Source organism: Vibrio ulleungensis, from assembly GCF_016900875.1.
GTDB classification, from domain to species: domain Bacteria; phylum Pseudomonadota; class Gammaproteobacteria; order Enterobacterales; family Vibrionaceae; genus Vibrio; species Vibrio ulleungensis.
On the sequence record NZ_JAFEUM010000002.1, the window covers coordinates 519,043 to 729,827 of the forward strand.

General features: G+C 46.1%; 191 protein-coding genes, 7 tRNA genes and 1 pseudogene (1 of these 199 running past the window's edge). 63 read left to right on the top strand and 136 right to left on the bottom strand.

Annotation, left to right across the window (positions count from 1 at the left end; all coding sequences use genetic code 11):
* On the top strand, positions 1 to 588 hold the 3' portion of the coding sequence (locus JQC93_RS07235; RefSeq protein ID WP_205157790.1) for an ABC transporter permease. 414 nt of this gene lie to the left of the window's left edge; 588 of the gene's 1,002 nt are visible here — the last part of the coding sequence; its start codon lies beyond the left edge, outside the window; its stop codon occupies positions 586 to 588.
* An 89-nt stretch (positions 589 to 677) separates the two neighbouring features.
* On the opposite strand, the gene serS is transcribed toward JQC93_RS07235, so the two are convergent.
* From serS to lrp, 5 genes are all read right to left on the bottom strand, one after another.
* Positions 678 to 1,985, bottom strand: a complete 1,308-nt coding sequence (gene serS, locus JQC93_RS07240) for a serine--tRNA ligase (RefSeq protein ID WP_205157791.1) — start codon at positions 1,983 to 1,985, stop codon at positions 678 to 680.
* A gap of 106 nt (positions 1,986 to 2,091) precedes the next feature.
* Positions 2,092 to 3,438, bottom strand: coding sequence for a replication-associated recombination protein A (locus JQC93_RS07245; RefSeq protein ID WP_205157792.1), 1,347 nt, complete (start codon positions 3,436 to 3,438; stop codon positions 2,092 to 2,094).
* 5 nt (positions 3,439 to 3,443) lie between these two features.
* The gene (gene lolA / locus JQC93_RS07250) at positions 3,444 to 4,049 is read right to left on the bottom strand and encodes an outer membrane lipoprotein chaperone LolA (protein ID WP_205157793.1); all 606 of its coding nucleotides are present in this window, start codon (positions 4,047 to 4,049) and stop codon (positions 3,444 to 3,446) included.
* Positions 4,050 to 4,057: 8 nt separating this feature from the next.
* Positions 4,058 to 6,937 (bottom strand): DNA translocase FtsK 4TM domain-containing protein, encoded by a 2,880-nt coding sequence (locus JQC93_RS07255; protein ID WP_205157794.1) that lies wholly within the window; start codon positions 6,935 to 6,937, stop codon positions 4,058 to 4,060.
* A gap of 156 nt (positions 6,938 to 7,093) precedes the next feature.
* Positions 7,094 to 7,588 (bottom strand): leucine-responsive transcriptional regulator Lrp, encoded by a 495-nt coding sequence (lrp, locus tag JQC93_RS07260; protein WP_084887341.1) that lies wholly within the window; start codon positions 7,586 to 7,588, stop codon positions 7,094 to 7,096.
* A gap of 157 nt (positions 7,589 to 7,745) precedes the next feature.
* Here lrp and ald point away from each other — a divergent pair, with 157 nt between their 5' ends.
* The gene (gene ald, locus JQC93_RS07265) at positions 7,746 to 8,870 is read left to right on the top strand and encodes an alanine dehydrogenase (RefSeq protein WP_205157795.1); all 1,125 of its coding nucleotides are present in this window, start codon (positions 7,746 to 7,748) and stop codon (positions 8,868 to 8,870) included.
* A gap of 72 nt (positions 8,871 to 8,942) precedes the next feature.
* Here the strand turns inward: ald and JQC93_RS07270 are convergent, their stop codons facing one another.
* Together JQC93_RS07270 and cysB are read right to left on the bottom strand one after the other, a co-directional pair.
* Positions 8,943 to 10,145, bottom strand: a complete 1,203-nt coding sequence (locus JQC93_RS07270; protein ID WP_205157796.1) for a methyltransferase — start codon at positions 10,143 to 10,145, stop codon at positions 8,943 to 8,945.
* An 88-nt stretch (positions 10,146 to 10,233) separates the two neighbouring features.
* Positions 10,234 to 11,208 carry an HTH-type transcriptional regulator CysB gene (gene cysB / locus JQC93_RS07275; protein ID WP_205157797.1) on the bottom strand — a complete coding sequence of 325 codons (975 nt, stop codon included), beginning with the start codon at positions 11,206 to 11,208 and terminating at the stop codon, positions 10,234 to 10,236.
* Positions 11,209 to 11,469: 261 nt separating this feature from the next.
* Between cysB and JQC93_RS07280 the strand changes: the two genes are divergently transcribed.
* Both JQC93_RS07280 and miaE read left to right on the top strand, forming a co-directional pair.
* The gene (locus JQC93_RS07280; RefSeq protein ID WP_205157798.1) at positions 11,470 to 12,234 is read left to right on the top strand and encodes a DNA repair protein; all 765 of its coding nucleotides are present in this window, start codon (positions 11,470 to 11,472) and stop codon (positions 12,232 to 12,234) included.
* 105 nt (positions 12,235 to 12,339) lie between these two features.
* Positions 12,340 to 13,107: a tRNA isopentenyl-2-thiomethyl-A-37 hydroxylase MiaE gene (miaE, locus tag JQC93_RS07285; RefSeq protein ID WP_205157799.1), complete on the top strand. Its 768-nt coding sequence runs from the start codon at positions 12,340 to 12,342 to the stop codon at positions 13,105 to 13,107.
* Positions 13,108 to 13,155: 48 nt separating this feature from the next.
* Here miaE and pyrF read toward each other — a convergent pair whose 3' ends face one another.
* From pyrF to cmk, 6 genes are all read right to left on the bottom strand, one after another.
* On the bottom strand, positions 13,156 to 13,857 hold the full coding sequence (gene pyrF / locus JQC93_RS07290; RefSeq protein WP_205157800.1) for an orotidine-5'-phosphate decarboxylase: 702 nt from the start codon (positions 13,855 to 13,857) through the stop codon (positions 13,156 to 13,158).
* 32 nt (positions 13,858 to 13,889) lie between these two features.
* Positions 13,890 to 15,071 (bottom strand): lipopolysaccharide assembly protein LapB, encoded by a 1,182-nt coding sequence (gene lapB / locus JQC93_RS07295; protein ID WP_205157801.1) that lies wholly within the window; start codon positions 15,069 to 15,071, stop codon positions 13,890 to 13,892.
* A 14-nt stretch (positions 15,072 to 15,085) separates the two neighbouring features.
* Entirely contained in the window at positions 15,086 to 15,364 is a 279-nt protein-coding gene (locus tag JQC93_RS07300) for a LapA family protein (RefSeq protein WP_205157802.1), read from the bottom strand.
* 250 nt (positions 15,365 to 15,614) lie between these two features.
* Positions 15,615 to 15,917, bottom strand: a complete 303-nt coding sequence (gene ihfB / locus JQC93_RS07305) for an integration host factor subunit beta (RefSeq protein ID WP_328833539.1) — start codon at positions 15,915 to 15,917, stop codon at positions 15,615 to 15,617.
* Between the two features lie 235 nt (positions 15,918 to 16,152).
* Positions 16,153 to 17,823: a 30S ribosomal protein S1 gene (rpsA, locus tag JQC93_RS07310; protein ID WP_205157804.1), complete on the bottom strand. Its 1,671-nt coding sequence runs from the start codon at positions 17,821 to 17,823 to the stop codon at positions 16,153 to 16,155.
* Positions 17,824 to 17,946: 123 nt separating this feature from the next.
* Positions 17,947 to 18,624, bottom strand: coding sequence for a (d)CMP kinase (cmk, locus tag JQC93_RS07315; RefSeq protein ID WP_205157805.1), 678 nt, complete (start codon positions 18,622 to 18,624; stop codon positions 17,947 to 17,949).
* A gap of 178 nt (positions 18,625 to 18,802) precedes the next feature.
* On the opposite strand from cmk, the gene JQC93_RS07320 reads away from it, so the two are divergent.
* From JQC93_RS07320 to JQC93_RS07330, 3 genes are all read left to right on the top strand, one after another.
* Complete coding sequence (locus tag JQC93_RS07320) at positions 18,803 to 19,834, top strand: polysaccharide lyase family 7 protein (RefSeq protein ID WP_205157806.1); 1,032 nt, start codon at positions 18,803 to 18,805, stop codon at positions 19,832 to 19,834.
* Between the two features lie 337 nt (positions 19,835 to 20,171).
* Positions 20,172 to 20,459 carry a hypothetical protein gene (locus JQC93_RS07325; RefSeq protein ID WP_205157807.1) on the top strand — a complete coding sequence of 96 codons (288 nt, stop codon included), beginning with the start codon at positions 20,172 to 20,174 and terminating at the stop codon, positions 20,457 to 20,459.
* 15 nt (positions 20,460 to 20,474) lie between these two features.
* A complete protein-coding gene (locus tag JQC93_RS07330) occupies positions 20,475 to 21,338 on the top strand; it encodes a hypothetical protein (RefSeq protein WP_205157808.1) in 864 nt (287 codons plus the stop codon).
* Positions 21,339 to 21,444: 106 nt separating this feature from the next.
* On the opposite strand, the gene sohB is transcribed toward JQC93_RS07330, so the two are convergent.
* A complete protein-coding gene (gene sohB / locus JQC93_RS07335) occupies positions 21,445 to 22,503 on the bottom strand; it encodes a protease SohB (protein WP_205157809.1) in 1,059 nt (352 codons plus the stop codon).
* A 76-nt stretch (positions 22,504 to 22,579) separates the two neighbouring features.
* On the opposite strand from sohB, the gene JQC93_RS07340 reads away from it, so the two are divergent.
* Complete coding sequence (locus JQC93_RS07340) at positions 22,580 to 23,323, top strand: YciK family oxidoreductase (protein WP_205157810.1); 744 nt, start codon at positions 22,580 to 22,582, stop codon at positions 23,321 to 23,323.
* A gap of 67 nt (positions 23,324 to 23,390) precedes the next feature.
* Positions 23,391 to 24,074, top strand: a complete 684-nt coding sequence (locus JQC93_RS07345) for an SDR family oxidoreductase (protein WP_205157811.1) — start codon at positions 23,391 to 23,393, stop codon at positions 24,072 to 24,074.
* A gap of 19 nt (positions 24,075 to 24,093) precedes the next feature.
* On the opposite strand, the gene JQC93_RS07350 is transcribed toward JQC93_RS07345, so the two are convergent.
* From JQC93_RS07350 to JQC93_RS07360, 3 genes are all read right to left on the bottom strand, one after another.
* Positions 24,094 to 26,034 (bottom strand): DNA topoisomerase III, encoded by a 1,941-nt coding sequence (locus tag JQC93_RS07350; protein ID WP_205157812.1) that lies wholly within the window; start codon positions 26,032 to 26,034, stop codon positions 24,094 to 24,096.
* Positions 26,035 to 26,092: 58 nt separating this feature from the next.
* Complete coding sequence (locus JQC93_RS07355) at positions 26,093 to 26,641, bottom strand: NAD(P)H nitroreductase (RefSeq protein WP_205157813.1); 549 nt, start codon at positions 26,639 to 26,641, stop codon at positions 26,093 to 26,095.
* A 76-nt stretch (positions 26,642 to 26,717) separates the two neighbouring features.
* Positions 26,718 to 28,733, bottom strand: a complete 2,016-nt coding sequence (locus tag JQC93_RS07360; protein ID WP_205157814.1) for an NADPH-dependent 2,4-dienoyl-CoA reductase — start codon at positions 28,731 to 28,733, stop codon at positions 26,718 to 26,720.
* A 258-nt stretch (positions 28,734 to 28,991) separates the two neighbouring features.
* On the opposite strand from JQC93_RS07360, the gene sppA reads away from it, so the two are divergent.
* Positions 28,992 to 30,854 carry a signal peptide peptidase SppA gene (sppA, locus tag JQC93_RS07365; protein ID WP_205157815.1) on the top strand — a complete coding sequence of 621 codons (1,863 nt, stop codon included), beginning with the start codon at positions 28,992 to 28,994 and terminating at the stop codon, positions 30,852 to 30,854.
* Between the two features lie 116 nt (positions 30,855 to 30,970).
* On the opposite strand, the gene JQC93_RS07370 is transcribed toward sppA, so the two are convergent.
* Both JQC93_RS07370 and JQC93_RS07375 read right to left on the bottom strand, forming a co-directional pair.
* The gene (locus tag JQC93_RS07370) at positions 30,971 to 34,072 is read right to left on the bottom strand and encodes an efflux RND transporter permease subunit (protein ID WP_205157816.1); all 3,102 of its coding nucleotides are present in this window, start codon (positions 34,070 to 34,072) and stop codon (positions 30,971 to 30,973) included.
* Complete coding sequence (locus JQC93_RS07375; protein ID WP_205157817.1) at positions 34,059 to 35,165, bottom strand: efflux RND transporter periplasmic adaptor subunit; 1,107 nt, start codon at positions 35,163 to 35,165, stop codon at positions 34,059 to 34,061. Before JQC93_RS07375 ends, JQC93_RS07370 begins: the two co-directional genes overlap by 14 nt.
* 106 nt (positions 35,166 to 35,271) lie before the next feature.
* Between JQC93_RS07375 and JQC93_RS07380 the strand changes: the two genes are divergently transcribed.
* Both JQC93_RS07380 and ansA read left to right on the top strand, forming a co-directional pair.
* Positions 35,272 to 35,871, top strand: coding sequence for a TetR/AcrR family transcriptional regulator (locus JQC93_RS07380; RefSeq protein WP_205157818.1), 600 nt, complete (start codon positions 35,272 to 35,274; stop codon positions 35,869 to 35,871).
* A gap of 152 nt (positions 35,872 to 36,023) precedes the next feature.
* A complete protein-coding gene (gene ansA / locus JQC93_RS07385) occupies positions 36,024 to 37,037 on the top strand; it encodes an asparaginase (protein ID WP_205157819.1) in 1,014 nt (337 codons plus the stop codon).
* Between the two features lie 126 nt (positions 37,038 to 37,163).
* Here the strand turns inward: ansA and JQC93_RS07390 are convergent, their stop codons facing one another.
* Positions 37,164 to 37,439 carry a YeaC family protein gene (locus JQC93_RS07390; RefSeq protein ID WP_205157820.1) on the bottom strand — a complete coding sequence of 92 codons (276 nt, stop codon included), beginning with the start codon at positions 37,437 to 37,439 and terminating at the stop codon, positions 37,164 to 37,166.
* Positions 37,440 to 37,545: 106 nt separating this feature from the next.
* On the opposite strand from JQC93_RS07390, the gene JQC93_RS07395 reads away from it, so the two are divergent.
* Positions 37,546 to 38,388, top strand: a complete 843-nt coding sequence (locus JQC93_RS07395) for a DUF2989 domain-containing protein (protein ID WP_236009389.1) — start codon at positions 37,546 to 37,548, stop codon at positions 38,386 to 38,388.
* Between the two features lie 59 nt (positions 38,389 to 38,447).
* Here the strand turns inward: JQC93_RS07395 and msrB are convergent, their stop codons facing one another.
* Positions 38,448 to 38,840: a peptide-methionine (R)-S-oxide reductase MsrB gene (msrB, locus tag JQC93_RS07400; protein ID WP_205157821.1), complete on the bottom strand. Its 393-nt coding sequence runs from the start codon at positions 38,838 to 38,840 to the stop codon at positions 38,448 to 38,450.
* Between the two features lie 456 nt (positions 38,841 to 39,296).
* Between msrB and gap the strand changes: the two genes are divergently transcribed.
* The 4 genes from gap to JQC93_RS07420 all read left to right on the top strand — a co-directional run bounded on the left by gap (position 39,297) and on the right by JQC93_RS07420 (position 42,647).
* The gene (gene gap / locus JQC93_RS07405; protein ID WP_084887288.1) at positions 39,297 to 40,292 is read left to right on the top strand and encodes a type I glyceraldehyde-3-phosphate dehydrogenase; all 996 of its coding nucleotides are present in this window, start codon (positions 39,297 to 39,299) and stop codon (positions 40,290 to 40,292) included.
* Between the two features lie 172 nt (positions 40,293 to 40,464).
* Positions 40,465 to 41,349, top strand: a complete 885-nt coding sequence (locus tag JQC93_RS07410) for a D-hexose-6-phosphate mutarotase (protein ID WP_205157822.1) — start codon at positions 40,465 to 40,467, stop codon at positions 41,347 to 41,349.
* Between the two features lie 21 nt (positions 41,350 to 41,370).
* A complete protein-coding gene (rlmA, locus tag JQC93_RS07415) occupies positions 41,371 to 42,177 on the top strand; it encodes a 23S rRNA (guanine(745)-N(1))-methyltransferase (RefSeq protein ID WP_205157823.1) in 807 nt (268 codons plus the stop codon).
* Between the two features lie 128 nt (positions 42,178 to 42,305).
* Positions 42,306 to 42,647, top strand: a complete 342-nt coding sequence (locus tag JQC93_RS07420) for a hypothetical protein (RefSeq protein ID WP_205157824.1) — start codon at positions 42,306 to 42,308, stop codon at positions 42,645 to 42,647.
* 30 nt (positions 42,648 to 42,677) lie between these two features.
* Here the strand turns inward: JQC93_RS07420 and JQC93_RS07425 are convergent, their stop codons facing one another.
* On the bottom strand, positions 42,678 to 43,121 hold the full coding sequence (locus JQC93_RS07425; RefSeq protein WP_205157825.1) for a YcgN family cysteine cluster protein: 444 nt from the start codon (positions 43,119 to 43,121) through the stop codon (positions 42,678 to 42,680).
* 140 nt (positions 43,122 to 43,261) lie between these two features.
* On the opposite strand from JQC93_RS07425, the gene JQC93_RS07430 reads away from it, so the two are divergent.
* The 3 genes from JQC93_RS07430 (at position 43,262) to aqpZ (ending at position 44,498) form a co-directional block, all read left to right on the top strand.
* The gene (locus tag JQC93_RS07430; protein WP_205157826.1) at positions 43,262 to 43,459 is read left to right on the top strand and encodes a DUF2986 domain-containing protein; all 198 of its coding nucleotides are present in this window, start codon (positions 43,262 to 43,264) and stop codon (positions 43,457 to 43,459) included.
* On the top strand, positions 43,460 to 43,708 hold the full coding sequence (locus tag JQC93_RS07435) for a YkgJ family cysteine cluster protein (RefSeq protein WP_205157827.1): 249 nt from the start codon (positions 43,460 to 43,462) through the stop codon (positions 43,706 to 43,708).
* Positions 43,709 to 43,802: 94 nt separating this feature from the next.
* On the top strand, positions 43,803 to 44,498 hold the full coding sequence (aqpZ, locus tag JQC93_RS07440) for an aquaporin Z (protein ID WP_205157828.1): 696 nt from the start codon (positions 43,803 to 43,805) through the stop codon (positions 44,496 to 44,498).
* Between the two features lie 116 nt (positions 44,499 to 44,614).
* Here the strand turns inward: aqpZ and recR are convergent, their stop codons facing one another.
* The 17 genes from recR to fabB all read right to left on the bottom strand — a co-directional run bounded on the left by recR (position 44,615) and on the right by fabB (position 63,861).
* A complete protein-coding gene (recR, locus tag JQC93_RS07445; protein WP_205157829.1) occupies positions 44,615 to 45,214 on the bottom strand; it encodes a recombination mediator RecR in 600 nt (199 codons plus the stop codon).
* 14 nt (positions 45,215 to 45,228) lie between these two features.
* Positions 45,229 to 45,558 (bottom strand): YbaB/EbfC family nucleoid-associated protein, encoded by a 330-nt coding sequence (locus JQC93_RS07450; protein WP_084887270.1) that lies wholly within the window; start codon positions 45,556 to 45,558, stop codon positions 45,229 to 45,231.
* Positions 45,559 to 45,704: 146 nt separating this feature from the next.
* Complete coding sequence (gene dnaX, locus JQC93_RS07455; protein WP_205157830.1) at positions 45,705 to 48,035, bottom strand: DNA polymerase III subunit gamma/tau; 2,331 nt, start codon at positions 48,033 to 48,035, stop codon at positions 45,705 to 45,707.
* Positions 48,036 to 48,079: 44 nt separating this feature from the next.
* The gene (gene apt, locus JQC93_RS07460) at positions 48,080 to 48,625 is read right to left on the bottom strand and encodes an adenine phosphoribosyltransferase (protein ID WP_084887266.1); all 546 of its coding nucleotides are present in this window, start codon (positions 48,623 to 48,625) and stop codon (positions 48,080 to 48,082) included.
* A 75-nt stretch (positions 48,626 to 48,700) separates the two neighbouring features.
* On the bottom strand, positions 48,701 to 49,099 hold the full coding sequence (locus tag JQC93_RS07465; protein WP_205157831.1) for a YbaN family protein: 399 nt from the start codon (positions 49,097 to 49,099) through the stop codon (positions 48,701 to 48,703).
* 28 nt (positions 49,100 to 49,127) lie between these two features.
* Positions 49,128 to 49,322 (bottom strand): hypothetical protein, encoded by a 195-nt coding sequence (locus tag JQC93_RS07470; RefSeq protein WP_205158047.1) that lies wholly within the window; start codon positions 49,320 to 49,322, stop codon positions 49,128 to 49,130.
* 144 nt (positions 49,323 to 49,466) lie between these two features.
* A complete protein-coding gene (locus JQC93_RS07475) occupies positions 49,467 to 50,540 on the bottom strand; it encodes a response regulator (RefSeq protein WP_205157832.1) in 1,074 nt (357 codons plus the stop codon).
* A 285-nt stretch (positions 50,541 to 50,825) separates the two neighbouring features.
* Positions 50,826 to 52,343 (bottom strand): amidophosphoribosyltransferase, encoded by a 1,518-nt coding sequence (gene purF, locus JQC93_RS07480; RefSeq protein ID WP_205157833.1) that lies wholly within the window; start codon positions 52,341 to 52,343, stop codon positions 50,826 to 50,828.
* 33 nt (positions 52,344 to 52,376) lie between these two features.
* On the bottom strand, positions 52,377 to 52,868 hold the full coding sequence (locus JQC93_RS07485; RefSeq protein ID WP_205157834.1) for a CvpA family protein: 492 nt from the start codon (positions 52,866 to 52,868) through the stop codon (positions 52,377 to 52,379).
* 62 nt (positions 52,869 to 52,930) lie between these two features.
* Positions 52,931 to 53,500: an SPOR domain-containing protein gene (locus JQC93_RS07490; RefSeq protein WP_205157835.1), complete on the bottom strand. Its 570-nt coding sequence runs from the start codon at positions 53,498 to 53,500 to the stop codon at positions 52,931 to 52,933.
* Complete coding sequence (gene folC, locus JQC93_RS07495; protein ID WP_205157836.1) at positions 53,490 to 54,770, bottom strand: bifunctional tetrahydrofolate synthase/dihydrofolate synthase; 1,281 nt, start codon at positions 54,768 to 54,770, stop codon at positions 53,490 to 53,492. Before folC ends, JQC93_RS07490 begins: the two co-directional genes overlap by 11 nt.
* Positions 54,771 to 54,816: 46 nt before the next feature.
* Entirely contained in the window at positions 54,817 to 55,746 is a 930-nt protein-coding gene (gene accD / locus JQC93_RS07500; protein ID WP_205157837.1) for an acetyl-CoA carboxylase, carboxyltransferase subunit beta, read from the bottom strand.
* Positions 55,747 to 55,915: 169 nt separating this feature from the next.
* Positions 55,916 to 56,704 (bottom strand): tRNA pseudouridine(38-40) synthase TruA, encoded by a 789-nt coding sequence (gene truA, locus JQC93_RS07505; RefSeq protein WP_205157838.1) that lies wholly within the window; start codon positions 56,702 to 56,704, stop codon positions 55,916 to 55,918.
* Between the two features lie 113 nt (positions 56,705 to 56,817).
* Positions 56,818 to 60,120 carry a FimV/HubP family polar landmark protein gene (locus JQC93_RS07510; RefSeq protein ID WP_205157839.1) on the bottom strand — a complete coding sequence of 1,101 codons (3,303 nt, stop codon included), beginning with the start codon at positions 60,118 to 60,120 and terminating at the stop codon, positions 56,818 to 56,820.
* A gap of 178 nt (positions 60,121 to 60,298) precedes the next feature.
* Positions 60,299 to 61,312, bottom strand: coding sequence for an aspartate-semialdehyde dehydrogenase (locus JQC93_RS07515; RefSeq protein WP_205157840.1), 1,014 nt, complete (start codon positions 61,310 to 61,312; stop codon positions 60,299 to 60,301).
* Positions 61,309 to 62,457 (bottom strand): 4-phosphoerythronate dehydrogenase, encoded by a 1,149-nt coding sequence (locus JQC93_RS07520; RefSeq protein WP_205157841.1) that lies wholly within the window; start codon positions 62,455 to 62,457, stop codon positions 61,309 to 61,311. Before JQC93_RS07520 ends, JQC93_RS07515 begins: the two co-directional genes overlap by 4 nt.
* Positions 62,458 to 62,649: 192 nt before the next feature.
* Complete coding sequence (gene fabB / locus JQC93_RS07525) at positions 62,650 to 63,861, bottom strand: beta-ketoacyl-ACP synthase I (RefSeq protein WP_205157842.1); 1,212 nt, start codon at positions 63,859 to 63,861, stop codon at positions 62,650 to 62,652.
* A 138-nt stretch (positions 63,862 to 63,999) separates the two neighbouring features.
* On the opposite strand from fabB, the gene mnmC reads away from it, so the two are divergent.
* Positions 64,000 to 65,994: a bifunctional tRNA (5-methylaminomethyl-2-thiouridine)(34)-methyltransferase MnmD/FAD-dependent 5-carboxymethylaminomethyl-2-thiouridine(34) oxidoreductase MnmC gene (gene mnmC, locus JQC93_RS07530; RefSeq protein ID WP_205157843.1), complete on the top strand. Its 1,995-nt coding sequence runs from the start codon at positions 64,000 to 64,002 to the stop codon at positions 65,992 to 65,994.
* A gap of 76 nt (positions 65,995 to 66,070) precedes the next feature.
* On the opposite strand, the gene JQC93_RS07535 is transcribed toward mnmC, so the two are convergent.
* The 3 genes from JQC93_RS07535 to JQC93_RS07545 all read right to left on the bottom strand — a co-directional run bounded on the left by JQC93_RS07535 (position 66,071) and on the right by JQC93_RS07545 (position 67,548).
* Positions 66,071 to 66,598, bottom strand: coding sequence for an NADPH-dependent FMN reductase (locus tag JQC93_RS07535; RefSeq protein WP_205157844.1), 528 nt, complete (start codon positions 66,596 to 66,598; stop codon positions 66,071 to 66,073).
* Positions 66,599 to 66,732: 134 nt separating this feature from the next.
* Positions 66,733 to 66,996 carry a YfcL family protein gene (locus JQC93_RS07540; protein ID WP_205157845.1) on the bottom strand — a complete coding sequence of 88 codons (264 nt, stop codon included), beginning with the start codon at positions 66,994 to 66,996 and terminating at the stop codon, positions 66,733 to 66,735.
* 21 nt (positions 66,997 to 67,017) lie between these two features.
* Positions 67,018 to 67,548: an elongation factor P hydroxylase gene (locus JQC93_RS07545; RefSeq protein ID WP_408068593.1), complete on the bottom strand. Its 531-nt coding sequence runs from the start codon at positions 67,546 to 67,548 to the stop codon at positions 67,018 to 67,020.
* 155 nt (positions 67,549 to 67,703) lie between these two features.
* On the opposite strand from JQC93_RS07545, the gene traF reads away from it, so the two are divergent.
* Positions 67,704 to 68,870 carry a conjugal transfer protein TraF gene (traF, locus tag JQC93_RS07550; protein WP_205157847.1) on the top strand — a complete coding sequence of 389 codons (1,167 nt, stop codon included), beginning with the start codon at positions 67,704 to 67,706 and terminating at the stop codon, positions 68,868 to 68,870.
* A gap of 5 nt (positions 68,871 to 68,875) precedes the next feature.
* Here the strand turns inward: traF and aroC are convergent, their stop codons facing one another.
* Together aroC and prmB are read right to left on the bottom strand one after the other, a co-directional pair.
* The gene (gene aroC, locus JQC93_RS07555) at positions 68,876 to 69,961 is read right to left on the bottom strand and encodes a chorismate synthase (RefSeq protein ID WP_205157848.1); all 1,086 of its coding nucleotides are present in this window, start codon (positions 69,959 to 69,961) and stop codon (positions 68,876 to 68,878) included.
* A gap of 149 nt (positions 69,962 to 70,110) precedes the next feature.
* Complete coding sequence (gene prmB, locus JQC93_RS07560) at positions 70,111 to 71,043, bottom strand: 50S ribosomal protein L3 N(5)-glutamine methyltransferase (RefSeq protein ID WP_205157849.1); 933 nt, start codon at positions 71,041 to 71,043, stop codon at positions 70,111 to 70,113.
* Between the two features lie 57 nt (positions 71,044 to 71,100).
* Here prmB and smrB point away from each other — a divergent pair, with 57 nt between their 5' ends.
* On the top strand, positions 71,101 to 71,625 hold the full coding sequence (smrB, locus tag JQC93_RS07565) for an endonuclease SmrB (protein ID WP_205157850.1): 525 nt from the start codon (positions 71,101 to 71,103) through the stop codon (positions 71,623 to 71,625).
* A 77-nt stretch (positions 71,626 to 71,702) separates the two neighbouring features.
* On the opposite strand, the gene sixA is transcribed toward smrB, so the two are convergent.
* On the bottom strand, positions 71,703 to 72,167 hold the full coding sequence (sixA, locus tag JQC93_RS07570; RefSeq protein WP_205157851.1) for a phosphohistidine phosphatase SixA: 465 nt from the start codon (positions 72,165 to 72,167) through the stop codon (positions 71,703 to 71,705).
* A 263-nt stretch (positions 72,168 to 72,430) separates the two neighbouring features.
* Here sixA and JQC93_RS07575 point away from each other — a divergent pair, with 263 nt between their 5' ends.
* The gene (locus tag JQC93_RS07575; RefSeq protein ID WP_205158038.1) at positions 72,431 to 75,208 is read left to right on the top strand and encodes an insulinase family protein; all 2,778 of its coding nucleotides are present in this window, start codon (positions 72,431 to 72,433) and stop codon (positions 75,206 to 75,208) included.
* Positions 75,209 to 75,338: 130 nt separating this feature from the next.
* Here JQC93_RS07575 and fadJ read toward each other — a convergent pair whose 3' ends face one another.
* Positions 75,339 to 77,447, bottom strand: coding sequence for a fatty acid oxidation complex subunit alpha FadJ (fadJ, locus tag JQC93_RS07580; protein WP_205157852.1), 2,109 nt, complete (start codon positions 77,445 to 77,447; stop codon positions 75,339 to 75,341).
* The gene (fadI, locus tag JQC93_RS07585) at positions 77,447 to 78,754 is read right to left on the bottom strand and encodes an acetyl-CoA C-acyltransferase FadI (RefSeq protein ID WP_205157853.1); all 1,308 of its coding nucleotides are present in this window, start codon (positions 78,752 to 78,754) and stop codon (positions 77,447 to 77,449) included. Before fadI ends, fadJ begins: the two co-directional genes overlap by 1 nt.
* Positions 78,755 to 79,307: 553 nt before the next feature.
* Here fadI and JQC93_RS07590 point away from each other — a divergent pair.
* The 3 genes from JQC93_RS07590 to JQC93_RS07600 all read left to right on the top strand — a co-directional run bounded on the left by JQC93_RS07590 (position 79,308) and on the right by JQC93_RS07600 (position 82,261).
* On the top strand, positions 79,308 to 79,871 hold the full coding sequence (locus tag JQC93_RS07590) for a sigma-70 family RNA polymerase sigma factor (RefSeq protein ID WP_205157854.1): 564 nt from the start codon (positions 79,308 to 79,310) through the stop codon (positions 79,869 to 79,871).
* Positions 79,864 to 80,580 (top strand): DUF3379 family protein, encoded by a 717-nt coding sequence (locus tag JQC93_RS07595; protein WP_205157855.1) that lies wholly within the window; start codon positions 79,864 to 79,866, stop codon positions 80,578 to 80,580. The genes JQC93_RS07590 and JQC93_RS07595 overlap by 8 nt, the downstream gene beginning before the upstream one ends.
* Positions 80,581 to 80,947: 367 nt before the next feature.
* Positions 80,948 to 82,261, top strand: a complete 1,314-nt coding sequence (locus JQC93_RS07600; protein ID WP_205157856.1) for an outer membrane protein transport protein — start codon at positions 80,948 to 80,950, stop codon at positions 82,259 to 82,261.
* A 100-nt stretch (positions 82,262 to 82,361) separates the two neighbouring features.
* Here the strand turns inward: JQC93_RS07600 and JQC93_RS07605 are convergent, their stop codons facing one another.
* The gene (locus JQC93_RS07605) at positions 82,362 to 83,474 is read right to left on the bottom strand and encodes a glycosyltransferase family 4 protein (RefSeq protein WP_205157857.1); all 1,113 of its coding nucleotides are present in this window, start codon (positions 83,472 to 83,474) and stop codon (positions 82,362 to 82,364) included.
* A 535-nt stretch (positions 83,475 to 84,009) separates the two neighbouring features.
* Between JQC93_RS07605 and JQC93_RS07610 the strand changes: the two genes are divergently transcribed.
* From JQC93_RS07610 to JQC93_RS07690, 17 genes are all read left to right on the top strand, one after another.
* The gene (locus JQC93_RS07610; RefSeq protein WP_205157858.1) at positions 84,010 to 85,413 is read left to right on the top strand and encodes an undecaprenyl-phosphate glucose phosphotransferase; all 1,404 of its coding nucleotides are present in this window, start codon (positions 84,010 to 84,012) and stop codon (positions 85,411 to 85,413) included.
* A 22-nt stretch (positions 85,414 to 85,435) separates the two neighbouring features.
* Entirely contained in the window at positions 85,436 to 86,638 is a 1,203-nt protein-coding gene (locus JQC93_RS07615; protein WP_205157859.1) for an outer membrane beta-barrel protein, read from the top strand.
* A gap of 10 nt (positions 86,639 to 86,648) precedes the next feature.
* Positions 86,649 to 87,188 carry a polysaccharide biosynthesis/export family protein gene (locus tag JQC93_RS07620; protein ID WP_205157860.1) on the top strand — a complete coding sequence of 180 codons (540 nt, stop codon included), beginning with the start codon at positions 86,649 to 86,651 and terminating at the stop codon, positions 87,186 to 87,188.
* 29 nt (positions 87,189 to 87,217) lie between these two features.
* The gene (locus JQC93_RS07625) at positions 87,218 to 89,407 is read left to right on the top strand and encodes a GumC family protein (protein WP_205157861.1); all 2,190 of its coding nucleotides are present in this window, start codon (positions 87,218 to 87,220) and stop codon (positions 89,405 to 89,407) included.
* 136 nt (positions 89,408 to 89,543) lie between these two features.
* Complete coding sequence (locus JQC93_RS07630; RefSeq protein WP_205157862.1) at positions 89,544 to 90,638, top strand: GumK N-terminal domain-containing glycosyltransferase; 1,095 nt, start codon at positions 89,544 to 89,546, stop codon at positions 90,636 to 90,638.
* 22 nt (positions 90,639 to 90,660) lie between these two features.
* A complete protein-coding gene (locus tag JQC93_RS07635; protein ID WP_205157863.1) occupies positions 90,661 to 91,764 on the top strand; it encodes a glycosyltransferase family 4 protein in 1,104 nt (367 codons plus the stop codon).
* 100 nt (positions 91,765 to 91,864) lie between these two features.
* On the top strand, positions 91,865 to 92,998 hold the full coding sequence (locus JQC93_RS07640) for a hypothetical protein (RefSeq protein ID WP_205157864.1): 1,134 nt from the start codon (positions 91,865 to 91,867) through the stop codon (positions 92,996 to 92,998).
* Positions 92,973 to 93,968: an acyltransferase family protein gene (locus JQC93_RS07645; RefSeq protein ID WP_205157865.1), complete on the top strand. Its 996-nt coding sequence runs from the start codon at positions 92,973 to 92,975 to the stop codon at positions 93,966 to 93,968. Before JQC93_RS07640 ends, JQC93_RS07645 begins: the two co-directional genes overlap by 26 nt.
* Position 93,969: 1 nt before the next feature.
* A complete protein-coding gene (locus tag JQC93_RS07650; protein ID WP_205157866.1) occupies positions 93,970 to 94,710 on the top strand; it encodes a WecB/TagA/CpsF family glycosyltransferase in 741 nt (246 codons plus the stop codon).
* A 12-nt stretch (positions 94,711 to 94,722) separates the two neighbouring features.
* A complete protein-coding gene (locus JQC93_RS07655; RefSeq protein ID WP_205157867.1) occupies positions 94,723 to 95,730 on the top strand; it encodes a glycosyltransferase family protein in 1,008 nt (335 codons plus the stop codon).
* 115 nt (positions 95,731 to 95,845) lie between these two features.
* A complete protein-coding gene (locus tag JQC93_RS07660; RefSeq protein ID WP_205157868.1) occupies positions 95,846 to 97,141 on the top strand; it encodes an oligosaccharide flippase family protein in 1,296 nt (431 codons plus the stop codon).
* Positions 97,128 to 97,931 (top strand): polysaccharide pyruvyl transferase family protein, encoded by an 804-nt coding sequence (locus JQC93_RS07665; protein ID WP_205157869.1) that lies wholly within the window; start codon positions 97,128 to 97,130, stop codon positions 97,929 to 97,931. Before JQC93_RS07660 ends, JQC93_RS07665 begins: the two co-directional genes overlap by 14 nt.
* A 136-nt stretch (positions 97,932 to 98,067) precedes the next feature.
* Positions 98,068 to 99,477 (top strand): mannose-1-phosphate guanylyltransferase/mannose-6-phosphate isomerase, encoded by a 1,410-nt coding sequence (locus JQC93_RS07670; protein ID WP_084887191.1) that lies wholly within the window; start codon positions 98,068 to 98,070, stop codon positions 99,475 to 99,477.
* A gap of 1 nt (position 99,478) precedes the next feature.
* Positions 99,479 to 100,915 (top strand): phosphomannomutase, encoded by a 1,437-nt coding sequence (locus tag JQC93_RS07675; RefSeq protein WP_205157870.1) that lies wholly within the window; start codon positions 99,479 to 99,481, stop codon positions 100,913 to 100,915.
* A 105-nt stretch (positions 100,916 to 101,020) separates the two neighbouring features.
* On the top strand, positions 101,021 to 101,395 hold the full coding sequence (locus JQC93_RS07680; protein ID WP_205157871.1) for a VanZ family protein: 375 nt from the start codon (positions 101,021 to 101,023) through the stop codon (positions 101,393 to 101,395).
* A 190-nt stretch (positions 101,396 to 101,585) separates the two neighbouring features.
* Positions 101,586 to 102,035, top strand: a complete 450-nt coding sequence (locus tag JQC93_RS07685) for an arsenate reductase/protein-tyrosine-phosphatase family protein (protein WP_205157872.1) — start codon at positions 101,586 to 101,588, stop codon at positions 102,033 to 102,035.
* Positions 102,036 to 102,092: 57 nt separating this feature from the next.
* Entirely contained in the window at positions 102,093 to 103,154 is a 1,062-nt protein-coding gene (locus tag JQC93_RS07690; RefSeq protein ID WP_205157873.1) for a glycoside hydrolase family 5 protein, read from the top strand.
* 163 nt (positions 103,155 to 103,317) lie between these two features.
* On the opposite strand, the gene JQC93_RS07695 is transcribed toward JQC93_RS07690, so the two are convergent.
* From JQC93_RS07695 to tig, 66 genes are all read right to left on the bottom strand, one after another.
* Positions 103,318 to 104,709: an undecaprenyl-phosphate glucose phosphotransferase gene (locus JQC93_RS07695; RefSeq protein WP_205157874.1), complete on the bottom strand. Its 1,392-nt coding sequence runs from the start codon at positions 104,707 to 104,709 to the stop codon at positions 103,318 to 103,320.
* Positions 104,710 to 105,059: 350 nt separating this feature from the next.
* On the bottom strand, positions 105,060 to 105,836 hold the full coding sequence (locus JQC93_RS07700; protein WP_205157875.1) for an MlaA family lipoprotein: 777 nt from the start codon (positions 105,834 to 105,836) through the stop codon (positions 105,060 to 105,062).
* A gap of 259 nt (positions 105,837 to 106,095) precedes the next feature.
* Entirely contained in the window at positions 106,096 to 107,304 is a 1,209-nt protein-coding gene (gene ccmI, locus JQC93_RS07705; RefSeq protein ID WP_205157876.1) for a c-type cytochrome biogenesis protein CcmI, read from the bottom strand.
* Positions 107,305 to 107,306: 2 nt separating this feature from the next.
* Positions 107,307 to 107,786, bottom strand: coding sequence for a cytochrome c-type biogenesis protein (locus JQC93_RS07710; RefSeq protein ID WP_205158039.1), 480 nt, complete (start codon positions 107,784 to 107,786; stop codon positions 107,307 to 107,309).
* 39 nt (positions 107,787 to 107,825) lie between these two features.
* A complete protein-coding gene (locus tag JQC93_RS07715; protein ID WP_205157877.1) occupies positions 107,826 to 108,380 on the bottom strand; it encodes a DsbE family thiol:disulfide interchange protein in 555 nt (184 codons plus the stop codon).
* Positions 108,381 to 110,369 carry a heme lyase CcmF/NrfE family subunit gene (locus JQC93_RS07720; RefSeq protein ID WP_205157878.1) on the bottom strand — a complete coding sequence of 663 codons (1,989 nt, stop codon included), beginning with the start codon at positions 110,367 to 110,369 and terminating at the stop codon, positions 108,381 to 108,383.
* Positions 110,369 to 110,848 (bottom strand): cytochrome c maturation protein CcmE, encoded by a 480-nt coding sequence (gene ccmE, locus JQC93_RS07725; protein WP_205157879.1) that lies wholly within the window; start codon positions 110,846 to 110,848, stop codon positions 110,369 to 110,371. The genes JQC93_RS07720 and ccmE overlap by 1 nt, the downstream gene beginning before the upstream one ends.
* Complete coding sequence (gene ccmD, locus JQC93_RS07730; RefSeq protein ID WP_205157880.1) at positions 110,845 to 111,051, bottom strand: heme exporter protein CcmD; 207 nt, start codon at positions 111,049 to 111,051, stop codon at positions 110,845 to 110,847. The genes ccmE and ccmD overlap by 4 nt, the downstream gene beginning before the upstream one ends.
* A gap of 2 nt (positions 111,052 to 111,053) precedes the next feature.
* On the bottom strand, positions 111,054 to 111,815 hold the full coding sequence (locus tag JQC93_RS07735; RefSeq protein ID WP_084887166.1) for a heme ABC transporter permease: 762 nt from the start codon (positions 111,813 to 111,815) through the stop codon (positions 111,054 to 111,056).
* Between the two features lie 21 nt (positions 111,816 to 111,836).
* Positions 111,837 to 112,505, bottom strand: a complete 669-nt coding sequence (gene ccmB / locus JQC93_RS07740; protein WP_205157881.1) for a heme exporter protein CcmB — start codon at positions 112,503 to 112,505, stop codon at positions 111,837 to 111,839.
* A 7-nt stretch (positions 112,506 to 112,512) separates the two neighbouring features.
* The gene (ccmA, locus tag JQC93_RS07745; protein WP_205157882.1) at positions 112,513 to 113,127 is read right to left on the bottom strand and encodes a cytochrome c biogenesis heme-transporting ATPase CcmA; all 615 of its coding nucleotides are present in this window, start codon (positions 113,125 to 113,127) and stop codon (positions 112,513 to 112,515) included.
* Between the two features lie 157 nt (positions 113,128 to 113,284).
* Positions 113,285 to 113,812: a DUF2802 domain-containing protein gene (locus tag JQC93_RS07750; RefSeq protein ID WP_328833517.1), complete on the bottom strand. Its 528-nt coding sequence runs from the start codon at positions 113,810 to 113,812 to the stop codon at positions 113,285 to 113,287.
* On the bottom strand, positions 113,812 to 114,306 hold the full coding sequence (locus JQC93_RS07755; protein ID WP_205157884.1) for a chemotaxis protein CheW: 495 nt from the start codon (positions 114,304 to 114,306) through the stop codon (positions 113,812 to 113,814). Before JQC93_RS07755 ends, JQC93_RS07750 begins: the two co-directional genes overlap by 1 nt.
* 10 nt (positions 114,307 to 114,316) lie before the next feature.
* Positions 114,317 to 115,399 (bottom strand): chemotaxis protein CheW, encoded by a 1,083-nt coding sequence (locus JQC93_RS07760; protein WP_205157885.1) that lies wholly within the window; start codon positions 115,397 to 115,399, stop codon positions 114,317 to 114,319.
* A complete protein-coding gene (locus JQC93_RS07765; protein ID WP_205157886.1) occupies positions 115,386 to 116,168 on the bottom strand; it encodes a ParA family protein in 783 nt (260 codons plus the stop codon). Before JQC93_RS07765 ends, JQC93_RS07760 begins: the two co-directional genes overlap by 14 nt.
* A 3-nt stretch (positions 116,169 to 116,171) precedes the next feature.
* Positions 116,172 to 117,266 carry a protein-glutamate methylesterase/protein-glutamine glutaminase gene (locus JQC93_RS07770; RefSeq protein WP_205157887.1) on the bottom strand — a complete coding sequence of 365 codons (1,095 nt, stop codon included), beginning with the start codon at positions 117,264 to 117,266 and terminating at the stop codon, positions 116,172 to 116,174.
* Between the two features lie 28 nt (positions 117,267 to 117,294).
* Entirely contained in the window at positions 117,295 to 119,460 is a 2,166-nt protein-coding gene (locus JQC93_RS07775; RefSeq protein ID WP_205157888.1) for a chemotaxis protein CheA, read from the bottom strand.
* Between the two features lie 9 nt (positions 119,461 to 119,469).
* Positions 119,470 to 120,189: a protein phosphatase CheZ gene (locus JQC93_RS07780; RefSeq protein ID WP_205157889.1), complete on the bottom strand. Its 720-nt coding sequence runs from the start codon at positions 120,187 to 120,189 to the stop codon at positions 119,470 to 119,472.
* A 40-nt stretch (positions 120,190 to 120,229) separates the two neighbouring features.
* Positions 120,230 to 120,598 carry a chemotaxis response regulator CheY gene (gene cheY, locus JQC93_RS07785; protein WP_236009391.1) on the bottom strand — a complete coding sequence of 123 codons (369 nt, stop codon included), beginning with the start codon at positions 120,596 to 120,598 and terminating at the stop codon, positions 120,230 to 120,232.
* A 40-nt stretch (positions 120,599 to 120,638) separates the two neighbouring features.
* Positions 120,639 to 121,373: an RNA polymerase sigma factor FliA gene (locus tag JQC93_RS07790; RefSeq protein ID WP_205158040.1), complete on the bottom strand. Its 735-nt coding sequence runs from the start codon at positions 121,371 to 121,373 to the stop codon at positions 120,639 to 120,641.
* The gene (locus JQC93_RS07795; protein WP_205157891.1) at positions 121,366 to 122,253 is read right to left on the bottom strand and encodes a MinD/ParA family protein; all 888 of its coding nucleotides are present in this window, start codon (positions 122,251 to 122,253) and stop codon (positions 121,366 to 121,368) included. The genes JQC93_RS07790 and JQC93_RS07795 overlap by 8 nt, the downstream gene beginning before the upstream one ends.
* 12 nt (positions 122,254 to 122,265) lie before the next feature.
* The gene (flhF, locus tag JQC93_RS07800; protein ID WP_205157892.1) at positions 122,266 to 123,795 is read right to left on the bottom strand and encodes a flagellar biosynthesis protein FlhF; all 1,530 of its coding nucleotides are present in this window, start codon (positions 123,793 to 123,795) and stop codon (positions 122,266 to 122,268) included.
* A gap of 51 nt (positions 123,796 to 123,846) precedes the next feature.
* Positions 123,847 to 125,940 (bottom strand): flagellar biosynthesis protein FlhA, encoded by a 2,094-nt coding sequence (flhA, locus tag JQC93_RS07805; RefSeq protein ID WP_205157893.1) that lies wholly within the window; start codon positions 125,938 to 125,940, stop codon positions 123,847 to 123,849.
* A 110-nt stretch (positions 125,941 to 126,050) separates the two neighbouring features.
* Positions 126,051 to 127,181, bottom strand: a complete 1,131-nt coding sequence (flhB, locus tag JQC93_RS07810) for a flagellar biosynthesis protein FlhB (protein WP_205157894.1) — start codon at positions 127,179 to 127,181, stop codon at positions 126,051 to 126,053.
* A 12-nt stretch (positions 127,182 to 127,193) separates the two neighbouring features.
* A complete protein-coding gene (gene fliR / locus JQC93_RS07815) occupies positions 127,194 to 127,976 on the bottom strand; it encodes a flagellar biosynthetic protein FliR (RefSeq protein WP_205157895.1) in 783 nt (260 codons plus the stop codon).
* An 8-nt stretch (positions 127,977 to 127,984) separates the two neighbouring features.
* Entirely contained in the window at positions 127,985 to 128,254 is a 270-nt protein-coding gene (fliQ, locus tag JQC93_RS07820; RefSeq protein ID WP_084887137.1) for a flagellar biosynthesis protein FliQ, read from the bottom strand.
* A gap of 12 nt (positions 128,255 to 128,266) precedes the next feature.
* A complete protein-coding gene (gene fliP / locus JQC93_RS07825) occupies positions 128,267 to 129,142 on the bottom strand; it encodes a flagellar type III secretion system pore protein FliP (protein ID WP_408068590.1) in 876 nt (291 codons plus the stop codon).
* Positions 129,132 to 129,533, bottom strand: a complete 402-nt coding sequence (fliO, locus tag JQC93_RS07830) for a flagellar biosynthetic protein FliO (protein ID WP_205157896.1) — start codon at positions 129,531 to 129,533, stop codon at positions 129,132 to 129,134. Before fliO ends, fliP begins: the two co-directional genes overlap by 11 nt.
* Position 129,534: 1 nt before the next feature.
* Complete coding sequence (gene fliN, locus JQC93_RS07835) at positions 129,535 to 129,990, bottom strand: flagellar motor switch protein FliN (RefSeq protein WP_084887131.1); 456 nt, start codon at positions 129,988 to 129,990, stop codon at positions 129,535 to 129,537.
* Positions 129,991 to 130,029: 39 nt separating this feature from the next.
* Complete coding sequence (fliM, locus tag JQC93_RS07840) at positions 130,030 to 131,088, bottom strand: flagellar motor switch protein FliM (protein ID WP_205157897.1); 1,059 nt, start codon at positions 131,086 to 131,088, stop codon at positions 130,030 to 130,032.
* A 7-nt stretch (positions 131,089 to 131,095) separates the two neighbouring features.
* The gene (gene fliL, locus JQC93_RS07845; RefSeq protein ID WP_205157898.1) at positions 131,096 to 131,602 is read right to left on the bottom strand and encodes a flagellar basal body-associated protein FliL; all 507 of its coding nucleotides are present in this window, start codon (positions 131,600 to 131,602) and stop codon (positions 131,096 to 131,098) included.
* A gap of 23 nt (positions 131,603 to 131,625) precedes the next feature.
* Entirely contained in the window at positions 131,626 to 133,581 is a 1,956-nt protein-coding gene (locus JQC93_RS07850) for a flagellar hook-length control protein FliK (protein ID WP_205157899.1), read from the bottom strand.
* 118 nt (positions 133,582 to 133,699) lie between these two features.
* Complete coding sequence (fliJ, locus tag JQC93_RS07855; protein WP_205157900.1) at positions 133,700 to 134,140, bottom strand: flagellar export protein FliJ; 441 nt, start codon at positions 134,138 to 134,140, stop codon at positions 133,700 to 133,702.
* Entirely contained in the window at positions 134,137 to 135,501 is a 1,365-nt protein-coding gene (gene fliI / locus JQC93_RS07860; protein WP_205157901.1) for a flagellar protein export ATPase FliI, read from the bottom strand. Before fliI ends, fliJ begins: the two co-directional genes overlap by 4 nt.
* Positions 135,501 to 136,298, bottom strand: a complete 798-nt coding sequence (fliH, locus tag JQC93_RS07865) for a flagellar assembly protein FliH (RefSeq protein ID WP_205157902.1) — start codon at positions 136,296 to 136,298, stop codon at positions 135,501 to 135,503. Before fliH ends, fliI begins: the two co-directional genes overlap by 1 nt.
* 13 nt (positions 136,299 to 136,311) lie before the next feature.
* Positions 136,312 to 137,361 carry a flagellar motor switch protein FliG gene (gene fliG / locus JQC93_RS07870; RefSeq protein WP_205157903.1) on the bottom strand — a complete coding sequence of 350 codons (1,050 nt, stop codon included), beginning with the start codon at positions 137,359 to 137,361 and terminating at the stop codon, positions 136,312 to 136,314.
* A complete protein-coding gene (fliF, locus tag JQC93_RS07875; protein ID WP_205157904.1) occupies positions 137,354 to 139,096 on the bottom strand; it encodes a flagellar basal-body MS-ring/collar protein FliF in 1,743 nt (580 codons plus the stop codon). The genes fliG and fliF overlap by 8 nt, the downstream gene beginning before the upstream one ends.
* A gap of 45 nt (positions 139,097 to 139,141) precedes the next feature.
* Complete coding sequence (gene fliE / locus JQC93_RS07880) at positions 139,142 to 139,453, bottom strand: flagellar hook-basal body complex protein FliE (protein ID WP_205157905.1); 312 nt, start codon at positions 139,451 to 139,453, stop codon at positions 139,142 to 139,144.
* A 182-nt stretch (positions 139,454 to 139,635) separates the two neighbouring features.
* Entirely contained in the window at positions 139,636 to 141,069 is a 1,434-nt protein-coding gene (locus JQC93_RS07885; protein WP_205157906.1) for a sigma-54-dependent transcriptional regulator, read from the bottom strand.
* A gap of 1 nt (position 141,070) precedes the next feature.
* Entirely contained in the window at positions 141,071 to 142,150 is a 1,080-nt protein-coding gene (locus JQC93_RS07890; RefSeq protein WP_205157907.1) for a sensor histidine kinase, read from the bottom strand.
* A 146-nt stretch (positions 142,151 to 142,296) separates the two neighbouring features.
* Positions 142,297 to 143,769: a sigma-54 dependent transcriptional regulator gene (locus JQC93_RS07895; protein ID WP_205157908.1), complete on the bottom strand. Its 1,473-nt coding sequence runs from the start codon at positions 143,767 to 143,769 to the stop codon at positions 142,297 to 142,299.
* Between the two features lie 150 nt (positions 143,770 to 143,919).
* Positions 143,920 to 144,330 (bottom strand): flagellar export chaperone FliS, encoded by a 411-nt coding sequence (gene fliS / locus JQC93_RS07900; protein ID WP_205157909.1) that lies wholly within the window; start codon positions 144,328 to 144,330, stop codon positions 143,920 to 143,922.
* A gap of 11 nt (positions 144,331 to 144,341) precedes the next feature.
* Entirely contained in the window at positions 144,342 to 144,683 is a 342-nt protein-coding gene (locus tag JQC93_RS07905) for a flagellar protein FliT (protein WP_205157910.1), read from the bottom strand.
* A gap of 243 nt (positions 144,684 to 144,926) precedes the next feature.
* Positions 144,927 to 147,041 carry a flagellar filament capping protein FliD gene (fliD, locus tag JQC93_RS07910; RefSeq protein ID WP_205157911.1) on the bottom strand — a complete coding sequence of 705 codons (2,115 nt, stop codon included), beginning with the start codon at positions 147,039 to 147,041 and terminating at the stop codon, positions 144,927 to 144,929.
* Positions 147,042 to 147,059: 18 nt separating this feature from the next.
* Positions 147,060 to 147,458, bottom strand: a complete 399-nt coding sequence (locus tag JQC93_RS07915) for a flagellar protein FlaG (RefSeq protein WP_205157912.1) — start codon at positions 147,456 to 147,458, stop codon at positions 147,060 to 147,062.
* Between the two features lie 59 nt (positions 147,459 to 147,517).
* A complete protein-coding gene (locus tag JQC93_RS07920; protein ID WP_084887098.1) occupies positions 147,518 to 148,648 on the bottom strand; it encodes a flagellin in 1,131 nt (376 codons plus the stop codon).
* A 378-nt stretch (positions 148,649 to 149,026) separates the two neighbouring features.
* Positions 149,027 to 150,163, bottom strand: coding sequence for a flagellin (locus tag JQC93_RS07925; protein WP_205157913.1), 1,137 nt, complete (start codon positions 150,161 to 150,163; stop codon positions 149,027 to 149,029).
* Between the two features lie 514 nt (positions 150,164 to 150,677).
* On the bottom strand, positions 150,678 to 151,817 hold the full coding sequence (locus JQC93_RS07930) for a flagellin (RefSeq protein WP_205157914.1): 1,140 nt from the start codon (positions 151,815 to 151,817) through the stop codon (positions 150,678 to 150,680).
* A gap of 400 nt (positions 151,818 to 152,217) precedes the next feature.
* Complete coding sequence (gene flgL, locus JQC93_RS07935) at positions 152,218 to 153,411, bottom strand: flagellar hook-associated protein FlgL (protein WP_205157915.1); 1,194 nt, start codon at positions 153,409 to 153,411, stop codon at positions 152,218 to 152,220.
* An 11-nt stretch (positions 153,412 to 153,422) separates the two neighbouring features.
* Positions 153,423 to 155,300 (bottom strand): flagellar hook-associated protein FlgK, encoded by a 1,878-nt coding sequence (gene flgK / locus JQC93_RS07940; RefSeq protein ID WP_205157916.1) that lies wholly within the window; start codon positions 155,298 to 155,300, stop codon positions 153,423 to 153,425.
* A 189-nt stretch (positions 155,301 to 155,489) separates the two neighbouring features.
* Positions 155,490 to 156,509: a flagellar assembly peptidoglycan hydrolase FlgJ gene (gene flgJ / locus JQC93_RS07945; protein WP_205157917.1), complete on the bottom strand. Its 1,020-nt coding sequence runs from the start codon at positions 156,507 to 156,509 to the stop codon at positions 155,490 to 155,492.
* Positions 156,510 to 156,521: 12 nt separating this feature from the next.
* Positions 156,522 to 157,616, bottom strand: a complete 1,095-nt coding sequence (locus JQC93_RS07950; RefSeq protein ID WP_205157918.1) for a flagellar basal body P-ring protein FlgI — start codon at positions 157,614 to 157,616, stop codon at positions 156,522 to 156,524.
* Positions 157,617 to 157,646: 30 nt separating this feature from the next.
* Positions 157,647 to 158,438 carry a flagellar basal body L-ring protein FlgH gene (gene flgH, locus JQC93_RS07955; RefSeq protein WP_205157919.1) on the bottom strand — a complete coding sequence of 264 codons (792 nt, stop codon included), beginning with the start codon at positions 158,436 to 158,438 and terminating at the stop codon, positions 157,647 to 157,649.
* A gap of 13 nt (positions 158,439 to 158,451) precedes the next feature.
* Positions 158,452 to 159,240, bottom strand: coding sequence for a flagellar basal-body rod protein FlgG (gene flgG, locus JQC93_RS07960; RefSeq protein ID WP_084887082.1), 789 nt, complete (start codon positions 159,238 to 159,240; stop codon positions 158,452 to 158,454).
* Between the two features lie 28 nt (positions 159,241 to 159,268).
* On the bottom strand, positions 159,269 to 160,018 hold the full coding sequence (locus JQC93_RS07965) for a flagellar basal body rod protein FlgF (RefSeq protein ID WP_205157920.1): 750 nt from the start codon (positions 160,016 to 160,018) through the stop codon (positions 159,269 to 159,271).
* 178 nt (positions 160,019 to 160,196) lie between these two features.
* A complete protein-coding gene (flgE, locus tag JQC93_RS07970) occupies positions 160,197 to 161,501 on the bottom strand; it encodes a flagellar hook protein FlgE (RefSeq protein WP_205157921.1) in 1,305 nt (434 codons plus the stop codon).
* Positions 161,502 to 161,519: 18 nt separating this feature from the next.
* Positions 161,520 to 162,227 (bottom strand): flagellar hook assembly protein FlgD, encoded by a 708-nt coding sequence (gene flgD / locus JQC93_RS07975; RefSeq protein WP_205158042.1) that lies wholly within the window; start codon positions 162,225 to 162,227, stop codon positions 161,520 to 161,522.
* A 14-nt stretch (positions 162,228 to 162,241) separates the two neighbouring features.
* Positions 162,242 to 162,658, bottom strand: a complete 417-nt coding sequence (gene flgC / locus JQC93_RS07980) for a flagellar basal body rod protein FlgC (RefSeq protein WP_205157922.1) — start codon at positions 162,656 to 162,658, stop codon at positions 162,242 to 162,244.
* Between the two features lie 3 nt (positions 162,659 to 162,661).
* Positions 162,662 to 163,057 (bottom strand): flagellar basal body rod protein FlgB, encoded by a 396-nt coding sequence (gene flgB, locus JQC93_RS07985; protein WP_205157923.1) that lies wholly within the window; start codon positions 163,055 to 163,057, stop codon positions 162,662 to 162,664.
* A 316-nt stretch (positions 163,058 to 163,373) separates the two neighbouring features.
* Positions 163,374 to 163,670, bottom strand: a complete 297-nt coding sequence (locus JQC93_RS07990) for a ComEA family DNA-binding protein (protein WP_205157924.1) — start codon at positions 163,668 to 163,670, stop codon at positions 163,374 to 163,376.
* Between the two features lie 131 nt (positions 163,671 to 163,801).
* Positions 163,802 to 165,655: a peptidylprolyl isomerase gene (ppiD, locus tag JQC93_RS07995; RefSeq protein ID WP_205157925.1), complete on the bottom strand. Its 1,854-nt coding sequence runs from the start codon at positions 165,653 to 165,655 to the stop codon at positions 163,802 to 163,804.
* Positions 165,656 to 165,850: 195 nt separating this feature from the next.
* Positions 165,851 to 166,123: an HU family DNA-binding protein gene (locus JQC93_RS08000; protein ID WP_084887066.1), complete on the bottom strand. Its 273-nt coding sequence runs from the start codon at positions 166,121 to 166,123 to the stop codon at positions 165,851 to 165,853.
* Positions 166,124 to 166,313: 190 nt separating this feature from the next.
* A complete protein-coding gene (gene lon / locus JQC93_RS08005; RefSeq protein WP_205157926.1) occupies positions 166,314 to 168,659 on the bottom strand; it encodes an endopeptidase La in 2,346 nt (781 codons plus the stop codon).
* A gap of 217 nt (positions 168,660 to 168,876) precedes the next feature.
* On the bottom strand, positions 168,877 to 170,145 hold the full coding sequence (gene clpX / locus JQC93_RS08010) for an ATP-dependent protease ATP-binding subunit ClpX (RefSeq protein WP_205157927.1): 1,269 nt from the start codon (positions 170,143 to 170,145) through the stop codon (positions 168,877 to 168,879).
* 84 nt (positions 170,146 to 170,229) lie between these two features.
* A complete protein-coding gene (clpP, locus tag JQC93_RS08015; RefSeq protein WP_084887061.1) occupies positions 170,230 to 170,850 on the bottom strand; it encodes an ATP-dependent Clp endopeptidase proteolytic subunit ClpP in 621 nt (206 codons plus the stop codon).
* 100 nt (positions 170,851 to 170,950) lie between these two features.
* Positions 170,951 to 172,252: a trigger factor gene (tig, locus tag JQC93_RS08020; protein WP_084888125.1), complete on the bottom strand. Its 1,302-nt coding sequence runs from the start codon at positions 172,250 to 172,252 to the stop codon at positions 170,951 to 170,953.
* Positions 172,253 to 172,782: 530 nt separating this feature from the next.
* On the opposite strand from tig, the gene JQC93_RS08025 reads away from it, so the two are divergent.
* The 3 genes from JQC93_RS08025 (at position 172,783) to JQC93_RS08035 (ending at position 176,188) form a co-directional block, all read left to right on the top strand.
* Complete coding sequence (locus JQC93_RS08025; protein WP_205157928.1) at positions 172,783 to 174,567, top strand: sensor histidine kinase; 1,785 nt, start codon at positions 172,783 to 172,785, stop codon at positions 174,565 to 174,567.
* Complete coding sequence (locus JQC93_RS08030) at positions 174,564 to 175,907, top strand: sigma-54-dependent transcriptional regulator (RefSeq protein WP_205157929.1); 1,344 nt, start codon at positions 174,564 to 174,566, stop codon at positions 175,905 to 175,907. The genes JQC93_RS08025 and JQC93_RS08030 overlap by 4 nt, the downstream gene beginning before the upstream one ends.
* 92 nt (positions 175,908 to 175,999) lie before the next feature.
* Complete coding sequence (locus JQC93_RS08035; RefSeq protein WP_205157930.1) at positions 176,000 to 176,188, top strand: hypothetical protein; 189 nt, start codon at positions 176,000 to 176,002, stop codon at positions 176,186 to 176,188.
* A 70-nt stretch (positions 176,189 to 176,258) separates the two neighbouring features.
* Here JQC93_RS08035 and JQC93_RS08040 read toward each other — a convergent pair whose 3' ends face one another.
* From JQC93_RS08040 to JQC93_RS08085, 10 genes are all read right to left on the bottom strand, one after another.
* Positions 176,259 to 177,620, bottom strand: a complete 1,362-nt coding sequence (locus JQC93_RS08040) for a TRAP transporter large permease (RefSeq protein ID WP_205157931.1) — start codon at positions 177,618 to 177,620, stop codon at positions 176,259 to 176,261.
* Entirely contained in the window at positions 177,620 to 178,255 is a 636-nt protein-coding gene (locus tag JQC93_RS08045; RefSeq protein WP_205157932.1) for a TRAP transporter small permease, read from the bottom strand. Before JQC93_RS08045 ends, JQC93_RS08040 begins: the two co-directional genes overlap by 1 nt.
* 71 nt (positions 178,256 to 178,326) lie before the next feature.
* Entirely contained in the window at positions 178,327 to 179,322 is a 996-nt protein-coding gene (locus JQC93_RS08050; protein ID WP_205157933.1) for a TRAP transporter substrate-binding protein, read from the bottom strand.
* A 347-nt stretch (positions 179,323 to 179,669) separates the two neighbouring features.
* Positions 179,670 to 180,320 (bottom strand): murein L,D-transpeptidase catalytic domain family protein, encoded by a 651-nt coding sequence (locus tag JQC93_RS08055; RefSeq protein ID WP_205157934.1) that lies wholly within the window; start codon positions 180,318 to 180,320, stop codon positions 179,670 to 179,672.
* A gap of 392 nt (positions 180,321 to 180,712) precedes the next feature.
* A complete protein-coding gene (locus JQC93_RS08060) occupies positions 180,713 to 181,828 on the bottom strand; it encodes an ABC transporter ATP-binding protein (RefSeq protein WP_205157935.1) in 1,116 nt (371 codons plus the stop codon).
* Between the two features lie 4 nt (positions 181,829 to 181,832).
* Complete coding sequence (locus JQC93_RS08065) at positions 181,833 to 182,690, bottom strand: carbohydrate ABC transporter permease (protein WP_205157936.1); 858 nt, start codon at positions 182,688 to 182,690, stop codon at positions 181,833 to 181,835.
* The gene (locus tag JQC93_RS08070; RefSeq protein ID WP_205157937.1) at positions 182,690 to 183,604 is read right to left on the bottom strand and encodes a carbohydrate ABC transporter permease; all 915 of its coding nucleotides are present in this window, start codon (positions 183,602 to 183,604) and stop codon (positions 182,690 to 182,692) included. Before JQC93_RS08070 ends, JQC93_RS08065 begins: the two co-directional genes overlap by 1 nt.
* Positions 183,605 to 183,717: 113 nt before the next feature.
* Positions 183,718 to 184,968, bottom strand: a complete 1,251-nt coding sequence (locus tag JQC93_RS08075; protein ID WP_205157938.1) for an ABC transporter substrate-binding protein — start codon at positions 184,966 to 184,968, stop codon at positions 183,718 to 183,720.
* A 106-nt stretch (positions 184,969 to 185,074) separates the two neighbouring features.
* Positions 185,075 to 186,502, bottom strand: a complete 1,428-nt coding sequence (locus JQC93_RS08080; RefSeq protein WP_205157939.1) for an ATP-binding protein — start codon at positions 186,500 to 186,502, stop codon at positions 185,075 to 185,077.
* Between the two features lie 8 nt (positions 186,503 to 186,510).
* Entirely contained in the window at positions 186,511 to 187,236 is a 726-nt protein-coding gene (locus JQC93_RS08085) for a response regulator (RefSeq protein ID WP_205157940.1), read from the bottom strand.
* Positions 187,237 to 187,445: 209 nt separating this feature from the next.
* Between JQC93_RS08085 and JQC93_RS08090 the strand changes: the two genes are divergently transcribed.
* Complete coding sequence (locus JQC93_RS08090; RefSeq protein WP_205157941.1) at positions 187,446 to 188,813, top strand: sensor domain-containing diguanylate cyclase; 1,368 nt, start codon at positions 187,446 to 187,448, stop codon at positions 188,811 to 188,813.
* 15 nt (positions 188,814 to 188,828) lie between these two features.
* Here JQC93_RS08090 and JQC93_RS08095 read toward each other — a convergent pair whose 3' ends face one another.
* The 3 genes from JQC93_RS08095 to JQC93_RS08105 form a co-directional block, all read right to left on the bottom strand.
* Positions 188,829 to 190,841, bottom strand: coding sequence for a transporter substrate-binding domain-containing diguanylate cyclase (locus JQC93_RS08095; protein ID WP_205157942.1), 2,013 nt, complete (start codon positions 190,839 to 190,841; stop codon positions 188,829 to 188,831).
* 161 nt (positions 190,842 to 191,002) lie between these two features.
* On the bottom strand, positions 191,003 to 192,430 hold the full coding sequence (gene gltX / locus JQC93_RS08100; protein WP_205157943.1) for a glutamate--tRNA ligase: 1,428 nt from the start codon (positions 192,428 to 192,430) through the stop codon (positions 191,003 to 191,005).
* A gap of 523 nt (positions 192,431 to 192,953) precedes the next feature.
* Positions 192,954 to 193,030: transfer RNA gene (locus JQC93_RS08105), tRNA-Pro, on the bottom strand.
* Positions 193,031 to 193,386: 356 nt separating this feature from the next.
* On the opposite strand from JQC93_RS08105, the gene JQC93_RS08110 reads away from it, so the two are divergent.
* The 3 genes and pseudogenes from JQC93_RS08110 to rluF all read left to right on the top strand — a co-directional run.
* Positions 193,387 to 193,527, top strand: a complete 141-nt coding sequence (locus JQC93_RS08110; protein ID WP_205157944.1) for a DUF3149 domain-containing protein — start codon at positions 193,387 to 193,389, stop codon at positions 193,525 to 193,527.
* Between the two features lie 119 nt (positions 193,528 to 193,646).
* On the top strand, positions 193,647 to 194,234 hold the full coding sequence (gene smrA, locus JQC93_RS08115) for a DNA endonuclease SmrA (protein ID WP_205157945.1): 588 nt from the start codon (positions 193,647 to 193,649) through the stop codon (positions 194,232 to 194,234).
* 31 nt (positions 194,235 to 194,265) lie between these two features.
* Positions 194,266 to 195,148: pseudogene (gene rluF / locus JQC93_RS08120) on the top strand (23S rRNA pseudouridine(2604) synthase RluF); the annotation flags it as partial.
* Positions 195,149 to 195,245: 97 nt separating this feature from the next.
* On the opposite strand, the gene ybaK reads toward rluF, so the two are convergent.
* Together ybaK and ushA are read right to left on the bottom strand one after the other, a co-directional pair.
* Positions 195,246 to 195,725, bottom strand: a complete 480-nt coding sequence (gene ybaK / locus JQC93_RS08125; protein ID WP_205157946.1) for a Cys-tRNA(Pro) deacylase — start codon at positions 195,723 to 195,725, stop codon at positions 195,246 to 195,248.
* 92 nt (positions 195,726 to 195,817) lie between these two features.
* Entirely contained in the window at positions 195,818 to 197,473 is a 1,656-nt protein-coding gene (gene ushA / locus JQC93_RS08130; protein ID WP_205157947.1) for a bifunctional UDP-sugar hydrolase/5'-nucleotidase UshA, read from the bottom strand.
* 280 nt (positions 197,474 to 197,753) lie between these two features.
* Between ushA and JQC93_RS08135 the strand changes: the two genes are divergently transcribed.
* Positions 197,754 to 198,842 (top strand): GGDEF domain-containing protein, encoded by a 1,089-nt coding sequence (locus tag JQC93_RS08135; protein WP_205157948.1) that lies wholly within the window; start codon positions 197,754 to 197,756, stop codon positions 198,840 to 198,842.
* A gap of 97 nt (positions 198,843 to 198,939) precedes the next feature.
* Here JQC93_RS08135 and kdsA read toward each other — a convergent pair whose 3' ends face one another.
* The 6 genes from kdsA to hemA all read right to left on the bottom strand — a co-directional run bounded on the left by kdsA (position 198,940) and on the right by hemA (position 204,420).
* Positions 198,940 to 199,791, bottom strand: coding sequence for a 3-deoxy-8-phosphooctulonate synthase (gene kdsA / locus JQC93_RS08140; protein WP_084887016.1), 852 nt, complete (start codon positions 199,789 to 199,791; stop codon positions 198,940 to 198,942).
* Between the two features lie 76 nt (positions 199,792 to 199,867).
* A complete protein-coding gene (locus tag JQC93_RS08145; RefSeq protein ID WP_205157949.1) occupies positions 199,868 to 200,677 on the bottom strand; it encodes a SirB1 family protein in 810 nt (269 codons plus the stop codon).
* Positions 200,678 to 200,720: 43 nt separating this feature from the next.
* Positions 200,721 to 201,101, bottom strand: coding sequence for a SirB2 family protein (locus JQC93_RS08150; RefSeq protein WP_205157950.1), 381 nt, complete (start codon positions 201,099 to 201,101; stop codon positions 200,721 to 200,723).
* Positions 201,102 to 201,124: 23 nt separating this feature from the next.
* Positions 201,125 to 202,003: a peptide chain release factor N(5)-glutamine methyltransferase gene (gene prmC / locus JQC93_RS08155; protein WP_205157951.1), complete on the bottom strand. Its 879-nt coding sequence runs from the start codon at positions 202,001 to 202,003 to the stop codon at positions 201,125 to 201,127.
* Positions 202,004 to 202,012: 9 nt separating this feature from the next.
* Positions 202,013 to 203,101 (bottom strand): peptide chain release factor 1, encoded by a 1,089-nt coding sequence (prfA, locus tag JQC93_RS08160; protein WP_205157952.1) that lies wholly within the window; start codon positions 203,099 to 203,101, stop codon positions 202,013 to 202,015.
* Between the two features lie 62 nt (positions 203,102 to 203,163).
* Positions 203,164 to 204,420, bottom strand: a complete 1,257-nt coding sequence (gene hemA / locus JQC93_RS08165) for a glutamyl-tRNA reductase (RefSeq protein WP_205157953.1) — start codon at positions 204,418 to 204,420, stop codon at positions 203,164 to 203,166.
* Between the two features lie 156 nt (positions 204,421 to 204,576).
* On the opposite strand from hemA, the gene lolB reads away from it, so the two are divergent.
* From lolB to ychF, 5 genes are all read left to right on the top strand, one after another.
* On the top strand, positions 204,577 to 205,194 hold the full coding sequence (gene lolB, locus JQC93_RS08170; protein WP_205157954.1) for a lipoprotein insertase outer membrane protein LolB: 618 nt from the start codon (positions 204,577 to 204,579) through the stop codon (positions 205,192 to 205,194).
* Positions 205,195 to 205,199: 5 nt separating this feature from the next.
* Positions 205,200 to 206,069 (top strand): 4-(cytidine 5'-diphospho)-2-C-methyl-D-erythritol kinase, encoded by an 870-nt coding sequence (ispE, locus tag JQC93_RS08175; RefSeq protein ID WP_408068591.1) that lies wholly within the window; start codon positions 205,200 to 205,202, stop codon positions 206,067 to 206,069.
* Between the two features lie 37 nt (positions 206,070 to 206,106).
* Positions 206,107 to 207,051, top strand: coding sequence for a ribose-phosphate pyrophosphokinase (locus tag JQC93_RS08180; RefSeq protein ID WP_205157956.1), 945 nt, complete (start codon positions 206,107 to 206,109; stop codon positions 207,049 to 207,051).
* Between the two features lie 104 nt (positions 207,052 to 207,155).
* Positions 207,156 to 207,746 (top strand): aminoacyl-tRNA hydrolase, encoded by a 591-nt coding sequence (gene pth, locus JQC93_RS08185; protein ID WP_205157957.1) that lies wholly within the window; start codon positions 207,156 to 207,158, stop codon positions 207,744 to 207,746.
* A gap of 26 nt (positions 207,747 to 207,772) precedes the next feature.
* Entirely contained in the window at positions 207,773 to 208,864 is a 1,092-nt protein-coding gene (ychF, locus tag JQC93_RS08190) for a redox-regulated ATPase YchF (protein ID WP_205157958.1), read from the top strand.
* 51 nt (positions 208,865 to 208,915) lie between these two features.
* Here ychF and JQC93_RS08195 read toward each other — a convergent pair whose 3' ends face one another.
* On the bottom strand, positions 208,916 to 209,611 hold the full coding sequence (locus JQC93_RS08195) for a DNA-3-methyladenine glycosylase I (protein ID WP_084886995.1): 696 nt from the start codon (positions 209,609 to 209,611) through the stop codon (positions 208,916 to 208,918).
* 292 nt (positions 209,612 to 209,903) lie between these two features.
* Between JQC93_RS08195 and JQC93_RS08200 the strand changes: the two genes are divergently transcribed.
* The 6 genes from JQC93_RS08200 (at position 209,904) to JQC93_RS08225 (ending at position 210,735) form a co-directional block, all read left to right on the top strand.
* Positions 209,904 to 209,980, top strand: a tRNA-Met gene (locus tag JQC93_RS08200).
* Positions 209,981 to 210,022: 42 nt separating this feature from the next.
* Positions 210,023 to 210,107, top strand: a tRNA-Leu gene (locus tag JQC93_RS08205).
* A 26-nt stretch (positions 210,108 to 210,133) separates the two neighbouring features.
* Positions 210,134 to 210,208 (top strand) — tRNA-Gln (locus tag JQC93_RS08210).
* Between the two features lie 186 nt (positions 210,209 to 210,394).
* Positions 210,395 to 210,471, top strand: a tRNA-Met gene (locus JQC93_RS08215).
* Positions 210,472 to 210,549: 78 nt separating this feature from the next.
* A tRNA-Leu gene (locus JQC93_RS08220) sits at positions 210,550 to 210,634 on the top strand.
* Positions 210,635 to 210,660: 26 nt separating this feature from the next.
* Positions 210,661 to 210,735, top strand: a tRNA-Gln gene (locus JQC93_RS08225).
* Positions 210,736 to 210,785 lie beyond the last annotated feature (50 nt).

Here is a 210,785-nt window from a genome sequence, read left to right on the forward strand (position 1 = left end):
GTCCCTGGAATACTAGCCATGAACATGATGTTTTCATGCCTATTTGGTGTGGGGTATGTGATCGTTCGTTATCGTAAAAACTCTGTGCTAAAGCGACTCAACGCAACGCCGCTTAAAGCGTTTGAGTTTTTGTCCGCCCAAGTTATATCTCGCCTATTGATCGTGACGGCAATCACCAGCGGTATTTTTATCGCCTGTAACTTCATGTTTGGTTTCTATATGTTAGGCAGCTATTTGGATTTACTGCTGATAGCCATATTGGGCACCGCTTCCATTATTTCACTATCACTGCTCATCGCATGCCGCTCTGAGTCAGAAGAATTTATAGGTGGAATGCTTAATTTAGTGTCTTGGCCAATGATGATGTTATCGGGTGTGTGGTTTTCGTTGGAAGGCAGTCCAGATTTTATTCAAACCCTCACTAAGGTATTCCCGCTCACTCATCTGCTGGAAGGGGCAAGAGCCATAATGTTGGATGGTGCTAGCTTGATGGACGTTTGGCCTAATGTAGCGGTGTTGTGCGCTATGACCATAGGGTTCTTAGCACTTGGATCTTATCTGTTTAAGTGGCAAGGCCACGCGCGTTAGTTACCCCATAAAATTACGGGACATCTTCCTAACTGGAAAATGTCCCGTACTAAACTTTGCAAAATGCTTTAACGCCTTACAGGCCTACATTAACCGATGTGCGTCAATCCGCCCATGTATGGCTGAAGCACTGCAGGGATCGCTACACGACCATCCGCTTGTTGGAAGTTTTCCAAAATCGCGACCATAGTACGTCCAACAGCCAATCCAGAGCCGTTTAGCGTGTGCACTAGCTCAGGTTTCTTTTCGCCCTTACGACGGAAACGAGCTTGCATACGGCGCGCTTGGAAATCACCACAGTTTGAACATGAAGAGATCTCACGGTACGTTTTCTGTGCTGGAACCCAGACTTCCAAATCGTAAGTCTTACGAGCGCCAAAGCCCATATCACCAGTACACAGGACCACCTTACGATAAGGCAGCTCTAACAGTTGCAGCACTTTCTCAGCGTGGCCTGTTAACTCTTCCAGTGCGTTCATCGACTCTTCTGGCTTAGTGATTTGCACCAGTTCAACTTTGTCGAATTGGTGCATACGAATCAAACCGCGTGTATCACGGCCGTACGAGCCTGCTTCTGAACGGAAACACGGCGTATGAGCTGTCATTTTAATCGGTAGATCCGCTTCATCAGTAATGGTGTCACGTACCATATTGGTCACGGGCACTTCAGCCGTTGGGATCAAAGAGAGTTTACGAGGCTCTTCATCGTTCACTTTTTCTGTTAGTGGCTCTGTGTGGAACAGATCTTCACCAAATTTTGGCAGTTGACCTGTGCCGTATAGGCTATCTGCATTCACCAGGTATGGCACGTACATTTCGCTGTAACCGTGCTCATCGGTATGCAGGTTTAGCATGAACTGTGCAATTGCACGGTGAAGACGAGCAAACTGCCCTTTCATCACGATAAAGCGCGCACCGGTGATTTTAGTGGCGCTGGCAAAATCCAAACCACCCGCGAGTTCACCCAGGTCAACGTGGTCTTTAACGTCAAAGTCGTACTCTTTTGGGGTTCCCCAGCGAGCGACTTCAACATTGTCGTCTTCGTTACGGCCGTCTGGCACTTCGTCTGCTGGAAGATTTGGTAGGCTCAATGCAATTGCTTCAAGCTCAGACTGAACGTCAGCAAGCTCGACTTTCTTCGCATCAAGGTCTGCTCCTAGCGTACCAATTTGCTGCTTAATCTCCTCTGCACCTTCTTTATCACCCGCCGCCATTTTTTGGCCAATCTGCTTGGAGATGGAATTACGCGTGGACTGCAGGTTTTCTACATCAACTTGTATGGATTTACGTTTTTCTTCCAGTTGACGGAGGGTATCGACGTCTAAGGCAAAGCCTCGACGCGCCAATTTAGCTGCTGTTTCGTCCAGTTCGGTACGAAGTAATTTTGAATCTAGCATTACTGTTCCTGTGCGTAATGTAACGGAGAAAATTGGGCGTCAGACGAGTCGCAAGACGACCAAATTTGAATCTTAAAATATAGCGGTTAACAATAGCCAAAAAAAGCTATTTTTTATAGCGCTTTTGCGGGCTATTTTGGTTTAAAGAGTGCAAATAGTCGAGCTTTTCGCTGATTTTAGTCTCAAGCCCTCGATTTTGAGGGAAATAGTAGCGAGTGGTATCCATTTCAGGTGGAAAATAGCTCTCGCCAGCTGCGTAAGCGCCTGGCTCATCATGAGCATAACGATAGCCTTCACCATAACCTAGCTCTTGCATCAATTTAGTCGGTGCATTTCTGAGGTGAGGTGGCACTTCAAACTCTGGCAGATTTCGTGCATCCGATAACGCTTGCTTCCATGCCGTGTACACCGCATTACTCTTTGGCGCGCACGCCAAGTATACAACCGCTTGTGCAAGCGCTCTCTCGCCTTCTGCGGGGCCTATTCGAGTAAAGCAGTCCCATGCACTCACCGCGACCTGCATCGCTCTAGGATCGGCGTTACCGATGTCCTCAGAAGCAATGGCCAGTAATCGCCGTGCAATATATAACGGATCGCAGCCTGCACTGATCATGCGCGCCGACCAATAGAGTGCAGCATCGGGATCCGATCCTCGAATCGATTTGTGCACCGCTGAAATTAAGTCGTACCAAATATCGCCTTTGTTATCAAAACGAGAGACTTTTTCGCCAGCCACTTGGGCAAGCAGCGGCAGTGTGATCTGTTTGACACCATCGGTCTCTTGCGCCATGTCATACAGCAGCTCTAAATAGTTGAGCGACATGCGGCCATCGCCGTTTACCCATTCTGCTAAACGCGCAACGACGCCATCGTCAAAATGCGCCTCATGCTCACCTAAGCCGCGTTCTTTGTCCTCAACCGCTTGTTTGATCAGGTGCTCAATATCTTGATTACTCAGTGAGGTTAGCTTGTAGACGCGGGCCCTAGACAGCAATGCGTTATTGAGCTCAAACGAGGGGTTTTCGGTGGTAGCACCGATGAAGGTAACAGTGCCATCTTCAATATGCGGTAAAAATGCGTCTTGCTGGCTTTTGTTAAAGCGATGCACCTCGTCCACAAACAAGATGGTCTTTCTTCCAGCGAGTTTGTTTTCTCGCGCTCGCTCAATAGCTGCACGAATATCTTTTACCCCAGACGTCACTGCAGAGACCCGTTCAACGTCGGCGTTGACGTAATTTGCAGCGACTTCGGCAAGCGTTGTTTTACCCGTGCCGGGAGGACCCCAAAGTATCATTGAATGAATCTGGCCCGCCTGCAATGCACGGTGCAATGGCTTTCCTTCACCCACCACGTGAGCTTGGCCAACATATTGCTCAAGAGTTTGCGGACGCATTCTTGCCGCTAGGGGGCGAAAATCTTCATCGCCAGAAAAGTCCAAACTGAGGTTACTCATTGCCGCTACTCTACGTTAGAGCGTTGATCGTCCACTTCAACGCCGTCTGGTGTTGTAAACACAAAACGATCTTTGTTAGGAACCGCGCTGGCAAATTGACTGAATTCGAAGTGGCTGCGCTGACCGTCTTGCTCGACAACACTAAAACCTTCAACCACGCCATTTGACGTAATGTCGATATAAAACTGGCCTTGGTTGCTGTCAATTGCGGTCGGTGTTAATACAAAACGGTTATCTTGCTGAGTTATAGAATACTTATCCCAGTCACTGTTTTTGTTGCGAGTAAGCAGCACAAAGGGGGTCTGCTCAATGGCCGTTTGAGCATCATAAATAGATACTTGCTCAATAAACGGGCTGTAGTACCACAGTGCTTTACCATCCGAGACCATCACTTCTTCATCAGGGGCCATCAGCGTCCAGCGAAATAAGCTTGGTTTAGAGATCTCAACTTTACCTTCGCCTTCCATAAGCACTTCATTATCGGGGCTAAGTACTTGTTGTGAAAAATTAGCACTAAAACCCTCGGTTTTGTTTATTCTTTCTACCAACTCTTGCTGAGGGTTAGCCAGAACACCAAAGCTCACCAGTAACAGGGCGCAGAATTTTAACATCGGGACTCCTAAATATCTTTAATCGGTGGTGGGGCCAAAACTTCACGATTTCCGTTGTGGCCAGGGGCACTCACAATCCCTTGTGCTTCTAATTGCTCAACAATGCGCGCTGCGCGGTTGTAGCCAATCTTAAATTTACGTTGTACGCCAGAAACTGAACCTCTGCGTGTTTCGGTCACATGAACCACGACTTGGTCAAATAGCACGTCCAGCTCTTCTTCCCCTTCTGGGCTTTCTCCAGGCAATAGTGACTCTGGAGACTGATCGCCGTGGGTTATTTCTGATATGTAATTCGGTTTTCCACGCGCTTTCCAATCGTTTACGACTGCATGCACGTCGTCATCGGAGGCAAATGCACCATGTACGCGAATGGTGTGGCTTGAGCCTGGCGGTAAGTAGAGCATATCACCCATACCCAATAGCGACTCAGCACCACCTTGATCAAGTATGGTTCTTGAATCGGTTTTCGTCGAAACAGTAAACGCGACACGGGTTGGGATATTCGCTTTGATAAGTCCAGTAATCACATCGACCGAAGGACGTTGAGTTGCTAAAATAAGATGTATACCCGCTGCACGCGCCTTTTGCGCAATTCGTGCAATGAGCTCTTCCACTTTTTTACCGACAACCATGATCAGGTCAGCAAATTCATCCACCACTACCACTATGTAAGGCAATTTCTCCAATAGTGGCGGCTCTGCGTCCATACTGTCACCGTCTTGCCACAAGGGATCGTGGATTGGATGGCCCGCTTCTGCGGCCATTTTGAGTTTGTCATTAAAGCCTTTAACGTTACGAACCCCTAATGCGGACATCAGTTTGTAGCGGCGTTCCATCTCACCAACACACCATCGCAGCGCATTGGCAGCGTCTTTCATGTCGGTGACCACTTCAGAAAGCAGGTGCGGAATGCCTTCATAAATTGAAAGCTCGAGCATTTTCGGGTCGATCATAATAAAGCGAAGATCTTCGGGCTTCGCTTTGTAAAGCATACTAAGGATCATTACGTTGACCCCAACCGATTTACCCGAGCCTGTCGTACCTGCGACGAGCACGTGTGGCATTTTGGCGATATCGGCAATAACCGCTTCACCCGCAATATCTTGCCCCATCACCACCGTGGTTGGGGATTTGGCATTGACAAATTGTTCGCTGCCCACAACGTCAGAGAAAAAGACGGTTTGGCGCTTCACATTAGGAAGCTCTAAGCCAACGTAAGGCTTACCGGGGATTACTTCTACCACGCGCACAGCCAAAGCAGACAATGAGCGCGCCAAGTCCATAGAAAGACTCGATATACGAGATACCTTAACCCCTGGAGCGAGATCGAGTTCGAAACGAGTGATAACGGGCCCAGGGAAGATGTCGACGACCTTAGCGGTGATCTTGTAATCAGCTAGCTTAGATTCAACCAATCGAGCAATGTTTTCGAGCCCTTCTCTATCAATGAAAGTATCTCGTGTCTCTGGGTGATATAAAAGTTCAAGAGTAGGCATTGGCGTCGTTGGCTTAGGTAAATCTTGTTCTCTCTTCATTAAGAACGGATTTTGCTGACCGGCCATATTCTTCTGCGCTTCATTGACTAATGCCCCTAAAGCGTCTGCATTTTGCTGTTGCTCTGTCTTAATTTCAGGCTCTGGTTGCGCTGTATTCAACGCATTGGAAGCGATGTCGTTATCCGCCTCCTCATCCATCGTATCGAGCTGTTCTAAATCGATTGTCGGTGGAATATGGCCCGCATGATCACGCTCGGGCTCTTTGTCTGCAATAGAAAATGGTGAATCCTCAACATCGATATCATCAATCGCGCCAAGTGAGATTTCATTGTCGCTTACAGCATCATCAACCCATGGCGGTGTTTGATCCGCCGCTGCCACTGAAGCCGTAGCGGCAGGCGCCAACTCTTGGGTTGCCGGCTCTATATCATGGTGCGCCACAGCATCATTTTCTAATTGATCGATGGTTGCATGCAAATTTGCAGTGCGGTCAAATTCGGGCTCATCGTCAACCTCCAGTGCCTGATAGGGTGTGGCGGCCGAAGGTATGTGAATATTGTATTCTTGAGGCTCTGCTTTGGTGGCAAACGACGTGTCTTCTTCAAATTTAGCCGCTGAGCTTGGTTTGATTGGTGGAGAATCAATAATTAGGGTGTCATCAGCAGTATCATCGCTGCTTGCCGAGCTCGATATATCTGTGAATGATGGCTCTTCGGTTTCTAGAGAGGCTTCATACTGCTGTGTACTCTTACCGCGAACGAGGTTTAGCGATCCAATTGTGGCAACTATGACGCCCTTGCCAATCCCTTCGACCACAGATATCCATGAGATTCCCGTAAACAAAGTCATTCCAGCAGCCCAAACAAACAACATAGCAATGGTGGTACCAAGACTGTTTAGCATTGGCATCATCAGGCCTGTGATCACATCACCAATCACGCCACCAGATGAAAAGTACCAAATATCGTCAAAATTGATGTCTGCCATCGCGCAACTTGTTAGAAGTACTAAGGTAAACCCAAGTGCTCTTGTACCCCAAATCATCAAATCGATTGGTTCGTTAGAGTGACGACGGCGGAAAAAAACCCAAACCAACAACAACAGTAACGCGGGTATGGTGTAGGCGAGTACGCCAAATAGGAAGAAAAAGGTATCTGCGAGCCAGGCGCCAATTTGACCTCCGGCATTATTGATCGTGCCTTGCCACGCTGTTTGAGACCATGATGGATCGGCTGGGTCAAAAGAAAACAGAGCTACAGATAATAGAATACTGGCAAGTATTCCGAGAATAAAAGCCCCTTCCATTAAACGCTGGCCTCCAGAGAGACGAGATTTAACCGATGTAACACCACTGTGTTCGATGATTGTGATTTTATCGCGCTTTGTAAACATAAAGACCGTTGTTGGTGTCGCTAGACCACCGCAGGGACAGCGACTCTACTTCCTAATGACCAAAAAAAGCGGCAAGCGCCGCTCATATTTGTTTAGTGTAACCTTGTTGAAAGTAAAACCCAATCCTGATGAGAGTTGAGTTTTCTTTCTCGTGAATCAGCGCGTTTTTATCACTAAGTGATTGCTCTGTTTCACTTCTTCCATCACAACGTATGTACGAGTATCGTTCACACCAGGCAAACGCAATAGAGTATCCCCTAGAAGTTTACGATAGGCGCTCATATCTGACACACGTGTTTTAAGTAGGTAATCGAAATCTCCTGACACAAGGTGGCATTCTTGAATATCGTCCAACTTTTGAACCGCACTATTAAACTGTTCAAATACATCAGGTGCACCTCGGTTGAGAGTGATCTCAACAAATACTAATAATGATGCATCCAAATATTGAGGATTGAGCTGAGCGGTATACCCTAAAATATAGCCTTGGCGCTCTAAACGACGTACACGCTCCAAACAAGGTGTAGGTGATAAACCTACGCGCTTCGACAACTCAACATTCGAGATTCGACCGTCTTTTTGCAATTCGTTAAGGATATTGCGATCAATTCGGTCCAGCTCCTTGGACGGCTTATTATTGTTATCTACCATTTTTTTATTCCACCTTTTTACTTCCTTGCAAACATTTATACTACAACTTTATAATCTTTAGCATCTAATTTTATGTTGTGGCCATTATACTAGCGTTAAATCTGCCATTATCAACCACAAGGCAGTTACAACAACTAGTTTTTTAGGAGGAGTCAGGATGATCATTGGTATCCCAAAGGAAATAAAGAACCATGAGTACCGTGTCGGTATGGTGCCATCTAGCGTACGTGAGGTGATTACTCACGGGCATGAAGTCTATGTCGAAACTAACGCAGGTGTTGGCATTGGTTTTAGTGACGAAGACTACATTGCTGTTGGCGCATCCATTCTTCCAACTGCTGCAGACGTATTCGCTAAAGCTGAGATGATCGTTAAAGTCAAAGAACCTCAAGCTGTTGAGCGAGCTATGCTGCGTGAAGGGCAAATACTATTCACTTATTTGCACCTTGCACCAGATTTTCCACAAACTGAGGAACTAATCAATAGCAAAGCCGTCTGCATAGCCTATGAGACTGTAACAGATAATATGGGTCGCTTACCACTATTAGCACCAATGTCTGAGGTTGCAGGTCGAATGTCTATTCAAGCTGGTGCTCAATGTTTAGAAAAATCTCAAGCTGGTCAAGGACTTCTATTAGGTGGTGTACCTGGTGTAGAACCTGCTAAAGTTGTAGTTATTGGTGGCGGTGTCGTGGGTGCTAACGCTGCTCGTATGGCTGTGGGCATGCGTGCCGACGTCACTATCCTCGATCGCAGCCTAGACACACTTCGTCGCTTAGATGAAGAGTTCCAAGGACGAGCTAAAGTGGTTTACTCGACCACAGACGCGATAGAAAAGCACGTAACCTCAGCTGACCTTGTTATTGGTGCGGTGCTTATTCCTGGCGCAGCGGCTCCGAAACTTGTTACAAAAGATCACATTGCGAAGATGAAGCCTGGCGCAGCGGTGGTTGATGTTGCGATAGACCAAGGTGGTTGTTTTGCTACATCACACGCCACAACACACGCAGATCCAACTTACATCGTAGACGACGTTGTGCACTATTGTGTGGCTAACATGCCAGGCGCCGTCGCTCGCACCTCGACGTTCGCACTAAACAACGCAACTTTGCCATACATCATAAAACTGGCAAACCTTGGCTACAAAGAAGCGCTATTGCAAGACAAAGGCTTCCTGCTGGGTCTAAACGTTATCCATGGACAAGTCACCTGTAAAGAAGTGGCTGAAGGGTTTAACTTAGAATACCTAGCGCCGGAAGAAGCAATCGCTAAATTCAGTTAATCTATATTTCGTCACAGTGCTGAACGCTTCAAAGCCCGCTAAACATTTAGCGGGCTTTTTGCTAAGCGGTGTTTATTGTGGATACTCCGCTTGAATAAGCAGGTTTCTAGGCGTCACTTCACGGGAGCAAAACTCCGTTAATTTCACCTCGTACCCTATTTCTTCTAAATACAAACACTTGTCTAATGCTAACCACATTTCTAACGGTCTTTGAAATAGTTGTTGTGCAAGCGACAGCCTTTCCATATGCCAAAATCGCAGTGTTCCTTTCTCGAGGTAGTGTTCAAAATCGACATCACGAGGTAATTCGACGCTTTTTTTATCCGCCGCCCATTTACAAAAATATTGAAATCCTTCATCCAGCAAAGATTTCTTGATGCTTGGCACGGTAGTTTGCTCGTTAAACGAAAGCTCTGCCCTTAGTAGCTCATCAAAGCCTAATCTAAATGACATTTCCTGCTGCCTGTGTCGGCTCACCCTTGCACCGCCGGTTACCGTTTGTTGCAATGGCACACGTAGGGCCGACTTATCCAGCGTTAAGTCCAAATCTTTACCTACACTGGACATAGGCACGTAATGATCACCCCGAATTAAGTGATAGCAGCATGGTGCGATGGACACACTTTTGGGCAATCGTTGACTGGCCAAGCGAATGAGCTCTACGTGTAAATCCCCACAAGCGTGAAGGGCCACACAGTGATTATGGCCGTGAACATGTAATGCGGTGGAATCGCTGTCAAAGACGTCTTGCTGATAAAACTGCATATCCAAACTATGGCTATCAGAATACGATTGCCCAGCCTTAACCAGGCTAGGCTGCCACTCTAAGCTAGTCACGCGTTGACCGGTTAGCGACGCGATCCCTCGTCCAAGATACCCTTTACCCGCGCACCACTCCACCCACGACTCTTGCTGGCGTGCCGGGGGGAGCTGAGCGATTAACCGCTCAATTTGGATGCGCTTATTCCCTGGCATACCCACACAGACTGTCTCGTCGATAGGCCGAACTCTGTCGGTATCTAACAACTGAACATCTACCCACTGGTGGTAGTTTTCTAGTGATGGGTCAATTGAGCCAAGGTAATCGAGCAGCGCCTCATCGTTACGTTTAAATTCACTGATCTGGAGAGTGTCTAACTTCTGTAATTCGGCCCACAACGCACTGAATTGAGTCGCCCAACCAGGCAAAGAATGCGCGGATTCAACAAACGGCGAGGTACGCCATAACAGCTGATAGTGTTGTAACCAAAGAGAGAGGGGTGCAAATCGTTTCAAAAAAAAGCGCCACTGTGTATTGAGTGGCGCCTATTGTAATCGCTATACGTGTTCGCGCAAACCTAAGGTGTAGGAGAAGATGCGCCGATTAACGAACGGGTAGGTCTATTCCCTCAAACATCGCTTCTATTTCAGCATTATTTTTTAACGAAATAGCTTGTTCAACCACAGGACGAGTCAAATGAGGAGCAAACCTCTCGACGAAATCGAACATATAAGAGCGTAAGAAGGTGCCTCTACGAAAGCCAATGCTCGTCGTACTGGCTTCAAAGATATGGCTTGCATCGATAGCCACGAGATCGTGATCTAGGTTCTCATCAATCGCCATACTGGCAATCACACCTACACCAATTCCCATCCTAACGTAGGTTTTAATGACGTCGGCATCGGTTGCCGTAAAGACGATTTTAGGTGTTAAGTTGGCTTTGTTAAATGCAGCATCCAATTCAGAGCGCCCGGTGAATCCAAAGACGTAGGTGACCAGTTGATACTGTGCGAGATCTTCAATAGAAACTGAGCCCAGTTGTGCTAGTGGGTGATCTTTTGGCACAACGATCGAACGATTCCAATGGTAACACGGTAACATGATTGCATCTTGGTACAGGTGTAACGCCTCAGTCGCAATGGCAAAATTGGCGGTGCCCTTCGCAATTGCTTGGGACATTTGACTAGGCGTACCCTGATGCATATTGAGGCCTACATTAGGGTAACGTTTGGTAAATCCTTTAATAACGTCAGGCAAAGCGTAGCGCGCTTGAGTATGGGTAGTGGTGATATTGAGCGTACCCATGTCTGGGTTAGTATGCTCCCCCGCAACCGATTTTATGCTTTCTACGCGAGCCAAAATCTCTCGTGAAATACGAATGATTTCGTCACCTGCATCGGTTACGTGCGTTAAATGTTTGCCGCTACGTTCAAAGATTTGTATCCCTAGCTCATCCTCTAACAATCTAACTTGTTTGCTGATGCCGGGTTGCGATGTGTATAGGCTTTCTGCCGTGGCTGAGACGTTTAAATTGTGGTTGACGACTTCAACAATATACTTCAGTTGCTGTAACTTCATCCCTGTCCCTTATTTCTAAATGAGTCCCTATTAATGAATTTAGTTATAAACTGATCCGCAAAGAATTGACAGTCAATTTACTCAAAAGGTTTGCAACGGAGGAATAAAGCTACTCACAATTAGAATAGGGTCACATCGTCAGAAAATCCTGTTCCATTTCAAACAAAATCAACGCGTTTTGAGGCAATTATACTGTTACCTTAACCTAACATCAGTTATTCTACCCTATTAGCACATTGTACGGATAAACGGCGCTTTGTTATGAATATGGGATTGATCATCGCTCTGGTTGCGGTGCTACTGGTACTGGTGATTGCATACAACATTATGCTCCAATACCGCGTTAAAGCAGAAAACTTGAAAAAGCAGGAGTTTGCTAAACAAAACGCCGTCATTGAAGCGACCGAAGAGTTAATCGGTAATGCACACCACCTGCCGTACAGCAAGGAGCTGCTAAGCGTTTTAAACAATCGCATACTCTACGCACTTAAGGCGATGTCGGAAGTCGACAATAGCCCTGCATTAAAGCAACGTATTGCTAATACTCAACAGCAAATAGAAAAGCTCAATAAGCTAACTGGAAATGAAGAGTCCACCACCTTTAAATCTCCAAGTAACGATAAACAAGCCTTATCTATGCTTAAGCTGGTGAAGCGTTTACGCGATATTGTGAAAAGCGAACACAATAAAGGCCGAATGGACACGCAAACTTTCGTAAACGAGAACGCTCGACTCGAGTCGATGCAAATGCGAATCCACATAGAAAACTTAACCAAGCGTGCTAAAGAATCTTTAATGCGCGGGCAAGCCGGTACTGCGCGGCAATTACTACAAAAAGGTATCGATGCGCTCGCGTCTAAAAATGACGCATACTCAAATGGCGCTTCCCAAAAATTGCAGGCGCTACTGGCCGAGCTTGATAAGCGACAGCAAGATAAACAAGCTGAACAAATGCAGGCAATTGAAGACCGTGAAAAAGAGAGCGACATTGACGCACTTTTTGGCGGCGAAAAGAAGAAGTGGTAAACTGCTTATCCCAAAAACTGGCCGCAATCGCGGCTTTTTTTATATAGACCTATTTTTATGTATACCTTTTTAATGTAGACCTTTTTAATGTAGACACTGTGCACTATGAACTCATATCAATCACTCCTCGATCCCATTCATGACTTTCTGCATTGCGAAACACCACTCGCATGGATTGATAAAGCCAAACAACCTGAGAATCTACCGATAATTCTCAATGACCATCTACTGTGTGAGCTTAAAGCAGGGCAGTCTGCCATGTACCTGCTGAGAAAATACGCTGTAGATAAGAGCAGTTGCAACGACTTACTGTCTTGGTTTACACCCTACGAAGACTTTGCCTATCGGTACATTGGGGACTTAACTACGTTAAAAGGCAAAAATGCACTAAGTAAAAATATAGTGGCGAAAAACAACTCACCCTATAGCCAAGACCTTATCGATAAGATGGTATTGTTGATTAAGGAAGAACTTCATCACTTCTACCAAGTGCTCGAGATCCTAGAGCAGAGAAATATTCCATACAGCAATGTCCCAGCGAGTCGCTACGCTAAAGGGATGCTTTCCCATGTGCGTACTTACGAACCACAAACATTAGTCGACAAGTTGATTATTGGAGCTTACATCGAAGCACGTTCTTGCGAGCGTTTTGCCGCTCTAGCACCACATATGGATGAAGATATTAAGCAGTTTTATGTATCACTACTTCGTTCAGAAGCGCGGCACTATCAGGACTATTTGAGCTTAGCTCAACAGATATCGCCAGAGGATATTACGGAGCGTGTGGTATTTTTTGGAAAGGTCGAAGCTGAGCTTATTTCGACAAAGGATACCGATTTTAAGTTTCACAGCGGTTCGCCAGTAAGCGAATAATGTTCATGTAAATTGGCCACATCGAAAAGAGATGTGGCCAATTGATTGTTAACCGTTAGCTAAGCTGCTATTGATATCCGCTAGCACTTGCGCAGGCGACGCTGCCTGGGTAATTGGACGACCAATCACTAGGTAATCAGAGCCTGCCTTAATCGCTTCTACCGGCGTCATAATGCGCTTTTGGTCACCTGCTGCCGAGCCTGCTGGTCGAATGCCTGGAGTAACCAGTGCAAAGTCTTGACCGAGTTCAGCTTTAAGCAGTGACGACTCCTGAGCTGAGCACACCACCCCGTCCAGCCCTGAATGTTGTGTCAATTTTGCTAAACGCATCACTTGCTCTTGAGGGCTCGCTGAAATGCCTGTGCCGGCTAGATCTGATTGCTCCATACTGGTCAGCACGGTTACACCGATTAGTAGTGGTCGATCTTTACCATATGGCTCGATAATTTCACGAGCAGCGGTCATCATTTTTTCACCGCCAACAGCATGAACGTTGACCATCCATACGCCCAACTCAGCGGCTGCTCGCACCGCTTTTGAGCAAGTATTAGGGATATCGTGGAACTTTAAATCTAGAAAAACACTGAACCCTCGAGCGTGCAACTGCTTTACAAACTCTGGACCAAATAACGTAAACATCTCTTTACCGACTTTCAATCGGCAACAACTTGGATCGATCTTATCCACAAACGCCAATGCATCTGCCTGGTTCTCATAATCTAATGCCACAATTACTTTTTGATCGATCATCGTTTCTCCTGGTTAAATCTTCTTGGTTTGAGTTACTCGCCGTCTAACCCGCGAATCGGTTTAATGGTGCCCCAGTTCTTACACGAAGGGCAATGCCAATGAGAGGCATGCGTCGAAAAGCCGCAATGACGACAGCGAAAGTGTGGTTTCACTTTAAGCTGCTCGCCTACCAACTTTTGGATGGTTTGCAAGCTTGCTTTTGCTCTGCCCTCTTCGGCCTCTTGAATATGGTAATCGATAAGCCTATAAAAGCCTTTCATGGTCGGATTCTTAATTAGCCGCCCCGTTAATAAATACTGCGCTTCTGCCGCACCTTCATGTTGCGCTACGATTTGCGCCAACATCAGCTCTACCGATGCCCCGCCACCTTGTTCTGTACAGCGCTTAAGGAATCGAACCAATCCCGCTTCATTATCTGTATGGTAGTAACAATCTGCGAGATTAGGTAAGACCTCAGAAACAAAGTCTGGGTCTTGGTCTAAGACATTTTCAAAGTGCGTTATTGCTTGTTTGTAATTTTCGTCACTGAGGAAAATTTTGCCCAATTCTATATTTGCGCGGGTACATCTAGCATCAGCCGAAATGGCCTTTTTATAGAATTGAATGGCTTTTGGTGTATTGGTTGCCGACTGTTCAATCACAGCCAGCTCACACCAATAGTGAGAAATTGAGCGAGATGTGGAACGTTTGGTACTGCGCTTACCGTATTTTTGCAGTTGCTGCGCGTAATCAATGGCTTTTGACCATTCACGGGTTTGCTGATAAATCGCCACCAATTGTGTGAGTGCTGGCTCTCGGTGTGCCGGCTCTTCAACCAGCTGTTCAAAAATTCTTTCTGCGCGGTCTAGAAAGCCAGACGCCATGTAGTCTTTCGCCAACTGTTGCAAAGCGATATTTTTTTGCTCTAACGTTAACCCAGAACGAGAAATCAGGTTTTGGTGTATTCGTATTGCTCGGTCTACTTCACCGCGAGAGCGAAACAAGTTACCGAGTGCCAAGTGGGTGTCGATGGTTTCTTTATCGACTTGCAACAGTTCGATAAAGTGATCAACCGCCTGGTCGGACTGCTCAGACAACAGTAAGTTAAGCCCGCGGACATATTGCTGCGAAATTTGGTTGGAATGCTCCTGCCTTTTTTGACTGGCACTACGATAGCCCATATACCACCCGTAGGCAGCAGCTATCGGCAGTAGCAGAAACAGAAGCTCTAACATGAAGGAGTTCTTACCTAACCTTTGGCCTTAGTTAACTCGGTACCATCACCCTGAAGCTTTTTCAGTTGACGCGATAGCTTGCGGTTGGCCAGTTTTTGCGTAAATAACATCGAGCCAAAAATCGCCCATGCAAATAAAAAGGCAACTAAAAAAACTAGACCTAATAGAGTCGATAGATGAAACTCGCCTTGAGCAAGCAAATAGTTGAAGTTTACGATCTCTTGGTTTTGGGCACCCAATGCCAAGGCGATGACAAACAATATCAATACTAAAACTATTTTGAGTATTTTCACGCTGTTATTCCTTTACTAGGCTATTTTGAACATTATGCAATAGTTTACCACTGCACACCAAATCTATTGCTACCTTTCGCGTCAGATGGCTGTAAATTAGTGTATTTACGCCGTTTATTCGCATAGTACGACATCATTTATCAACACATTGAACGAACGAATACGTGGTGAACAATTAAAAAGGCCAACATAATGTTGGCCTTTGTTAACGTCCTAAATGACGATTTGACGTCTATGTATGCTTTGGTAGTTACAGAGTTTCGTTAACTCGCTCACGCAACTCTTTGCCTGGTTTAAAGTGAGGTACGTATTTCCCTTCTAGAGTGACTTTCTCACCTGTTTTCGGGTTACGCCCAACACGGGGTTCGCGGAAATGCAGAGAGAAACTGCCAAAGCCGCGAACTTCGATACGGTCACCCTCTTCCAGAGTAGTCGCCATATGCTCTAAAATTTCTTTGACCGCGTCCTCGATCTCTTTTGCTGAAAGATGCGTTTGTTTTGCGCATAGTCTTTCTATTAGCTCAGATTTTGTCATTGTTTCCTCGTACACTATTCTTTTATATAGAGTTATTTAATTAATACGCCAAGATCGCCAATTAGTCAAAGAGTAGTTACTAGCTTTTAGTCTAATAAGAAATCAAATTGTCATATTGAGGGGAATTTTAGGAAAGTGTAGCAGCCACAGCGAGTTAGGTGCAAATTTCTAGTCAATTTAACGATATTGAGTTCATTAAATACAAAAAAGGAGCCTTTCGGCTCCTTTTTACTAATAGACAGTTAAGTCAATCTTAGCTTTTGTTCGCAGCTTTGAAAGCGTCAGCCATTGCGTTACCGAACGAAGCTTCATCTTGCTTGTTCAGTGAAGCCATTGCTTCTTGCTCTTCAGCTTCGTCTTTCGCTTTGATAGACAGGTTGATTACGCGGTTCTTACGGTCAACACCGGTGAACTTCGCTTCAACTTTGTCGCCAGCGCTTAGGATTAGAGAAGCGTCTTCTACACGGTCACGAGCGATTTCAGATACACGGATGTAACCTTCAACGCCTTCAGCGATCTCTACAGTTGCGCCTTTAGCGTCAACAGCAGTGATAGTACCGTTTACTAGAGTACCTTTCTTAGTATCAGCTACGAAGCTGTTGAACGGGTCGTTTTCCATTTGCTTAACGCCAAGAGAAATACGCTCACGCTCTGCATCTACTGCAAGTACAACTGCAGAGATTTCATCGCCTTTCTTGAAGTCACGTACGGCTTCTTCGCCTGCAACGTTCCAAGAGATGTCAGATAGGTGTACTAGACCGTCGATGCCACCTTCAAGACCGATGAAGATACCGAAGTCAGTGATTGACTTGATCTTACCAGTAACTTGATCGCCTTTAGCTTGCGCTTCAGCGAATGATTGCCATGGGTTAGCTTTACATTGCTTAAGACCTAGAGAAATACGACGACGTTCTTCGTCAATCTCAAGAACCATAACTTCAACTTCGTCGCCAACATTCACAACTTTAGAAGGGTGGATGTTCTTGTTAGTCCAATCCATTTCAGAAACGTGTACTAGACCTTCAACGCCTTCTTCGATTTCAACGAAGCAACCGTAGTCAGTTAGGTTAGTAACACGGCCAGAAAGCTTGTGACCTTCTGGGTAACGCTTAGCGATTGCTACCCATGGATCTTCGCCAAGTTGCTTAAGACCTAGTGAAACGCGAGTACGCTCACGGTCAAACTTAAGAACTTTAACTTGGATCTCATCACCAACGTTTACGATCTCAGATGGGTGCTTAACACGCTTCCAAGCCATATCAGTGATGTGAAGTAGGCCGTCTACACCGCCAAGGTCAACGAACGCACCGTAGTCAGTAAGGTTCTTAACGATACCTTTAACTTCGCTGCCTTCTTGTAGAGTTTCAAGAAGCTCATCACGCTCAACACTGTTTTCAGATTCGATAACAGCACGACGAGAAACAACAACGTTGTTGCGCTTCTGGTCTAGCTTGATAACTTTGAACTCTAGCTCTTTGTTTTCTAGGTGAGCAGTGTCACGGATAGGGCGAACGTCAACAAGAGAACCAGGTAGGAATGCACGGATACCGTTAAGTTCTACAGTGAAACCACCTTTAACTTTACCGTTGATGATACCAACAACAGTTTCAGCTTCTTCGTATGCTTTTTCAAGTACGATCCAAGCTTCGTGACGCTTCGCTTTCTCACGAGAAAGTTGAGTCTCACCGAAACCATCTTCAACAGCGTCAAGAGCAACATCTACTTCTGAACCAACTTCAACTTCAAGTTCGCCTGCAGCGTTCTTGAATTGTTCAGCAGGAATAGCAGATTCTGACTTAAGACCAGCGTCTACAAGTACAAAGCCGTTTTCGATAGCAACAACAGTACCTTTAACGATAGTACCTTGTTGGAATTCAGTTTCAGATAGAAACTCTTCAAAGAGTTGAGCAAAAGATTCAGTCATTATTTGATCTTCATAGTTTAAGTCTCCACGGCCATCCTAGCTCGTGGGGGTTGATAAAATCGCCGGTCATCATCCTTGGGACCTGCGGCCTATATGCCTTAACCCCTTTCTTCAAGGTAATAGCTAAGACAACTTAGATTCGATAAATTTGTAGGCTTTTCCTACCACTTCCTCAATAGAAAGCTCTGTAGAATCAAGCACTAAAGCGTCATCCGCAGGACGTAATGGCGCCACCGCTCGGTTGCGGTCGCGGTAGTCACGTTCTGTGATCTCGCTCAAAAGGTGGTCAATATTAACCTCTAACCCCTTAGCATGCAACTGATTATAGCGTCGCTGAGCGCGCTCTTCAGCGCTAGCATCCAAAAAGATTTTTGCTTCAGCATTAGGGAACACTATTGTGCCCATATCACGGCCGTCGGCAACAAGGCCCGGCTCAGCGCTAAAGGCGCGTTGACGGCGTAATAAGGCTTCGCGAACTCGAGGCAAAGCAGCCACTTTTGACGCTGCCATACCCGTCTCTTCTTTACGTAATTCGTCCGAGACATTTTCGCCTTCAAGGATCACTCTAACTAAGTCTCCTTCAGCGATAAATTGAACATCTAAGTGAGTCGCAATTGGTACAAGAGCGTCTTCGGATTCTAAATCCACACCATGATGTAATGCTGCCAAAGCCAAAACGCGATAAATCGCGCCAGAGTCTAGCAGATGATAACCTAGTTTATTAGCCAACAGCATGCACAGAGTGCCTTTGCCTGCACCACTTGGGCCGTCAACAGTGACGACAGGGTACGGTTGAGTCATGTATCACTCCAGATAGTTATTATGCTTAGAGGAAATCCTCTAAATTTTGGCGCGGATTATACAGGAAGCTGCATAGATACAAAAGCCATTAAACCTTACTCAAAATTTGCAAACCGCTAACCTTGCCAATTTGTAATACAATATTATCAAGGATCATTCACTACTGAAGAATCACAACATGAACACTTATCCACTCTTTGCGGTTACTCTTCTCACCTCTAGCCTCGCCTATGCCAATTCTGACTCAATTTCTCATTTACAATTAGACGCCACTGTTTCTCCAGCACACAATTTCGATCTGTCAAAATGGAAAATTAACTTACCAGAGCTCGAAACTGAAGGTTCTAGAAAAGGCAAAACTGTAGAGATAAATAAGCACCAACTCTCTAGTACTAACGAATCTTACTCTCACCCAAAGTGGTTCTATACCGATCCGCAAACAGGGGCCATGACGTTTGTCGCACCTAATGATGCACCGACCACGCCCAATAGTAGTAATACGCGCAGTGAATTGCGCGCTATGTTGGGCGACAAAGCGCACTCACCAAGCAACAACTTTGCTATCGCAACCCATAACAATGCGGACGAGTTTGCGGCTATTGGGGGTCAAATGAGCGCAACTCTCTCGGTGGATAATGTTAGTACCAGTGGCAAGCATTCACACAACGGTGCTTTTAGTGTAGTGATCGGCCAAATCCATGGTTCGCATAACGAACCACTAAAAATCTCTTATCGTAAGTTGCCAGAGCACGAATTTGGTTCGTTAGTATGGGCCTATGAGCTAAACCCAAGCCCAGAGCAACAAGATGCGGTTGATGACAAAGGCAAAAAGCTTCGTCAGGACATTCGTCACAATGTGTTTGGGCAATTCGACCTGCGCCGAGGTGATGAGGACCCTATTGATGGTATTAAACTTGGTGAAGTATTCAGCTATGACGTCAATGTTGAAGGCACAATCATGACACTCACATTCGTCAAGCACCCTAATACGCCCAAAGCAGAAACTAAAACTTACCAAGTTGATTTAGCCGAGGGCAACTATCAGGATCACGAAGTCGATCTTGGGTATGGTCAAGATTGGATGTATTACAAAGCGGGTGCTTACAACCAATGCAACACCAAAGCATCGAGCACAGCCTGTGAGTGGCGTGGCATGGATGCGGGTGATTTTGTAAAGGTAAGGTTTTACGAGTTGGAACTAAACCAATAACTGCAAGTTACCTCATTGTTCAATCCAATTACGCTCACACAGCAAGTCTACTGCGCAGCAGTTACGTTTTTAGGTAACTACTGCCAGTGTAACCCTCACACACAATTAGTAACAATTCTCATTCCCCTCACTCGTCTCTAGCTGAATCGGCTTAAACGCTAAGCTCCACACTACATTTACAACAATAAATGCATTAGAAACAAATACTTACAACTTTTCTTGGTAAGTGTTTGTTTTGTGAGTAAAAACTCAACTCTAAAACCCAATAATTGATTTTACAGTCTTGTATACCCTTAAATGCATATGGTGCATTACGCACTACAAAAAAGGGATAGAAATGAAAAGGATCAGTTTAGGCATATTCATTGTGTTGTTAACTGGTTGTGGTGGCTCGGACAGTGGAAAAGAGCAAGACGAGAGTCAGGCTTCTTTTACTCAGGGGGATTTAAAAAAGAACCCTGAAATCATTGTCGATCAAGAGACAGGAATGACGCTTGAACAGATAACTGTTTCAAGCGACGAGACGACAACCGTAACACTCAAAAATAATGAAGTATTTTCTTTAACCAGTAGCGAATCAAAAGCCGAAGCTCTGGTTATTAAGGGATCATTAACAATTAAATAAATGGAATTATTGACTATGAATAAAAAATTAACTTTGGTTGCGCTAGCGTCACTATTCAGCATGCCCGTAATGGCTAACAATGCGGTGCTCAACGTTGAGGGGCAGATTCAAATAAATGGTACGACTGTTATCGGTGCTGATGGAAAAGTTGCTTCAAGTGCGCTGCCTAGCACTACCGGTGGTAACACCATTGAGTTGGATAAGTATTCAAAAAACTTAGGCCTATACACATACGTATCTACACAAACTCGTCATATGAGTGATATGGATGGCAATTATTGGACAGTTGAGCATGTTTGTACTGAAGTAGAAACCCTCTCAAGCTTTACACAAGGTAGCTATGAAGAAATTTGTACTGAAGACGGTGTAGAAGTCGCGAGATACACTGGTTCATGGATAGACAACCTAGATGGTACTGAGACTTACAGTTGGACGTACTTCAACGGCCAAAATAATGTTACGGAAACTCGAACTGTAAGAATAGACGAGCTAACCAACTACCCAAGTTTCGTTAATGCCGGTGCAAAATACCTTGAAGCTAGTACGGAAACTATCATTGAAACTGATTCATCTTGGGACGACGTTGGAGAGACCTACAAAAACTTAAATTCAATTGTAATTTTCACGACGCTTCCTTCACACAATGACTTTGCCGATTGCGTAGTGTATGAACGAGGGAACTACTATGACTATGTAATTGAGGGGGCGGTTAATGTTAGATGCCAAGGTGTTGGAGATGTCGAAAACTTAACCTATAACGGCGGTTACAAACTTGTGGATTACACCCCACACGCTGCCGCTAGATCTAGTAATAACGTTCAAAAAGCCTATTCGGCGAAAGATTTGATCAAATCTAAGATTCGACAAGCTACTAAGTAGTTTAGTGCCATTTATGGGTTAATCACCCCATAGTGTTATGTCAGTAAGTTTCTTGGGTCGCGCTTTGTTGCAAGACCCAAGATATTAAACCAAGGCTGTAAATATCTTAAACGATCGGCTTTTGCCCACGTTCAATCAACTTAAGCAGCGAGCGATCAACTAATTGAGCGCCGCCACCGGCCACTTTATCGGCCAGCTTTTTCTTCTCGACATAGTGAACCGCTAATACTGTCTTATCTTTACAGGCTTCTATCACCACATCGTCAGAGGTTGTGATGTCGTCCACCAGCCCTAGATCTTTTGCTTGTGTACCAAACCAATGCTCACCTGTTGCGACTTTATCTAATTCAAGATCAGGTCGGCGCTGCGCGATAAAGTCTTTAAACAAGCCGTGAGTCTCTTCAAGCTCTTGCTTGAATTTATCTCTGGCTTTATCGGTGTTTTCACCAAACATAGTCAGTGTTCGCTTATATTCACCTGCCGTCAGCTGCTCAAATTCAATGTCGTGTTTTTTGAGTAACTTATTGAAGTTTGGAAGCTGGGCAATAACACCAATGGAGCCCACAATGGCAAATGGGGCTGCGACAATTTTGTCTGCAACACAGGCCATCATGTATCCACCACTTGCCGCAACCTTATCGACAGAGATTGTTAACGGCAATTTTGCTGCCTTTATGCGATCGAGCTGAGACGAAGCCAATCCATACCCATGGACCATACCACCACCGGATTCCAATCGAACAAGGACTTCATCGCCCTCTCGTGCAACCGCTAAGATTGCGGTAATTTCTTCACGAAGGGGGGCCACCTCTTTAGCATCGATACTGCCTTTAAAGTCCAGCACAAAAAGGTGCGGTTTGCGTTTTTCGTCTAGTCCGCCGTCTTTGACCGCTTGCTTGATCTCTTTATCACGCGATTTTTGCTTCTCTTTTTCCGCTTTTTTATGAGCCTTGTCGCGCGCTTTAATAAACGATGCATCGTGCAGATGATGCTCCATCAGTTCGATGTTGGTCTTATACTGCTCCGATAAATTAGTGATTTTCAGGCTGCCCTTTTGACCGCCCTTTGAATTGACCGATTTAGCGATGACCATAATCACAATAATAGCGATGACAAAGGTCGCGATTTTGGCCAAAAATAGTCCATAGTCGAGCAAAAATTCCAATGTAGTATCCTCAGTAACTCAATTTGGTGTAAGGTATTGCACCGTCATAATACCGAAATAAACAAGGAAAAGTAGAGTGGATTATCAAGTTGAGCCCCAAGCCTTAAAAGACCACGTTATTTTAGTGACCGGAGCCGGTGCTGGAATTGGCAAACAAGCAGCTATGTCTTATGCAGAACATGGCGCAACAGTCATTTTACTTGGCAAGACGGTTAATAAGCTCGAGGCCACATTTGATGAGATCGTTGCTGCTGGCTTTCCTGAACCCGCGATCGTGCCTCTTGATCTAAAAGGTGCGTCTAAGCAGAATTATCTCGATATGGTCGACACCATAGAGCAAGAATACGGTCGTCTAGATGGGATTCTTCATAACGCAAGTTTGCTTGGCATGATCGGCCCATTTGAACATATTGAAGAAGACAGCTTTGATGACCTCATGCAGGTAAATGTAAAAGCCGAACTTCTTATGACCCAAGCTGCGCTGCCACTGCTGCGCAAAGCGCCTCAAGGACGTGTTGTGTTTACATCCTCCACTGTAGGCCATTCTGGACGTGCCTTATGGGGTGCTTACGCAATCTCAAAATTTGCCACCGAAGGAATGATGCAAGTGCTGGCCGATGAAATGTCCATTACTAACGTACGCATTAACGCGATCAATCCAGGAGCAACTCGCACTAACATGCGGGCTCAAGCCTACCCTGCGGAAGATGCAAATATGCTTAAAACCCCTTTAGAGCTTATGCCGTTATATCTATATTTAATGTCGGCAGAAAGCCAAGACATTAATGGGCAATGTATTGATGCTCAACCAAAACGCTAATTAAAAAGTGCCTGCAAAGGCGCTTTTTTACTCATTAGCGACCACTTTCTCATCACAAGGAGTTTCTATGCCAAAAGTACTTATTACAGGAGCAAACCGCGGGATTGGATTAGGGTTAGTTCAACAATACTTAAAAGATGGGTGGCGCGTTCATGCAACGGCGCGAGATTTTGAACAAGCAGGTGAACTCACCACGTTGTCAGCCAACCCGCAATTGTCACTGCATCAACTGGATGTCACCGACTATGCCGCCGTGGAGCGATTGGCAGAGGAGCTCAATGACATCGATCTGTTAATCAACAACGCAGGCTACTACGGCCCCAAAAATTATGGGCTAGGTCAAACGGACCAAAAAGAGTGGCGACATGTCTTTGAGGTCAATACGATTGCACCACTAAAGCTGGTTGAAGCGTTATTGCCAAACCTTTCAAGAGGCGAGCACAAAAAGATCGTCTGTATCAGTTCCAAAGTTGGCTCTATGCAAGAAAACACTTCCGGAGGCGGGTATATTTACCGGTCCTCGAAAGCAGCACTCAATTCGGTGGTTAAAAGTCTGTCGAATGATTTGTCTAAGGATGGGTTCACTGTGTTAGCGTTACACCCAGGTTGGGTTCGAACGAATATGGGCGGACCTAATGCACTGATTGACGTTGCACAATCCACCGTTGGTCTTTTTAATGTTATTGCGAATGCTGGCAGGAAGGACTCTGGACGCTTCTTAAACTATGACGGTACAGAGCTTCCTTGGTAAACAAACGAAGACAATGACGTCATGATCGTTTTCTATAGGTCGATCGCTTCTTTCTAAACGTGGCATTAGCCGGAGGTAAATTCCTGAGTGATTCAGGAATTGTGCCATTGCTGCTCTGATCAATAAGAGCCTGTAACGATTGGGTCAGCGGCAACATAAAGTGGCTATAAGATTCTTTCTTTTCCACAATATTTTGCAACTGATGCTCCCAATGTGCGGTCATGTCTGGAAAGGTTGACTGCTCTGGTAACGCACCAATTAATCCACGTCCGGCAGGTGTCGACAGCATCGATTTACCCTTGCGATTGATTAACCCTCGCTTTACCAGTAAATCGAGTATCCCTGCGCGGGTCGCTTCAGTGCCTAGCCCGTCTGTCTCGCGCAGAATCTTTTTCAGTTGAGTATCCTGCACAAATCGTGAAATGCCCGTCATTGCTTGCAGTAACGTCGCTTCGGTAAAATGCTTTGGCGGCTCTGTGAGTTTTTCTTTCAATTCACTACCAACACATAGATGAGCGCTACCCACGGATAATTTAGGAATAAACGCGCTCTCTGGCTCGTTAGATGCAGAGCTATTTTGGGGTTTTGATGCGCGCTCAAGTAGAGACCGCCATCCCGGGGACAACAGGGTTTTCCCTTTTGCAGTAAACTCGCCTCCTTCGATTTCAAACCCCAGTCGAGCTTCGGCGTACTCAGCGGCCGGATAAAACTGCATCAAGTACTGTCTCGCGATAAGCTGATACACATTAGCCTCATCTTTACCTAAAGTCGCACTTCTTAAAGACTTACTGGTTGGAATAATCGCGTGGTGCGCCTCGACCTTAGCGTCATTCCACGCTTTTGAACGCAGCGCGGTATTCGCACCTTGTACGGCGCTTTGAAGCGGCTGGCTATTATTGCTGATTGCGGAAAGTACGCTACTTGCTTCGCTAAAATGCCCTTTCGGTAAATAACGACAATCGGAACGAGGATAAGTGATTAACTTGTGTTTCTCATACAACCCCTGACAGGTATCGAGAACTTGCTGAGCACTCATGCCAAAGCGCTTGGACGCGTCAATTTGCAATGCTGATAACGAGTAAGGCAACGGTGCATTTTGCTTGCTGGTTTTGTGTTCAGTGAGTGTCACCGTCGCTGGCTGGTTGGCGATTTTTTTTGCCACATGCTCAACCAATTGACGGTTCAACACCCGCCCTTCTTCGTCTTGCCACGCTTCACAGGCTTTACTGGGCTTCCACTTAGCGATCACCGTACCACTTGGATTATCTACGGCAACATGCGCCTCAAGGGTGTAATAGGTTTTTGCCACAAAATTTTCTATTTCTTGGTCTCTTCGTACCACCAAACCCAAGACCGGAGTTTGCACACGGCCCACTGACAGCACACCTTGATAACCCGCTTTTTGACCAAGCAACGTATACGCACGTGTCATGTTCATCCCATAAAGCCAATCTGCGCGTGAGCGCGCTAAAGCCGACACCGATAGTGGTACAAACTCTTGATTGCTTTTAAGTTGCGATAGGGCTTTTTTGACTGCGCTTAAGTTTAAGTCACTGATGAGTAAACGAGAGATAGTCTGCTTTTTTGCTTTAGGCACTTTGCAATAATCGATCACTTCATCGACTAACAGCTGCCCTTCTCTGTCAGGGTCGCCTGCGTGAATGATTTCATTGCTGGATTTAATCAGCTTTTTCACGACCGTCAGTTGCTTTGAGGAGGTTTTTCGAGGCTTTAATATCCATTGGTCTGGAACAATGGGTAAGTCAGCACTGTTCCATTTTTTGTAGCGACTGTCATATTCATCTGGATCGGCCTGCTCTAATAAGTGTCCGATGCACCAAGTGACCACAGAACCATCTGCGCACTGGATATACCCATTTTGTTTTGAGTGCGGTTTTGGTAGCGCATCAGCAATCGCGCGACCAAGACTGGGTTTTTCTGCAATATAGAGTCGTGTCATAAAAAAGGCCTTCCATGTGGAAGGCCTATTATAATCAAATAACTGTGAATATATACAGCTACAAATAATCAACGAACTGACTGAGGTCACGCTCCGGCACTTTTAACGGCGTGCAACCCGCTGTTCCTAGATACAAAAAACCAACGATTTGATCGGTAGCGGCCAATTGTAATCCATCGTGCACGTGGCGACTGAACATCCACGGACCAGAGCGCCAAAACGCCTGAAAGCCTTGAGCAACGGCTGCCATTTGCATCGCATGGGCCGCGCAACCCGCCGACAAATGTTGCTCTAACGCAGGAACCTTAGGGTGCTCGGTGACTTTGGCAACCACAGTGATAACCATAGGTGCTCTAAATGGCGCTTTCGCAAGCTTTTCAATCACCTCTGGTTCGCTATTTTCAGCTTCAGCGGCGTCCACCAACACATTGGCCAATCTTTTAAGACCATCACCTTTAGCAATAATGAATTGCCAAGGGGTAAGGTTGCCATGATCGGGTGCGCGTAAGCCCGCACGCAATATGTTTTCTAGCGCCTCACCGTCGGGCGCGGGCTCGCTCAGTTTAGCAATTGAGCGACGATTAAGCAGTAAATCCAATCCTTCCATACAACGTCCATATTGGTGTGCCAACATGGTCAGCACAAACTAAGAATGATTTTCATTAACGTTATCACAGTTACGATTATATTTTAACTGCGATTTCCATCCCTTGACGAATTGCGCGTACTGCATCCAATTCACCAGCTTCTTTTGCGCCACCAATCACATGCAGTTTATCACCAAGCTCTGCCCATTGTGACTCAAACGGTCTCACCGACGTTTGACCCGCGCAGACAATCACAGAATCAGCGTCCAGTAGTCTATCTCCGGTTCCGTTCACAATATGCAAGCCTTGATCATCGACCTTCTTGTATTGCACGCCACCAATTAGGTTCACGCCGCGCTTTTCTAAGGTGCGCTTATGGATCCAGCCTGTGGTTTTACCTGGCCCTTTACCGACACGCCCTTTACGACGCTGCATGACCCAAACCGTAAGGTCTGTCTCTTCGTCAGGGAATGGGAACAAACCACCAGGATGTTCAATTTGCTTGTCGATGCCCCACTCGTGTAGCCAGTCATCTAGGTCATGGCCTTTAGGTTCAGTGAGCATGGTGGCAACATCTATGCCGATGCCGCCTGCACCCATAATGGCGACTTTATTACCTGTTGGTGTCTTTTCTCGGATCAACGTTTGATAGTCAATCACCTTATCACTGCCTTCAAGACCCTCTAAATTGACTTTACGAGGCTCAACGCCCGACGCCATGATCACTTCGTCATACTCTTTGAGCGTATCAAGAGTCGCCTCCGTATCGAGTTTAAGGTTCACCCCAGTCTCATCGAGCATGTTGGCAAAATAACGAATCGTTTCGCGGAACTCTTCTTTGCCTGGAATCTGCATCGCCAAGCGGAACTGGCCACCAATGCGATCGCTTTTTTCAAACAAGTCCACTTCATGGCCGCGCTCGGCAGCAGTGGTTGCCGCAGAGAGTCCAGCAGGACCTGCACCGATGACGGCGACTCGCTTCTTTTGAGTAACTTGGGTAATAGGGATTTCGGTTTCATAACAAGCGCGCGGGTTGACTAAACAGCTTGCGCGCTTTCCTTTAAACACATTGTCTAAGCACGCTTGGTTACACCCAATGCAGGTATTGATGAGATGCGACTGTTGGTTGGCCGCTTTATTCACAAAATCAGGATCAGCTAAAAATGGCCTTGCCATTGAAATCATATCGGACTTCCCGCTTGCCAATATCTCTTCCGCAACTTCAGGGGTATTAATACGGTTTGTTGCAATAACTGGTACATTGACATGGGGCTTTATTTTTTCGGTAACCCAAGAGAACGCGCCTCTTGGAACTTGCGTAGCGATGGTTGGGATTTTGGCTTCGTGCCAACCTATACCCGTATTGATAATGGTCGCGCCCGCATCTTCTAGCGCTTTAGCAAGGTAAATCACTTCGTCTAATGTGCTGCCTTCTTCTACAAGGTCCAACATCGATAAACGGAAAATAATAATAAACTCTTTTCCAGCCGCTTTACGCACAGATTTAACCACTTCTAGTGCCAAGCGGATGCGCTTTTTATAGGTACCGCCCCACTCGTCGTAACGCTTGTTGGTGCGTTGACAGATGAACTGGTTAATCAAATAGCCTTCTGAGCCCATAATCTCAACACCATCGTAACCCGCTAATTGCGCCAGTTGCGCACTATTTGCAAAAGCGTCGATGGTTTTTTTAATTTGTTTATCGCTCATTTCGCTAGGTGCAAAACGAGAAATGGGCGCTTTCATGCTAGACGCGCTTTGCGCAAATGGATGCATCGCATAACGACCTGCATGCAATAACTGTAAACAGATCTTCCCACCATTTTCATGCACCATCTCTGTGACCACTTGGTGCGCTTTAGCGTGTTTGGGCTTACTAAACTCGGCGCTTAGCGGGTGCAAGCGGCCACGTAAATTAGGGGAAAAACCTCCGGTAACAATCAGGCCGACACCGCCTCTTGCACGCTCAGCATAAAAGGCCGCCAGCTTTCCAAGCCCTTCTTTATGTTCTTCAAGTCCAGTATGCATTGACCCCATTAATACGCGGTTACGCAGTTGGGTAAATCCTAAATCCAGTGGCTCAAGTAGGTGTGGGTACATCGTTGTTTCCATCCATTTTTGGTATCAATTACTGTAATCCACTACTCACAACCACTGGCTAGAATTGGCTCAAGGGAATGCGGTTTGGAGTAGTCCATTACGCGTATTGTCATTATTATTCTGGTCTGACCACGATATCATTGTTGCTTCAAATTTCAAACAGTTGTTTACATAAATGCAACAAACATCAATCTACAGTTTGAATTATGAGAGCATTGACGTAGGATTGTTAAATCAAATCCTTGAATTCATACAGTTAAAGGGAATCGAATGATTAAGCTGTTCAAGTTTATCGGTAAAGTATTCAAGTTCTTACTGAACACTCTCAACATTATTCGGTTGCTGGTGGTTAACCTCTTCTTTTTATTTGTAATTGGGGTGCTTTACCACACCTTTATTCAATATCAACAAGATCCCACTGCGCAACCCATTGAAGACGTCACTCCCTCTGCATTGGTACTAAACCTATCTGGCCCCATCGTCGAGCAGCGCACCTACGTCAATCCAATGGACAGTCTCTCAGATTCGGTACTTGGTCGAGACATGCCAAAGGAAAATGTGCTGTTTGAAATTGCCGAGACCATTCGCCACGCGGCCGACGATGACAGCATCAGTGGATTGGTACTGGTGCTTAAGCAAATGCCCGAAACCAACCTCACCAAACTTCGTTATATTGCAAAAGCGATTAACGAATTTAAGGCATCTGGAAAACCGGTGTTTGCGTCCAGTGACTTTTACAATCAAAGCCAGTATTACTTAGCCAGCTATGCAGACAAAATCATGCTGGCACCCGATGGCGGCGTGCTACTCAAGGGCTACAGCAGTTACACTCTTTACTACAAAGAGTTATTGGAAAAGCTGGACGTCACTACCCACGTATTTCGTGTAGGCACCTACAAATCAGCGGTCGAACCGTTTTTGCGCACCGACATGTCTGATGAAGCAAAGCAGTCTGCGTCGCGCTGGTTAAGTCAACTCTGGGGCGCCTACGTTGATGATGTGGCCACCAATCGACAAATTGATGCTGAAGTTCTTAACCCTAGTATGGAAAGCTTCTTGGCCGATTTCGAAAGTGTCGGTGGAGATCTTGCTGCACTTGCTAAGAAGCTTGACCTTGTGGATATGCTCGCGACGAGAGATCAGCGATTAGCGGTTATGATAGATGCCTTTGGTAGCGACGATCACAACAGTTATAACCACGTTAGCTACTATAGCTACCTTAATCGCGTCAAAGTGCCACCACAGACGGCCGACAGTGACATTGCCATTGTGGTTGCGCGCGGTGCAATTATGGACGGCAAAGAGCAGCGTGGAAATGTGGGCGGCGACACGACGGCCGCACAACTTCGTGCAGCGCGCTTAGATGATGATGTTAAAGCGGTAGTACTTCGTGTAGATAGCCCAGGAGGTAGCGCGTTCGCCTCAGAAGTCATCCGCAACGAAGTGGTGTCGTTAAGAGCTGCTGGAAAACCAGTGGTAGTTTCCATGTCCAGCTTGGCGGCCTCTGGTGGCTATTGGATTTCGATGAACGCCGATAAAATTGTTGCTCAGCCTACAACACTGACTGGCTCTATCGGAATTTTCAGTGTGATCACTACCTTTGAAAACAGTTTCAAATCCTTAGGTATTCATACCGATGGTGTCGGCACCTCTCCATTTAGTGGTGCAGGCGTAGCGACGGGTCTAAACAAAGGTGCCCAAGCTGCCATGCAAATGGGCATTGAACATGGTTATGGACGATTTACAGGGCTGGTAGCAGATGCTCGTGATATGGACATTGCCGCTGTTGACGCCGTAGCGCAAGGCCGCGTATGGACAGGTGTTGATGCTAAAGAGCACGGACTAGTCGATGAAATTGGTGACTTTGACTTTGCCGTCGAACTTGCCGCTGAACTGGCAGAGCTTGATGAATACAACCTCAGTTGGGTCCAAGAACCGCTTACTCCAGCGCAGGAGTTTTTCCTACAGTTCTTTGGTGACGCCCAATCATGGCTAGGTGCAGATATTCAACAATGGATCCCTGCGGCATTGCTACCACAAGTGTCACAGATACAATCTGACCTCAGTTTGGTGAATCAGCTCAACGATCCGCGCGGCGTGTATGCGATGTGTTTAACCTGTAGCGTTGAATAACCGACTACCGGCTTAACTAGGGAGGGAGTGCAAATGCACTCCCTTTTTATTTGATAGTGCTCTAATACCAATCGAAGTCATTAAATGGTCAGATAATTGCTTTGATTCGTATTACATCAATTATTCACTAAGACATCGTTTACTGCTGGTCCGTTGTCCGGCCTTACTCTACTACGCGTCAGTATCACAAACCCTGCCGGTACAAAAAAGAATGAAACGATCGACGTCAAAACCGTCCCTCCTACAATGGCAATCGCAAACGGAGGCCAAAATCCTCCCCCAGCTAAAATGAGCGGCATAAAGCCACCAACCGTCGTGATGGTAGTCGAAACAATGTGCCTGGTGCACATCATCACCGCACCGACGATTGAGTCAATATCCCCAGCCATCGCGTTAGGCGTTGCTTTCAGTTCTGCCAAAATCACAATAGCGGCATTAATGGCTAATCCAATTACACCCAACATAGCAATGATTACGGTAAACCCAAAAGGATAGCCAAACACGTACACGGACAATATCGCTAAGCCACCTGCTAGCCCCGCCACCATAAAAATGAGTAAACTAAATCGAAATGAGTTAAAAGCCATTACCACCACAAGTATGGTTAACACAACCACCAGCATAATGTTGGAGACAAGACTATTTACTGACTCATTGCGCTGCGCAGACTCACCGCCAAATTCAATGTACACACTGGCCGGCAACGCTATGTCCTGCAATGCGCGTTGCACTTTTTGTTGCACCTCTTGTGGCAACGTATCAGCTTCTAAATAGGCTTCAATCGTATTGACCCTTTCTCCATTGCGGCGAGTAATTGCACCGTGGTTCGACGTTAAAGTGCGCGAACTTATCGACGAAAGACTCACACCGAGATGCTCTGACTCTGCTGTCAGAGGCAAAATTAAATTGCCTAGTTGCTCATCACTTTGCCTGAGCCCGTCAGCGATACGAACTCGAATCGGTACAGATTGAGCCCCTTCCACGACGTGGCCACTGTCTATACCCACTAACGTTGTCTGCAACCATTGACTCATCTGACTCATGGACCACTGGTTTAATTGCAAGGTACTTTGATCAAACTCTATGTGAACATCAGGGACTCCTGGCTGAAGCGTTTCGCGTGTGTGCGTAACGTGGTCTAAGCGCGATAGCATCAATCGAATATCTTCACCTATTAATTTGATTTGATGTAAGTCTTCGCCATAGATCCTTAATTCAATGGGAGCGGTAAACGGAGGCCCTTGTTCTAGCTTTCTGACTAATATCTGAGCCTCTGGGATCTCAGTGTTAAGTTGCTTTTGTAATGTCGGAATCAGGTGATTTGCGACTTCAACATCGACAACCTTTACCATGGCTTGCGCATAATAGGGTGCATCGCGAAGCGAGGATTGGAGATTGTAATAAAAAGAAGGAAAGCTGGCTCCAACCAACCAACTGACCTGCTCGACGCCCACATGTTGGTGTATTAAACGGTTTACTTCACGGGTTACTGTCTCAGTCGCTTCGATGCTGGTTTGAGTTGGCAAATAGAGCTGGACTTCAAACATATCGCGATCGGACGGTGGGAAAAACTGCTCGGTCAACTGAGTAAGGCTCCAATACCCTGTCATGGAGACCAGCGCCACACAGATGATGGCCGATTTAGGTTTCAAAACCGCAAATTGAATAGCTCTAGACATAGATTTAGAAAGGGCTTTGACTCGTAGTCCGTTAACATACCAGGTGTCAGACGAGGCTTTACCGGTTAGAAAGTGACAGGCAAGTCCGGCAATTATGGTGTGCGAAATGATATAAGACCCCACCAATGAAAAAGATACCGTCGCAGCGATGGCCCCAACAAACTCACCTGTTGCCCCCTGCATCAGCATAATAGGTGTAAAGGCCAAAACCGTTGTCAATGTTGAACCTAATAGTGGGATCGCAAGGTGACGAATCGCTAGACGCATTGCCTCCAATCGACCTTTTCCTTTATGGCGATAGGATTGAATGGTGTCGACCATCACAATGGCATTGTCCACCATGATCCCAAGGGCGACGATCAACCCCGTTACCGACATTTGATTAATGGGTAGCCCTGTCACTTTCATCATACTCAGGGTGAGCAGCGTCGTTAACGGAAGCGCTGCTGCCACCAATAGCGCAGCTCGATAGCCCAAGGTAACCAATAATACCGAGACAACTAACCCCAAACCTAACAGTAGACTTTGGACTAGATCGATTAGCCTTTGTTCTGTGTAGGGCTGCTGACTAAAAACAATTTCCAGCTCTATCTCTTGTGGCAGGGTCTGCTCAAATCGAGCTATTACTTGCTGTACATTGTTGGTCCAATGGTCAACACGTAATGATGGTTGCATACGAGCCGCGACCAATACACTGGTGTCACCATCAACCAATGCGAGCTCTGACGTTGGTGAACTCATTGTTCTTCGCACTGAGGCGATATCGCGTAACTCGACGGTATGGCCACTCTGATCTGAATGGACAATGATATTCCCTATGCTTTGCGCCGAATCAAGGTTTGAGTCCACTTCAATGCCGTAAACAGCGTGCGAATTAACTAACTGACCTGAGGCGATTTTGGTATCGCTGTTTGCGATTAAGCCAGACAGTGTTACTGGAGAATGCCCGAGCGCTGCAGCTTCAGCCAAATTAAGTTCCACGTTAATCTCTTCTTGGGGAATACCATAGGCGTCAACAAATTCCGTTCCTGGCTGCATTCTTAATCGCGTCGCTAACTCATTCGCGTAGCGGCCTAAAACTAATGGATTTATCTCACTATCACCTCGCCATTTTAGTGCCGCAATCGTGGTAAAAGCATAGGTTCGATCACTGTCTAAGTTGGGCGTCGACGCTTGGCTAGGTAGCTGTCGTTGAACATCTCTAAGTTTGTTTCTTGCTAATGTCCAGACCGGCTCTGGCTCTACTATTTCGTCATGCAGCTCGATCGTGATGATTGAGATGTTAGGGCGCGATGTTGAAGAGATGGTCTTAACCTCAGACAACTCGGACAATTTATTCTCGACGACTTCGGTGACGAGCTTTTCGACTCTTTCAGCGCTTGCTCCTGTGTAAGTGGTGGTGACTGTCGCAAAACGGTTGCTGATTAAAGGATCTTCAGCCCTTGGAAGGTCATTAACGGCAACCAAACCACTGACACAGAGTAATCCGCATAATAAAACTAATAACCTCGGGTTAGTGATAGCGCTATAAAAAGTCATCGTTTACCACCTTTTCGCTGGTGTTGATTGCCAGAACCTTCTGTCCGGCGACCACACGATGCAATCCTGTCGATATCACCTTTTCTTGGTCAAAGAGCTCACCATAGACATAGGCTTGGGTGCCGGTCACATGTTCAACTGTGACGGTTCTACGTTCAACCATCTCCACGTTGTTCACGACCAACACATTCCACAGTCCTTGTACACCACCTGAAAGAGCAGATATGGGTACCCAAGCGCCTGGCTGCTGGATAACCTGCGCAAGGCTGATGTGCGCCAACTCTTTTTCTAGCGTATGGCTGTTTTCGGGAAGCTGGTATCGCAAGCTCACAGTTCGTGAGTGTGCATCAAGATTTGGCGCGGCATTAAGTAGTGTGGCTGTCCACTCTTGCTCACCGACGGTAATGGTAATGGGCGATTGTTGTTTGGCTAAAGGTACGACACTAATAGGCACACCGATAACGACTTCCTGATGCGCGCTCGAGAGTAGAGTCATTGTCGACGCCCCTACATTCACTACATCACCCATTGACACATAACGCTGCGCAATCACACCATCATACGGGGCGTAGATGGTCGATTTTTTTAGCTTTAGCAGAGTATTATTAAGCGCTGCTTCTATGCGCGCCAATTTTGCTTTCAACACCAAGACTTGGCTATTGAGTGAATCTATTTCGGCGTCCGCACTAAACCCTTTTTGTTTTAGCTGTTTTTGCCTACGTAAGGTGGTATTGGTCAAAGCTAGTTGTGCTACAACTTCATCTTGCTGCGCTTTCAACTCCATGTTTTCGTTTTCAATAAACTGAGTGTCCAATTGAAGTAGTGGCGTATCTTTTTTAACGCTATCTCCAACGTCCGCATAAATAGCGGTGATTTTACCACCGAGTTCAAACCCTAAGGTTGCGCGCTGAGTTTGTCTCACCTGTCCCACATACTCTCGCTCTATCTCATAGTGAGGCATTGTCTTTACCGATATGGTTTCTACGGATATCGGTGTGGCTACTCGTTGTGATGAATTAGGCTGGGCTCCTTTACATCCAACAAGAGCAACTAATAAAACAATGAGGGGATAACTCGACAATAAACGCTTCATGATGGCTTCCTTTCCAAGGCGGATAACTACAAGTACCATAACTAGACTAGACGGTCTAGTTTGATTTTAGTAACATATCATTTCACCCATTAGGAAAGCACCACGGATGAAGCCAAAAAGCCAAGAAAAACGAACACTTATACTGAGTGCCGCCGGTCAACTATTTATGCATCACGGGTACAACGTGAATATGGAGCAGATTGCTAAAGCAGCCGGAGTCTCAAAACAGACCGTGTATTCTCATTTTCAAAATAAAGATGCGTTGTTTGAGGCCTGTGTTCAATCGCGTTGTATTGAAAGGCAAGTTGACCAAGAAGCCTTTGATTTAGATGCACCTATTTCTGAGGTACTGCTGTCATTTGCTATGCGCTTTCAATCGATGATGCTCGAACCTCAAGTGCTTCAGGTGTTTCGCAATGCCGTTGGCCAAGCGACTCACACACCTCAAATTGGAGCGTCCTATCTAAACTCGGGACCAAAGCCGACGATCGCATCTCTTGCGAGCTATTTAGAGGTTAAGCAAAAACAGCAACGCATTACTCTATCCCTTGATGCCCACGAATCCGCAGTGCAATTGATCATGATGTTCCATGGGAAAGCCGTTTATTGGGCAATGGTCGGACAGGACTCGCAGCAGACGGACGCACAGAGAAAAGAGTATTTGAAAGATTGTGTGGATCTTTTTTTGAACCAACATGGGCTCTAATTGCAAGTCCTCTCGATTGCTGCACCCACTATTGATCGCGTTTGGAAATAAGCGCGTCAAACAACCTGGCTAATTGGACAAAACAGTTAATTTTTAGAATTTTCTGCGTATACTTGCGACAAGTTAAAAAACCACTCAAAAGAGTTACTGAAATGAGTCGCAAGCACATCTATATCGCCTACACAGGCGGCACAATCGGTATGCAAAAATCGTCACAAGGCTATGTGCCTGTGGCTGGTTTTATGGAGAAGCAACTGGCGGCCATGCCAGAGTTTCACCGACCAGAAATGCCTGAATACACCATTCATGAATATCAACCGCTGATCGACTCTTCAGACATGTCTCCTGACGATTGGCAACAGATCGCCAATGACATCCATAAAAATTACGACAAGTACGATGGATTCGTTATTTTACATGGCACTGATACCATGGCGTACACTGCCTCGGCGCTGTCATTCATGTTTGAAAACTTAAGCAAGCCTATCATTGTCACCGGCTCTCAAATTCCTCTGGCAGAATTGCGCTCAGACGGGCAAGCGAACCTGCTAAACGCACTGCATATTGCAGCGAACTACCCTATTAATGAGGTTACGCTGTTTTTTAATAATCAGCTGATGCGCGGTAATCGCAGCACTAAAAGCCATGCGGATGGATTTAAAGCGTTCACCTCACCGAATTTGCCTGCATTGCTCGAGGCCGGCATTAACATCCAACTCTCTCCGTTTACTGAAATCAATAAACTCCCTGTTGGACCGTTAAAGCTTCACTCCATCACTCCCCAACCGATTGGTGTGATCACCATGTACCCTGGGATTTCCCATGAAGTGATCCGTAATACGCTTCGCCAGCCCGTGAATGCGATGATACTGCTTACTTTTGGGGTGGGTAATGCACCGCAAAATCCAGAACTATTGGGTCATCTAAAAGAAGCCTCAGAGCGTGGGGTGATTGTGATTAATCTAACCCAGTGCTTAGCGGGTAAAGTCAATATGGGCGGATATGCGACAGGGTGTGCGCTTGCCGATGCAGGGGTGATAAGTGGCTATGATATGACCTCTGAAGCAGCGCTGGCTAAGCTCCATTTCCTATTAAGTAAAGGGCTTAGTTACACTGACATCAAAACGGCCATGCAAAAAGATATGCGTGGAGAAATGAGCCTTTAACTCAATAGTTAACTCAAACCTAACGTGAGCGATGATAACCCAACAACAACTGAGTTAAAGTGAAAACGCCTGGGCATGATCAATAACCATACTCAGGCGCTCTTAATACGTTAGCGGCAATTTAGGTTAATCTAACTCTTGCACATCGATGCTTTGCTGAGGAACAAACTGCTGTTTAAGTTCTGCTTTGGATTTAAAGGCTATCTCACCATCGGTCGCAACAGACATGTGTTGCGGATTCTCATTGTGTACAGACTGGTACAACATTACTGCCTGCATGCAATGATCACGCTGCTCTTTAGTCAGCTCAGTTCCTTCAGGCCAACGTCCTGTTTCCACCGCAAACAGCAGTCGGTCATAAGCTTCAGGTGTGATCGATTCAATTAATTGTTGTTTATTCATTTGCCGTTACAACTCCTTGTGGCACATTTTGCTCAAGTTACGCAATTGCTCGCCGATACACAAGCATACGGATCACAGTGCTTGGGATTAGGAGCATCACTAAACAATGAAACCATTTGCATTAACCTTCCGCTGCATGCTTTTAGCTATGCTTGCATTCACTTTAAGCGGTTGTTTCGAAAGTCGTTTAAACACAGAGGGTTTGTGTAATAGTAATCCAAGCTTAGAGTGTGAACAGCTCAACATTAACGACGGCAAATGCAGGGTGCAACGAACCGATCTTATCTGGCACCGTTATGACATGTTGAAAAAGCCTGACGATCTAAAACTCATTACAGAATATGAAATGCTGGCGGACTATCAGCGATGCCTGACGCTGGCGGCGCAAATTCGTGCACTGAAAACTACCGCTCAATCACAAAATCGCTTCAATGCATTGCAATACAGCTACAACGAACAAAAGCGGCTTACCACGGTAATGCAAGAAATTGACGACCCCTATATCTACTATTTCTTGTGGACTCATGGCGATGATCACGCAAAGCGCAAATTTTTACAGCTTGAGCCTACAGGACAACTCAATACCCCAACTCTGCAATATTACCTGGCCACCTATTACAGCAATAGAGATCCTGAGCATACGTTGGCGATATTGAATAAAGCCCTAGACTTAACTGGCAAAGACAAGGTCGACAATCGCATCATTCAATCGCTGGCGAGTATTCATCAAACCGCGGGTAATATAGAAATGGCGTATATGTGGGCGATCGTTGGGCGAAGTTTCAAATTACCGGTTTCAGATGACCGCACTCTTGCTGTCTATTATTCGTTCAACGAACAGAAAAAAGCGTTTTTGGACCAAAAAGCAGCAGAAATTGTAACTCACTTACAAAAAGGCACTTACAACACCGCCCTTTTACCTTCACAATCGTATCTGCAAAGCCTCTAAATTTAGAGGCAATGCTGACAACAAGCATTGGGGGTTAATACGTTTTTAAATCTCGTGCATCATTGCTCTTTGGTATCGAATTTTAATGACACTGAATTAACGCAAAAACGTTGGCCTGTGGTGTCTTGAGGGCCATCTTCAAACACATGCCCTAAATGGCTATCACATTTCGCACATCGGATCTCAGTGCGGATCATGCCATGGCTCATGTCCTTAATATAACGAATTGCCTGGTCGTCAATGGCCTTATCAAAACTTGGCCAACCACAACCCGAATCGTATTTGTTATCAGATACAAACAGCGGTGCACGACAGCAGGTACAGTGATAAACACCACTGTTTTTATTGTGCAGTAAAGTACCGCTATACGGGGCTTCAGTGCCTTGCTCTCGACAAACGTGATACTCTTCATCACTTAATTGTTCGCGCCATTGTTGCTCTGTTTTTTTCATGGTTTTGCATCCTTTTAAAATCACAGCGAGTATACCGTTTTCTCTACTGCTGGCTCAACTTTTGATGGAAATCATCTCAACCAGCTGTGTACACATTCACTCATAAAACACGCACTAATATCTAGTCTTACGATTAAAATGATGTCGTAAATCATCGCGGCTGTAGATTGTTAAAACAAAACTTGCAAATGTAGCGGTTTGTAGCACATACTTTGTGACATTCTCGACACTTGTTAAAGCCTGTATATCAAGTGTCTATTTCAGGAATCAGCTTGGTCTGTGTACAAATACGACAGCTGAAGGTGAACAACTCGTTATTCGGTATGTAAGTTTCTAACATTTTTTTGATGTTAGACAAGTTAACCGCAATTTCGGCTTGCGATTCGGCGCTTAGTTTTGTAATTTTACTACCAAGTTATCTTTCAATCGAAAAAAATAAGTTGTGGAGCAACTATAATGACTATCAAAGTAGGTATTAACGGTTTTGGCCGTATCGGTCGTTTCGTATTCCGTGCTTCTGTAGAGCGCAATGACATCGAAGTAGTAGGTATCAATGACCTAATCGACGTAGAATACATGGCATACATGCTAAAATACGATTCAACTCACGGTCGTTTCAACGGTACTGTTGAAGTTAAAGACGGTAACCTAATCGTTAACGGTAACACTGTACGCGTTACTGCAGAGCGCAACCCAACTGACCTTAAGTGGGACGAGATTGGTGTTGACGTTGTTGCTGAAGCAACTGGTATCTTCCTAACTGACGAAACTGCACGTCAGCACATCACTGCTGGTGCGAAGAAAGTTGTTCTTACTGGTCCTTCTAAAGACGCAACTCCAATGTTCGTTATGGGCGTTAACCAAGACTCTTACGCTGGTCAAGACATCGTTTCTAACGCTTCTTGTACTACTAACTGTCTTGCTCCTATCGCTAAAGTTCTTAACGACAAGTGGGGCATCGAGTCTGGCCTAATGACTACAGTTCACGCAACTACTGCGACTCAAAAAACTGTAGATGGTCCTTCTGCTAAAGACTGGCGCGGTGGCCGTGGTGCTTCTCAAAACATCATCCCATCTTCAACTGGTGCTGCTAAAGCTGTAGGCGTTGTTCTTCCAGAACTAAACGGCAAACTAACTGGTATGGCTTTCCGCGTACCAACTGCTAACGTTTCTGTAGTTGACTTAACTGTTAACCTTAAAGAAGCTGCATCTTACGAAGCAATCTGTGCTGCAATGAAAGAAGCTTCTGAAGGCGAAATGGCTGGCGTTCTTGGTTACACTGAAGATCAAGTTGTATCTCAAGACTTCATCGGTGAAGTACAAACTTCAGTATTCGATGCTAAAGCTGGTGTTGCTCTAACTGACAAATTCGTTAAAGTTGTATCTTGGTACGACAACGAAATCGGTTACTCAAACAAAGTTCTTGACCTAATTGCTCACATCTCTAAGTAAGCATTAGCCAAAAACTTGGTTTAGTAAAAGGCGACTTTCGAGTCGCCTTTTTGCATTTTAAACGGCCGTGAAAAGGCTAAATGTCACTGTCCTTATACCAATCGGACTAATTAAGTGGTCAGAAAATTACGCCGGACTATCTCCCACTCTTCGTTACTAAGGTGACCTCACTATGGACTACGTTAACCTACCCACTATTGCAGCCCTATCAGACTGTGTTTCTATCATCAACATGGGCGACTGCAAAGCTGTTCGCGTTATTCACCATAACGCTCAGGCACTGATCTCTCTTCATGGTGCCCATCTCTTGTCGTTTCAACCAACTGGACAGGCTGATCTTATTTGGATGAGTGAAGACGCCATTTTCGATAATAAGGCTGCCATCAGAGGCGGTGTCCCAGTTTGCTGGCCATGGTTTGGACGAATTGCAGCTCCTGCACACGGTTTTGCGCGTACCAGTGAATGGACCTTAGCCCAACATAGAGAAAATGACCGTGGCGTCATCATCGAGCTAACGCTTCAAGATAGCGAGCCGTCTCGTGCAATTTGGCCACACAAGTTTTTTGCTCGACTGCTCATTGAAATCGCAGACACCATCACCCTTACGCTCGAGGTTGAAAACACCGACAGCAATCCTTGGACGTTCTCTGGCGCACTCCATACCTATCTCAATGTGGGTGACATTACTCAAACTACAGTCACTGGAATGGGGCCAACGTACCAAGATAGCTTACAACAAGGAAAAGTTTGCACAGGCAATGAAGAACTGATGCTGACTGACACCATTGACCGAGTGTATACTGCGCCAGTTTCCCCAATCGTATTGTTTGATCCTGTACTCGACAGACATATCGAAGTGCGCAATCAAGGTGACAATAGCGCTGTGCTATGGAATCCGTGGCAACAGGGAGCAAAAGCAATGGCTGACATGCATGATACGGGCTACCAAACCATGCTATGCATCGAGTCCACTTTGCACGCAGCAAGTTTGGAGCAAGGTAAACAACTTGTTCCTGGTGAGAAGCACCAACTTGTGACACATCTGTCCATTAAATAATATTGTAGAGACTATTACGAAATGCACTACCAATGCCCTCTTTGTCAGTTGCCACTCAATTTGGCTGATCGCACTTTAACGTGCAGTAATCGACATCAATTCGATTTTGCAAAAGAGGGCTATGTGAATTTGATGCCAGCACAGCATAAGCGCTCTAAAGCCCCTGGTGACAATAAAGAGATGATGCAGGCAAGACGCTTATTTCTTGAATCCGGACACTATCAGGCGCTGGCACAGCACATTGCCGAGCTTGTAGAAAGCATTACCCCGTCCCAAGGGCAAGTATTGGATATTGGGTGTGGCGAAGGCTATTACACGCAGCATATTGCCGAGCGTATAAACGGTGATTGCTACGGGATAGACATATCAAAAGTGGCGATTCGTTATGCCGCCAAACGATACCAAGAGTGCCACTTTAGCGTCGCCTCTAGCCATCGCTTACCTTTTGCCGACAATAGCTTAGATACCGTAATTCGTATTTATGCACCGTGCAAACCAGAAGAGCTATTAAGAGTTCTCAAACCTGGTGGCCATGTGGTCACGGTAACTCCAGCGGCAAGACATCTCTATCAATTGCGCGAGCTTATTTATGATGAAGTAAAACTGCATCAACATACTGAAACGCTAGAGCCGTTCACCAAGGTTAACGATACGCAGTTAGAGACGATGATGAATCTTTCCTGTAATGAAGCTAAAGCGCTATTACAAATGACCCCGTTTGCATGGAAAGCGACCGCAGAAACCATAGCTGCATTAGAGCAAAATCCAAACTTTGAATGCGAATCTAGCTTTGCTATTCATACCTACCAAAAGCCAAGTAACATCTAGCAATAGTAAAGATGAGCTCCACCAACAACTCATTGATAGCTTAGGAACACTTTTTGCTTAGATTCAGTAGAAGCACTGATTACGCATTACCGCGCTCAGTATTGCCATAATAGCCAAAAGGAAGGGTAATGAATCCACTGAATTCCTCTCAATCTATCGCCTCTGCTGGAACTCAACACACTCCATATGCCTCTAGTGCCGCTGAAGAAAGCGGCAACGATTCGCCTCGTATTGCCGCAGGAGCGTCGACTCCAATGGACGAGACTGCAAAGCCTGCAGAAATACAAGGGTTGACGTCAGAGGGAAAAGCGCTCATTCAAGCGTTACAAGACATTGAAAAAGAATCCGAGCTTGCCAGAGAATCACTGTCCGATGGTGAAGAAAATGATCAAAGCGATCGCAGTTTCTCGATGAAAAAAGCCTTAACGGCTGCGGCAACCATAGGCGGCATATTGCTGGCCGTCGGCTGATAGAATTTTACAGCTCTATAATTAGCGCGTTTATTTCAGGTTCTTTCCAAATGGGTAGATGTGATCTTCCCAGTCAATCACGTCTATTTCGTAGACCACTTTATTGCGCACGCTTTCTCCTGCTGCATGCATAGCAGACTTTGAACCTGTGAGTAATGGATGCCACTCGGGTAGCGGCTTGCCTTCAGCAAGGAGGCGATAGGCGCAGGTTGATGGTAACCAATGAAACTTGTGAATGGTTTCTCGGGTCAACTTAAGACAATTTTCACCAGACTCAAAACGGTTAGGGTAATCTTTGCAACTGCATGTTTTGCTGTTTAGCCAGCTGCACGCTACGTTGGTGTAGTAGACTTCATCGGTTTCTTCGTCTTGCAATTTATGCAGACAACACTTACCACATCCATCACACAGCGACTCCCACTCTTGTTCACTCATTTGTTCAAGTGATTTTTCTTTCCAATATGGTGCGCTCATGTCATGGCCTATTCGGTGGTGCGAAGAAGAGCGCTGAGTTATACCATTTTGACAGCGAAACTCAAGTTATCTCCAACACGCTTCACCTCGCACTGATCGAAAAATTTTAGTAGTATGCGCGCACACACTGGAGAGGCACTATGAACCGCAAAAAGAAAATCAACGAGATACTGAAAAAGAAACAGAAAAAACAGAACGCGAAGCTGCACAAAAGTAATAAGCCTCGTTACATTTCGAAAGCAGAACGCGCAGAAATGGAAAAAGCACAAGCGGAACAAACTGTAGAAGCCAACACCGATACTGCAATTAACGACTCGACAACAGAGCAGAGCGAGTAATTGGACTGTCGGTTAGGGTGCGGTGCTTGTTGTATCGCCCCAAGTATTTCTTCACCCATCCCCGGCATGCCTAACGGCAAGCCCGCCAATACTCGTTGCATTCAACTCAACGATGATAACTTATGTCGGCTATTTGGATTAGACAGTCGTCCAAAAGTCTGCCTCGATTTTGCTCCGGACATCGACGTTTGTGGTGACTCCGATCCACAAGCCATGACCAATTTAATCTATCTAGAGAAAGTTACCTAATCCCTGCCGCCCATTTTTCCTATTAAAGCAATTCGCACTATGCATTTTGTTGTCTACAGTTAAGTAGATATGTTTCAAAATCAAGGGAAGAATAATGAAAGCATACTTAGCAGAAGCAGTTGGCACGTTTTGGTTGGTATTAGGTGGCTGTGGTAGCGCTGTATTAGCCGCGGCCTTTCCTGAGGTTGGCATTGGGCTCTTGGGAGTCTCACTGGCGTTCGGTCTCACCGTATTAACTATGGCTTATGCCATTGGGCACATTTCGGGATGTCACCTCAATCCGGCAGTCACCATAGGTCTTTGGGCGGGTAAGCGTTTTGATGCGTCCCAAATTATTCCCTATATAGTGGCACAGGTCGTTGGCGGGATACTTGGTGGCGGAGTCCTTTACTTAATCGCAACCGGTCAGGCTGGATTCGACGTCGCAGAGTCTGGCTTTGCCACTAACGGTTATGCAGAACGTTCACCAGGTGGCTACGATCTTTCAGCAGGTTTTATTGCTGAAGTCGTCATGACAATGATGTTTATTGTGATTATTCTCGGCGCAACCGATAAGCGTGCACCTCAAGGATTTGCCCCAATAGCGATCGGTTTGGGATTAACTCTAATACATTTAATCTCTATCCCAATTACCAATACGTCAGTCAACCCAGCGCGCTCAACGGGTGTGGCTATTTTTGTCGGTGATGGTGCATTAACACAACTTTGGATGTTTTGGGTTGCCCCTATTATTGGAGCAATACTAGGCGCTGCAATCTATCGAGGAATATCGAGTGAATCTGAGGGGTGATCCCGTTGATTTATTAGGTTGGAGTTTTGCAATCAAAAAAAGCCGCATTTAAATGCGGCTTTTTATACCAATCGAAGTCATTAACTGGTCAGAAAAGTGCTTTGGTTGGTATTAGATCATATTTTTTGGCGACCCAGTAAGGAGTGAGACAGCGTTGTCCCATCCACCAAGTCTAACTCGCCACCAACCGGAACACCATGTGCAATACGACTGGCATTAACCTTGTGCAGGTGGCAAAGCTCAGCAATGTATTGGGCCGTGGCCTCCCCCTCTACTGTGGGGTTTGTGGCAAGGATGACTTCTTCGATATCACCCACTTTCAAACGATAATCAAGTTCATCCAGCCCAATATCCGAAGGGCCAATCCCATCAAGTGGCGACAGGTGCCCCATCAACACAAAATAACGACCGGAAAATTGCCCTGTGGACTCCACCGCTGCTATATCGGCAGGGCTTTCAACCACACACAACTGCCCATTAGCCTGTCTTTTAGGGTTTAGGCAGATATGACAAGTTTCTTCTTCGGTGAACGTTCGACATTGAGAGCAATGGCCAATTTCTGTCATCGCTTGCGACAACGCATCGGCCAATTGTAAGCCACCTTTACGATCTCGCTGTAGAAGCTGAAACGCCATGCGCTGAGCAGATTTTGGTCCTACTCCAGGCAAACAGCGTAACGCCTCCATTAACTGATCCAGCTTTACACTGGTACGCATCGAGAAAGCCTAACTTAGAACGGCATTTTCATGCCTGGTGGAAGTTGCATTCCACCAGTGACTGACGCCATTTTTTCTTTTTGCGTTTCTTCGATACGACGTGCAGCGTCGTTGAACGCAGCTGCAATCAAATCTTCCAGCATTTCTTTATCATCTTCCATCAAGCTTTCATCGATGTCGACGCGACGAACGCTGTGGCTACCAGTAATGGTCACTTTTACAAGACCTGCACCAGATTCACCTGTTACTTCCATGTTGGCGATCTCTTCTTGCATTTTCTGCATACGATCTTGCATTTGCTGGGCTTGTTTCATGATATTGCCCATTCCGCCTTTTCCAAACATCTCGATTCTCTCTATTCTGCTGAGTAGTTAACTGTGAGACTTAGCCGTATTACGCTTGCTGGCAAACCTCAGGTTTGTAGCACGTCTACACGCACCAAGTTATGATTTATTTATGGGGGTAATACAACGCTATTTCAAGTATCGCCCTATATAGGTCTAACGGTATCACTGTCCAGTTGCGCCCCAAAACGGGTCTGCAAAAACTGGATATGAGTATCTTGCTGCAGTGCGTCATACGCCTGAGTCATTTTTTGTTGATACAGCTTATCTTTAATTTCCAGAGGCGTCTCGCCTTGTTCACCTACTTTAACCGACACCTGACATGGCTTGCCACGCAAACCACTTAGAGCTTCCGTTAAGACCTCAATGGCTTTGGGACTGATTAGGTGAGCTTGGCTTGGTCGTAGACATAACTGAAAATGCTCGCCCTGCTCCTCACAATGTGAGTTAAGCGCGAGCTGCTCCACCATTTTAGGGATAGTCAGTTCAGCTATTTCCGTTGCCCAGTGGTCTTTTTCTAACGCTTCTTGTTGCAACTTAGCGTTCATTTCTGGCGTACGCTCATGTTGCAGTGCCTGTTTGAGTTGCGCTGGCGTCAATTTATCCGATTGCTGTGCTTGCTGCTGTTTCTGCTTAGCCGCTTCGCTAGGCTGCCATTGATAAGGTTCATTGGCTGTTGCTGCGGTTTGCTGTTGAGACTTGCTAAAGGTCGTGTCATTAGGCGAAGCACTAGTAGGTAGAGAGCGCACAGGCGCAGAACTCGACTTATCTGCTAAGCGATCAAAAATGGACGCTTTGCTGTCTACCTTACCGGGCTTTTTTGCTGAGTCAGCTCCTGTCTCAGAGTGCTTATCGAGCTGTACTCGCTTTGAGCGCAATTGATGACGCAGCCCACCAATAGCAGAGCCCTGCCCACTCGGCTTCGCGGTGTGTGAGGTTGCTGGTTGCTGGTTTGTCGCTGGCGCGTTATCTCGCTCTGGTCGCGTTACTTGAGGTGGCTCTGACTGCGGTGCATGTGACTGCACCGGTTTTGACTCAGCGAAATCGTCGTAGGACATTGGCTGATAATCATCTTCCGACGGGTATTCCGGCTGGCTGTCCACAAGTGATTGAGTTCTGCTGTCAACCGGAGGTTGAGCAGCCGTTGACGCAGGTGTCTGATCATTGCTTTGCACTGACGTTTTCAACGCTGCAGACGCTTCATCGTTAGCCTGTATAGTGCTCGGAACTGTCTTTGTTACTGACTCAGGCTTAGCTTTAGCCTCAGGTTGGCTTACTGCCTGTGGCTTAACTTCGGTCACAGGTGCAATTTTTGGCACCGCAACATCTACCGACCCCACTGCAGGAGTATCGGCAGCTTGCGCATCAATCGATAATGCATAGGTCTGCTTCACCTTAGGTTTAAAGGCCAGCAGTCTTAGCAGCACCATTTCTACACCTTGCTTTGGCAAAGGTGCCAAAGGCAGACTTTGACGACCTTTTAAGGTGATTTCGTAATACAGCTGAACGCTTTCTGGCGATAGCTGCTGAGCCAATGCCGCAAAAATTGCACTCTCAGGCTCATTAGGGTTGAGCGCTTTCGGCATAACTTGCAACATCGCAATTTTGTGAAAATGCTCTGCCATCTGCTTAAGCAAGACATCCCAATCAGCGCCTAATCCAGCAACTTGATCCAAAGTGGCAAAAAGTGACTCTGCATCGTTGAGTGCTACTGAACGGACAACTTGCATCGCATAATTAGCATCGATGGTGCCAAGCATTGAGTGGACCGTATGCTGGTCAATGACACCATTACCCAATGCGATAGCCTGATCCGTAAGACTAAGCGCATCACGCATACTACCATCACCAGCATGAGCAAGTTGCTGCAGCGCTTTTAGCTCAAACTCAACCCCTTCTTGCTTAAGAATATGTTCCAGTTGACCGGAGATATCATCAAGCTGATGAGGTTTAAGATGAAACTGCAAGCAGCGCGACAAAATGGTAACGGGTAGTTTTTGAGGATCCGTTGTCGCCAACAGAAACTTCACATACTCTGGTGGCTCTTCTAATGTCTTTAGTAGCGCATTGAAGCTATGACGAGACAACATGTGTACTTCATCGATTAAGTACACTTTGTAGCGTCCACGAGCTGGCTTGTACTGGACGTTATCCAGAAGCTCTCGGGTATCTTCTACTTTTGTTCTTGAGGCTGCGTCAATTTCTAGCAAGTCAACAAATCGACCTTCGTCAATTTCTTTGCAGGTTGCACAAACGCCACACGGATGCCCTGTGACGCCCGTTTCACAATTTAGCCCTTTGGCAAAAATTCGGCCGATGGTGGTCTTACCCACCCCTCTTGTACCACTAAACAGATAAGCATGGTGCAACTTATTATTGTCCAATGCATTACCAATCGCAGACAGCACATGTTGCTGGCCTACGACTTGATCAAAGGTGGCGGGACGCCATTTTCTTGCTAACGCTAAGTAGCTCATTCAATTTCCAGATGTGTCGTGCTGCGAACAGTCGCAATCACGATTTAGTGACCGTCAAACTCACAGATTGAGAATACATTAAGACCGAGTTTCTCTAGTCGTTTGTCTCCACCGATTTCAGGAAGGTTAATCACAAACGCCGCATGTTCAACTTCGCCACCAAGTTGGCGAATTAACGCCGTTGTTGCTTCAATAGTGCCACCGGTTGCCAATAGGTCATCAACCACTAACACTTTATCGCCCTCTACAATAGCGTCAGTGTGGATTTCGAGTACGTCTTCGCCATATTCTAGTTGGTACGATTGAGCAATAGTTTTACGAGGAAGCTTACCTGGCTTACGCACAGGTACAAATCCAACACCTAATTCAAGCGCTAAAGGAGCTCCAAACAAAAAACCACGAGCTTCCGTACCAACAACTTTAGTAAAGCCCATTGATTGATACTTTTCGACAAGCAATCCAATGGTTGCTTGATACGCTTTAGCATCTTCGAGAAGGCTAGTGACGTCTCTAAAAAGGATGCCTGGTTTTGGGTAGTCAGGAATAGATTTAATGCTGTCTTTAATAAGCGTTAGAGTTTGAGTATTCATAGTGTTCACTTTTTGGGCTCGTACCTGAGCCTCTGAGTCGAGCAAAATGCTCTTTAAATTAATTAGGAGCTAATGTTAGTGATTTTCTGTGGGTGGGGCAATATCGACATGAGTAGGAATTGATCGAAACCAGATAATCAAGGCTAAAAACAGGCCTGCTAGTAACATCTTTACCCAAATGAGTGGTGCTACGATTATTGAGACAGTAAAACTCGCCACTATAAACAGATAAGCTTTTTTCTTTACAGAGCGCTCTATGCAGCGGTTTTGTTGCCAATTCTGTAAGATCGGACCAAATGTAGGGTGCTGATTAAGCTTTTTATAAAGCGCGGGATTTCCGCGAACAAAGCAAGCACTCGCCAGTAATACAAAGGGAGTTGTTGGTAAAATTGGCAGAATGGCCCCAATAACACCAATAAACAGAAAGGTGGTACCTAACGCGGTATAAACCCAGCGCTTAATAGTAATACCCACCTCCCAACAGCCATAAGTGGTATAAAATCTAGAACGAATATCCGCCCATGACTTTAGTCCAAGTTAAAATGGCAGGCAATAGTGGCAGCGCTAAAACAGCAACAAATCCTAGAAAATAGGCAATGTTATACGGGTCTTTAAACGTTGTAGAGTGAGACGCGTTTGATTGAGTCGACACTTGAGCCGTAAATGTGTCTAAGGTATCAATAGCAATGCTGGTCATGGAGAGTTCCTTTCTTGGGTCGTGGTCTAGCAAAAACGTTGCTAGTAAACAATACAATGAGAATCACACTCATTAAAATTGCCTCGACTATAGCCAAAAAAAGACCTGACAAAAACCGACAGTATGTAAGGGTATTCGCGCGCTTTACTCGACGCTAAGGCTAAAGCGCAGTCGCGCTCCAGAGGTTGGCGAAAACGTCCAGACCGTTTGCGCAGCGAGTTCTATAGTTTGACACGCTTTTTCTAACTCAGATTGAACAGCTTGCCCAAGCAGAACGGTTGATGAAGGGCTGTTTTCCAACGGAATACCAAAATTTAATGTCCGAATTTGTTTTAACGGACAATCTGCAAGCGCAAAAAAACTGGCAACAGGCTCTAAATAATTAATCTGATGGATAGAGTTATTGATCGACTCAACCAACTGGAAAAAACTGTCCACTCTGCCATGGTGACGTCGGATGTAGTCGTTTACGATCCCTCTTACCATTAGTGCACTTGCTACACCGTGCTCAGGGGCCGTATTAGTATCAATGGCGTACATCAACCACTGCCCGTTCATTAGCCACACATAGTCGTAGACCAGAGGTGCAGTGTCAGCGCTTTGCATCAATTGGAAACGACACGACCAATCTCCCTGACTGGAGCTGTTTGAGGGAATAAGCGCTTGTAGGAGTTGATTGGCTAATACAGGATCCGAGTCCAACTGTTTCAAGTGCCAGTGCAGTTCTTGCTCGTCCGGCAGTTGCCCTTCACTACTCAAACCAAACCATTCGCTGGCAAAATCCGTTGACTCTCGACCGTCATCAGAGTGCTTAAGTGCTTCGTCAACGGCTGCTAACAGGTGTTGTGGGTTCTTAATGGGTTTGATTAAAAAATCTTTAATGCCAAATCTCAGCGCGTTGGCAACGACCGACATCTGGTCAGTACTCGACACGACAATCATGGCCAATGACGGGTATTCACGAGCGGCCTCTTCAACAAACTCCAGTCCATTCATGATCGGCATTTCAATATCACACACCACAAGATCGGGGTGCGATTTATCGAGCATTTGCAGCCCTTGTAATCCGTTTTCTGCTTCTACAACTGTCAAGCCACTCGCTTCGAGTATGGCTCGGGTCATTTGACGAAAAATTGCGTCATCATCCACCACCAATACTACGCTTGATGTGCTGGCCTCTATGGCTGTATGTTGTGCGACCGCGCCTGGTCTGTTCATCTGTACTTCCCTTAAAACTCACAAAACCACTATGAATTAAATTTAAATCTGTCTATTTTTATTATTAGAGCAACTTTTTAATAACAGTAGTCAATAGCCACAAGAAACTCAAAAAATGGCGTACTCTTTACACTGTCAAGGCCTTTTTTTGCGAAAACGATCTCGAATGCGTCATTGGTTTAGACAAAAAAATGCCGACTATCTACTTAGAGATGGTCGGCATTCTAATGCTTTAGTACCAACTAGTTAAGTGTTAGTTGGCCTAAAAATTGTACAACCGTACGCTTATGCGCCTTCGTTGTACAACTCTAGGTTGGCAAGCTCTTGAGCAATGTTCTGCTCAAGCTTAGCGTCGTCGTTACGAAGCTCGTCCAAGAAATCGAGGTATTTCTGGTCGATATCTCCGGTCACATACTCGCCATTAAACACTGATGTTTCAAACAGAGAAATATCGGCATTACCCATGCCCACCGCAGAAACAAGATCTTCCAGCGATTGGAACATCAAACCGTCAGCGCCAATAATTTTGCAGATTTCATCCGCGTCACGGCCATGAGCAATCAACTCGTTGGCGGTCGGCATATCGATGCCATACACGTTAGGGAATCGAATCTCTGGTGCTGCAGATACCATATAGACTTTATTTGCCCCTGAATCACGCGCCATCTCAATAATCTGTTCTGACGTAGTACCACGAACGATTGAGTCATCGACAAGCAATACATTTTTGCCTTTAAATTCAGAGCGGATCGCGTTCAGCTTGCGGCGAACCGATTTACGACGTTGCTGCTGCCCCGGCATGATAAATGTACGGCCAACATAGCGGTTTTTCACAAACCCTTGTCGATACGGCTTATCAATAATTTGCGCAATTTCGAGCGCAATATCACACGAAGTCTCTGGGATTGGGATCACCACATCGATGTCTAAATCTTCCCACTCTTGCTTGATTTTTGCGCCTAGCTTTTTGCCCATTTCTACACGTGCACTGTAAACAGACACTTTGTCGATGAATGAATCTGGACGGGCAAAATAGACGTATTCAAAGATGCATGGGTTTAAACTTGGGTTTTCTGCACACTGCTCAGTAAACAGTTCACCTTCTAGGGTTGCATAGATTGCTTCACCAGGGGCAACATCACGTACGAAGTCAAAACCAACGGCATCCAAAGCCACCGATTCTGAAGCGACCATGTATTCGGTGCGTCCTTCCACTTCTCGTTTACCTAAACAAAGAGGACGAATGCCGTTAGGATCGCGAAAAGCAATCATACCGTGGCCAATAATCATTGATGCTACTGCGTAAGCGCCACGAATAGTGCTATGAACGTTACGTACGGCTTTAAACACATCTTCTTTGGTGATGGTAAGTCCAGGGGCTAGATCCAAGTTGTGCGCGAGTACATTAAGCAGCACTTCAGAATCTGAAGTCGTGTTAACGTGGCGACGATCGTTTTCAAATAGCGACTGACGGACTTCATGTGCATTGGTCAAATTACCATTGTGAGCCAACGTAAGACCAAAAGGCGAGTTCACGTAAAAAGGTTGAGCTTCAGAGGCACTGGAGCTGCCTGCTGTTGGGTAACGGACGTGACCTATACCAACGGTACCTTGCAAGCGCTGCATATGCTTCGCTTCAAAAACATCTTTAACCAGTCCATTGGCTTTACGCAGACGAAAACGATTGCTTTCTATGGTAATAATACCCGCAGCATCTTGACCACGATGCTGTAACACCGTTAACGCATCATAAATTGACTGGTTAACGGGGGTGATGCCCACGATTCCAACAATACCACACATGTTTTTTTCCTCGACTATGGCAAACGAACACGCCTAAATGGCGTTCTTCAAAAAGCTTGATGATTGCTGGAGATGCTCAAAAAATGGTTCTATCACTTGGCCAAATTCTGGGATAAGTACTGATTCTTTCCACCACTGCGACTCTGGCAATGTGGTAAAGGCGTCGACAAAAAAGAGCAGCGCCGCAACAATCAATACACCCCGAACCATGCCAAACACCACGCCTAGCACCCTATCGGTGCCCGACAAGCCAGTTTTGCTGACTAACTGCCCTATGGCGTAGTTAACGATAGCGCCGACAATCAAAGTTGCGATAAACAGGGCAGCAATGGCCGCGCCATTTCGTATCAACTCATCTTCAATATTGGTGAAGTAAACCGCTAATTTGCTGTAATACTGACTGGCGATAAAAAATGCGCCAAACCAAATTACCAATGATAGCGCTTCTTTGACAAAACCGCGGACCAAGCTGATCAGAGCGGACAAGGCCACTACACCAATAATGATAAAATCGACTGTGTTCATTTTGAGTACATCTCGTATTTGGCGCGCATTTTAACAGAAAAAATGGTAACGCAAACGTTTTCTTATGGATTTAGTGGTTTAAATTTGAGCACTTGACCTTCTAGGCCAATAATTGCTTTTAACTCAATAATCTGCTTTTCCAGTTTTTCTTTAGAGACATCTGGACCAACAACTATCCGATTAAAGCCATTATCTTGCTTAATAATATTGGCTGGATAGCCACTGTTTTTCAGATCAGCCACTATTGCTTTGGCATTGTCTTCATTTTTTAGTGACACCAACTGAATGATCCACGCACTGTCGGCATAATCATTTACCTCGGGAACATCGTTAATGACTACTTCCACCTGCGGCGGCTCATCAGTTGGCAATGCTTCTTCGCTGTTCGCTGTGCCCGACTCTTCTTGAACTACAAACTCCACCGGCGCTTCAGGTAACTCGATATCATCATTGATGGGTTCAAGAACCTCAAAGCTGACCGCTTCGCTTTCAACTGTCGGCCTGATAGGGATCTTGGCAAAATCTTCTTGAAAATGCTTTTTTTCGCCGTCGAGAATGTCAGGCAAGAAAATCACACCTACGGCGGCAAGAATGATGGTTCCAACAATGCGGCTTTGAAACTTAGTGGCCATTCAACGTTCCTTGTGTACAAAACTCTAATACTTCACCCACCGTGACAAACGACCCCATAACCACAACAATGTCGTCTTTGTCCGCGAGCTTGAGCGCCTCTTGGTAGGCTTCTATCGCACCATCATAGGTGTGATAGTTTGTGCTAAATTGATCCACAACCTCAGCCAGTTGTTGTGCTTGGGCCGCGCGATCACCGGATAAACTTGCTAAGTGCCAATCAGTAACAACCTCAGACATTGCATTGAGCGTCTCCTCAATATCTTTGTCTTTCAGCATACCCACAACCACAATGACCTTTTGCATTGGGTAACGCTGCTTCAAACTGCCTGCCAAATATTGAGCAGAATGAGGGTTATGCGCAACGTCCAATAGAACCACAGGATCGGTACTAAGCAGTTGCATTCGACCATTTAACTTCGCGTTTTGCAATCCATTCACTACATTGACATCGGTAATATTGAGCTCCGACACACCAAGTGCTGTCAGTGCCGTTGCGGCATTTTGTAATGGAAGATTAGGAATGGGCAACTCGTCCAAATCAAATTGGCCACAACGCCAAGACCATTGAGCCCCGTCACTATGGTAGTGATAGTTAATACCCACTTGATACAACTTAGCACCAATGTCATCCGCATGCGCAGCAACCGTGCTAGGTGAGTCTGGTTGGCCACATACAGCAGGTTTTCCACTACGAAAAATCCCCGCCTTCTCAAATCCAATCACATTAATATCGTCGCCTAACCAATCAACATGATCCACGGCTAAGGAAGTAATGACTGAAACATCATGATCGACAACGTTGGTCGCATCCAATCTGCCGCCCAACCCTACTTCCAAGATGACCACATCAACAGCTTGCTGTTGAAAGAGCCACAAGGCAGCCAAGGTGCCAAACTCAAAGAAGCTTAAACTTGTGTCACCGCGCAACTCATTAATGTGGGCAAACGCTTCACTATGTAAATCGTCGACGAGTTCTTTGCCATTGACTCTCACACGCTCGCTATAGCGAATAAGGTGCGGAGAGCTGTACACGCCAACCGAATAGCCAGCGTCGAGCAAGATCGCCTCTAAAATAGCGCAAGTGGACCCTTTGCCATTGGTTCCTGCTACGGTAATCACTTTTGGTGCGGGGCGAGATAAATGTCCATCCTGAGCGACCTTTTGGACTCGGTCGAGACCAAGGTCAATGGCACTAGTATGAATATTCTCTAAATAATGAAGCCACATCTCGAGTGAAGATGTGGCTTTTGGGGAAGCGTTTTGATTCATCAATCTATATTAAGGCTATGCCTGTTCACTGCGATTGAGAACTACTTTACTCGTTTTCGTCCGCGACGGGTACTGTGTATTCCTCTTGTTGAGGTTTTTCTGTCACAGAAACCACCAATGGAGAGGATTGCGCGGTCATTTTGGCGATTAAACCACCAATGGTTTGGCGCATATCGCGGCGATCGACGATCATATCAATCGCACCATGGTCGAGCAAAAACTCACTGGTTTGAAAGTCTGCTGGTAAATCTTCACGAACTGTTTGTTCGATAACGCGACGTCCTGCAAAACCGATTACCGCTTTAGGCTCACCAATGTTGATATCGCCTAGCATCGCAAAACTTGCCGAAACACCACCCATCGTTGGATCGGTCATAACCGAAACAAATGGAAGGCCTTTGCGAGACAATCGCTCAAGCGCAGCACTGGTTTTGGCCATTTGCATCAGCGACATCAACGCTTCTTGCATGCGCGCACCGCCAGAGGCAGAAAAACAGACCAGTCCGCAATTGTTCTCGATGGCAGCATCAACCGCTTTAACAAAACGAGCCCCAACCACAGAGCCCATAGAGCCACCCATGAACTTAAACTCAAATGCACAAGCAACAATTGGCATAGTGAGAAGTTCGCCTTTCATAGCGATCAGCGCGTCTTTCTCACCGCTGGCTTTTTGATAGGTAGAGATACGATCTTTGTAGCGCTTCGTATCTTTAAACTTTAACTTGTCTTGCGGCTCTAGCTCAGCCGCAATTTCGACGCCCGTTCCTTCGTCTAGGAACTTTTCTAATCGTAAACGCGCTGGAATGCGCATGTGGTGGTCACACTTAGGACACACCTCTAGGTTTCTTTCAAGCTCAGCGTGGTACAGCACCTGGTCACAAGAGGTACACTTAGTCCACACCCCTTCAGGGATATTCGCTTTACGTTGAGACGTGCCAACATTGGATTTGTTAAAAATCTTTTCAAGCCAACTCATGGAAGTCCTTATTAGCTAACACTCACGTCAAGACGCAAGATAATGAAATCTGGTGTATTTGTGCGTGGAATTAAACCATAGATCCAACGCTCTGTTTACAAAAAACTGGTTGTACCTATCAGAAAATAGATGAATTACACGCTATTTCAATCATTAGAAGACGAATTTACTACTGCTGTGGCAAAAACAGCGGCCCCATAGGGACTTGTGGTAAGTCAAATTCTTGTGGGTAGTCCACCGCAACCAAATACAAACCATGCGCTTTTGCCGTTGCTGATGCAAGTGTGCGATTTCTTTGCTCTAACAACCACTTAATCCACTCTGGCTTTTGTTCTTTGCGCCCAACAGTGATTAGACTGCCCACAATGTTTCTGACCATATGGTGCACAAACGCATTGGCTTTGATATCAACCACTATGTATTGATTATAGCGAACAACATTCACATGCATAATATTGCGGTTTGGTGAGTTGGACTGACATTGCGCTGCTCGAAACGAACTAAAGTCATTTTCGCCAAGCAAATATTGGGCGGCTTCATGCATTAACGTCTCATCGAGCTCGCCGTGGTAGTGGCTAACGCCTTTTGCTAATACCGCTGGGCGGTAGTCGCTGTTGTAAATAACGTAGCGATAACGGCGTGCAGTAGCACTAAATCGTGCGTGAAAGCTCTCTGGTACTTCTTTAGCCCAACGCACGGCTATCTGGTCTGGCAGGTTGGCATTAACCCCCATAGTCCAAGCCACGAGCTTTCTCGACGCGCTGGTTTCAAAATGGACAACCTGCCCCGTGCCATGTACGCCAGAATCTGTGCGCCCTGCACACTGTACTTCTATTGGTTCATTGGCTATCACCGACAACGCTTTTTCCAGCTTTTGCTGCACCGATACTACGTCGCGTTGACGCTGCCACCCGTAGAAAGAGGCACCGTCATATTCTATTCCTAAGGCTATTTTCATTGTATTACCTACCTTTTAATTGCGCGCAGTATATACCGACTCAAGCACAAAGAAAAAGGGAGTAAACTATGTTTACTCCCTACTGCTATTTAAAGGCTAATTGATGAGTAACGCTACGACAAACCCTCTTTAATTTGGGTCGCTTCTGTAACAACGCTCTCATCTCCCAGTTCAATGGCTTGGTCGAGCAATCGAACTGCGCCGTCAACATCATTCATCTCTAAGTAGATTTTGGCGAGATCCAGCTTACCAATCGCCTCGCTGTTGTTGTCTACGTCATACGCTTCAACGTCACCAATCACGTCAGGAAACTCATTGAGACCAACATCGAGATTAAGCTCTTCTTCGTCAGCTGCTGTGCCGCTCTCTTGCTGCTCAATTTGCCCCATGAGCTCATCGATGCTCATGTAGTTTGAGTTGGCGACAAGATCCTGCTCTTCGTCCACTTCTTGTGAAGACCAATCCTCTTCCGTCAATTCGGGTTGAGCAGCTTGCTGCTCCCAGATTGCTTGGTCTTCATCTGGAATGTTTTCATCAATCTGTTGACGCTGTTCAGCGGAAAGCTCAAAGCTTGGCCACTCTTGGTCATCTTCGTTTAGTTCTGATTCACGCTCAGGCACACTCGTTTCATCAGGCTGCTCTTGCGAAAGCAATGCATCCAAATCGATAGCTGCGGCATCTAGCGCTTGTTGATCCGCAATAGGTTCGTTGTTCGACGGTTGAACTGGCTCATCAAGCAAGCCTTCTAAAGCGGTATTCTCGTCAAAAACGCCTAGTTCATCATCAGATAAAACAACGTCTTCTGGTGCTAACTCTTGCTGTTCAGGGTGCTCTTCTGGCTCTTGCTCATACTCAGTGGCATCAGCCAGCGCTTGCTCTTCCGTATATTCAGGTAAATCTTCTACACTCAGTACCAGCGGTTCAGACACATCATCGTCACCGTTAGTTAGCGCAGATGGTTCTTCTTCCAACAAGCGAGACGGCTCTATCTCTTGATCGAGCTCCGAAGTTGGCTGGTCAATAACTGTAGCCTCTTCGCTTAGAGCAGTTGCATCAACATTCGGCTCTTCAACTGGCTGTTGTTGCGGTTGAGATTCGATAGCTGCATCCAACTCTGGCACATTCCAATCGTCATCCTGCGGTTGGCCAAATTCGTTTTCAGGCAAACCTAAACTATCAACTATTGGCTCTGGCTCTGGCTCTGGCTCTGGCTCTGGCTCTGGCTCTGGCTCTGGCTCTGGCTCTGGCTCTGGCTCTGGCTCTGGCTCTGGCTCTGGCTCTGGCTCTGGCTCTGGCTCTGGCTCTGGCATGGAAGCTTGTTCTATGATGCTGTCGATGTCTAGCGGATCGTCTTCAACGCTTGTCGCCTGCTGAGGTTGGTTGGCCTCTAAAAGAGCATCAAGTTCGTCATCAAGAACACTTTCTACCTCTGCCTCATCAGACGGAAGTTCGGCAACAGGCTCACTAAACATATCCAGTAAGTCATCAATCTCGTCAACTTCGGATACAGTGTCATTAATCTCTTCAGGTCCAGCAATCTCATCCAAAAGAGAATCAAGTTCATCTTGAGCTTTCACTTCGCTGTCGACGTTATTGTCTGGGCTAAATTCGTCAAGTAACGAGTCGAGCTCTTGCTGCGGGTCGACCACTTCGTTAGTTGAAGCTTGATCACTCTCATCCGCGGGTAGGTCTATGTCGTCACCGGTAGCAAACTCGTCAAGCAATGAATCAAGCTCGTCTTGAGTTTGTGGCTCGGGCTCTTTAACAACAAAATCATCGAGATCGGCAACGTCGCTTTGTAGCTCTGGCGCTATCGACTCATCGACACTAAGATCAAATTCGTCTTCCATAGACGCTGGCGACGACGAAGTTTCAGCAACAGCTTGATCGAACAATGCATCGAAGTCATCTTGGCTTTGTGGCTGGTCTGTTGGAGTCGACTCATCTAAATCATCAAAGTCATTGAGCAACTCGTCTAGCATGGACTGATCAATACCACCATCTAGTGGTTCATTGTCGAGGACACCATCGTCTAAATCGATAGTCTCGTTGTCCGCTTCCGCACGATCTTCTTGTTCATCTATAGAGAAAGAGTCTAGTGCTGCCTCCATCTCCTCGAGCCCGACAGCGGGTTCGCTAGAATTAACGCTAATACCATTAGCCGAGGCGTCGTTAGTACCATCGTCGAGATCAAAGTCACCGTCTTCACCAATATTTGCAAATGGGTCTTCACCATTTTCATCGGTAAGATCATAGTCCAGGTCGGCATCACCAAGATCGGCAAATGGGTCGTCTTCGGCGTTATCTGATGCGTCAGAATTTTCGCTTTCGATATCCATGAGCAGTTCATCGTCATCGATGGCCGCGTCATCATCCATGTCTAGGTCTGGGATGTCTTCGTCCATCGACACGATTGGTGTGACAGACTCAGTAGTTTGTTGCTCTTCATCAGCTTGCGGCTTACTAACCAGCAGGCGAATGATCAAATACAGCACCAATAAGCTAGGCAGTAAAACCAAACCCACGATAAACCAGACATTTGACAGTAAACGGTCCATTAACGTTGGCTGGAGGCGTTGCTGCTCCATCTGTTTTGCTTTTTCGGCGGCCAACTGTTTCTCAACTTCATTACGGATGCGATCTTCATCGCTAAGTTCCGTCTGTAAATCTTGAACTTGGTTTTGCACGGTCGACAACATCACCCGCAGTTCATGATTTTTTTCTTCTAATATCAGCAGTTCACTTTCTGATAACTGAAGTTGCTCTTCAAGTTGGTCAACTTTTTTATCATCGACAACAGGGACCAAGACCTCAGCGGTAGTTTCTACTGTGCTTGCTTCGGTAACACTTGGCTCTGAGGTAGGCACTACTGGAATAACCTCCACAACAGGTGTGACCGTTTGTTCTGGCACTACAGGTTCAATCACCGGCTGCGTCAAAGCAACGTCAGTAGCTGGAGATGACACAGGTTTCGGGCTCTGCGCGATTCGGTCCAGTTTTGCTTGGTGGATTTGCATCAAGCGCTGGGCTTCGGCGGTCGAGTTGGCAGCAATTTGCTCTGCCGAAGGCATCCGCAATCGACTTCCTGGCACCAGCTGGTGAATATTTTGCTCTTCAAACGCGCGCGGGTTTAACCGATATATCGCTAATAAAGTCTGCTGAACACTGAATTGGGCACTTGGCCTTTGTGCACTCGCAATACTCCACAGCGTTTCGGTTTGGCCAGTAGGGCCATAAAATGCAGAAGAACTGGTGGATTCTTGTACTGGCGCGGCGTAGACAATGTCTGGTCTAGGTGGTTGCGGGACGGAACCATCAGGCCCGACCAAGCGTATGGTTTCTGCGTGTAGGCCAGTGGAAGCAATCCCTGCTACCGCTATACCTAATAATAATTTTGTTCTCGAGAAGAATCGCATATATGAAAGCTGCTAAAACGAACCTAGTTATAATCTGTCAAATATATCGGAAACAAACAGCAAAACTGTAGTGCCATACGATAAAAATGTGTTGCTGCGCTAGGAATGGGTGATTAAAAGAAGATTATTGATGACCAAATGGTCGAGCGGTGCCGCAATGGGCACCGCTAAAAGTAGTTTAAAAGTAATCGCGAATTAACACTTCGGCGATTTGCACAGCATTAGTCGCTGCGCCTTTGCGAACATTATCCGCCACGACCCACATATTGAGTCCACTGTGGTGGCTAATATCATTTCGGATACGTCCTACATAGACAGTATCACTGCCACCCGCGTCATCGACGGGCGTTGGGTAATCTTCACCTTGGAAGACTTCTACACCCTCAGTCTGATCCAGTAATTGAGCTGCATAATCCGCGTCGATTGGCGCTTGCGTTTCAATATGCAGCGCTTCTGCGTGGCCATAAAAAACCGGTACGCGTACGCACGTGGGGTTTACTGTAATTGATGGATCATTGAAAATCTTCTGAGTTTCCCACACCATTTTCATCTCTTCCTTGGTGTAGCCATTGTCCATAAACTGATCAATTTGTGGGATCACGTTGAAGGCAATTTGTTTGCTGAATGCACTCGACTCTGCAGGTCGTCCATTTAACAGCGCCGCTGTTTGGCCTGCAAGCTCATCAATACCCGATTTACCCGCGCCTGATACTGATTGATAGGTGGTTACGTTAATTCGTTCAATACCCACCGCATCATGAATAGGCTTGAGCGCCATCAACATCTGAATGGTCGAGCAGTTTGGATTAGCAATGATGTTGCGATTGCGAAACTCCGCTACCGCCTCAGGATTGACTTCTGGTATCACTAGAGGAATGTCGTATTCGTAACGGAACTGGGAGGTGTTATCGATGACCACTACGCCTTCGTCTGCAGCCACTGGCGCCCAACGCTCTGACAACTCACCGCCCGCAGAAAAGAGCGCGATATGCACTTGAGACCAATCGAAGTTTTCGACGTTTTCAACTTTAATGCTTTTGCCGTTAAAACGAGATATTTTCCCTTCACTGCGTTCACTAGCCAACAAATACAAGTTGTCGATAGGAAATTCTCTTTCCTGCAGTACTTCCAACATGGTTTCGCCTACGGCGCCTGTCGCCCCAAAAATTGCAACGTTAAATTGTTGGCTCATTGTGTAACCTCTAGTTTAAAACCAAGCGCGCTCAGTGCCGCTTTAGCATGTTCTGTCTGTGTATTGCTTGTATCAAGCTCAATGGTCACCGCACTGTACTCGCGGCGATCCCAGTAATTCTTACGCATCGCATCAAACGCCCCTTCTGGACCAATTTGGCGGCGGAAAATAGCGTCGTCTCGACGCACGTCATAGATCATTTGAATAATCGAATGCAATGCAGATTCGGTTAACTCAGAGCTTAGACGCATTTGAGATATTGGGGCGGTTGGCAACAAATCCGAGTAGTCAGCATGTTCTTCACGCGCCAAAAACTCAGTAAATGAATTAAAAATCATTGTGGTGCCACGTGCTTTACCTTCTAAACCATAACCGGCGACATGCGGCGTTGCAAAGCGAAGCAAGGGTAACAGGTCTAAATCGACTTGAGGTTCAAACTCAAACACATCGAGCACGGCGCAAAAACCATCATTGCGTTGCAATCTTTGCTTTAAGGCTTGATTGTCGACAATAGGTCCACGGGCCGCGTTGATTAGGATCTGGTCGCCACGCAACGCGTCTAGCCGATCTTGATTTAGCAAATGATAAGTAGGATGCTCACCATCACGGGTAATCGGTGTGTGTAAGGTGATCACATCAGATTGCTGCAGTAGCGAATCCAAAGCTGTAAAAGATCGTGTATCGCCTTGTTGCTCTAGTGGCGGATCGCTCAACAACACTTTAATGCCTAAGCCTTGGAGGCATTTTGCTAAGTAACTGCCGACCTGACCTAAACCGATAATACCCACGGTTTTATCGAAAATAGAACTGCCCTGCTCCTGCGTTAGAACCATCAAGCACGACAACACGTACTCGGCAACACCTACTTTATTACAGCCCGGTGCAGCGGTGAAATGGATCCCTTTTTCTGCCAGTAGCGCTTCATCGACATGGTCTTTACCTGCCGTTGCCGTTCCCACAAACTTGAGTTTGTTAGCATGACGCAGTAACTCTTGATTCACCTTGGTTACAGAACGGATCATCAACCCATCCACATCGATGAGATCTTCGGCGGTGATGGTTCTTCCAGGGAGGGCAATCACCTCCCCTAATTGAGAAAACAGCGCTTGTGCATAGGGCATGTTTTCGTCAATAACAATTCGCATACTATCTCTCTTGAATAAAAGGCCAAGTGCCATTTGAGGCTTATTCTACCTATTGTTACAGTAAATTCTATACCCGTTCGAAAAGCCGTTGAAATTACCTCAGTTTCCACGAAATTCAGACACCACCCAATTTTCGACAAACACAAAAAAGCCCAGCTTAAGCTGGGCTTTCAAAATAACCGAGGCTATTGACTAAGCAGTAAACTTCTTAATCACTAGCGTGGCGTTAGTGCCACCAAAACCGAAGCTGTTAGACATAACGGTATTGAGCTCTTGCTCGCGGGTCTCGGTAACAATATCGAGCCCTTCTGCTGCGTCATCTAAGTTGTTTACATTAATGCTTGGTGCAACAAAACCGTGATGCAGCATCAAGGTTGAATAGATCGCTTCATGCACACCTGCCGCACCGAGTGCGTGACCCGTCATCGCTTTAGTTGCAGAAATTGCAGGGCTGTTGTCGCCAAACACTTCTTGAATAGCACCTAGTTCTTTAACGTCGCCTACAGGTGTTGATGTACCGTGGGTGTTAACGTAATCCACGCCATCCACATTTTGCATGGCCATCTTCATACAGCGGATCGCGCCTTCGCCCGATGGTGCTACCATATCGTAGCCATCTGATGTAGCACCGTAACCTACAATTTCACCGTAGATTTTCGCGCCGCGCGCCAACGCATGCTCAAGTTCTTCAATGACTAACATGCCGCCGCCGCCAGAAATAACAAAACCATCACGATCTGCATCATAGGTACGTGACGCTTGATCTGGTGTGTCATTATATTTTGTAGACAATGCGCCCATTGCATCAAACATCATAGTCAGTGACCAGTCTAGCTCTTCACCACCACCAGCAAAAACAACGTCTTGCTTGCCAAGCTGGATAAGCTCCATGGCATGACCAATACAGTGCGCAGACGTAGCACATGCTGAACTCATAGAGTAGTTCACACCGCGAATTTTGAACGGTGTAGCCAAACACGCAGATACAGTTGACGCCATAGTACGTGGTACCATGTAAGGACCTACACGCTTAACGCCTTTTTCACGCAGGATATCAACGGCATTCACTTGGTTGAGCGATGATGCTCCACCAGAGCCAGCGACAATACCGGTACGGTCGTTAGAAACTTGATCATCCGTTAGACCAGAATCGGCAATTGCTTGCTCCATTGACAGATAAGCGTACGCAGCTGCATCGCCCATGAAACGCATTTTTTTACGATCGATATGCTCGGCAGGATTGATTTTAAGATCGCCCCAAACCTGTGAACGAAGACCTTTCTCTTTAAATTGTTCAGACGCGTTGATGCCTGACTTACCCGCTTTAAGAGACTGCAGAACTTCCTCAGCGTTGTTACCAATACTAGAGACAATCCCCATGCCAGTGATGACGACTCGTTTCATTTCCTATTCCTATTCGTTTAATATGCGACAGATAATACCTAAAGAGGGTAGCTTAACTGGTCAGCTTTCAGCTAAACCTTTACTTGGTCTATCCACTTGGGTCACACTTTTATTCTATTTGCCTTCCATTGAGCCATTATGACACAGATAAAAAACGCCAAACTTGAGTGGAATGACGCGGGAACGCCCGTCTCTGAACAGTTTGATGATGTCTATTTTTCAAACGTTAACGGTCTAAATGAAAGCCGCTATGTGTTTATCGAGCAAAATCAATTACCTCAACGCTTATTTACTCACGACCGTGACCAGTTTGTTGTAGCAGAAACGGGATTTGGCACCGGGCTAAACTTTTTGGCGCTTTGGGAGGTGTATGAACAAGCGCTACAAGAGTCCGAACTCCCGAGGCTGCATTTTATTAGCTTTGAGAAGTTTCCGGTGACGCAAGAGGATCTCGTTAAAGCTCATCAACGCTGGCCTGAGCTTGCGCACTATGCCAAGCAGCTGCAGCAGCAATACCCTCTCGCAACAGCAGGTTGTCATCGTTTATCGTTTTTAGAAGGTCGCCTTACCCTAGATTTATGGTTTGGCGATATTAAAACCACTTTGCCTAACGTCCCTTGCCCTGCTGACGGGTTGGTTGATGCATGGTTTTTAGACGGTTTCGCTCCGAGTAAGAATCCTGATATGTGGTCTCAAGAACTCTTTACCGGCATGGTCAATTTAGGACACTCTGGCTGCACTGTTGCAACGTTTACCGCAGCCGGTTTTGTGCGCCGTGGACTCATCGAAGCTGGCTTTGAGATGCGTAAGGGCAAAGGATTTGGGACAAAGCGAGATATGCTAATAGGCAGCCTACCTCATAGTAATGCTCAAGCTACGATCGCCAGCGACTTACCAAGACATGGCATGCAACACAGTGGCAGCTCGAATGAGTCCGATGAGGTCGCTATTATTGGTGGTGGCATTGCCAGCGTGGTGTTAGCCCAAGCTCTGCTTAAGCGCGGAAAACGAGTAACACTGTATTGCAAGGACGAACAGTTGGCACAAGGCGCCTCAAAAAACGTACAAGGGGCGTTATACCCCTTACTGAGCGCCACTCAACCTCTCATTCACCAACTGTTCTGCAGTGCGTATCAATACGCCCTCAATTTCTACAAACAGTCGGCGGAACAGGTAGAGTTTGATCATGATTGGTGTGGGGTGGTCCAGCTGCTATGGAGTGAAAAACAGGCTACCAAGCTGGGTAAAATCCGCTCGCTTTCTCTGCCGACAGAATTGGTCACATTTCTCAACGTAGAACAAACCAACCAGGTAACGGGTTTAACAATCGATAAAGACTCTCTATTGTACAGCCATGGTGGGTGGCTTGCACCGCAGCAGTTGGTTCAGGGACTGGCCAAATATTTAAGTGATACACAAGCTTTGACCGTGCAGACCAACTGTGAAGTGGTGGCTCTCGATAAGGCCCAGAACTGGCAACTCACACTGGCCAACGGTGAAACACGGGATCATTCCTGCGTTGTCATAGCGAATGGCCATCTGTTCGATAAGTTACTGCCAACCAATAACTTACCGCTAACGAAAGTTAAAGGCCAAGTGAGCAATTGCCCGACCACACCAACGTTGAGTCAACTCAACACTGTTTTATGCTATGACGGCTATATGACGCCAAAGAGTGAACTAGACCAACATCATCGAATTGGTGCCTCATACGATCGAGGAAATATTGATGAAGACTTTGATCAAACGGCGCAACTACAAAACAAAGTGAAATTGGAAACCAGTCTCCCCGATGGCGAGTGGACATCGGATGTTGATGTCAGTGGGAATCTGGCCAAGCAAGGGATTCGCTGTGTCAGTCGAGATCATTTGCCCTTTGTTGGTGGACTGAGCGATTTAGAGTTGCAGAAACAGCGCGCCGTCGATCCGTCAGCAGCGGCCCCTCAATATCAAAACGTATATGCGTTATTGGGGTTGGGCTCTCGAGGGCTAACGACTGCCCCTCTTCTCGCTGAAGTATTAGCAGCGCAAATGTGTCACGAACCATTGCCATTGAGTGTCGAGTTGCTAGAAGCCATCGACCCGAGCCGTATGTGGGTGAGAAAAATCCGTAAAGGGAAGCCGATCGTATAGCCACAAATAGACGCGGCATAAAAAAGCACGGCAATAACAGCCGTGCTTAATCGTATCTTTCTATCGCAGAGTTGACTTAGTTCCTCAGAGTTGAGGCGAGTGTTTTTAACTGCTGCTCTAAATCTGCTTCAATAGGCAAACCTGATTGCACGTCAAAGGTGTCATAGAAACTCGGAACCGAGTGCGAGCCTTTGAGGTCAGCACCAAAATATCCCGCAGACGCGACAGCCGCAGCCAGTACGGTTTTAGCGCCACCTGGACCTGGTGATGTTGCTAAGAACAGCGCGGGCTTATTACCAAATACGTTGCGTTCTATGCGTGACGTCCAGTCAAATAGGTTCTTGTACGCCGCTGTGTAACTGCCATTATGCTCTGCAAAGGCAACCACGATGGCATCGGCTTGTTGCAGCTTGTCCAAGAAGGCTTTTGCACCTTCAGCTTGACCGATTTTCTTTTCCACGTCCTCACTGAACATTGGGACGTCAAAATCATTAAGATCCAGTACTTCTACTGTCGCATCAGGTATCTGAGCTGCAGTGTAGTGAGCGAGAGTTTTATTGATTGAGTTTGAGCTATTTGAAGCTCCAAAAGCGACAACATTCATAAGCGTTCCTTTTCGACAAATTGGATATCTGGTTGACGTCGTCAACTATAGCCATACTTGGCCGCTAACATCAGAGAATAAAGTGAAACAAGATGTTCAAATTTGTTGAATAAGGTTACAGGTGTTGTTCGAAATTACAGTTGCTCGACGAGGTCATTCCATAAATCGTCAACAATCACTCTATCTGCAGGAGTCAATTCTGAGCGAGCTGCATTAAGGCTTGCAGCAACTTTATTTTTGAGCTCATCCACCGAATCGACGCCCTGCTCTTCGCATTCACTCACCGCTAATGAGATATGGCCGCGCAAGTAGCCCCCAGCAAACAGTTCGTCGTCGGAGGCATTTTCTACACGTTGGTCAATCTGGTTCAGTAGTTGTTCTTCAAAATCTAAAATCATGTAACGGGGGTCCTAAATAGTTTAACTGATTGAAAAATCAGTAGGAGACAGTGGTGAGATACCGTAGAAATTGCGCAGCGCCTCTGATAACATCGCGACGCGCTCGGGTAGCCCTTCAGACAGTATGGTTAATACTTCTTGCTGTACTTTAGCGGTAAAAGCCAATCTATCGGGTTCGAACTCACCGTGTAAATTGTCACAGCTCACTCGAAATTGGAAGCCTGCACTGGCAGAAAGAATCCATTCGTAGGCTTGAGGGCGGATTTCGACCTGCTCAAACTCGGCCTGCTTTTTGGCACAGCGGCCATCGGGTTCATACCAATAACCGTAATCTTCCAGAAGACGTCGTTGTGCGCCAGCCACACACCAGTGGGCGATTTCGTGAAGAGCTGAAGCAAAATAACCGCGTGCAAAAATGATCCTATGATGAGCGCAATGCTCATCGGCTGGCAAGTAAATAGGTTCGTCACCTCCCAACTCCAAGCGAGTGGCATAAGAATGACAAAAAGTGTTATCAAAAATGTTAATAATTTCGTTGATAGAATGCACGATGAAAACGCTACGCCTCAGGAAACTGCGCTGCATAGTGTTAAGCATTTAGTAAAATGAATCAACACTTTGCAACACTCTTGTACTTGCTCGCACCTATACTACCTGTAGGCTTTTGTAATCTATAACAATAATTTTCATTAAATGGAACTTGAACTATGAAACGTAACATTCAGTTGACCGCCTTAGCAGTGGCGCTATCTTCAGCATCGGCAACTGCCGCAATTGATGCACGCTCTTTCGCAATGGGCGGAACCGGCGTATCAAACGCAAACTTTCTTACCAGCAGTTTTCATAACCCCGCGCTAGCCGCACGTTATTCCGACAGTGATGACTTTGGTATGATCCTGCCAACCATTAACGTACGCGCTCACGATAGCGGTGACCTCGTTACAAGCATCGATAACTTTTCTGACGCGTTTGACCGCTGGGATGAAAGTAACGGTTCGGACGATCAAGCCAAACAAGAGTGGATTGACGCACTTTCGGCAATGGATGGCGAAATCGTCAATGCTGACGTTAGCACGGGTATGGTCGTTGCCATCCCTAACCGCTATTTAAGTGCTAACTTTTTCGCCATGGTGAACGCCTCTGTCATTGCTGCACCAAGTGTTGATGATAGCGACTTCAACATTACCGACCCAGACGAAGAGCTAAAATCAAGCGTGCTCGGTTTAGGTGCAGGAACGGTGGACATTGGTATTACTTTGGCAAGAGAGCTTCAAGTAGACGCCCTACCTGGCCGTTTATACTTAGGTGTATCGCCAAAATTCCAACAGTTGCTTGCATTGGGTTACAGCGCCTCAGCCGAGGATGCGGACGATGACGATTTTGACTTCGATGACGCAAACACCAGCACAGGGTTTAACTTGGACATAGGTTTAGCGTACGACATCAACGATCAAATCCAACTTGGCTTTAGCGCTAAAAACCTGATTGAAAACACTTTAGAGACCAACAGCTACACAGGCGTTAATGGCAGTTCAACTAACGCAACCTACGTTGTGGGACCAGAGTACGTAATTGGTGCGTCCTACCAAACCAAACTGTTTGCTGTGTCTGCGGACTTTGATATTAACGAGAAAAAATACTTCGAAGAAATTGACTACGCGACACAATTTGCGCGTGTGGGTGCAGAATTTGATGCATGGTCATGGGCACAGATTCGCGCAGGTTACTCAATGTCTTTAAATGATCACTCTGAAGACATGATTACTGCGGGTCTAGGACTTAAGCTGTTTGGTACAGCCGGTATCGACCTGTCTGCGGGTTATGGAAGCGACAACAACTATGGTGTTGCCGCTCAGTTCATTATGCAGCTGTAATTGTATTAAATGGCTGGAGTCTCGGTGGTGACACCGTGATTCTGGCCACGATGACGCAGCAGATGGTCCAGCAGGACAATGGCAAGCATCGCTTCTGCAATCGGGACCGCACGGATACCCACACAAGGATCGTGGCGCCCCTTAGTGATCAGCTGCGTCGATTCACCTTGTCTGGTAATGGTTTCACCAGGAACGGTAATGCTCGACGTTGGCTTAAGGGCAATACTGGCCACAATATCTTGTCCAGTAGAAATACCGCCTAAAATACCGCCCGCATGGTTAGACTTAAACCCCTCTGGCGTTAGCTCGTCACGGTGCTGACTGCCCTTTTGCTGTGCCACTTCAAAGCCGTCACCAATCTCAACACCTTTTACCGCATTGATGCTCATCAGTGCGTGCGCAATATCCGCATCCAGTCGATCAAAAATCGGCTCGCCCAATCCCAAAGGTACCTGTGTTGCAACCACCGTTAGCTTGGCGCCAATAGAATCACCTTGCTTTTTAAGATCGCGGATAAGCTGGTCAAACTGGTCAACTTTGTCGACATCAGGACAGAAAAACGGATTATTTTCAATTTCGTTCCAATCGACTTTATCAATTGATACATCGCCCATTTGCGACAAGTAGGCGCGAACTTCCACCCCAAACTCTTGCTTAAGGTACTTTTTCGCTACAGCGCCTGCCGCCACGCGCATCGCAGTTTCACGAGCTGACGAACGACCACCGCCTCGGTAGTCTCGAACACCGTATTTTTGATGATAGGTATAGTCGGCGTGACCTGGGCGGAACTTATCTTTAATTTCTGAATAGTCTTTAGTGCGCTGATCGGTGTTTTCAATCAACAAGCCGATAGAGGTACCGGTCGTTTGACCTTCAAATACACCGGATAAGATTTTCACTTGATCCGGCTCTCTACGTTGGGTGGTATAGCGAGAGGTACCAGGGCGACGACGGTCGAGATCACCTTGCAAGTCAGCTTCTGAAAGCTCAAGGCCAGGAGGACATCCATCCACGATACAGCCCAATGCCAGTCCGTGACTCTCTCCAAAAGTGGTCACTCTAAAGTGTTGCCCAATACTGTTTCCTGCCATTACTTCCTCTTGTTAGTGCTGTTTTTTTCCTATCCCCCATAGTCGCTTGTCATTTCTGGCTTGTAAAGAGTTGATTGACACAATGAAAAACAAAAAACGCCAGCCCAAAGGCTGACGTTTCACTGTAATTAACTTGCTATAAAGGAATATCAGTCGATATACAGAGCAAATTCATCGGCATGCTCTATCAGCTGCTGTTTGGTCAGCATAAACACACCGTGGCCGCCATTTTCAAATTCAATCCAAGTGAATGGGATCTGCGGGTATTGCTCCATCATATGTACCATAGAGTTGCCCACCTCACAGATTAAGATCCCTTGATCGGTTAGGTAGTTTGGCGCGTTCGCTAAGATTCGGCGAACCAACTTAAGACCGTCACTGCCCGCCGCTAAGCCTAGCTCGGGCTCATGCTTAAACTCTTCAGGTAACGTGCCCATGTCTTCTTCATCGACATAAGGAGGGTTAGTCACAATCAGGTCATAATGATCTTTCGGGATGTCGCGCAATAGATCCGAGCGAATAGGGAAAACTTGTTGCTCTAAGCCGTGGTCCTGAATGTTTTGCTCGGCCACTGCTAACGCGTCTGTAGAAATGTCTACCGCATCGACTTCGGCGTTAGGGAACGCATACGCACAAGCGATAGCAATACAACCACTACCAGTACACAAGTCCATTACGCGAGTCGGTTCAACGGTTAGCCATGGCTGAAATTGATTTTCAATCAGCTCACCAATTGGCGAACGCGGCACCAGTACACGTTCGTCAACGAAGAATTCTAAGCCACAAAACCACGCTTTATTGGTCAAATAAGATGTTGGTACACGCTCATTAATACGGCGGATCACCTTTTCTACAATACGATGACGCTCGCTGGAAGTAAGACGAGAATCAAGGACATGCGCGGGCACATCAATAGGAAGATAAATAGAAGGAAGGATCAGTTGTACTGCTTCATCCCAAGAATTATCGGTTCCGTGACCATAAAAAAGGCCGGCTGCATTAAAACGGCTTACCGTCCAGCGAATCATGTCTTGTAGGGTACGTAATTCGCCTACGACTTCATCGACAAAAATCTTATCCAAAATGAACTCCAAAAAGGGTTACAATAGCACCTATATTGTCATCGATTTAAATACCCTATGTCTAATCAAGATTTTGAAGACGAGTGGGCACTGTTTCGTGACGAAGTAAAAGGCGTCAAAAAGTTCCAACAGGATACCATACTTCCGACCACTGGCAGAGGCCAAAAACAGAAGCAACAACTCAAGACCGACCGCGAAGCCAAAGACAACGAATTTTTCTTTTCAGACGAATTCGTTCCTCACTTGAGCGAAGACGGCCCAACACGCTATGCACGCAGTGATGTGTCTAAATACGAAGTAAAACGACTGCGTCGCGGAGTGTATGTGCCCGACGTATATTTGGATATGCACGGCATGACTCAGCAAGAAGCCAAGCGAGAACTGGGTGCGATGATCGCACACTGCTTGTCAGAAAGTGTCTCGTGTGCCTGTGTAATGCATGGGATTGGAAAGCATATTCTAAAACAGAAAGTACCTTTGTGGCTGGCGCAGCATCCCGACGTGATGGCTTACCATCAAGCGCCGCTAGAATTTGGTGGTGATGGTGCACTTCTGGTTTTGCTGTCTATTCCTGAAAAATAACAAATCTTAAAAACATAAAACGGCGGGCGGATCGTCATCGACAATCCGCCCGCTTTTTTTGTCTGTTTTGGCTTTTGCTACGCCGTGACTTGCCAAAGTAGCTCACCACTTTGCCTTTCTACATCCACTTCTACACACGCAAGACCTGAGGTTGGAAACATCGGGGGACTGATCCCTTGAGCCAACTCCGCAGTGAGGTAGCCTACAAGCGGTAAGTGTGACACCAGCAATATGGATTCCAGCGTCTTAGACTCTGCTAAGGCATACAAAAACTGCGCTACATCTAACGCATCACCGTACGGAGTTATATCGTCGCTATTATCGAGATGTTTAGCCTGAAAGCACTGGCTGATCTGCTGCCAAGTTTGCTGAGCGCGCACATACGGGCTCACCAACACTTGATCAAATTGCTCTATACCCATCGAAACACATTTTTGAGCAACAGCAACAGAGGCTTGTTCTCCCCGTGGGGTTAAATTACGCTCAGCGTCACTATTAGCAAACATTTCCGCTTCCCCGTGACGCATGATGTATATCTTCATTCTGCTTTACCTTTACCGCAACCGCTGGCAACAAATTATGTCCAACACACCAAATGCGAAGACCATAACCATAGCGCCAACAAAAAGCACTTAATAATTGAGCCGATTATAGTGACTGTAACTGAAAAGACTTCGACCTCGCTAACACAAATACAAATAAAGTGAGTAACAAGATTTGATCAAAAACATAAGCCGTTCATAATTAACTGATTGAGCACCTGTTTTTAGGATAGCTCGTTTTTGGAGAGCACACATTGGATATTGTGAAAACCAGTCCCAACGATAAAAACCGCTACAGGCACCTACTGCTGGATAACCAGCTCAAGGTTTTGTTGGTCGAATCTGATGAGTCGCCAAAGTCGTCAGCCGCTCTCGCCGTTAATGTGGGTCACTATGATGATCCCAACGATAGGCCTGGGCTGGCACACTTTCTAGAGCATATGCTGTTTTTAGGCACCAAAGAATTCCCCCAAATTGGTGAGTTTCAGAACTTTATATCGCAGCATGGCGGCAGCAATAATGCGTGGACTGGACCAGAGCACACCTGCTATTTTTTCGACATTTCAAACTCGCATTTTGAACAGGCACTCGCTCGATTTAGCCGCTTTTTTGTGTCTCCACTTTTTCATGCCGAAGCCGTCGAAAAAGAACGCATGGCGGTCGACTCTGAATTTCAAATGAAGCTCAACGACGACGCACGCAGACTATACGAAGTGCATAAAGCCGTGGTCAATCAGCAGCACCCTTTTAGCAAATTTTCGGTGGGCAATGCTCAAACTCTACACGATAAACCCGATAGCCCTATCCGTGACGAACTGCTTGAGTTTTACCAGCAGCACTATTCTGCTGACTTAATGACTCTGTGTTTAGTGTCGCCACATTCGCTCGACGAGCAGCAATCGGTGGTTGAAGAGCTTTTTAGCGATGTCATTAACCGAAACAAAGCCAGTAAATCGGTCACTGTTCCTTTTTGGACGCCCAATCAAGCACCGCAATGGATCCACATTCAACCTATAAAAGAGATGCGTAAACTCACTGTAGCGTTTGAGTTTCCATCTATGATTGAGCACTACCAAACCAAACCCTTGTCTTACATCGCCCATATGATCGGCTATGAGGGTGGTGGAAGTGTTACACAGTGGTTGAAGCATAAAGAGTGGATCACCTCTCTAGCAGCAGGTGGTGGTGCAAGTGGGTCAAATTTTCGAGAGTTTACGGTCAGTTGTATACTCACGCCCGAAGGCCTCGAGCACTGTGAAGAGATTATCGAGCGGCTGTTTCAGTACATACGACTCGTCACACAACACGGTTTGTCATCATGGCGCTATGACGAAAAGCGCGCTGTCATGGAAGCGGCATTTCGCTTTCAAGAATCGATCAAACCTATGGATTTGGCGTCTCATCTCGTCATGAGTTTGCAGCATTATCAGCCTGATGACGCCGTCTATGGCGATTATATGATGCAAGCCTATGACGCCGAACTCACTCAGCAACTTGCTTCGACTCTGACCCCAGAAAACTGCCGAGTCACGTTGGTTTCGCAGCAAGGGAGTTTTGATCAAACAGCCGATTGGTATGACACTCCCTACTCTATCGCAGACATTCCAGCAGAGCTTATTGAAAAGTGGCGCCAAGCACCCGCTCATCCAGAGATGTACTTGGCCGACGAAAACCCGTATATCTGCCATCATCTAGAAACCCAGAATTTGGAGTCCGAAGCCACCCTTCCCGAGCAAATACAGAACCTTCCGGGGTTTACGCTGTGGCATCTGCAAGAGCCTGAAATTCGAGTACCTAAAGGGGCTATTTACGTCGCCATCGACAGCCCAAAATCGGTCGAAACCCCAAGGCGAATTGTCATGCTAAAACTGTGTGTTGAACTATTTATGGATGCACTCAGCAAGCGCACCTATCAAGCAGAGCTTGCGGGAATGAGCTACAACATCTATGCCCATCAAGGCGGCTTAACCTTGGCGTTATATGGCTTTAGTGAAAAGATGCCGCAACTGTTAAGCTTAATTTTAGAGCGCTTTAAACAACGCGAATTTCAACGTTCACGCTTTGAGGAGATTAAGCAGCAGTTGCAACGTTTTTGGGCCAATTCTCGTCATGATAGACCTATATCGCAGCTGTTTAATTGCCTGAGCGGCTTACTACAACCTAATAATCCACCACATAAAGTACTACTTGAAGCACTCAATGATATTGAAGTCGATGAGTTGCCGGTGTTTGTTGGCGAATTGCTCGACACCCTACACGTCGAAATGTTTGTTTACGGAGACTGGCAAAGACATCAAGCTCTAGATATGGGCGACGCACTTAAAGATGCACTGCGAGTTAAAGATCAGGAGTATCGAGAGTCACTTCGCCCACTGATAATGCTAGGCAATACTGGCTCTTCCCACCGCGAGGTCTTTTGTGATCAGCCAGATTCGGCAGTGGTGGTCTACCAACAAGCGCAAACTTCCACACCTAGAAATGTGGCTCTATTTACCTTAACCAACCAATTGATGTCGTCAGAATTTTTCCATCAAATCCGCACCAAACAACAACTGGGTTATATGGTAGGAACGGGCAATATGCCGCTAAATCGCCACCCTGGTATCGTGTTCTATGTGCAGTCTCCGACGGCGGGCTCTGGACATTTGTTATCAGCCATCGACGAGTTTTTGAATGCGTTTTATATGGTGCTATTGGAGCTAACCGACTACCAATGGCATAGCAGTAAGCGCGGATTACTCAACCAAATCATGACGCCTGATGCCAATCTAAAAGCAAAGGGGCAACGCCTGTGGGTAGCCATTGGCAACAAAGATCATGGCTTCTCGCACCGCGATACTGTCATAGAAGAAATTAAACAGCTTAGCCGCGCCGACATGATCCGCTTTGTCGTCGAACAGCTCAAACCTCGCACCGCAACACGCTTAGTGATGTCGACTCAGGGAACCAACCATGAGAACGAGCCCAAAGTTCAACTTGGGCAAGACATTCTCAGCATAGAGCAGTTTCACGCCCTTCCCCGAAATACCGAACTGGGATAAAAAAGTCCCTCATCCGCAATTACGCATGATGAGGGACTTATCTTCTAGTGGTTAAACATCGAGTTATTCTCTATAAGTAAAACTCGATGTCGAACCTCAACAAACGGTTAGTCCGCTGTTATTTCGCTATTCACTTGCCGTAAAAGCTTTCGCCATTTTCGGCCATACGTTCTAACACATCACAAGGCTTAAAGCGTTCACCGTAAGAATCGGCAAAGCTATTCATCTTAGCGACCAGCTCTGGCAAGCCATATTGGTCCATATAACGGAATGGCCCACCTAAGAATGGAGGGAAACCAATACCGAAGATAGCGCCAATGTCGCCATCACGAGCACTGCGTATGATCCCTTCTTCCAAACACAACACCGCTTCATTAAGCATTGGTAGTACACATCTTAATGCTAAGTCTTCAGCGCTAATGCTTTGATTTGGCGTAATCGACAATACCTTATACACCGTCTCATCTACTTTCTTATCTTTGCCTTTGTAGGTATAGAAACCTTTGCCAGATTTGCGCCCTTTACGATCATCTTTAAGCAAGATGTCAAACACATCCGGCCCTTGGAATCGTGGCCCCAGCTCATTAACCAAAATGGGCATAATTTTCGAGCCTATATCGACACCCACTTCATCGAGTAAGGTGATTGGTCCCACAGGGAAGCCGAAATCGAGCAATGACTTATCAATATGTTCGATGGGTTCATTAGCCAATAACAAGTGAGCAGATTCATTCATGTACGGGGCTAGGATCCGGTTGACGAAAAAGCCTGCTTTGTCTTTCACAACAATCGGTGTTTTACCTTGTTTGCGGGCAAACGCGACAGTAGTTGCTATCGTTTGTTCAGACGTTCCTTCATGCGGAATGATCTCTGCAAGGGGCATTTTTTCTGCTGGTGAGAAGTAGTGCAAACCAATGACATTCTCTGGCTTATCCGCTTGCTCAGCAATTTGCGCGATTGGCAAAGACGATGTATTGGTCGCAAATATCACGCCCGATTTGCCGTTTTGCTCGATGTCATTCACCATCTGCTGCTTCAGTGAAAGATCTTCAAATACCGCTTCAATCACCATATCGGCCTGACTGAAGGTAGTAAAATCCGTTCCGCCGGTTAATTGGTTCATGTTGGCTTGAACTTTTGCTCTGGTTAAAATGCGGCGCTTACGCTGCTTTTCAAACAGTTTGTAGTTGTACTGAAGCGCATTCAGCACGCCCTTTTCACTCACATCCTTAACCCGAACAGGCACTTTGGCTTTGGCAACGCTCACATGAGCTATGCCTGCGCCCATTAAACCGCCACCCAATACACCAATACGGTTAACGGCTTGAGGCTCAGCATCGGCGCCGTTGTCTTTTTTCATTTCTGTCGTAGCGAAAAAGATAGAGCGCAGCGCTTTGGACTCAGAAGTCATCACCAATTCACCAAATCGCTTCGCTTCGTTCGCAAGGCCTTTCTTCATGCCTTTTTCAAGGCCAAAGCGGATCACATCTAAAATAGCTTCTGCCGCAGGATAATTACCTCGTGTCTTGGAAAGCGTTTGCTTGCGTGCTTTATCGAAAATCACGCCACGTCCAACACCCGACATCAATTTTTCTTTGGTCGAGACTTTGCGCTTAGGTTTGGACTTAGCCGCATATTGTGCAGCCACAGTCAGCAGCACCGTATTGGGTACCGACTCTTCGACTAGGCCAAGCTTCTTCGCTTTTTTAGCGCGCAACTGCTTGCCGGTTAAAATAATATCCAACGATGCCAACAGCCCTATCAAACGCGGTAAGCGCTGCGTGCCACCAGAGCCAGGTAACAACCCTAGTTGAACTTCAGGCAGACCCAGTCGCGTAATGTCTGCATCACTGCTGATACGGTAATCACACGCTAATGCGAGCTCTAGGCCACCGCCTAGGCACGGGCCATGAATGGCCGCAACGGTTGTAAATGGCATAGACGCCAACTTATCAAACATCTGCTGGCCCTTGGCTGCAAGCCCTTCGGCTTCGGCTGCGGTGGTGCAAGCATCGAGCATGCGTACGTCAGCGCCGGCGACAAAATTATCGGGTTTGGTCGAGTGCACCACCAATCCTGTTAATTTGTCTTGTTTAGACTCAAGCTCAACAAAGATCTCTTCCATCTCGTCAGCAAAGGCCGATTGTAAGGTATTCATTTTCTCGCCAGGTACGTCAATTGACAACCAAGCCAGATTGTTTTCGTCTATTGTGAGAGTAAATGCTTTATCTTGAATCATTATTCTGCCTCCAACACCATTGCAGCGCCTAGTCCACCTGCGGCACACGCTGTATTAAGCGCAAGGCCACCTCCACGTCGTTTCAACTCGCGAAGAGTTTGAGTGATCATTCGGGTTCCGGTTGCTGCAAAGGGGTGACCGTAAGCAATCGAGCTTCCCATAACATTAAATTTGTCCATATCAATCTCGCCAATCGCGCGGCTTCGATTCAGTTTCTCTTTGGCAAATTTTTCACTACCGAACATTTTCACATTGGACAGCGCTTGAGCGGCAAAGGCTTCGTGCATTTCAATGAGTGTTAGATCTTGCAGCGTGATACCCGCGCGATCCAACGCGATAGGCGTTGCGTAAGAAGGTCCCATCAGCATGTCTTCCCACACGTCAATGGCAGAAAACGCATAAGAGCGAATGTAGCCCAGAACGTCTAATCCAAGCTCTTTTGCGCGACCTTCACGCATTAACATGATGGCAGATGCGCCATCAGTAAGCGGCGTCGCATTTGCCGCAGTAACAGTACCAAACTTACGGTCAAACGCAGGGCGTAATTTGGCGTAGCTTTCTAATTGAGAGTCAAAGCGAACGTTGTTGTCTCTATCAATAAACGCTTTGTAAGGTTCTGGATAGGCGGTCATTACTTCGTCACGCAGCAATCCATCATTCCAAGCTTGCGCGGCTAGCGAGTGCGAACGGTGCGCCAACTCATCTTGCTCTAAACGAGTAATGCCATGAGATTTCGCCATTTGTTCGGCGGTCTGCCCCATACTTAAGCCTGTTGAGTACTCAGCAACAGCAGGCGGCACAGGCATAAGATCTTTAAACGACAAACTTTTTAGAATCTTCAGTTTTTGTCCGACGGTTTTTGTTTTACTCAGCGCAAGAAGGTTTGCCGCCAACTTTTTTGAAACGCCAATCGGCAACACAGACGATGAGTCCGCACCGCCAGCAATACCAATTTCAACGGTACCTGACAAAATGCTTTCTGCAACGTTTGCAGCGGCTTGGAAAGACGTCGCACAAGCTCGAGTCACACTGTAGGCGTCGGTGTGCACATTCATTCCTGTACCCAGTACGATTTCACGCGCAATGTTTGGGGCTGCAGGCATCTGGATCACTTGCCCAAAAACCACTTGATCGATCAGAGCCGGGTCAATGTCGGTTCGGGCCATTAATTCGTTCACTACCATTTTACCTAAATCTACGGCAGCCACTTGGCCAAACTCGGTACTCTGTCTCGCAAAAGGCGTACGCAGTCCTGAGACGACGGCAATCCTTTCACCTGAAGGGGTTTTCAAATTTTGAACGCCCATAGCTTCTCCTTTATCAATTCACGCGTCCGTGGCGAAATAATCACCGACGGTTTGTCTTTATTGTCGTTGTTGCCTCTGCGTCAGTTAACAAAAATCAGAGGTCAGACCTCAGGCCATTGTAACCAATTTGTTAACAACTTCAAACGTGCGTTTAAAAATAATAGTTAGAAAAGTGTTACAAAGCACAAAATGGGAGGTTATCGACAAGCAAGCTGTTTGAAGTATTTGTGCTAAATGAGTCGGCAAGAGTAAGAATCGAGAATCGAGGTAGGTTAGAATAATGGGACAAAAAAAACCACGCTCAGTGGCGTGGTAGAGTAATTTCTTTTTTTAGTGGGGCAATCTGTAGCCCGCTCAAATTATCAGTTTCCCGATAATAAGGAGAAAGTAAAGTCAGCCTTCATCAGAAGTGTTGCCCTGCTCAACGAGTTAATCTGCCATGACTAACTGGGCAACAGAGTGTAATATACTTAAAAATAAGCTTAACGAATTGAAATAGATCAATCATTTCAACGAAATAGTAAATTGCACAAATCGGCAACAGGAGGTTGCAGTGTCAATTTCTGACTTTTTTGGAAAGAAAAAAGCCACATCCACGGTCAACTCTGACATGGATAAGCAAAACAAATACGAGTCCCTAGTGAGGGCCTATCATCGCGACCTGTTTCGCTACGCTTACTGGCTGTGTAAAGACCGCACAGTAGCCGAAGATTTGGTACAGGAAACTTGCCTTAGGGCTTGGAAATCGCTCGATAGCTTACAAGACGAAAAAGCAGCGAAAGCGTGGCTAATCACCATACTGCGCCGCGAAAACGCCCGTCGATTTGAACGCAAGCAGCTTGAACTGGTCGACATCGACGATCACAGCGGCGACGCGTATGTGAACGACGATGGCTTTCATCAGCAAGAGTGGCTTCAAGCGCAAATTCTCCGCTTAGATGTGGAATATCGCGAACCGCTCTTCCTGCAAGTGGTAGGGGGATTTAGTGGTGAAGAGATCGGAACGATCTTAGATCTAAACACCAATACCGTAATGACTCGCTTGTTTCGAGCACGCAATCAATTGAAAGAGCTACTCGACGAGTCCAACACCAATAAGGAGAGACACAATGGATGAGTTAGAATTTCGCCGTCGGGTCATCTCTGATCCTAAAAATCGTGATGCTGAAGTCGCCGAGCACGTATCGGACAACCCAAGCCAAGCTAAGTTTATTGATGAGATGCTCAGCTTAGATGCCCGTATCGAACAGGCTATGCGTGTGGACGTGCCTGAAGATCTGGCCGATAAAATCTTGTTCCAAAACTCAAACAACGTGGTGACACCCAGCTTTGGCAAGCGAGCACTCAGCATTGCAGCTTCCGTGGCATTTGCGGTTGGTTTGGCCGCTGGTCAGCTAAATTGGGGGGCACTGATTGCTCAACCTGCCTATGCAAGCTTGTCGCAAACCGCGATGGAGCATGTGCATGCAGAGCGCCCATTTACCAACGCGCTGGATGAACAAGCAGAAATGCCGCAACTGAACATGAAGCTGCAGCCGTTTGAATTTAAGTTTACCGAAGACTTTCCCTACCATGTCTACTACTTAAACCACTGTGGATTTGGTGAGTCTACGGCGATGCACGTTGAGTTTGCCGGTGAAAAAGGACGGGTTACTCTGTTTATCACCAAAATTTCAGCCGACAGTGCTAGCCAGTTTTCTGACGAAACCTTCGCAGGTGAACTTGCCCCAATGGGTGACGCCACTTTAATTGTGGTCGGTGAGCAAGACGAAAACCTAAATGCGATTGTAGAGAGACTGGTCTCCATTATTGAGCCAACCAGTTAACGCCATTTTCGCGGTTAAATGAAATAGGCAAAAGCACCCTTCGGGGTGCTTTTTTCGTTTTACAACCAGTAGCACACCAAAAACTGGCGACAATAAAAAAACTTGCCAAAGGTATTTCTTACGCTCTAATATGTAAACGAAGTGTTAAAATAGAGTAAAGATGCTAATAATAACTTAATTGCTTACATTAGCGTTATTTTGGCAACATTTCAGAACATTTAGCCCCACAAACTCAAGTGGTCTGATATGTTTAACGGACGAATACGATAGGATACGCGCCTAAACTAATGGTAAACAATTAGTAATACTAACGTTAAGGCGTTACACAATCACAACCGTCCGTAGAGACGGTCAATAAGGATATATAATGAAGCAGTCACGTATATTTACCCGCACGATTTTGGCAACAGCGGTTGCTCTTACAAGCCAACAAGCTTTCGCTGCTGGTTTTCAACTTAACGCCCAATCTGCAACAGGTCTAGGCCGTGCATTTGCTGGTGACGCGGTTATTGCGGACAACGCATCAGTAATGGCTCGTAACCCAGCGGCAATGGCGCTGTTTGATAAAACTGAATTTTCTGTTGGTGTGAATGCGATTAGCACTGATATTAGTGTTAGTGATGTAACTTATTACAGTCCAACATCCCCAACTGGAACGGCAGTTGAAAATGCTAGTAATGGTGGTACAACTCCTGTTCCAAATATCTATATTGTGCATCCGATAAACGAAAAATTTGCAGTAGGTGCGGGTATTTACACCAATTTTGGTACTTCCAACGAATTTAGTGATGATTGGGGAAGTAATACTGGAGTTCTAATACCGGACCACCCGCTTGGTGTTGTCGCTGTACCCGGTGCCGATGCATTTGGGGGGGTTACTAATGTTTCAAGCATGAACCTTGCACTTGCTGCTTCATACAGAATAAACGAGCAATGGAGCATCGGCGGCGGTCTTGATGTAATATATGGTTCTGGTGAACTAAAAAGAACGTCTAGTGTAACAGTAGTTAGTGCTGGTGATCCAACAACTCCAATTGGCTCGCAAGAGCTAGATCTCTTAGACGTTGACGCTTCCGGAGTTGGTATTGGATTTAACCTAGGTACAGTATTTGAACTAGATCAAAATAATCGCTTTGGCTTTGCTTATCACTACAGTCCAACCATAGAAGCAAGCGGTGATGTAAACTTCGGTGGAACTGCTCAGGGTGATTTAGTTCTTCCATTGCCATCAATGGCTGAATTCTCTGGTTACCACCGTATCAACGAAACTGATTTTGCCGTTCACTATAGTGTTCAGTGGATAGGTTGGAGCGCATTTGACAAACTAAGTGCGACAGATGGTGATTTTGAAAAAGAATACGCGTGGCAAGATGGTTGGCACTACGCAATTGGTGGTACTTACTACATCAACAAAAACTGGGAAGCTCGCCTAGGTTACATGTACGACACCAGTGCACAAGATCAAATCACGTCAATCTCTGTACCTGATTCAGATCGTCAGTGGTTCTCTGCAGGCGCAAGCTACCATATTTCTGATAACAACAGCATTGACTTCGGTATTACTTACTTAGTAGGCCATGACGTAAAAGTAACTGACTACCTAACTGAAGAAGTATACGTTACTGCAACAACCCGTGCTGACGCATGGCTATATGGTGTTCAATACAGCCATCGTTTCTAAATAAAATTACTAGATTTTGCGTAAAGGGCTGATGAAAATCAGCCCTTTTTATTGTCTCGCTTTATTTAGTCCTTTCTACCATAAAGACTAAAGCAGACTACTAAAGATACTGCTGATACAGCTTGGTGTAGCGCTCAACTTGAGCCTCCATGGTGTAGTTCAGCGCATTTTCAAACCCTAATTCTATAATGTCAGACTGATCGTCATTTCGATCAATTAAGCGTTGCAATAGCTGCGCAAGCTGCTCACTCGACTCATTGTCAAATAGCAGGGGCCAATCTACTGGTAAAGAAGGGGTCAATCCCGGAGCACGTGCTGCAATCACAGGCGTTTTTTCTATCTGACCTTCTAGCGAGATCAACCCAAAACCCTCATAGCGTGAAGGCACCACAAGGTAATCGAGTTCCTTAATGTTTTGCCTAGCATAAGGCACCGCACCATAGAAAAAGATCGGTTGCGGTATCGACTCGCTCGTCGCTTCTAAGGTCTGTTTTTCTTCCCCGTCACCAATAAAATGCAGCGCTATGCTCTGTTCAGGAAGCTCCTTTATTGCTTCCAAAAGAACGTCGGGGCCTTTTTGGTAGGTCAACCGCCCGATAAACCCAAGATTGAGTTTCCCCTTTTGGTAACGCACCACATTTTGGCCTTGATCGACTTCGCAGTGGCGGTTAATGGCATTTGGCACAATTTTATTGGTCTGCGGCGGCGGTAAACCAAACTCTGCTCGTCGCGCATTAAGCGCCGCTATACTATCGGTCGTAAAATGTGCGGTAATGGCTTGAGACAGCGCCCGTTCTGCAAACTTTCCGCGGACCTTGCTGGTTGGCCAAAACACAGTGTTTCGGATTGTTCTCACCACCAACGCATCCACCCAAGGTTTTATGAGCGCAAACAGATATTCGGGGTGGTCGGTATGCAAGTGAACGACATCAGGCTTAAATCGACGAATGATAGACAGTAGTTGGTACGCACTAACCAATAATCCAGGAGGTAGATTGGAGAAATTGAGCTGCTCGTACTCGACGCCACTCTGTTTGAGTCGCGCAATTAACTCGCCCGCGATTCCAGAGTAAATATCGAGCGGAGGCTTGATCCCCACCAGTAGAATCGAATGGTACTTAGCTTGAGCACAAGATAGGTGGATAGTTCCCGATTCGGAGCCTCCATTACCAATGCGATTGACTATGTGCAAGATCTTAAGGTTCTCTTCCATGCTTCTCCTCTTATCCCTCCTGTCTTAAAGTACGTGAGAACTATTTTCGCTAGTGTCCAATTTGCGAGACATTGTAACGACAAAGAGTATGTTGTTATGCGCTGTTGAACTCGAATACGACAATAGCCAATTTCACTCTCTCACTGTTGAGACTCCCCCATCTTACTAAAACTACGCCCTATAAATGTGACACATATCACAATAAATCGAGTAAATCGATTGCTATTATGAATTTATCGCGCAGACGTGGTGACATTTCATACACACTGTACTGAGACTCATTTGTGTATGGCACCCACACTGGTCAATAAAAATTCATAACAAACATTGTGTCATTCACAAAAGAGTCATCTAAGTCATCAACACTACAAGGCAAAGTGGGAGCCAAAAACCCAAGGGCGGTAGCGTGTAAAAACGCATAATAAAACGACAAATAAAGTCGAGCGCCCACCTTACTGCCAATAGTTTGATTGCCTGTTGCAGTTAAGCAATCAAACAATTTTTTCGATTAAGTTAACGTTTTAAAAGGCCCAAAATGGACAAGTCACACGGTATCAAAACTCATGGAACAGAGTTCGCATTACTGTATAGAAGCACTGACATTCTCGTCATCTTTTCTACTTTGATGTTCTGTGCACAAGCTTACATTGGTAGCATTCATACCAGTGTATTAGCTGCGGCTTTATTGGCGATCGTGGCCTTTATGTTAACCGCAGAGAGCGTTGCACTGTACCGTTCCTGGCGAACAGCATCCATAAGGGAACAAGTTCTTGCTCCGCTAACATGCTGGATTGCTGCTTTAGTGGTTGTGGTGTTTTGGGTGTTTTTTAGTAAAGCCAGCGATCAATACTCGCGCGTGGTGATGGGCAGTTGGGCAATTGCAACCCCTACACTATTAATCTGCTGGCGCTTAATCGTCCGTCAACTGCTAATACGCGCTCGGAAAATGGGCTTTAATCGACGACGCGCCATCATCGTTGGTGTTACAGACAATGGCATTCGACTCGCAAAAGAAAGCAAAAACAACCCGGAATTTGGAATCGACTTGGTTGGATTTTATGACGATCGCGATCTATCTCGCCTCGAGCTTTCTGACCTACCCGTCCCTTACAAGGGAACTATTGAGCAAGGATTGAAGCTCACCAAAAAACACGTTATCGATCATGTCTACATTGCAATGCCAATGCGAGCTGATGAACGCATTGCTTTGTACCTAAAACAATTCTCCGATACCACCGCCAATACCTACGTCATCCCCGAGTTCTTTGTCTACAACTTGATACAGTCTCGCCTTTCATCGATTGGTACTATCCCTACATTAAGTGTGCACGACACGCCGTTTTATGGATTTAACATATGGAGTAAGCGTCTACAGGACATCATTGTGTCGAGTTTAATTATTCTGTTTATCAGTCCGGTGCTGCTCGCTGTCGCCATTGGCGTAAAACTCTCATCACCCGGGCCTATCATCTTTAAACAGAAGCGATATGGATTGGACGGCAGACAAATTAAAGTGTGGAAATTTCGCTCAATGAGCACCATGGACAATGGTTCGACAGTGAAGCAAGCCACCAAGAATGACCCGCGAGTGACTAAGTTTGGGGCATTCATTCGACGCACCTCTTTGGACGAATTGCCACAGTTTTTTAATGTGCTGCAAGGTCGAATGTCTATAGTGGGCCCACGGCCACACGCTGTCGCACACAATGAGCAGTATCGTGCCATCGTCGATCGCTACATGTTGCGTCACAAGGTAAAACCCGGCATTACTGGTCTTGCGCAAATCAGCGGTTACCGAGGAGAAACAGACACAATTGAGAAAATGGAAAAGCGAGTTGAATGCGATCTCGAGTACATACAGTCATGGTCGACGTACCTAGATCTTAAAATCATTTTCTTAACCATATTTAAAGGATTTGTCGGTAAAACCGCGTACTAAATGGACTTAAATAGGAATACGCATGAAGCACTGTAGAGTTTTCCTTGCCATCGTTGCAGCAATGAGCACATCGCACGTATTGGCGTTAGAAAGCAATGGATACACCACCGAAAATGGCTTGACCATCATTCCCATTTTGGAAAGTGGTTTGCGTTATAACGACAACTATACCCGCACCAGTGACGCACAATCATCGACTATCTTCGATGTAAAACCTGGAGTGGCAATAGAGTCGGACCGCAACGGTAATCGTTATAGAGTCGCCTATCAACTTGACGCGGGCTTTCACTCAAACACCAGTGACGATAATTACGTTGATCATACCTTTGCGACCAATAATTTAGTGCGATTTACCACGCGACATGCCTTAGGGTTTAACTATGCATTTCTCACCCAACATGATGCTCGAGGCAGCGGCATCGCATCAGGTGATGCGTTAGTTGCAAACTTAACGACTCCTGTTGAGTACAAAACCCATGTCGCCGACGCAACGTACATATTTGGCTCTGACAACGCCAAGGGCCGAATCGAAGCTACACTCGATTTTGAAGACCGAACTTACACCAATTATCGCGGCAGTGACGTTCTAGACACAACCTTTGAAGATTATCAGCAAATTGGCGCTGACGGTGCATTTTATGTCCAAGTGCTGCCCGCTACCCAATTGCTTTTTCAGTTGGATTACAACAACCGCCAATACACCAAAAACAGTCGCAGTGGCGACTCTCAAAACTACAACGAGATTTACTATTTAACCGGTGCCGTGTGGGACATAACCGGTAAAACGAACGGTAAATTGCGATTGGGTATCCAAGACAAAAAGTACGACGACAGCTCTCGCGAAGGGAGCGACAACTTTAGTTGGGACCTCACCGTTGAGTGGCAACCTCTGGAATACTCCACAATTACCATTGACGGTGGGTTACGAAACGAAGACGCGGATACAGAAGAAGGCGATCTGGATGCGAGCCGAATCAGCGCCCAGTGGAAACACTACTGGTTGGCAAATATTTACAGTAATTTGGGTTTAAGTTATAGCCGCAAAGATTACAACAGCGTAACGCGAACCGATGACACTTCCAGCGCCTCAATAAAACTGGGTTACGAGCTGTATGAACGTGTGGACCTTGTTGCGGGTTGGCGCGGTGAAGATAACGACTCCAATTCTGTTGGATACACTTACAACCAGAACGTTTGGTCCCTCAACGCTAACTTTGCATTTTGATAGATAATTTATGAGCAAACTATTTTCTGTTTTTATCCTATTCTCTCTTAGCCTAATGGCAACGGCTGTCACAGCCGCCGAAGAGTCCGATTCAACCTACAAAATTGGTGCAGGGGATCGCATTGAGATTGTTGTCTACGATGAGCAAGAACTGTCTATCAGTGGCCTTCTCATAAGTAGCAGCGGACGATTTAACTACCCCTATTTAGGCCAACTGACGGCCATAAACAAAACACCCGAGCAACTCAAGCTAGAGATCATCAAAGGTCTAAAGGGAGACTATTTAGTCTCGCCAAAGGTGAGGGTGAGCGTTGTGGGCTATCGCAACATCTATGTCAATGGTGAGGTTAAACAACCTGGCGGCTACGAGTTTCAACCTGGTCTAACTGTCGATAAAGCCATCGCGCTCGCAGGCGGTTTTACCGATAGAGCAGCACGTAAAAAAATCTACATTACCCGCTCAAATGACGTTAATACAAAAATCAAAGCAGCGCTGTCGGCCAGAATTAATCCTGGTGACATCATTGTGATTGAACAAAGTTTTTTCTAGATTTTCACGCAGGCGACGAATACGAGAATATGACTATATCTAATCCAGCAATGCAGCGCCCTCTCGCGCTCGACCCTCTCTACTATGTGTCTTTACTGGCAAAGCACTGGTTCAAGATTTCGCTGTTTACTGCATTGTGCACCGGTATTGCTGTGATGGGCGCACTCTCTATAACGCCCACTTATCGAGCTGTATCCACTCTGTTTATTGAGTCGTCGCAAAACAATACTGTATCCATCGAAGCGGTGGTGGGGCTCGATACTAGCGCTGATGGCTATTATCAAACCCAGTATGAGATCATGCGATCCAACGTTGTTGCACGCAAAGTCATCGATGCCCTCAACCTCACTGAGCATCCAGAATTTAATCCCGCGTTAATACTTAAAGAGCCTAACCTACTCGACCGCCTCAAAGAGCAAGTCAAACAACTGCCGTTGGCGCAAGACTATTTTGCTAAAGAAACAACCCAGCCCACAGCAGCTCAATTGGAAGAAAGAGCGTTTCGCTCTGCATTGTCGACGTTTAAATCTAAGCTGACCATCATACCCATCCCAAAAACGCAGCTGGTCAAAATAGCCTTTGAGTCAGAATCACCGCATATGGCTGCGAACATCGCCAATCAAGTAGGCCAAGCCTACATAGAAAGTAACTTAGATTCGAAACTGCTGGCAACAGAGCAAGCCACCTCGTGGATCAACGAGCAACTTGCCGAATTGCGACAAAAACTGGAAGCGTCTGAACAAGCACTCAATAACTTTTTACAGCAACAAGAGCTTATCGATAACAGTGGCATTGAAGCGCTTGCCAGTAATGAGTTGGCCAACTTGACGAATCAACTGGCCAACGCCACTGAAGCTCGTATTCAAGCCCAATCTCTGTATAACGCGCTAAAAGATAACCAAGGTGGAGATTTAACCACTATTTCTGCTATCAATAATCACCCTCAAATTAGAGAAGTTCGCTCAGCCGAAAGTGAAGCTGAACGCAACTTAGCGCAACTCTCGAAACGCTACGGCCCTAAACACGACAAAATGATCCAAGCGCAAGCACAGCTGGCGTCAGCTAAGCAGCGCAGCAACAATGTCGTCAATAAAGTACTGCAAGGGTTAGAAAGCGATCTTAAAACCACTCAATCTCGCGAACAACTGTTGAAACAAGAGCTCAACAGCAAAAAGTCGGAGCTTCAGTCGGTTAGCCTTGTAAAGGGGCAATACGACTCGCTTAAACGTGAAGTGGATACGAACGCCAATATTTATGACCTGTTCTTAACGCGTCAAAAAGAGACCAACGCAACTGCCGATTTTAGTACTGCAGACGCCCGAATCAGTGACTTAGCCTTGGTGCCGTCCTCTCCATATAAGCCATCTCGCTCAAAAATAGTCGCGGTCGCCTTTATTGCCAGCCTATTTGGGGCGTGTTTGCTTGTCATCGTGCTCGATACCTTCCGAAAAACCATCACCAATATGCAAGACTTCCAAGAAAAACTCGGTATTTTGCCACTGGTTGCATTACCAAAAGTGAAAGGTCATAAGAAGAATTACCCCATTACCAAGCAAGGCAAAACTAAAGCCGTGCTCTATGAAATTTACACCGAAAAAGTCGACTCACTACGCACCGCAATGATCATAAACCAGAATCAAGACCATTATAGCAACGTCACAGTGATCTCCTCATCGCTGCCCAATGAAGGCAAAACGTCATCGGCAATCCAGCTGGCTCGATCATTTGCTAAGTTTGAAAAAGTATTACTGATAGATACTGATTTACGTAAGCCTTCAATTTACAAATGCTTCGATGTCTCTCGCTCACAATTAGGCATAACCAATTACATCCATGCCGATGCAGCATTTGAAGAGTGTATTGTTGAAGAGGTTGATCACAACCTAAGCATCGCGGTCTCAGGCATTGCTACCGCATCGCCTCAACAAACCCTAAACGACGCCAAGTTTAAGCAGTTTATCGACACAGCACTGACCCAATTCGACCGTATTATTATCGACACGCCCCCTATGTCATCCATAAGCGATACGTTAATCGTGGGTAGCTTAATAGGTCATGTAACCTTAGTGGTCAAAGCAAACAGCACCAAAACAGAGACGGTCCAGTTTGTGATCGATCAGTTGCATCGCCACAAAATTAAACTGAGTGGCACCGTACTTAACGCAACGTTAGCCAACGACGCAAGAACAGAAGATTACTATTACAACTATTCGCGATAGATACAGCTTTGGTTGCATAACAAGCGTATGAGCGCTCGGTTATGTCAATGCTTTGAAGGATCACAGCATCGCCAAACAGCACCAGCTTCACTCAATCTGATCCCAACATGGACACCGTAGGCGTTAAAGATTAACTATGAATATTCTATTTTTAAGTCACACATTCATTGGAAATAAATACGTGGTGGGCAGCCATCACCTTGCGAAGCAATTGGCAAAGCAAGGGCACAAGGTCATGCACATTCCTCACCCATGGTCGCAGTTGCACCAATTCAAGCGTGGGCCTAGAGAGGCGTTTTTATCGGGAGAAATTGAGCCTAATTTGTGGCAATTTCAAGTGGGTGGTTGGCTACCAAGTAAATGGCATACTATGGGCTTTAGCTACGCTTCACATTCTCGAACACTCGCTAAAGCAATCAGTCAACTTGCTGAAGAAAACAATATTCCACACTTTGATGTCTGCTTCGTTGATGATCCTGTGTTTCAAAAGGCGATTCAACATTTAGACTGTCGTAAAGTGATTTATCGCCCCACCGATATTTATACAGAAATGCCCAAAGGGGCAGCATACAAACAGGTCGAACAAAAGCTGATAGAGCAAGCCGATCATGTTGTGGCCACCAGCGAAGCCATTGTTAAGTTCCACCAATTAAATGACCAGCAAGCCAGCGTGCTCAATAACGGGTTCGACTTCAACCATTTTGCCAACTTCACCCTTAATGAATCAGACAGTGACTCCAGCTCTATCGTGAAGGTTGGTTATGTCGGTAGCCTAGATGCGCGGTTTGACACTCAATTAATTAATAGCGCGGCAAAAGCTTTACCGGACGTCGAGTTCTGCATTCACTCTCCAGATTTACAGCACACATTGGATATTACGCTGCCAAACCTTAAGCATAAAGGGGCTGTTGACTATGAAGTCTTACCAACCATTTTATCCCACTACGATGCGTTAATTATGCCCTTTACGTTTACCACCAATAATAAAGGCCGCAGTCCAATGAAGTTTTTTGAGTACGCCGCCACCAACAAGCCAATGATCGTCCCCGATTACTTTGACGATGCAGGCATGCCAGGGGTGTTGTGTTATCAATCGCCAGCACAGTTTATTGAGCGTATAGCCAACCTAACACCAAACACCCGTGTTGAGCGCGATAAGGCACAGCTAAAGCGGCACTGCTGGTCGACTAAGGCAACTCAACTTTTAGAGTTATCCAACGCCCTTTCTTAACGTTGAAGAGAGTAAAATATTCATGCGAATTGCCCACGTTGTTAGACAGTTTTACCCCGCCATTGGTGGCTTAGAAAATTTCGTCCTCGATTTAGCGAAAGAGCAAGTTAAGCAAGGTATGGACGTTAAAGTTGTCACACTTAACAGACGCTACGACACCAACCAATCGCTCGACGCCGAAGAACGTGTGTTTGGTTTGGACATAGTGCGCATTCCTTTTGTGGGCAGTCATCGCTATCCCATTGCGCCCTCAGTGCTCAAGCACCTTAACGACGTAGATGTAATACACGTTCACGCTGTAGATTTTTTTATTGATTACATCAGTCTCAATAAATTCCGCTTAAAAACCCCCATAGTTTTATCGACCCATGGTGGATTCTTTCATACTAAATTTGCCGCCAATCTTAAAAAGCTATTTTTTAATACGGTCACCCGTTTCTCACTTCGCTCTGTCGACCAAGTCATTACGTGCAGCTCGAACGATCACAAGATTTTTGAACGCCTCTATCCACACAAAACACTGCTGATTGAAAATGGTGTTAACACTGAAAAGTTTGCCAAGTTTAAAAACGACTCAACCAACAAGCAGATTCTGTTTATTGGTCGTTTTTCTGACAATAAAAGAGTCGACTTGTTAATTCAGTGGTTTTCGCAGCTCAATCAGCTTGATAACCAATTTAAGTTAGTGATTGCAGGAAAAGATTGGGACAACAATTACCACAAGTTAAAGCAGCAAGTCATAGACTTGGATTTAGTGTCGAAAGTGGAATTTGTTATCGAAGCGAGTGAAGACGAGCTCGCCCAAGTCGTTTCTCAATCGTCATTCATTGCAAGCGCTTCTGAATATGAAGGGTTTGGCATGACCATCATTGAGAGCATGGCCGGGGGGCTTATTCCGCTCATGTCCAACATTGACAGTTTTGTCACCATTAACAATAAAACTCAATGCGGCATGCTGATTGACTTTAACAGTACAGTCAGTGTCAATGAATTTATTAAAAGCATTAACTTTGATGACTTAGTAGGAGAGAAATCTCGTTGCATTGCACAATCGCAGCTCTACAGTTTTAGTAAAAAATCCGCTGACTTCACCCAAGTCTACTCAACCCTGTCAACACACTCTTAACCAGATGCACTCAAGGACGAGTAAAGTCACCCTTATTTTTGCGTTAGCGATGCTTGCCATTGTTTACAATGGGGTGCTTGCCATTCTTAACGCTCATGCTATGAGTGTAAGTCGCAATCACAGCGTGATCATCGAACTGCTTATCATTGGTGCTGGATTGGGATTGGCCTTTATAGAAAAGCCCAATAAAGATGAAATTCTGCCTTACCTATTGATGGTTTCCATAGTGTTGTCGAGCGCCCTTATTTATGTCGCAAATGGCGCGATTCCTATTGAGGCGATCCGGAACTTCCTCATTATTTCGACCTTTACTTTACTTGGCATGAGGGTCGACATCGAAACACTGAACAAATTGGTACTCTACACCACGGTTTTAGTGCTGGTTGTATTGTTGATTGAGACGATTAGCGTTACTACTTATGTGACCATTTTTGAGCCAGCTCAATACTATTTGAGCACTCGAGGAATGGAGATTAAAAGCTTTAACGAGTTGGGGTTATTTGGTAACTCTTTGGCTATCGAAGGGCGATTTAACTTTGGTTTTTTCTCCTCTCATCGCACGTCGTCGATATTTTTGGAGCAGGTTTCACTCGCCAATTACTGCTCAGTTGTTGCCATTTACTTGGTCGCGTTTTGGGATACATTTAACAAAAATCATCGCTACATTATCCTTTTTACACTTGTCTTCATTGTATTAACCAACAACAGTAGAACGGCAAGCGCCCTTCTTGTGGTCTGCTTTGCTATCCGGTTTCTGACTTTTTCCAATCCCAAAACGGTTGTCAGTATCAAAAACACATTGATGGCAAGCATTGTGCTATTGGCGACGTTTATTGCTTACCAAAACGATTTTCAATATACCGGCGATAACTTTGTCGGGCGTATTAGTCTGGGCATGTCTCACTTTTACGAGCTGGAGGTGATGGAAGTTTTAGGGTTTGGTTACGCTAACCTTAATGAGTACTGGGACAGTGGATACGCGTACTTATTGGCCTCTAACACAATATTACTTGCTGCAATGTTCATTTTTTTCATTCATGCATTTTTAACCAATCAAAGCGACAGGGCCATCATCTATTCGACCTTGCTCATCTTCTACATTTCACTCAATTTGCTTATCGGTGGCAATGCCATCTATTCAATGAAAACGTCTCCTATCCTATGGATGGGGTTCGGCCTCATTAAATCTCAACAAAGTAGACCGTACTATGCAAACACGTCTAACAACCTTTGATATCTGTAAGGGCATTGGCATCCTATTGGTCGTGTTTGGGCACGTCCTGCGAGGATTAGATAACGCTGCTATTGATGTCCCCTACTTCGACTATCTCGACCCCATAGTTTATAGCTTTCACATGCCGTTATTTTTTGTAATATCGGGCTACTTTATGGCTAAAAGTGTGGCCAAACGCTCAGCATCAACATTAATTACCAGCAAGCTCCACACACTGATGTACCCATACCTAATATGGATGTTGATTCAAGGCTTTATTGAGTTTGCAATGAGCAACTACACCAATGGCAACGTCGAGTTATGGCGGGTATTTGTCGTCTGGCTTCCACGAGCTCACTTTTGGTTTTTATATGTTTTAATGTTGTTTTCCGTGGTCTACATCGTTGCGGCGAATGCTCATCCACGCAATCCAATTATCCTATTTTTTGTCGCTATATTACTTTATTGCTTTCCTGTCGAATTTGAATCGCAGATCTATTATCTGTACCTCTATATCAAAGATAACTTGGTATTTTTCCTGTTCGGTGCTCTGTTCCCAGCACTGATCACTAAGACCACTCATTTTCACTCACGCTCCGCCATACTTCTGTCGCTAGTTGTGGTAACACTGCTGCAAACCACAAGACTTTACTGGATTCATAGCGAGTCATGGTTCATGCCGTTTGTTCATTACTCTACTGCGGTCAGTTCGATTGTGCTTGTGTTGCAAGTCGCTGGGTTTCTCAGTCATACCAAACAGACGTTCTGGACCCAATTAGGGGAACTGTCAATGCCGATTTATTTGGCTCACATTGTCTTTGCTAGCGGGCTGCGGATCGTACTTATCAAACTGGGTATCGACCAACCCTGGCTGCACATTGTGGTGGGTACCGTCGTCGGTATTGCTGGACCCATAATCTTGTACAAACTGTCCAACTCACTCAGATTTAACTCCCTGTTCAACAGTCCATTTTTAAAAACGGCAAGCTAATATGAAACGCTACGATAACCTCGATATGATCACTAAAATCCAATCCGTATCCGATGAAGAGCAGCTGATTGAATCGGTATTGAGCCAGCACGCAACGTTAACCCTTGGTTTTGTCAATCAGCACGGATTTAACCTTTGCTCTGACCCCGCTCTGCTCAACAATTTCATGGACCTAGACGTTTTGCTGCGCGACGGAATAGGGATGAAAATGGCGATGAGCCTGTTTGAACGACCACCGGGTAACAATATGAATGGCACCGATTTGATTCCACGTATTGTGGCTAAAGCACAACAGCAACCCCTCAATGTCATGGCTTTTGGTACTGAAGACCCTTGGTTAAGTAAAGGGGTTTCCAATTTGGGACTCGATGAGCTGTGTAGCGTTAAGCATCACGGCTTTGAGACAATTGATCACTATGTATCGCTGTTTCAGAGGCATCACAGCGATGGCCAGCTCAATCTCGTGATTTTGGCGATGGGGATGCCCAAACAAGAGCAATTGGCCAGCGAGATTAAAAAACTGAACCTATCTCGCACCGTAGTGATTTGCGGTGGCGCTGTGCTGGATTTTCAGGCCAACAAAGTAAAACGAGCACCGTCATTCTTTAGGAAAACCGGATTAGAGTGGGCCTATCGACTGGGCAGCGAGCCTAAAAGGATGTTTCGGCGTTACGTTATTGGCATTCCCGTATTCTTCTCACACTTGTTGGCGCTGAAGACGCAGACTGCGTTTAACCGATAGGTAAGGAACACCATGGATTCATCTGTTAGCAGTATCAATAAAACCATCATCATGGACCCGATTTCGGCTGAGAACAATCAGTACATTCGTATTGTCTCGGGTCTTCTGGCGCAACGACATGATGTGATCAGTATTAGCGCTGCTTTGGCCAAGCCGTTCAGCCTAAAGCGGCGCAATACGGTGGCCATTTTAAATTGGTTTGAGTCTAAGGTAAGCCACTCTAGAGCACCTGTTTTGGGCTTTATAAAATGCGTGGCCATTTTGCTTTACCTAAAGCTTATTTGTTCAACAATAGTATGGGTGAAACATAACCATAAGCCGCACGACAGCCAAGACGCTCTAGCCAAAAGACTGACCGCATGGATTACCTATCTATTGAGTCACCTATCCACCACTACCATTACTCACGATCGCGTAGAAGACGTAAACTCTATTGTTGTCCCCCACCCTTTATATTTGCGAGAGCCATACATCGAACACAATCACCGCAGGGACATCGATTTTCTTATCTTTGGCCAGGTCAAAAAGTACAAAAACCTCACTTCACTGTTCGAAATTTGGCCACAAAGTATCGCTTTAACGTTGGTGGGGAAAGCCGAATCTCAGGAGCTACGCGACGAGCTGAATAGCGTCATACAGCGCCGAAACTTAAACATCATTTGGGACGACAGATTCATACCGGATGAAGAGCTGAACGCACTATTGCAACGAACTCGATATGCCATTTTGCCGCACAGTGAAGACTCGATGATCGTCTCGGGCGCGTTTTATCATGCCATCACTTACGGATGCAATCTGCTTATGTCGGATAACGCCTTTGCTCGAAACATGGCGGACAAACATCCATTTTGCCACCTATTGCTTCGAGGTGAGCCTTTGGAGCCACAACTGAACCATGCTCTACAAGCGAGCGTTTGCGCCAATCAACTGATAGAACAGGCATACGAGTGCTACTCGGATCAACAAGTCTTCTTAGGGTTTGAACAAGCTATCTCTGGCTCTAACGGAAGATCGCTATGAGCCGTAAACAATCCCCCATTATCTCGAGTAACTCGATGGTAAACAGCCTGTGCACGTATTGCGCTCATAGTGTGTTGAGACTTTTTAGTATTCACACGTTGTCACTGAGAAAAGCATGAAAAAAGAAAACATTGTCAAACTGGTTTGGGTTTTCGTCGAAAAAATCGTGCTCACCTTGCTGGCGTTTATCTCTAACATTTTGATCATACGAGCACTCGGTGGTGAAGGTTTTGGTGCGCTCAGTTACTACTACCTGATCGTGTACTTAATTTTTACTCTGTCAGATTTGGGTTTTCGCCGTGTCTACTTAAGCATGCGTGATAGCGCCTATAAACGTCAGTTTTTCAACTACTTGCTTAAGACTAAGTTTTTGCTTCTCATTCCATCGACCGCAATAATTTCATATTACCTGCGAGGCAGTATCCCGGATTATCAATTGGTTACTATTGCAGTACTCACACTGCTTCAACCTATCCAAAGCTATTTCTATATTTGTCAATCCAAACTCAAAATCAAACAGATTTCGTTGTTTCACATTGTGATTGAGAGCATAAGCTCCTTTAGCAAAATCGCTGTTTTTTACGTATCGGACAATATGATTTTCCATGTTGTTCTTATCCACGTCACAGTAAGTATCATCAAGCTAATTGGTTATTTAATGCTGTCGGAGGAAAACCTTGTACGTGACATGAAGCTGTTTTTCACCCCAATTAAGTCCCGGGTTAAAAAACTCAATTACAGCAATAGTTATCGCGCGCTCTATCTGTTTATGTCGCTTATCTTGCTCACCTACTACAACAAACTCGATCAATTGATCGTGGAAGCAAAGTTTGGTTTTTATGCGCTGGGTATTTATGTAGCCGCATATAAGTTTATTGAACAGATCATCTCATTGCTTGGCATGATTAATTCTTTCTTATTACCAATGATTTCGAACGAAAACAAAGCCGAAAAACTCGAGTCAATCACCACGATTTATATAATTTCTATTGTTGTTTCTATCTGTTTAGCCATATTTATGTATGCGTTAGGCGGGCATATAATTCGATTTACGTTAGGTGAAGAGTATAGCGAGAGTATTGCGATACTGGAGCTACTCGCTATTTCTCTACCAATGTTATTCCTTTCTAACGTTGGTGGGATTTATTATTCAGTGCAAAAAATAGAACACCTCGCATTAATAAGAAACTTCCTTTCCTGCGCAGTAATGTTCACTTTAGGTCATCTATTGACGAATAGAATGGGTCTTGAGGGTATTGCAGTCGCTTTGATTGTCACATCATTCTTTAACGTTTTTATTTTTGAAATTCTTCACCGTAAGACACGGTTTAATGTCACTTTGAAAATACAATCTATTAAACAATTATTCTCTATTCACTTTTGGAAAAAGCTAGCCCATGATATCAAGTAAATCACTCATCAATTACTTTGAGAAAAAGCGCCTGTTTTGGTGGGAGCCTAAGGACGGGCGTATAAATGTTGGCGACCATCTATCATATGAGTTGGTCACCTCCGTTTTGAAAATGCATGGAAAGGTCCTTGTAGAACGACAAGCGGCTGGCAAGCTGCTTGGTATTGGATCCATTATGCATTTCGGTAATGACGGCGATACCGTGTGGGGCTCTGGGATTAACGGCAAAATCGATCCTAAAGTCCATACATTTTCATCTTTGGATGTTAGAGCTGTTAGGGGCCCACTCACTAAAGAGTTTCTAGAAAACAGAGGGATCAGTTGCCCAGACGTTTTCGGCGACCCTGGAATATTGGCACCACTTTTTTACAATAAACAGTGGATGCAAAGCCAACCAGAATCTTGCGATGTACTGCTTATTCGTCACTTTAATGAAGGTAACGACCGATACGATGAACTGGTGAGCGAAGGTACTCGGTTTTTATCTCCAGATTGTCATCCATATCAATTTATTCAAGCGATCGTTAACGCCAAGCGAGTAGTCTCAAGTTCACTACACGGTGTCATTCTCGCCGAGGCCTACGGTATCCCTGCTGTCTACTTTAAAAGCGGTAATGGCGAACATGACTTTAAATACCACGATTACTACCTGGGCACGGGTCGCCAAGAAGGCGAGTACGCGTTTGCTTCTTCGATGGAAGAGGCGCTCTCCATCAACAACAAACCGATTGATAAGTTAAGTGAGCGACAGCGTGTATTGCTCGAAGCGTTTCCAATTGAGCAGTGGTAAATCTTTAATTATCAATATGATTGTGTCTCATATTGGGCTCAAACAATCACATGTTGATTGACTATACTGAAAGTGACTTTGTTCGAACCAACGCGCTCTTCAAAATGGATTTAAACTCAGATAATCAAGGACAGTTATGATAATTCCCGTCATTATGGCCGGCGGTTCAGGTTCTCGACTGTGGCCCCTTTCGCGCCAAGCCTACCCTAAGCAGTTTTTAAATCTGCAAGGCGATAACACCATGCTTCAAGATACTTTGGCGAGGTTGAATACCTTGCAACACGGTAGTCCAATGGTCATTTGCAATGAAGATCATCGTTTTACGGTTGCAGAGCAATTGCGTCTTCACGGCCACACACAGAACGATATAATTTTGGAGCCCGTAGGACGTAATACTGCGCCAGCCGTAGCGCTAGCTGCGTTTCGGGCGGTTGAAGAAGACTCAGAAGCAACTTTATTGGTGCTTGCCGCAGATCACATCATCAAAGATCCTAAAGCGTTTGTCAGTGCGATCGAGTCTGCCATGCCTTTGGCTGAACAGAACGTTCTCGTTACTTTTGGTATTGTTCCTACGACTCCAGAAACAGGCTATGGTTACATTAAACAAGGTCAGCCAATAAAGGGTAGTAACAGCTATATGGTTGATAGCTTTGTTGAAAAACCCGACCTTGCCACCGCACAAGACTATGTCGCAACAGGTAATTATCTGTGGAACAGTGGCATGTTTTTGTTTAAAGCTGCTCAGTATTTGAATGAACTCAAGCAGTATCGTCCAGACATTTACCGAGCGTGTGAGCTCGCCTGTCAGCATACATCGGCGGACCTAGATTTTGTTCGCATTGATCAAGCTGCATTTGAAGCCTGTCCAGACGAGTCCATCGACTACGCGGTGATGGAAAACACAGAAAAAGCCGCCGTAGTCCCCCTAGACTGTGGTTGGAGTGACGTAGGAAGTTGGTCGGCCTTATGGGAAGTAGCAGAGCATGATAACCATCTTAATGCCAGCAAAGGCGACGTGTTAAGCATAGAAACAACGAACTCCTACTTACACTCTACGGAAAAACTCATCGCGACCGTAGGTGTCGACAACCTCATTGTGGTAGAAACCAAAGATGCAGTATTGGTTGCCGACAAAAGCAAGGTTCAGCAAGTTAAACAAATCGTTGATACCATTAAGTCAGAGCAACGCAGCGAATGGCAGCATCACCGAGAAGTATATCGCCCTTGGGGCAAATTTGATTCCATCGACAATGGTGAGCGCTTTCAGGTGAAACGCATATCGGTTAAGCCAGGCGGAAAATTGTCGGTGCAAATGCATTATCACCGAGCAGAGCATTGGGTTGTCGTGTCAGGAACAGCCAAAGTGCGCATCGGTGAAGAAGAAGTACTGCTCACCGAAAATCAATCAACCTATATCCCTGTTGGAGAAGTCCATTCATTAGAAAACCCAGGCCAAATCCCATTGGAGCTCATCGAGGTTCGTTCGGGCTCTTATTTAGAAGAAGATGACATCATCCGCTTAGACGATAAATATGGACGACAATAACATGACCACAGTTTCTACGGTAATTGAACAAGGCAACATTGCGTTTGGTACCAGCGGTGCCCGTGGACTGGTTAGTGATTTTACCGCACCAATTTGTGCGGCCTTCACGCTGGGATTTCTTACTTCACAACAGTCAAAGTCGGTTGTAATCGGTATCGATAATCGCCCAAGCAGCCCACTTATTGCAAGCTATTGCGCTTTTGCCGCGCTGTCGCTTGGGTATCAGGTCGAATACTGCGGTGTATTGCCAACGCCGGCTCTCGCCGCATACGCGATGAGCCTTAACATCCCATCCATTATGATCACCGGTAGCCACATCCCGTTTGATCGAAATGGCATCAAGTTCTATCGCGCCGATGGTGAAATCAGCAAGGCCGACGAGCAAGCTATTATAGGTAACCAATACCAGCTGGATGCACCGCTCATAGCGGAGCTGTCGGGGATAGACCAACATTCTCTGCCCAAAGCGTCACACTCAGCCTCGCAATACTACATCGAACGATATACCAAACTGTTTGCAAATAATACGCTGAAGAACAAGCGTATAGGCATCTATGAACACTCCAGTGCCGGTCGCGATTTATATGCGACGTTATTTGAACGACTAGGTGCTACCACCTTATCGTTAGGGCGAAGTGACGAGTTCGTACCCATTGATACAGAAGCGGTCGCCGCTGAGGATATAGAACAGGCAAAACGCTGGGTGACCGAGCATCAATTGGATGCGGTGTTCTCAACCGATGGAGATGGCGATCGGCCGCTTCTTTCGGATGAATCAGGCGAATATTTACGCGGTGACATCTTAGGGCTGTTGGCGGCGAAAGCCTTAGGCATCGATTCGCTCGCGTTACCAGTGAGCTGCAACACCAGTGTTGAAGGATGTGGCGTATTTACTCAGATAATGCGAACCAAAATAGGTTCACCGTACGTAATTGAAGCCTTTGATTCACTGTGTCAAACCAGCCGCTGTGTTGCGGGGTTTGAAGCCAATGGCGGGTTCTTGCTGGCAAGCGAACTCACTATCAACGGACAGGTGCTACCTGCTCTTCCGACACGTGACGCAGTACTGCCTGTTATCGCACTGCTGTCTTACGTCGAACACAGTAGCATTCAGGAGCAAATAGCGGCGTTACCCAAGCGGTATACTGCAGCCGATCGATTGCAAGGTATCGAACGAGAGGTGTCTACTCAGTTACTTGAGCAAGCACTTACTGACGCCACTGCATTTTTGCAATCCGTCGGCCTTGCTCAATTGCAGGTTGTCGATGTTGATCAAACTGACGGTTTGAGGCTGAAGTTAAGCGATCAAAGTTATCTGCATCTTCGTCCTTCGGGTAATGCGCCTGAGTTACGTTGTTACGTTGAAACAGAGTCATCACACAGCTCACAGCAACGAGTGGACGCGGTGTTAGCCGCAATATCAAATCAGCGTAGATAGTAAGGGGAAACAGTGAAGCTGCGCTTAAGGCGCGATATTCAGCGTCCTAGTAACAAACCCAATAGGATGGCATAGAGGCCGACACAACAAGTTAGGAGTAAAGATGTGGCGATACGTTATCAGCACCTTGTTTTTTTGATAATTGTACTCGGTGGTGGCGCGTCTTTACTTAAGAGCAGCGGGCTCATTGCTTTGCAGTTTGGCGAGTTTGAACGTAACGTAGGCGGCGCCTCTGTGCTGCATTGCGCCGTGGCCCTGTTATTAGGTTTTTCCACAGCAGGTTGGGTATCGCAACGTACGAACGAGACACTAAAGTTAACCATGCTAGCGCTTCCTTTTGTATTAGTAACGCTGGATGAGAGCTCACAAGCTCTGATTGCAACCCGTCAATTCTCATGGCTAGATCTGACACTTAACATTACGTGTTTGATTATTGGCATTGGGTGTTATCGGCTGTTGAAAGTCAAGCAAGGTGAATAGTTCGTGCGAGTATAATATTGTCGTCTTCTGTGCAAATAACTCGTTATTTACTCACCGCATTATGAGTACCTAAATAGAACAGGGTTACCTGCAGGCTAGTACGTTCTGTGTGGCGTTTACAACGACTCACCCGAAAGTCATCAGCGCTCAAATTTAATAAGCACCACCAACACTCGGTAAAGTTTCGTATATGTTTGAATCCATATTATTGGTATGCACCGCAAATGTATGCCGCTCCCCTCTTGCTGAAGCACTGTTCAAACAGCACCTTCCAGCTAAACATATTGCTTCTGCCGGTATTAAAGTGGATGCCTTAGGCTATGGAGGCCGTCCTGCCGATGTCGGAGCAATAGACATCGCCAAACAGTTTTCACTTAACCTAGAGCAGCACGGAGCGCAGCAGTTGACCGCTGAGCTTGCCGAACAGTTTGACCTCATATTGGTGATGAACCCAACCCACCAACAACAAGTTCTGGAGACTGCGCCAACTTTAGGTGCCAAAACTCTGTTGGTCGGACAATGGATTGGATTAAGCGCCATTGATGACCCATTTAATCAAGATACCGTGGCGTTTGAACGGTGTTACCACGACTTACATCGTGCCACTCTATCTTGGAAAGATAAGCTAAAAACCAGTTAGTTGAGCTGTCCAATTTTAAATAGACAGCCGCAGTACTAGCGCTATTAGGAGTTACCCATGAAACGCATTCATGTTACTGCCTGTATTGCACTATCACTTAGTATTACCCTCCCTGCCACTGGATTTTCATCAACCAAAGGGCTCGCCACTAAGGCGGTTACCCCGGTAAACAAAAATGGAACCTATTATGGCGTCAATTTAGCGGGCCCTGGATTTGGCAACAATAAGCTTCCGGGAAGATATGGATACAACTACATCTACCCAAAGACCAGTGAGATGGACTATTTCATTGAAAAAGGGATGAATGTCTTCCGGCTAACGTTCCGATGGGAACGGATCCAGCACAGTTTGAAATCAGACTTAGACCAAGCAGAACTGCAACGTTTGACAGCAGCTGTTGACTACGCCACTACCAATGGTACTAGCGTTATTCTCGACATTCACAATTACGCTCGTTATCACGGGCAAGTTGTTGGCGGAGACTCTGTATCTTTTGACGACCTCGCAGATGTGTGGCGAAAACTTGCTTCACATTTCAAACATAACCCTGCGGTCATCATAGGGTTGATGAACGAACCCCATGGAATGCCGACAGAACAGTGGAGAGACGCGGCAAATGTTGCAATTGCCGCTATTCGTGATGCAGGATCCGAGCACTTAATTTTGGTTCCGGGCAATGGGTACAGCGGTGGGCACTCTTGGTACAGTGATTGGTACGGTACACCTAACGCTACCGTTATGGCTACCATCGTCGATCCAGCAGACAACATTGCCTTTGAAATACATCAATACTTCGACTCAAACTCGTCAGGCACATCCTTTGATTGTGTCGATACTGAAGTTGGCAGCCGCCGCTTGGCTAAAGTAACCCAATGGATGCGAGACCATGGACAACGTGCCTTTCTAGGTGAGTTTGGTGCTGCCGATAACCCAACTTGTATGGCTGCATTGGACAATACTCTCGCATACATTGACGCCAATCAAGACGTTTGGCTAGGATGGACTTGGTGGGCTGCCGGGGCTTGGTGGGGAAGCTATCCTTTTTCAATCTCACCAAAATCAGGACAAGATAAGCCACAGATGGCTGTGTTGGAGCAATATACCCAACAGCTTAACTAGTTTTTGGGTTAATACTGAATGAACAAGATCTTGAATAGTTCGGTACACAAATACAATGCGATAAACACTTCATCAACCCCGCTTTCTAACTATCTGCAACCGTAAATATCAAAGTCAACATAGCGCTACATACAATGTAGCGCTAAACAAATATCAGAACACCTCAGTAAGCCGTCTTACCCACAAATCCTTTAAATACCGTCATAAAGATTATCTTTAGATCCAGCCAGGTTGACCAAGAATCGATGTAGCGAAGATCATACTCCACACGCTTTTCCATTTTTTCTAACGTGTCAGTTTCGCCACGGTAGCCGCTCACTTGCGCTAGTCCAGTAATTCCAGGTTTTACTTTGTGGCGAAGCATATACCTATCCACAATCACTCGATATTGCTCGTTGTGCACCACGGCATGGGGCCTTGGTCCGACAATGGACATTCTGCCTTGCAATACATTGATAAACTGAGGAAGCTCATCCAAAGAGGTACGGCGAATAAACGCACCAAATGGGGTCACTCTAGCGTCATTCTTGGTTGCCTGTTTCACTTCATTGCCATTCTCCATGGTGGTCATAGAACGAAACTTCCAAACTGAAATTTGTCGACCATCCAACCCATAACGCTTCTGCTTGAAGATTACAGGCCCGGCAGACGTGAGTTTCACACCCAGTGCAACAGCGACTAACACCGGACTGATCAACACCAATATCAGGCTCGATAAGATGATGTCTTGTAAGCGTTTTAACCACACCGTGCCGCCATAAAATGGGGTATCGTGGACACTTAATGTCGGTACATTACCAATCACATTAATGCGTGATTGGATCAGATTGAATACAAAGAAGTCAGGCACGACGTAGGTATTGGCGGTCGTATCAGAAAACTCTTTTAAGTAATGAGCGATGCGCGATTGCGCGCTCATTGGCATGGCGATATAAACGTGATCGACATGGTTGCCACGGACATACTCTAAGGCCTCATCGGCATTGCCTTCTAACGTTGCATTCATCTGTTGCTGGTCCAACCGGTCTGGTTGGCGATCGTCATAGAAACCCACGAGATCGATGCCTAACTGATGATTGTCTCGCAGCTCTTGCGCTAGCTGCAAGCCATTTTCAGTAACTCCAATAATGACGGCGGTTCTGCGGTTGTACCCCATATCTCGCGCTTTTTCTTTGGCCAACATGATGATGAGTCGCCAAAAAACCAAGCAGATAGGGGTAAATATAAACCACACTTTAAGCAGTGCATTAGAATAGGTAAGATCAAAACTAATAGCGTAATTAACCAGTAAGATAGCTGCGAACATCATGACCCAACTGCACAATAGAGTCATTATTTGCTCGCTCATCTTGGACGTTCGCCATGAACGATATAACCCAACACTTTCACTCGTAAGTAAAAAAAGCACCACTGAATAAGTCGCTATAACAATATAAGCGTTCGTTAATTCAACATATTGGGCTTTAGCACATATATAGAGTGATAAGAGAATAATTACGCAATCTGCTGCGCGATAAAGAAAACTAAATTCGGTGCTGTTGGTTTTAATTTCCATGTTAAACGCTCCACCTAGTGATTAATTACTGAGTGAAAAACATCATCTGTAGTGAAAATACAAATCTATACATCTTAGCTAGGTTATTCACTAAAAGCTCAGCGATGTTTAACCGAACGAGGAGCTATTACACTTTCCTTCGCTCAAGTATATATTCAGCAATTAATACGCCAGATCGAGCATCAAGCTGGGCAGCCTAATTATTAACTGTTGAAATAACTAAGAGTTTTTATACGCAACGAAGCACATAGTTAGTTTGGAAAGAGTCGTGAGAGGTCTATTGCACGCACTGTTTGGATCGCTTATCACTGTTGTGGTGCAGCTCAATGTCTTGCGTGGTTAGCTCGATATTACAAATCATCTAGGTAAGCATCGAGATCATCTTCTTCTTGCTGATCAACTGGAATGTCTTGCGTGATGTCTGCACGGTAGTCTCGACGCTGCAGGTAAACATCCCGTGTAAGTGCATAAGGATCGGGCGAGTTTTCGAGTAACGCTTCTTGTTCAACCAAGTCGATTCGGGTCTCTACCCCTTCTAATAGCCATTTACCAAAACTGGCCCAAAAATTAAGATAAGACAATGGTGGGTATAAATTATCGGCATAGTCAGTCACTTCTCGGGTTGTTAACGGGCCGTAGGCAGGGATCATTAAATACCATCCATTACCCACACCATAGTGTCCGATAGCATCACTAAATACCCTCTCCTCCTCTTTAACTAAACCACCTCTGCTCGCAACGTCCATTAAGCCAGCTACACCAAATGTAGTGTTCACCCAAAAGCGATTTAAATGAAGTAGGGCAAGATCCCCATTTCCCATGATTAAGTTATTAACCACACTGGCAGGCTCATCGAGATTGGCGAGAAAATTGGACACCCCCGAGCGCGCGAAACTAGGCATGACATACCCATAAGTCAGCGAAACAGGGCGAACCAGATAAGGATCTAGGAAATCGTAGTTAAACGCCCACATTGCGCGATTAAACGGCTCCAACGGGTCATTGGGGTGAGGTTCACCGTCTACGCTGCTTGTGGACGCACACCCAGAAATAAGCAGCAACAGTAATACGCACACTAAACGTAATTTAGAGTGCGTATGGTGCGCAAATTTGCTCAGTGTCGCCATAACCGTCAATCCTTAACGAGTTGTTGTGAGGCTGTTTTGATACTAACCAAAGCAAAAACCTGATCATTCTTGCTCGTTAAAACAACTGATTACGGCGTTAAAGATTTTGTAGGTAGAACAAATACCTACGGCCATCCTTATCTTGTTCTCAGCGATTTATCCGTCGCATTTTTCTGGCCAGTTAACTACTTCAATTGGTACAAGCATACTAAAAAAGGCTGACAAGTGTCAGCCTTTTGTGTTCGCCAATTTCTCAACATTAATACTGGTTAGAAATGACCAAATTAACAGGGTCGCCTTTCTGAGTGACGGCGCTTTCACCGTACCAATCACCCTCTCGTGTTCCTACGTTACCATCACTGTCAATGCGCGCTCTTACAATAAAGGCATCCAGATCGGAAAGGTTCTGACCTTGCATCATACTATTACCATCATCCAGCACTAACGTTCGTGGGAACGCGCCAACGCTATACCTTGCCGCTGCAACAGGCATTGGCGAGCCATCGGCTCTATGAACAGAGACAACCAGCACACCGTTAGGGTTAACAGGCACGTCATCTGCGACACGGATTTCAACTGCCACCATATCGGCCATGGACTCTCCCATGTTAGCGCGAGCTTTGCGAATACTGCTTTCCAGCATTGGGTAACGGCTGTCTTCTGGACCAATCATCTGTTGCATCATTGTCCAGTACTTCACCGCACCCGCGAAATCTTGCTTTTCAAATGCATTAAACGCTAACAAAGAGATCACTCGCAAATCCACATATTCCTGCTGAGCAAGCCCAATTAATAGGCCTTCAGCGATTTCCGTGTCGGTAGCATCACCAGACAACATCAACGCTTGTGCGTAGCCTAATTGGATGTCTTCGTCATCGGGACTTAAGCGGTAGGCACGCTTCATCGCACCAATGGCGGTATCAATATCGCGATCCGCTAGACCTATGCGACCTAACAGCAACCAACCTTGTTGATCTTGTGGCGTATGATGTAAGCGAGTACGTAACGCCAAAATCAAATCTCTCATTTCACTGTCTGTCAATGGCTCAGCATCTTGAGACATCAATCGTTGGCTTAGTTGAGGCAGTTGATTTGCCACCTCTTGCCATTGATTGACTTTGTCCAAAGCACCATAGCGCTGATAGCAAAACAGTGACACGAAGATCAGCAATGCTAGAGACACGACGATCACAATAGGTGACACTTTCTGAGTCGAGCCATACTGTTCACTTGCAGGGACATCGTCTAGCAGCGCTAATTTGAGGTCGGTTTCGAGTTCTGCTTTGTCTTGAACAATGCCTTCTACCGATTCAACTTCAAGCTCTGCTAAGCGGTCCTTATAAATCGCCTTATTGAGTTCATCACGCAATTGCTCGTCAGTGTTATCTCTGCTGCGAAGCAAGGGAGTGACCACAAACAGAGCACTTACAACTAATAAGGCCCCTGCGGCTAACCAAAATTCAACCATGGTTACTTCTCTCCCTCTTCTTCGAGTAACTGTTTAAGACGTTCTTTTTCATCGTGAGAAAGATCATTATTTGACTCTACTATAGGGCGTTTACGGCTTCGCAGAACCATTAAACCTACGCCGCCAACAACGATAAAGAATGGTCCTAGCCATAAAATTGCGGTGGCAAAGGTAAACGGCGGTTTGTACGTTACAAAGTTGCCATAGCGCGCAACCATATAATCGACGATTTCGCCCTTAGATTTTCCTTCAGAGGTCATTTCGTAGACTTTCTGACGCAAATCTTGAGCAAGCGGTGCGTTAGAATCAGCAATAGTATTGTTCTGGCATTTAGGACAACGTAACGTGTTGCCAAGCTCTTTAAACTGTTCTTCTTGTTCTGGTGTCTCGAACTCATACACTTCGATAGCCGCCGTTGCAATTGCCGACACAGTGAGTGTCGATAAAGCGGCCAACAAAATAAATAGACTCTTAACAAACATCCCGCGACTAGACAGAGACTTGCTGGTTAAACATTTCATCTACTGCTTCGCCTCCGCAAGTAATTGGTTGTACAGTGGCTCTAAAGTGCTTGCCCAGTTGTTTGGGTTTACATCGCCGACATGGCGGTATTGCACCACACCATTCGCATCGATAATGAAGGTTTCCGGCGCACCGTAGACCCCAAGATCAAGGCCTAACATACCATCTCCATCAAATAGACTGATGAGATAAGGGTTACCTAGGTCATTAAGCCAACCGACTGCTTTATTGCGTTCGTCTTTATAGTTGAGCCCAATGATCTTAACGCCTTGAGACGCTAACTGGTTAAGGTATTGGTGTTCTGCATAACACGTTGGGCACCAAGTCGCCCATACGTTAAGCAGCAAAGGTTCACCAACAAAGATGTCTCTGTCGTAACGCTTAGTTGGGTCGACGAGATCCTCTAGACGAAACTCCGGTACCGGATGACCAATGAGAACTGACTCGAGCTTGGTAGGATCGTCACCTTGAGCATTGCGGTTAAGCGCAATCAGCGCCACAACCGCAAACACCATAAACAGGCCAAGAGGGATAAAAAGTAACTTACGATTCATTTATGCCTCCTGCTTGGTCGCGTCATGAGCCTTTTTAGACTCAGCAGCACTGTTCTTTTTCAGCCGGTATCGCTTATCGCTAATGGCAAGACCGCCACCTATGGCCATAAACAATGATCCAGCCCAAATCCAACGTACAAACGGTTTGTAATAAATACGTACCGCCCACGAACGACCGTCACCGAGTTGCTCACCCATTGCGATATACAGGTCACGGGTAATGCCACGATCGATGGCTGCTTCGGTCATCATTGAGCGCGCAGTCACGTAGAATCGTTTTTCGGCATGCAGTTCGTTGATGAACTTTCCGTCTTTAGTAATTTCAAAATCAGCAATGTAACCGTCGTAGTTAGGTCCGTCATTATCGCGCACTCCTTTGAAGTAGAAGTTGTACTCTTCTAGCACAAAATTTTCACCAGGCGCTAAACGAACGTCTTTCTCGATACTGTAGTTTTGCACCATCGCAACACCGATAACCGTAATCGCTAAACCGATGTGTGCAGTCATCATTGCCCAGTGGCTTCGAGGGAGTTTTCTCACCCCAACCGCGAACGAGTGGCGGTGCGTAGCACGTTGATGAAGCTCATAGCCGTGCATCAATATGATCCACCAAGCCATCACCCATCCGACAAACGCCATCACTTTGAAGCTGTCTGCAAGTAGCAATGTAGATGCCGCGGCCAAGATCAACGAGGCTGTTGCAGCAATGGCCATTGGTTTATACAGGGCACTGAGTGAATCTCGTTTCCAACGCAGCAGAGGACCCACACCGAGCAGCGCCGAAAATGGAATCATCAACCATGCAAACAACGTGTTGAAGAACGGCGCCCCAATCGAGACTGACCCTAGGCCAATTTGTTTATGAACCAACGGCAACAAGGTGCCGACTAACACCACAACCAACGCGGCGATTAGTAAAATATTATTCGCGAGTAAGCCGTTTTCTCGGGACACGAGATCGAAGTTACCCCTAACCCTCACTGATGCGCCCTTCAACGCAAACAGCAATAGGCTGCCTCCAATCACCACGATGAGGAATCCAAGAATGAACAAGCCGCGCTCTGGATCTGAGGCGAAGGCATGAACCGAGACCAATATCCCTGAGCGAACCAGGAATGTCCCTAGTAAACTTAACGAGAACGCTGAAATGGCAAGCAATACAGTCCAAGCTTTAAAGGTTCCGCGCTTTTCTGTCACCGCTAATGAGTGCATAAGTGCAGTACCAGCAAGCCATGGCATGAATGACGCATTCTCTACTGGATCCCAGAACCACCAGCCGCCCCAGCCAAGTTCGTAATACGCCCACCAAGAACCTAGCGCAATACCCAGTGTCAAAAAGACCCAAGCAGCTGTCGTCCACGGGCGTGACCAACGCGCCCACGCAGTATCCAATCGACCCGTCATTAGTGACGCAATCGCAAAGGCAAACGCAACCGAGAAGCCCACGTAGCCCATATAAAGCATCGGTGGGTGAATAATGAGTCCGGGATCTTGCAACAGTGGGTTGAGGTCTCGACCATCCACTGGGAAAAACGGCAGTGTTCGATCAAACGGGTTTGATGTCACGATGATAAACAGTAGGAATCCTACGGTAATGATCCCCATAACCCCAAGAACTCTAGCGACCGATTCGTTTGGCATTCCGCGGCTAAATGACGCTACCGCAACGGTCCAGCCGGCTTGTATTAACACCCACAGTAGCAGCGATCCCTCGTGCGCACCCCATACTGCGGTTATACGGTAGTACCACGGCAGTTTAGAGTTAGAGTTCGTCGCGACATATTGAACGGTGAAGTCGTTCACATAGAACGACCAACATAAAATCACGAATGACAACAACAGCAGCAAAAACATACCCCACGCGAGTGGTCTCGCAGTGTGCATCAGCTGTACATTGTTCTTATGAGCACCCCACATAGGAAGCACACTGAGAAGCAGCGCTAACCCTAGTGAGATTATCAGCGCAAAATGACCTAATTCAGCGACCATTATTTAGATTCCAACTGTTCGTCTGTGTATGTCAAAGGTTCATGGATCACATTCATTGCTTCAGCCACTTCAGGTGGCATGTACTCTTCATCGTGCTTTGCCAGTACTTCGAAGGCTTCAATAGAGGTTGGGCTTGTCAAAACACCTTGTGCAACAATACCTTGCCCTTCACGAAATAGGTCGGGCAAGATGCCCTCATAAACGATTTTGACTTTAGGGCCTACATCGGCCAAATCAAAGCTGACTTGTAACGAATTAGGATCGCGGGATACAGAGCCTTCTACCACCATGCCGCCTATACGTAGACGCTGGCCTACTTCTGGCTTAGAACCATCTGATTTACCGTTTACCAGTTCAGTTGGAGTATAAAATAGGTCCATATTTTGGTTTAGCGCGTAAATCATGAGACCCACAGTTAAACCCACTCCGAGTACGATGGCAAAAATTAACCCCATGCGCTTTTTACGTCTTGGATTCATAGCGTGTTCTCCCTATTCTTTGCCGCGTCTATGCGTGCTTGGCGGTGTTTTTTCTTATTCACTTCGTTCAAAATTTTCTTGGTATCGTTCCGACTTGCGATCAAAAGCGCAAACATCGATAAAAATGTCACTGCAAATCCGCTCCACACGTACTTTGCGTAACCCCCCATAGCGAAAATATCACCGAATGATTCAAACTGCATCACTATGCTCCTTTTTGCGCTGTGGTGGTTTCAGATTCTGCCAAGGCTTGTACCCATGGACGGTGCGATTCTTTTTGAAGTATTTGGTTCTTGAATCGGATCAACATCACCGACCCAAAAAAGAAACCAAAGCCCAATATATTCAGCAATAACGGCCACAGCATATTGGGTGCAATGGACGGTTTTTCAAATTTAGTGATGGTCGCACCCTGATGAAGAGTATTCCACCATTCAACAGAGAAATGAATGATTGGCAAGTTAATCACCCCAACGATGGCTAAGATACCGGCTGCTTTAGCGGCCGTTTTTTGGTCATCGAAGGCGTGATACAGGGCAATTACACCCAAGTACAAGAACAGTAGAATAAGTTCTGAGGTTAGACGAGCATCCCAAACCCACCAAGTGCCCCACATAGGTTTGCCCCAAATGGCTCCCGTCATAAGTGCAATAAAGGTATACACTGCGCCGATTGGCGCCATTGCCAATGCTGCCATGTTAGAGAGTTTTAGTTGCCATACCAGACCAATAAATGCTGCGATGGCCATCGACATGTAGACGCCCATCGACCAAATTGCGGACGGTACGTGCACATAGATCATGCGAAAACTTTCGCCTTGCTGATAATCCGACGGCGCAAAAAAGAGCCCCCACACCGTTCCCGTCCCTAACGTTAGCAGTGTCAAAACCGCAAACCACGGCAGTAACCGGTTGCAAAGCTGATAAGCTGTTTCTGATTTGGCGTAGGGATGTAACCATTTCCACATGTCAAAAATTCCTATGAATCACTAATTTACGCTGACTCGGAGTGAAGCCGAAATAGCGAATGGAGTTAAAGTCATTGCGCCCACTAAAAAAGCGCCAAGCACTGCCGCTTGACCGTTATACGCCATTCCTAGCGTTGCGGCATCAATCGCGGACGTTGCAAAAATTAATATTGGGATATAAAGAGGCAGTACTAAAAGACTCAGAAGAACTCCTCCTTTTTGTAGCCCTACCGTCAGAGCGACGCCGATTGCACCAATAAAACTAAGTGTCGGCGTCCCTAAAAGCAGTGTCACAACCACTGCCAACCATGCATCGAATGACAGTGATAATAACACTGCAAGCAGTGGGCTGATAATGATTAAAGGCAAACCAGTTAGCAGCCAGTGAGCGAGTACTTTCGACATCGCCACAAGCGGAAGTGGAATGGGCATTAACATCATTTGCTCAAGTGCGCCGTCGTTGTAGTCGTCGCGAAACAGTCTCTCTAAAGACAATAACGCAGACAACAACGCAGCGACCCACACAATACCCGGTGCAATACGAGCAAGAAGGTTTGGCTCAGGTCCAATACTCAGCGGAAACAGAGTGATCACGATTATGAAAAACCACAGTGGGTTTAACACATCCGCTTGACGCCGATATGCAATCAATAGCTCCCGTCGAATAATGGCGAGCATGGTACGTAGCATCCGTTCTTTACCCCAGAGTAATCTTTCGCAGTTTTGGATTATCGATGAACATGTCTTGGTGAGTGGTTAACAGCACTATCCCACCTTGGTTAGCGTGCGAGAGAAACAATGACTCCAACACTTTGACACCTTGTTTGTCAATCGCGGTCAGCGGTTCATCCAATATCCACAATTTTTGATTAGTTAGCCACAACCGAGCTAACGCAACACGGCGCTGCTGCCCCGCAGACAATTGCGAAACAGGAATATCTTCACGACCTGCAAGCCCCACTTGCGCTAACGCGTCAAAAAGAGTTTGCCTGTTATGACTAAGACCGAATACCGACTGATAAAATTGCAGATTTTCGAGTCCACTGAGATCTTTTTTAACCCCAGTTTGATGCCCAAGGAACAGCAAGTTTTGATGGAACGTATCCCGGTCACGCTCAACATCCGTTCCTTGCCATAAGATGTCACCTTCTTCTTTATCACCGAGTCCGGCAATAATTCGCAACAAGGTAGTTTTACCTGTCCCATTGCGGCCTTCAATCTGGATGAGATCCCCAGATTTGGCTTCAAACGACAATTGAGCGAACAATACGCGATCATCACGAATGGCGGTGACTTGTTGGACGGTAAGCATGGGTACCAGGATTGTAAAATTTTCGTCAGTCTACCACATTGCAGTTGTGCCTAAGAAGGGTTGAGACGACTGCAAATGGCGAAATGTAGCGTACGTTGGCACTTCTGTTAAAAAAGTGCGATCGAGGTTGTGTTCGTGGTTCGTTTATGCAGAGAAATTAACGTTTTAGAGGACGTCTTGGTGGATAACCGGACGGTTGGGCGCTCTCTGAGCGTGGGGCTTGCGCACGGCGAGTTGGAGCACGCTGCGGCGAGCGGTCTTCTTGTTTGCTGGCAATTTTATTTTGTAACGACATCATCAGCTCTGCTTCCGCTTTTGGAAGCTCACATTCTTGAATAAGCTCGTTCACGTCAGCACCCAACTTAACCATCTTCGAGGCGCGTGAGTACAGTCTTCCGTCGTTATCGTTATTCTCAATTTCTCGAATTCTATCGTTGAGAATTTGAATGGTATCTTGTTGTTCAGACACTTTTTGCCCTAAACCTATCACCACAGAACGGACCTCTAGCAACTGTTTATTCACTGTCGCGAGATCTTTTTCTTGCCTTGATAATCGGTCTTGCTGTTTTTTTGCGGCAAGATTAGCCGCACGCTTTGCTCGTATCCAGAGCAGCGCTAAAAATAGCAATGTAGCTGCTAATGCAGCTACATAAGGAATTAATTGTGAATCTATGCTGATTGGCATTACAAGTGAGCCATTTCTTCCCATTCATCGTCTGAAAGCAGTTTATTAAGATCCACCAAAATAAGCAACTTACCATCGCGATTGCTGACGCCTTGAATGAACTTAGCACTTTCATCCGTACCCACGCTTGGTGTGGTGTCGATTTCAGAAGAACGCAAGTAAACCACTTCAGCAACGCTATCGACAAGAATACCAATCACTTGGCTGTCTGATTCAATCACGATAATACGCGTATTGTCGGTAATTTCACCTTGCATCAATCCAAAGCGAGAGCGTGTATCGATGACCGTTACTACGTTACCACGAAGGTTTATAATGCCCAGAACATAGTCTGGCGCGCCCGGTACGGGTGCAATTTCTGAGTAACGCAGTACTTCACGCACTTGCATTACATTAATGCCATAGGTTTCGTCTTCCAGTTGGAAGGTCACCCATTGCAATACCTCATCGTTTACCTGGTCTTTTCTCACTTCCAGTTCTGCTGTCTGAGACATTGATATCTCCTTATACGTTACCGACGACTTTCTGATTCTTTAACATTGACATAGAAACACCCGAATCGAGCATTTCAATCATTGCACTTACGTGAATAAGTGCGCACATTTTCTTTTTCACCATACCCGCTAACCAAGGTCGTTTACCCGGTTGTGAGCGCCAATTGACTGAAGTAGTAGGAAGCGATTCGGTTCCTTTCAGTGCATTTGACGCCAATCCCCATTTGCTTTGGTCTAGCATAATAATGTATTCGTAGTTGGACTGGTGCTCAGTACCACTCAACCTATCTTCCATAGCCCACAGAGCAGTATCAACCACGTCGATTTTCAGTTCGCGGGTTGATTGCAGCCCTAAATACCAATTTGGACGGCCAATGAGATGACTCAGTGTTTCTAAGCGGTGTATCCCGCCCAGCTCTTCAAGTGGCACTGCGAATAGCACATCGGCCACTTCGAAATAGAGCACTTGAAACTCACCTTCTCGCTCTCCACTTTGCCACTGGGGCCCTGCGTGCGAAAAATCAGGCTTTGATTCTGTATCGGCCAGCGACTGAGTATCTTGAGTGGTGTCTGTCACAACTTCAACACTCGGCTCAACCTCTGCAACCTCTACAACCGGTGTGACGGGTTGAGCAATTTCAGCTTGAGGCGTTTCAACGATCGTCGTTTCAACTTGCACAACCGCTGTTGTTTCCGCCCTGGCTATATTAACCGTATTGCGTTCTATAATCGACTCAATTTCGGGCTCATCGGCCACATTTTTTTGATTGAGCTGATCAAATAGTTTTTGTACGTCCTCCAATAGCGGAACTTCCACTACGGGGTAATAAGATTTCGGCTCTGGCTCTGGCTCTGGCTCTGGCTCTGGCTCTGGCTCTGGCTCTGGCTCTGGCTCTGGCAGTATGGCCGTATCGATTGGTGTTGATACAACAAAGTCATCATGACTCAATGTATTAAGTGCATCGTCCACTTCATCCACAGCAGCACTGGCTTGAGTTTCCACCTCTGGCTCTTCGATTAATAGAGCGTCAAAGTAGTCGCTCAACACCTCGTCGGCGCTGGCATATTCAGGCGTTGAATTAGTGCTGGTCATTTTGAACCAACCTGTCTAAATATATAAGCAACTGCTTATAAGCGAATACACCTCGGCTTCCCGGAGCGCAATGAGAAATGGGCAGCCGTCTTAAGCTTGCGTCTCTAAACTTGGTATCAATAGGAATCGCCGACGGCCATACTTGCGTTGGGTAATCTTGCTTAAGCTGATTGAGCGTCTGTAAGGATGCTCGCGTACGCTTGTCATACATGGTTGGAACAATCGTCACGTTAAATCCGCGCTTTTTGGATTTTTGCATAATCGCGAGTGTGCGCGTCATACGCTCCAGCCCTTTCATCGCCAAAAACTCGGTCTGTACAGGAATGAGTATGCGTGAGCTTGCCGCCAAAGCATTAACCATCATCACCCCTAAAATAGGTGGGCAGTCGATCAATACGTAGTCGTAATCGTCTCTAATTGAGCTCAACGCTTTTTTGACCACTAAACCTAATCCACTTTTAGACCCCATCACACGATCCAATGTAGCTAAAGACATGTGCGCTGGAATTAGGTCGATGTTCTCTATTTCGCTTTTTTGAATGACGCTACGAACCGCATCACGAGATGTGCTTGATTGCTGAAAAAGATTAAACAACGAATGAGTCACCTCATCACTGTCAACGCCAAGGTAGGTAGATAATGACGCATGGGGATCCGTATCGATCACTAGCACTCGATGCCCTTTTTTAGCCAGTAATCCAGCTAAGCTAATGGTTGTGGTCGTTTTGCCCACCCCACCTTTTTGGTTCGCAATGCTCCACACTATCATCGGTTACTTCATCCCCAGCTCAACAAGGATGCGTTCAGAGATTCGTTCTAGCGGCAAATCTTCACTCGAAATCCCTGCTTTGGCTACCGCTTGCGGCATACCATACACGACACAACTGGCTTCATCTTGTGCCCAAACTGTGGAACCCGCATTTTTAAGCAGTTTTGCACCATCGCGCCCATCTGCTCCCATGCCGGTTAACACCATTGACAATACTTTGTCTTGGTACACTTTTGCCGCCGATGCGAAAGTGACATCGACACAAGGCTTATAGTTCATGCGATCGCCACCATCAATGATGCGAACGCGCGCTGAGCCGCTGCGTCCATCGACCATCATCTGCTTACCACCTGGTGCTAAGTAAGCCACACCTGGTTTTAGGGCGTCACCATCTTGAGCTTCACACACCTGAATCTTGCACAGTGTATTGAGACGTGCAGCAAATGCTGACGTAAAAGTCGCAGGCATATGCTGAATTAATAAGATCGGGTGTGGGTAATGCGCGGGCAAAGCGGTTAACACTTTTTGCAGGGCAACAGGCCCACCTGTCGAGGTGCCAATTGCGGTCAACTGATACTTCTTACCGCTCGCTCTAAACCCAACTTGGCGCGCAACTGGCGCAGGTTTTGCGTCTTCAGTTAAGGCTGAACTGGCAGTTCGAATAGGTGCCGCAGAAGGTGCTGGGCGTCGCATAAACCGACGTTTACGCGCGATTTCAACGACGCGATTTTGCAACAGCGCAACCGCTTCATCTTTGTTTTTAGCAATGTCTTCAAACTTTTTAGGTAAAAAGTCCAATGCGCCAGCATCTAAGGCTTCCAACGTAGCTTTTGCACCATCGTGTGTCAGCGACGAGAACATCAAAATGGGTGTTGGATTTGCTGCCATGATTTTTTTCACAGCAGTAATTCCGTCCATTACCGGCATTTCGATGTCCATGGTGATCACATCAGGCTTCAGAGAAGCCGCTTTCTCCACGGCTTCTTTACCATTTACTGCGACATCGATCACTTCCAGTTGCGGGTGGCCATTAATGATTTCACTTACACGTCGACGAAAGAAACTCGAATCATCTACGACCAGTACTTTTAACCCCATAACTTCCTTTTATCCTCCAGGTTACGCTTTAGTAAGCTCGTGAGCGCGTAGCGTAACGTTTCAGCAAGTTAGGTACATCCAAAATCAGTGCGATGTGTCCATCACTAGTAATGGTTGCCCCTGCCATGCCTGGTGTTCCTTGTAATAAAGCATCCAGCGGTTTAATCACCACTTCTTCTTGACCGATTAACGCGTCAACAACAAACCCGACACGTTGACTGCCAAGCTGCACGATAACGACATGCCCAAGACCACGCTTACTTGCGTCTCTTGATTCATTTGGACATAACCAATCTTGTAAGTAGAACAGTGGGATCGATTTTTCTCGAACAATAATGGTCAATTGACCATCCACAGTATTGGTCTTACTTAAATCAAGATGGAAAATTTCATTAACGCTACCCAGTGGCAAAGCAAAAGGTTGGTTCGCAACGCCGACCATTAGGGTCGGTAGTATCGCTAACGTCAGTGGAACTTTGATGGTGATCTTGGTGCCTTTACCCAGTTCGGAATCAATATCAATCGAACCGTTGAGTGTATTAATGGCGGTCTTAACCACGTCCATACCGACACCACGTCCAGAAATATCTGAAATCTTCTCTTTGGTTGAGAAACCCGGTGCGAAAATAAGGTTAAAACACTCTTTGTTGGTTAAGCGAGATGCCGCATCCGTATCCATGAGACCTCGGTTTACCGCGATATCACGTAGCTTATCCGCATCCATACCGCCACCGTCGTCTACAATAGACAGCTCGATATGGTCACCTTCTTGAGACGCCGATAAAATTACTTTACCGGTTCGAGACTTACCAACTTTGGCACGCTTATCCGGCATTTCAATACCGTGGTCCACAGAGTTTCGCACTAAGTGAATCAATGGATCAGCAAGCGCTTCGACTAAGTTTTTATCCAGGTCTGTCTCTTCACCGCGCATTTCCAGCACGATGTCTTTATTTAGGTTACGCGCCAAATCTCGAACAACACGTGGGAATCGACCGAACACCTTCTTAATAGGTTGCATGCGCGTCTTCATTACCGCGCCTTGCAGATCCGCTGTGACGACATCAAGGTTAGACACCGCTTTAGACATCTCTTCGTCAGCGCTGTTCAAGCCCAAGCTAACCAGTCGGTTTCTCACCAGTACCAGCTCTCCGACCATGTTCATAATGGTGTCTAAGGTTGAGGTATCGACGCGTACAGACGATTCTGCTTGAGGTTTTGTCTTTTCTTTACCCGCTGCTTTTGCTGGCGCCGGTTTAGCGACTGCTTTGGGCTCAGCAGCTTTAGGTGCTGGCGCAGCCTGTTGGGCTTTTGGTGTGACAGGCGTCGGTGCAGGGTTAGCCGCAGCCGGTTTAGTCGCAGCATCGAGTTCTTCGAGCGTTGGACCTTTGCCAGATCCATGAAGCTGGTCGAGAATTTTCTCAAATTCATCGTCAGTCATCAGATCTTCGTCGCTACCAAAGCTTTTTGGTGCGGCAGCAACCGGAGCTGCGGGAGCGGCATCATTTGTAGTAGGGCTTCCGCCTACACCGTGTAATTCATCGAGTAAGTTTTCAAACTCATCATCGGTAATATCATCACTTGATGCTGCTGGCGCTTTAGGTTCTATCTGTGTCACATTGCTTGGCGTTGTAGCAGTAGGACTGCCGCCTGCACCATGCAATTGATCCAATAGTTTTTCAAACTCATCTTCAGAAATTTCATCCACTGAGCCTGCATCAATACTTCCCGTAGAAACAAGGCTGGCTGGCTCTGGCACGCTGACTGGCTCTGGTGCTACTACAGCCTTAGCCGGCTCTTCGCTTTCAGGTTTACACAAACGGTGCAGCTCTTCGAGAAGCGCTGGATCAGCAGGAGTCAAAGACTCACCATTTTGAACCGCCTCAAACATAACATTTACAGCATCTAGCGACTGTAAAATAGTGTCCATCAGCTCTGGCGTGACCGAACGTTGACCATTTCGTAAAATATCAAATACGTTTTCTGCACCATGGCAAGCGTCGACTAGTTCGACAAGCGATAAAAATCCTGCTCCACCTTTAACGGTGTGGAACCCACGGAAAATAGCATTCAGAAGTTCTTTGTTATCCGGATCATTTTCAAGCTCAATCAGTTGCTCTGAAAGAAGCTCAAGAATTTCTCCTGCTTCAACAAGGAAGTCCTGAAGAATATCTTCATCTACATCATAACTCATACAATACCCCTAGAATCCGAGACTTGCTAACAAGTCATCGACATCATCTTGAGACGAAACAGCGTCATCGCGGTTTTCCGCGTCTATAATAGGACCTTCGGCCTCTACACATTTTTCTTTAGCTGTTTTAGTCGATTCTGTGGCCTCTTCCACACCAAATGCGGTGAGAATATCGACCAAACGTTCTTCTACTTCGCCTACCAGGGTGATCACTCTTCGGATGATTTGGCCGGTCAAATCTTGAAAGTCTTGCGCCATCAAGATATGGGTAAGCTGGCTGCGGAGTTCCACACTGTCACCTTCGATGCTAACGAGTAGCGCGTCGATGCTGTGGCAGAGGGTTTTAAATTCATTAAGTTCAATGCGTCCATGCATTAAATCGTTCCACTTTGGACGAATCTGCGTGAGCTTTTCATTGAGTTGGTCGGCGATAGGCAAGGAAGCGTCAACCGCATCCATGGTCTTGTTGGCTGCATCTTCTGTCTTATCCAACACATATTGCAGTCTATCGCGCGCTTCAGGAATTTCATCAATTGCGATCTCACTCATTCGCTGTTCAATATTAAATTGCTTGAGTGAGTCATGCAGGTCGCGAGTGAGCTCGCCTACCTGCTGAAGCATGGGATTTGTAGGCCCTGTCGCCATCTGCTCAAAGAGCTGATCGGCTTGCTGCTGTTCGCCACTTTCTAAAAGGGCAACCAACTGTTGGGCATCTTGTAGTGAAACCATCAACGCAGTCCTTGGTAATTACTCTTCCGTGAAGCGGCCTTTAGAGGCGCTCGAAAATTTTGTCTAGCTTCTCTTTGAGAGTGCCTGCAGTAAATGGCTTGACGATATAACCGTTTACACCCGCCTGTGCAGCTTCAATAATCTGCTCGCGTTTTGCTTCCGCGGTGATCATCAGTACGGGTAAATGCTTCAATGAATCATCCGAGCGGATGTTCTTTAGAAGATCGATTCCTTGCATACCCGGCATATTCCAGTCGGTCACGACAAAGTCGAAATCGCCCTTTTTCAGCATGGGTAGAGCTGTCAGACCATCGTCTGCTTCTTGTGTATTGTTGAAACCCAGATCGCGCAGTAGGTTCTTTACAATTCGGCGCATTGTTGAAAAGTCATCAACAATTAGGATTTTCATGTTCTTATCCAAAATATCCTCCAGTGAATAAGAGAGCGATTTACTCGTTTTGCGTCCACGCGCTTAATTTGGCACGTAAACGCTGCATGGCTTGGCTGTGAATTTGGCTGACGCGAGATTCGCTGACACCCAAAATTTCCCCAATTTCTTTTAAATTTAACTCTTCGTCGTAGTACAGAGAAAGCATCAATGCTTCGCGCTCTGGCAACGTTTCTATCGACTCGATCAATGCTTTACGGAATGATTCGTCAGCAACACCCTGAAACGGTGCGTTGTCTTCTTCCTCTTCAATAGGAGATATCGCATCTTCTGATATCCCTAAATCTTCCATTCCGACCAAACGAGAACAGTTGATATCGTTTAACGCGCTATGGTATTGACTCATGGTCATACCTAAGTGCTCAGCGATTTCAATATCATTTGGATCGCGATTGAGCTTAGTTTCAAGCTCGCTAATCGCGGTATTGATCGTTCGGTTGTTCTTATGTACCGAACGAGGCACCCAATCTCCACGACGAATTTCGTCTAACATCGCACCACGAATACGAATGCCAGCATAGGTTTCAAAGCTTGCCCCTTTGCTGCCATCATAATTCTGCTGCGCTTCTATCAAGCCGATCATTCCGGCTTGAATTAAATCATCCACCAACACGCTAGGTGGTAGGCGCCCCATTAAATGGTGCGCGATCCGTTTAACCAAATCGGAATAGCGCTGCATAAATTCTTGCTGGCTATTCGCGTTAACTTTGGAATCGTAAGTAAGAGCTTTATTCAACATAAGACTCCCCTACAATTTCTCGATTGTTTAGCAAACGCTCGACAAAAAACTCTAAGTGACCGCTTGGCGCTTTCGGTATCGGCCAGGTTAAGGCTTTATTCGCCAATGAACTGATCGCCAGTGCCGCTGGTGAACGCGGATACGCATCGACGACAATTTTCTGCCGTTTCACTGACTGTCTGACTTTATCATCCAATGGCACACAAGCCACCAGCTCTAACGTCACGTTTAAAAAACGCTCGGTCACTAAAGTCAGCTTGGCAAACAGCTCTCGCCCTTCACGGTAGCTTCGCACCATATTGGCCACGACTTTAAATCGTTGAACGTGGTGCTCTCGACTTAGCAGTTTAATCAGTGCGTAGGCATCGGTAATTGACGTCGGTTCATCACATACCACCACAACAACATCTTGTGCTGCGCGGGCGAAACTGACGACCATGTCAGATATACCAGCTGCCGTATCGATTAGCAACACATCCATGTCTTCTTCGAGACTGCCAAAGGCACGAATCAACCCTGCGTGTTGTTGAGGTGTTAACTCCGTCATACTTTGAGTGCCCGAGGTGGCAGGAATAACCCGGATACCATGTGGCCCTTCAACAATGGCCTCTTGCAACGTACATTCGCCTGCTAATACATGCCCCAGATTGCGTCTAGCTCGGATGCCAAGCATCACATCTACATTCGCTAACCCAAGGTCTGCATCGAGTACCAATACTTTCTTGCCTTGACGTGCCATGGAAATGGCCAATCCAAGTGTGACGTTGGTTTTACCCACACCGCCTTTACCACCTGTAACGGCAATTACCTTAGTCAATGACGGTTTGGTCAGCCGACGTAATCCACTTGCTTGATCTTGTAACATATTCTCTATCATCGTATCGACCGCCTAGTACTCATCCATGTCACTGGTCCAGAAATGCGGTTCATCTTGCGTAGAATTCTCTAACAATTCACTCGCTTTTGCTACCAGATAGCGCGCTTGTGCCAAGACTAAGTCTTCTGGAACACGCTGACCGTTAGCGACGTATGACACTGGCAGTGCATTGTGTACAGCTACATTGATAAATTCACCGAGACTCAATGATTCATCCAATTTAGTCAGGATACATCCCGACAATGGTATTCGACGAAAATGATCCAATGTCTCTTGCAGTACTTGTCGTTGTGCTGTTGCTGGAAGCACCAAATAACTATGGATAACTTCCCCACTTTCTTGCATTAGGGTATCCAGCTGCTCGGATAATCGAACATCACGCTGTCCCATACCTGCCGTATCAACCAATATCAGGCGACGATCTCTCAACTGATATAATATATCGGCAAGCTCTTCAGAATCTTTAGCAACTCTTACCGCACATCCCATGATTCGCCCATAAATAGACAGTTGCTCGTGGGCACCTATACGGTATGTATCGGTTGTAACCAGTGCGACCTCATCAGGGCCGTACTCCATAGCTGCGCGTGCAGCCAGTTTAGCAACGGTTGTTGTTTTACCGACCCCAGTGGGACCAAGTAGCGCAACAACGCCGCCTTTTTTAATTAAATCGGTTTTGTTAATCGTGATTTGATCGGCCAAAAGGTCAAGCAATGCAATCCAAGCTTTTTTAGGCTCTGTATCTTCTGGGATATAACACGCAAGTTGGTCCGCTAAGTCAGGGGCTAAGCCCATGCGCTCTAAGCGTTTAATGAGCATTGCTCTCAGCGGTTCACGACGTTCAACTTCTTGCCACATCAGGCCCGACACTTGATGCTCTAGTAAACGACGAATGGAGCTCATTTCTTCACGCATGCTTTCCAATTCTTGATTGGCCGCAGAGGGTGGCTGAGCTTGATTTTTATCGTAGCGTGTTGGGTCGAGTCTAGGTTTCTTTGGGCGAACACTGCTGTCATCGGCAATGAGTTTTGACAACCCAGATTCTTCTGCAAGCGATGATCTCACTGGAGCTTGTCGTGGCGCAGGCGCACGAGATGGCGCAGCTTGATCGCGATAAGCCTGATTCGCCGAATGCTTGGCTTTGGCTTGTCGCTGTAACAATTTGGTTAATGAATCAGGCTCGGGTTTGCTATTTTGAGTTTCACCGTCTTGATAGCGCTGCAACATATTGGCGAATTGACGGCTGACTTCACCCGATGAGAGCTCGTCTTGGGAGCTAGGGCGATGTCCACCTAAGCTCACGGTATCTTGTTTCAGATCTCGACCGTACGCGCTGTTGGCGGTCGCAATATTATATCGACTTTGCGGCGCAGCAGGCGCCGTCATTTGCTTTTCAACAACGTCATTGTCGACGGCCGCCACAATTTCAACACCACCTGCAACTTTCTTGTTGGACATGATCACCGCGTCAGCACCAAGCTCTTCTTTCACTTGTTGCAACGCAAGGCGCATGTCTTTGGCAAAATAGCGTTTAATTTTCACTGTCACAGTCCTAGTTAACGTTTTTTAATACTCGCCTACTTTTTGTTGAGGCTAGTTTCCGACCGCTTGTACGATTCGGATCTGTTTCTCATCAGGGATCTCTTGATAAGAAAGCACGCGTAAGCTTGGTATGGTGTTTTTCACAAACTTAGCGAGTGTTGAGCGCAATACGCCTGATGTAAGCAGTACAGCTGGCTCACCTTTTAATTCTTGGTCTTGCGTTGCACCGCTTAATGACGACTGCAATCTCTCGGCTAAACCTGGCTCAATACCGGTGGATTCACCGCCTGATGCCTGCATAGTTTGATGCAATATTTGTTCCAGCTCAGGAATCAGCGTGATAACGGGTAGCTCAGGCTCGATACCATTGATTTCTTGGACGATTAAGCGTTTCAATGAAATACGAACTGCCGCAGTAAGAACGTCGGGATCTTGACTCTTAGGCGCATATTCTGACAGTGTCTGAACGATCGAACGTATGTCGCGCACAGGAATCGCTTCGTTCAGCAAGTTTTGCAGTACTTTCACAACTGTGCTCAAGCTCAGTTGATCAGGGACGAATCCTTCGACGAGTTTAGGCGCGCTCTGTCCAAGCAGATCAAGCAAGTTCTGAACTTCTTCATAGCCAATTAATTGCGAGGCATTATTGGTCAATAGCTGACTCAAGTGTGTCGCCAATACAGTGGCTGAATCAACGACTGTGTAGCCCAGTGCCTGAGCGTGTTCACGCTGTTCATCGCCTATCCATACAGCGTCTAGGCCAAAAGCCGGATCCGTGGTCGGCTCGCCTTCTATCGCACCATAGACTTGACCAGGGTTTATCGCCAACTCTTGGTCAGGGTGAATTTCTGACTCACCGACGGCTACGCCCATTAGGGTAATGCGATAGCTGTTAGGCGTGAGTTCTAAGTTATCTCGAATGTGTACCGACGGAACCAAAAAGCCAAAATCTTGCGACAGTTTTTTCCGAACGCCTTTCACTCGCTCGAGCAGTTCACCACCTTGGTCACGATCCACCATTGGGATCAATCTGTACCCAACCTCTAAACCGATAACATCGACAGGTTGTACGTCATCCCAAGACAGCTCTTTTTGTGCAGGAGAGTTCTCTGGACTGACTTCGGGTACACTCGGTTTTTGCGCTTCACGTTTTTGTTTGCGATCCATTAAGTAGGCACCACCACCTGCGATTGACGCAAGTAACAGGAACGCAAAATGAGGCATACCAGGCACAACGCCCATTACCGCGAGAATGAGCGCGGTTATCATCAGCGCTTTAGGGTTATCAAACAGCTGAAATACCAGTTGCTGCCCCATGTCTTCATCGGTGTTTTGGCGCGTTACCATCATAGCCGCACCGATAGAGAGTAATAATGACGGGATCTGTGCGACAAGACCATCACCGATGGTAAGCAGAGTATAAATCTCGATCGCTTCACCAAAGCCTAAACCATGCTGAACCATACCGATGGCTAAACCACCCAAGATATTGATAAGTAAAATCAATATACCCGCGATAGCGTCACCTTTTACAAATTTAGAAGCACCATCCATCGAACCATAAAAGTCCGCTTCTTTGGTAACTTCAAATCGACGTAGTCGCGCTTGGTCTTGGTCTATCAATCCTGCATTGAGATCGGCATCGATAGCCATTTGTTTACCCGGTAGTGCATCCAAGGTAAAACGTGCGCTCACTTCAGAAATACGACCAGCACCTTTGGTAACAACCATGAAGTTTATGATCATCAAGATCAAAAACACCACCAAGCCCACGGCATAGTTACCACCAATAACTACGTTACCAAAGGCTTCAATGACGTTACCTGCGGCTCCTGGCCCTTCGTGACCTTTTAAAAGCACCACTCGGGTTGATGCGACGTTAAGCGCTAGTCGCAGTAATGTCGCGATCAGTAGAACGGTTGGGAAAGCAGCAAAGTCGAGGGGACGGCGAGTATAAATGGTGACTAGCAGCACTACCATGGCTAACGCTATGTTAAAGGTAAACGACAAATCCAATAGAAGTGCTGGAATAGGCAGCACGACCATTGCTAAAGTCGACAAAACAACGATAGGCGCGCCAATCGACGGCAGTCCGCGTTGGGTAATTGGCGCAAGTTTATCTGCAAACGGCAGGGCTAACTTCATGTGGTTAAATTTCTAGCGTATTCCATTATCTATACACTAGTCAGCAATAATTATGCCATACCGTAAAGTCAATTTATTGGCTCTAAAGTATTAAGCCAAGATACGTACAATTAATACCTTAGATCGTCAGGGATAGTCATACTTTTAGGGTCCAACGATGGCCGTTGGCCCCCTTTAGTGCGGAACTGACGCAACTGAAATACGTACGCTAACACTTGAGCCACTGCGGTAAATAAACCGTCAGGAATTTGTTGTTCTAGCTCTGCTGTATGATAAAGGGCTCGAGCCAAAGGTGGAGCCGGGACTATCGCAATATCGTGCTCGCGAGCAATTTCTCGAATCTTCATCGCGGTATGGTCTACACCTTTAGCCACAACGATAGGCGCGGTGTCCTGACCTTGTTTGTATCGCAGCGCCACTGAGAAGTGTTCTGGGTTGGTAACAATAACGTCGGCGCTAGGTACTTCCGACATCATTCTTCGTTGCGCCATTTCCCTTTGCAACATTCGGATCCGGCCTTTCACCTCGGGCTTACCTTCGGTGTCTTTGAACTCGTCTTTGACCTCTTGCTTGGTCATTTTTAGCTGATTCGCGTGCTGCCAGATTTGAAAAGGTATATCAATCGCGACCACAACCAGCAGCGAACAGCTAATTAGTAAAACGAAATTAAGCAGGATATCCAAAGCATGAAAAATATTCTGGGGATAAACATCGAGGCTCAGCTGAAAGAGATCTTGCCGCGCTGTTGAGATTAGAAAAAACGAGACACCTGCTACTAGCGATACTTTTAAGATGGACTTAAGCAATTCCACCCAACTTTGCATGCCAAACATCCGTTTAAAGCCGCTCATAGGGTTAATTTTGGACATTTTTGGGGCCGCAGCTTGGGCCGAAAACCCAACGCCGCCGATACCAGCCGCTCCAGCAAACGCTGCGGCAAACAGCGTTAAAAGAATGATCAGTAGTGGTAATATAAGGGCAACTAACGAGCCCAAGGCAATTTCGATAAGCTTGCCAAAGTCAAAAATTTCTTCACGGCTCAAACTGAACAGCCGAGTCATCGTTTGACCAACGCCTTTTGCCAATGGCTCACCCATCATCATTAGCGATAATGCACCAACCACCAACACCGACACCGACGCTAGCTCTTTAGACCTTGCAACCTGCCCTTTTTCTCGAGCCTGTTGCAAGCGCCTGGGCGTTGCGTCTTCTGTTCTTTCTTGACCGTCTGACTCTGCCATACAAGCAACTCCCTAACAGCTGATATTGATCAGGCTACACAATTGTTGCTCACCTTGCGCCCAATAGAGCTCGTAGTGAGAAAATAGCCCAAGAAGAATGTACCAACACAGCAATAAACCTACCATCAGAGCGAATGAGAATCCGAGCGAGAATATATTTAGCTGCGGCGCGGCACGCGTCATGACACCAAAAGAAAGGTTGATAGTAAGCAGCGCAATAATTCCAGATAGCGCCATGCTTAGTGCGGTTTTAAACATGATACCCATCCACGAAGCCAGCTCTTGAAAATCCGCTGAGGTCAATCCTTCGCCGCCAATGGGTAGTGTCGTAAAGCTCATTACCACCATCTGGATCATCTGCAAATGTCCATCGGTGACGAGAAAGAATAGAGTCGCAACAAACAAAAACAGCTGCCCCAACAAAGGGGTGTTTTGGCCGTTCGCCGGATCCACCATTGACGCAAAACCTAAACTTGATTGCATACCTAGAATTTGACCTAGTAAAACAAAAGTTTGGGTAATAAATACCGTCACATAACCCATGGCAACGCCAATCACTATTTGCTCTGCGGTGGTGATAAACCCTTGCACGGATAAAAGCGCAAGGTCACTGGGTGGGACTGGAATCATTGGCATTACACCAAAGGTGACAGCCAAACCCAAGTAGAGTCTAATTCGTCTAGATACATAGTTTGCACCAGTCACCGTCATCACCATAAACATGGTGGAAATACGCGTGTACGGCCAGAAATAACTGGCCATCCATTCGAGTATGATTGTGCTGGTGAATTCCATCAGGTCACCTAATAGATGATGGTGGGCATGCGGGCGATCATTTCAAAAAAGAAATCCATCAACATTTGCACCATCCAGTGCCCCGCAAACATAAGCGCCAGTAGCGTCACGATTAAACGAGGTAAAAAGCTCAAGGTTTGTTCGTTGATCGAGGTTGCAGCCTGGAAAACAGCAACCAGAAGACCGATCATTAGGCTCGGAATTATGATGGCACATACCAAGATAAGAACCATCCACAGCGCATCGCGAAATAGATCGACAAAGACTTCAGGTGTCATCTGTTACCCTCGCTAAAGCGCAAAACTGCTGGCTAAGGTAGCTAAGATAAGGTTCCACCCATCCACCAAAACAAACAGCATTAACTTAAACGGCAATGAGACGATCATCGGCGATAGCATCATCATACCCATAGCCATCAATATAGAAGCAACCACCAGGTCGATTATCAAAAACGGTAAAAACAGCATAAAACCAATTTGGAAAGCGGTTTTTAACTCAGAGGTTATAAACGCTGGGATCAGCACACTCATTGATACGTCTTCAGGAGTGTCCACTTGAGAGCCAGACATACCCACAAAGGTCTCAAGATCTTTCACCCGAGTCTGTTTTAGCATGAACGCTTTCATGGGCTCTTGCGCCAAATCGAACGCCTCTCGAGCCGTCACCTGTTCATTAAGATACGGTTGCAGGGCGTCTTGATTTACTTTGTCAAAGACCGGTGACATGATAAAAAACGTCATAAAGATCGACAAACCAATAATCACTTGATTGGACGGCGTCTGTTGCAAGCCCATGGCTTGACGCAAAATCGACATCACCACGACGATTCGCGTAAAAGAGGTCATCAATATCACCATGGCAGGCAAGAAGCCCAGCATAGTCATAAGACCTAATATTTGAATATTGACTGAGTAATCTTCACTACCATCTGGATTGGTGACCATGGTAAATGCTGGCACGCCCGCACCACTGCGAGTGTCCGTGATCGAAAGCGTCGAACCACCCTGCTCACGCTCTATTTCGGACACCGTCACACTGCTTGCTGGAGCAATATTTTCGGGGATCTCTTCTTGGGCGTGCAATTGCGTGGCAAACAATAGTGTTGCGAAAAGCATACAAGCAGCAACCCAGTACTGCTTCGACAGTCTGGTAAGGTTATTTAGCATGACCATTTTTCTTAAGTAGCTGATTGAGTTGAGCCCCAAAAGGCGCTTGTTGCGGAGACTCATCTTCCAAAGGCGTATCCAGTTTGGCAATCAATTGGATTGAATGCGCAGTAGCACCCACCAAAAATTGCTCATCACCGGCTTGAACCACCATCATTCGCTCTTTGGTACCTAGAGTGATTTGACGTTTAATGGAAAAGTCTTTTTGTCCTGACATGCTCGGTAAACGCATTTTCTTTAGCATCCAAGCCATGCCCAATATCAACGCGATGACCAGCAGAAGCGAGCCAAGCGTGGTAGCCAGATCGAGAGTCGGCGCAGATGCAGCAACCGCTGATGAACTGGCAGCGGTTAGAGTAAGCGTTAGCCAAACACGCAGGATAATGCTCATGTTATCGCAACTTCTTAATACGTTCTGTTTGGCTGATAACATCCGTTAGACGGATACCAAACTTATCATTGACCACCACAACTTCACCATGAGCTATCAAGGTACCATTAACCATCACATCCAACGATTCACCGGCAATGCGATCTAACTCTACAACCGAGCCTTGGTTAAGTTGTAATAAGTTACGGATACTGATTTGAGATCGCCCAACTTCCATCGAAATGGTCACTGGAATGTCCATAATGGTATCAAGTTTACGACGCTCATCGTCAGAGATCGGTGTTGAGCTGTCTGTCAGCTCATCAAGCGGCGCTTGTTGCGCTTGTGATTGAGAAGCCATTAACGCATCGGCTTCTGCCTCAGCAGCAGCTTCTTCCGCGGCAGCAATTGCCAGCGGGTCTTCGCCAAGGGCTGCGGCCCATTCGTCAGCCAATTTTTGATCTTCAGATGTAGACATAATTTTCCTCGTAAAATCCTTACTCCAAAACTGCGGTTACTACGCCAGTTCTGGATCCTCTTCTTCGCCTTCGATTTCCGACATAATATCCTTGCTTAGAAACGCAAGGTCGGTCTTGACCACATCCGGTCGACGAATTTTTTCTGAAACTTGTACCGCGATGTTCTCGCCAGATTTACCCATTTTGACGCGAAATGTCGGTAGTTCCTCTACAAACATCACACCGTTCTCTGGCATATCCACCGGGATAATGTCGCCGGTTTGCAGCTCCATTAAATCGCGTAATGAAATATCTTTTTCCAACAGGTCGACTCTAAAGTTGACCGGTACATCCATGATCTCTTCTCGAAGTGCCGTGCTCCAACGAACGTCGGTTTCCATTTTGTCGGATTGAACACCTGCATCAAGCAGCTCTCGAATCGGCTCCACCATCGAGTACGGCATGACAATGTGAAAATCACCGCCACCACCATCGACTTCAATATGAAAAGAGCTCACAACGATCACTTCGGTCGGGCTTACAATGTTGGCCATACTCGGGTTTACTTCGGAGTCAATATAATCAAACTCCACACCCATGACTGGGGACCAGGCTTCTTTGTAATCTTCGAAGACAATTTTAAGCAGCAGCTGAATAATGCGACGCTCTGTTGGGGTAAACTCTCGACCTTCGATCTTGGCGTGGAAACGACCATCTCCGCCAAAAAAGTTTTCCACCAAAATAAACACTAAACGTGCTTCCATGGTGATTAACGATGTCCCTTTTAAGGGTCTAAATCGAACCATGTTGAGGCTGGTTGGGACATACAATGTATTTTGGTATTCACCAAATTTCATCATCTGTACGCCGTTAATCGACACTTCAGCGGTTTTACGCAACATGTTAAACAAGCTGATCCGCAAGTGACGCGCAAATCGCTCATTAATCAGTTCAAGGGTCGGCATCCGCCCACGAACAATGCGGTCCTGTGACGAAAAGTCGAAATTAACTGCTGGGCCTGATTCCTCGACTTGTGGCAGTTCATCTTCGATCTCATCGACATCATCAACTCCATGCAGGAGAGCGTCGATTTCGTCTTGAGTGAGTAAGTCAGTCACTTGGCACCTATTGAATTACAAAATCGGTAAACAGTACGCGTTCAATGACTGGTTCGCCCACCAGTTCTGTCAGCGTTAGTTTAATGTCATTGGTTGCTTGATCACGCATGTCAGTTCGACCTGACGGTGAACGAAGCTGTTCTTGAGACGCGCTACCAAAGGAAGATAGCAACGTACTTTCAATTAACGGCGAATGGTGTCTAGCCAGCCCTTCATTGGCTGTGCCTCGCACCATCAACTGTACTTTAATTTGAACTAATCGATCGCGGTCATTACCAGGAACTGTAAACAGAAACGGCTGAGGAATATTGACATACATCGCAGGCGCTTCAACTTGTGGAGCAGACACCGATTGAGGCTGCCCTGAAGAAGCTGTAGCGCTGTCATCACCCGATGACAAAAAGAAAAATGCGCCCCCACCTATGCCTGCGATGAGCACAACCGCGGCCACAATGATGATGATAAGTTTATTGCTTTTTTTATTGCCGGTATCAGCTGGATTGTCGTCTGCCATGAGTCTGTTTTGTTCCTATTTTTTTATGCAAAAAAGCTTATGCCCTGCTCGGGGCTAGCGGTACTAACTTGAATAGCAGGCTCATCCTCTGCTACTCCATTAAAATCATTGTTGCCGCCACGGGAAAGTTGACCATCACTGCCTTGTTGCGCTTGACCGCCACGACTCGATTGTTGCTGCACCGAGGTTTCAGCAAGCGCTACACCGCTTTGCGCCAACATCTCACGCAATCTCGGTATAGTCTGTTCAATTAATTCACGCGCGGCAGGGTTGCTCACTGTGATTTGAACATTCGCCACATCACCACTCATGTTCATTCGTATCTGCATACGCCCTAACTCTGGTGGATCGAGTCGAATGTCGATGTTTTTCAGATTTTTGGACATCATCATTTGCACGCGCTCGGCCATTTGATCCGCGGCTAAATCACTTTTTACCTGCACTGGCGTTTGCGCTTGTTGCGCTTGTTCTAATCGCTGTAATCCCGACAATGATTGCTGGCTTTGCTGGGAATTGATTGAATCAAATGGTGTGGCGGCTTCGGGTTGGTTCGGATCTGATTTCTGAGTACGCACAATCTGTAAACCAGCGGCAGCTAATGCTGTTTGTTGTTTACCAGAAAGCTCAGGAGAAGCAGGGCTGATAGCGCCAGCAGCAACCGCATTTGCAGGTGCTTGCACACCTGTGTGTACTGCACTATTTGGGCTCCAAGGTGGCGATGTTGCCGCGTTTTGCCCTGCCACAGTGGCGCCTGCCGCCGTAACTGAACCTTGATTCGCCGCAGAACTTGTCGTTGCCGAGGTAGCGGTTACTGTTGAAGCGCCAACACCGGTTGTGACAGCATTAGGTGTATCTTGCTGCTCCTGTTTATCCCACACGATTTGATCATCACTGTTAGTGGCACCATACACTTGAGTCATTGTTGACTCACCGTCTTGCGCCGACAAACTTGCTGCTTCACCTTGAGTGGCCGTATTCAATTGAGGCTCAATGCCCTCTGAACTCAGCGCTTGAGACGTGTTGCTACCTGCCGTGTTGAGGTTAGATGATTCACCGCTCGATGACTCAAGGTTAGATGATTTTAGATTAGATTGTTGCGACATTGGCTCAGCAGTGGTTGCCGACTCCTCATCGGTCTGTTTGACCGATGTTACTGTGTGGCCTTGCTGCGTTTCGCTGGAAAATCGGCCTTGATTAGCGCCCGCTTCACCTTCTTTTAAGGCTGAAATCCCTTCCCCACTGTCTTTAACAGCAACGCTCTCATCAGACTTCGTCAAATTTTGCGCTGTCGTCAACTTTCCGTCACTCTCCACTGTTGTAGAAGAAAGCTCTGCAGACTGTTCCTGTTTGCCATTGCGACTTGCCAATTGCCCTTCAGAAGAGTGAGCTTGAACTGAGTCTGCGGTGTAGGTAGACGACTTAGCCGCCTCTTTTGGTTGTTCGGATTTTAACGCTGCGTTGGACTCATCGAGGCGTTTTAGTAAATCTGATGCTTGTTGCATGTTTTCATCAACAGCACTGTCATCACTCCCCGTTGCAGGCGACTCAGCCTTGCTCGATGGGTTAGCCGTTTGCTTTGAGCCATCGCTCTTATCGCCTTTCGAGGTTTCGTCGCTCGAAAAAAGTGAACCTAAAAACGACTCTGAGGACTCATCCTCAGCTGTGACAACGCCCTTTGAATCAATGCTTTGAGTGTTTTTTGCGGTGACTTTTTGTTCAGAGTCGCTGGTTTTGGTGTGTGACGTAGAGGCTGCTTTGTCCGTCGCTTTAGCTTCGTCAGAGGATTTAGCCTTTGACACTTTTGTCGACTTATCTACTTTTGAATCGCTGTCTGACTGGCTGGCTTTTGTCAAAGATTGCTCAAAGTTACCTTCTTTATCTGAAGACGCACTTTGCGCAGCGGGTTTCGCTGACATCTCTGATTTTGGCGATGTGGCCTTAGTGGTAATGGCTGGCGCTGCGGCAGCTTGCATTGTCATGACACCTTTCCCTAAGCGTATTTTTTGGCGTTTTTGCTCATAGTTGGATATATGCAAAAAACAGACCACGAGAGCAATTTCATCGAGGGAATACGGGGGGGAATAACGAGAGATACAGTTATCGATTTAGTTTTCTGGCATAGCTAAGTGTTGAGAACTCGTCCATCAACTTCTGTTCTGCCTTATCGGCGGCCAGTTTTGCCTGTGTCGCTTTTTTCTCTAGCATCCATTCATAAGAGCGTCGCTGCTTGCGCATTTCTACCCACACCTGTTCTGATTGGGTAACTTGCTGAATAAAATGAGATTCCGCTTCTTTTTGCTTCGACAAGGTGTTATCTAGCTGCGTTAAAAATCGGTTTAAGTGACTGTATTCACTGGCTGACAATCCGTTTTTACCGCGGTCAATTAGCTGATTGCAGTAATCGATGCGATATTGCTCAATCTGACTCAGCTGTTGATAGTATTCGTCAAGGTCTGCACGAGCTTTAGTCAAGCCCAATACAGCCTGCTCTTCTTTCTCTTTGGCTTGATCTAACAAGAACTCTATAGCCTGACTCAACGGTTATGACCTTGTTGATTCTGGTTCGCAGAATTATTCATTGCGGTTTGCAGCATACTCGACAGCATATTGACGCACATGTCATAAGGAATCGAATCTTTCATACCTTGTTGTAAATACTGATCGATAGTTGGCTTTAAGGTAAACGCGGTATCGATGGCGGGATCTGTGCCCGGTTTATACGCCCCAATAGACACCAAATCTTGGTTTTTACGACACGTCGCCAGCACCTGCCTAACGGCCTTAGACATCGTGAGATGATCATCGGTGGTAATTTGTGGCATAACACGACTGACAGAACGCTCAACATCGATGGCAGGATAATGACCGGCATCGGCCATTTCCCGTGACAACACAATATGGCCATCCAAAATCGCACGAGAGGCATCGGCAATAGGATCTTGTAGGTCATCGCCTTCGGTCAACACCGTAAAGAACGCCGTAATCGAACCTTGCGTGTCATCTCCGTTACCTGCCCTTTCGACCAATGCAGGCAATTTGGCAAACACAGAAGGTGGATACCCTTTGGTCGCAGGAGGCTCGCCAACAGATAACGCTATTTCACGCTGTGCCTGAGCAAAACGGGTCAAGGAATCCATAAGCAACAGCACATCAAGACCTTGATCTCGGAAGTATTCAGCAATGGTCAGTGCGGTTTGACACCCTTTTAAGCGCATAAGTGCCGATGCATCCGCCGGAGCCGCAACAACGACAGCACGCTTTCGACCTTCGACACCGAGAATTTCTTCAATAAACTCTTTTACTTCACGGCCACGCTCACCAATAAGCCCTACCACAACTACTTGCGCCGTTGTGCCACGAGTCATCATGCCAAGTGTCACTGATTTACCTACACCGGAGCCAGCAAATAGACCTATACGCTGCCCTTTGCCCACGGTCAGTAACCCATTGATCGCTTTAATGCCCACATCAAGGGGCTCACTAATAGGTTTACGTTGTAACGGGTTTATCGGAGTCGCATCGAGACTGGCTCGCTGCTGTGTATACAATTCGCCAAGGCCATCGAGTGGATTACCCACGCCATCTATCACTCGCCCCAGCAGTTCCATCCCAACAGGTAAACCCGCATCGCGTACTACTGGCGTCACCCGCGCTCCTGGCACGACACCCGCAATGGACTCACTAGGCATAAGCAGCAGACGATCGCCTTCAAAGCCAACCACTTCAGCTTCCATTTCTCCGCTGAGCGTTTCGACCATACATAAGCTACCAATCGGTGCTTTACAGCCTGTTGCTTCCAAGGTGAGCCCTACCACTCGCACCAATTTTCCTGACGCGATTGCGCGACTGGTGAGATTGTCGGTTTGATAATTAGCAAGACGCTGCGATAAATCGAGCATTACACTTGCCTTTGATGGCGATTGGCAGAGCAAAATCGTTGTAAGGTCGCTTTAATGCGATCTTCCAACATAAAATCCACTCGAGAATCACCCGCATCGATTTGCAGATCGCCGCGATTAAGGGCTGGTTCTGCAATCAGTGTCCAACGTCGCTCAGCCAATGGCTCTTTGCCATAGGCTTGCTCAATAAGGTCGATATCATCGGGGTGAAGTTTAAAGTTGATGTCGATAAAGGTCATAGGCAGTGACTCTACAGACTCTTTAACTGTATCGAGAATTACCTGAGGATTGATGCTCACTTCAACATGCGTCACCTCTTTGGTGAGATGCAACACCATATCCACCAACTGTTTTTCGACTTGCGAATTCATCAGTTCTAGCGGTTGAGTAAGTTGATCGGCAAGCGCCACAAACTGGCCAGCTTGCTCGGCAACTTGCTCTTTCGCGGCTTCTAAACCTTGTTCAATTCCTTGGGCATGGCCCTCTTTTTGACCTTCAGCAACACCTTGCTCTTTGCCTTTTTCATAGCCTTGGTTAAAGCCGGCTTCTTTACCCGACATTAAGCCTTCTTGATACGCGTCTTGGCGTATTTGTTCGACTTCTTCTAGAGTTAATGGCTTAGGTGCTTCTTCGCTGGTCTCTTCGAGATCAGGCATCCAACCTGGATCATAGTTGAGGGCCGTCTCACGCACATCGCCACGAGCTTGCGAGGTGTAGTCCGGCAATCCCCAATCTTCTGGCTGCAGATTCGCCTCGTCATCAGGGCGCAAAAATCCACGTTTTCTAGGTTGGTTCATGTGTACACCTTAATTATAAGAACTCATCTGCGCCGCCTGAAAGCATAATCTCGCCTGAATCAGCAAGACGTCTAGCAACAGTAAGTACTTCTTTTTGAGCGGATTCTACGTCTGCTACGCGGACAGGAGGCATCGCCTCAATGTCGTCACGCATCAATTCTGCGGCGCGCTTAGACATGTTCTTAAAGACTTTCTCACGCAGGTCTTCATCGGCACCTTTAAGCGCACGCTGCAATACATCTTGAGGGACATCACGCAGCAATTTCTGGATACCTTGATCGTCCACCTCGATGAGGTTTTCGAACACAAACATCAAATCTTGGATCATGGTGGCCATGTCTTCGTCTTGATCGCGAATTTGGTCCATCAAAATACCTTCCACACTGTTGTCGAGGTAGTTCATGATTTCTGCCGCGGCTTTCAGGCCACCAATCTTCGCAGCTTGTGTGCCCGCTTGACCCGCAAACTGTTTTTCCATAATTTCGTTTAGCTCTGCCAATGCGGAAGGTTGTACTTCTTCTAAGTTGGCAATACGCATCATCAAATCTAGACGCACGCGTTCTGGGAACTGAGCAATGATCTCTGCAGACTGATCAGACTCTAAGTAGGAAAGTACCAAGGTTTGAATCTGTGGGTGCTCATTCACAATGATTGCCGCAACCTGACGTGGGTCCATCCATTTCAATGAATCCAAACCTTTCGAACCGGTGCCCAGTAAGATCTGTTCCACCAAGTTATTGGCTTTGTCTTCACCCAGTGCCGCGACCAACGTCTTACGCATGAAGTCTTCGCTTCCCATGCCAATGTTGGTGTATTTCTGAATATCTTCTAAGAATGCGCGGTGAACAGCCGTTACTTTATCATTATTGAGGTCGGCAACTTTTGCCATCGCACCACCAACTCTTTGAACCTGCTTAGGCTCTAAATGTCGAATAATGCCAGCGGCGTCGTCTTCATTGAGGCTCAGTAAGAGAATGGCTGCGCGCTCTTCACCCGTCAGTTCTGTGACATCAAAATCTATTTTTGCTACTTCGCCATTCATTGGCACTAACTCATCAGCCATCGGTTACCCAACTCTTCACTACTTGTGCTGCCAACTCTGGCTCATTCGCCACCAAGGCTCGTACAGCTTTTAATACATCTTCATCTTTGTGCAGGTTTGGCAGCTCAATGCCGTTGCCAAACTCAAACGCGTCGGCACCGTCTAAATCAGTACCGATCAATGTGGTCTCGTCGGTGCTTAGTGGTAAGCCATCTTCACCCAAAATAGAATCTTCTTCCGCTGCTGGGTTAAGCAAGCGGTTCATCGCAGGACGAATCAGCGCAAATACCACTACGATGATGACGAGTGCACTAGCAAACCAACGAACCCAGTCGTTAAATCTTGGATGATCCCAAATGGCGACATCAGCCAACTCGGCAACTTGAGGCTCTGCAAACTTCACGCTCAATACATTAATAAGATCGCCGCGAGCTTCACTAAAGCCCACTGTACCAATCAGTACCTGGCGAATAGCGTTCAGTTCACTGTCTGAGATCGGCTCATAAGTCACCTCCCCTGTATCCGGGTTGGTCACTGGGCGCTGCTTAACAGCAACAGAAACAGTTTGTCGATCAACGACGCCTGTTTGACGACGTTCGTGGGATATAGTGGTATCTAGCTCAAAGTTGCGAGTCGCTTCTTTATGCACAGAACCTTGTCCAAGCAGGCTGCCGTCTTTCATTTGCGCAACATCTTGCGGGATAGATGCGTCTGCTGGCGGCTGATTGCTAAGGGCACCCGGTACACCTGCAACCACATTGCCATTGTTGTAATCTTCGAGAGTGTACTCACTGCGTGTTGCTGGAGTATTTGGATCGTACTGCTTACGGGTTTGCTCAACAGCACTAAAGTCCAACTCGACCGCAACCTGAGCGGTATAGTTTCCTAGTCCAAGAATAGGAATAAGCACCGAATCAATTTTTTCTCTTAAGTCTTGTTCACGTTTCAGCTCGAGTTCTTGTTCTTTTCGACGTGCTGTCGCCGCCGCGTTCTGCGAACCCGAATTCAGTAGACGACCCATTTGATCTGTGACGGTAATTCGGTTGGGAGTCATCCCCGGCACCGCACTGGACACCATATCGACAACTGAATCGACTTCAGTTTGCTTAAGGGTGTTACCGGTTGCTAAGGTTAAAAATACTGAGGCAGACGCTTCTTGATTATGGCGAATAAACACACTTTGCTGAGGCAGTGCAAGAAGCACGCGCGCCTTACGTACTTGGCGCATCTGTTCTATCGCTTTGGCTAATTGACGCTCTCGACTTAGTTTTAGGCGTTCGGTTTCCAGGCGTTGTGACACGCCAAAACCCATGTCTTGCAGTAAAATATCGTCGCCTTCCTGACGGGCGCTATTCATGCCTGCACGGACCAACTCAAGCTTTAATGAGTCGTAGTTATCGACAGGGACATGTACGACGTTGCCATCGAGGGTGTAGGTGTGCTTTTGCTGGTCAAGATAGTCGAGTACTGGGATGAGCTCTTCGGTTTCGTAGCTGCCAAGTGGGCGCATTTCTGGCTCTTTGACCCAGAAGAAAACCATAACGATCAGTGCAACACAGATGGAAATTGAAAGCACCAAAACGACCTGACGAAGCAGATCTAAGTCACCCAGCATATCTAACTTACTGCTGACTTTTTCTCCAGAATCCAAGTCTTGTGAAAGCGATGTAGATGAATCAGACAGAGCAAGTTCGCTGCTGTCCATAGTTGCCCCATCGGCCACTGCTATTTCGGTTGAGGGGTTTTGCGCTGCCAAGTTGACGTCCCTTTAATCTTATAATAATGCTGAAAACTGTCGGTTTTACACCGGCATGTTCATTAGTTCTTTATATGCGTCAACAAGCTTATTCCGAACTTGGACCGTTGCCTCGAAAGCGACACTAGACTTGTTTCGAGCAATCATTACGTCGGAAAGTGACACATTGGGGTCGCCCAAATCAAAGCGGGTTTGAAGATCACTTGAGCTCTTTTGCAACTGATTGACATTATTCATGGCATTATTGAGCAACTCACCAAACTCCGAGCCTACTTGAGCACCAGTAGCGGGTACATTGGAGTTTGTTGCTTCCATTTTCATGGCTTGCATCTCGGTCATCATTGGATCGATTTTCATAGTCCCTCATTGGTCAATAGTTTGACTATCCTTTTACGCGTACTCTAAATAAAGCAAGGAGTATGCCAAGCGGAAAAGAATTGCCTATCTATATACTGAAGGCCGCCCAGAGTGCGATATAGCGAGGGTTCAGACAAAAAAAGGGCGGCAATAATTGCCGCCCGAAGACTCATTTCACTGAGTTAGCAGGGAATATCTATACCAGCATCACGCATCTTGGCCAGTTTGTAGCGAAGAGTACGTGGGCTGATGCCGAGCTTCTCGGCGATTTCTTTACGTCGGCCATTGCACGCGACCAATGTCTCTAAAATAATTGCGTACTCTTGATCTCGCAGTTCGTGACCTAAGCTTTCAGCACCGGCAACAGGTTGGTGAATATTAGTGGGCGTTTCTACAACAGGCGCACTTGGCTGCTCTATCGCTTGAGGTTTCACTGTCGGAGCTACGCCACTTTCGACCGCAGTTTGCAGTGATGACGCATCGCTCCAATCTACACCCTCTAGCAGCAAGCTGCTTGAATCAATTTGTCCGTTTTCACTTAGGATCAAGGCACGTTGAACCACATTATCTAGCTCTCTCACGTTACCTGGCCATTGATAGTGCATCAGTTTATTAAGCGCATCTTGGGTAAACTCAGGTACAGCCTGACCCATTTTTTGACAGTGTCGCGAGGTAAGATGTTTGGCAAGAGGAACAATGTCCCCCTGACGCTCGCACAAAGGTGGCCAGCTAATTGGGAAAACATTTAAGCGGTAATAGAGATCTTCTCTAAAGTTGCCTTCTGACACGTATTGCTTTAAGTCACGGTTACTGGTGGCCAAAACTCGCACATCTAGTTTAATGCTCTTACGTCCGCCCAATCGCTCAACTTCACGCTCTTGGAGCACACGCAACAATTTAGCTTGCAGCGATAGGTCCATTTCACTGATCTCATCCAGTAAAATGGTGCCACCTTGGGCCAGTTCAAACTTACCTGGACACGCTTGCACAGCACCGGTAAATGCGCCTTTTTCGTAACCAAACAGTGTGGCTTCTAGCATATTGTCTGGGATCGCTGCGCAGTTAATCGCAATGAAAGGGCCATCTTTACGTAATGATGCGTTATGAATATAACGAGACATCACTTCTTTACCTGAACCACTTGGGCCTAACACCATCACATTCGCATCGGTCTTGGCCACTTTGTCGGCCAGCGACAACAGCTTCAAGCTTTTTTCGTCTGCGACCACGGCATCGCCATTGTCGTCTGACTTAACCGGTGCATAACGACTGACCAAGTTAAGCAGTACTTCTGGTGCAAAAGGCTTGGCCATATAATCTATTGCGCCTTCCTTCATTGCCGTTACCGCATCTTCTATATTTGCGTACGCCGTCATCACTAACACCGGCAAGTTTGGCCAATGCTGTTTAATATTACGCAGTAGTGCTAAGCCACCCATTCCATCCATCTGCACATCGGTGACGACGACATCAACACTATTTGCTTTTAGCTTAACCAGAGCATCTTCCGCACAATCGGCTTCAATCCACTCATAACCGGCCAAGGCTAATGTATCGACTAGAGCTTCACGTAGCCCTTCATCATCTTCTACAATCAATACTTTGCTTTGAGCCATGTTAATCTCCTTGCTGCTCTTGGGTTGCCAGTTCTGCAACTGGCAGAGATAGTGTGAAGCAAGCGCCTTCACCTTCTCTTGATTCGAGTTCTAATCGCCCGTTGTGGGCGCGCGCAACCATTTGTACGACCGCAAGGCCAAGTCCAGTGCCTTGTGAGCGGGTGGTATAAAATGGTTCCATAATTTTGCTTTGTAGCTCTGCCGGAACGCCCGGTCCATTGTCTTGAACTGAAATGCGGATCTCGTCGCCCACCGCTCGTGCATACACGTCGATTTGCGACTCTTTTCCGGCTATTTGGATGGCATTGATTACTAAGTTACTTAGACCAGATGCAATCGCATTGACGTTACCCACCAACGCGCAATCGCCTTGTTCAACTTCAAGAAAGTAGTCGATGTGATTACTCTTGATTGAAGTTTCAATCATGGGGTTGAGCTCATCCATCAACGCTTGCAAGGTGAAAGGTTTAATCACCTTATTGTCGCCACCTTTTGCAAATAGCAACATATCATTGACCTGCTTTTCAAGATCTTGAAGCCTATCGACCAACTTACCTTGAAAGCGCTCTCGCATTGGCGGTGTCAGATTAGGTGCCCCCAAATTTGAGGCGTACAACATGGCACTAGAAAGTGGTGTTCTTACTTGATGAGCCAACGATGCCACCATCCGACCCAGAGATGACAAACGTTGTAAATCCCCGACTCTAGCCTGTAGCAGTCGAGTCTCAGTCAGATCGGTCACTAGAATTAACTGCCCAGCCGCAGACGCTGAAATCGCAAGTCTTACTTTTCGGCCGTTGCGAAGCGAAATTTCATGTCCATCATCATCTTGCGGGGCAAAAGCGACGTGTATGACGTCACCCCATTTCGCACCTTGCAATTCCATTTCAAGAAGTCGTTGAGCTTCAGGGTTGGCTTCTTGGATCACACCGTGATTATCCAACAATATGACACCCGCAGGCATCACTTCGAGTACCTGTTGATACTGAGCGACCTGAGCGTGCAAATTAGCAAGTTGTGAAGCGTTATCATCGGATGCTGAGTGGTGTGAAAGGTCATCCACGCTGACCGCCTGATTCATGTCGTATTTCCGTCTTTTAGACTATGAACGACTATAATGCATACAGCGTGCCAACATAATGCTATTATATATCAATGACTTATATGTAGGACAGGGAAATAAAAAAGAGTCAATGAATTGACTCTTATAGAATGGATGACGGTTAACTAGCGTTGTAAGTTATATTTACGCATCTTCTCAACCAAGGTCGTACGACGCATACCCAGCATATCTGCCGCTCGCGCAACAACACCGTTATGCGCTTCTAACGCCTGATTAATAAGGTTAACTTCTGCGTCTGCCAGCAATTCTTTTAGGTTCACCCCTTCTGGAGGTAATGATGAAGGCATGTCGAAGTTGGTCGGCTCTTGTTCTAGCATTTCATCTAAGGCGATGTTTCCTGCAAAAATGTTCGATAGCGCATCACGCTCTTGATCTTCAATGCTGGTAATGTCGTCGTTATACTCAGGTTGAAACTCTGGGATATCACTGTATCGATACTTCGTGGGAAGGTGATTCACATCCACCAGGCTACCAGGATACAAAATGATCATTCTTTCGACTAAGTTTGCCAACTCACGAACGTTGCCAGGCCAATGGTGCTCCATCAGAGAATTCACCGCTCTAGGTGTGAAACAGACTGGCTGTCCACCTTCGGCTTCCAATCGAGTGATCAACTCTTGAAGCAGCAGTGGAATGTCTTCTTTTCGCTCTTTAAGACTTGGCATTTCTATTGGAAACACATTTAGGCGATAGTAAAGATCTTCCCTGAAGGTCTCTTTTTGAATCATGCTGTCGAGATCGCGGTGCGTCGCAGCCACTATGCGGACATTCACCTTAATGGTTTGATTGCCGCCTACACGTTCAAAAGAACGCTCTTGGATCACTCGCAGCAGTTTAACTTGCATCGGCATCGGCATATCACCGATTTCATCCAAAAACAGGGTGCCGCCTTCTGCCAGTTCGAAGCGTCCTTTACGCGAAGTGATCGCGCCAGTGAACGCGCCTTTTTCGTGCCCAAATAACTCACTTTCTAAGAGATCAGGCGGTATCGCGCCGCAGTTTACAGGGACAAAAGGGCCCTTCTGACGAGACGAGTGATAATGAACGTTTCGAGCAACAACTTCTTTACCGGTCCCAGACTCTCCTAAGATCAAAACGCTGGCGTCACTACCAGAAACCTGCTCTATAAGGTGTCGAACACTTTGAATGCCTTGACTCTGGCCGACTAAACTGCGGAATAAGGTATTTTTGCGCGTCGCCGATGGGATTTGAATCCCTTTGCGACCTAAAAACTCTTTACAATGACGAAGTGCATCACTGAGTTGCGGATAATTAAGCGGGAGCTCGAGATCGCCGACGTAGTGGGTCAGTGAGTCAACTTCATACTCAGCTCCCCCTAAGACAAGCAGAGGGATGTGGCTTTGTGTTTGGATGGTGCCCACAACCGTTGCATAGTCAGCCGAGGTTGAGCAGTTACCCAAAATACATCCAGTCCAAACTGTCGAAAAGTCTACTTGGTTTAGATCCTGCGACGCGACGACTTGGCACTCTTCCCCAACAAAATGGAGAATCGTTTGAATGTCACGTTGTAGCTGTCTATCGTCTTCGATCACTAAGACTTTAGTGGCTGTATGCATAATGGATGTTAAAACCTTACCTAGACCTTAATAGAGTATGTAGCAAAAAAGCCACTTACAAGGAAGCGGCTATTTTATTTCATATTTCAATTAAGGCAACTCCCATCGGCATGGAAGTGAACCAAATTCTCAAATCTGAATGGTATTCGGTTAAATTCCGACCTCTGCAGCGGTCATATTATGGTATTCACCTGGGATCTGATCCCATGCTGACTTGATCTCGCGAATGATATCAATCACGTCATCAATCGGCTCTGGCTCGTTATTTTGATTGGCGTGGATAATACGCGCAATCATAAAGTCGTAGAGTTGGTCTAGGTTTTGAGCGATTTCTCCGCCATCATCCATAGAAAGACAACCACGTAAGCTAACGACAATGTCTAACGCTTTTCCTAAACGTTCGCCCTTAACCGCGATGTTACCTTGCAGCATCGCTGCCTTGCCTTGTACTAGACGTTCGATAGCGCCCGCCATCAACATCTGAATGACTTTGTGGGGCGACGCTGCCGACAGTTGACTATCAACTGAAACCTTCTTGTACGCCTGTAATGAACCTCGCATGTGTGTCCTCTTTATCTAAATCGTTGATACTGCTTTAGAGATTGATTGCCGTGTTGCACTCTCTGAGTCTGAAGACGCAGTATCGCAGTTTGGCTTTCCATCTTTTCAACAATGCCTTTCGTCCGTGCCAGCGCCTGCTCCCAAGCTGTAGATTGATACAGTTGTGGTAGCTGACGAAGAATCGTTGTTACTTTTTGCAATAACCGTTCCCGCTTGTTAATTAACGGTATAAGATCCGGTTGTTGCGTCTCGCTTTCACTTAAAACTTGTTCGATCTTGTGATCCAGATCTTCGAGAATCTCGACTTTGTCGTGCCAGCTGTCGATCAATTGCTGCTGCTCTATCTGAATCATAACCTTATCTCTCCGTGAAGTGATTGAGTGGCAAAGCGTTACCGCATTAAGCGATTTGATGCTTATAAGCTCACCTTCGCTTCATCGTTCTCTGTGATCGTTTGGCGGCTAAATTGAATTGCTGCGCCTTGACCTAATGACTAGCCTATCGTGTATTGCTTATTGCTAATCTAATTCTTTAATAGCTAAGCTAAACTCTTAACTATGCGTATCTTTTAACTAAGCTTCTCTCTAAACTTATTGCTAACCTAATGCATTCATCATGCCAGCTAATTGGCCTTGCATCTTAGACGTGGCATCTTGCATAGACGCAAACTTATTATGAGTACGTTCTTGCAAGGCACTCATACGGCGGTCTAAATTATCTTGCTGATCTCTTAAGCGATAATTCTGATCCACCAAACTCGATTCTCGAGTTCGAATTCCCCCAGTCACCCCTGTCATGGTTGCTACTGCGTCTTCCAGCTTTCTCGCAAATCCATTTGAGCCGGTGAAAAACTCATTAAGTTGAGTAAAGTTACCTGCAACCTGCTTTTCCAGCATTTTGTAGTTAATTTCTAAGGGACCTTCGCGGGTACTGGTGATACCAAACTCGGTTAATGATTTTAGGTTTTCAGGCGCGCCTTCAATTGGGCTGCTGATCACCGCTTTAATTTTTGACGTTGCATTTCGTACAACGGAGTCGCCAGCTAACGCTCCTTTTTGGCCACTCACAGGATCAACGTTCGACAGTTCACGAACGGTTGCGTCAAACTGGTTGTATGCTTGCACAAACTGCTCTATTCGGCTGACAACGCCTTGTACGTCGTATTCCACATTGATGTCTGACGGCATGTCGCCAGGTTCGCTCACCCCTTTTAGGGTCAACGAAATTCCATCGACAGCGTCTTCAATGACGTTGGTTTCACTGCTCAGTTGAGCAATACCATCCAGTGTAACCTTAGAGTCCTGAGCTTGTGAGACTTGCGCTAGGCCATCATAATTTTCGACAGATTGCAGTGCATTGAGCAGGCTATCTTGTGTCTCTTTAATGCTGTTGAGTTTTTGCAACTCTTCTTCAGGTAGGGCATCTACGCCCTCGAGCTCCGCTTGCTGCTGCGTTACGATGCCATCATCTATTGCTTTCGCCAGTACCGAGCGTTCGAGTTTTGCCAGTTCACCGCTGTCGGCACTGCTTTGCTCTAAAAATTGGTTGATCGCTTCCGCCTTGGCCTTTTGATGTTCAGTCCGCTCGATAGTTTCTAAACGTTCACGCTCTTTCGCTTTCGCTTGACGCTCTTGCGCCGATTCATAGGAATGAGTCAATGTTCCAGACGCAGAGTTGGTCCAGCCAGGTACGTCATTTTTCTTTTTTATTGCTGCAGGATCGAGCTCGGGCTTTCGCATCTCATACGAGTCGTTTAACACCCCTGCGGTCGATGCATTCCAACCGGGAATATCCTCTTTGTCCAATCCTGTACCGGGTTTATACGCCGCATACTGCTGGGCTTCTTTACTTCCCGCTGCGTCCCCATAGATAGTTTGATCGTTTGGATTCAGCGGGTTTGCCTCTGCGATGGCTTGCATTTTTTGCTGGTGCTCAGCATCCATCTGCGCCAATTGCTGCTTTAACTCATCGATTTTTTCGAGATTGCGCTGATGATAATTGCCGTACGAGGCAATTTCTTGCCCTAGAACGGTTTGATTAAGCGCTTCAACAGATTGAGTTTGAGCGTCTTCGAGGCGTTTCACACGCTGCTCAAGAGATTGGAAATTAAATTGCTGCAGTGCACTGTCAGGTGACGCGTCCACGGCAACAGAAAGGCTGTTTTTTTCACCAGATTTATCTGACGAAATAATCAGGCGCTGACCTTGGCTATCGTTGATAACCGAGGCCCGCACGCCTGGATTAGTTTTCGCATGGTTGATGCTGCGTACCACATCCACCACTTTCGAGTTGGGTTTGACCTCAATATCAAAATCTCGGTCTCCCAGTTCGATTTGCAGCTTGCCAGGCCCAAATCGGGTTTTGTCTTCCACCGGATGGGAAGCCAATTTGTGACTCTGTGCTAGCTGCAACACATCGACAGAGTATCTGCCCGCAATCGCTTCAGTACTTGCAGTCGCTGATACCACAGCTTCGTTATTAGATTCGACCGAGCGCAGAGCGAAGGCCTTGTCCATACGAAAGCTAGACATCATATAGCGCATGCTATCAAGAGATTCTCTGAGCTTGCCGTACGCGCTGAGATCCGACTGGATATCAGCTCGTTCATTGTCAATTCGTTGCTGCTTAGGTATGCGCTCCGAATCCACAATTTTGGTGACCATGGAGTTAATATCCATACCACCCGACATCCCTAAAGGGCTCAAACTCATTCAAATCACCTCAAAATACTACACACTCTCCGCTATTAAACCCGTAGAGTGCTCGGAGAGACGCTTCAATACTTCCAGCATGTCCTCACTCGGAAATTGTCTCAGGGTATCCCCTGTTTTGGCGTCATAGATCGTGACGACCTCTTTCCCAGTGTCTTCATCGATTCGAAAAGATAATCCAGTATTCATCGAGTCTACGAACTCATTGATTCGCTCAATAAGTGCGTCTCGCTCTTCGTCAGAGATGGGCAAAGCAGGCTCTTGTTTTAAAGATGCGTTGCTTTTCTCCAGCGCTGTTTCTCTTTCTTTCTCGACTTGCTGTATCGTTTGTAGCGTACTTTCCTTACTTGAAGCAATGTTCGTGCCACCAGATAAGCCGTAAGGCTGGACGTTCGATGTGTAAGATGAAATATCCATCACATTCTCCCTTCCAACTTATCAGTACTTGCGTAAGTATTTTCAACTTACCTTAGGCGTTAGCCCAGTAATGCAAGCGCTGAAGTCGGCGTCTGTTTTGCTTGGGCCAGGATCGAGGTACTTGCGTTCTGAAGAATCTGAGACTTCGCCAATTGCGTCGTTTCCTTCGCAAAGTCGGTGTCTTGGATTCGACTTCTTGATGCATTTACATTCTCGTTAATGCTATCCAAGTTATTGATCGCATGACCAAATCGATTCTGAAACGCACCCAATTCAGCACGTTGACTGTCCACACTTTGTAGTGCCGCATCGATAACAGCAACCGCTTGTTGCGATCCTGCAATCGTTGTGACGTCAACATCATCCACAGTCACAGCTTGCTGAGCACCAAAATCAAAGGTACTTGCTAGGCTGCCACTTACGGTGACACCACTTTGAACATTACGGTTAGAGGCAAACAGCTGCATTGTGCCGTCTTCACCAACCGATGCTGAAATGTCGTCAACCTGACCATTAATGTACGTGGCTAGGTTCTCAATATCGTCACCTTCTTTGGCATTAACGGTGACGCTTTGTGCGTTACCTTCGGTGTCGGTGTAGTCAAACGTAATGTCTTCACCAGCGCCTACACGCCAATCTTTCGTGACTGAGTTTTGAGCAACATAAGCATTACCACCCATCTCGGATTCATCAGAACGCATACTACGAATAGTTAGTGCGACCGCTTCACCACTGTTCGAACCAATTTGGAACGACTGAGTGCCATAATTACCGTTCAAAAGGCGTTTTCCGCCAAACGATGTTGTTTCTGCAATACGATTCAGTTCACTGTTAAGCGCTGTTACTTCTTCATTCAGCGCTCGACGTTCATGGATACTGTTTGAACCATTCGCGGATTGCAGCGAAAGGTCACGCATGCGTTGCAAAATATTGGTGGTTTCTTTCATCCCGCCTTCGGCAGTTTGAGCAATCGAAATACCATCATTTGCGTTGCGAACTGCTGTTTCCAAACCGCGACTTTGAGAGTTCAAACGGTTTGTAATTTGCAGTCCTGCTGCGTCGTCCTTGGCACTGTTGATACGGTAACCAGACGACAAACGTTCCATAGACTTCGTCGTATCGGCTGCAGCGTTATTTAGATGACGCTGCGCCGTCATTGCAGACACATTCGTGTTTACATTTATTGCCATAGTGATCTCCTTTTGGCTTTGGTCTAAACGCGCTAAACGGCTCTCACCCCGTCACCACACATTTATTTTTCTCTCGTCATTTGTAACGGCCAAAAACCAACGAACTTTAGGTAAATCATTAGAATTAAAGAAAATAAACGACGTATTTTTACACAAACAGAATCGTATTCATGAGATTGATAATGATCTAATGAGCGTCCGTAACTTAATTATCCGACGATGTGTTTTGACACATATATCAGCGAACTGAGAGACACATCAGAGCGGCAATAAGGGGGAAAAGATACTCAATGTCGGGCATAAAAAAATCCGGTGCTTATGGCGGGCACCGGATTTGGGAGACTTTGTTTGCTTACGAGGAGCTTTGAGGACTCTCGATTATAGCAAGCTAAGTGCTTGGTTTGGCGCAGCTTTCGCTTGTGCCAAAATTGAAGTAGACGCTTGTTGCAATATTTGAGACTTGGTCATAGCCGTAGTTTCTTTTGCAAAGTCAGTGTCTTTGATGCGGCTCTTAGACGCATTAACGTTTTCGTTGATGTTATCTAAGTTGTTGATTGCATGATCAAAACGGTTTTGGAATGCACCAAGTTCTGCACGATGGCTGTCCACAGACTTCATCGCGTTATCAATTACAGAAACGGCTTGCTGTGCCCCTGCAACACTGGTTACATCCAAAGATGCAACGCTTGAATCGGTACCTGCACCCATCGCTAGGTCAGAACCAAGCGTACCGGAAAAAGAAACCGCTTGAGCTGTATCGATGTTGTTGCTACCAGCGAAAACTTGCAGTGTACCGTCCTCTCCAACGGATGCTTGCAAATCTTGTGTCTGACCATTGATGTATGTCGCTAGTTGCTCAATATCATCGCCTTCTTTGGCCGTGATACTCACGGTTTGAGCATTGCCAGCTTTATCGGTGTAGCCGATGTCCAATTGATCGGTACCTGCTTGTACAGACCAATCAGCGTCTTTTGCACTACCCGATACAAACGATTTACCGCTCATTTCTGCTGTATCTGAACGCATATTGTTCAGAGTCAATTGTACTGCTTCACCACTATTTGCGCCGATTTGGAACGATTTGGTCCCGTACGTGCCGTTAAGTAGACGATTACCACCAAATGACGTTGTCTCTGCGATTCGGTTTAATTCGTTGTTAAGTGCACCAATCTCTTCTTGAATCGCAACACGCTCAGTTTTTGAGTTTGAGCCGTTTGCAGATTGTAGAGAAAGGTCACGCATGCGTTGCAGGATGTTAGTGCTTTCATTCATTGCACCTTCAGCCGTTTGCGCAATCGAGATACCGTCATTGGCATTTCGTACTGCTACGTCTAGACCACGGCTTTGCGAATTCAAGCGATTCGAAATTTGCAGACCTGCAGCATCATCTTTTGCACTGTTAATGCGGAAGCCAGATGACAATCTCTCCATGGAGTTTTGCGTATCTGCCGAAGCACTGTTCAAATGACGTTGCGCGGTCATCGCGGCGACATTGGTATTTACTGATATAGACATAAGATTGTCTCCAATTGATTTTCCATTTAAATACGGCTTCCGACGTCTCGGAAAACCAAATCGTTCTCTCAAAGTTATATCTATTAACGACCCTCTTGAGAGAAGCTTTAAATAGAAATGGACTTTTTTAAGAAGCTCAATTGGGGAGTGCGACAAAGCGCCCAAAACGGACACGCAGATTTTAAAAAGGCTAAAGCTCAGCTATAACACGCCGATATAGAAAGATTTTTTTGTAGAAAAGTAAGGAGATTTACGTCACAACTGGCATTGCGCAATCAGTTGAGGTGTGAAAAAAGCCCCTATCTTTGAGAGAACCGGGGCTGTTTAATGGCTTGCTAACTGTGTTGGAGATCGAGAGAGATTGACCACACAGATAACGCACTAAACGTATTTATCTAATATCAAGCAAGAGTTGAGAGTGAGAGAGCTCTGCTCTCCATAAGATAAATACCGTTACCAAGTCGTTGATTCGCATAGCGCTTCCCGTCGGAAGCACCACTCAAAAGCGAAACAACTACTGCAATAGTGACATTGCAGAGTTTGGCAACTGTTTTGCTTGGGCTAGAATGGAAGTACCAGCCTGCTGCAAAATTTGGTTTTTGGTCATTTCAGTCGTTTCTTTCGCAAAGTCAGTGTCTTTGATACGACTGTTTGACGCTTCAACATTCTCTTGAACGTTGGCTAAGTTATTGATGCTGTGATCAAGGCGGTTTTGCTTCGCACCGAGATCCGCACGCTGTGAGTCGATGTAACGTAGCGCTGAGTCGACAACCGATACGGCGTTTTGCGCGCCAGCAACAGTACGAACATCGATGTCTTGCGCAGTTGTCACAACACCTGCACCAGAGGTTAAGCCAAGGTCGCTGGCCAGGGTGCCACCAAAGGTAACGTTGCCATCTAGCTTGTCTTCTGGTAGGAAAACTTGCAAGAAACCGTCATCAGAAACAGACGTTTTAAGGTATGGAGCTTGACCATTAATGTAGGTCGCTAGCTCTTCAATGTCATCACCTACTGGGGTGGTAAGAGAGATATTGACCGCTTCACCGTCTTTGGTTGTAAAATCAATCGTTAGGTCATTTGCACCCGCAGCAACTTCCCACTGCTTACCGACAACATTTGCACCTTCAAATGTCGACCCACCCATACGAGTATCGTCGGCGCGAATAGAGGTCAGTTCCATCACCATAGCTTCACCAGCATTGGCACCGATTTGGAACGAGGCTTCGCCGAAGGTACCGTTAAGTAGACGACGTCCACCAAAGGCTGTGGTTTCTGCGATACGGTTCAATTCATCTTGCAAAGAAGACACTTCTTCTTGAATTGCTACACGCTCTTGATCCGAGTTTACACCGTTGGCAGATTGCAGTGACAAGTCACGGATACGTTGCAGTACCTGCGTCGACTCGTTCATCGCACCTTCTGCTGTTTGCGCAATAGAGATGCCATCGTTAGCATTTCGCATTGCCACATCAAGACCACGTGATTGCGCAGTCAAACGGTTAGAAATTTGTAGGCCTGCCGCGTCATCGCGAGCACTGTTGATACGTTGACCAGAAGACAAACGCTCCATAGACGTATTTAGATCACCAGTGGCCTTGTTTAGATAACGCTGTGCAGTCATTGCAGAGACGTTAGTATTTACTGTTACAGACATGTATTGCTCTCCTTTCGAGTTTGCCTGACCTTTATGGCCAGCTAGCAGCTTCCTTTGCGTTTGCTTCGCTAGCGACAAACTCAGCTCTCATCAAGTTGAATGAAAAACATCGCGTTGTTTTCGCTTCTGATTTAAGTAATTCAACATGCGTGCCAACATTCTAAAAATAGTTGTAAAAATTGTTTTGTTTTCTCTAATCCCTTTATTTATAAGGGCTTCAGCGATGCTGAAATTCTAGAAAAAAAGTTAAGAATATGCGGTTATGGCCTATTCTTGGGTTTCACTTAACCGATTACAAAATCGGCAATGTGAGAGCGGCAATTATTGCCACATGTTTCTGTTCAATCTCAACTGTATTACTGGGCACTTATGGCATAGCACATAAGGCAATCAGTACAGACTAGATATAGTTAAACAGAGTTAAATCTTTTACTTTACCAAATGCGGTTTGCGACGCTTTTAGCGCCATTTGATTTTCATTAAAGTCAATCACCGCTTTGGCATAGTCCAAATCTTCAAATCGACTTTTGGACTTGGCTAAACTGAGTTTAAAATCTTCATGTTGCGCTTCGTGCACATCCAAACTGCTTAATCGAGTACCCACCGATGTGCGCACTTTAGCTAGGTGGCCAAACGCCGCCTGAAATTCATCCGTGGCTCTATGAAGCTCTGCCGTGGCCGAGGCGTCTGAAACCGATTCTTTTGCTAACGCCACCGCATCTTGGAAAGTATCAAACACACTGAAAGTTTTTTGAGGGCTCAACTCGATACTGTCGCCAGCTTGAATCAGCCCTTTAACGGTCACCGAGAGATCGTTAAATTGGATCCCTTGACTTGGGTCATAAATATCTTGTTTTACTGCAACACCGTTTTGCTCCAACTGATACCCAAAGTCACCATTTGGCATTGCCACGAAAGTGACTTTATAGTTGGCGGTATCGGCAGCGTCCAAGTTTTGAGCGTTAGCCAACTGCAATTCAGAACCACTTTGCAACGTATAACTTGGGCGGTAGTCTCCGTATGGGTTCACAACTTCCATAAACAGCTTGTTTCCAGGCTCGTTCGTCGCGACCTCAGTGTTGGTAGAGATCTTCATTAATCGCTGATAACTGTCCCCGGCATAACTCACCTTACCCGCAGCATCCATAAAGAAAGGTTGGGTTTTAGGCTTTGTTCCTGCAAAGGTGTAATTGCCGGTTTCATCTTGGCTATTGACCAGTTGCAATAAGTTTCGAGACAACTCTTGCAGTTGAGTGGCATGCGCTTGTCTGTCTTCGGGTGACAGCGCGCCGTTCACCATTTCCATCGTAGAACGTTTTGCTTGATCGGAATATTGTTCAGCGGAAGAAATAAGCACTTCTTTGTGCTCGAGACGGTTTCGGACCAGTACAATCGCATCGATAAACTGGTTCACTTGCTCGTCTTGTTGCTTCACTTGCTGAACATAGTGCGTCGCAATAGGGTCGTCTCCGGGTGAGATTAACTGTTTACCCGATGCCAGTTGTTGTTGATTGTAGTTGACCTTGCTTTCTAATCGGCGGTGCTCATTTTGCACAGATTGATAGTTATGGAAGCTTGCTACTCGATTGATCATACTCTACCTCCCTACCTTAGCTGCAAAATCGTGTTGAAGGTGTCATTGGCCGCTTGCATGACTTTTGAAGACGCCATGTACGCTTGCTGAAACTTCATCATGTTGGCTGCTTCTTCATCTAGGTTCACCCCAGATATTGACGCAATTCTTGATTGTGCTGCTTCGTTCTCAAGCCTAGACACTTGAGTCGCTCGCGACGATGTTGCATGTTGCAAACCTACATCAGTATTTAAGTTGTGGTAGAGCTGAATCACAGAGCTATTGCCGTCATTCATCAATTTATCGGTTTGCAAACTTTGGATTTTTCTAAGATTGCCGTTATCGCCTTCTGCGTGGTTGAGGTTAAACGCAAACGTATCATTAGCGTGTGCACCATCGGTCAATGAAAAGCTGGTACCTTGCAGAGAAATAGAAGCACCCGGCGGATACGCTTGGGGTGGCAATAGTATGTTGCCATTCATATCAGTGACGGCAAATTGTGTCCCTGTTGGACTCACCACCACTTGAAATTCTTTGAGTGTACCTACGCTGTTTATCTCAACTTCACCTTTACCTGTCGTAAAGCTGTGCGAGGTGTCATAACTTTGCGCGGCAATGCTTGCGGCATCTCTCATCGCCACTTGAATATCTTGTGCACCAGTGCGCGTTGGACGTATTAGGATCCTTTCACCAACCTGAGGCGGCGCTTGGATATCTACTTTAACGCCATCAAAACTAATACTGCCGTCGCTGGCTGGATACAGAATTTGTTGATTATCGAGGTCATCAGTGACGGTGTACTTAGTGCCATCAAATTGCAGCTTATATTCACCACCCGATAGTTGGGAAAGGTCAGTGATTTTAACCGCCATTTGAGCACTTGATTGTGGGTTTTGCACAACGCGGGCTTTCATTGAGTCTGGATGGTTAATGTCGTTAAACATGTGTTGACCCACCTGGCCATTCAGATCCAAACCTGATTCTTGTAACGTATTGATTGAGTGTGAAAATGCTAACGCCAGTCGACCCAACTCATCACTAACTTGTGGGATATGTTTATCCCTCATGTCCAACAACGCGCCAAGCTCACCGTCAATGTCTTTTGGTGAGATACGCTTAATACCCTTACCTTCAATAATGGCCAATTGTCTTTGCTGCGGATCGGGGTCGCCATTTACTAATGCGAGCTGGCTTGCATCAACGCCTGATACGATGCTGTGACCATTACCAATATGCACATTAAAGGCTTCATTACCCGATTTTGGTGTTACCGTGACTTTGGTAAATTGAGACAGCTCTTTAATCAACTTATCGTGCTGATCTAACAGATCATTTTTGGGACCATTGGTTTTCATCATTGCACGATGCACATCGCGAATTTCTAAGGCAATGCCATTAATACGGTCAACGGTGGCATCCAGTCGCTTATTGCTGTTTGCCGATTCAACTCTGACGGTTTCATGAAAGTTATTGAGGTTTTTGGCTATCACTTTTGCCTGTTCCAGCACGACTTTTCGTGAGCCCATATCGTTTGGAGAATCAGACAAAGATTTCACAGCATCAAAAAAGGCATTCATATTTTCAGGCACTTTCTTTGATGCATTTGAGGCGAGTAAACCACTTAGAATTTCGTAATTGGTTTCAACCGCTTGATTGCGATGTAGGTCGGTGGTCGATAGATTGAGTTCGTTAACGGCAAACTGATCCCAAGAGCGGCGAACATTTTCCACATGCACACCCATACCATAGCTTTGCCCACCATATAAGCGAGGCGTATTGGCTTCTTGGATCACAGATTGGCGGTTAAACCCGTCCGTGTTTGCATTGGCAATGTTGTGGCTCGTGGTATTGAGCTGTTTCTGAGCGGTTAAGACACTCTGGGTGCCGACACTCAGAAGATCCGATGCCATAAGGAAAACTCCACCGATTCATACAAAAAATAGTTGTTGAATAGACTAAAGCAATACCTGTGCCAAAAATGATAACTTGCGGAAAAACAAAGAGGTGTGCTGGGACTTTCGGAGTTAAAATAAAACAAGCAACCTTAGAAGGCTGCTTGTGTTTTGCTGTTTTTATCGCGTTGTGCTCACGCGCAACGATTACATTCTATCAATGCGATTTTTAATCGATAGTACTTTGTCAGCGTAGGCTGGATCCGTCGCGTAGCCAGCTTTATGAATGCCTTGAATAAACTGAGTAGAGTCTTGTGAATCCGTTAACGCGGTTTTGTAACGAGGATTACGTTTTAAGAAGGAAACGTAATCGCTAAAGCTTTGTTCAAAGCTCTCGTAAGAGCGAAATGCAGCGCGCTCATTAACAGGGATTTGACCATGATATTCAAGGGTCTGCTTACTGACCTTATCGCCTTTCCAACTGCGATCGGCTTTAATATTGAATAAGTTGTGCGTGCTTCCTTGCGAATCACCAATGACTTTTTTGCCCCAGCCTGTTTCTAGTGCCGCTTGCGCGATTAGAAGTGACGGGTCAACACCCAATACTTGCGCCGCGGACTCAGCGTATGGAGTCAGCTGTGCCACAAATTGCTTGGGTGTATCAAAGGTAGGTGTAGACTGTTTAGGGGCGGTGACGGTTGATGCACTTGCCATACTACTTGGGACAGCAAACGAACCACTGTTACGAGTTTGGTCGTAGATGGTTTTACCTTCCGGTGAAGGCAGGATGTCAAGTATATCGGGCATGTCAGCATTCGACGATGTTGAGCTTGCTGCAGCAACCGTTCCAAATCCACGTGTACGCGCTTGCAACTCATGGTTTGGGGTATGCTCTTCAACGCTTGGGCTTTGTGCTGCTTGTAGTTGCTTAACTATCATGTCGGCTAACCCAAGCGATCCGTTGGCACTGAGTTCACTCGACATCTGCTCATCCAACATCTGACGGTAAAAAGACTGGTTTTGGCTATTCATTAAGTCGCTTTCAAAGCCTGAGTTAGCATCACGCATCGATTTGAACAGCATATTGGTAAAGATTGCTTCAAACTGCTTTGCTGCAGCGGTCAGCGCTTCTTTGCTGTCTTCGTCTCCAGCAACAGCCTTTTGGCGAAGGCTGTCTAAGCTTGCCAAGTCATGGATAAATCCAACATCTTGAGTATTTACCGTCATACTGCCTCCTGCTTAGATGATGATCAATTGGCCTTCAATCGCACCGGCGTTTTTCAACGCCTGCAATATCGCCATAAGATCCGATGGGGCAGCGCCAACTTCGTTAACCGCACGTACTAGGTCATCTAGCGTTAGCCCAGGTTCAAATTTAAACATTTTGCCGTCGGCTTCAGTGACTTGAATATCGCTATCTGGTGTTACAACCGTTTGCCCGTCGCCAAATGGCCCTGGTTGGCTCACGTTGAGGTTTTCTTTGATTGCGACGGTCATCCCACCGTGGGTCACTGCAGCAGGCTTTAGACGTACATGCTGGCCAACTACGATGGTGCCTGTACGAGAGTTCACAATGATTTTTGCTGAACCATCGGCCGGCTCAAACTCTAAATTCTCAATAGCCGATAAAAACGCAACGCGTTGACTGACGTCTCTAGGTGCGCGCACACGCACTGACGTAGCATCAATGGCATTGGCCATTTGTGGCCCAAGAAAGTCATTGACGGCATCAGCCATTCGCTGTGCAGTGGTAAAATCAGACTCTGACAGGTTAAAGGTAATGAAGTCACCACGTCCAAAAGGAGACGGAATTTCTTGTTCTACCATCGCGCCGTTCGAAATGGTACCAGCGGTTGGGTTGTTGCCAACAATTTTTGAACCATCGGCGCCTTCTGCGCTGAAACCACTAACCAGTAGATTACCTTGAGCGACCGCATAGACTTCGCCATCCAAGCCTTTCAAGAAAGTTTGCAGCAACGTGCCGCCACGAAGACTCTTAGCTGAGCCGATAGATGAAACGGTCACATCAATTTGTTGCCCTTGTTTGGTAAAAGCCGGCATTTCTGCGGTGACAATGACCGCGGCAACGTTTTTTGTTTTAGGTTTAGTGCCTGGCGGCAACTGAATGCCGAATTGGCTGAGCATGGCATTAAAACTTTGATCGGTAAACGGTGTCGACTCACCCGTACCAGGTAGACCAGTTACAAGCCCGTAGCCGACCAATTGGTTGCTACGAACGCCGGCAACCTGCGCAATGTCTTTGATGCGTGCCGCGTGAGCTTGTTGAGCTAACAGCATTAAGCAGCTGCCTAGTACGATTAATAGTTGTTTCATTCGTCAAAGTTCCATCACATTCACTGTCCGTTATAAAGCGACATTAAAGAATCGTGCCAAGAATCCAGGTTCCTGCATATCTTGATTGGTACCGGTACCCGCATAACGGATTCGAGCGTTAGAAATTCTAGTAGAATCAATGGTGTTTTCGTAACTGATGTCATCTGGTCGAATTGTGCCACTGAGGCGAATATATTCGTCTCCGGTATTTAGGGTTAACCATTTTTCGCCACGGATCACTAAATTGCCGTTTGCCAGGACATCGGTAACTTCTACCGTTATTGAACCACTGATACTGTTACTTTGATTCGCCGACGCGTTGCCTTCAAAATTGTTGTCGTTGTTCAGCTCATAAGAGAGGTCATAACTGCCGAGGTTAACCGGCTGGCCACCCATCATGATGGGATCCAATGTCGAGTTATTACTTTTAGATAAGTCCGCATCGGCACTTTTTGCCGCTTTGGTGTTCTCATCGAGCATCACGGTAACGATATCGCCAATACCATGGGGTTTGGAATCGTTGTATAGATCTTGAACTAACGCGCCATTAAACAGTGACCCGGTCGCCGTTGCGTAATGTTCTGGTTTCTTCGGTGGATGAATCGGTGCCCACGCCGGATCATTTGCCACCGGATCATTTCTGCCTCTTAGCGTATCCACCAAACCTGTAGACTCTGCTGCAGACTGATCGCCTTCAACAGCATCGACAACGGTTGTACCTGACTCCATGTCAGTCTGAGGGCCTGTGTTTTCAAATATCCAACCTTGGGCACAACCAGCCAAAGAGAGAACACATAATCCAACAAAAATATGCCTAAACATGGTTTGCCTCCCCTTACAGTTGCTGATTCACAAAGCTCATCATCTTATCGACCGCCGAGATGACTTTAGAATTCATTTCGTAAACGCGCTGAGCTTCGATCATGTTCACTAACTCCTCAGTAACATTAACGTTAGAGGTTTCTAGCATTGATTGTCTTATTGATCCTAAGCCTTCAAAACCAGGAACGCCTTCTTGAGCTTCACCACTTGCTCCTGTTGGCAAGTACAAGTTTTGACCAATAGGCTCAAGACCGCCTGGGTTAATGAAATCGACAGTGGTGATTTGTCCCACAACCTGGTTGTCTTGCTGACCACGTAGACGCACTGACACTTCACCGTCGTTACCCACGGTGATCGAAATTGCGTCTTCTGGAATGGTGATCTCTGGCTCTAAGGCGTAGCCTGCGCCAGTGGTGACCACAACGCCTTCATCGTTTAACGTAAATTGACCGTTGCGGCTGTAGCCAATGTTGCCGTCCGGCATCATGACTTGGAAAAATCCGTCACCTTCAATCATCATATCCAATGAGTTACTGGTAGTTTGCGCATTACCATTGGTGTGAATTTTCTGCGTGGCGACCACTTTAGAGCCAGCACCCAACATTAAGCCACTTGGCAATTCGGTGTTTTGCGACGATTGACCGCCCGGCTGGTTAATATTCTGATAAAACAGATCTTCAAACACCGCACGACTTTTCTTGTAACCAATGGTCGAGGCGTTAGCCAAGTTATTGGAGATCGTGGCAATGTTTGTCTGTTGTGCGTCTAGTCCGGTCTTACTGACCCATAGTGCTGGTTGCATAATACCCTTTCCTTATTCCCTGTTGGCGTTAACTGCTACGAAGCAGAGAATCCGACGCCTTGTCCATATCTTCTGCGGTTTTCATCATTTTTACGTGCATTTCAAATTGGCGTTGTAAATCGATAAGATTGGTCATTTCTCCAACCGCATTGACGTTACTGCCTTCAATGGTTCCCGTCGCTAATTTGACTTGCGCATCAGCTACGTAGAAAGCATTTGGCTGCTTTGAACGAAATAGGCCATTGTTGTCTTTAAACAGTGTCTGATTATCAGGTCGAGTCAGTTTAATGCGATCAATCTCTTCTACGGCGTCTGCGGCAGCCCCCATTGGGATGACAGAAATGGTTCCGTCTCGACCAATTTCAACTTTGCTCAATGGGACCGGTAAGGTAATTGGCGCATCGTTGTTGCCCAGCACTAAATGACCCGCGCCATTTTTTAGCAAACCGTTCTGGTCGATGTGCAAATTGCCGTTTCGAGTCAACCCCTCTTTACCCGTCGCATCCATGACTGAAATCCAGCCATCACCTTCAATGGTAACGTCTAAGTCACGACCTGTGGTGATCACGCTGCCTTGTTGAAAGCTGTGTCCAGGGCGTTCTGTCATGGAAAATACGCGGGTGGGCAACCCTTGACCGTAAGCTTGCATAGAGCGAGCCTGCTCTAGATCTGCGCGAAAACCTGTGGTGCTTACGTTAGCTAAGTTGTTTGATCTTAGCTGCATCGCTTGCATATTTTGTTTTGCGCCGCTCATGGCCAAAAAGAGTGCACGATCCATTTTGCCTTCCTCGATTACTGTGTACTAATCGATATAAAGCAATTGATGTGCCAAGTTTTATTTGTCTTGTTTTTCAAAGATCTAAAAGAAAAATAGGATCATTTTATATAACAGAGAGGAAAGAAAAGACAAGTTTGCCGCATGCCGCGGCAAAGCTTGTCTTATCAAGGAGTAGCGGTTATCGAATCTGTAGAATGTTTTGTTGCAGCTGGTTATGAACATCAAGCGCACGGGAGTTCGCTTGGAAGTTACGCTGTGCGCTGATCAAATCAACCAATTCTTGAGTCATGTCTATGTTTGATTGCTCAAGAACACCACTTGAGATGCTACCAAAGGCACCTTTGTTGGACTCACCCCAGATTTTATCTCCAGAGTTTTGAGTGCTTGCCCATTGCGTACCACCTTTTTTATCTAAGCCCTGCTCGTTAGTGACTCGTGCTAAGGCCACTCGGCCTAAGGTGACACTTTTGCCGTTTGAATAGGTGCCAATGACGCTGCCGTACTCGTCAAAGTCTACTTTACTTAGGAAACCTGTAGTCGCGCCATCTTCGTCAAATGCGGTCATTTCAAATGGTGCGGCAAACTGAGTTGTACTCGTTACATTAAGGTTCATCACCTGATTAACGTCGGCGCCGTTGAGGTCAATTGGCGGAACATTGCTGCCAAGTGCTACTGTATTAACTGGTTGGCCAGAGTTAACAGAAGCCAACGTACCGTCGTTGTTAAAGGTCATTGTATGGCCGGCGTGTCCGCCTGGAGTTGACGCATCACCCCCGTCGATGTTGAGCGCTTTTTCGCCTTCCCCATCTGTCATGGTGTAATACACTTGCCAGTTATTTGGGGTATTTTGATCTTTAATATAATAGGTGGTGACTTTGTAAGATTGGCCCATAGAGTCATACACTGTCGCTGACGTAGAGCGGTTGAATGTATCTGGATCTTCAAAGTTAAATGCGGCTGGATCTTTTGCCTCACCCGTCGCTGGAAGGTTTACACCCAAAGTGATGTTTTCAGTCATCTTTGGTTTACCAAACTCTGCTGGGATCTTCAGTGGTTTTGGTTCGTATGACGTAACCTGACCGCTGTCTGGGTTTACGTTATAACCTAATAGGTACTCGTCGGCACTCGACACCATGTAGTTGTCTTTGTTTAAGTGGAATGCACCGTTACGAGTTAACTCATTCATATTCGGTGTGAGGCGATCTTTTGCCACCGCAAAAAAGCCCGTACCTTGTACACGAAGATCCATCGGGTTATTGGTGTAAACACTTGACCCTTCATGGAACTGCTGCGCCACAGAACTTGCTTGAACACCCTGTCCTGGTGTGGTCTTGGCGTTTGTAAATAACGAATTTGAATACACATCAGCAAATTCAGCACGCGACTCTTTAAAGCCATAGGTGTTGGCGTTTGCAATGTTATTACTGGTTGTATTGAGGTCTAACTGCGCCGCAGATAAACCACTTAATGATACGTAAGACATACCCTTCTCCTAAGGCAATTAACCTTTGCCAACTTCCTTTACTTCAGCGAGTTTAACTGGGCTGTTATACCCTTCTAGGTTAAGCAGTACATTGCCGTCCCCTTTACCAAGCAACACGCTATTCACATTGGCGTATGTTGATACATCGAACTCAGTGTTTTGACCATCGACTAAGCCGTTGGCTTTTACGTTATATTTTCCAGCCGGCATTGCATTGCCAGTGTCATCCAAACCGTCCCAATCTACGCGAGATTCACCTGCAGGATTTGCCCCTGCGGTAAAGGTGCGGACTAACTCACCAGCGGCATTTTCGATGCGCACCATTAAGTTATCGACTGAGCTTGGTAAGTTAACCATAGCGGCAAGGCCACCCATTTGATCTTTCATTCCCGCCGCACCTGGAACTAGTACGTCACGCCCTACAAGAGACGACGCCTGTAGCGCTTGGTTAGAAGTCATAGATGAATTCAAGCTATCAAACTGAGTATTCATCTTATTGATGCCATCTACAGTTGCAAAAGAAGCCATCTGAGCGATCATTTGGTCATTTTCTACCGGCTTAAACGGGTCCTGGTGAGCAAGCTGCTTAGTCAACAATGACAAAAAGTCATCTTGCTTAAGCTCATTCTTACCGCCCGTTTGCTGGGTTTTAGTTTGATCTTGTGATTGTTTAAGTTGGTCTATATAAGACAAGCCACTTTGACCGACATTATCAATAGCCATCAGCTGTCCTCCTTACCTTATTGACCCATCTGCAGCGTACGCAGCAGCATTTGTTTGCTTGCATCAGCAACCTGTACATTTGTTTGGTACGAACGGGATGCGGAAATCATGTTTGCCATCTCTTCCATCACATTTACGTTAGGCTTGTAAATATAGCCATCTTGGTTTGCCATTGGATGATCTGGGTTGTACTCCGCATTCAGCGGTTTATCACTCTCTACAATGCCCATCACTTTAACGGGAACACTGTGGTCTCGGTTGTACTTAGCTTTACTTAATTCGGCACCAAAAACCGCATGACGAGCTTTATAGGTCTGCTCAGCGCTGCTGCTAATGCTATCTGCGTTGGCGAGGTTACTTGATGTTGTATTTAGACGGATAGATTCTGCACTCATTGCAGATCCCGTCACGTTAAAAACATTGAATAAACTCATCGATTAGCTCCCTTTGATCGCTTTCGTCATATTTTTAAACTTCGACCCTAAAAAATCGAGTGACGCTTGATGGCGCAGTTGGTTTTCCATAAACAAGTTTCGTTCTAGGTCAACATCAACAGTATTGCCGTCACCGGTATCGGGTTGAGTTGGCAAGCGATATTCAGTTCCAGAGGTAAAATTAGTCGAGGCGGCAATATGTCGCCCATTGGTTCGACTCAACCCCATGCTCTGACCCGACTTCGCTGCGGCCATTGCTTTCTCAAAGTCCATCCCCTTAGCCTTATAGCCTGGGGTGTTAGCTTGTGCAATGTTGGTAGAAATCAGCTCTGCATTGCTTTCACGCACACCGACAGTGTGTTGATGTATGCCTAATGCATTGTTAAAACTGATGGCCATTGTTTGCCCCTTTTCTACCGTTTTGGTGTGACTACTTAGTATTAAGCGATTATCGTGCCAACAATACTATGTAGAACTAATTTTTATTGTGACGACGAAAATACTCGAGTGAGCTTACCTTTTAGTATCCGATTGCTCAAGATTTCATCAATGCATGTACAGCTATTTTAAGGTGATTTCGTTTTGACGATTCACATCATGGCGAACCAAAGCTGCAGATTGTAATCTATAGCAAAAACTAGCAATAATAAGGCCACTCTTTAAGAGTGGCCTTATTCATTCACAAGCGTTCATTGGCAAATCGCGACATAAATACCTATAACGCAATACGTTGCCGATTTTTGTCGACGGTTGCCGCACCTATGCCACTCACATTGGTTAATTGATCGGCACTGGTGAATGGGCCATGTACGGTTCTGTACTCAATAATATTTTGTGCTTTTTTCAAACCGATACCCTGTAGAAGGGTAGCGAGTTCTTCAGCATCCGCCTGATTGATGTTAACGACAATGTTAACGCTTTCGTTTTGAGACTCCGTCTCCTGCGCGGCAAAACAGCCGACACTAAACAGTGCCAGTAGAGTCAGCCAAATAGTCGATAGTGTTTTAGTCATGTTGCTCTCCTTTAAGTTGCCACATCACCGTACCGACTGTTCATATTGAGCAAACCTTATCAAAGATAAAAATAGAACGGGCTGCATATAATGCAGCCCGTTGTTACTTCAGTTTTCATTGTGTTGTGAGGTTACTCACCGATGAAGTATTCGATCTCAGTCGTTTCTGCCAGTTGACTCACTAGGCCTTGCTGCTCTTGCCCCTGGAAGGTTTGAGATAGCTGAGCTTCGATTTGCTGGTTAAAGTCGCTGCTGATGACGTCATTCACTTTCGACAATTCGACCACCACGACATTGCCAATGAGGCTTTGAGTTTGTGCAAATTGACTTTGTTCTGTTGGGCGCGGCATAGCAAACACCACATCCGCAAACTCAGAGCCACGGTCAACAGTGCTGACGTCGTTAAAGCTCAGATTATTATCAGCGAGAATGGTCTCATCTCCAGCAGACAATGCGTCAATGACTTCAAGCGCTAGCGCGTCTGCTTGCTCACGAGCCAACGTAAACATTAACTGTGACTCTACGTCCGCCTTAACGTCTTCCAATGGCAACACGGTCTGCTCACGAGCTTCCTCGATGCGAACCACAACGACATGCTCTGATCCAACTTCGATAACTTCTGAGTTAAGTCCGTCAAATTTTACTTCTTCACTCGTCAGCGCATTCGAAATTTCTTGATTACGCAGTAGCTCTGGTAGCTCGTAGGCCGACACAAAATCGGTGGTCGTTACGTCTGCGCCAATAGCCGTTGCGGCATCGTCTAGTGAATCAGGGAATTCAAACGCAACCGTCTCTAGCTCCGTGAGTAGACTATAAAACTCGTCCACTGCTCTCTGACCTGATAGCTCAGCTTTAAGCTCATCTTTAATTTCAGCAAGTGGCTTAGCCTGAGGCTCTTTGAGCGCGTTCAGTTTAATGATGTGGTAACCAAAGTCACTCTTAACTAATCCCGTCATGTCGCCGACAGCCGTCAGTGCAAATGCAGCGTCTTCAAACGCGGGATCCATGACACCTTTTTCAATCCAACCGAGGTCGCCGCCTTCTTCCGCGCTACCAAGGTCTTGAGATTTGTCTTCAGCCAGTTGGGCAAAGTCAGCACCTGCGTTTAGCTCATCTAAAATAGATTGAGCCGTTGCTTCGTCATCACCTTGAATCAAGATGTGGGCAACTTGACGCTGCTCTTCGGTGGAAAATGAAGATAGATTGTCTTGATAATAGTCTTCAACTTCGTCGTCAGTCGGGGCAAATTCCTCTTGCAGCTGCTGAGCTGAAAGCTCGACATAAGAGATACGGTACTGTTCTGGACGAGTAAAACGCTGTGCGTTGTCATCATAGTACTGCTGAATTTGCTCATCGTTGATGTCGACAGTTTCAGCCAATTGATTCACGTCGATTTCGAGAGTGCGAATATCACGGGTTTGGCTGATCAAGCCACTAGTGATGGCAATTTCTGAAGGTAGGACAAAATCGGTGTTAGCTAACGCCCCTGCCAATTGCGCACGAACCATGTCGCGTCGTAGGTACTCAGCGAAAGAATCTGGAGTGAAGCCCGCGCGACGCAAGAACGATTGATACACCTCTTGGTCAAAACGGCCATTGTTCTGGAATTGCGGCATAGTGACAATGAGATCACGAACTTGTTGGTCGCTGATGCGTAATCCGAGCTCATCGGCTTGTTGCTCAAGGAGAGCCTGGTTCACCATGCGTTGCAACACAGAGCGACGCAGTTGCTCTACATAAGTTGGGTCACCAAGTAGCGCGTTGAAGTAATCACTGTTCTGCGCTTGTAAACGGTTACGCTCATTTTGATACGCTTGTTCAAACTCACCACGCGCAATATCGACGTTACCCACTGTCGCTGCAACGTTCGCGTTTCCGCCAACAATGTAGCTACCTACACCAGCAAAAACGAAGGACAAGATAATCAAGCCCAAAATAATCTTTACCGCGATGCTATTCACGCCTTCGCGTAACCTTTCCATCATCTGTTTATATACTCCAAACTAGGCCAACTCGGCCAATTTTCGATTTATCGAATAATATCAGAAAAAGAAATGCGCACCAGTAACGATGCGCATTATTCTGTTGTTTGTGAACGATTACTTGATGTATTGCACTTTCGGAGAACTCTCCTGGGGTGCTAGCGTTATCAATCGTTCAAACTTAAATCGATTTTTCGCTTAGTTGCACGCGTCTTTTAACGCTTTACCAGGCTTAAACGCCGGTACTTTTGCTTCAGCGATTTGGATTTCTTCACCCGTTTTAGGGTTACGACCAGTACGAGCAGCACGAGTACGTACGCTGAATGTACCAAATCCAACCAAGGCTACTTGGTCACCATCTTTTAACGTATCTGATACAGATTCGATAACCGCTTCAAGTGCACGGCCAGCAGACGCTTTTGAAAGATCAGCGCTTTCTGCGATTTTTTCGACTAATTGAGTTTTGTTCACAGTGTATTCCCCTTGTGTTGCCCTGAAACACCACTGCCGGGCAACTTTGTCCATGTTATTTAAACGAGCTTATGCCAGATGTAAACAAGCGTTCAAGCTGATGTTAACTTAACGTCACAAAAAAAAGCTGACAAGTTGTTTTAACTTGCCAGCTTATTTCATTTTAGTATTTTTGGTCTAGGTCACTGTTTTAAGAGGCTACAGTGAAACCTTGCGGTGATTTTTCAAGAGCAATCTCAAGCACATCGTCTATCCACTGCACTGGAATAACCTTAAGATCAGCAATCACATTATCTGGAATTTCTTCCAAATCACGCTCATTGTCTTTCGGTATAACGACCGTCTTGATGCCGCCTCGGTGAGCTGCTAGCAGTTTCTCTTTAAGCCCACCGATTGGCAATACTTCACCACGAAGCGTAATCTCACCGGTCATTGCCACTTCAGCTTTCACAGGGTTGCCAGTCAGGCTTGAAACTAATGCAGTACACATAGCGATACCAGCGCTCGGTCCGTCTTTTGGCGTTGCGCCTTCGGGTACGTGAACGTGGATATCGCGCTTTTCATAAAAGTCGTTATTAATACCCAGTTTTTCAGCGCGAGCTCTTACAACCGTCATAGCGGCTTGAATGGACTCTTGCATCACGTCACCCAGCGAACCGGTCTGTGACAGTTTACCTTTACCGATCATAGATTCCGTTTCAATGGTGAGCAGATCACCACCCACTTCCGTCCACGCCAATCCAGTCACTTGACCAATGCGATTGTTGTCATCCGCTTTGCCAAAGTCAAAGCGTTGAACACCCAAGTATTCTTTAAGGTTATCTTGGTTAACTTCAACTTTCTTCAGCTCACTGTCGAGCAGAATATTTTTCACCGCTTTTCGACAGATTTTAGAAATCTCACGCTCTAGACTACGCACACCCGCTTCACGAGTGTAGTAACGAATAATGCCAACCAACGCAGAGTCCGCGATGTCGATTTCATGCGGTTTCAGTCCGTTACGCTTAATTTGCTTGGTCAGCAAGTGTCGCTTAGCGATGTTCAATTTCTCATCTTCGGTATAACCCGAAAGACGGATCACTTCCATACGGTCCAGCAGTGGACCTGGGATGTTCATTGAGTTTGACGTTGCCACAAACATGACGTCTGAGAGATCGTAATCAACCTCAAGGTAATGATCGTTAAACGCATTGTTTTGCTCTGGATCCAACACCTCTAACAACGCAGATGCTGGGTCACCGCGCATGTCTGAAGACATTTTGTCGATCTCATCAAGTAAGAACAGTGGATTCTTCACGCCTACTTTAGACATTTTCTGAATAAGCTTACCTGGCAACGAACCAATGTAGGTTCTTCGATGTCCGCGAATTTCAGCTTCATCGCGTACGCCACCCAATGCCATTCTCACGTATTGGCGACCTGTCGCTGCTGCAATAGATTGCCCTAGTGACGTTTTACCCACACCAGGAGGCCCAACCAAACACAAGATAGGCCCTTTCAGTTTATTGATACGGTTTTGCACCGCCAAATACTCGAGGATACGTTCTTTAACACGCTCTAGGCCGTAATGGTCTTGGTTAAGCACTTCTTCTGCTTTGCCTAGGTTCTTCTTAACCTTTGAACGCTTAGACCAAGGTACCCCAATCATCCAATCAATATAGCTGCGCACCACGGTGGCTTCAGCAGACATTGGAGACATCATTTTGAGTTTTTGCAGCTCGGCTTCGGTCTTTTGACGAGCCTCAGCGGGCATTTTTGACTCTTCGATTTTTTTCTGTAGCGCTTCAAATTCGTCTGGTGCATTGTCCATGTCACCCAACTCTTTTTGAATCGCCTTCATCTGCTCGTTGAGGTAGTACTCTCGCTGAGATTTTTCCATCTGCTTTTTAACGCGACCACGGATGCGCTTTTCAACTTGCAGCAGGTCAATTTCAGATTCCATCATTCCCATCAAAAACTCTAGGCGCTCGTTAACGTCTAAAATTTCAAGCACCTGTTGCTTGTCGACAAGTTTAAGCGGCATGTGCGCCGCAATGGTGTCAGCCAAACGAGCAGCATCATCAATACCATTGAGTGACGTCAGTACTTCTGGTGGGATCTTTTTGTTGAGCTTAACAAAGCCTTCAAATTGATTGATCGCGCTTCTTACTACGACTTCTTGTTCGCGCTCATCAATCTCAGGCGTCGTTAAAAACTCGGCATCGGCAATGAAAAACTCATCGTCGCGAATGCTGTGCACTTTGGCACGTTGTTGGCCTTCAACCAATACCTTCACAGTGCCATCTGGAAGTTTCAATAATTGCAAAATCGTCGCAACGGTACCCAAGTCAAACAAATCGTCTTTGCTTGGTTCATCGTTGTCAGCTTCTTTTTGAGCCACCAGCAAGATTTGCTTGTTGTTCTCCATCGCTGCATCAAGGCAAGTGATCGATTTTTCACGACCAACAAACAGCGGGATCACCATGTGGGGATAAACCACCACATCACGTAACGGCAATACTGGTATCTCTGTGCGTTCAGAACGTTCCAAGTTCATAGTTGGTTCTCTATATTTGGCGGTATTAGTTGTTATATAGGGGTAATTTTAAGGTATTCAACGGTAAAGGGATAAGTTTATGTAGAAAAAGGTAACAATTGGCGAACATTCCTACAAAAATGATGCTTTAGTCCAGTTAATTCACTGAGTTATACAGGGGTTATTGCAAAAAAAAACCAGAGCCTAGACTCTGGTTTAATATCAATTTGTATAGCAATTACTCAGCGACTGCAGCGTCTTTTCCGTTGTAAATAAGCAGTGGCTCTGACTCGCCGTTAATCACGGTCTCATCAATAACAACTTTACTTACATCGCTTTCAGAAGGTAGATCGTACATTGTGTTTAGCAACACACCTTCCAAAATTGAACGCAATCCACGTGCACCTGTTTTACGCTCCATCGCTTTTTTAGCAATGGCTTTAAGTGCATCTTCGCGGAACTCAAGCTCAACCTCTTCAAGGTCGAACAACGCACCATACTGTTTTGTTAGCGCGTTTTTAGGCTCGCTAAGGATCTGAACCAATGCGCTCTCGTCAAGCTCGGTAAGCGTTGTGGTGACTGGAAGACGGCCAATAAACTCAGGGATGAGCCCGTATTTAACCAAATCTTCTGGTTCTACTTTACCAAATAACTCACCAACGGTACGAGTATCGTCTTTTGAGCGGATTTCAGCACCAAAGCCAATACCAGAGCCAGTTTCAACCCGCTGCTCTATCACTTTATCTAGGCCAGCAAACGCACCACCACAAATAAAGAGGATCTTAGAGGTATCAACTTGCAAAAACTCTTGTTGAGGATGCTTACGGCCACCTTGTGGTGGTACAGAAGCGATAGTACCTTCAACCAGTTTTAGTAGAGCTTGCTGTACGCCTTCACCAGACACATCACGTGTGATCGATGGGTTTTCTGCTTTGCGAGAAATTTTGTCGATTTCATCGATGTATACAATACCACGCTCAGCTTTCGCTACGTCGTAATCGCATTTTTGCAACAGTTTTTGGATGATGTTTTCAACATCTTCACCCACATAACCGGCTTCGGTTAGGGTCGTTGCATCTGCCATGGTAAACGGCACATCAAGGAAACGAGCCAACGTTTCCGCTAGCAAAGTCTTACCGCTACCAGTAGGACCAATAAGCAGAATATTACTCTTGCCTAGCTCAACGCCCTCAGAGTTGGTGTCACCGTTACGCAATCGCTTATAGTGATTGTAAACGGCAACAGCCAATACCTTTTTCGCGTGCTCTTGACCGATGACGTAATCATCCAAGTGTTCGCGAATATCTCGTGGTGTCGGCAGTGCCTCTGCCTCTTTCTTAGGCAGTACATCTTTAACCTCTTCACGAATAATATCGTTGCAGAGATCCACACATTCATCACAAATGTATACTGACGGGCCTGCTATGAGCTTACGTACTTCATGCTGGCTTTTACCGCAGAAAGAGCAATAGAGTAATTTTCCACCCTCTTTGCTTTTGTCTGTCATTTGCTACCTCTTTACTTGGAGCATTTTAGTTTGTTGCGTTTTATCTATGTCATTATAGATGAAAAGCTAAACCTATATTCTCTATTACGCACGTGCCAATACAGAATCTACAATTCCGTATTCTACTGCTTGATCCGCTGACATGAAATTGTCACGGTCAGTATCACGCTCGATCACTTCTAGTGGCTGACCTGTATGTTCCGCCAAAAGAGTGTTCAATTTCTTCTTAATCGTAAGAATCTCTTGTGCATGGATCTGAATATCAGATGCCTGACCTTGGAATCCGCCTAGTGGCTGATGGATCATTACACGAGAGTTTGGCAATGCATAACGCTTACCTGGCGCACCGCCAGCAAGTAGGAAAGATCCCATTGAGCATGCCTGTCCCATACACACAGTACTTACGTCTGGCTTGATGTACTGCATCGTGTCATAGATAGACATACCCGCAGTTACACTCCCACCTGGTGAGTTAATGTATAGGAAAATCTCTTTATCTGGGTTTTCTGATTCAAGGAACAACAGTTGAGCAACCACAAGATTTGCCATGTGGTCTTCGACTTGTCCAGTCAGAAAGATGATGCGCTCTTTAAGCAGGCGTGAGTAGATATCGTATGAACGCTCTCCACGGGAAGACTGCTCTACAACCATAGGTACGAGTGCGTCAATTATTGGCGACGCGGCGCTTTTTTCTTGGAAGCTCATAGTTTTAGATCCCTTAAAAATAAATGGCCCTAAGTATAGGGCCATTGTTAGCAGAATAGTAGACTGTAAGTCAACAACTTCCCGTCTTAACCCCTAAGAATTAAGCAGGTTGCTGGTTCATCAAGTCGTTAAAGCCTAGCTCTTTTTCAGACACTTTTGCTTTACCAACAATTGCGTCAATCGCTTGCTCTTCAAGTGCAACGTTGCGCATATTGTTCATCATTTCTTCGTTGCCTTCGTAGTAAGCAACAACTTCAGATGGATCTTCATACGCTGTAGCCATCTCTTGGATCAACGCTTTTACTTTTTCATCGTCAGCTTTTAGCTCTTCTGCTTTGATAACTTCACCAAGTAGAAGGCCAACCACTACGCGACGCTTAGCTTGTTCTTCGAACATTTCGCGTGGTAGAGACTCAGCAGCTTCAGCGTTGCCGCCAAAACGTTGTGCAGCTTGTTGACGAAGTGCACCGATTTCTTGATCGATAAGTGCAGAAGGTACGTCGATGTCGTTCTCTTTAACAAGACCGTCAATCGCTTGCTCTTTGATGCGGTTTTTGATCGCGCCTTTAAGCTCACGTTCCATGTTCTTGCGAACTTCAGCTTTAAGACCTTCAACGCCGCCTTCAGCAACACCAAATTTCTCAACGAACTCGTCATTTAGCTCAGGAAGCTCTTGAACTTCTACAGAGTTTACTTTGATAGCAAACTTCGCCACTTTACCTTTCAGGTTTTCAGCGTGGTAATCTTCTGGGAAGGTTACGTCGATTTCAAATTCCATGCCTGCTTTCTTACCAGCAATGCCGTCTTCAAAACCAGGGATCATACGACCAGCGCCCATTTCTAGAGGGAAGTTTTCAGCTTTACCGCCTTCAAACTCTTCGCCGTCGATAGAACCGATGAAGTCGATGTTTGCACGAGTGCCTTCACCAGCTTCAACGTCTGACTCAGTCCAAGATGCTTGTTGCTTACGTAGCGTTTCTAGCATTTCAGCAACGTCTTCGTCTTTCACTTCAACCAATGGCTTTTCGATTTCTACGTTTTCTAGACCTTTAAGCTCTACTTCTGGGAAGATTTCAAAGGTTGCAGTGAAAACAAGATCTTTGCCTTCAGCGATTTCAACTGGTGCGAATGTTGGGCCGCCAGCTGGGTTGATCTTTTCTTTAACGATTGACTCGATGTAGTGACGTTGCATCACTTCACCCATAACATCGTTACGCACAGATTGACCGTACATTTGCGCTACCATTTTCAAAGGCACTTTACCTTTGCGGAAGCCGTCAAAGCGACGGTTCTTAGCGATATTGCGTAGTTCCGCTGTTACTGCATCTTCGATGTTTGCAGCAGGAACAGTAATGGTTAGACGGCGCTCTAGGCCTTCCAAAGTTTCAACAGTAGCTTGCATTGTTTTCATAACCTCAAATCGTACTCTTTAAAAAGAGCGTTTACCTACTTGAGTAGGCTTTCCTAATTTTTGCGTATAGCGTTGACGTATAGCGCGTATTCGTGACTCAATCCAACAGCCCATCACGATCGAGTAGTAAAACCTAAGTTTTACTAGGGCTACTGGAGAACTAATAAGAGATAACTTCACTCAGCGGTTAGGCTTGAAAAGTTGTCTATGATTAGTCTCAGGGTGAAATAGACGCGACATTCTACCCACATGGGTATCGGCTGTCGAGTCACCCCCTAATAACAGGCACGCCGATGTAACAAAATCGGGGCTAGCGCGCACTTTTAGCCACTACACACTAAGCCTGCACTGAGAATGGGGTCTTGTGCTACGATTTCAAGGCTTCTGAACACAAAAAAAGTGCAATTGATTAAAAAGAGATCAATCCACCAGAATGTTCGCTAAAGATGGTCAACAATAGTCGTTAGAAGTTAAGCAGTTAAGGTGGTGGAGTGATCAAGGATTCAATACGAACATTTTTTATGATCGGATGCACTTATATCCTCATCACAACCGCGCTAGGCCAATGGTACTGGTACGAAGCCGTTAACAAGCAAAATCGTGATAATCAATCGACTCTCAGCCAATTTCAGGCTCAACTGCAAGCGCAATTGGAGCAGTTTTCTTACTTGCCACGACTGCTGTCAAAAGACCGTGAGCTTATAGACGCGCTTAATGCTCCCTTTAACAGTGCCCAGTTAGATATTACCAACCGCTACCTAGAAAACGTCAACCGCATCATTGGTGCAGCCGATACCTACCTGCTAGACAATAACGGTACCACTATCGCAAGCAGTAACTGGTTGTCAGAAACGTCGTTCATTGGGCGTAATTTTGCTTTTCGCCCCTATTTTCAACAGGCACTGCAAGGTACGACTGGGCAATACTTTGCGCTTGGTTCCACCTCGGCTAAGCGCGGCTATTACTATGCTTACCCTATACATTACGGCGCCTCTTTAATTGGTGTCATTGTGATTAAAATGGACCTTTCTCTGATTGAGCAAGATTGGATAACCAAAGGGGCAACCTACATTGTAACCGACCGAGACAACATCGTATTTATGAGCAGTCGTCAGCAGTGGTTGTTTCACTCGCTACTCCCTCTTTCACCCGATCGCACGCGAGAAATCCAGCAAGAGCGTCGCTACTTGGACCTCCCTATTTCCTCGTTAGGATTTCTCGCAATTCCTAACTCTCAGCAAGGTCGCATAACCCAAAAGCGCACACCAATCAGTGCCGATACGTTTTACTACGCGCACCATCCTTTGCCTAACCACCAACTTAAGGTGTGGGTACTCTCTAAACAGCAGACATTGGTGTGGGGGCTACTTAGGTTCTTGGTTTTCTTGCACCTGGTGTATGCGTTAATCATTAGCTTTTGGCTATTCTCGGGGTATCGAAAACGAAAGTTACAACAACTCAATTTGCTGCAAGCGCAATCTCAACAAAAGCTCGAATTTGAAGTTATGGCGCGCACGGCGAAACTGCAGGTGGAAATTAAAGAGAGAACGCTTGCAGAGCAGCGCCTATTGCAGGCTCAACAAGACTTGATTCAAGCGGCGAAATTGGCCCTGTTAGGTAAACTCTCTGCCAGCATCAGTCATGAACTCAATAACCCACTGGCGGCAATTCGGAGCTTCTCAGATAACGGAGTGAAGTTTATCGAGCGTGGCGATTATGACCGAGCAAAACAAAACCTTGAAAAGATCGTCTCATTGACCGAACGAATGGCTAAAATTTCTCAGCAACTACGTGCGTTTGCACGTAAGTCGAGTACCGATGACGCGCAGTGGGTAGAAGTCCTGCCGATATTGGAGCTAGCTTTAGAGCTCACGCGCCCTGAAGCGATGCGATGTGGGTTAGTGATAAATCCCCACCAATCCCCCAACTTGCCGCTGCCTTTAGTAAAAGTTCATGCGGTTCAGCTTGAGCAGGTATTTATCAACCTCATCACCAATGCTATTCAGGCCACTGCTTCCTGCAAACAAAAGCAAATCGATATTACTCTTACTGTTGATTCAACGTGGCTAAACATCGCATTTGACGATTCAGGAACAGGAATCGATCCTGAATTGCAAAGCATGCTGTTTGAACCTTTTGTTACCAATAAAACACAAGGTCTTGGGCTGGGGTTATCTATCTCTAAAGAGCTTATCGACAGCATGAAAGGCACATTAACTGCGGGTAATTCCGACTTGGGTGGTGCTTGTTTTACGGTGATGCTGCCCTACTCGTACGACCCTACCGATCCAAGTGAGACACGATGACACACATATTCTTAATTGATGATGAGGCCGATTTGCGTGATGCAATTAGCCAAAGTCTCGAGTTAGCCGATTTGACCGTCACTCAGTTTGACAGTGCTGAGTCTGCATTGCTAGCGCTTAAGCAAGACCCACATGTAGACGTTGTGGTCAGCGATATCTGTATGCCTGGCTTAAGCGGTCTCTCGCTGCACCGCTCGTTGCTTAAGCAGTCTCCGGATATTCCGGTTATATTAATTACCGGGCATGGCGATATCGCGATGGCGGTCGATGCAATGAGAGAAGGCGTTTATGACTTTATCGAGAAACCCTTTTCCAATGACTTCTTAATAAAGTCGGTCAAGAAAGCGGCCGAAAAGCGGGCTCTGCTGGACGAAAACCGCCGACTAAAAAGTGCGCTGAAGCACAATCAAACATTGGGTCCAAGAATTATTGGCCAATCAGCTGGTATCGAACAAGTAAGATTACTGATCGACAAAATTGCAGACACGCCAACAGAAGTACTGATTTTTGGTGAGACTGGGTGCGGTAAAGAGATGGTTGCTCGTGCCTTACATGAACAAAGCTCGCGAAGAGATAATAATTTTGTCGCCATCAACTGCGGTGCACTGGCAGACAACTTGATCGAAAGTGAACTGTTTGGGCATGAAAAAGGCGCATTTACTGGGGCGGAGCAGCAGCGCATAGGCAAACTTGAGTACGCCAATGGAGGAACTCTGTTTCTTGACGAGATTGAGTCCATGCCAATGGCGGCTCAAATCAAATTACTGCGCGCCTTGCAAGAGCGAGAAATTGAGCGTCTCGGCTCAAATCAATTGATGCCTATCGACATTCGGGTTGTTGCGGCGACAAAAACCGATCTCAAACAGCTCTCACAGCAAGGATCTTTTAGAGACGATCTCTACTATCGCCTTAACGTAGTGCACATTGATATCCCTCCTTTACGAGAACGTGCCGATGATGTACTGGCACTTTTCCACCATTTCCAGTTAATTGGCGCAGCGCAACTGGCTCGGCCTGCGCAGGCACTCTCTGCAGAACAAAAAGCAGCATTAGTCCGCCACGACTGGCCAGGAAACGTACGCGAATTACGTAACTGCGCCGAACGGTTTGTGCTGCTTGGATCCATTCCGATGGAAAGTGAGAACCCAGAATCCGCTTCTGCTTCAACCAGTTTGCCTCAACAGGTTAGTGCGTTCGAAAAAGCGCTTATCGAGCAGGCTTTAGCTCAATCTCATGGCAGCATTACCCAAACTCTAGAGCTTCTTGATTTGCCTAGAAAAACCCTCTACGACAAGATGAAAAAGCATCAAATAGACAAGCGCTGTTTCAAAAATGAGTAAGCAATCATTACTATTAAGCGATAAACTTATGAACTCAATCACTACCATTGTCGTATAGCTCTTTATAAGAGTTAATGGTTTGGAGAGTAGCGATGTCTAATAGTTGTAAAAAGTTGGTCATAGAGTCCATCTACGAAACGGTGGAAGTGAAAGGCACTTTTATGATGGAGCGCCGCTACAAGCACGACCGACGAAACTCAAAAACAAAAGTAGCCTACGACCGTAGAACTCAGCGTGATAAGCGCATTCCAGACACCAAAAGTATTGATGAACATGTATAAAAAGAGCCAGTGAACACTGGCTCTTTTTGTATTGCTAATGTAATTCGGGCTATTACACAGGACAATGACGCTACTTGGTAATAATTTCTGGCCCCATCAAAGTAGTCGGCAACCAGGTAGAAACCCAAGGTACATATGTCACAATAATTAAGAACAAGAACATCACTGCAACCCAAGGCAGTGCGGCCTTCACTACATGAAGCATCGACATCTTCGCAACCCCCGCGGTGACGAACAAATTGAGCCCCACAGGCGGCGTTATCATTCCTATTTCCATATTCACCACCATCATGATCCCTAAGTGGATCGGGTCAATCCCTAAGGCAATGGCAATTGGAAATACCAGTGGCGCAACAATAATCAACAGCCCGGAAGGCTCCATAAATTGACCGCCGATGAGCAGCAGAACGTTCACCACAATTAAGAAGGTTATAGGTCCAAGGCCTGCTGAAAGCATCGACTCTGTGATCATTTGTGGGATGCGTTCTTCCGTCAACACGTGCTTAAGAATTAGTGCATTCGCTATGATAAACAACAACATAATAGTCAGCTTACCGGCTTCGTATAACGTATGTTGAGTGTCCTTATGCACGAAAGTTTGCAAGGTTTTTAGCAGTGGGTTCGCTTTATTATTAGGGTCAGCGAAAGGCCCCATATCTTTGTAGATAAAGTTTGCGATAAAGAATGCATACACAGCGGCTACCGCTGCAGCTTCTGTTGGGGTAAACACGCCGCCGTATATACCGCCCAAAATGATCACAATGAGCAATAGCCCCCAACTGGCGTCTTTCGCCGCTTGAATGGCTTCTCCCCAGCCAACAAAGTCTTGTTTAGGGAGGTTTTTAACTCGGGCGGCAATGTAAATGGCAATCATCAGCATCAACCCAGCCAATAGACCTGGAATGACACCACCGAGGAACATACGTCCAACCGACACATCCGTTGCAGCGGCATAAACCACCATCACGATGGACGGCGGGATCAAAATCCCAAGCGTACCCGCATTACAGATTACCCCTGCCGCAAACTCTTTGGTGTAGCCATTTTTCACCATACCGGCAATGACAATACTACCGATAGCAACAACCGTTGCGGGTGACGAACCAGAGAGCGCAGCAAACATCATACAGGCGACAACGGATGCCATGGCCAGTCCACCTCTAAACCACCCAACCATCGCGATAGCAAAGCGGATTATGCGGCGTGCAACGCCACCTGTGGACATAAAACTAGACGCCAAGATAAAGAACGGGATCGCAAGTAACGTGTAGTGGCCTTCAAAGGCGTTAAATAACGTTTGTGCCACCGATGCGAGTGATCCATCAGAATGCACCATTAAGAATAAAACACTGGCAAGGCCAAGAGAAACGGCAATTGGCACACCAACAAGCATAAAGCCAATCACCATGAGAAATAGAACGAGAATCGCCATTAGAGTTTCTCCTTATCCAGGTTTTCTGGCTCTGCGGACAGCGCTTCAAGATCTTCTTCCGCTTCGTGACTTGTGATCATTCGGTCCAACTGGTTGGTTGCGACTTTATAAAGGATTTCACAAAAACGTAGAGTCAGCAGTAATGTGCCAATTGGAAGCGCTGCGTAGGGAATGAAACGGGGCAGTTTTTCATAACGCTCACCTTCGTTAAGCCAGTCAGATAAAAACTGCAATATTTCAGGCATGGGAATATCATCAGTCTCGTACCAAGCGCGATCAGTCACAAATGGGTACCAATAGTTCCAAGAGCCGATCAACAGCAAGACAGAAAACAGCAAACACAAGGAGGCCGCAATTAACGCAAAGATTTTTCGTGTTGCAGGTGAAGCCAAATTGATCACCACATCGACACCGATGTGGAAATGGTGTTTCACACCGTAGGATGCGCCCACCAGCACCATCCAAGCAAACATAAATACGGTTAATTCCAATGCCCATAAGATGTTATCGTTAAACACGTAACGAAATACAACATTAGTAAATGTCAGCAATGTCATAGCACCAAGGAAAAAAGCGATCAGCGTTTCTTCCACAAAATCAGTCCAGCTACGATTGCTTAGGTTGTTAGAAGTCATAGGTCATCCATATACCAAGGTAACAACAGAGCGGGGCAAGCGCACCCGCTCATTAAAGGGGTAATGAAGGGTTAGTTGTTTGATGCGATAGCAGCATCAATCAGATCAGAACCAATATCTTTTTCGAACTTTTTCCATACCGGTTGCAAAGCTTCAACCCACAATTGGCGCTGGTCGGGGGTCAAACTGCGCACTACCCCACCCGCTTCTATGATGTTGTTCTTGTTGGCTTGGTTAACTGCCGTGGATTCTGCATTTCGCAGGGTGGTAACTTCTTCCAATATGGTAGCCAACTGCTGACGTTGATCATCTGGCAGTGAATCCCAAAAATCCGTAGAGGTTACGACCAAGTAATCCAAAATTCCGTGGTTCGTTTCGGTGATACCATCTTGAACTTCAAAGAATTTCTTGCCGTATATGTTGGACCAAGTATTTTCCTGACCATCGATAACTTTTGTCTGTAGGCCGCCATACACTTCTTTAAACGACATTTTTTGTGGGTTAGCACCCAGCTGCTCAAATTGCGCCACCAGTACATCCGATGCCTGAACACGGAACTTTAATCCTTTTGCGTCTTCAGGAGTCAATAGCGGTTGGCTTGCAGACATTTGCTTCATCCCGTTATGCCAAAATGCCAGTCCTTTCACGCCACGACGGTTCATAGCATTTTTCAGCTTTTCACCCGCCTCTGAGTTTTGGAATCGGTCTACTGCAGCAACATCTTCAAACAAGAAAGGAAGATCGAAAATACGGTATTTCTTAGTGATTTTTTCAAACTTAGACAAAGATGGTGCCGCCATGTGCACATCACCATTAAGCAGCGCTTCGAGAACTTTATCATCATCGTAAAGTGTCGAGTTTGGGTACACTTGCATACACAGCTTGCCGTTCATCTCATCATTTACTCTTTGCTCTAAGAGTGAAGCTGCAATCCCTTTAGGGTGCTTATCGGTATTAGTTACATGACTAAACTTAACAACGGTTTCACCGTCATCACAGTTAGCGAAAGCATTGGCGCTTGATAAAGCGATCAGTGAGGTTGCTACAAGGGTAAGTGTGGTTTTCATGGAATCGTCCTTTTCTTATATGCCACATGGCTGTTTCACGTTTTTGTTCGCTGGGTACATCGTCATCCCTGCTGACTCTTTATCTATATCAAGATACGCGCCAGCCAAACTAAAACTTAACTATCAATGACTTACAAAATAGGACAAATTGTCACACTGCCATTTGGGTGATAATTCACCCTCACCTCTTATCCAAAATGGGTGAATAGTCACCCATCTATTTACAGGGATCTACTCGCGTGCGGCCTCCAAACTGTTAACGAAAAACAATAAAAAACGGGCGTGTTATAAACACGCCCGTTCTTCAATTTTAGAGAGACTATCTATGCTCGTATTAATGCTAAGTGTTATGCACTGGCATAAATAACACTGCCACCTTTAATTAGGTCGATGATCTCTTTAGTCAGCTCTGGCGCAAGTGCAGGACATCCCCAACTGCGACCCAAATAACCGTTTTGCTCTATGAATGATTCCGACACGTAGTCAGCACCGTGCACAACAATATAACGTTCACGAGCAAGGTCGTTTTGACCTTCTGTCAGGCCATCTAAACGAAGTGAATAACCGTTGCTGCCGTAGTAAGTATCGTCGGTCAAAAATGTGCCTAATGACGTTTTTCTCGAACTCATTACGTTCGAAAACTGAGTCGCAGTTTCCAATCCACTATTAACGCCATGAGAAACGTATGTGTGGTATAGCAACTCTTTTTTATTGAGATCGATAACATAGAAACGCTTCTCAGATGAAGGACGTTCGTAATCGATGATGGTAAGTAGGGGCTTTTTTCTGCCTTCAGTGGTCGCGTATGCATGATACGCTTCGCTATAGAGTTTAAAATTTACAACGTCAGATAGGCCAATTTCGTGGTAAGACTGTCGAATATCGTACTCAATTTGATTTTTCGCTTTTACCGTATTGGTATTGGAGTTTGCAGAGATGGCTAGCGGAAGGGCTAACATTACACAGGCGATAAAAATAGAATAAAGTTTCACTTTCATTAATACTAATCTTGCTCTTAAAAATAGACTCATTGATACGTTCGTAATGGTTTAGATTCAGTCTCCTTACCGTCAGAACAATCCTAACTCCTCCAAGCATCACCGATGTATCGGGTAAAAGCTCTGGTGAGTAAACCAACACATGGCCTACTTGAGCGGAAACGGATACTACAAGAGTCTCACAAAATTTAAATCAGAGAAATGTCAATTAATTAACCTTTTAGTATGTTTTTTACCCGGAGTGCGGGTTTTTAACACAATTTAATTTTTAATATCAATACACTATCGACGTAAAGATTGTTCTAATTTATTTTGTCAAAACGTGAAGAAGCAAGGCTTTTACGCCTTGCTTCCCTACCCTTAGCCCTGAATTTATCTAGGTTTAGGCCTTATTAGTCGTTACTCAGTTGAATTCGCTTCTCAGTTTGTCCGTCAAATAACACCACTTTTTGTAAATCAATACTCAAGGTGACGCTTTCACCCACCTTCACTTTGCTATCGGGTGATAATCGACACGCCACTTCCTGATTGAAAAAGCGTACCATGGCAATGGTATCAGGGCCTGTCGGCTCTAATACTTCAATCAAGCCTGTGACTTTAGTGTCTTGATGATTCATATCACTGCCTTCAGAGAGATGTTCGGGTCGAATACCCATAACTACCTCTTTTCCTTGCCATAATTCCATTCCCGCAGGCAGGGGCAACATTGATCTTGCGCCATCATCACCAACTAGCGCTAACAGAGATTTACCTTCCTGCACCTCAACAACGCCTTTAACAAAATTCATCGATGGCGACCCCATAAATCCAGCCACAAACAAATTACTCGGAGTATTGTAAATATCTGCTGGAGTACCCAATTGCTGCAGCTCTCCATCACGCATTACCGCAATGCGGTCGGCCAGTGTCATCGCTTCTATTTGATCATGAGTAACGTAGACGATTGTTGTACCAAGTTGTTGGTGAAGGCGCTTAATTTGATGACGCATATCAACGCGCAGTTTCGCATCCAAATTGGATAACGGCTCATCAAACAGGTACAGCTTAGGTCGACGTGCCAACGCTCGGCCCATTGCAACACGCTGCCTTTGCCCCCCAGACAATTGCGACGGTTTACGATCCAGCAATTGCTCGATTTGAAGCATTTCAGCTACGCGCTGAACTTCTAAATCAATTTCTGGCTTCGGCATTTTTTTCATTTCCAAACCAAATGCGATGTTGCCTCTAACCGTCATGTTTGGGTACAGAGCGTAAGATTGGAAGACCATAGCAATATCACGATCTTTGGGGGCCACTTGCTCCACATTTCGGCCATCAATCTTGATTTCGCCCCCGGTGATGCTTTCCAGCCCGGCGATGGTATTCATTAAGGTGGATTTACCACACCCAGAAGGCCCGACTAGGATAAGAAATTCTCCTGAGTCGATTTCTATGTCGATCCCTTTTAAGGTTTCGATGTCAGCCTTAGGATAGGTTTTGCGAATAGATTTTAGTTGTAAAGTTGCCATGTCATTATCCTTTGACTGAGCCCGCGGTAAGGCCGCGTACAAAATATTTGCCTGCTAGTACATAAACCAACAGCGTTGGAAGTGCGGCAATAATCGCTGCCGCCATGTCGACGTTGTATTCTTTCACCCCAGTAGAGGTATTCACCAGATTGTTCAATGCCACCGTGATTGGCTGCGTTTCAGAACCTGAGTACACCACTCCGAACAAAAAATCGTTCCAAATGGAGGTAAATTGCCAGATCACCGTCACCATAATAATCGGAGTTGATATGGGCATCAGAATGCGGAAGAACATGGTAAAGAAACCCGCTCCATCAAGCTTTGCTGCCTTAATCAATTCATCCGGTACTGCAACATAAAAGTTTCGGAAAAACAGAGTCGTAAAGGCCATACCGTAGACGACGTGTACAAAGACCAATCCAGCAGTGGTATTAGCAAGCCCGAGTTTGCCAAGTAACGCAGCCATAGGCAGCAACACCACTTGAAACGGGATAAAGCAGCCAAATAGCAACAAGCTAAAAAACAGATCGCTGCCTCTAAAACGCCACTTAGAAATGACATAACCGTTAAATGCGCCTAACAAGGTAGACAGAGCCACAGCGGGAACTGCCATCTGAAAAGAGTTCCAAAAATAGCCCTTCACACCATCACATTTCACGCCAGTACAGGCGCTAGACCAGGCTTTGGACCATGCATCCCACACCCACTCTTGAGGAAGACTCATTAAGTTACCGGCTTTAATATCGGGTAACGTCTTAAACGCCGTTGTGACCATCACAAACAGTGGCATTAGGTAAAAAAGACAAAACAGTATTAATAAGCTATATATCGCAAAGCGATGAAACGACATTGAACGTCCCATTATCGTCTCTCCCTAAGCTCTGAGTATAAGTAAGGTACAAGAATCGCCAGTACCCCCATTAGCATCATCATGGCACTGGCAGCACCTAGACCAATCTGACCTCGTGTAAAAGAGTGCGCGTACATAAACAGTGCTGGCAAGTCCGACGAATAGCCTGGCCCACCCGCGGTCATTGCTGTGACCAAGTCAAAACTCTTGATCGCAATATGCGAAGTGACGATAACAGCACTGAAGAAGACCGGTCGCAAACAAGGTAACAAAATACGTCGGTACACGGTGGGGAGCGATGCACCGTCGATGCGCGCTGCTTGAACAATGGATTCATCAATTCCGCGAAGCCCCGCCAAAAAAAGCGCCATAACAAACCCAGACGATTGCCACACAGCAGCAATAACCAAGGTGTATACCACCATATCTGAGTTGACCAACCAGTCGAAAGTGAATGACGTCCAGCCCCAGTCTTGCATCATTTTTTCAAGACCTAAACCTGGGTTTAAGATCCACTTCCAAGCCGTACCTGTGACAATGAACGACAAAGCCATTGGGTAGAGATAAATCGTGCGAATTGCGCCTTCATTACGAATTTTTTGATCCAACAAAATGGCTAAAAATACACCGAGGCCAATAGCCACCAGCATAAACATCAGTCCAAAAATACCTAAGTTAGTGATCGAGGTAATCCAACGATCGTTCTCCATCAACTTTTGGTATTGGGCTAGACCCACTAAATCGTAACTAGGTAAAAAACGCGAGTTGGTAACCGAAAGAAGCCCAGTCCAAAAGATGAACCCATAAATACACACCACTGTGAGCACCATACTCGGAGCTAACACCAGTTTAGGTAACACAGATTGCAATCTATCCATAATAGAGGGGCTTTGTTTCGAACTCGTCATAGGAACCACCGTATCCATATCAAGTCCTTGGGAAAGGTAAGGTAATGAGCTATCTCACCACTGCAATGGTGGTGAGATAGGCGTTTAAATGTCGGGCGTTATGTGCCCAATTTGAAAGGGTTTGATGCCAATTACATGGCAGCTTTAACAGCTTTAGCCAGTTTTGAGGCGGCTTCTTTAGGGTCGGCCGAAGAGTCGTTAAAGAAGTTAGTCACTACATCGTAGATAGCCCCTTGTGCATAGCTAGTAGTCGACATACCGTGAGCCATACTCGGGACAAGATCACCCGTTGTTGCTGACTCTTTAAAGGTAGCCATTGAATCCAATGCACACTGGTCAAACTTGCTCATATCCATATCCAAGCGAACTGGAATCGAACCTTTATTGAGGTTAAAGACTTCTTGGAAATCCTTATCTAGGATAGTTGCTGCAAGTGCTTTTTGAGCCATTTGACTCTCTTTATCATCAAGCTCGAAAAACGCAAAGCTGTCTACGTTGTGAGTAAACTGCCCTGCTGTACCTGGTGCGGGTACACACACATAATCTTTACCTGGCATTTTTCCTGCAGCAGTAAATTCACCTTTCGCCCAGTCACCCATGATCTGCATCGCAGCTTCACCGTTGATTACCATAGACGTAGCGACGTTCCAATCGCGACCTGGAGAGTTGGAGTCGATGTAGTCATGAACTTTTTGGAACTTGGCGAAGACTTCCACCATTTTTTCGCCGCCTAATACATCCATGTCTAGGTCAACAAAGGCTTTCACATAGTCTTCTGAGCCCAAGACATCCAATGCAATCGCTTCAAAAACTGTTGCGTCTTGCCAAGCTTGGCCACCATGCGCAAGTGGGATAAAGCCTGCTGCCTTGATTTTTTCAGCAGCAACAAAAAACTCATCCAAGGTTGTAGGCACTTGAGCGCCTGATTTTTCGAACACTGCTGGGTTAGCCCACAGCCAGTTTACACGGTGAACGTTGACAGGTACGGCTACATACTCGCCGTTAAACTTCATAATGTCCGTAACCATAGACGGCACGTTATCGTCCCATTTTTCTTCCGCTGCCACGTCATCTAAGGTGGTTAGGAAGCCAAGTCCACCCCATTCTTGAATGTCGTGACCTTTAATTTGAGCTGCTGAAGGAGGATTGCCAGATACTGCGCGCGTTTTAAGAACCGTCATCGCACTTTCGCCGCCACCACCAGCAACCGCGAAATCTTTCCAAGAGTGACCTTGTTCTTCTAGCATACCTTTAAGTGCTGCGACCGATTTGGCTTCGCCACCCGAAGTCCACCAGTGCAATACTTCAACTTCGCCAGCGAAGGCAGGAGCTACCGTGGCAGCCATAACAGATAGTGTAAGTAGGGTTTGTTTCAGTTTCATTTTATTATTCTTCCATGTAGTTGTGGTTGGATTTCCAACACATTCAGTCTACGCGGGATTAATCAACGTCACCGATACAAAGTGTAACCGCAGTGTAACAGTCGTGTTACATTTCGAGGGGCAATAATATCCACACATTCAAACCGCCACAACGTCGGTTTTTCAAGAGTAACTCTCCACCATGTCCATGAATAATATTTTGCGCGATGCCCAATCCAAGACCATGCCCGTCACTGTCATCAGCAATCCTGACATAAGGCTGGAACACGCGTTTTACTTGCTTCTCTGCGATGCCTGGGCCGTCATCCTGCAATAAAATGAATAAGGTGCCGAACAAATTGGTATGTCGAACAGTCACCCTATGGCCATACTTCACGCCGTTATCTATCAAATTTGTTAACGCGCGTTTTAACGCTAATGGCCGAGCATAGAGTGCAGGCCATTCATCCATAGGCAGTACAACCTTCACCCCTTGATGATTATGAACTTCGGCAACATTTTTGATCAGTCTTCCGATATGAACAGGTTCAACATTTTCATGCAAATCCGTCTCTTTGACACACTGAAGGGCACCTTTCACCATTAATTCCAGCTCATCAAGGTCTTGAGTAAACTTCATCCGCTTTTCATCACTAACCAATAGCTCGGTGCGCAGCCTTAAGCGAGTAATAGGCGTTTTTAAATCATGTGAGATAGCACTAAACAAAGTTTCTCTATCACGAATATAAGCTTGTATTCTCTGTTGCATGCGATTGAATGCTCTGGTTGCAATCAATACTTCAGTCACACCTTCCTCTTTAAGGGGCGGTTGCGAGCTGTCAAAACTCAACGAGCGCGCACGCCCTGCCAAACGTTTAAGAGGTTTAACCTGTCTCCTAAGCATTAAAAAAGTGGTCAACAGGACGATCAACGTAGCAATGCTGGTAACTTGCAACTGCGCCCAAGGCATCAAATCTCGCCCAAGCATGGTGTACGGAGAAGGCAGCAATGCTGCTATATATATCCATTGCCCCTGCGCAATTCGCAACTGCACAACCATAATTGGTGAATCAACCAAAGGAACCGTTAATGTGTGATGAGCCCAAGATTTTGGTAAATCATCAAGATAGATATCGTCTTTTAAAATCTTGAGATCTTTTGCCAGCGCAAAGTTAACCACGATATCCTGCACTTGAGGTAGCGCTTTATTGACCTCATTTTTTACTGAGCTAATGGCAATCTCGGTGTACTCTGAGGCCGGAAGATACTGCATAGACAATTCTTTTTGGTTGAACGACACAAAATGCCGAGTTCCTCCCATGTTTCTTATTTGATCCAGCACGATATGGCGATATTCAATAGGCAGAGAATCAAAGAATTGCACCGTTGAAGCAAACATATTCGCCATATTAGTAGCGGCCGCTTCAATTCCTATAAGCGCTTGTTTTCTTTCATTTACGTACCAAATACTCGTGGTGATTGCCTGCGCAAAAATGATCGCAAACAGTGTAAGAGTGATGGTGCGTGACACTAAAGTCCGTGGGATCAGAGTCATGTCAGGCCTTACGAGTGTTGTGCATCGACAGGCGCAGTAAAGAGATAGCCATTACCGCGAATTGTTTTAATATACACGGGTGTCTCTTCGCTCGATCCAAGGCGCTGCCTCAACCGACTCAGTTGAACATCTAGCCCGCGCTCGAAAGGTAAACTTTCACGTCCTTTGGTTTGTCTTGTTATTGTGTCTTTATCAAGCACTTGGTTGGGGTGCTGAAGAAAAAGCAGCAATAAGGCAAAATCACTGCCCGACAAATCAACTATCGTTTGGTCGACTTGGTGGATCAAACGATGCGACAAGGTTTCTAATTTCCAATCACCAAAATAGTAAAAGCTAGGCGGTCCCTCGTGCCCTGCATCACGGGAAGTTTTGGTGCGCCTGAGCAATGCCTTGACTCTTGCCATCAACTGGCGAGGATTAAACGGTTTGGCCACGTAATCGTCCGCACCGAGCTCAAGCCCGACTATCTGGTCCATCTCGTCCGATACGGCTGTTAGCATGATAATGGGTACGTTAGACCGAGCCCGTAACTTTCGACACAACTCGAAGCCATCATCACCCGGAAGCATAACATCCAAAAGAACTAAGTCCGGCTCAGAATGCGATGCCCAATACGCCTCCAGCGCATCACCGTCTTCCGCCACATCTAAGTGATAGCCAGCTTGCTCAAAATACTCTTTGAGTAACACGCCAATTTCTTGGTCATCATCGACCACCAAAATCCTATTCGTCACCCACTACCTCTCGATAAATTCTGTTGGTGTACTACCTTTTGGACTATGTTGAACTATTGTTAAACAATGTGTAACTGCGGTGGTCACACTAAAAGAAATTGTTCTCGATCTTAATGACATTTCTCAAGCTGTGTCACGTAGGTGCGAAAGCACTCCACACTACTTTGGTCTAGACTTTAAGATTGAACACAGATGTAGGGGCTCGATATTTGAACGACACGGTCACTTACTTCCGTTGGTTTATGCGCATGCTGTTTATTTTGTTAATCGTTGTCGCTGTGATAATTATAGAACAGATGCAATATGCCGCGTACCAATCCAACAAGCAGGACAAACTCAATGCGGCAACCATTACGTTGCAATCTGTCAGTGCTCGCTTTGAAACCCTAATAACCAACGAAATTCTTCGCGCCTCTCGACTCACCAACTACATCGTGGTTGCGCAAAATTCGTCACAGCAACATTGGCAAACGTTAGCTGAGTCGATGCTAAGAGACTCGCAAATACTAAGAACCGTGATCATCGCCCCACACGATAGAGTAGCGACTGTCTACCCAATGGCAAACAGCCAACAATACGTGGGTATGCGATTGCCGTTTTCGCCCAGCCACTGGCCTGGTGTTCTAACAGCTCAAATCAATCAAGCACCGGTGCTTAATGGCCCCATGAGAACCAACATGAGTTCAGAGGTACTGATACTGCGTTTACCTGTCTATATCGATCCCCCAGATAATGATCGTTATTGGGGAGGGTTGAGCTTAGAATTAGATTGGAACGTCCTGCTAGAGCAAGCAGGAGTGCTAGCATTGACCGATGAGTATCAGATTGCCATCTACTCCGACGATTACGGTATTGATAAGAAAAAACCCGTCTATGGCGAGCTAATCGATCACAGTGACGCAAGCCAAGAGATCTACTTTCCATTGAATCAATGGCGAATTGAAAGTCGAAAAATTCAGACCAACCTGCACTGGGATATATGGAACAGTTACGCCAAAATCCGCTTAATTGGCTACGCAATCTTGGCGCTGTTGTGCATTGCCTTCATTATGATCTATCGCCTTTACAGAACCGCAAATCGTCAATCGCTGCAAGATGACCTCACACAATTACCCAATCGACGCTACCTGATGTATACGCTCAATCAACTTGCCGATCACGCGACACGAACTAATAGTGTGTTTACCGTGCTCAATATTGACTTAAACAAGTTTAAGGCGATTAACGACACCTACGGGCACAGTGCTGGTGACAAAGTCTTACTTGCAGCGGCCAACCGGCTCAAATCGGGTTTGCGGGGCACCGACGTGGTTGCGAGAGTCGGTGGCGATGAGTTTATCGCTCTTATACCTAGGGTGGGACTAGAGTCGGATGTAGACATCATTATTAAAAATCTAAAAGATCGATTAGAAACCGAGCCTGTTCACCTTGATGAGAACGTAAAATCGGCAAAACAGGTGACTATCAGCTGCAGCTTTGGGTATGCCATTTTTAACAAAGATAGTAAGGACATTGATGTCCTATTGCGAAAAGCCGATGAGAAAATGTACCAAGTAAAGCATCAAGACCCTAATTAGCACCCATCATTGTTACTACGCAACTTTAGACTGCGGGCCTTCAACGATAACACACTGGTCGTCACTTTCTTTCTTTGCGGTATACATAGCGCGATCGGTCATACGTAGGATATTTTCAAATGACCAATTCACATGTTCATGAGTATAAAGGCCCACGGAGACATCGATATCAATCGGTTGCGCCCCTTCTATCTCTACTCTGAACTTTTTAAGCGAGGTAATCAGCTCAACCAATGGCTCTTTTGGTATTCGACAAACCACGACAAACTCATCACCACCAATACGGAATGCTCGCCCTGGCAATTGCATTTTCAGGTGACGTGAATATTGTTGCAGTACTCGATCACCGAAATGGTGACCATAGGTATCGTTGAGTTGCTTAAATTTATTGACGTCAAGGTAGCACAACGACTGTTTTGCTTTTAGCCCGCGGCCATAAAGTAGGTACATGGCTCGGCGATTGTATAGGCCGGTTAAATTATCGGTTAGCGACAGTCTAAACATGTACCACGCAGTCAATGCCGCTAGCACCAACGCAATCCATAAGACCATTTGGAACTTACTTGCGTACTCTTTTTCTCGAGCGAGCGTTTCTCTCCAGTCGGGGGTTAAATCGTAGCGCGCGTTAATCTGCTCAGTATCAATTAACCTAAACGCCATTGAAAACAAATGGGCCAATTGTTCACCGTACGGATTTTTTTGGAATCCCATTGCGATTTCAGACACATGAAATGGCTCGATACTCAGCTCTTCTTCAATACCAAGCTTATCGTCTTCCACTAGCCACTGATTGAGCTTGCTGCGATCAAGAGCGATGTAATCAATCTCCTGACGCAGTAGTGCTTTTAGTAATTCATCTTGATTTTCATACTGATAGAGCTGCTTTTGCGGAAGCAGTTCATTCAGCAGCTCTTCAAAGAAGTCATTATTTACAACGCCAATGCGTTCGATTAATAGCTCAGACACATTGCCATAAACCTGATGTTTATATCCGCTACGCTTAGCTAAAACAGCGACAGGGAAGTAATGTGGACTGGTAAAGTGGACAAACTCTTTACGTGCATCAGAAATCGTCAGAGGTGCAATCGCATCCACTTTCCCTTGCTTAAACGCAGTGTAAATATCATCCCAACTGTCACCAGCCTGGCTCACTATGTCACACTCAACCCCAATCAGATCACAGGCATGCAAAACCGTATCAGCACTGATCCCTTCAATATCCCCACTTTCCAAATAACGTGCAAACGGATAAAGGTTCTCTACCACAATGCTTATTGGTTCGGAGTGACTCTCAGGAAGATCTTGAGACTGTTTTTGTAAGGCCTTTTGTCTAATTTCAAATTGATACGCCAGTACATTTTCTCGAAGCTTTCTTTGCACATCCGGCTGATGGATCACTTTAACCATAGCATCGAGCAATTCCTGGTGTTGTCCTTTAGGAGCAACAATAGAGACAGGCTTTATCGGCAATTGATCGTTAAGAATTTGCGCCTCATACCCTTCCTCGAGCATCGGCTTTAAGTTATGAATCGCATCTATCATCGCGTCTACAAGCGACATAGACAACCACAACTGCCCTTGCTCCACGCCATCAAACTCGGCCACCCAAACATGTGGGTAGCGTTCTTTGATGAGTTCAACAAAAATAGTGTTTTTAGGTGCGGCCACTTTGGTGGCTTTATCCCAGTTAAACTCTGATTGGTACTGAGTAAACAGGTAGGTATATTCGATATTCGTCGGACTGGAAAAATTGTAATCTAGTGCACGCGATTCGGTAAAGGTAATGTTTGCCGCAAAGTCGCTTTCACCACTCGCCACCCCTTTCAACAAAGCGTCAAAATTCGGGTACTCTAAATAGACGATATCTAAGCCTAGTTGCTCAGACACTTCGTCGAAGAGTGTTTTAGTGATTACATCATCAGATTCCGTTGCAACGACGTACCTTCCTTCAATCGCAGCAAACGTCACTGGAGCACAGACAAGCAGTATCCATACTGCGAGTCGTCGTACCCAACCTAGCTTATTCATTATTATTCCTATACCATCCGCTGTTTAACCATACGACATGTTGAATCAATATTCAATGCGTTAGAGTTCGGGATGTGAATAGGACAAAATTATTAGATTGATCAGTACAAAAAAGCCCGTTCAAAATTTGAACAGGCTTTAAAGCAACTTTGGTTAAAGGATTAGGCGTTTGCTTCTCGCTGTGCAATAAATTCTAACGCCAGCTTCATACGCTGCACGCAACGCTCCTTACCAATGAGCTCCATAACTGCATCAACTGACGGTGATTGGCCACCACCTGTGACTGCAACGCGAAGCGGCATACCGATCTTACCCATTCCAATTTCTAGTTCTTCACAGACCGCAGCGATCACCTGCTGCTTAATGGCATCAGTAGACCAATCTGATAGTGCCTCAACTTTAGCTAATGCCAGCTCTAGTGGGCCTTTTGCCACACCACGAAGATGCTTTTTCGCTGCAGCGGCGTCAAACTCAGAGAAATCTTCATAGAAATAACGAGACTGCTGTGCCAGTTCAACCAAGGTGTTACAACGCTCACCTACGAGTGAAATGACAGCTTCAATGGCTGGACCATTGTCTGTGTTAATGCCTTGGTCATCTAAGTGCCATTGAAGGTGCTCAGCGACATATGCAGGATCGGAAGTTTTAATGTAGTGGTTGTTTAGCCACAACAGCTTGTCTGTATTGAATGCAGACGCTGATTTGCTAATCGCATCCAAGGAGAACAACTCAATCATCTCTTGCTGAGAAAAGATTTCTTGATCACCATGAGACCACCCCAAACGAACCAAGTAGTTGTTCAGTGCGTTTGGTAAATAACCTTGATCGCGGTATTGCATCACTGACACTGCGCCATGGCGTTTTGACAGTTTAGCGCCGTCATCGCCCAAGATCATTGCACAGTGGGCGAACGTTGGAACTGGTGCACCTAATGCTTCGTAAATATTAATTTGACGCGGTGTATTATTGATATGGTCTTCACCACGTACTACGTGAGTGATACCCATATCCCAATCATCAACGACAACACAGAAGTTATAAGTCGGTGAGCCGTCAGTACGACGAATAATTAGGTCATCTAGCTGTTCGTTGCCAATCTCGATGCGGCCACGAATTTGGTCTTCAAACACAACACTGCCACCCTTAGGGTTGCGGAAACGAATCACGCAAGGATCGCCGTCTTTTGCCGCCTCGTTTACTGCTTTTATTTTAGGGTGCTCTGCATCGTAGCGAGGCATCTCTTTAGCTGCTTCTTGCTCAGCGCGAATCTCATCTAACAGCTCTTTTGATGCATAGCACTTATACGCTTTGTCATCGGCAAGTAACTGATCAACCATCTCGTTGTAACGATCAAAGCGCTTGGTTTGGTAGTAAGGACCTTCATCCCACTCCATACCCATCCAGCTCATGCCTTCTAAAATTGCGTCCACAGCTTCTTGAGTAGAACGCTCAAGGTCTGTGTCTTCAATACGCAACACAAATTCCCCGCCATTTTTCTTAGCAAAAAGCCAAGAGTATAGTGCTGTACGTGCACCACCAACGTGTAAATAGCCAGTTGGACTTGGAGCAAAACGTGTTTTTACCGTCATGAGTTAACCTTAGTAATGGGCCGGATGGCCGAAATCAATCAATTTGCGCGACATTTTAGCAAGATATAGGAGGGAGGCAAGTTGAGAGTGTTGGATGGCTGTTTCGACATGCGAGATTGGAACGCGACGGGCTGCCACACCCAACCCGATAGGCTGTCGATGCCACTTTCATTTTAACGTTTTAATTTTACTACTTCAGATAGCAAAAAGCCTCGCTAGTATAGCGAGGCTTCTTTAAAAGTGGTCGGTGAAGAGGGATTCGAACGCGGCGGGCTTCCGCACCCGACCCGATGGGCTGTCGATGCCAATGACACATTAACGTTCGAATTTTTAAACTTCAAATAGCAAAAAGCCTCGCTAATATAGCGAGGCTTTTTAAAGGTGGTCGGTGAAGAGGGATTCGAACGCGGCGGGCTTCCGCACCCGACCCGCTGGGCTGTCGATGCCAATGACACATTAACGTTCGAATTTTTAAACTTCAAATAGCAAAAAGCCTCGCTAATATAGCGAGGCTTTTTAAAGGTGGTCGGTGAAGAGGGATTCGAACCCCCGACCCTCTGGTCCCAAACCAGATGCGCTACCAAGCTGCGCTATTCACCGAACTGTATTCCCAGTATTTATCTCATTTCGAGGGTCTAACCCTCTGGTCCCCTTATACCCAAGGGACGAGATGCGCTACCAAGCTGCGCTATTCACCGAATCAGTCTCTCAATGGCCGTTGCCCTTCGAGAGCCGCAATAATACGGATTCGAGTGAACGATGCAACCCTTTTTTTCAATTTTTTTACCCTTACTTGCTAAGTGCACCAGAACCCCCAAGGTGATCTCTTTAACATTTTGTTATTACAAACTTTCCACACCCACAACAAATGAAAAACAATTGATCCAGATCAGTACAAAAAAGCATCAGCAGATTAATTTAGTGCTTGTCTTCTGACTTTCTACAAGGGTTTGAAAATGGATTTTTGGATGGATCAGCTGTTTGGAAATAGTGTCGGCCTCTCTTCAATGTTAGTCATCTTTGGCGCGTTCGCGTTGATGATATTCTTTTTCGGCTTTTTTGTTTACAAAGTTATGAGTGACAAATCTCCTCACTAAATCAATTCGCAATGGGTATGTTGCTGCCGGAGAGATTTCCTAATCGCTCCGGTTTTTTTATTGGGATTTCCGCGCAACTCTGAATATAATTGGACAAAATATCCATTGAGATTCCAATCATGTCCAATGATGCATTAGATGGCGAAGATCTGTTTCGTCAAATGATGGGCGATGTTACCCCTCTCAAACAAGACACCACCAACCACGAAAATAAATCTCGCATTACTGATGCACAATTGGCTCGTCAAGCCGCCGCCGTAAAAGAGTCGGAGCCACTGAGCGACTATTTGACACTCGATAATGCACCAATCATTAAGCCCGATGATCTCATCGAATATAAGAAAGATGGTGTACAAGATGGTGTGTACAAAAAGCTCCGATTAGGTAAGTACCCGATTCAAGCAAGACTCGACTTGCACAAGAAATCGCTTAAGCACGCTCGTGATGAGGTCATAGAATTTGTAAAACGCTGCATGCGACTTGATATTCGAACTGTGGTCATTGTTCACGGTAAAGGGCATCACTCAAACCCGCCAGCGCTTATAAAAAGCTATCTTGCTGCTTGGCTTGAACACATCCCTGAGGTAATGTGTGCGCACTCTGCTCTACCACAGCACGGTGGCACCGGAGCACTCTATTTAATGCTAAGAAAAAGTGACGCGAAAAAGCAAGAAACTCGCGAACGCCATCAAAAGCGACTTGGCTAACCGACCAATAAGCCGTTGAGAAACGTAAAGGATACCTATGACTACTGAAAAAAGATTAAACAAGTTTATTAGCGAAACAGGATTTTGCTCACGCCGCGAAGCCGACAAGTTGATCGACGCTGGCCGAGTCACAGTGAACGGTATTAAGCCAGAGATGGGGCTTAAAGTAACCGACAATGACACCGTATTGATCGACAACAAGCCATTAAAAGCTAAGGCTAAACCGATTTATATTGCCCTCAACAAGCCAACCGGTATCACCTGCACAACGGAAAGAGACGTACCCGGAAACATTGTTGACTTCATTGGGCATAAGCAGCGCATCTTCCCTATTGGTCGCTTGGATAAACCGTCAGATGGTTTGATCTTCTTGACCAACGACGGCGACATCGTCAACAAAATCCTACGTGCCGGTAATGACCACGAAAAAGAGTATGTAGTACGGGTAGACAGACCTATCACGGATAAGTTTATTCAGTCTATGTCACGCGGTGTGTCTATTTTAGACACGGTGACACTTCCGTGTAAGGTGACTCAAGAGAGCAAATACAGTTTCCGCATTGTACTTACTCAAGGTTTGAATCGACAAATTCGCCGCATGTGTGAAGCGCTTGGCTATGAAGTATTTAAACTGCGTCGAGTACGTATTATGAATATCAGCATTGATGGCATTCCCAACGGAGAGTGGCGTTACTTAACGGACGTGGAAGTTAAGCAAATTTTATCACTTGTTGAAGGCTCTAGCGGTACAGAAGAAGCATCAAAAAAAGATCAAACGGGTCAACGCATTCGTAGAGCGACTGATGCCAAATTGTTTGATAGCCGTGAAGAAAACCAAAGCTCTAAGGCAAGACGCAACCAGAAGACCTATAGAGGCCATGGTGCCGATGAGTTTAGGCACGCACCTAAATCGAATCCAAATAAAAGACGCCATGGTGCCAAGCCACACTCAGACAACGGCTCTTCCACACCCAGTCGACCACGTAAAAGCGGAACACTTGGACTTAAGCGTTAATCCCCCTGTTTAAGAGGCATAAACCGGGCACGTGTCACCGCTGCCAAATCTTGCGGTGACAGTTGTATATCGAGCCCACGCTTACCACCGCTCACCAAAATCTGTTTCAATTTCAATGCGCTGTCATCTATAAAGGTTGGCAGCGCTTTTTTCTGTGCGATGGGGCTTATGCCACCCACTAAATACCCTGTCACCGCCTGGGCAATGGTAGGCTCAGCCATCTCGGCTTTTTTAACGCCTGCCGCCTTGGCCGCTAGTTTCAAATTCAATGACGAATCCACTGGGACAATCGCAACGGCCAGTTGTTTGGCCGCGCCATTCAGTGAGAAAAGCAACGTTTTAAATACGCACTTAGGATCAAGGTTTAGCGCTTTGGCCGCTTCCATACCAAAGTTACGACTGTTTGGATCGTGCTCAAAGCTGTGCAGGGAATGGGTGATTTTTTTCTTTTTAAGAAGATTAACAGCAGGAGTCATGGCAGCAGTGTAATTGGGTTTAATGTTTACAATAATAAAGAGGCTAGAACAAGTCTAGCCTCTAAGTTATAACGCTGTTTTACTAAGCTTGATTACTTGTACGTAATCTCGCCCATTGGCTCAAATTTAGAAACGTCGATTGGGCTGTTTGTTTCAATAAACTCTTTCAGCACTTCCGCGTCCACAAAGCCAGTATTTACGTAGCCAGGGTGACCCGTCACTTTCGGGTATCCGTCACCACCAGATGCGTTAAAGCTCGGTACAGTGAAGCGGTAAGTCTTAGCCATATCGACCGGCATACCGCCAATCAATACGTCACTGATTTGACCGTTAGACACAGTCAACGATACGCCTGCAAACTGGGCAAATGCACCAGAGTCTTTTTCTTTGGTTGCTACCGCAGTTAGGTACTCAAGCACTTCTTTACCGCTCATGTCGGTATAAGTAAGGGCGTTAGCAAACGGCTGAACTGTTAGCACGTCTTTATACGTCACATCGCCGGTTGCGATAGAAGCACGTACACCACCAGAGTTCATGACAGCAAAATCAGCTTTAGCGCGTTCCATGTGCGCAGTTGCGATCAAACGGCCTAAGTTGGTTTGTGAAGAACGAACAATCGCGCGCTCACCCACTAAGGTATCGTTGATAGTACCAATGGTAACGTTTAGCTCAGCTTGACCTTTGTCTTGATAAGGCTGCAAGAACGCTTGCATCTCAGCATCGGCTGCAATTTCGTCTTGGATGAATACACGTTGAGACTCACCATCAACCTTGATTTTCTTCTTAAGGTTTACTGGGATCAGATCGTAGCTCACAAGGCTTAATTCACCGTTGCGGAACTCGTAATCAGCGCGGCCAACGTATTTGCCCCACTCATGCGCTTGAACAATCCAAGTGCCATTTTGTTGGTCTGGTTTACATTCGTCACCAGGGCTAAAGTCTGCAACACGGTTCTCACCTTCCATACAAACTGGCTCTTGAGAGTGACCACCAACGATAAGGTCTAGCTGGCCTGGCTCAAGTGAGCGTGCAAGGGTAACGTCACCCGGAGCATTGCCACCGTGTTTGCCATCGGCAAAGTGACCCATGTGCGTCACAGCAAAAACTAAGTCTGCTTGTTCGTTGGCTTCGATTTCAGCCAAAACAACTTTAGCTTCATCTTCTGGTGCACGGAACTCTAAGCCACCAATATATTCTGGATTACCAATTTTCCAAGTATCTGCTGTAGTGAAACCGACAACCGCAATCTTGATGCCTTGTTTTTCGAATACTTGATACGCTTGGTACTTACGCTCACCCGTCTCTTTATCGTAAATGTTTGCAGAAAGCATAGGGAAGTCTGCCCAGCCCATTTGCATATCAAGCACGTGCAGTGGGTTGTCGAACTCATGGTTACCGATAGCCATAGCATCGTAACCAATCATGGTCATGCCTTTAAAGTCTGGTTCTGCATCAAGTAGATCTGACTCTGGCACACCTGTATTGATATCACCACCAGATAGAAGTAACACTTCACCTCCTGATGCAGCGACTTCAGCACGAATTGAGTCGATCAAGGTCTTACGAGCTGCCATGCCGTACTCACCGTATTTGTTATGCCAGAAACGACCATGGTGGTCATTGGTGTGCAAAACAGTTAATTGGTAGGTTTTGTCTTCTTCCCAGGCTGGTCCTTGAGATGCACACCCTGCAAGGGTGGCAAGTAGCATAGAGGCTACTGCTGTTTTTAAAAACTTATGTTCCTTCATTATCTCGCCTATTTTTATTGATTCAACATACGAAAACTTTGTTACGACTCACTACGGGGGCGTGTGTCGATAACCATAGTGTAATCGGGTTAATTGATTTAAACCTAACTATCTGCCGAGCAAACTTTTTTTTTGTTCACTAACTCACACGCAAACGTTTAGTTCGCGGGTAACACTGTATAACAATACCGGCTTGACTCAACAGATTTATTACGTCGTTGATGTACACAGCCCATTAAACAGAATATCATACTGAATAAACCAACATGCCTATTTGTTTATGAGCCATTTTTCAGAGTTACGATTTCGCCACTTCGTATTTCACAATATTTATAAGCCTTACGTCCACTACACGCAGTTTGCACTTGTCGTTTACGCAGCGTTTGCCCTATTTGACTATCAAACCCTGGGTCATGACTCGCTTAACATTGTCATCATACGCTTTCTGTTTGTCATCGTTGCGGCCACGTCACTGTATGTTTCTGTTAAGACGGAATCGAAGCATTTAGAAGCAACTGAGATGGTGTTTTTTATTTTTGCGGGTTGGCTCGTTAACTGGGTTGGTTACATCGCTGTTGAACTGGGGAACAACAACTATCAAAGTGGCGTCATGCTCATTATGCTCTACCTCGGTACACTTTCTCGTATGCGATTTAGCCTAACCTTGACCAGTATGGTTACGATCTTAATCCCCTACCTTATTTTCCTTTACCCACGACTTTTAGACATGGATTACAATAAAGAATCCGACCACATATCGATTGTGATCACCACAATGATCATATGCGCACTGGCCTCATTTCGTAGAGAAAAAGAAGTTCATAGCCGTTACCAACAAGAGCGACAAGTCCGCCGACAGTCGCTGGCGCTAACACGCTCGTCTCGGAAACTAAAAGAGCTAAGTGAAACCGACGCGTTAACGGGATTACATAATCGTCACTACCTAAGATATACCGTATTACCCGAGGCCAGAAAATTCGACCAACTGGGGATCATCATTGCAGATATTGACCACTTTAAATCGATCAACGATACGTTCGGTCACGAAATAGGTGATGACGTCATCCAACGCCTCGGTTCGCTCATACGTCAAGCCCTCCCCGAAGGCGCCACAGCCATCCGCTATGGCGGCGAAGAGTTTTTAATTGTTCTACCCAATACAGACAAAGCAAGCGTTGAGCTCTTCAGTCATTACCTTAAGCAGCAATGTGAAAAACAGCGATTTGAACATGGCTCCGCGGTAACCTTATCCATCGGATTTTGGCATGGTAAACAGTTTGATAGCCAATTGAAATACGCCATAGGAAAAGCAGATATGGCGCTCTATAACGCTAAAGAGTCGGGTCGAAACAGGGTCATGTCAGCGTAACAGCGGTTTGCGGCGCGCCATTACAGTAAATACGCCCCAAAAAAAACGAGGCTCAATCGATGAGCCTCGCTTAAAAGTTTCAGTCGTGTCGGAACGACTATTTAATATCGATGTGCTCGAACCCTTTGATCAAATCATCAAGCGTCTTCATCTGCGCCAAAAATGGCTCAAGCTTATCAAGAGGCAGAGCAGAAGGACCATCGCACAGTGCTTTGTCTGGATCAGGGTGAGCTTCGATAAACAACCCTGCGATCCCAGTGGCAAGACCCGCTTTCGCCAGTTCAACCGTTTGCTCGCGTCGACCGCCAGAAGCCGCTCCCGATGGGTCACGCATTTGCAGAGAGTGAGTCACATCAAAAATGATTGGGCTACCTCCGGACACATTTTTCATCACACCAAAACCAAGCATATCAACCACTAGATTATCGTATCCAAGGCATGAACCACGTTCACATAAGATAATTTGCTCGTTACCGCATTCTGCAAACTTATCAACGATGTTACCTACTTGCCCAGGGCTCATAAACTGAGGTTTCTTAACGTTGATCACCGCACCTGTTTTTGCCATCGCTTCAACCAAATCGGTTTGACGGGCTAAGAATGCAGGCAACTGGATCACATCGGCCACTTCGGCCACAGGTTGACACTGCGCTTCGGTATGCACATCGGTGATCACTTTCACGCCGAATGTCTGCTTAAGCTCTTCAAATATTTTCAATCCCTCTTCCATACCAGGGCCACGGTACGAATGGACAGAACTGCGATTCGCTTTGTCAAAAGAGGCTTTAAACACATAAGGAATGCCAAGCTTATCGGTCACTTTCACGTAATGTTCACAAATTTGCATCGCCAAATCGCGTGACTCGAGGACATTCATTCCGGCAAAAAGAGTAAATGGTTTATCGTTAGCAACAGGTATGTTGCCGATGTTGACTGTTTTTTGGGTCATGGGGTTCTCTCTAACAAAACGTCTAATTAAGGTAATAAACGACCGTTAATCAATAAGGAACTAGTGTAGCCGAAAATTAATGCAATACTGTTGGGCTTTCATCAAAAACTTTAACTTGAAGCTTTAGCACTTTTGCCGCTGGGTCATCAGGGCACTGTTCGATGAAAAAACGGTAATCTTCTGCCGCTACCGAGTGACACTCTAGTTGCTGATAGATAAAACCGCGATCACGGATTTCGTATGGATCTTCGGGCACAAGCGTTAACGCAATATCAGAGCAGCGAAGCGCTAGTGTGAAGCTTTCTTCGCGCAGTAATGCGCTTTTCATTACGGCAAGCCAACGTCCTACTACTGTTGGGTTGTCTGACGCTTGAATGTCTTTTTCAGTCACTTTAGCAAGAGGGCCATCATGCCCAATCATCCATGCCTTTAGAGTGCTGCGCGTGACATACTCGCCGTCAAACGGGTTGATAAATTGCGTCTCTTGATCAGGCCAGTCAACGCGTAAAATAAACTGCGTTGGGAAGGTAACACCAGAGACTGGAAGGCCCAATTTATTACTCAGAAACAGTAATACTGCTCCCAGTGAAACTGGAATACCTTGTCGGCGTTCTAATACCTTATCGACAAAGACGTTGTCAGACGAAAAGTAAGACTCTTGATCGCCTTTAAAACCCCATTCGTTATAGAAAAGGCGTAGCAGCGATTCAAATCGAAGCTTTTCGTTCGGTTCGTGAGCCAATTTCATTTCGGCTTCAATGAATAATTCGCCAAGCTGTCGCATGACATCTATTTTGTCTACAGAAGGCTTGACCGCACAGTTTAGTGCTAGTGCGCCTTCGATCAGTTCCATCTGGTCTAAATCATCGTCAAATAGATCGAACACAGTTACCTCTTACTTCAACTGCTGGTGCTGAATAACAGCGAAATTAAAACCACATTGGTGTTTTGGAAATAGTGACGTTGGCCGCCATTATTAACCACCCTAAGGCACCAAAAAACGCGAACGCTCGCAGCCCTTCATTGGCTGCAATTTTCATGGTAAATACACCTAACGCAATGTAGGCCAATACACAGGTGAGCTTCTCGGTTAACCAGGCTCCGCCTTCGGTAAACGGCATGTAGCCGGTCACCGCTAACATCATAAGCCCTGATACAATAAGAGCACCATTGACCGCATGAGGAACAATTTTAAAAAAACGATGCTCCAGCAATGGCGACTTTCTCACTTTAAGAACATACTGGATCACAAAGAGTGTGACGCTAAGAAGTATAAAAAATAAGTGAGCGTGTTTTGCAGCAAAATACATATTCATCCTTATTGAATCGGTCGTTAATCCGTTGAGTGTACGGTTGTCCACTGTCCAAGCGTGACACGGTCTCGACCACCATAGTCAAGCTCTGTACGCACTTGGGTGTACCCCAAGTCGTTCAAAATTTCTCGAACTTTCTCACCTTGATCATAGCCATGCTCCATAAGCAGCCAACCCTGTTCAGTGAGATACCCCCGCGCTTGAGTGGCAATATGTTGCAGGTCTGATAACCCCTCATTCGTTGCCACCAACGCCGTTACCGGTTCGAAACGTACGTCACCTTCAGACAAATGTGGGTCCGCGGGGTCAATATACGGTGGATTAGATACAATGGTCGAAAATTGAGTGTCATTGTCTACGGCCGAAAACCAATCGCTCAGTTTGAACTCAGCATTTTTTATGCCAAGTCTGCGAGCATTTTGCTTTGCGATCAGTACTGCGGGTTGTTGAAAATCTACCCCTGTCACTGACGACTGTGGACACTCTGATGCGAGGGCCAATGCAATAGCGCCAGTCCCTGTCCCAAGATCTAAAATTGCCTGGCCATCGGTGGTTTTATCCAACGCCAATTCAACTAAGCGCTCTGTGTCGGGCCTTGGAATCAATGTGCTGGGCGAAACGTCCAACTCTAGAGACCAAAACTCACGAGTACCGACAATATACGCGATAGGCTCACCGTGGGTTCGGCGATTCACTAACGACTTATATTGAGAAACTTGCTGATTAGTGAGTGACTTCTCTGGCCAAGTGAACAAGTAACTGTGAGGCTTTTGAAGCACAAAACAGAGTAAAACCTGCGCATCGAGCTTTGCTGATTCGGAATGCTCCAGCAAAGCCTGTGTGGCACTTTCTAAAGCCAACTCAACCGTTGAGTTGGCCGATAACGCAAAATGTTGCATCGCTAACGATTAATGCTGGTCAGACAAAGCGGCAAGCTGATCCGCTTGGTGCTCTGTCACTACAGGATCAATCAACGCAGACAAATCACCTTCCATCACTTCAGATAGACGGTACAGTGTTAAGTTAATGCGATGATCCGATACACGCCCCTGTGGGTAGTTGTATGTACGAATTCGGTCACTGCGATCGCCACTGCCCAATAGATTACGACGAGTATCCGACACTTCAGCGGCACGCTTTTCCACTTCAGCTTGAGTGATTCTCGCAGCCAGTACCGACATCGCTTTGGCTTTGTTTTTGTGCTGAGAGCGCTCATCTTGACACTCAACAACCGTACCGGTTGGTAAGTGAGTAATACGAATGGCAGAGTCTGTGGTGTTAACGTGCTGACCACCCGCACCCGAGGCGCGGAAAGTATCGATTTTCAGATCAGACGCTTTAATTTCAGGGAGTTCGGCTTCAGGTACTTCTGCCATCACCGCAACCGTACATGCCGAGGTGTGGACGCGACCTTGAGATTCTGTTTCGGGTACACGCTGCACTCGGTGGCCACCTGATTCAAACTTAAGCGTACCAAACACGCCATCGCCACTCACTTTAGCGATCATTTCTTTATAGCCGCCCTGCTCAGACTCATTGCTGCTCATAACTTCTACACGCCAGCCGTTCTTTTCCGCAAACTTGGAATACATACGGAACAAATCACCGGCAAATATGCCCGCTTCATCACCACCAGCACCCGCGCGGATCTCGAGGAAACAGTTACGCTCGTCGTTAGGATCTTTTGGCAGTAATAGTATCTGCAGTTCGGCTGCTAGCGTTTCAATGGCCGCTTTCGCTTCTGCGATCTCTTCTTGCGCCATCTCGCGCATTTCCGGATCATCTTCATTGGCCATATCGTTGGCCGCATCTAGATCGTCTTGGGCTTGCTGATACTTTTGGAAACAAGCAGTGACTTCTTCAAGTTGCGAGTACTCTTTAGAGAGAGCACGAAACTTATTCTGGTCGCCGATCACATCTGGGTCGCCCAGTAGGTGCTGAACTTCTTCATAGCGTTCAACAAGCGATTCCAGTTTTGCGAGTATAGAGTCTTTCATAGTGGTCTTTTCTTTGATTATTACCAAGCAACAGGTGGAACACCAATAACAAGCTTGGTTTGCTAATTGTCATCTAAACCTAGAGTTTGTCGTATCACTCCAAGTTTATCGAATTGTTGAGATTGTGCTGCAGTTTGCAGCGCTTTGGTCGGTTCATGAATTAACCTATTGGTTAACTTATTGCTTAATTCGACCAGCACTTTTTCGGGCGAAGCTCCCGACTGCAGTGCGCTTAGGCTTTTTGCCAGCAGTTCTACACGAACATCATTGGCAGATAAACGGTAATCTCGAATACTGTCCACTGCGATTCGAGAGTGTCTCCACTCCATAAATGCAGCACACTCTTCTTTTACGATGGCCTCTGCGCGAACGGCTTCTGTGCGGCGCTGTTGCATATTTTTGTCGATGATACTCTGAAGGTCATCCACCGTATACAAGTAAGCGTCATTGAGATCGGCAACCTGAGGCTCGATATCTCTCGGTACCGCGATATCAATAAACAACATCGGCTTATGACGGCGCGCTTTAAGTGCATCTTCCACCATCCCTTTACCAATAATAGGCAACTGGCTTGCGGTTGAACTGATCACAATATCGACATTCATTAAATGATTTGGAATGTCACTTAACGACATGGCGCGTGCACCGAAGTTGTCAGCAAGTCCTTGTGCACGTTCTTTAGTTCGGTTTGCGACAGCCATTTTTCGACCGCCACTATCATGCAAATGCTTTGCAACTAATTCTATGGTCTCACCAGCACCTACCAGTAAGATAGAGGCGTCGGCCAAAGATTCAAATATGTGTTTCGCTAAATTACACGCGGCATAAGCAACAGAAACAGCACTACTGCCTATTTCGGTTTCTGTACGTACTCGCTTAGCGACAGAGAAGGTTTTTTGCAGCAGCTTATCGAGCGTACCATCCAGTGCACTGTGCTCGATCGCTTGTGTGTACACTTGTTTTACCTGCCCAAGAATTTGCGGCTCGCCCAATACCAAAGAGTCCAATCCACAAGCCACTCGCATAAGGTGAGTGATCGCTTGGTCTTCTTTATAACTATACAGCGATGGTAATAGGCTCGACATGTCCAACTCATGGAAGGACACTAGCCAATCAATGATGGCGTCTGAGCATTCACTAGAGCTTTCTACATATAACTCTGTGCGGTTACAAGTCGATAAGATCATGGCACTAATCACGTGGGGCACATCATTTAGCGATGCGTACGCTACGTCCAAAGCATCCGGAGAAAAGGCAACTTTCTCTCGAAGCTCAACAGGAGCAGTATTGTGATTGATACCAATAACTAAAAGCGGCATAAACGAAAAGAGTAATACCTTGCAAAAATTCAATCGCAGATGTTACTTGATGGGCGGTGCTAAAGAAAGCGTTTAAGCGATTTGTTTGAGCCTAATCGCTGTAATAATGCTATAGTTTGCGCTGAAAAACATTGCTATGGAATCTCGGTTTACCCCATGAAATCGCTACTACGGATAGTCACACTTTGCGCATTGGCCTTTCTTACTGCTTGTTCTCAACTTGGACAACAACCCACTCAAGAGCCTCTCGAGCCTGTAAGTAGTTGGGAAGAGCACCAACAAAAATTGCTTCAGCTCACCCATTATCAAGCCAGTGGGAAACTGGGTTACATCGACCCAAGTCAACGTCAAAGCCTCAATTTCACCTGGTCGAAAAGTGCCGATAGAACCGAGCTCAACCTGTTTACGTTTTTGGGGACAAAAGTCATGTCACTGACAATCACCCCCCGCTATGCGCGAGTAGAAAATAGTGATGGTGAAATTTTCTCGCACCTAGATGCTAACTATTTAGTCAAAAACCTAACTGGTTTGGACATCCCAATCGAACATTTCGACAACTGGATGATAGGCTTACCCGGTGAAAATGATCCATTTACATTAAACCCACAGTTCTATCTTCAATCGACTCACACCAAGGCAAGCGATGCCAAATGGACAGTGGATTACTCCGCGTATACACAAGCTCAGCAGTATACGCTACCGCAAAATATGAAGCTCAATCATCAACAAACCAAGTTGATCGTTGCGGTCTCTAAATGGACCATCGAAGAGTAACTGTCATGACCCCAATTTTCGATCTAACTCATTGGCCATCACCTGCGAAACTCAACCTATTTCTCTATATCACGGGTAGAAATGAACGTGGCTATCACAATCTACAAACTCTATTTCAGTTTGTAGAACACGGTGACAAGCTCGATATTCAAGCCAATGACTCTGGCAGTGTCACCTTGGCACCTGCTATTGAGGGGCTAGCGATTGAGGACAATTTAATCTTCCGAGCGGCTATGGCACTGAAAGCACACACATGCTGCCAGCTTGGAGCGCATATCCATTTGTTTAAGACTCTGCCTATGGGCGGGGGGATTGGGGGCGGTTCGTCCAACGCAGCGACGGCATTAGTTGCACTGAACTTCTTGTGGGGACTCAATTTGAGTAACACAGAGTTACAACAGATTGGCATTCAATTGGGTGCCGATGTTCCGGTGTTTATAAAAGGTGTTGCTGCATTTGCTGAAGGCGTTGGTGAAAAACTGACTCCCGTCTCCCCAAGCGAAAAAACCTATTTGGTTCTACGCCCCAATGTTCATATTTCTACCGCAGAAATTTTTAGTCACAAAGATCTTCCCAGAAACACGCCACAGCGCGCTTGGGAGGAGCTAAATCAAACACCTTACGAAAACGATTGCGAAAAAATAGTCCGTTCACTCTATCCAGAGGTTGATAAGCAACTTTCATGGCTGCTACAATACGCGCCGTCACGATTGACTGGCACCGGTTCGTGCGTTTTTTCGGAATTTGACGACAGTGCGAAGGCACTGGAGTTGCAAAAAAATGTCAACAAAGATTGCCAATCCTTTGTTACTAAAGGGGTTAATCTTTCGCCACTCAATGTGACACTGGCTAAGTACCAACAAGCCTACACTTAACTCAAACAATCTGTACGCAACCCTGAGGTTTTTTACCGTGCCTGATATGAAGCTTTTTGCTGGAAACGCTACCCCTGAACTGGCTCAACGTATTGCTGACCGTCTCTACATTTCACTTGGTGATGCTGTAGTTGACCGTTTCTCTGACGGCGAAGTCGCTGTTCAAATCAACGAAAACGTTCGTGGTAGTGATGTATTCATTATTCAATCGACTTGTGCACCAACCAATGACAACCTAATGGAATTGGTCGTAATGATTGATGCAATGCGTCGCGCTTCTGCTGGCCGTATTACTGCTGTAATCCCATATTTTGGTTACGCGCGCCAAGATCGTCGTGTTCGTTCTGCTCGTGTGCCTATCACTGCAAAAGTAGTGGCAGATTTCTTGTCTAATGTCGGTGTTGACCGCGTACTAACCATCGACTTGCACGCAGAACAGATTCAAGGCTTCTTCGACGTGCCTGTAGACAACATCTTTGGTACTCCAGTATTGCTAGAAGACATGCAATCACGTGGCCTAGAAAACCCAGTAGTGGTTTCTCCAGACCTAGGTGGCGTTGTTCGTGCTCGTGCAACCGCGAAAGCACTCGACGATATCGACATTGCGATTGTTGATAAGCGCCGTCCACGCGCTAACGTGTCTGAAGTGATGAACCTTATCGGCGACGTTGAAGGCCGTGACTGCGTTATCGTTGACGATATGATCGATACTGGTGGCACACTGTGTAAAGCGGCTGAAGCATTAAAAGCACGCGGTGCTAAGCGTGTATTCGCTTACGCAACTCACGCAGTATTTTCTGGCAATGCAGCAAGCAACATCAAAGATTCTGTTCTTGACCAAGTGATCGTGACCGACTCAATCAGCCTTTCGAAAGAAATGGCGGCGACAGGTAAAGTGACTACGCTAAGCCTATCTCGCATGTTGGCAGAAGCCATTCGTCGCATCAGCAACGAAGAATCTATCTCGGCTATGTTTAACTAGTATTTATTAGTGACATACCCGCAAAGGATCGCCTTCTAAATCGAAGTCGGTCCTTTTTTATTTTCTGTGCTATCATACGGCGCTTTTTTTATTTGGAGTCCGCAGTGTCAGAGCAAATTAAACTGTTGGTTGGTTTAGCCAATCCTGGGCCAGAATACACCCGAACCAGGCACAACGCTGGTGGTTGGGTCGTAGAGGAGTTGGCTCGAGTTCATAATGTGACCTTAAAGAACGAACCTAAATTTTTTGGGTTAACGGGCCGCATCCAAATGGGTAGCCATGACATGCGTCTGCTGATCCCAACGACCTTTATGAACTTGTCTGGCAAATCCGTTGCGACACTTGCGAAGTTTTACCAAATTAAGCCAGAAGAAATTATGGTGGCTCACGACGAGTTAGACCTTCCACCTGGAGTTGGAAAGTTTAAGAAAGGCGGGGGGCATGGTGGGCATAACGGCCTAAAAGATACCATTAGCCGATTAGGCAACAATAAAGAGTTTTATCGCTTGCGCATTGGTATTGGCCATCCAGGGCACAAAGATCGCGTCGCGGGCTATGTGTTGGGTAAAGCCCCAACCAAAGAGCAAGAATGCTTAGATGCTGTAGTCGATGAAGCGGTGCGAAGTTTAGATATCTTAATTAAAGATGGCTTAGCAAAAGCGCAAAATCGCCTGCATACTTTCAAAGCAGAATAATCGTTTTATACAATAAGGTTACTATCATGGGTTTCAAATGTGGCATTGTGGGCCTACCAAACGTAGGTAAATCCACCCTTTTTAATGCGCTGACTAAAGCAGGTATCGAAGCGGCAAACTTCCCGTTCTGTACTATCGAACCAAACACAGGCGTGGTACCTGTACCCGATTTGCGCCTTGATGCACTCGCGAAAATCGTCAACCCACAAAAAATCCTGCCAACAACCATGGAGTTTGTTGATATTGCTGGATTGGTTGCGGGTGCGTCAAAAGGTGAAGGCCTAGGCAACAAATTCTTGGCCAACATTCGTGAAACGGATGCCATTGGCCACGTAGTGCGTTGTTTCGAAAACGACAACATTGTGCACGTTTCAGGAAAAGTATCACCGATTGAAGACATCGAAGTGATCAACTTAGAACTGGCTCTTGCTGACCTTGATACCTGTGAGCGCGCGATGCAGCGTGCGGCGAAAAAAGCCAAAGGCCAAGACAAAGACGCAAAATTCGAACTCTCTGTTCTAGAAAAATTGCTCCCTATCCTTACCGAAGGTGGCATGGCACGTTCCGTTGAGTTGACAAAAGAAGAATTGGCGGCCATCGGCTACCTAAACTTCCTCACCATGAAGCCAACTATGTACATTGCTAACGTCAACGAAGACGGCTTCGAAGACAATCCATATCTAGAAGCAGTGCAAGAATACGCCGCCAACGAAAATAACGTTGTTGTTGCCGTATGTGCAGCCATTGAATCTGAGCTCGCTGAGCTTGACGACGAAGATCGTGAAGAGTTTCTTGCTGATATGGGCATTGAAGAGCCTGGCCTTAACCGAGTGATCCGTTCTGGTTACGAACTGCTTACCCTTCAGACCTACTTCACAGCTGGTGTAAAAGAAGTTCGCGCGTGGACAATTCCAATTGGTGCCACTGCTCCTCAATCAGCAGGTAAAATCCATACTGACTTTGAAAAAGGCTTTATCCGAGCTGAAGTGGTTGGCTATGACGATTTCATTGCTAACAATGGTGAGTCTGGCGCTAAAGATGCGGGTAAGTGGCGTCTTGAAGGTAAGGACTACATCGTAAAAGACGGTGATGTTATTCACTTCCGCTTTAACGTTTAATCTCAAAAAAGCCCTCTGCAAGAGGGCTTTTTTTATACTCTCAGCAGTAAACTAATCAGCTAACACCACATTATCGCCGACACCATAGGCAATGATCCTAGAAATATCCGACAAGCTCCTGCCAGACTCGCTTCGCCAGTGGTTAAAGGCTTGTTGCGTAGCACGAAGGCTTTTCTGACTGTATAGGCCACCTTCTATAATGGAATGGGCGCGCAAATAACTTTCGACATCACTGCTCAATACAAAAGTATCTTTTCCTAACTGCCTTAACGCGTACGGTCCTGTATTACCCCCAAGGCGTTGACCATGTTTTTTAAGGTATAACCACAATTCGACGATTTCATCTTCTGGCCAATTGGCGATAAACTCAGCAAAACTGCCGTGTTCAAGCTGAACAGAACGCATCATCATTGCATTAGCTGGAATGGTCTTCACTTTATTAAAATTGCGGACAATTTTGGGATCTTGCGCTTTACGCTCGAGCATATCGTCTGGCATCAACAGTATTTTACTCACATCAAACTGCCAGAACACCTCCTCAAATGAGGGCCACTTGTTGTGGATCACTCTCCACACAAAGCCAGACTGGAAGATCGATTTAGTAAATTGAGCTAAATATCGATCGTCACCAATATCGATCAACTCGTCTGGCGTACGACATGGTGGTAACAACGACTCAAGTGCGGCTTGTCCACCTTTACGGTCACACGCCCGCTGATACATTGAGTCAAAAGATTCAAACCTCATTTTTTGCTTAACTCCATTACCTCTCACTATGACAATACTATTCTACGGCATTGCTAAGTAAAATAGTGCACTTACAAATTAGTCTATCAATGTAGTTTCAACTTTTTAAACTTGGCTAGTGGCGGACTTAACGTCACTAATTGGTGAAAAATGGGTTGCTTTGATTAAAAAAAGTTCGAACGCTCCGTTTTGCTCTAAATCTTCAAAAAAAGTGTTGACGACTTTCGGTCTGAACAGCATAATGCGCTCCGTTCTCGAGACAGTCGCCACTGTCAAAAAGAACAGAAAATTTGGCTACGTAGCTCAGCTGGTTAGAGCACATCACTCATAATGATGGGGTCACAGGTTCGAATCCCGTCGTAGCCACCATTTCTTAACTGTTTTAGTTCGTTAGAATAGTTAAGAAATAATGCGGAAGTGGCGGAATTGGTAGACGCACCAGATTTAGGTTCTGGCGCCGCAAGGTGTGAGAGTTCAAGTCTCTCCTTCCGCACCATTATTTAGATTCGTAAGAATCGCTGTAGGGCTATCGCCAAGCGGTAAGGCAGCGGCTTTTGATGCCGCCATTCCCTGGTTCGAATCCAGGTAGCCCTGCCATATTTACTTAAGGGTAAGTATGGGGAAAGAAATTTGATGCCCCATCCATAATCCCTGGTTCAAATCCAGGTAGCCCTGCCACTATTAAAAGTGGTTTGATTGTTGTAGTACAATCACCCGCCAATCAAGAAAATTGATTGGCAGACGCAGAAAGATGTTATATAGTTCTTCGTCCAAATTTAGAGTGGCTACGTAGCTCAGCTGGTTAGAGCACATCACTCATAATGATGGGGTCACAGGTTCGAATCCCGTCGTAGCCACCATTCTTTCTTTTTATTAAAAGAGAGAAAAAGAACAACGTCTCGTTGAGTACCAATTGTCAACGAAGACTACAGATTTGTGCGGAAGTGGCGGAATTGGTAGACGCACCAGATTTAGGTTCTGGCGCCGCAAGGTGTGAGAGTTCAAGTCTCTCCTTCCGCACCATTATTCAGATTCGTAAGAATCGCTGTAGGGCTATCGCCAAGCGGTAAGGCAGCGGCTTTTGATGCCGCCATTCCCTGGTTCGAATCCAGGTAGCCCTGCCACTATTTAGTAGTGGATTGTAGACAGTGTGGTTTTGATGCCCCATCTATAG

What these genes read in the sequence shown, in the direction of transcription:
- JQC93_RS07640 (WP_205157864.1), top strand. Translation starts at nt 91,865, where the DNA reads ATGAGTGTAAGTCGCAATCACAGCGTGATCATCGAACTGCTTATCATT.
- JQC93_RS07510 (WP_205157839.1), bottom strand. Translation starts at nt 60,120, where the DNA reads ATGCGATTCTTCTCGAGAACAAAATTATTATTAGGTATAGCGGTAGCA.
- JQC93_RS07650 (WP_205157866.1), top strand. Translation starts at nt 93,970, where the DNA reads ATGAAACGCTACGATAACCTCGATATGATCACTAAAATCCAATCCGTA.
- JQC93_RS07770 (WP_205157887.1), bottom strand. Translation starts at nt 117,266, where the DNA reads ATGGGGTTAAAAGTACTGGTCGTAGATGATTCGAGTTTCTTTCGTCGA.
- JQC93_RS07620 (WP_205157860.1), top strand. Translation starts at nt 86,649, where the DNA reads ATGAGCAAACTATTTTCTGTTTTTATCCTATTCTCTCTTAGCCTAATG.
- ybaK (WP_205157946.1), bottom strand. Translation starts at nt 195,725, where the DNA reads ATGACTCCTGCTGTTAATCTTCTTAAAAAGAAAAAAATCACCCATTCC.
- JQC93_RS07630 (WP_205157862.1), top strand. Translation starts at nt 89,544, where the DNA reads ATGAATATTCTATTTTTAAGTCACACATTCATTGGAAATAAATACGTG.
- fliE (WP_205157905.1), bottom strand. Translation starts at nt 139,453, where the DNA reads ATGAAAATCGATCCAATGATGACCGAGATGCAAGCCATGAAAATGGAA.
- JQC93_RS07450 (WP_084887270.1), bottom strand. Translation starts at nt 45,558, where the DNA reads ATGTTTGGAAAAGGCGGAATGGGCAATATCATGAAACAAGCCCAGCAA.
- JQC93_RS07280 (WP_205157798.1), top strand. Translation starts at nt 11,470, where the DNA reads ATGAATATGGGATTGATCATCGCTCTGGTTGCGGTGCTACTGGTACTG.
- JQC93_RS07905 (WP_205157910.1), bottom strand. Translation starts at nt 144,683, where the DNA reads ATGATTCAGATAGAGCAGCAGCAATTGATCGACAGCTGGCACGACAAA.
- fliP (WP_408068590.1), bottom strand. Translation starts at nt 129,142, where the DNA reads ATGCTAAATAACCTTACCAGACTGTCGAAGCAGTACTGGGTTGCTGCT.
- kdsA (WP_084887016.1), bottom strand. Translation starts at nt 199,791, where the DNA reads ATGACCCAAAAAACAGTCAACATCGGCAACATACCTGTTGCTAACGAT.
- JQC93_RS07645 (WP_205157865.1), top strand. Translation starts at nt 92,973, where the DNA reads ATGCAAACACGTCTAACAACCTTTGATATCTGTAAGGGCATTGGCATC.
- JQC93_RS07950 (WP_205157918.1), bottom strand. Translation starts at nt 157,616, where the DNA reads ATGAAACAACTATTAATCGTACTAGGCAGCTGCTTAATGCTGTTAGCT.
- JQC93_RS07360 (WP_205157814.1), bottom strand. Translation starts at nt 28,733, where the DNA reads ATGGAAACAACGATGTACCCACACCTACTTGAGCCACTGGATTTAGGA.
- JQC93_RS08195 (WP_084886995.1), bottom strand. Translation starts at nt 209,611, where the DNA reads ATGAGGTTTGAATCTTTTGACTCAATGTATCAGCGGGCGTGTGACCGT.
- JQC93_RS08075 (WP_205157938.1), bottom strand. Translation starts at nt 184,968, where the DNA reads ATGAAACTGAAACAAACCCTACTTACACTATCTGTTATGGCTGCCACG.
- fliH (WP_205157902.1), bottom strand. Translation starts at nt 136,298, where the DNA reads ATGAACCAACCTAGAAAACGTGGATTTTTGCGCCCTGATGACGAGGCG.
- hemA (WP_205157953.1), bottom strand. Translation starts at nt 204,420, where the DNA reads ATGCCGCTTTTAGTTATTGGTATCAATCACAATACTGCTCCTGTTGAG.
- pyrF (WP_205157800.1), bottom strand. Translation starts at nt 13,857, where the DNA reads ATGATCGATCAAAAAGTAATTGTGGCATTAGATTATGAGAACCAGGCA.
- JQC93_RS07350 (WP_205157812.1), bottom strand. Translation starts at nt 26,034, where the DNA reads ATGACACGACTCTATATTGCAGAAAAACCCAGTCTTGGTCGCGCGATT.
- fliN (WP_084887131.1), bottom strand. Translation starts at nt 129,990, where the DNA reads ATGTCTACATCTGAAGATCAAAAATTGGCTGACGAATGGGCCGCAGCC.
- JQC93_RS08110 (WP_205157944.1), top strand. Translation starts at nt 193,387, where the DNA reads ATGGATTTTTGGATGGATCAGCTGTTTGGAAATAGTGTCGGCCTCTCT.
- JQC93_RS07540 (WP_205157845.1), bottom strand. Translation starts at nt 66,996, where the DNA reads ATGATTTTAGATTTTGAAGAACAACTACTGAACCAGATTGACCAACGT.
- JQC93_RS07755 (WP_205157884.1), bottom strand. Translation starts at nt 114,306, where the DNA reads ATGTCTCAGACAGCAGAACTGGAAGTGAGAAAAGACCAGGTAAACGAT.
- prfA (WP_205157952.1), bottom strand. Translation starts at nt 203,101, where the DNA reads ATGAAAGACTCTATACTCGCAAAACTGGAATCGCTTGTTGAACGCTAT.
- truA (WP_205157838.1), bottom strand. Translation starts at nt 56,704, where the DNA reads ATGAAAATAGCCTTAGGAATAGAATATGACGGTGCCTCTTTCTACGGG.
- ychF (WP_205157958.1), top strand. Translation starts at nt 207,773, where the DNA reads ATGGGTTTCAAATGTGGCATTGTGGGCCTACCAAACGTAGGTAAATCC.
- JQC93_RS07965 (WP_205157920.1), bottom strand. Translation starts at nt 160,018, where the DNA reads ATGGATCGTGCACTCTTTTTGGCCATGAGCGGCGCAAAACAAAATATG.
- JQC93_RS07425 (WP_205157825.1), bottom strand. Translation starts at nt 43,121, where the DNA reads ATGAGCGCACCATATTGGAAAGAAAAATCACTTGAACAAATGAGTGAA.
- prmC (WP_205157951.1), bottom strand. Translation starts at nt 202,003, where the DNA reads ATGCAACATTTTGCGTTATCGGCCAACTCAACGGTTGAGTTGGCTTTA.
- JQC93_RS07670 (WP_084887191.1), top strand. Translation starts at nt 98,068, where the DNA reads ATGATAATTCCCGTCATTATGGCCGGCGGTTCAGGTTCTCGACTGTGG.
- JQC93_RS07655 (WP_205157867.1), top strand. Translation starts at nt 94,723, where the DNA reads ATGGATTCATCTGTTAGCAGTATCAATAAAACCATCATCATGGACCCG.
- JQC93_RS07490 (WP_205157835.1), bottom strand. Translation starts at nt 53,500, where the DNA reads ATGGCCACTAAGTTTCAAAGCCGCATTGTTGGAACCATCATTCTTGCC.
- JQC93_RS07370 (WP_205157816.1), bottom strand. Translation starts at nt 34,072, where the DNA reads ATGACTTTTTATAGCGCTATCACTAACCCGAGGTTATTAGTTTTATTA.
- ppiD (WP_205157925.1), bottom strand. Translation starts at nt 165,655, where the DNA reads ATGATGGAAAGGTTACGCGAAGGCGTGAATAGCATCGCGGTAAAGATT.
- dnaX (WP_205157830.1), bottom strand. Translation starts at nt 48,035, where the DNA reads ATGAGCTACTTAGCGTTAGCAAGAAAATGGCGTCCCGCCACCTTTGAT.
- JQC93_RS08055 (WP_205157934.1), bottom strand. Translation starts at nt 180,320, where the DNA reads ATGAAAGTGAAACTTTATTCTATTTTTATCGCCTGTGTAATGTTAGCC.
- JQC93_RS07750 (WP_328833517.1), bottom strand. Translation starts at nt 113,812, where the DNA reads ATGCCAATCAGCATAGATTCACAATTAATTCCTTATGTAGCTGCATTA.
- aqpZ (WP_205157828.1), top strand. Translation starts at nt 43,803, where the DNA reads ATGAAAGCATACTTAGCAGAAGCAGTTGGCACGTTTTGGTTGGTATTA.
- flgG (WP_084887082.1), bottom strand. Translation starts at nt 159,240, where the DNA reads ATGCAACCAGCACTATGGGTCAGTAAGACCGGACTAGACGCACAACAG.
- JQC93_RS07595 (WP_205157855.1), top strand. Translation starts at nt 79,864, where the DNA reads ATGGATGAGTTAGAATTTCGCCGTCGGGTCATCTCTGATCCTAAAAAT.
- fliS (WP_205157909.1), bottom strand. Translation starts at nt 144,330, where the DNA reads ATGCGAGGTTCATTACAGGCGTACAAGAAGGTTTCAGTTGATAGTCAA.
- smrA (WP_205157945.1), top strand. Translation starts at nt 193,647, where the DNA reads ATGTCCAATGATGCATTAGATGGCGAAGATCTGTTTCGTCAAATGATG.
- gap (WP_084887288.1), top strand. Translation starts at nt 39,297, where the DNA reads ATGACTATCAAAGTAGGTATTAACGGTTTTGGCCGTATCGGTCGTTTC.
- apt (WP_084887266.1), bottom strand. Translation starts at nt 48,625, where the DNA reads ATGAATACTCAAACTCTAACGCTTATTAAAGACAGCATTAAATCTATT.
- fliO (WP_205157896.1), bottom strand. Translation starts at nt 129,533, where the DNA reads ATGAGCATTATCCTGCGTGTTTGGCTAACGCTTACTCTAACCGCTGCC.
- rlmA (WP_205157823.1), top strand. Translation starts at nt 41,371, where the DNA reads ATGCACTACCAATGCCCTCTTTGTCAGTTGCCACTCAATTTGGCTGAT.
- JQC93_RS07695 (WP_205157874.1), bottom strand. Translation starts at nt 104,709, where the DNA reads ATGGAAATTAAAACCAACAGCACCGAATTTAGTTTTCTTTATCGCGCA.
- ccmB (WP_205157881.1), bottom strand. Translation starts at nt 112,505, where the DNA reads ATGCTACGTACCATGCTCGCCATTATTCGACGGGAGCTATTGATTGCA.
- ccmE (WP_205157879.1), bottom strand. Translation starts at nt 110,848, where the DNA reads ATGAATCCAAGACGTAAAAAGCGCATGGGGTTAATTTTTGCCATCGTA.
- flhB (WP_205157894.1), bottom strand. Translation starts at nt 127,181, where the DNA reads ATGGCAGAGTCAGACGGTCAAGAAAGAACAGAAGACGCAACGCCCAGG.
- ansA (WP_205157819.1), top strand. Translation starts at nt 36,024, where the DNA reads ATGAGTCGCAAGCACATCTATATCGCCTACACAGGCGGCACAATCGGT.
- JQC93_RS07430 (WP_205157826.1), top strand. Translation starts at nt 43,262, where the DNA reads ATGAACCGCAAAAAGAAAATCAACGAGATACTGAAAAAGAAACAGAAA.
- JQC93_RS08030 (WP_205157929.1), top strand. Translation starts at nt 174,564, where the DNA reads ATGACACACATATTCTTAATTGATGATGAGGCCGATTTGCGTGATGCA.
- JQC93_RS07850 (WP_205157899.1), bottom strand. Translation starts at nt 133,581, where the DNA reads ATGACAATGCAAGCTGCCGCAGCGCCAGCCATTACCACTAAGGCCACA.
- JQC93_RS07990 (WP_205157924.1), bottom strand. Translation starts at nt 163,670, where the DNA reads ATGACTAAAACACTATCGACTATTTGGCTGACTCTACTGGCACTGTTT.
- fliL (WP_205157898.1), bottom strand. Translation starts at nt 131,602, where the DNA reads ATGGCAGACGACAATCCAGCTGATACCGGCAATAAAAAAAGCAATAAA.
- JQC93_RS07395 (WP_236009389.1), top strand. Translation starts at nt 37,546, where the DNA reads ATGAAACCATTTGCATTAACCTTCCGCTGCATGCTTTTAGCTATGCTT.
- JQC93_RS07765 (WP_205157886.1), bottom strand. Translation starts at nt 116,168, where the DNA reads ATGATAGTGTGGAGCATTGCGAACCAAAAAGGTGGGGTGGGCAAAACG.
- JQC93_RS07610 (WP_205157858.1), top strand. Translation starts at nt 84,010, where the DNA reads ATGGACAAGTCACACGGTATCAAAACTCATGGAACAGAGTTCGCATTA.
- serS (WP_205157791.1), bottom strand. Translation starts at nt 1,985, where the DNA reads ATGCTAGATTCAAAATTACTTCGTACCGAACTGGACGAAACAGCAGCT.
- flgB (WP_205157923.1), bottom strand. Translation starts at nt 163,057, where the DNA reads ATGGCCATCAGTTTTAACAATGCATTAGGCATACATCAACACACTGTC.
- JQC93_RS08060 (WP_205157935.1), bottom strand. Translation starts at nt 181,828, where the DNA reads ATGGCAACTTTACAACTAAAATCTATTCGCAAAACCTATCCTAAGGCT.
- JQC93_RS07470 (WP_205158047.1), bottom strand. Translation starts at nt 49,322, where the DNA reads ATGACCAGCATTGCTATTGATACCTTAGACACATTTACGGCTCAAGTG.
- JQC93_RS08065 (WP_205157936.1), bottom strand. Translation starts at nt 182,690, where the DNA reads ATGGGACGTTCAATGTCGTTTCATCGCTTTGCGATATATAGCTTATTA.
- cysB (WP_205157797.1), bottom strand. Translation starts at nt 11,208, where the DNA reads ATGAAGTTACAGCAACTGAAGTATATTGTTGAAGTCGTCAACCACAAT.
- ald (WP_205157795.1), top strand. Translation starts at nt 7,746, where the DNA reads ATGATCATTGGTATCCCAAAGGAAATAAAGAACCATGAGTACCGTGTC.
- JQC93_RS07925 (WP_205157913.1), bottom strand. Translation starts at nt 150,163, where the DNA reads ATGTCTATATCAGTAAATACCAATGTCGCCGCGATGACCGCGCAACGT.
- aroC (WP_205157848.1), bottom strand. Translation starts at nt 69,961, where the DNA reads ATGGCAGGAAACAGTATTGGGCAACACTTTAGAGTGACCACTTTTGGA.
- msrB (WP_205157821.1), bottom strand. Translation starts at nt 38,840, where the DNA reads ATGAAAAAAACAGAGCAACAATGGCGCGAACAATTAAGTGATGAAGAG.
- JQC93_RS07535 (WP_205157844.1), bottom strand. Translation starts at nt 66,598, where the DNA reads ATGAATGTTGTCGCTTTTGGAGCTTCAAATAGCTCAAACTCAATCAAT.
- traF (WP_205157847.1), top strand. Translation starts at nt 67,704, where the DNA reads ATGAAACGTAACATTCAGTTGACCGCCTTAGCAGTGGCGCTATCTTCA.
- purF (WP_205157833.1), bottom strand. Translation starts at nt 52,343, where the DNA reads ATGTGTGGTATTGTTGGAATCGTGGGCATCACCCCCGTTAACCAGTCA.
- lolA (WP_205157793.1), bottom strand. Translation starts at nt 4,049, where the DNA reads ATGTTAAAATTCTGCGCCCTGTTACTGGTGAGCTTTGGTGTTCTGGCT.
- mnmC (WP_205157843.1), top strand. Translation starts at nt 64,000, where the DNA reads ATGACACAGATAAAAAACGCCAAACTTGAGTGGAATGACGCGGGAACG.
- JQC93_RS08095 (WP_205157942.1), bottom strand. Translation starts at nt 190,841, where the DNA reads ATGAATAAGCTAGGTTGGGTACGACGACTCGCAGTATGGATACTGCTT.
- JQC93_RS08045 (WP_205157932.1), bottom strand. Translation starts at nt 178,255, where the DNA reads ATGACTTCTAACAACCTAAGCAATCGTAGCTGGACTGATTTTGTGGAA.
- JQC93_RS07320 (WP_205157806.1), top strand. Translation starts at nt 18,803, where the DNA reads ATGAACACTTATCCACTCTTTGCGGTTACTCTTCTCACCTCTAGCCTC.
- JQC93_RS08150 (WP_205157950.1), bottom strand. Translation starts at nt 201,101, where the DNA reads ATGTATTTTGCTGCAAAACACGCTCACTTATTTTTTATACTTCTTAGC.
- ushA (WP_205157947.1), bottom strand. Translation starts at nt 197,473, where the DNA reads ATGAAGGAACATAAGTTTTTAAAAACAGCAGTAGCCTCTATGCTACTT.
- lapB (WP_205157801.1), bottom strand. Translation starts at nt 15,071, where the DNA reads ATGTTAGAGCTTCTGTTTCTGCTACTGCCGATAGCTGCTGCCTACGGG.
- fliR (WP_205157895.1), bottom strand. Translation starts at nt 127,976, where the DNA reads ATGGAATTCACCAGCACAATCATACTCGAATGGATGGCCAGTTATTTC.
- JQC93_RS07895 (WP_205157908.1), bottom strand. Translation starts at nt 143,769, where the DNA reads ATGCATACAGCCACTAAAGTCTTAGTGATCGAAGACGATAGACAGCTA.
- sppA (WP_205157815.1), top strand. Translation starts at nt 28,992, where the DNA reads ATGATTAAGCTGTTCAAGTTTATCGGTAAAGTATTCAAGTTCTTACTG.
- fliQ (WP_084887137.1), bottom strand. Translation starts at nt 128,254, where the DNA reads ATGACACCTGAAGTCTTTGTCGATCTATTTCGCGATGCGCTGTGGATG.
- fabB (WP_205157842.1), bottom strand. Translation starts at nt 63,861, where the DNA reads ATGAAACGAGTCGTCATCACTGGCATGGGGATTGTCTCTAGTATTGGT.
- JQC93_RS07660 (WP_205157868.1), top strand. Translation starts at nt 95,846, where the DNA reads ATGAAAAAAGAAAACATTGTCAAACTGGTTTGGGTTTTCGTCGAAAAA.
- ccmA (WP_205157882.1), bottom strand. Translation starts at nt 113,127, where the DNA reads ATGCTTACCGTCCAACAAGTCACCGCCATTCGTGATGATCGCGTATTG.
- smrB (WP_205157850.1), top strand. Translation starts at nt 71,101, where the DNA reads ATGTCTAATCAAGATTTTGAAGACGAGTGGGCACTGTTTCGTGACGAA.
- JQC93_RS07605 (WP_205157857.1), bottom strand. Translation starts at nt 83,474, where the DNA reads ATGGAAGAGAACCTTAAGATCTTGCACATAGTCAATCGCATTGGTAAT.
- JQC93_RS07690 (WP_205157873.1), top strand. Translation starts at nt 102,093, where the DNA reads ATGAAACGCATTCATGTTACTGCCTGTATTGCACTATCACTTAGTATT.
- JQC93_RS07665 (WP_205157869.1), top strand. Translation starts at nt 97,128, where the DNA reads ATGATATCAAGTAAATCACTCATCAATTACTTTGAGAAAAAGCGCCTG.
- JQC93_RS07675 (WP_205157870.1), top strand. Translation starts at nt 99,479, where the DNA reads ATGACCACAGTTTCTACGGTAATTGAACAAGGCAACATTGCGTTTGGT.
- ccmI (WP_205157876.1), bottom strand. Translation starts at nt 107,304, where the DNA reads ATGGTTGAATTTTGGTTAGCCGCAGGGGCCTTATTAGTTGTAAGTGCT.
- flgK (WP_205157916.1), bottom strand. Translation starts at nt 155,300, where the DNA reads ATGGCATCGGATCTTCTGAGTGTCGGCACCCAGAGTGTCTTAACCGCT.
- JQC93_RS07920 (WP_084887098.1), bottom strand. Translation starts at nt 148,648, where the DNA reads ATGGCAATAAATGTAAACACGAATGTGTCTGCAATGACGGCGCAGCGT.
- lrp (WP_084887341.1), bottom strand. Translation starts at nt 7,588, where the DNA reads ATGGTAGATAACAATAATAAGCCGTCCAAGGAGCTGGACCGAATTGAT.
- fliI (WP_205157901.1), bottom strand. Translation starts at nt 135,501, where the DNA reads ATGCTCGATTTATCGCAGCGTCTTGCTAATTATCAAACCGACAATCTC.
- clpX (WP_205157927.1), bottom strand. Translation starts at nt 170,145, where the DNA reads ATGACAGACAAAAGCAAAGAGGGTGGAAAATTACTCTATTGCTCTTTC.
- accD (WP_205157837.1), bottom strand. Translation starts at nt 55,746, where the DNA reads ATGAGTTGGCTTGAAAAGATTTTTAACAAATCCAATGTTGGCACGTCT.
- flgC (WP_205157922.1), bottom strand. Translation starts at nt 162,658, where the DNA reads ATGAGTTTATTCAATGTTTTTAACGTGACGGGATCTGCAATGAGTGCA.
- JQC93_RS07710 (WP_205158039.1), bottom strand. Translation starts at nt 107,786, where the DNA reads ATGTTTGTTAAGAGTCTATTTATTTTGTTGGCCGCTTTATCGACACTC.
- JQC93_RS07325 (WP_205157807.1), top strand. Translation starts at nt 20,172, where the DNA reads ATGAAAAGGATCAGTTTAGGCATATTCATTGTGTTGTTAACTGGTTGT.
- JQC93_RS07520 (WP_205157841.1), bottom strand. Translation starts at nt 62,457, where the DNA reads ATGCGAATTGTTATTGACGAAAACATGCCCTATGCACAAGCGCTGTTT.
- JQC93_RS08050 (WP_205157933.1), bottom strand. Translation starts at nt 179,322, where the DNA reads ATGAAAACCACACTTACCCTTGTAGCAACCTCACTGATCGCTTTATCA.
- recR (WP_205157829.1), bottom strand. Translation starts at nt 45,214, where the DNA reads ATGCGTACCAGTGTAAAGCTGGATCAGTTAATGGAGGCGTTACGCTGT.
- JQC93_RS07600 (WP_205157856.1), top strand. Translation starts at nt 80,948, where the DNA reads ATGAAGCAGTCACGTATATTTACCCGCACGATTTTGGCAACAGCGGTT.
- flhA (WP_205157893.1), bottom strand. Translation starts at nt 125,940, where the DNA reads ATGAAGTTAGCCCTGCCGTTTGCAGATAAACTTGCGCCAATTACCCAA.
- JQC93_RS07890 (WP_205157907.1), bottom strand. Translation starts at nt 142,150, where the DNA reads ATGAATCAGGCGGTCAGCGTGGATGACCTTTCACACCACTCAGCATCC.
- JQC93_RS07375 (WP_205157817.1), bottom strand. Translation starts at nt 35,165, where the DNA reads ATGAAGCGTTTATTGTCGAGTTATCCCCTCATTGTTTTATTAGTTGCT.
- JQC93_RS08025 (WP_205157928.1), top strand. Translation starts at nt 172,783, where the DNA reads ATGATCGGATGCACTTATATCCTCATCACAACCGCGCTAGGCCAATGG.
- fliD (WP_205157911.1), bottom strand. Translation starts at nt 147,041, where the DNA reads ATGAGTTTGAGCCCTTTAGGGATGTCGGGTGGTATGGATATTAACTCC.
- JQC93_RS07485 (WP_205157834.1), bottom strand. Translation starts at nt 52,868, where the DNA reads ATGAACACAGTCGATTTTATCATTATTGGTGTAGTGGCCTTGTCCGCT.
- flgJ (WP_205157917.1), bottom strand. Translation starts at nt 156,509, where the DNA reads ATGACGGTAAATACTCAAGATGTTGGATTTATCCATGACTTGGCAAGC.
- rpsA (WP_205157804.1), bottom strand. Translation starts at nt 17,823, where the DNA reads ATGACTGAATCTTTTGCTCAACTCTTTGAAGAGTTTCTATCTGAAACT.
- JQC93_RS08040 (WP_205157931.1), bottom strand. Translation starts at nt 177,620, where the DNA reads ATGGCGATTCTCGTTCTATTTCTCATGGTGATTGGCTTTATGCTTGTT.
- fliG (WP_205157903.1), bottom strand. Translation starts at nt 137,361, where the DNA reads ATGGCTGATGAGTTAGTGCCAATGAATGGCGAAGTAGCAAAAATAGAT.
- JQC93_RS07255 (WP_205157794.1), bottom strand. Translation starts at nt 6,937, where the DNA reads ATGTTTACAAAGCGCGATAAAATCACAATCATCGAACACAGTGGTGTT.
- ispE (WP_408068591.1), top strand. Translation starts at nt 205,200, where the DNA reads ATGACCCCAATTTTCGATCTAACTCATTGGCCATCACCTGCGAAACTC.
- JQC93_RS08135 (WP_205157948.1), top strand. Translation starts at nt 197,754, where the DNA reads ATGAGCCATTTTTCAGAGTTACGATTTCGCCACTTCGTATTTCACAAT.
- JQC93_RS07735 (WP_084887166.1), bottom strand. Translation starts at nt 111,815, where the DNA reads ATGTGGAAATGGTTACATCCCTACGCCAAATCAGAAACAGCTTATCAG.
- lolB (WP_205157954.1), top strand. Translation starts at nt 204,577, where the DNA reads ATGAAATCGCTACTACGGATAGTCACACTTTGCGCATTGGCCTTTCTT.
- JQC93_RS07615 (WP_205157859.1), top strand. Translation starts at nt 85,436, where the DNA reads ATGAAGCACTGTAGAGTTTTCCTTGCCATCGTTGCAGCAATGAGCACA.
- JQC93_RS07720 (WP_205157878.1), bottom strand. Translation starts at nt 110,369, where the DNA reads ATGGTCGCTGAATTAGGTCATTTTGCGCTGATAATCTCACTAGGGTTA.
- JQC93_RS07930 (WP_205157914.1), bottom strand. Translation starts at nt 151,817, where the DNA reads ATGTCTGTAACAGTAAATACTAACGTCTCTGCAATGACTGCACAGCGT.
- JQC93_RS07515 (WP_205157840.1), bottom strand. Translation starts at nt 61,312, where the DNA reads ATGAGCCAACAATTTAACGTTGCAATTTTTGGGGCGACAGGCGCCGTA.
- JQC93_RS07635 (WP_205157863.1), top strand. Translation starts at nt 90,661, where the DNA reads ATGCGAATTGCCCACGTTGTTAGACAGTTTTACCCCGCCATTGGTGGC.
- JQC93_RS08070 (WP_205157937.1), bottom strand. Translation starts at nt 183,604, where the DNA reads ATGGATACGGTGGTTCCTATGACGAGTTCGAAACAAAGCCCCTCTATT.
- JQC93_RS07700 (WP_205157875.1), bottom strand. Translation starts at nt 105,836, where the DNA reads ATGGCGACACTGAGCAAATTTGCGCACCATACGCACTCTAAATTACGT.
- JQC93_RS07760 (WP_205157885.1), bottom strand. Translation starts at nt 115,399, where the DNA reads ATGACCAGCACTAATTCAACGCCTGAATATGCCAGCGCCGACGAGGTG.
- JQC93_RS07380 (WP_205157818.1), top strand. Translation starts at nt 35,272, where the DNA reads ATGAAGCCAAAAAGCCAAGAAAAACGAACACTTATACTGAGTGCCGCC.
- JQC93_RS07355 (WP_205157813.1), bottom strand. Translation starts at nt 26,641, where the DNA reads ATGGAAGGATTGGATTTACTGCTTAATCGTCGCTCAATTGCTAAACTG.
- clpP (WP_084887061.1), bottom strand. Translation starts at nt 170,850, where the DNA reads ATGAGCTTCCAAGAAAAAAGCGCCGCGTCGCCAATAATTGACGCACTC.
- JQC93_RS07795 (WP_205157891.1), bottom strand. Translation starts at nt 122,253, where the DNA reads ATGATAGAGAATATGTTACAAGATCAAGCAAGTGGATTACGTCGGCTG.
- sixA (WP_205157851.1), bottom strand. Translation starts at nt 72,167, where the DNA reads ATGAAGATATACATCATGCGTCACGGGGAAGCGGAAATGTTTGCTAAT.
- ccmD (WP_205157880.1), bottom strand. Translation starts at nt 111,051, where the DNA reads ATGCAGTTTGAATCATTCGGTGATATTTTCGCTATGGGGGGTTACGCA.
- JQC93_RS07885 (WP_205157906.1), bottom strand. Translation starts at nt 141,069, where the DNA reads ATGGCTCAAAGCAAAGTATTGATTGTAGAAGATGATGAAGGGCTACGT.
- fadJ (WP_205157852.1), bottom strand. Translation starts at nt 77,447, where the DNA reads ATGATTCAAGATAAAGCATTTACTCTCACAATAGACGAAAACAATCTG.
- JQC93_RS08080 (WP_205157939.1), bottom strand. Translation starts at nt 186,502, where the DNA reads ATGACTCTGATCCCACGGACTTTAGTGTCACGCACCATCACTCTTACA.
- JQC93_RS07390 (WP_205157820.1), bottom strand. Translation starts at nt 37,439, where the DNA reads ATGAATAAACAACAATTAATTGAATCGATCACACCTGAAGCTTATGAC.
- gltX (WP_205157943.1), bottom strand. Translation starts at nt 192,430, where the DNA reads ATGACGGTAAAAACACGTTTTGCTCCAAGTCCAACTGGCTATTTACAC.
- JQC93_RS07475 (WP_205157832.1), bottom strand. Translation starts at nt 50,540, where the DNA reads ATGAACAGACCAGGCGCGGTCGCACAACATACAGCCATAGAGGCCAGC.
- JQC93_RS07915 (WP_205157912.1), bottom strand. Translation starts at nt 147,458, where the DNA reads ATGGATATTTCATCTTACACATCGAACGTCCAGCCTTACGGCTTATCT.
- fadI (WP_205157853.1), bottom strand. Translation starts at nt 78,754, where the DNA reads ATGGGCGTTCAAAATTTGAAAACCCCTTCAGGTGAAAGGATTGCCGTC.
- flgL (WP_205157915.1), bottom strand. Translation starts at nt 153,411, where the DNA reads ATGATCAATCGAGTAGCAAGCTTCCATAACTATCAATCTGTGCAAAAT.
- cmk (WP_205157805.1), bottom strand. Translation starts at nt 18,624, where the DNA reads ATGACTCAACCGTACCCTGTCGTCACTGTTGACGGCCCAAGTGGTGCA.
- tig (WP_084888125.1), bottom strand. Translation starts at nt 172,252, where the DNA reads ATGCAAGCTACTGTTGAAACTTTGGAAGGCCTAGAGCGCCGTCTAACC.
- JQC93_RS07330 (WP_205157808.1), top strand. Translation starts at nt 20,475, where the DNA reads ATGAATAAAAAATTAACTTTGGTTGCGCTAGCGTCACTATTCAGCATG.
- flgE (WP_205157921.1), bottom strand. Translation starts at nt 161,501, where the DNA reads ATGTCTTACGTATCATTAAGTGGTTTATCTGCGGCGCAGTTAGACCTC.
- miaE (WP_205157799.1), top strand. Translation starts at nt 12,340, where the DNA reads ATGAACTCATATCAATCACTCCTCGATCCCATTCATGACTTTCTGCAT.
- JQC93_RS07420 (WP_205157824.1), top strand. Translation starts at nt 42,306, where the DNA reads ATGAATCCACTGAATTCCTCTCAATCTATCGCCTCTGCTGGAACTCAA.
- JQC93_RS07685 (WP_205157872.1), top strand. Translation starts at nt 101,586, where the DNA reads ATGTTTGAATCCATATTATTGGTATGCACCGCAAATGTATGCCGCTCC.
- lon (WP_205157926.1), bottom strand. Translation starts at nt 168,659, where the DNA reads ATGAACTTGGAACGTTCTGAACGCACAGAGATACCAGTATTGCCGTTA.
- JQC93_RS08035 (WP_205157930.1), top strand. Translation starts at nt 176,000, where the DNA reads ATGTCTAATAGTTGTAAAAAGTTGGTCATAGAGTCCATCTACGAAACG.
- flgH (WP_205157919.1), bottom strand. Translation starts at nt 158,438, where the DNA reads ATGTTTAGGCATATTTTTGTTGGATTATGTGTTCTCTCTTTGGCTGGT.
- JQC93_RS07410 (WP_205157822.1), top strand. Translation starts at nt 40,465, where the DNA reads ATGGACTACGTTAACCTACCCACTATTGCAGCCCTATCAGACTGTGTT.
- JQC93_RS07245 (WP_205157792.1), bottom strand. Translation starts at nt 3,438, where the DNA reads ATGAGTAACCTCAGTTTGGACTTTTCTGGCGATGAAGATTTTCGCCCC.
- JQC93_RS07715 (WP_205157877.1), bottom strand. Translation starts at nt 108,380, where the DNA reads ATGAATCGTAAGTTACTTTTTATCCCTCTTGGCCTGTTTATGGTGTTT.
- JQC93_RS07625 (WP_205157861.1), top strand. Translation starts at nt 87,218, where the DNA reads ATGACTATATCTAATCCAGCAATGCAGCGCCCTCTCGCGCTCGACCCT.
- cheY (WP_236009391.1), bottom strand. Translation starts at nt 120,598, where the DNA reads ATGAAAATCCTAATTGTTGATGACTTTTCAACAATGCGCCGAATTGTA.
- JQC93_RS07345 (WP_205157811.1), top strand. Translation starts at nt 23,391, where the DNA reads ATGCCAAAAGTACTTATTACAGGAGCAAACCGCGGGATTGGATTAGGG.
- folC (WP_205157836.1), bottom strand. Translation starts at nt 54,770, where the DNA reads ATGAATCAAAACGCTTCCCCAAAAGCCACATCTTCACTCGAGATGTGG.
- JQC93_RS07775 (WP_205157888.1), bottom strand. Translation starts at nt 119,460, where the DNA reads ATGAGTTATGATGTAGATGAAGATATTCTTCAGGACTTCCTTGTTGAA.
- JQC93_RS07780 (WP_205157889.1), bottom strand. Translation starts at nt 120,189, where the DNA reads ATGGTTTCACTACAAGATGCCCAACAGTTGGTTGCCCTTTTAGAAAGT.